At 39.0% G+C, this 230,686-nt stretch carries 217 protein-coding genes, 8 tRNA genes and 4 pseudogenes (2 of these 229 running past the window's edge); 91 read left to right on the top strand and 138 right to left on the bottom strand.

The genetic code is table 11. The features are described from left to right. The 4 genes from ACTJJH_RS04490 to ACTJJH_RS04505 all read left to right on the top strand — a co-directional run. Positions 1 to 274, top strand: the final stretch of a protein-coding gene (locus ACTJJH_RS04490; RefSeq protein ID WP_440600797.1) for a globin domain-containing protein. Its footprint begins 491 nt before the window's first position; 274 of the gene's 765 nt are visible here — the last part of the coding sequence; its start codon lies off the left edge, out of view; it ends in the stop codon at positions 272 to 274. A gap of 87 nt (positions 275 to 361) precedes the next feature. Further along, on the top strand, positions 362 to 799 hold the full coding sequence (locus ACTJJH_RS04495; RefSeq protein ID WP_002116968.1) for an RrF2 family transcriptional regulator: 438 nt from the start codon (positions 362 to 364) through the stop codon (positions 797 to 799). A 100-nt stretch (positions 800 to 899) separates the two neighbouring features. Beyond that, the gene (yihA, locus tag ACTJJH_RS04500; protein ID WP_320124398.1) at positions 900 to 1,676 is read left to right on the top strand and encodes a ribosome biogenesis GTP-binding protein YihA/YsxC; all 777 of its coding nucleotides are present in this window, start codon (positions 900 to 902) and stop codon (positions 1,674 to 1,676) included. Positions 1,677 to 1,800: 124 nt separating this feature from the next. Further along, positions 1,801 to 2,751 carry a metal-dependent hydrolase gene (locus ACTJJH_RS04505; RefSeq protein ID WP_320124397.1) on the top strand — a complete coding sequence of 317 codons (951 nt, stop codon included), beginning with the start codon at positions 1,801 to 1,803 and terminating at the stop codon, positions 2,749 to 2,751. 45 nt (positions 2,752 to 2,796) lie between these two features. Here the strand turns inward: ACTJJH_RS04505 and ACTJJH_RS04510 are convergent, their stop codons facing one another. Further along, complete coding sequence (locus ACTJJH_RS04510) at positions 2,797 to 4,062, bottom strand: dicarboxylate/amino acid:cation symporter (protein WP_031945274.1); 1,266 nt, start codon at positions 4,060 to 4,062, stop codon at positions 2,797 to 2,799. A 109-nt stretch (positions 4,063 to 4,171) separates the two neighbouring features. Further along, positions 4,172 to 5,044 carry an acyl-CoA thioesterase gene (locus tag ACTJJH_RS04515; protein WP_440600798.1) on the bottom strand — a complete coding sequence of 291 codons (873 nt, stop codon included), beginning with the start codon at positions 5,042 to 5,044 and terminating at the stop codon, positions 4,172 to 4,174. Positions 5,045 to 5,320: 276 nt separating this feature from the next. Between ACTJJH_RS04515 and plsB the strand changes: the two genes are divergently transcribed. Continuing rightward, positions 5,321 to 7,894, top strand: a complete 2,574-nt coding sequence (gene plsB, locus ACTJJH_RS04520; protein WP_032057361.1) for a glycerol-3-phosphate 1-O-acyltransferase PlsB — start codon at positions 5,321 to 5,323, stop codon at positions 7,892 to 7,894. A gap of 46 nt (positions 7,895 to 7,940) precedes the next feature. Here plsB and ACTJJH_RS04525 read toward each other — a convergent pair whose 3' ends face one another. Continuing rightward, complete coding sequence (locus tag ACTJJH_RS04525) at positions 7,941 to 8,924, bottom strand: putative solute-binding protein (RefSeq protein ID WP_014207757.1); 984 nt, start codon at positions 8,922 to 8,924, stop codon at positions 7,941 to 7,943. 79 nt (positions 8,925 to 9,003) lie between these two features. Next, entirely contained in the window at positions 9,004 to 9,819 is an 816-nt protein-coding gene (locus tag ACTJJH_RS04530) for an NAD-dependent epimerase/dehydratase family protein (protein ID WP_440600799.1), read from the bottom strand. A gap of 20 nt (positions 9,820 to 9,839) precedes the next feature. Between ACTJJH_RS04530 and recG the strand changes: the two genes are divergently transcribed. Both recG and ACTJJH_RS04540 read left to right on the top strand, forming a co-directional pair. Continuing rightward, positions 9,840 to 11,885 (top strand): ATP-dependent DNA helicase RecG, encoded by a 2,046-nt coding sequence (recG, locus tag ACTJJH_RS04535; protein WP_440600800.1) that lies wholly within the window; start codon positions 9,840 to 9,842, stop codon positions 11,883 to 11,885. Next, complete coding sequence (locus ACTJJH_RS04540) at positions 11,878 to 12,507, top strand: ComF family protein (protein WP_440600801.1); 630 nt, start codon at positions 11,878 to 11,880, stop codon at positions 12,505 to 12,507. Before recG ends, ACTJJH_RS04540 begins: the two co-directional genes overlap by 8 nt. 1 nt (position 12,508) lies before the next feature. Here ACTJJH_RS04540 and ACTJJH_RS04545 read toward each other — a convergent pair whose 3' ends face one another. Together ACTJJH_RS04545 and ACTJJH_RS04550 are read right to left on the bottom strand one after the other, a co-directional pair. Continuing rightward, positions 12,509 to 12,910, bottom strand: coding sequence for an NUDIX hydrolase (locus ACTJJH_RS04545; protein WP_002116701.1), 402 nt, complete (start codon positions 12,908 to 12,910; stop codon positions 12,509 to 12,511). Positions 12,911 to 12,924: 14 nt separating this feature from the next. Further along, positions 12,925 to 13,506, bottom strand: coding sequence for a TIGR00730 family Rossman fold protein (locus ACTJJH_RS04550; protein ID WP_005067248.1), 582 nt, complete (start codon positions 13,504 to 13,506; stop codon positions 12,925 to 12,927). Positions 13,507 to 13,664: 158 nt separating this feature from the next. Here ACTJJH_RS04550 and ACTJJH_RS04555 point away from each other — a divergent pair, with 158 nt between their 5' ends. Next, the gene (locus tag ACTJJH_RS04555) at positions 13,665 to 14,678 is read left to right on the top strand and encodes a magnesium and cobalt transport protein CorA (RefSeq protein ID WP_002116978.1); all 1,014 of its coding nucleotides are present in this window, start codon (positions 13,665 to 13,667) and stop codon (positions 14,676 to 14,678) included. Between the two features lie 72 nt (positions 14,679 to 14,750). Here the strand turns inward: ACTJJH_RS04555 and ACTJJH_RS04560 are convergent, their stop codons facing one another. The 9 genes from ACTJJH_RS04560 to dxs all read right to left on the bottom strand — a co-directional run bounded on the left by ACTJJH_RS04560 (position 14,751) and on the right by dxs (position 23,520). Then, positions 14,751 to 15,038, bottom strand: coding sequence for an STAS domain-containing protein (locus ACTJJH_RS04560; protein ID WP_005078357.1), 288 nt, complete (start codon positions 15,036 to 15,038; stop codon positions 14,751 to 14,753). Positions 15,039 to 15,049: 11 nt separating this feature from the next. Then, complete coding sequence (locus tag ACTJJH_RS04565) at positions 15,050 to 15,691, bottom strand: MlaC/ttg2D family ABC transporter substrate-binding protein (protein ID WP_002116826.1); 642 nt, start codon at positions 15,689 to 15,691, stop codon at positions 15,050 to 15,052. 26 nt (positions 15,692 to 15,717) lie between these two features. Continuing rightward, positions 15,718 to 16,398, bottom strand: coding sequence for an outer membrane lipid asymmetry maintenance protein MlaD (mlaD, locus tag ACTJJH_RS04570; protein ID WP_005067241.1), 681 nt, complete (start codon positions 16,396 to 16,398; stop codon positions 15,718 to 15,720). Further along, positions 16,398 to 17,174 (bottom strand): lipid asymmetry maintenance ABC transporter permease subunit MlaE, encoded by a 777-nt coding sequence (mlaE, locus tag ACTJJH_RS04575; protein WP_002117010.1) that lies wholly within the window; start codon positions 17,172 to 17,174, stop codon positions 16,398 to 16,400. Before mlaE ends, mlaD begins: the two co-directional genes overlap by 1 nt. Further along, entirely contained in the window at positions 17,171 to 17,989 is an 819-nt protein-coding gene (locus tag ACTJJH_RS04580) for an ABC transporter ATP-binding protein (protein WP_002116999.1), read from the bottom strand. The genes mlaE and ACTJJH_RS04580 overlap by 4 nt, the downstream gene beginning before the upstream one ends. 90 nt (positions 17,990 to 18,079) lie before the next feature. Next, positions 18,080 to 18,289, bottom strand: a complete 210-nt coding sequence (locus ACTJJH_RS04585) for a hypothetical protein (protein WP_005067237.1) — start codon at positions 18,287 to 18,289, stop codon at positions 18,080 to 18,082. Between the two features lie 106 nt (positions 18,290 to 18,395). Continuing rightward, the gene (locus ACTJJH_RS04590; protein ID WP_016143582.1) at positions 18,396 to 20,258 is read right to left on the bottom strand and encodes a DEAD/DEAH box helicase; all 1,863 of its coding nucleotides are present in this window, start codon (positions 20,256 to 20,258) and stop codon (positions 18,396 to 18,398) included. A gap of 405 nt (positions 20,259 to 20,663) precedes the next feature. Then, positions 20,664 to 21,494 carry an inositol monophosphatase family protein gene (locus ACTJJH_RS04595; RefSeq protein ID WP_440600802.1) on the bottom strand — a complete coding sequence of 277 codons (831 nt, stop codon included), beginning with the start codon at positions 21,492 to 21,494 and terminating at the stop codon, positions 20,664 to 20,666. A gap of 121 nt (positions 21,495 to 21,615) precedes the next feature. Next, positions 21,616 to 23,520 carry a 1-deoxy-D-xylulose-5-phosphate synthase gene (gene dxs, locus ACTJJH_RS04600; protein ID WP_199985550.1) on the bottom strand — a complete coding sequence of 635 codons (1,905 nt, stop codon included), beginning with the start codon at positions 23,518 to 23,520 and terminating at the stop codon, positions 21,616 to 21,618. A 303-nt stretch (positions 23,521 to 23,823) separates the two neighbouring features. Here dxs and ribA point away from each other — a divergent pair, with 303 nt between their 5' ends. From ribA to aroE, 3 genes are all read left to right on the top strand, one after another. After that, positions 23,824 to 24,426, top strand: coding sequence for a GTP cyclohydrolase II (ribA, locus tag ACTJJH_RS04605; RefSeq protein ID WP_002116908.1), 603 nt, complete (start codon positions 23,824 to 23,826; stop codon positions 24,424 to 24,426). A 128-nt stretch (positions 24,427 to 24,554) separates the two neighbouring features. After that, the gene (hemF, locus tag ACTJJH_RS04610) at positions 24,555 to 25,505 is read left to right on the top strand and encodes an oxygen-dependent coproporphyrinogen oxidase (protein WP_019767450.1); all 951 of its coding nucleotides are present in this window, start codon (positions 24,555 to 24,557) and stop codon (positions 25,503 to 25,505) included. A 179-nt stretch (positions 25,506 to 25,684) separates the two neighbouring features. Next, entirely contained in the window at positions 25,685 to 26,473 is a 789-nt protein-coding gene (gene aroE, locus ACTJJH_RS04615) for a shikimate dehydrogenase (protein ID WP_440600803.1), read from the top strand. A 47-nt stretch (positions 26,474 to 26,520) separates the two neighbouring features. Here aroE and ACTJJH_RS04620 read toward each other — a convergent pair whose 3' ends face one another. Next, positions 26,521 to 28,863, bottom strand: a complete 2,343-nt coding sequence (locus tag ACTJJH_RS04620) for a hypothetical protein (protein ID WP_440600804.1) — start codon at positions 28,861 to 28,863, stop codon at positions 26,521 to 26,523. Positions 28,864 to 29,120: 257 nt separating this feature from the next. On the opposite strand from ACTJJH_RS04620, the gene ACTJJH_RS04625 reads away from it, so the two are divergent. Continuing rightward, positions 29,121 to 30,944: an acyl-CoA dehydrogenase C-terminal domain-containing protein gene (locus ACTJJH_RS04625; protein ID WP_002116803.1), complete on the top strand. Its 1,824-nt coding sequence runs from the start codon at positions 29,121 to 29,123 to the stop codon at positions 30,942 to 30,944. Between the two features lie 68 nt (positions 30,945 to 31,012). Here ACTJJH_RS04625 and ACTJJH_RS04630 read toward each other — a convergent pair whose 3' ends face one another. Beyond that, entirely contained in the window at positions 31,013 to 31,660 is a 648-nt protein-coding gene (locus ACTJJH_RS04630; protein ID WP_081309275.1) for a hypothetical protein, read from the bottom strand. A 248-nt stretch (positions 31,661 to 31,908) separates the two neighbouring features. On the opposite strand from ACTJJH_RS04630, the gene ACTJJH_RS04635 reads away from it, so the two are divergent. Next, positions 31,909 to 32,163: a PspC domain-containing protein gene (locus tag ACTJJH_RS04635; RefSeq protein ID WP_002116779.1), complete on the top strand. Its 255-nt coding sequence runs from the start codon at positions 31,909 to 31,911 to the stop codon at positions 32,161 to 32,163. 63 nt (positions 32,164 to 32,226) lie between these two features. Here the strand turns inward: ACTJJH_RS04635 and ACTJJH_RS04640 are convergent, their stop codons facing one another. The 4 genes from ACTJJH_RS04640 to ACTJJH_RS04655 all read right to left on the bottom strand — a co-directional run bounded on the left by ACTJJH_RS04640 (position 32,227) and on the right by ACTJJH_RS04655 (position 36,048). Next, a complete protein-coding gene (locus ACTJJH_RS04640; RefSeq protein WP_415871420.1) occupies positions 32,227 to 33,327 on the bottom strand; it encodes an HPP family protein in 1,101 nt (366 codons plus the stop codon). A gap of 132 nt (positions 33,328 to 33,459) precedes the next feature. Next, positions 33,460 to 34,257: a TIGR03915 family putative DNA repair protein gene (locus ACTJJH_RS04645; protein ID WP_440600805.1), complete on the bottom strand. Its 798-nt coding sequence runs from the start codon at positions 34,255 to 34,257 to the stop codon at positions 33,460 to 33,462. 2 nt (positions 34,258 to 34,259) lie between these two features. Further along, positions 34,260 to 35,522, bottom strand: a complete 1,263-nt coding sequence (locus ACTJJH_RS04650; protein WP_005804586.1) for a putative DNA modification/repair radical SAM protein — start codon at positions 35,520 to 35,522, stop codon at positions 34,260 to 34,262. Between the two features lie 109 nt (positions 35,523 to 35,631). After that, the gene (locus ACTJJH_RS04655; RefSeq protein ID WP_440600806.1) at positions 35,632 to 36,048 is read right to left on the bottom strand and encodes a lysozyme inhibitor LprI family protein; all 417 of its coding nucleotides are present in this window, start codon (positions 36,046 to 36,048) and stop codon (positions 35,632 to 35,634) included. A gap of 29 nt (positions 36,049 to 36,077) precedes the next feature. On the opposite strand from ACTJJH_RS04655, the pseudogene ACTJJH_RS04660 reads away from it, so the two are divergent. The 4 genes and pseudogenes from ACTJJH_RS04660 to ACTJJH_RS04675 all read left to right on the top strand — a co-directional run bounded on the left by ACTJJH_RS04660 (position 36,078) and on the right by ACTJJH_RS04675 (position 40,693). Then, positions 36,078 to 36,503: pseudogene (locus tag ACTJJH_RS04660) on the top strand (hypothetical protein). A gap of 89 nt (positions 36,504 to 36,592) precedes the next feature. Next, complete coding sequence (gene glyQ / locus ACTJJH_RS04665) at positions 36,593 to 37,570, top strand: glycine--tRNA ligase subunit alpha (protein WP_002044989.1); 978 nt, start codon at positions 36,593 to 36,595, stop codon at positions 37,568 to 37,570. After that, positions 37,570 to 39,639, top strand: coding sequence for a glycine--tRNA ligase subunit beta (gene glyS / locus ACTJJH_RS04670; RefSeq protein ID WP_440600807.1), 2,070 nt, complete (start codon positions 37,570 to 37,572; stop codon positions 39,637 to 39,639). Before glyQ ends, glyS begins: the two co-directional genes overlap by 1 nt. Positions 39,640 to 39,862: 223 nt before the next feature. After that, positions 39,863 to 40,693: a hypothetical protein gene (locus ACTJJH_RS04675; protein WP_032036677.1), complete on the top strand. Its 831-nt coding sequence runs from the start codon at positions 39,863 to 39,865 to the stop codon at positions 40,691 to 40,693. Positions 40,694 to 40,750: 57 nt separating this feature from the next. On the opposite strand, the gene ACTJJH_RS04680 is transcribed toward ACTJJH_RS04675, so the two are convergent. Further along, positions 40,751 to 41,035, bottom strand: coding sequence for a YciI family protein (locus tag ACTJJH_RS04680; protein ID WP_002116836.1), 285 nt, complete (start codon positions 41,033 to 41,035; stop codon positions 40,751 to 40,753). A 67-nt stretch (positions 41,036 to 41,102) separates the two neighbouring features. Next, on the bottom strand, positions 41,103 to 42,005 hold the full coding sequence (locus ACTJJH_RS04685) for a DMT family transporter (protein WP_410560866.1): 903 nt from the start codon (positions 42,003 to 42,005) through the stop codon (positions 41,103 to 41,105). A 108-nt stretch (positions 42,006 to 42,113) separates the two neighbouring features. On the opposite strand from ACTJJH_RS04685, the gene ACTJJH_RS04690 reads away from it, so the two are divergent. The 3 genes from ACTJJH_RS04690 to ACTJJH_RS04700 all read left to right on the top strand — a co-directional run bounded on the left by ACTJJH_RS04690 (position 42,114) and on the right by ACTJJH_RS04700 (position 44,077). Continuing rightward, positions 42,114 to 42,980 (top strand): LysR family transcriptional regulator, encoded by an 867-nt coding sequence (locus ACTJJH_RS04690; protein ID WP_032036673.1) that lies wholly within the window; start codon positions 42,114 to 42,116, stop codon positions 42,978 to 42,980. 147 nt (positions 42,981 to 43,127) lie between these two features. Continuing rightward, positions 43,128 to 43,547, top strand: a complete 420-nt coding sequence (locus ACTJJH_RS04695; RefSeq protein ID WP_032036672.1) for a hypothetical protein — start codon at positions 43,128 to 43,130, stop codon at positions 43,545 to 43,547. A 95-nt stretch (positions 43,548 to 43,642) separates the two neighbouring features. After that, entirely contained in the window at positions 43,643 to 44,077 is a 435-nt protein-coding gene (locus ACTJJH_RS04700) for a hypothetical protein (RefSeq protein ID WP_032036670.1), read from the top strand. A gap of 102 nt (positions 44,078 to 44,179) precedes the next feature. Here ACTJJH_RS04700 and ACTJJH_RS04705 read toward each other — a convergent pair whose 3' ends face one another. Together ACTJJH_RS04705 and ACTJJH_RS04710 are read right to left on the bottom strand one after the other, a co-directional pair. Continuing rightward, a complete protein-coding gene (locus ACTJJH_RS04705) occupies positions 44,180 to 45,535 on the bottom strand; it encodes a S8 family peptidase (RefSeq protein WP_032036668.1) in 1,356 nt (451 codons plus the stop codon). Positions 45,536 to 45,570: 35 nt separating this feature from the next. Then, entirely contained in the window at positions 45,571 to 45,879 is a 309-nt protein-coding gene (locus ACTJJH_RS04710) for a hypothetical protein (protein WP_032036666.1), read from the bottom strand. Positions 45,880 to 46,465: 586 nt separating this feature from the next. On the opposite strand from ACTJJH_RS04710, the gene ACTJJH_RS04715 reads away from it, so the two are divergent. Continuing rightward, positions 46,466 to 47,260, top strand: a complete 795-nt coding sequence (locus tag ACTJJH_RS04715) for a hypothetical protein (RefSeq protein WP_032036665.1) — start codon at positions 46,466 to 46,468, stop codon at positions 47,258 to 47,260. Positions 47,261 to 47,320: 60 nt separating this feature from the next. Here the strand turns inward: ACTJJH_RS04715 and astE are convergent, their stop codons facing one another. The 8 genes from astE to ACTJJH_RS04755 all read right to left on the bottom strand — a co-directional run bounded on the left by astE (position 47,321) and on the right by ACTJJH_RS04755 (position 58,968). Beyond that, positions 47,321 to 48,295, bottom strand: coding sequence for a succinylglutamate desuccinylase (astE, locus tag ACTJJH_RS04720; RefSeq protein WP_327742112.1), 975 nt, complete (start codon positions 48,293 to 48,295; stop codon positions 47,321 to 47,323). 12 nt (positions 48,296 to 48,307) lie between these two features. After that, a complete protein-coding gene (gene astB, locus ACTJJH_RS04725) occupies positions 48,308 to 49,651 on the bottom strand; it encodes an N-succinylarginine dihydrolase (RefSeq protein ID WP_002116805.1) in 1,344 nt (447 codons plus the stop codon). A gap of 18 nt (positions 49,652 to 49,669) precedes the next feature. Beyond that, complete coding sequence (astD, locus tag ACTJJH_RS04730; protein WP_327742111.1) at positions 49,670 to 51,139, bottom strand: succinylglutamate-semialdehyde dehydrogenase; 1,470 nt, start codon at positions 51,137 to 51,139, stop codon at positions 49,670 to 49,672. Continuing rightward, a complete protein-coding gene (gene astA, locus ACTJJH_RS04735) occupies positions 51,139 to 52,170 on the bottom strand; it encodes an arginine N-succinyltransferase (RefSeq protein ID WP_002116871.1) in 1,032 nt (343 codons plus the stop codon). Before astA ends, astD begins: the two co-directional genes overlap by 1 nt. Positions 52,171 to 52,188: 18 nt before the next feature. Beyond that, positions 52,189 to 53,403: an aspartate aminotransferase family protein gene (locus ACTJJH_RS04740; protein ID WP_440600808.1), complete on the bottom strand. Its 1,215-nt coding sequence runs from the start codon at positions 53,401 to 53,403 to the stop codon at positions 52,189 to 52,191. A gap of 136 nt (positions 53,404 to 53,539) precedes the next feature. After that, entirely contained in the window at positions 53,540 to 54,811 is a 1,272-nt protein-coding gene (locus ACTJJH_RS04745) for a Glu/Leu/Phe/Val family dehydrogenase (RefSeq protein WP_005078412.1), read from the bottom strand. Between the two features lie 1,032 nt (positions 54,812 to 55,843). Further along, complete coding sequence (locus ACTJJH_RS04750) at positions 55,844 to 57,277, bottom strand: amino acid permease (protein ID WP_327742107.1); 1,434 nt, start codon at positions 57,275 to 57,277, stop codon at positions 55,844 to 55,846. A gap of 413 nt (positions 57,278 to 57,690) precedes the next feature. Next, positions 57,691 to 58,968: a hypothetical protein gene (locus ACTJJH_RS04755; protein ID WP_032036657.1), complete on the bottom strand. Its 1,278-nt coding sequence runs from the start codon at positions 58,966 to 58,968 to the stop codon at positions 57,691 to 57,693. A gap of 127 nt (positions 58,969 to 59,095) precedes the next feature. Between ACTJJH_RS04755 and ACTJJH_RS04760 the strand changes: the two genes are divergently transcribed. Both ACTJJH_RS04760 and ACTJJH_RS04765 read left to right on the top strand, forming a co-directional pair. After that, positions 59,096 to 59,884, top strand: a complete 789-nt coding sequence (locus ACTJJH_RS04760; protein WP_327742106.1) for a class I SAM-dependent methyltransferase — start codon at positions 59,096 to 59,098, stop codon at positions 59,882 to 59,884. 26 nt (positions 59,885 to 59,910) lie between these two features. Then, entirely contained in the window at positions 59,911 to 60,441 is a 531-nt protein-coding gene (locus ACTJJH_RS04765; protein ID WP_005067173.1) for a hypothetical protein, read from the top strand. A gap of 53 nt (positions 60,442 to 60,494) precedes the next feature. On the opposite strand, the gene ACTJJH_RS04770 is transcribed toward ACTJJH_RS04765, so the two are convergent. Beyond that, the gene (locus ACTJJH_RS04770; protein ID WP_005067171.1) at positions 60,495 to 61,058 is read right to left on the bottom strand and encodes a hypothetical protein; all 564 of its coding nucleotides are present in this window, start codon (positions 61,056 to 61,058) and stop codon (positions 60,495 to 60,497) included. A gap of 139 nt (positions 61,059 to 61,197) precedes the next feature. Continuing rightward, positions 61,198 to 61,665, bottom strand: coding sequence for a Holliday junction resolvase-like protein (locus tag ACTJJH_RS04775; RefSeq protein WP_002116954.1), 468 nt, complete (start codon positions 61,663 to 61,665; stop codon positions 61,198 to 61,200). 158 nt (positions 61,666 to 61,823) lie between these two features. On the opposite strand from ACTJJH_RS04775, the gene ACTJJH_RS04780 reads away from it, so the two are divergent. From ACTJJH_RS04780 to yccS, 4 genes are all read left to right on the top strand, one after another. Beyond that, the gene (locus ACTJJH_RS04780) at positions 61,824 to 62,468 is read left to right on the top strand and encodes a ParA family protein (protein ID WP_005804567.1); all 645 of its coding nucleotides are present in this window, start codon (positions 61,824 to 61,826) and stop codon (positions 62,466 to 62,468) included. A 124-nt stretch (positions 62,469 to 62,592) separates the two neighbouring features. Beyond that, the gene (locus ACTJJH_RS04785; RefSeq protein WP_002117074.1) at positions 62,593 to 63,711 is read left to right on the top strand and encodes an AI-2E family transporter; all 1,119 of its coding nucleotides are present in this window, start codon (positions 62,593 to 62,595) and stop codon (positions 63,709 to 63,711) included. A gap of 125 nt (positions 63,712 to 63,836) precedes the next feature. Next, a complete protein-coding gene (gene sodC, locus ACTJJH_RS04790; RefSeq protein WP_075383285.1) occupies positions 63,837 to 64,406 on the top strand; it encodes a superoxide dismutase family protein in 570 nt (189 codons plus the stop codon). Positions 64,407 to 64,609: 203 nt separating this feature from the next. Continuing rightward, positions 64,610 to 66,760: a YccS family putative transporter gene (gene yccS / locus ACTJJH_RS04795; protein ID WP_005067165.1), complete on the top strand. Its 2,151-nt coding sequence runs from the start codon at positions 64,610 to 64,612 to the stop codon at positions 66,758 to 66,760. Positions 66,761 to 66,801: 41 nt separating this feature from the next. Here yccS and ACTJJH_RS04800 read toward each other — a convergent pair whose 3' ends face one another. Further along, positions 66,802 to 68,031 carry a chloramphenicol efflux MFS transporter CraA gene (locus tag ACTJJH_RS04800; RefSeq protein ID WP_346524923.1) on the bottom strand — a complete coding sequence of 410 codons (1,230 nt, stop codon included), beginning with the start codon at positions 68,029 to 68,031 and terminating at the stop codon, positions 66,802 to 66,804. A gap of 369 nt (positions 68,032 to 68,400) precedes the next feature. Then, on the bottom strand, positions 68,401 to 68,769 hold the full coding sequence (locus tag ACTJJH_RS04805) for a hypothetical protein (protein WP_014207798.1): 369 nt from the start codon (positions 68,767 to 68,769) through the stop codon (positions 68,401 to 68,403). A 237-nt stretch (positions 68,770 to 69,006) separates the two neighbouring features. On the opposite strand from ACTJJH_RS04805, the gene ACTJJH_RS04810 reads away from it, so the two are divergent. Both ACTJJH_RS04810 and ACTJJH_RS04815 read left to right on the top strand, forming a co-directional pair. Further along, positions 69,007 to 69,594 carry an NAD(P)H-dependent oxidoreductase gene (locus tag ACTJJH_RS04810; RefSeq protein ID WP_167562976.1) on the top strand — a complete coding sequence of 196 codons (588 nt, stop codon included), beginning with the start codon at positions 69,007 to 69,009 and terminating at the stop codon, positions 69,592 to 69,594. Between the two features lie 13 nt (positions 69,595 to 69,607). Then, complete coding sequence (locus ACTJJH_RS04815) at positions 69,608 to 69,922, top strand: putative quinol monooxygenase (RefSeq protein ID WP_174723203.1); 315 nt, start codon at positions 69,608 to 69,610, stop codon at positions 69,920 to 69,922. 45 nt (positions 69,923 to 69,967) lie between these two features. Here the strand turns inward: ACTJJH_RS04815 and ACTJJH_RS04820 are convergent, their stop codons facing one another. After that, positions 69,968 to 70,336: a hypothetical protein gene (locus ACTJJH_RS04820; protein ID WP_017400479.1), complete on the bottom strand. Its 369-nt coding sequence runs from the start codon at positions 70,334 to 70,336 to the stop codon at positions 69,968 to 69,970. Between the two features lie 185 nt (positions 70,337 to 70,521). On the opposite strand from ACTJJH_RS04820, the gene ACTJJH_RS04825 reads away from it, so the two are divergent. Then, a complete protein-coding gene (locus ACTJJH_RS04825) occupies positions 70,522 to 71,310 on the top strand; it encodes a hypothetical protein (protein WP_005804559.1) in 789 nt (262 codons plus the stop codon). A gap of 52 nt (positions 71,311 to 71,362) precedes the next feature. Here the strand turns inward: ACTJJH_RS04825 and ACTJJH_RS04830 are convergent, their stop codons facing one another. Together ACTJJH_RS04830 and ACTJJH_RS04835 are read right to left on the bottom strand one after the other, a co-directional pair. Then, positions 71,363 to 72,787: an AbiH family protein gene (locus tag ACTJJH_RS04830; RefSeq protein ID WP_069141250.1), complete on the bottom strand. Its 1,425-nt coding sequence runs from the start codon at positions 72,785 to 72,787 to the stop codon at positions 71,363 to 71,365. Positions 72,788 to 72,863: 76 nt separating this feature from the next. After that, positions 72,864 to 74,273 (bottom strand): FAD-binding oxidoreductase, encoded by a 1,410-nt coding sequence (locus ACTJJH_RS04835; RefSeq protein WP_002116692.1) that lies wholly within the window; start codon positions 74,271 to 74,273, stop codon positions 72,864 to 72,866. A gap of 379 nt (positions 74,274 to 74,652) precedes the next feature. Here ACTJJH_RS04835 and serA point away from each other — a divergent pair, with 379 nt between their 5' ends. The 3 genes from serA to ACTJJH_RS04850 all read left to right on the top strand — a co-directional run bounded on the left by serA (position 74,653) and on the right by ACTJJH_RS04850 (position 77,822). Next, positions 74,653 to 75,885, top strand: a complete 1,233-nt coding sequence (gene serA, locus ACTJJH_RS04840) for a phosphoglycerate dehydrogenase (protein ID WP_005067152.1) — start codon at positions 74,653 to 74,655, stop codon at positions 75,883 to 75,885. Between the two features lie 98 nt (positions 75,886 to 75,983). Further along, positions 75,984 to 76,868 carry an EamA family transporter gene (locus ACTJJH_RS04845; RefSeq protein WP_440600809.1) on the top strand — a complete coding sequence of 295 codons (885 nt, stop codon included), beginning with the start codon at positions 75,984 to 75,986 and terminating at the stop codon, positions 76,866 to 76,868. Positions 76,869 to 76,958: 90 nt separating this feature from the next. Then, positions 76,959 to 77,822: an EamA family transporter gene (locus tag ACTJJH_RS04850; protein WP_014207805.1), complete on the top strand. Its 864-nt coding sequence runs from the start codon at positions 76,959 to 76,961 to the stop codon at positions 77,820 to 77,822. Between the two features lie 7 nt (positions 77,823 to 77,829). Here ACTJJH_RS04850 and ACTJJH_RS04855 read toward each other — a convergent pair whose 3' ends face one another. From ACTJJH_RS04855 to truB, 3 genes are all read right to left on the bottom strand, one after another. Continuing rightward, positions 77,830 to 78,273, bottom strand: a complete 444-nt coding sequence (locus tag ACTJJH_RS04855) for a hemerythrin domain-containing protein (protein WP_141314797.1) — start codon at positions 78,271 to 78,273, stop codon at positions 77,830 to 77,832. Positions 78,274 to 78,483: 210 nt separating this feature from the next. Further along, positions 78,484 to 79,260 carry a sulfite exporter TauE/SafE family protein gene (locus tag ACTJJH_RS04860; RefSeq protein ID WP_000525218.1) on the bottom strand — a complete coding sequence of 259 codons (777 nt, stop codon included), beginning with the start codon at positions 79,258 to 79,260 and terminating at the stop codon, positions 78,484 to 78,486. A gap of 19 nt (positions 79,261 to 79,279) precedes the next feature. Continuing rightward, the gene (truB, locus tag ACTJJH_RS04865; protein WP_032004865.1) at positions 79,280 to 80,185 is read right to left on the bottom strand and encodes a tRNA pseudouridine(55) synthase TruB; all 906 of its coding nucleotides are present in this window, start codon (positions 80,183 to 80,185) and stop codon (positions 79,280 to 79,282) included. Positions 80,186 to 80,338: 153 nt separating this feature from the next. Between truB and ACTJJH_RS04870 the strand changes: the two genes are divergently transcribed. Further along, complete coding sequence (locus tag ACTJJH_RS04870; RefSeq protein WP_274862047.1) at positions 80,339 to 81,370, top strand: lipase secretion chaperone; 1,032 nt, start codon at positions 80,339 to 80,341, stop codon at positions 81,368 to 81,370. A gap of 115 nt (positions 81,371 to 81,485) precedes the next feature. After that, entirely contained in the window at positions 81,486 to 82,427 is a 942-nt protein-coding gene (locus ACTJJH_RS04875) for a lipase family alpha/beta hydrolase (protein ID WP_080591800.1), read from the top strand. Positions 82,428 to 82,479: 52 nt separating this feature from the next. Here the strand turns inward: ACTJJH_RS04875 and rplS are convergent, their stop codons facing one another. The 12 genes from rplS to ispH all read right to left on the bottom strand — a co-directional run bounded on the left by rplS (position 82,480) and on the right by ispH (position 93,568). Next, positions 82,480 to 82,848: a 50S ribosomal protein L19 gene (gene rplS, locus ACTJJH_RS04880; protein WP_002116654.1), complete on the bottom strand. Its 369-nt coding sequence runs from the start codon at positions 82,846 to 82,848 to the stop codon at positions 82,480 to 82,482. Between the two features lie 219 nt (positions 82,849 to 83,067). Beyond that, complete coding sequence (gene trmD / locus ACTJJH_RS04885; protein WP_002116964.1) at positions 83,068 to 83,823, bottom strand: tRNA (guanosine(37)-N1)-methyltransferase TrmD; 756 nt, start codon at positions 83,821 to 83,823, stop codon at positions 83,068 to 83,070. A 42-nt stretch (positions 83,824 to 83,865) separates the two neighbouring features. Next, a complete protein-coding gene (gene rimM, locus ACTJJH_RS04890) occupies positions 83,866 to 84,414 on the bottom strand; it encodes a ribosome maturation factor RimM (protein ID WP_002116736.1) in 549 nt (182 codons plus the stop codon). Positions 84,415 to 84,433: 19 nt separating this feature from the next. Then, positions 84,434 to 84,685 carry a 30S ribosomal protein S16 gene (gene rpsP, locus ACTJJH_RS04895; RefSeq protein ID WP_000260334.1) on the bottom strand — a complete coding sequence of 84 codons (252 nt, stop codon included), beginning with the start codon at positions 84,683 to 84,685 and terminating at the stop codon, positions 84,434 to 84,436. A gap of 150 nt (positions 84,686 to 84,835) precedes the next feature. Then, the gene (locus tag ACTJJH_RS04900; protein WP_440600810.1) at positions 84,836 to 85,258 is read right to left on the bottom strand and encodes a type IV pilin protein; all 423 of its coding nucleotides are present in this window, start codon (positions 85,256 to 85,258) and stop codon (positions 84,836 to 84,838) included. Beyond that, entirely contained in the window at positions 85,255 to 85,737 is a 483-nt protein-coding gene (locus ACTJJH_RS04905) for a type IV pilin protein (protein ID WP_017400484.1), read from the bottom strand. The genes ACTJJH_RS04900 and ACTJJH_RS04905 overlap by 4 nt, the downstream gene beginning before the upstream one ends. 10 nt (positions 85,738 to 85,747) lie before the next feature. Next, on the bottom strand, positions 85,748 to 89,602 hold the full coding sequence (locus tag ACTJJH_RS04910) for a PilC/PilY family type IV pilus protein (protein ID WP_440600811.1): 3,855 nt from the start codon (positions 89,600 to 89,602) through the stop codon (positions 85,748 to 85,750). An 11-nt stretch (positions 89,603 to 89,613) separates the two neighbouring features. Further along, a complete protein-coding gene (locus ACTJJH_RS04915) occupies positions 89,614 to 90,423 on the bottom strand; it encodes a PilX N-terminal domain-containing pilus assembly protein (RefSeq protein ID WP_002117088.1) in 810 nt (269 codons plus the stop codon). Then, positions 90,420 to 91,421, bottom strand: a complete 1,002-nt coding sequence (locus ACTJJH_RS04920) for a PilW family protein (protein ID WP_440600812.1) — start codon at positions 91,419 to 91,421, stop codon at positions 90,420 to 90,422. Before ACTJJH_RS04920 ends, ACTJJH_RS04915 begins: the two co-directional genes overlap by 4 nt. After that, positions 91,421 to 91,981: a type IV pilus modification protein PilV gene (pilV, locus tag ACTJJH_RS04925; RefSeq protein WP_078219781.1), complete on the bottom strand. Its 561-nt coding sequence runs from the start codon at positions 91,979 to 91,981 to the stop codon at positions 91,421 to 91,423. The genes ACTJJH_RS04920 and pilV overlap by 1 nt, the downstream gene beginning before the upstream one ends. Next, positions 91,975 to 92,448 carry a pilus assembly FimT family protein gene (locus ACTJJH_RS04930; protein WP_276123970.1) on the bottom strand — a complete coding sequence of 158 codons (474 nt, stop codon included), beginning with the start codon at positions 92,446 to 92,448 and terminating at the stop codon, positions 91,975 to 91,977. Before ACTJJH_RS04930 ends, pilV begins: the two co-directional genes overlap by 7 nt. Positions 92,449 to 92,617: 169 nt before the next feature. Further along, positions 92,618 to 93,568 carry a 4-hydroxy-3-methylbut-2-enyl diphosphate reductase gene (gene ispH / locus ACTJJH_RS04935; protein ID WP_002116992.1) on the bottom strand — a complete coding sequence of 317 codons (951 nt, stop codon included), beginning with the start codon at positions 93,566 to 93,568 and terminating at the stop codon, positions 92,618 to 92,620. Between the two features lie 122 nt (positions 93,569 to 93,690). On the opposite strand from ispH, the gene gmk reads away from it, so the two are divergent. The 4 genes from gmk (at position 93,691) to ACTJJH_RS04955 (ending at position 97,513) form a co-directional block, all read left to right on the top strand. Next, positions 93,691 to 94,320: a guanylate kinase gene (gene gmk, locus ACTJJH_RS04940; protein ID WP_004789787.1), complete on the top strand. Its 630-nt coding sequence runs from the start codon at positions 93,691 to 93,693 to the stop codon at positions 94,318 to 94,320. Between the two features lie 72 nt (positions 94,321 to 94,392). Further along, positions 94,393 to 94,671: a DNA-directed RNA polymerase subunit omega gene (gene rpoZ, locus ACTJJH_RS04945; RefSeq protein WP_002116990.1), complete on the top strand. Its 279-nt coding sequence runs from the start codon at positions 94,393 to 94,395 to the stop codon at positions 94,669 to 94,671. A 208-nt stretch (positions 94,672 to 94,879) separates the two neighbouring features. After that, positions 94,880 to 96,985 (top strand): RelA/SpoT family protein, encoded by a 2,106-nt coding sequence (locus ACTJJH_RS04950; protein WP_262440242.1) that lies wholly within the window; start codon positions 94,880 to 94,882, stop codon positions 96,983 to 96,985. 144 nt (positions 96,986 to 97,129) lie between these two features. Beyond that, positions 97,130 to 97,513, top strand: coding sequence for a RidA family protein (locus ACTJJH_RS04955; protein ID WP_002116996.1), 384 nt, complete (start codon positions 97,130 to 97,132; stop codon positions 97,511 to 97,513). A 39-nt stretch (positions 97,514 to 97,552) separates the two neighbouring features. Here the strand turns inward: ACTJJH_RS04955 and ACTJJH_RS04960 are convergent. Beyond that, positions 97,553 to 97,630: pseudogene (locus ACTJJH_RS04960) on the bottom strand (hypothetical protein); the annotation flags it as partial. 102 nt (positions 97,631 to 97,732) lie between these two features. Here ACTJJH_RS04960 and ACTJJH_RS04965 point away from each other — a divergent pair. Continuing rightward, a complete protein-coding gene (locus ACTJJH_RS04965; protein WP_202732982.1) occupies positions 97,733 to 97,927 on the top strand; it encodes a bacterioferritin-associated ferredoxin in 195 nt (64 codons plus the stop codon). A 243-nt stretch (positions 97,928 to 98,170) separates the two neighbouring features. Further along, entirely contained in the window at positions 98,171 to 98,635 is a 465-nt protein-coding gene (gene bfr / locus ACTJJH_RS04970; RefSeq protein ID WP_005067113.1) for a heteropolymeric bacterioferritin subunit Bfr, read from the top strand. Positions 98,636 to 98,677: 42 nt separating this feature from the next. On the opposite strand, the gene ACTJJH_RS04975 is transcribed toward bfr, so the two are convergent. The 16 genes from ACTJJH_RS04975 to ACTJJH_RS05050 all read right to left on the bottom strand — a co-directional run bounded on the left by ACTJJH_RS04975 (position 98,678) and on the right by ACTJJH_RS05050 (position 118,937). Continuing rightward, a complete protein-coding gene (locus ACTJJH_RS04975; RefSeq protein WP_440600813.1) occupies positions 98,678 to 100,306 on the bottom strand; it encodes a Wzy polymerase domain-containing protein in 1,629 nt (542 codons plus the stop codon). Positions 100,307 to 100,457: 151 nt separating this feature from the next. Then, entirely contained in the window at positions 100,458 to 100,922 is a 465-nt protein-coding gene (locus ACTJJH_RS04980) for a pilin (RefSeq protein WP_032036626.1), read from the bottom strand. Between the two features lie 349 nt (positions 100,923 to 101,271). Further along, a complete protein-coding gene (locus ACTJJH_RS04985) occupies positions 101,272 to 101,832 on the bottom strand; it encodes a TPM domain-containing protein (protein ID WP_440600814.1) in 561 nt (186 codons plus the stop codon). After that, positions 101,826 to 102,908 (bottom strand): TPM domain-containing protein, encoded by a 1,083-nt coding sequence (locus tag ACTJJH_RS04990; RefSeq protein ID WP_440600815.1) that lies wholly within the window; start codon positions 102,906 to 102,908, stop codon positions 101,826 to 101,828. The genes ACTJJH_RS04985 and ACTJJH_RS04990 overlap by 7 nt, the downstream gene beginning before the upstream one ends. 24 nt (positions 102,909 to 102,932) lie before the next feature. Beyond that, positions 102,933 to 103,523 (bottom strand): LemA family protein, encoded by a 591-nt coding sequence (locus ACTJJH_RS04995; RefSeq protein WP_002117090.1) that lies wholly within the window; start codon positions 103,521 to 103,523, stop codon positions 102,933 to 102,935. A 130-nt stretch (positions 103,524 to 103,653) separates the two neighbouring features. Further along, positions 103,654 to 104,541, bottom strand: a complete 888-nt coding sequence (locus tag ACTJJH_RS05000) for a metal-dependent hydrolase (RefSeq protein ID WP_238516632.1) — start codon at positions 104,539 to 104,541, stop codon at positions 103,654 to 103,656. Between the two features lie 174 nt (positions 104,542 to 104,715). Next, entirely contained in the window at positions 104,716 to 106,137 is a 1,422-nt protein-coding gene (locus ACTJJH_RS05005; RefSeq protein ID WP_002117101.1) for a glutamate synthase subunit beta, read from the bottom strand. A 69-nt stretch (positions 106,138 to 106,206) separates the two neighbouring features. Then, positions 106,207 to 110,682 (bottom strand): glutamate synthase large subunit, encoded by a 4,476-nt coding sequence (gene gltB, locus ACTJJH_RS05010; RefSeq protein WP_171294552.1) that lies wholly within the window; start codon positions 110,680 to 110,682, stop codon positions 106,207 to 106,209. Positions 110,683 to 111,143: 461 nt separating this feature from the next. Then, positions 111,144 to 112,013, bottom strand: coding sequence for a hypothetical protein (locus ACTJJH_RS05015; RefSeq protein ID WP_104075353.1), 870 nt, complete (start codon positions 112,011 to 112,013; stop codon positions 111,144 to 111,146). A gap of 16 nt (positions 112,014 to 112,029) precedes the next feature. After that, complete coding sequence (gene aroB / locus ACTJJH_RS05020; protein ID WP_005067096.1) at positions 112,030 to 113,112, bottom strand: 3-dehydroquinate synthase; 1,083 nt, start codon at positions 113,110 to 113,112, stop codon at positions 112,030 to 112,032. A 28-nt stretch (positions 113,113 to 113,140) separates the two neighbouring features. Beyond that, positions 113,141 to 113,710 (bottom strand): shikimate kinase AroK, encoded by a 570-nt coding sequence (gene aroK, locus ACTJJH_RS05025; RefSeq protein WP_440600816.1) that lies wholly within the window; start codon positions 113,708 to 113,710, stop codon positions 113,141 to 113,143. A gap of 11 nt (positions 113,711 to 113,721) precedes the next feature. Continuing rightward, positions 113,722 to 115,887, bottom strand: coding sequence for a type IV pilus secretin PilQ (pilQ, locus tag ACTJJH_RS05030; protein WP_440600817.1), 2,166 nt, complete (start codon positions 115,885 to 115,887; stop codon positions 113,722 to 113,724). A 63-nt stretch (positions 115,888 to 115,950) separates the two neighbouring features. Further along, the gene (locus ACTJJH_RS05035; RefSeq protein WP_069030175.1) at positions 115,951 to 116,478 is read right to left on the bottom strand and encodes a pilus assembly protein PilP; all 528 of its coding nucleotides are present in this window, start codon (positions 116,476 to 116,478) and stop codon (positions 115,951 to 115,953) included. Between the two features lie 10 nt (positions 116,479 to 116,488). Beyond that, the gene (locus ACTJJH_RS05040; protein ID WP_440600818.1) at positions 116,489 to 117,241 is read right to left on the bottom strand and encodes a type 4a pilus biogenesis protein PilO; all 753 of its coding nucleotides are present in this window, start codon (positions 117,239 to 117,241) and stop codon (positions 116,489 to 116,491) included. Then, entirely contained in the window at positions 117,238 to 117,879 is a 642-nt protein-coding gene (locus tag ACTJJH_RS05045; RefSeq protein ID WP_032004890.1) for a PilN domain-containing protein, read from the bottom strand. The genes ACTJJH_RS05040 and ACTJJH_RS05045 overlap by 4 nt, the downstream gene beginning before the upstream one ends. Further along, positions 117,879 to 118,937, bottom strand: a complete 1,059-nt coding sequence (locus ACTJJH_RS05050) for a pilus assembly protein PilM (protein ID WP_005067078.1) — start codon at positions 118,935 to 118,937, stop codon at positions 117,879 to 117,881. The genes ACTJJH_RS05045 and ACTJJH_RS05050 overlap by 1 nt, the downstream gene beginning before the upstream one ends. 160 nt (positions 118,938 to 119,097) lie before the next feature. Between ACTJJH_RS05050 and ponA the strand changes: the two genes are divergently transcribed. Beyond that, a complete protein-coding gene (gene ponA, locus ACTJJH_RS05055; RefSeq protein ID WP_440600819.1) occupies positions 119,098 to 121,659 on the top strand; it encodes a penicillin-binding protein PBP1a in 2,562 nt (853 codons plus the stop codon). Positions 121,660 to 121,674: 15 nt separating this feature from the next. Here the strand turns inward: ponA and ACTJJH_RS05060 are convergent, their stop codons facing one another. The 9 genes from ACTJJH_RS05060 to ACTJJH_RS05100 form a co-directional block, all read right to left on the bottom strand. Beyond that, positions 121,675 to 122,499 carry a putative RNA methyltransferase gene (locus tag ACTJJH_RS05060; protein WP_320124367.1) on the bottom strand — a complete coding sequence of 275 codons (825 nt, stop codon included), beginning with the start codon at positions 122,497 to 122,499 and terminating at the stop codon, positions 121,675 to 121,677. 2 nt (positions 122,500 to 122,501) lie between these two features. Continuing rightward, positions 122,502 to 122,834 carry a DUF7709 family protein gene (locus ACTJJH_RS05065; RefSeq protein WP_002116981.1) on the bottom strand — a complete coding sequence of 111 codons (333 nt, stop codon included), beginning with the start codon at positions 122,832 to 122,834 and terminating at the stop codon, positions 122,502 to 122,504. A 59-nt stretch (positions 122,835 to 122,893) separates the two neighbouring features. Next, positions 122,894 to 124,012: a phospho-N-acetylmuramoyl-pentapeptide-transferase gene (gene mraY / locus ACTJJH_RS05070; RefSeq protein ID WP_002116751.1), complete on the bottom strand. Its 1,119-nt coding sequence runs from the start codon at positions 124,010 to 124,012 to the stop codon at positions 122,894 to 122,896. Next, on the bottom strand, positions 124,013 to 125,413 hold the full coding sequence (locus tag ACTJJH_RS05075) for a UDP-N-acetylmuramoyl-tripeptide--D-alanyl-D-alanine ligase (protein WP_440600820.1): 1,401 nt from the start codon (positions 125,411 to 125,413) through the stop codon (positions 124,013 to 124,015). An 8-nt stretch (positions 125,414 to 125,421) separates the two neighbouring features. Beyond that, positions 125,422 to 126,921, bottom strand: a complete 1,500-nt coding sequence (locus ACTJJH_RS05080) for a UDP-N-acetylmuramoyl-L-alanyl-D-glutamate--2,6-diaminopimelate ligase (protein WP_440600821.1) — start codon at positions 126,919 to 126,921, stop codon at positions 125,422 to 125,424. Positions 126,922 to 126,924: 3 nt separating this feature from the next. Continuing rightward, positions 126,925 to 128,757: a penicillin-binding protein PBP3 gene (gene ftsI, locus ACTJJH_RS05085; RefSeq protein WP_017400506.1), complete on the bottom strand. Its 1,833-nt coding sequence runs from the start codon at positions 128,755 to 128,757 to the stop codon at positions 126,925 to 126,927. A gap of 11 nt (positions 128,758 to 128,768) precedes the next feature. Then, entirely contained in the window at positions 128,769 to 129,101 is a 333-nt protein-coding gene (gene ftsL / locus ACTJJH_RS05090; RefSeq protein WP_002116847.1) for a cell division protein FtsL, read from the bottom strand. Further along, on the bottom strand, positions 129,101 to 130,024 hold the full coding sequence (gene rsmH / locus ACTJJH_RS05095; RefSeq protein ID WP_032036603.1) for a 16S rRNA (cytosine(1402)-N(4))-methyltransferase RsmH: 924 nt from the start codon (positions 130,022 to 130,024) through the stop codon (positions 129,101 to 129,103). The genes ftsL and rsmH overlap by 1 nt, the downstream gene beginning before the upstream one ends. Before the next feature lie 231 nt (positions 130,025 to 130,255). After that, entirely contained in the window at positions 130,256 to 131,257 is a 1,002-nt protein-coding gene (locus tag ACTJJH_RS05100; protein ID WP_057068843.1) for a sulfate ABC transporter substrate-binding protein, read from the bottom strand. 399 nt (positions 131,258 to 131,656) lie between these two features. Here ACTJJH_RS05100 and ACTJJH_RS05105 point away from each other — a divergent pair, with 399 nt between their 5' ends. The 8 genes from ACTJJH_RS05105 (at position 131,657) to ACTJJH_RS05140 (ending at position 136,687) form a co-directional block, all read left to right on the top strand. After that, positions 131,657 to 131,956, top strand: coding sequence for a hypothetical protein (locus ACTJJH_RS05105; protein WP_002116889.1), 300 nt, complete (start codon positions 131,657 to 131,659; stop codon positions 131,954 to 131,956). 116 nt (positions 131,957 to 132,072) lie between these two features. Further along, on the top strand, positions 132,073 to 133,581 hold the full coding sequence (gene gltX, locus ACTJJH_RS05110) for a glutamate--tRNA ligase (protein ID WP_017387062.1): 1,509 nt from the start codon (positions 132,073 to 132,075) through the stop codon (positions 133,579 to 133,581). 57 nt (positions 133,582 to 133,638) lie between these two features. Then, positions 133,639 to 133,714, top strand: a tRNA-Ala gene (locus ACTJJH_RS05115). Positions 133,715 to 133,739: 25 nt separating this feature from the next. Next, positions 133,740 to 133,815: transfer RNA gene (locus tag ACTJJH_RS05120), tRNA-Glu, on the top strand. 128 nt (positions 133,816 to 133,943) lie between these two features. Beyond that, positions 133,944 to 135,365: an amino acid permease gene (locus tag ACTJJH_RS05125; RefSeq protein WP_440600822.1), complete on the top strand. Its 1,422-nt coding sequence runs from the start codon at positions 133,944 to 133,946 to the stop codon at positions 135,363 to 135,365. 120 nt (positions 135,366 to 135,485) lie between these two features. Then, entirely contained in the window at positions 135,486 to 136,385 is a 900-nt protein-coding gene (locus tag ACTJJH_RS05130) for a PGAP1-like alpha/beta domain-containing protein (RefSeq protein ID WP_440600823.1), read from the top strand. Between the two features lie 121 nt (positions 136,386 to 136,506). After that, positions 136,507 to 136,582: transfer RNA gene (locus ACTJJH_RS05135), tRNA-Glu, on the top strand. A 29-nt stretch (positions 136,583 to 136,611) separates the two neighbouring features. Beyond that, a tRNA-Glu gene (locus ACTJJH_RS05140) sits at positions 136,612 to 136,687 on the top strand. Positions 136,688 to 136,778: 91 nt separating this feature from the next. On the opposite strand, the gene ACTJJH_RS05145 is transcribed toward ACTJJH_RS05140, so the two are convergent. Then, complete coding sequence (locus ACTJJH_RS05145; protein ID WP_440600824.1) at positions 136,779 to 137,726, bottom strand: hypothetical protein; 948 nt, start codon at positions 137,724 to 137,726, stop codon at positions 136,779 to 136,781. Positions 137,727 to 137,999: 273 nt separating this feature from the next. On the opposite strand from ACTJJH_RS05145, the gene ACTJJH_RS05150 reads away from it, so the two are divergent. Continuing rightward, positions 138,000 to 138,338, top strand: a complete 339-nt coding sequence (locus ACTJJH_RS05150) for a hypothetical protein (protein WP_002117013.1) — start codon at positions 138,000 to 138,002, stop codon at positions 138,336 to 138,338. Positions 138,339 to 138,357: 19 nt separating this feature from the next. Here ACTJJH_RS05150 and ACTJJH_RS05155 read toward each other — a convergent pair whose 3' ends face one another. From ACTJJH_RS05155 to ACTJJH_RS05195, 9 genes are all read right to left on the bottom strand, one after another. Further along, the gene (locus ACTJJH_RS05155; RefSeq protein ID WP_002116718.1) at positions 138,358 to 139,314 is read right to left on the bottom strand and encodes a cation diffusion facilitator family transporter; all 957 of its coding nucleotides are present in this window, start codon (positions 139,312 to 139,314) and stop codon (positions 138,358 to 138,360) included. 132 nt (positions 139,315 to 139,446) lie between these two features. Next, on the bottom strand, positions 139,447 to 142,605 hold the full coding sequence (locus tag ACTJJH_RS05160) for an efflux RND transporter permease subunit (protein WP_440600825.1): 3,159 nt from the start codon (positions 142,603 to 142,605) through the stop codon (positions 139,447 to 139,449). Continuing rightward, positions 142,595 to 143,803, bottom strand: a complete 1,209-nt coding sequence (locus ACTJJH_RS05165; protein WP_410560754.1) for an efflux RND transporter periplasmic adaptor subunit — start codon at positions 143,801 to 143,803, stop codon at positions 142,595 to 142,597. The genes ACTJJH_RS05160 and ACTJJH_RS05165 overlap by 11 nt, the downstream gene beginning before the upstream one ends. Continuing rightward, on the bottom strand, positions 143,803 to 145,212 hold the full coding sequence (locus tag ACTJJH_RS05170; protein ID WP_069037157.1) for a TolC family protein: 1,410 nt from the start codon (positions 145,210 to 145,212) through the stop codon (positions 143,803 to 143,805). Before ACTJJH_RS05170 ends, ACTJJH_RS05165 begins: the two co-directional genes overlap by 1 nt. A gap of 57 nt (positions 145,213 to 145,269) precedes the next feature. After that, the gene (locus tag ACTJJH_RS05175; protein WP_333725059.1) at positions 145,270 to 145,662 is read right to left on the bottom strand and encodes a cation efflux protein, CzcI-like; all 393 of its coding nucleotides are present in this window, start codon (positions 145,660 to 145,662) and stop codon (positions 145,270 to 145,272) included. Between the two features lie 197 nt (positions 145,663 to 145,859). Then, positions 145,860 to 146,033: a hypothetical protein gene (locus ACTJJH_RS05180; protein ID WP_191113142.1), complete on the bottom strand. Its 174-nt coding sequence runs from the start codon at positions 146,031 to 146,033 to the stop codon at positions 145,860 to 145,862. A 144-nt stretch (positions 146,034 to 146,177) separates the two neighbouring features. After that, complete coding sequence (locus tag ACTJJH_RS05185) at positions 146,178 to 146,795, bottom strand: methyltransferase family protein (RefSeq protein ID WP_320124361.1); 618 nt, start codon at positions 146,793 to 146,795, stop codon at positions 146,178 to 146,180. Continuing rightward, the gene (locus ACTJJH_RS05190; protein ID WP_005067033.1) at positions 146,786 to 146,980 is read right to left on the bottom strand and encodes a hypothetical protein; all 195 of its coding nucleotides are present in this window, start codon (positions 146,978 to 146,980) and stop codon (positions 146,786 to 146,788) included. Before ACTJJH_RS05190 ends, ACTJJH_RS05185 begins: the two co-directional genes overlap by 10 nt. Positions 146,981 to 147,036: 56 nt before the next feature. Then, positions 147,037 to 147,435: a cation efflux protein, CzcI-like gene (locus tag ACTJJH_RS05195; RefSeq protein WP_002060055.1), complete on the bottom strand. Its 399-nt coding sequence runs from the start codon at positions 147,433 to 147,435 to the stop codon at positions 147,037 to 147,039. Positions 147,436 to 147,582: 147 nt separating this feature from the next. On the opposite strand from ACTJJH_RS05195, the pseudogene ACTJJH_RS05200 reads away from it, so the two are divergent. Both ACTJJH_RS05200 and ACTJJH_RS05205 read left to right on the top strand, forming a co-directional pair. Then, positions 147,583 to 148,276, top strand: a pseudogene (locus ACTJJH_RS05200) (hypothetical protein). 340 nt (positions 148,277 to 148,616) lie between these two features. Next, positions 148,617 to 149,000 carry a tetratricopeptide repeat protein gene (locus ACTJJH_RS05205; RefSeq protein WP_002116715.1) on the top strand — a complete coding sequence of 128 codons (384 nt, stop codon included), beginning with the start codon at positions 148,617 to 148,619 and terminating at the stop codon, positions 148,998 to 149,000. Between the two features lie 44 nt (positions 149,001 to 149,044). Here ACTJJH_RS05205 and ettA read toward each other — a convergent pair whose 3' ends face one another. Next, positions 149,045 to 150,706 (bottom strand): energy-dependent translational throttle protein EttA, encoded by a 1,662-nt coding sequence (ettA, locus tag ACTJJH_RS05210; protein ID WP_005067029.1) that lies wholly within the window; start codon positions 150,704 to 150,706, stop codon positions 149,045 to 149,047. Between the two features lie 295 nt (positions 150,707 to 151,001). Between ettA and ACTJJH_RS05215 the strand changes: the two genes are divergently transcribed. After that, positions 151,002 to 152,279 (top strand): O-acetylhomoserine aminocarboxypropyltransferase/cysteine synthase family protein, encoded by a 1,278-nt coding sequence (locus tag ACTJJH_RS05215; protein WP_014207853.1) that lies wholly within the window; start codon positions 151,002 to 151,004, stop codon positions 152,277 to 152,279. A gap of 274 nt (positions 152,280 to 152,553) precedes the next feature. Further along, entirely contained in the window at positions 152,554 to 153,444 is an 891-nt protein-coding gene (locus ACTJJH_RS05220; RefSeq protein WP_002116932.1) for an SDR family NAD(P)-dependent oxidoreductase, read from the top strand. Between the two features lie 69 nt (positions 153,445 to 153,513). Here ACTJJH_RS05220 and ACTJJH_RS05225 read toward each other — a convergent pair whose 3' ends face one another. Together ACTJJH_RS05225 and ACTJJH_RS05230 are read right to left on the bottom strand one after the other, a co-directional pair. After that, a complete protein-coding gene (locus tag ACTJJH_RS05225; RefSeq protein ID WP_033848943.1) occupies positions 153,514 to 155,700 on the bottom strand; it encodes a SulP family inorganic anion transporter in 2,187 nt (728 codons plus the stop codon). Positions 155,701 to 155,998: 298 nt separating this feature from the next. Next, complete coding sequence (locus ACTJJH_RS05230; protein WP_002116875.1) at positions 155,999 to 158,347, bottom strand: Tex family protein; 2,349 nt, start codon at positions 158,345 to 158,347, stop codon at positions 155,999 to 156,001. Between the two features lie 657 nt (positions 158,348 to 159,004). Here ACTJJH_RS05230 and ompR point away from each other — a divergent pair. From ompR to ACTJJH_RS05255, 5 genes are all read left to right on the top strand, one after another. Then, the gene (gene ompR, locus ACTJJH_RS05235; RefSeq protein ID WP_000060753.1) at positions 159,005 to 159,769 is read left to right on the top strand and encodes an osmolarity response regulator transcription factor OmpR; all 765 of its coding nucleotides are present in this window, start codon (positions 159,005 to 159,007) and stop codon (positions 159,767 to 159,769) included. 17 nt (positions 159,770 to 159,786) lie between these two features. Then, the gene (locus ACTJJH_RS05240) at positions 159,787 to 161,244 is read left to right on the top strand and encodes an ATP-binding protein (protein WP_002117035.1); all 1,458 of its coding nucleotides are present in this window, start codon (positions 159,787 to 159,789) and stop codon (positions 161,242 to 161,244) included. 33 nt (positions 161,245 to 161,277) lie between these two features. After that, positions 161,278 to 161,400 carry a hypothetical protein gene (locus tag ACTJJH_RS05245; RefSeq protein ID WP_206260557.1) on the top strand — a complete coding sequence of 41 codons (123 nt, stop codon included), beginning with the start codon at positions 161,278 to 161,280 and terminating at the stop codon, positions 161,398 to 161,400. Between the two features lie 35 nt (positions 161,401 to 161,435). After that, on the top strand, positions 161,436 to 162,950 hold the full coding sequence (locus ACTJJH_RS05250; RefSeq protein ID WP_002116671.1) for an acetyl-CoA hydrolase/transferase family protein: 1,515 nt from the start codon (positions 161,436 to 161,438) through the stop codon (positions 162,948 to 162,950). Positions 162,951 to 163,080: 130 nt separating this feature from the next. Next, positions 163,081 to 163,512, top strand: a complete 432-nt coding sequence (locus ACTJJH_RS05255) for a GNAT family acetyltransferase (protein WP_002116887.1) — start codon at positions 163,081 to 163,083, stop codon at positions 163,510 to 163,512. 169 nt (positions 163,513 to 163,681) lie between these two features. Here the strand turns inward: ACTJJH_RS05255 and ACTJJH_RS05260 are convergent. The 3 genes from ACTJJH_RS05260 to ACTJJH_RS05270 form a co-directional block, all read right to left on the bottom strand. Continuing rightward, positions 163,682 to 163,757 (bottom strand) — tRNA-Phe (locus ACTJJH_RS05260). A 126-nt stretch (positions 163,758 to 163,883) separates the two neighbouring features. Further along, a tRNA-Phe gene (locus tag ACTJJH_RS05265) sits at positions 163,884 to 163,959 on the bottom strand. 106 nt (positions 163,960 to 164,065) lie between these two features. Beyond that, a complete protein-coding gene (locus ACTJJH_RS05270; RefSeq protein ID WP_002116928.1) occupies positions 164,066 to 164,449 on the bottom strand; it encodes a GNAT family N-acetyltransferase in 384 nt (127 codons plus the stop codon). A 102-nt stretch (positions 164,450 to 164,551) separates the two neighbouring features. Between ACTJJH_RS05270 and hisB the strand changes: the two genes are divergently transcribed. From hisB to hisA, 5 genes are all read left to right on the top strand, one after another. Continuing rightward, positions 164,552 to 165,145, top strand: a complete 594-nt coding sequence (hisB, locus tag ACTJJH_RS05275) for an imidazoleglycerol-phosphate dehydratase HisB (protein ID WP_002116767.1) — start codon at positions 164,552 to 164,554, stop codon at positions 165,143 to 165,145. Then, on the top strand, positions 165,145 to 165,762 hold the full coding sequence (gene hisH, locus ACTJJH_RS05280) for an imidazole glycerol phosphate synthase subunit HisH (protein WP_017400520.1): 618 nt from the start codon (positions 165,145 to 165,147) through the stop codon (positions 165,760 to 165,762). The genes hisB and hisH overlap by 1 nt, the downstream gene beginning before the upstream one ends. A 150-nt stretch (positions 165,763 to 165,912) precedes the next feature. Further along, complete coding sequence (locus ACTJJH_RS05285) at positions 165,913 to 166,461, top strand: DUF805 domain-containing protein (RefSeq protein ID WP_206260555.1); 549 nt, start codon at positions 165,913 to 165,915, stop codon at positions 166,459 to 166,461. 86 nt (positions 166,462 to 166,547) lie between these two features. Beyond that, a complete protein-coding gene (locus tag ACTJJH_RS05290) occupies positions 166,548 to 167,189 on the top strand; it encodes a 3'-5' exonuclease (protein WP_440600826.1) in 642 nt (213 codons plus the stop codon). A gap of 94 nt (positions 167,190 to 167,283) precedes the next feature. After that, positions 167,284 to 168,015, top strand: a complete 732-nt coding sequence (hisA, locus tag ACTJJH_RS05295) for a 1-(5-phosphoribosyl)-5-[(5-phosphoribosylamino)methylideneamino]imidazole-4-carboxamide isomerase (protein ID WP_000905538.1) — start codon at positions 167,284 to 167,286, stop codon at positions 168,013 to 168,015. 53 nt (positions 168,016 to 168,068) lie between these two features. On the opposite strand, the gene ACTJJH_RS05300 is transcribed toward hisA, so the two are convergent. Further along, entirely contained in the window at positions 168,069 to 169,760 is a 1,692-nt protein-coding gene (locus ACTJJH_RS05300) for an ATP-binding cassette domain-containing protein (protein WP_440600827.1), read from the bottom strand. Positions 169,761 to 169,966: 206 nt separating this feature from the next. Continuing rightward, positions 169,967 to 170,518 carry a helix-turn-helix domain-containing protein gene (locus ACTJJH_RS05305; protein WP_320124355.1) on the bottom strand — a complete coding sequence of 184 codons (552 nt, stop codon included), beginning with the start codon at positions 170,516 to 170,518 and terminating at the stop codon, positions 169,967 to 169,969. A 97-nt stretch (positions 170,519 to 170,615) separates the two neighbouring features. Between ACTJJH_RS05305 and ACTJJH_RS05310 the strand changes: the two genes are divergently transcribed. Beyond that, on the top strand, positions 170,616 to 171,518 hold the full coding sequence (locus tag ACTJJH_RS05310) for a DMT family transporter (RefSeq protein WP_440600828.1): 903 nt from the start codon (positions 170,616 to 170,618) through the stop codon (positions 171,516 to 171,518). Positions 171,519 to 171,551: 33 nt separating this feature from the next. Here ACTJJH_RS05310 and ACTJJH_RS05315 read toward each other — a convergent pair whose 3' ends face one another. Genes ACTJJH_RS05315 through ACTJJH_RS05325 form a run of 3 tightly spaced genes read right to left on the bottom strand, consistent with a single transcriptional unit; the run spans position 171,552 to position 173,576 of the window. Beyond that, positions 171,552 to 171,947, bottom strand: a complete 396-nt coding sequence (locus tag ACTJJH_RS05315) for a DUF4870 family protein (protein ID WP_009391942.1) — start codon at positions 171,945 to 171,947, stop codon at positions 171,552 to 171,554. A 36-nt stretch (positions 171,948 to 171,983) separates the two neighbouring features. After that, positions 171,984 to 172,613 carry a DUF1294 domain-containing protein gene (locus ACTJJH_RS05320; protein ID WP_440600829.1) on the bottom strand — a complete coding sequence of 210 codons (630 nt, stop codon included), beginning with the start codon at positions 172,611 to 172,613 and terminating at the stop codon, positions 171,984 to 171,986. 12 nt (positions 172,614 to 172,625) lie between these two features. Next, complete coding sequence (locus ACTJJH_RS05325) at positions 172,626 to 173,576, bottom strand: homoserine kinase (protein WP_440600830.1); 951 nt, start codon at positions 173,574 to 173,576, stop codon at positions 172,626 to 172,628. Positions 173,577 to 173,688: 112 nt separating this feature from the next. Here ACTJJH_RS05325 and hisF point away from each other — a divergent pair, with 112 nt between their 5' ends. After that, complete coding sequence (gene hisF, locus ACTJJH_RS05330) at positions 173,689 to 174,447, top strand: imidazole glycerol phosphate synthase subunit HisF (protein WP_000880078.1); 759 nt, start codon at positions 173,689 to 173,691, stop codon at positions 174,445 to 174,447. A 40-nt stretch (positions 174,448 to 174,487) separates the two neighbouring features. Here the strand turns inward: hisF and ACTJJH_RS05335 are convergent, their stop codons facing one another. Next, positions 174,488 to 175,126 (bottom strand): hypothetical protein, encoded by a 639-nt coding sequence (locus ACTJJH_RS05335; RefSeq protein ID WP_068529534.1) that lies wholly within the window; start codon positions 175,124 to 175,126, stop codon positions 174,488 to 174,490. Positions 175,127 to 175,235: 109 nt separating this feature from the next. Here ACTJJH_RS05335 and ACTJJH_RS05340 point away from each other — a divergent pair, with 109 nt between their 5' ends. Together ACTJJH_RS05340 and aqpZ are read left to right on the top strand one after the other, a co-directional pair. Beyond that, positions 175,236 to 176,240, top strand: coding sequence for an AraC family transcriptional regulator ligand-binding domain-containing protein (locus ACTJJH_RS05340; RefSeq protein WP_440600831.1), 1,005 nt, complete (start codon positions 175,236 to 175,238; stop codon positions 176,238 to 176,240). Between the two features lie 132 nt (positions 176,241 to 176,372). Then, entirely contained in the window at positions 176,373 to 177,062 is a 690-nt protein-coding gene (aqpZ, locus tag ACTJJH_RS05345) for an aquaporin Z (protein ID WP_001045987.1), read from the top strand. Positions 177,063 to 177,240: 178 nt separating this feature from the next. Here the strand turns inward: aqpZ and ACTJJH_RS05350 are convergent, their stop codons facing one another. From ACTJJH_RS05350 to ACTJJH_RS05360, 3 genes are all read right to left on the bottom strand, one after another. Further along, positions 177,241 to 177,483: a hypothetical protein gene (locus ACTJJH_RS05350; protein ID WP_440600832.1), complete on the bottom strand. Its 243-nt coding sequence runs from the start codon at positions 177,481 to 177,483 to the stop codon at positions 177,241 to 177,243. Between the two features lie 45 nt (positions 177,484 to 177,528). Beyond that, positions 177,529 to 178,128 (bottom strand): LysE family translocator, encoded by a 600-nt coding sequence (locus ACTJJH_RS05355; protein WP_199997261.1) that lies wholly within the window; start codon positions 178,126 to 178,128, stop codon positions 177,529 to 177,531. A gap of 98 nt (positions 178,129 to 178,226) precedes the next feature. Then, a complete protein-coding gene (locus ACTJJH_RS05360) occupies positions 178,227 to 179,306 on the bottom strand; it encodes a DNA/RNA non-specific endonuclease (RefSeq protein WP_440600833.1) in 1,080 nt (359 codons plus the stop codon). Positions 179,307 to 179,561: 255 nt separating this feature from the next. Between ACTJJH_RS05360 and ACTJJH_RS05365 the strand changes: the two genes are divergently transcribed. Then, positions 179,562 to 180,005 carry a hypothetical protein gene (locus ACTJJH_RS05365; protein ID WP_060465025.1) on the top strand — a complete coding sequence of 148 codons (444 nt, stop codon included), beginning with the start codon at positions 179,562 to 179,564 and terminating at the stop codon, positions 180,003 to 180,005. A gap of 57 nt (positions 180,006 to 180,062) precedes the next feature. On the opposite strand, the gene ACTJJH_RS05370 is transcribed toward ACTJJH_RS05365, so the two are convergent. Next, on the bottom strand, positions 180,063 to 181,940 hold the full coding sequence (locus tag ACTJJH_RS05370) for a potassium transporter Kup (protein ID WP_044099756.1): 1,878 nt from the start codon (positions 181,938 to 181,940) through the stop codon (positions 180,063 to 180,065). A 118-nt stretch (positions 181,941 to 182,058) separates the two neighbouring features. On the opposite strand from ACTJJH_RS05370, the gene ACTJJH_RS05375 reads away from it, so the two are divergent. Next, positions 182,059 to 182,148, top strand: a tRNA-Ser gene (locus ACTJJH_RS05375). A gap of 69 nt (positions 182,149 to 182,217) precedes the next feature. Here the strand turns inward: ACTJJH_RS05375 and ACTJJH_RS05380 are convergent. Both ACTJJH_RS05380 and ACTJJH_RS05385 read right to left on the bottom strand, forming a co-directional pair. After that, positions 182,218 to 182,676 carry a hypothetical protein gene (locus ACTJJH_RS05380; protein WP_069141283.1) on the bottom strand — a complete coding sequence of 153 codons (459 nt, stop codon included), beginning with the start codon at positions 182,674 to 182,676 and terminating at the stop codon, positions 182,218 to 182,220. A 161-nt stretch (positions 182,677 to 182,837) separates the two neighbouring features. Then, a complete protein-coding gene (locus ACTJJH_RS05385) occupies positions 182,838 to 183,395 on the bottom strand; it encodes an NAD(P)H-dependent oxidoreductase (protein ID WP_440600834.1) in 558 nt (185 codons plus the stop codon). Positions 183,396 to 183,511: 116 nt separating this feature from the next. On the opposite strand from ACTJJH_RS05385, the gene ACTJJH_RS05390 reads away from it, so the two are divergent. Further along, complete coding sequence (locus ACTJJH_RS05390) at positions 183,512 to 183,847, top strand: winged helix-turn-helix transcriptional regulator (protein ID WP_440600835.1); 336 nt, start codon at positions 183,512 to 183,514, stop codon at positions 183,845 to 183,847. Positions 183,848 to 183,874: 27 nt separating this feature from the next. Then, entirely contained in the window at positions 183,875 to 184,093 is a 219-nt protein-coding gene (locus tag ACTJJH_RS05395) for a DUF6500 family protein (protein ID WP_005038153.1), read from the top strand. A gap of 64 nt (positions 184,094 to 184,157) precedes the next feature. Here ACTJJH_RS05395 and ACTJJH_RS05400 read toward each other — a convergent pair whose 3' ends face one another. Together ACTJJH_RS05400 and ACTJJH_RS05405 are read right to left on the bottom strand one after the other, a co-directional pair. Continuing rightward, positions 184,158 to 185,039 (bottom strand): hypothetical protein, encoded by an 882-nt coding sequence (locus ACTJJH_RS05400; protein ID WP_440600836.1) that lies wholly within the window; start codon positions 185,037 to 185,039, stop codon positions 184,158 to 184,160. A 44-nt stretch (positions 185,040 to 185,083) separates the two neighbouring features. Beyond that, positions 185,084 to 185,440, bottom strand: a complete 357-nt coding sequence (locus ACTJJH_RS05405; protein WP_440600837.1) for a hypothetical protein — start codon at positions 185,438 to 185,440, stop codon at positions 185,084 to 185,086. A gap of 181 nt (positions 185,441 to 185,621) precedes the next feature. Here ACTJJH_RS05405 and ACTJJH_RS05410 point away from each other — a divergent pair, with 181 nt between their 5' ends. Next, positions 185,622 to 185,987, top strand: a complete 366-nt coding sequence (locus ACTJJH_RS05410; RefSeq protein WP_440600838.1) for a hypothetical protein — start codon at positions 185,622 to 185,624, stop codon at positions 185,985 to 185,987. Positions 185,988 to 186,071: 84 nt separating this feature from the next. On the opposite strand, the gene ACTJJH_RS05415 is transcribed toward ACTJJH_RS05410, so the two are convergent. After that, positions 186,072 to 186,623, bottom strand: coding sequence for a TetR/AcrR family transcriptional regulator (locus ACTJJH_RS05415; RefSeq protein ID WP_440600839.1), 552 nt, complete (start codon positions 186,621 to 186,623; stop codon positions 186,072 to 186,074). Positions 186,624 to 187,660: 1,037 nt separating this feature from the next. Here ACTJJH_RS05415 and ACTJJH_RS05420 point away from each other — a divergent pair. Next, positions 187,661 to 188,563 (top strand): helix-turn-helix domain-containing protein, encoded by a 903-nt coding sequence (locus ACTJJH_RS05420; protein WP_000447715.1) that lies wholly within the window; start codon positions 187,661 to 187,663, stop codon positions 188,561 to 188,563. A gap of 111 nt (positions 188,564 to 188,674) precedes the next feature. Continuing rightward, positions 188,675 to 189,676, top strand: a complete 1,002-nt coding sequence (locus ACTJJH_RS05425; RefSeq protein ID WP_440600840.1) for an aldo/keto reductase — start codon at positions 188,675 to 188,677, stop codon at positions 189,674 to 189,676. Between the two features lie 45 nt (positions 189,677 to 189,721). On the opposite strand, the gene ACTJJH_RS05430 is transcribed toward ACTJJH_RS05425, so the two are convergent. After that, positions 189,722 to 190,114, bottom strand: coding sequence for a hypothetical protein (locus ACTJJH_RS05430; protein ID WP_420285566.1), 393 nt, complete (start codon positions 190,112 to 190,114; stop codon positions 189,722 to 189,724). A 24-nt stretch (positions 190,115 to 190,138) separates the two neighbouring features. Then, positions 190,139 to 190,882, bottom strand: coding sequence for a hypothetical protein (locus tag ACTJJH_RS05435; RefSeq protein ID WP_440600841.1), 744 nt, complete (start codon positions 190,880 to 190,882; stop codon positions 190,139 to 190,141). A gap of 228 nt (positions 190,883 to 191,110) precedes the next feature. Between ACTJJH_RS05435 and ACTJJH_RS05440 the strand changes: the two genes are divergently transcribed. Continuing rightward, complete coding sequence (locus tag ACTJJH_RS05440; RefSeq protein WP_440600842.1) at positions 191,111 to 191,998, top strand: DMT family transporter; 888 nt, start codon at positions 191,111 to 191,113, stop codon at positions 191,996 to 191,998. Here the strand turns inward: ACTJJH_RS05440 and sxtR are convergent. Then, positions 191,995 to 192,915 carry a multidrug efflux pump transcriptional activator SxtR gene (gene sxtR, locus ACTJJH_RS05445; RefSeq protein ID WP_068976250.1) on the bottom strand — a complete coding sequence of 307 codons (921 nt, stop codon included), beginning with the start codon at positions 192,913 to 192,915 and terminating at the stop codon, positions 191,995 to 191,997. The genes ACTJJH_RS05440 and sxtR overlap by 4 nt on opposite strands. Before the next feature lie 139 nt (positions 192,916 to 193,054). Between sxtR and sxtP the strand changes: the two genes are divergently transcribed. Further along, complete coding sequence (gene sxtP / locus ACTJJH_RS05450; protein WP_440600843.1) at positions 193,055 to 194,299, top strand: multidrug efflux MFS transporter SxtP; 1,245 nt, start codon at positions 193,055 to 193,057, stop codon at positions 194,297 to 194,299. A gap of 124 nt (positions 194,300 to 194,423) precedes the next feature. Then, positions 194,424 to 194,499, top strand: a tRNA-Thr gene (locus ACTJJH_RS05455). Between the two features lie 167 nt (positions 194,500 to 194,666). Here the strand turns inward: ACTJJH_RS05455 and ACTJJH_RS05460 are convergent. The 5 genes from ACTJJH_RS05460 to ACTJJH_RS05480 all read right to left on the bottom strand — a co-directional run bounded on the left by ACTJJH_RS05460 (position 194,667) and on the right by ACTJJH_RS05480 (position 198,061). After that, complete coding sequence (locus tag ACTJJH_RS05460) at positions 194,667 to 195,269, bottom strand: hypothetical protein (protein WP_440600844.1); 603 nt, start codon at positions 195,267 to 195,269, stop codon at positions 194,667 to 194,669. A gap of 59 nt (positions 195,270 to 195,328) precedes the next feature. Next, complete coding sequence (locus ACTJJH_RS05465; protein WP_440600845.1) at positions 195,329 to 195,553, bottom strand: hypothetical protein; 225 nt, start codon at positions 195,551 to 195,553, stop codon at positions 195,329 to 195,331. A gap of 51 nt (positions 195,554 to 195,604) precedes the next feature. Continuing rightward, positions 195,605 to 196,396, bottom strand: a complete 792-nt coding sequence (locus ACTJJH_RS05470) for a hypothetical protein (RefSeq protein WP_440600846.1) — start codon at positions 196,394 to 196,396, stop codon at positions 195,605 to 195,607. A gap of 67 nt (positions 196,397 to 196,463) precedes the next feature. Continuing rightward, a complete protein-coding gene (locus ACTJJH_RS05475; RefSeq protein WP_440600847.1) occupies positions 196,464 to 197,669 on the bottom strand; it encodes a DUF2515 family protein in 1,206 nt (401 codons plus the stop codon). A gap of 38 nt (positions 197,670 to 197,707) precedes the next feature. Further along, positions 197,708 to 198,061, bottom strand: a complete 354-nt coding sequence (locus tag ACTJJH_RS05480) for a hypothetical protein (protein WP_104075871.1) — start codon at positions 198,059 to 198,061, stop codon at positions 197,708 to 197,710. A 72-nt stretch (positions 198,062 to 198,133) separates the two neighbouring features. On the opposite strand from ACTJJH_RS05480, the gene ACTJJH_RS05485 reads away from it, so the two are divergent. Further along, a complete protein-coding gene (locus ACTJJH_RS05485) occupies positions 198,134 to 198,781 on the top strand; it encodes a hypothetical protein (RefSeq protein WP_440600848.1) in 648 nt (215 codons plus the stop codon). A gap of 257 nt (positions 198,782 to 199,038) precedes the next feature. Beyond that, complete coding sequence (locus ACTJJH_RS05490; protein ID WP_078219830.1) at positions 199,039 to 199,422, top strand: hypothetical protein; 384 nt, start codon at positions 199,039 to 199,041, stop codon at positions 199,420 to 199,422. Positions 199,423 to 199,958: 536 nt separating this feature from the next. On the opposite strand, the gene ACTJJH_RS05495 is transcribed toward ACTJJH_RS05490, so the two are convergent. From ACTJJH_RS05495 to ACTJJH_RS05510, 4 genes are all read right to left on the bottom strand, one after another. Then, positions 199,959 to 200,381, bottom strand: coding sequence for a GFA family protein (locus ACTJJH_RS05495; protein WP_440600849.1), 423 nt, complete (start codon positions 200,379 to 200,381; stop codon positions 199,959 to 199,961). Positions 200,382 to 200,389: 8 nt separating this feature from the next. Then, positions 200,390 to 201,217, bottom strand: a complete 828-nt coding sequence (locus ACTJJH_RS05500) for an SAM-dependent methyltransferase (protein WP_440600850.1) — start codon at positions 201,215 to 201,217, stop codon at positions 200,390 to 200,392. A gap of 4 nt (positions 201,218 to 201,221) precedes the next feature. Continuing rightward, complete coding sequence (locus ACTJJH_RS05505) at positions 201,222 to 202,520, bottom strand: FAD-dependent oxidoreductase (RefSeq protein WP_044423929.1); 1,299 nt, start codon at positions 202,518 to 202,520, stop codon at positions 201,222 to 201,224. A 440-nt stretch (positions 202,521 to 202,960) separates the two neighbouring features. Beyond that, a complete protein-coding gene (locus tag ACTJJH_RS05510) occupies positions 202,961 to 203,833 on the bottom strand; it encodes a pirin family protein (protein ID WP_005078590.1) in 873 nt (290 codons plus the stop codon). A 277-nt stretch (positions 203,834 to 204,110) separates the two neighbouring features. Between ACTJJH_RS05510 and ycaC the strand changes: the two genes are divergently transcribed. Both ycaC and ACTJJH_RS05520 read left to right on the top strand, forming a co-directional pair. After that, positions 204,111 to 204,737: an isochorismate family cysteine hydrolase YcaC gene (gene ycaC / locus ACTJJH_RS05515; protein ID WP_002052204.1), complete on the top strand. Its 627-nt coding sequence runs from the start codon at positions 204,111 to 204,113 to the stop codon at positions 204,735 to 204,737. Between the two features lie 6 nt (positions 204,738 to 204,743). Further along, the gene (locus ACTJJH_RS05520; RefSeq protein WP_440600851.1) at positions 204,744 to 205,733 is read left to right on the top strand and encodes a LysR substrate-binding domain-containing protein; all 990 of its coding nucleotides are present in this window, start codon (positions 204,744 to 204,746) and stop codon (positions 205,731 to 205,733) included. 104 nt (positions 205,734 to 205,837) lie between these two features. Here ACTJJH_RS05520 and ACTJJH_RS05525 read toward each other — a convergent pair whose 3' ends face one another. Both ACTJJH_RS05525 and gabT read right to left on the bottom strand, forming a co-directional pair. Further along, a complete protein-coding gene (locus ACTJJH_RS05525; RefSeq protein ID WP_440600852.1) occupies positions 205,838 to 207,286 on the bottom strand; it encodes an NAD-dependent succinate-semialdehyde dehydrogenase in 1,449 nt (482 codons plus the stop codon). Beyond that, a complete protein-coding gene (gabT, locus tag ACTJJH_RS05530; RefSeq protein WP_032004962.1) occupies positions 207,283 to 208,575 on the bottom strand; it encodes a 4-aminobutyrate--2-oxoglutarate transaminase in 1,293 nt (430 codons plus the stop codon). The genes ACTJJH_RS05525 and gabT overlap by 4 nt, the downstream gene beginning before the upstream one ends. A 156-nt stretch (positions 208,576 to 208,731) precedes the next feature. On the opposite strand from gabT, the gene pdxR reads away from it, so the two are divergent. Beyond that, complete coding sequence (gene pdxR, locus ACTJJH_RS05535; protein ID WP_440600853.1) at positions 208,732 to 210,231, top strand: MocR-like pyridoxine biosynthesis transcription factor PdxR; 1,500 nt, start codon at positions 208,732 to 208,734, stop codon at positions 210,229 to 210,231. Between the two features lie 65 nt (positions 210,232 to 210,296). Here pdxR and ACTJJH_RS05540 read toward each other — a convergent pair whose 3' ends face one another. After that, on the bottom strand, positions 210,297 to 211,739 hold the full coding sequence (locus tag ACTJJH_RS05540; protein WP_002117418.1) for an amino acid permease: 1,443 nt from the start codon (positions 211,737 to 211,739) through the stop codon (positions 210,297 to 210,299). A gap of 305 nt (positions 211,740 to 212,044) precedes the next feature. Continuing rightward, positions 212,045 to 212,593: a helix-turn-helix domain-containing protein gene (locus ACTJJH_RS05545; RefSeq protein WP_002117406.1), complete on the bottom strand. Its 549-nt coding sequence runs from the start codon at positions 212,591 to 212,593 to the stop codon at positions 212,045 to 212,047. A 68-nt stretch (positions 212,594 to 212,661) separates the two neighbouring features. Between ACTJJH_RS05545 and ACTJJH_RS05550 the strand changes: the two genes are divergently transcribed. Both ACTJJH_RS05550 and ACTJJH_RS05555 read left to right on the top strand, forming a co-directional pair. Next, positions 212,662 to 213,357, top strand: coding sequence for an AzlC family ABC transporter permease (locus ACTJJH_RS05550; protein WP_440600854.1), 696 nt, complete (start codon positions 212,662 to 212,664; stop codon positions 213,355 to 213,357). After that, a complete protein-coding gene (locus tag ACTJJH_RS05555) occupies positions 213,354 to 213,677 on the top strand; it encodes an AzlD domain-containing protein (protein ID WP_005804463.1) in 324 nt (107 codons plus the stop codon). Before ACTJJH_RS05550 ends, ACTJJH_RS05555 begins: the two co-directional genes overlap by 4 nt. A gap of 40 nt (positions 213,678 to 213,717) precedes the next feature. Here ACTJJH_RS05555 and ssb read toward each other — a convergent pair whose 3' ends face one another. The 3 genes from ssb to ACTJJH_RS05570 all read right to left on the bottom strand — a co-directional run bounded on the left by ssb (position 213,718) and on the right by ACTJJH_RS05570 (position 216,950). Beyond that, positions 213,718 to 214,305: a single-stranded DNA-binding protein gene (gene ssb, locus ACTJJH_RS05560; RefSeq protein WP_005066890.1), complete on the bottom strand. Its 588-nt coding sequence runs from the start codon at positions 214,303 to 214,305 to the stop codon at positions 213,718 to 213,720. Between the two features lie 51 nt (positions 214,306 to 214,356). Then, positions 214,357 to 215,721, bottom strand: coding sequence for an MFS transporter (locus ACTJJH_RS05565; RefSeq protein ID WP_440600855.1), 1,365 nt, complete (start codon positions 215,719 to 215,721; stop codon positions 214,357 to 214,359). A 146-nt stretch (positions 215,722 to 215,867) separates the two neighbouring features. Continuing rightward, positions 215,868 to 216,950: a DUF475 domain-containing protein gene (locus ACTJJH_RS05570; protein ID WP_005066886.1), complete on the bottom strand. Its 1,083-nt coding sequence runs from the start codon at positions 216,948 to 216,950 to the stop codon at positions 215,868 to 215,870. Between the two features lie 262 nt (positions 216,951 to 217,212). Between ACTJJH_RS05570 and tenA the strand changes: the two genes are divergently transcribed. The 3 genes and pseudogenes from tenA to ACTJJH_RS05585 all read left to right on the top strand — a co-directional run bounded on the left by tenA (position 217,213) and on the right by ACTJJH_RS05585 (position 219,236). Continuing rightward, positions 217,213 to 217,887, top strand: coding sequence for a thiaminase II (tenA, locus tag ACTJJH_RS05575; protein WP_440600856.1), 675 nt, complete (start codon positions 217,213 to 217,215; stop codon positions 217,885 to 217,887). 66 nt (positions 217,888 to 217,953) lie between these two features. After that, a complete protein-coding gene (locus tag ACTJJH_RS05580; protein ID WP_017481792.1) occupies positions 217,954 to 218,325 on the top strand; it encodes a MerR family transcriptional regulator in 372 nt (123 codons plus the stop codon). Between the two features lie 103 nt (positions 218,326 to 218,428). Continuing rightward, a pseudogene (locus ACTJJH_RS05585) lies at positions 218,429 to 219,236 on the top strand (SDR family NAD(P)-dependent oxidoreductase). Positions 219,237 to 219,278: 42 nt separating this feature from the next. Here ACTJJH_RS05585 and ACTJJH_RS05590 read toward each other — a convergent pair. The 4 genes from ACTJJH_RS05590 to ACTJJH_RS05605 all read right to left on the bottom strand — a co-directional run bounded on the left by ACTJJH_RS05590 (position 219,279) and on the right by ACTJJH_RS05605 (position 221,675). Next, the gene (locus ACTJJH_RS05590; protein WP_004789991.1) at positions 219,279 to 219,620 is read right to left on the bottom strand and encodes a GlpM family protein; all 342 of its coding nucleotides are present in this window, start codon (positions 219,618 to 219,620) and stop codon (positions 219,279 to 219,281) included. A gap of 52 nt (positions 219,621 to 219,672) precedes the next feature. Beyond that, positions 219,673 to 220,026: a DUF1304 domain-containing protein gene (locus ACTJJH_RS05595; RefSeq protein WP_227062549.1), complete on the bottom strand. Its 354-nt coding sequence runs from the start codon at positions 220,024 to 220,026 to the stop codon at positions 219,673 to 219,675. Positions 220,027 to 220,091: 65 nt separating this feature from the next. Further along, positions 220,092 to 221,069, bottom strand: a complete 978-nt coding sequence (locus ACTJJH_RS05600; RefSeq protein WP_032036096.1) for a zinc-binding dehydrogenase — start codon at positions 221,067 to 221,069, stop codon at positions 220,092 to 220,094. A gap of 3 nt (positions 221,070 to 221,072) precedes the next feature. Then, positions 221,073 to 221,675, bottom strand: coding sequence for a TetR/AcrR family transcriptional regulator (locus tag ACTJJH_RS05605; protein WP_005804456.1), 603 nt, complete (start codon positions 221,673 to 221,675; stop codon positions 221,073 to 221,075). Positions 221,676 to 221,971: 296 nt separating this feature from the next. Between ACTJJH_RS05605 and uvrA the strand changes: the two genes are divergently transcribed. Then, on the top strand, positions 221,972 to 224,803 hold the full coding sequence (gene uvrA / locus ACTJJH_RS05610) for an excinuclease ABC subunit UvrA (protein WP_032057175.1): 2,832 nt from the start codon (positions 221,972 to 221,974) through the stop codon (positions 224,801 to 224,803). A 38-nt stretch (positions 224,804 to 224,841) separates the two neighbouring features. Here uvrA and ACTJJH_RS05615 read toward each other — a convergent pair whose 3' ends face one another. Next, the gene (locus tag ACTJJH_RS05615) at positions 224,842 to 226,551 is read right to left on the bottom strand and encodes a GGDEF domain-containing protein (protein ID WP_440600857.1); all 1,710 of its coding nucleotides are present in this window, start codon (positions 226,549 to 226,551) and stop codon (positions 224,842 to 224,844) included. Between the two features lie 1,009 nt (positions 226,552 to 227,560). Here ACTJJH_RS05615 and omp33-36 point away from each other — a divergent pair. Beyond that, entirely contained in the window at positions 227,561 to 228,442 is an 882-nt protein-coding gene (gene omp33-36, locus ACTJJH_RS05620; RefSeq protein ID WP_044099812.1) for a porin Omp33-36, read from the top strand. A gap of 56 nt (positions 228,443 to 228,498) precedes the next feature. On the opposite strand, the gene ACTJJH_RS05625 is transcribed toward omp33-36, so the two are convergent. Beyond that, complete coding sequence (locus tag ACTJJH_RS05625) at positions 228,499 to 230,466, bottom strand: BCCT family transporter (RefSeq protein ID WP_440600858.1); 1,968 nt, start codon at positions 230,464 to 230,466, stop codon at positions 228,499 to 228,501. A gap of 166 nt (positions 230,467 to 230,632) precedes the next feature. Further along, positions 230,633 to 230,686 carry the end of an ion channel gene (locus ACTJJH_RS05630; protein ID WP_002121893.1) on the bottom strand. Its footprint extends 639 nt past the window's final position, so only the last 54 of its 693 coding nucleotides appear in the window; the start codon falls outside the window, past its right edge; its stop codon occupies positions 230,633 to 230,635.

Below are 230,686 nucleotides of genomic sequence, written 5' to 3' on the forward strand. Positions count from 1 at the left end.
GGAATCTGGCAAACGCTTCACCTTAAAAGCAACTGACCATGAAGACGTACTGACTAGCCCAGCAAATGCCTTTATTTCAGTTAAAGTACAAGTTCCCGAGCAACAACTTGAACAACCGAAAGCTTTTAAATTTACTGAAGCTCAAGAAGATAACTCGTATCAGTTTGAAGTGCAGCCTGAAGAAAATCATACTGAGTTTTCAGTTGCTAATATTCTACTTGAGCATTATAGAGTGGGTGATCAAGTACAGGTTTCAGCCCCTTTAACGCTGTAATGTAAAAACCTCTTGCCTGAAAGTTTTATTATTTAGACTTTCAGGCTAAGATGATCATCCTTTTAATCTCTTCCATTTTTGGTGATCATGCAGCTTAATAAATTTACCGATTATGCATTACGACTCTTAATGTATGTTGCACGCCCAAGTGATGCACCCTACACGATTGCAGAAATCGCGAAAGATTTGCATGTTTCACAAAACCATCTAGTTAAAGTTGTTCACTTCATGGGCAAGCAAGAATGGATCATTACCATTCGTGGAAAAGGCGGAGGAATTCGCTTAAATCCAGATGCACTGAACTCAAATTTAGGCTCAATCGTTCGAATATTACAGGGCGACAATCAAATCGTTGAATGTAATACGCCACCTTGCGTATTACGTAGTCACTGTGGTTTAAAAGGTATTTTAGATCAGGCTTTAGAAAGCTTTTATCAAAGTCTTGACCAATACACACTCGGAGAAGTTTTGCAGCAATCAAAATCTGCTCCTGCCAACTCCCCTATTGCATTTTTACAAATCTAAGCTCTACTGATTTTAATAAGTCGATTTATTGAAAATTAGCAAGAATACCCAAGCTCCTTTATACTAGGCGCGAGCCCTCTCATTTAAAAAGTTATTTTTTATGCGTCGTAGTGAAAAATCGAAAGACACCAAAGCCAGACTCGCACCCAAGCAAAAGATCAACTATGAAAAGAAACCAGATCCAGCGATCACAGCATATGCTGTGCAATCACTCAACTGGTTACGCCAAGCTGAGTTTCTAATGAGTGCACCTAAATTGGCACTTTGTGTTGAAGATAGTGGCTACGAGATCGCTTTTGCAGGACGCTCAAATGCCGGTAAGTCTAGTGCTATCAATGCACTAACCAACAAAAAACAGTTAGCGCGCGCCTCTAAAAAACCTGGCCGTACTCAGATGATTAACTTCTTTAGTCTAGGCAACCCCGATCAACGTTTAGTCGATCTTCCTGGCTATGGCTATGCAGCCGTACCTGAAGATATGAAACGAGTATGGCAAAAAGAATTAGAGAACTATTTAATCCATCGTAAAAGCTTACAAGGCTTAGTATTACTGATGGATATTCGCCATCCTCTACAGCATTTCGACATGATGATGCTAGAGTGGGCTTATTCACGTCATCTCTTTGTTCATATTCTCTTAACGAAAGCTGACAAACTTAATCGTGGCCCTGCAAATAAAGTGCTATTAGAAGTTAAGCAACAACTGAAGAAAATGAAGCTTGATTTCTCGATTCAACTTTTCTCATCACTTAATAAATTAGGTTTAGAAGAGCTAGCAAGTGTTATGGCTGGACGCCTGCATTTTACGCTTGATCAAGAACCAGAATTTGACGTTGACGCGATTCCTGAAGCATCAGATGAGGATGCTGAAGAGTAAATCGTCAAAACAGATACAATTTCTTCATTAAATTTATTTTCAAATTGGCCCCTATTGCTAAACACAAATGTAGGGGCTTTTTTTATACTCGATATAACTTCATCGAGTTAAAAATCAGGACTAAATGATGAAATTGTTATCTTTTTTGAAGAACAAGGCTTTAGGTTCTTCTATTGACTATAAAATTCTTCCACGTAAAGTAAAATTTGACTGGAAAGATACCCCTGTTGACTGGATTCCAAATCAGCCTTTCGCAAGTTATTTTATTAATGAAATTAATAATATCTTGCCTGCTGGAGAATTCTGGTTTTGCCGTTTGTACAATAAAGTTTTACCGCAAATTAAAGACGAAAAACTTAAACAGGATGTGCAAGCATTTATCCGCCAAGAAGCTATGCATGCCAACGCGCATACTTCTGCCAATAAAGAATATTTAAGTGCACGTAATATTGATATCCAGCGAAATCTGGACATTATGAATTATCTATTTACCACTGCCTTAGCAGATAAACCTTTTGACAAAGAAGTTCCTCAATTTCTACAAGGGCAATGGGACCTTTTCCGTTTAGGCGTTATTGCAACTGTTGAGCATATGACCTGTGTATTAGGCAAATATGCACTCTATAATACGCGTTGGGAAGAATTAGGTGCTGACCCTGAAATGGTCGATCTGGTTAAATGGCATGGTTCAGAAGAAATTGAACACCGCACGGTTGCTTTTGATTTATATCGCCATTTGGGTGGTGGATATATTCCACGCTACTATTTAAGTCTTGCAGTGATTGTACTGGTGCTTGGATTATGGGTAGACGGCGCTGCACATATTATGAAACAAGATCCACGTTTTGCTGATGCAACTAAATCCAGATTTTTCCCAGTATGGGTTGCTGTAGAATGGTTTAAGATTAGTCGCAAAGATAATCAGGTTTTACCAAACCCAATCTGGCTTATTGCTCAACAAATTGATTACCTCATGCCTTGGTATGATCCAGTCAAGGAAGGCAGCACTGAAGATGCGGTAAGTTATTTATCTCAATCTCCAGCAGCAAAAAGAGCCGAGTTACAAGCGGCTTAAAAATAAAAAAGCAGGATTTAAAATCCTGCTTTTTTATTTAGGAGATTAGACACTGATATCTTTATCTTTTGTATAACGGTCAACAACCACGCTAATCATCATATCACCCTGCACATTTACCACTGTTCTTACCGTATCCAATAGGCGATCAATCGGAAGTAAAATTGCAATTGCTTCAGCCGGTAAACCTACAGACTGTAAAACCATAATCATGGTAACCATACCTGCACTTGGAATGCCAGGGGCCCCTAGTGATGCAATCATTGCTGTTAAACACACAATAATTTGTTGTGTCAGGTTTAAGTCTAGCCCCACCAAATTTGCGACAAATAATGCAGCTGCTGCTTCATATAGTGCAGTGCCATCCATATTAAGCTGTGTACCTAAAGGAATTACAAAACCAGCTGTTTGCGGACGAACACCTAAGTTTTCCTGTGCGCATTTCATACTAAGTGGCATCGTGGCAGAACTAGAGCTGGTTGCAAATGCTGTAATTAACGCTGTACGTGTTCCTTTGAAAAAAGTCCAAGGACTCATGCGGCCAAAAATCCAAAGTAGTAGCGGCAAAACAACAGCACCATGGAAAATGGTAGTCCCTGTCACTACAACAGCAAACTCAGCCAAACGACTTAGTACCGAAATATCTTCCGTTGCCATTAACTTTGCTAATAAAGCAAAAATACCCAAAGGTGCTAGCTTCATTACCCAGCCGACTAGCATCATCATCATTTCAAAAAATTGATGACTTAATACGCGAATACTTTTAAAACGCTCACCGCCATGGACTAAAGCAACACCAACAAATAGCGCAAACACCACAACCGCTAAAACGTTACCGTCGCTGAATGCTTTAAATGGGTTAATTAATGTATTTTGAATAAAATTAGTGAAAAAACTTGCAGGATTTAAACTATCTGGTGCCTGATAGTTTTGCATAGACGTTTGGAAAATAGAGATATCTATACCACGTCCTACTTCAAATAGATGAGCACAACTTATACCTAAAATTAAAGCTAGTGTGGTTGTAGTCAAACAACATAAAAAGGTAATTTTCCAGACTGGACCTAACTGCCCTCCCGCCTGCAAATTAGATACACCCACAACAATCGAGCTAAAAATCAAAGGCACCAACAACATTTTAAGCAGCCCAATAAAGACACTACTTAATATGCCTAACCCATATAAACTATGTTTTACAAACGCAGTATCGGGATACAACGTTAATATAAAACCAAAGGCTAAGCCTAAAATGGCCGCAATAAGAATTTGTGTATTTAAGTTCATATCAGCATTATTTTTTTCAGTTGGCAATCCTTTTGCAAATATGACATGAGCTTGCTTTTCATACGAGCAATTTTTTGTCACATCGTTTCAATTAAAAATAAAAAAGCCATCTCATGAGATGGCTTTATAAATAAGCTTATTGCGTTTCAATTTCCCGCAAACGAATTAAACCCTCTTGCACGGTACTGCATACAAGTTGGCCATTTTGCCACATACGGCCAAAGTTCAAGCCGCGAGAAGCTGCGCTAACGGTTGCTTCCATATCGTAAAGCATCCATTCATCAGCACGCAGCGGGCGGTGAAAATAGATGGCATGATCAATACTTGCACACTGCAAACTTGGAGAAATATAGCTGAGCCCATGCGGTCTCAAAGCAGTTGTCATTAAGGTAAAGTCTGAATAAAACGCAACAATCGCTTGATGCAGAGCAATATCATCTAATTGTTTTGGAATACGGTCATGTGTGCGGATGTAGTGCGCATTATAAGGAGCTTCAGGTTGAGGCTGAAACGGATTTACCGGATCAATTGGGCGAATTTCTACATGGCGCTCACGCATGAAACTAGCACGAACATTTTCAGGTACGAAATTTAAAATACCTTCTTTGAGCTCATTTTCAGATTTAAGAGTCTCTGGCTCGGGATACTCTGGCTCTTGATGTTGATAGTTCAAGCCTTCTTCGGGGTTAGCAAAAGAAACCATCGCCGAAAATATAACTCGTCCGTGTTGAATGGCACGAACCTGACGGCTTACGAAACTCTTCCCATCACGTAAACGGTCTACTTCATAGATAATTGGGGCATTAATATCGCCACCATATAAAAAATATGCATGCAAAGAATGCGCTGGGCGATCGGTTGTATAAGATGCCGCACGTAAAGCCTGACCCAAAACCTGCCCACCAAAGACACGTTTACCGACAAGATTACGGCTTATGCCACGGTAAATATTTTCTTCTAGCTTTTCTAAAGTAAGAAGATCGACAAGTTCTTGGGTTAACGCATTCATGAGAGATACCTTCATATTTCAGGTAAAAAATCGTATTAAAGTACAGATGTGTAGAATCTATTGTGCCATAAAAAACTATTTGAACATGGAACAATCAGTCAACTTCTGACGAAGATTGCTCATATAACAGCTAAAAATACGATTTTTAACGATAAAATATGCCAAAAGCATTATAATTTATAAGAAAGTAGCATATTGTTTTTTTTAATAAATGCCGCAAAATAATTACCCTCTGCATTTGGTGCTGGGATTTGTCTTTAAGAAGTAGGAGTTCTTATGTCCAAGAGTGGGTTTGGTCAAATGTATCGTCGGCTTTCGAGTAAACTACTTGACCTCGTGGTAACACCACATGTTCTTGGGGAAGTTCCTACTGAACCAGTATCAGAAACAACAGAAACAGAAGCAAAAACTGACCGCCAAAAAGTGGTTTGTTACGTCTTACAAAACCACTCTCGAAGCAATGCTTTAGTGGTTGATGGAGAAACGCGTCGATTAAATTTAAAACCTGCGTTAGACCCACTCATTGTGGGTACTCATCAGGAAAAAGCATCAGTTTTATTTTTACAGCACAATGATGAAAATAATTTACTGAATCCGCCTCCTCATGCTTTTCCACCGCGTTTAATAAAACTGATTGAAGTTTTACAAGAAAACCCTGAACTTGATATAGAGCTTGTTCCGGTTACAGTTTTATGGGGCCGTTCGCCAGATAAAGAAGATTCTTGGTTTAAATTATTATTTTCCGACACATGGGCAACACCAAGCACAGTTAAGCAGCTGGTTAATATTGGTTTGCATGGCCGTCAGTCTTATTTAGAATTTCATGAACCACAATCGCTACGTGAATTGGTTGATTATGCACAGCAGCATTATCCAAATCTTTCACCAGCAACTTATATTGTAAGTACGTTAAATGATTATTTAGACCGTCAGCGTGAAGTCGTGTTAGGCCCCGATTTGTCGGATCGCCGCAATGTCATGCAATCGGTTGTTAAATCTCGTGATGTGCAAGAAGCAATCCGCCGTGAAAGTATTCGCGGAAAAGTGAGCATGCTTGAAGCTGAACGCCGTGCGATTGGCTATGTGAATGAAATCGTATCGGATTATTCGCACTCAGCAGTGCGCTTTGCCGATCTTGCCTTAACACGCCTATGGACCCAGCTTTATGACGGCGTAGAAGTACATAACTTTAGTACGGTTCGTGAACTAGCGAAAGATTATGAAGTTGTCTACACACCTTGCCACCGCAGTCACATTGACTATTTACTATTGTCATATGTGATCTATAAACGTGGCTTAATGGTTCCGTATATTGCTGCGGGCGATAACTTAAACCTACCTTTTGTTGGTCAACTTTTACGTGGAGGCGGTGCATTCTTTATTCGCCGCTCTTTCCGTGGAAATGGTCTCTACACTACTGTATTTAAAGAATATCTATATAGTATTTTGTCACGCAACACGCCTCTTGAATACTTTATTGAAGGTGGACGTTCACGTACTGGACGTTTATTACCGCCTAAAACCGGTATGCTTGCCATGACAGTTCACAGCCATTTACGTGGCCGTGCTAAACCGATCGTTTTCTTACCAACTTATATTGGTTATGAACGACTCATGGAAGGCTCAACTTACGTAGGCGAAATGCAAGGTAAGCCAAAAGAAGCCGAATCTATTTTTGGTATTGTGAAAACCTTACGAAAAATTGAACGTATCTTTGGTAAAGTCCACGTGAACTTTGGTGAACCTGTTTTCCTTGATGATCTGCTTAAGCAACATAATGCAGAAAACGTTTATATCGAGAAAAATGACGACCCAATTCCTCAAGCTGTTTCAGATGCAGTAAATAGCTCTGCACATGCAATTTTAGAAAATATTAACCGAGCTGTGGTGATTAACCCTGTTTCTTTACTTTCTATTATTTTGCTTGCAACTCCAAAGCATACGCTTGATGAAGAAATTTGTATTAAGCAGCTAGAAGCTTATCGTAACTTGGCATCGAACTTCCCATATGACCAACGTATGGAAGTAACACCACTTTCTGGTAAAGAAATTATTGCGTATGGTTTAAAGCTTAAACTCATTAAACGCGTTCAGCATGCGCTTGGCGATATTATTGCGATTGAAGATAATCAAGCTGTTCTTTTGACTTACTTCCGTAATAACATCTTGCACGCTTTTGTTTTACCTTCTCTAGTAGCATCACTTGTTGAGCATAATGGAAAAATCAGTCGTTCAGATTTAACTAATGTCATCTATACGCTCTATCCATTCTTGAAAGCTGAGTTATTCCTTAAATGGAAGAGCAGCGAGCTTAAAGCACAAGTTGAGCAATATGCAGATGCTCTAGTTCAATCCAACCTTATTCAACAAGACGATGAAGGTAACTTGATTAGCTCTGCGCCAAATACAGAAGAGCATAATCAGCTTGTTGTTTTAGCAACGCCAGTTAAGCAAAGTCTTGAGCGTTACTACATGACACTTGCGCTCATTACTCAACGTGGTTCAGGCAATATCTCTGCTAAACAAGTTGAAGAATTAAGTCATTTATTAGGACAACGTTTATCAGTTCTATATGAATTTAATTCGCCAGAGTTCTTCGATAAAGCTTTATTCCAAAGCTTCTTAAAAGTACTTACGCAGCAAAATTACATTCGCACTAACGATCAAGGCCAAATTGAGTTTGATGATAACTTCCGTCAAATGGCTGCTGGCGCACAGTTGGTGCTTGATGAAGTAACCTTGCAAATGTTGCAGCACATCACTACCTTTACTGACGAAGAATTGAAAGATGCTCTTGAAGCAATGGCATCTCAACAAGCTAAACGCCGTTTAAAACGCAAAAAAGCTTAAAGTCTTCAGTCAAAATAAAAGGCAACTTCAGTTGCCTTTTATTTTATTAGCGAATTGGACATTCGAAATAACGTGGATCGTCCATACAACGTAAGCGCTTCATAAGCTGAACGAAATAAGCATCGTAATAACCTGAAAGAACGTACTGATTACGTATTTTGGCAACCATTACGTCATAACTTTGCTTCTCATAAAAAGAGACATCTACCCAATAATAAGCAGGTAAATGATTTTCCCATTGTGTCGCACGATTCGTCAGCAATTGGCTATTCTGAACAAACCATCCTCGAATTTTCCGGCCAAAATTAGCAGGATAAGCTTGCGGCTTAATAATTAAATTGACACCGAAATATGCCAAAGGAAAATTAATGACTTGAGTATCTGGTCCAAATTCTTTTTGTAAGTTATACGGCAATAATCCATACACTGGGGCAGCAATAATATCGATTTTATTTTGCTTAAACTGCGCAATTGCGTTAGATAAATCTACATAAACTGGCTGAGCACCTACACTTCGTACCAATGCTTGTTGTGGTGGATTGTTGGGTAGCACCCCAATACGCTGATTTCTTAATTGAGCGACTCTAGAGAGGTTCTTATTTTTTAGAACCATGTAAGCAGTTCCAATTGGAATCATTCCTATAGCTTCATAATTCTTAGAAACTAATCTTTTCTCGATTGTAGGATGATTTAAAAGCTGCAAAAAGCTTTTGGCCGTACGGTTATTAGGAATAAGCCCTATACCCGCGGTACTTCCCATAAATTGGTTATAACGATAAGTATTGAAATTGGATGCAGCTAAACCTGAACATTTTCCATCATCAAAAGCTTGTATGGCCTGCTGTTCTTTTTGATAGGTAACTACTTTAAATTTGACTTGATATTGCTGGGCATATAGCCGAATGTCATTTAAACGGCGAGTAATATCCCCTTGGGACCCAATGGGATCATAGGCACACCACACCTGATCCTCGGCCCAACTCGCAGCAGCTACTACGCTCAAAATAAGAGCTAAACAAATTTTTTTCACTTTCAACCTTTTTATCTTTATCGGCAATTTCACTGCCTCATCAGGTATTTCTGTTCTTATTTAAAGTTTAATCAAAATTTTATTTAGTGCTATGAACATTTAAACATAATAAATAGTCATTAAAGCAAATTGGATGTTCTAAATGAAAACCCGTTACTGGCAAATGTTTCGCATAAATTCTTTTACCTGAAGTTTGGTTCGATTCTAATGTTAACTCTGGCAATCCCAATTGTTTTTGAAACCACGCTATAACTTCATGCAAAGGTAATGGTTGGTTATTAGTCACAATATAGCTCGCTTGATGAGTTTCATAATCAGCTATAAAAGCCAAAAATCTTGCTAAATCATCAATATGTATCCGATTGCTATAATGTATATTTGGATAGCTTTGATTATTTTCAGCCATTTTTTTTAAACGGGCAATAGAAGTTCCATAAATACCTGTAGGGCGAATAATTACACATTGAGCTGGATAATGTTTCTGCCAAAGGAGTTCCATATTACGTAATATATGGCCTTGCTCATCACTTGGATGAATTTCACTAAAATCATCAATAATCTCTCCTGCATTTTCACCATATACCCGCGTAGAAGAGACAACGATTATTTTTTTCACCGGATGTATTTTTAATGCTTCTCGAATCGGTTCAATACTATCAACATAAGTTTGCTGATAGCCCTCAACCGTACTCTCGTTTGGAGAAAGTAAAATATATACAACATCCACAGGTTCAATTTTACTTAAATCAAGTTTAAAGATATCTTGAACCAGATGTGTTGCGTAACTATCCGTTTTTACACTACGGCTGATTGTGGTAATTTGATGTTCTTTCTCAAATAGTTGTTTAGCAACACGCTGAGATGTTTTACCATAACCGATAAATAATATATGCATAGAAAACTCGTTGAGGGGACATGACTTCAGTCCATCAGTTACAAGGCGTTGGATCGGCTTCAGCAGCCCTACTCGAAAAACTAAATATTTTTACCACAGATGATTTACTGTTTCATCTGCCACGTGATTATGAAGACCGCAGTACGATTATTCCAATGAATCAACTTGTGGTTGGGCGGAGCTATTTACTCGAAGGAGAAGTCAAATCAATTGATTTCCCTCCGGGAAAGCGAAAATCTATGGCAGCCTTGGTGCAAGATGAATTCGGTAAAGTCACCTTACGCTTTTATCATATTTATAAAAACCTGACTGATAAAATAAAACCTGGTCATCGCTTACGTATTTTTGGTGAAGTCCGTGTAGGTGCTCGCGGCCTTGAGATGTATCATCCTGAAATTCAACTCATTCATGAACATACACCTCTACCAAAAACTCAGCTGACAGCAATTTATCCAAGTACCGATGGGTTAACTCAACCCAAATTACGCGAATATGTAAAACAAGCTTTAAAGCATCATAGTGATGCCTTACCAGAGCTACTCCCAAAGCAATATACCAATGGCTATGCGCTTAAAGAGGCTTTGTATTACATTCATGAGCCTCCTGTGGATGCCAACATGCTGCAATTGGCTCAAGGCTCGCACCCTGCACAGCAACGGCTTATTTTTGAAGAGTTGGTTGCGCACCAAATTAGTTTACTTAATCGCCGTGCTTATATTCGACAAATTGCGTCACCTGCATTTTCAAGCAGTAAAGTATTAGCTAAAAAACTATTAGAAGCTTTACCATTTCAAATGACCAATGCACAAAAACGTGTATCTAAAGAAATTTTAAATGACTTAAAACAACACCAACCTATGCTACGTTTAGTACAAGGCGACGTAGGTGCTGGAAAAACCCTTGTTGCCGCTGTAGCTGCTTGCCATGCTTTAGAAGCAGATTGGCAGGTTGCATTAATGGCTCCGACCGAAATTCTTGCAGAACAACATTATTTAAACTTTAAACGTTGGTTTGAACCATTAGGTGTAACCGTGGCATGGCTATCTGGCAAACAAAAAGGTAAAGCCCGTGCCCAAGCAGAACAACAAATTAAAGAAGGCCACGCGGAACTTATTGTCGGTACACATGCCTTATTTCAAGATAATGTTGGCTTCGCTAAATTAGGGCTAGTGATTATTGATGAACAACATCGTTTTGGTGTAGACCAACGTTTAGCTTTACGCAATAAAGGTGCTGAGCAGTTCACTCCACATCAACTCGTGATGACAGCCACGCCTATTCCAAGAACACTGGCAATGAGTGCGTATGGCGATTTAGACACATCCATAATTGATGAGTTGCCACCGGGCCGTACACCTATTCAAACCGTTACGATTCCACTTGATCGTCGCGAGGAAGTACTACAACGAATTGCTTCGAATTGTAGAGATGGGAAACAGGCCTATTGGGTATGCACATTAGTTGAACAGTCTGAGACTTTAGATGCTCAAGCAGCAGAAGCAACTTACCAAGAGATGAAAGAACGTTTTCCTGAACTCAATATTGGTTTGGTGCATGGCAAAATGAAAGCCGATGAAAAGCAAGCCGTCATGCAAGCATTTAAAAATAATGAATTACAGCTTCTTATCGCAACAACAGTGATTGAAGTTGGAGTAGACGTTCCTAACTCTTCCATTATGGTGATTGAAAATGCCGAGCGTTTAGGGCTTTCTCAGCTACACCAATTACGTGGCCGCGTAGGTCGAGGTGCTCAAGCCAGTTTTTGCGTACTTTTATATAAAACGCCTCTCTCTCAAAATGGACAAGAAAGACTTTCTATTTTAAGAGAAAGTAATGATGGCTTTGTGATTGCGGAAAAAGATCTGGAATTACGTGGACCGGGCGAATTACTAGGGACTAAACAAACCGGAGATATGGGATTTAGAGTGGCTCAATTAGAGCGAGATGATCACCTACTGAGTCAGGCTCACTATGTAGCACAGCAAGTTTTAAAAGATTATCCAGAACAGGCAGATGCTCTATTAAAACGTTGGCTTCCTGAGGCGCCTCGCTACGCGTATGTTTAATTTTTTAAACTTTCAACCTCTTATTCAGTTATTTTCACCTTGCTCATTGTGCGAGTTAGGCATACGAGAAAAATCATCGCTCTGTAAAGACTGTTGGGAACAGCTACCTTGGCTTAAACAAACGATTCAACGTAATAATCAATCTGTTCTTGTGGCTTGTAATTATGCTTATCCGGTTAACCGGATTATTCAGCAGTTTAAATATGAACAAAAGTTACATTATCAGATCTTATTAGGTGAAATTTTAAAACAATTAAAATTTCCCAAGGTACAAGCGATCGTACCTATGCCCATTTCCAATCAACGTTTAATCGAGCGTGGTTTCAATCAATCCTTAGTACTCGCCAATATATTAAGCAAACACTTAAAAATACCTGTTTGGCAACCAATTCAACGCTTAAATGAACACTCTCAAAAAGGACTTTCTCGGCTAGAACGCTTTGAAAATATCGAACAACAATTTTTACCTCATCATCAAGAGAAACGACGTTATCGCCGCGTTCTTATTATTGATGACGTGATAACCACAGGAAGCTCTGTTCATGCGCTCAGTCAGGCACTTAAACAATTAGGCTGCACATCCATTCATACGGCGTGCCTAGCAGCGACGCCGAAGAGTTAAGCTATTGCACTGTAGATAAATACTCTTCACACCAAGGAATGACAATTTCTCGGGTCAATGGTGCAAGTTGAGTTTCCGAATCATTTAAATCTATCCACTTCATTTCTGCAATTTCGGCTGCAATTTTAGGTGCTTGGTCGAGCTGAACTAGATATAAATGACTCACCAAAATATGATCTGGCTCATTGGCAGCTGCTGTTTCGAAATGACCAATAAATTGCTCAATCACACAAGAGCTTCCGACTTCTTCTAAAATTTCTCGCTGCATGGTGATCTCTGGTGCCTCATTAGGTTCCAGCTTGCCACCCACTTGCATAAAAGCGTGTGTATTACGCTTTCTTACAAGCAACAACTGATTTTGCTCATTTAAAATCACTGCGGCAGCGACCGTAATTGTTTTCACCTATTTAACCTCGTTTATGGTTGGACATCTGCGTTTGTCCATTTTGGAGCAGGAGCCTGATATTGCTCAAATTGTTGAAGAATATCTTCAATTTTGTCTGATGCGATCAATTTATCAACGAACCGTGCTTGGCTGAATCCATTATCCACCGTTCCTTGAATCATTTTAAGTAAATCTTCATAAAAGCCCGCTACATTTAAGAAAGCACATGGCTTTTGATGAATCCCTAATTGCGCCCACGTCCATTGTTCAAAGATTTCTTCCAATGTACCAGCGCCACCCGGCAAAGCAATAAAGCCATCTGAAAGATCCGCCATCTTGGTTTTACGCTCATGCATATTCTCAACCACATATAATCTGGTTAAGCCCGGATGAGCTAACTCACGATCAACTAAAGCACGAGGGATCACGCCAATGACTTGTCCACCTGCTTGTAAGGCGCTATCGGCCACCACACCCATTAGGCCTGAGCGGCCACCACCATAAACCAAGGTCTTACCTTGTTTTGCAATAGCCTCGCCTGTAGCTTGGGCAATTTTTTGGAAAATTGGGTTTGAACCAAGAGATGAACCACAGAAAATACAAATTGATTTCATAGTGTAAAAAACCGTTTTATTGAACTGTCATGCTGACAAACTAAACTATCGATAGAGTTTTTTTTTGCAAAATAGCGTATTGGCAAGTGTTTTTCGGCAAATCCTTGTCTAAAATACACCCATCCATTTCCATCAGACTGCGTGAGGAAAAAAGACACATGCTTGAAGCCTTTTATGCCACAGAACGCGGAAGTCTGGAAGATGCCACCATCAATGGTGGATTTGATCTACATCCCGAATTAGTCTGGCTTGATCTTATTGCACCCTCGCAAGAAGAGCAACAATGGGTATTAGATGCCTATGACCAAAATTTACCAACACTAAAGTCGCTTGAAGACATTTCATCTTCTGCACGATTTTACCGTGATGATGACGGTATTTTGCACATCAGTACTTATTTTTTAACGAAAAATAAAAATTATCAGGTGGATGGAGACGCTGAAGAGTCATCACATATGCTTGCCATGGTGCAAACCGTAGCTTTCATTTTACATAAAGACCGCCTCTTTACGATGCGCGGAGAAAAACTAGTTGCGTTTCGTGCCTTTCGTGCCCGTGCTCGCCGAAATGACTATGACATGGACTATAAAGATCCAACGTGGATTTTATTAGGCCTTCTTGAAGCAAAACTCGATGAGCTTGCGGATATCTTAGAAGATATCCACAAAGATTTAGAAAAATACTCCACCGAGGTTCTTAATAACCACCAACGTGAAAAAATTCTAGATCTCGATGACATGATTACACGCCTAGCTCAACAAGAAGACATGCTAGGAAAAGCACAGCTTTGTCTCATTGATTTACGACGTGTACTTACTTTCTTATCGCGTCCTCGCGCATTAGGCAGTCATATTTATGATGCAGACATTCGAGAGCTCAGTGAAGATGTACGCTCACTGGTAGAACATGATGCGTTCTTATTCCAAAAAGTACGATTCTTACTTGATACGACGTCTGGATTCATTAACACAGAACAGAATGATACGATTCGTCGATTCTCGATCTTACCAAGTATGTTAGCTCCTCCGATGCTTATTGCCAGTATTTACGGTATGAACACAGACGTATTACCTTTTGCACATGGTACGACCAGTTTCTTCGTTGTTTTGCTGATTATTATGGGTTTCTTTATTGGGCCGATCATTTATTTCCGCTGGAAAAAATGGATCTAAGCTTTGTAATAAAATGCTAATTTCGAGCATAAAAAAGCACCTAAATATAGGTGCTTTTTTACATCAAAAACATCAGATCATTTGCAGATCATCCTGCAAATGACAGGCTTGAATGATCTTCAGCATTTTTTCAGGGACATTTTTAAAATGCAAACCAGTATTTTTGGGAGTCTCTCGTAACCATTGAACTAAAACAGCCAATGCCAAAGTACTACCATGCTCAAGCTCAGTTAAATCCACCACAAGTGGGAAGCTTTGCTGCTTCTTTATGATGGCCAAACCTGCTTGATACTGTTGTTCCGCATTTTCAAAATCAATTTTTCCCGAAACAACCAATTGTTGGTTGAGATACTGAACCACACGTCACCTACTTATTTCTTTTTGTTTTGATTAACAGCTGCGTCTGCATCAGGTTGGAACGTAGCAATTGCTTTATTTAAATCACCGCCATTGCGTTTCACTGTTGCAGCAAACTGATTACGGAACTGTAATCCTAGATCAATACCAGAAACATTGATATTACGGATTTTCCATTGAGTACCTTTGTCAGCCAACTGGAAAGAAACAGGAATTTTTTCACCATTGTGATTAAAGTCCAATGTCACTACAGGGTTTTTACCCGCAGTTGCCTTGTAAGGACGCATGGTATAGCTTTGATTTGTATATTTAGCAAATGCGCTACCGTAATTTTCAATTAATGTATTACGGAAGTTTGTTTCAAACTGAGCACGCTGTGCAGCTGTACTATACTGATTCGTCGCATAAGTACCCATCACAATACGAGTGAACGCTTGTGAATCAACATATGGGTCTAAGTTCTGACGTACAATTGATTTTACTAAAGCAGGATTGTTCTGCAACTTAGCATGATCTGCTTTTAAACGAGCGATCAAGCCATCAGCAACACGCTTGATAAAATCAGGTGGTGCTTCTGAAGGTGCAGCAAAAGCTGTACCTGCAATCATAGTAGACAAAAGACTTGCTGTCAGGGTTTGTTTAAACAACGTATTCACCTGGAACCACTCCTTCAAATAAACTCTTACTCAACAAATGACGGCTGTGCACTGCTGTCGGTACTTGCAGGAGCTTTTTCTTCTGCTGAGGATGAACCAGCGGCAACTTTACCTGCGCCACCACCAGTAATAAATTTACTAATTAAATCTTCTAAATCCATGGTTCCTTGGGTATTTGAAATTGTATCGCCACGTTTAAGATAGTTTAAACCACCACCTGGAACGACTTTCAAATATTTCTCACCCAACAAACCATTGGTTGCAACCATTATATAAGCATCTTCATCAATACTGGTGATGGAGGACATGTTACTGATCAGTTGCTGTTCCATTGCTTTTTGTTGCTCTGGAGAAGCCTGCGTATAATCAGAACTATAACGTAGTTCATCTAAAGCATTTTTTTGAACTTCTTTTAGCTGCTCAGCATTAAAACTTGTCAATTTTCCATCTAAGCCAAAGGTTACTGTAGCCAAACGCGTAACTGGATCAAGGGTAATTGAATCAACACGACCAATTGTGACACCGCTCATCGTTACTTTAGCACGAGGCTTTAAACCATTGACGTTATCAAACTGAGCCTTCATGGTATAACTATCATTTAAGTTAGTACCAACAAGGCCACTAACTTTCATGGCTAAAAAGAACAAGGCAATACCGAAGATAATAACAAAGATACCTACGGCCAGCTCACTACTACGTGATTTCATTAAATCCCTCCGAACATGACCGCAGTCAACACGAAATCAAAACCTAAAACACATAATGAAGAATATACAACTGTTCTCGTCATTGCAGTTGCGATTCCTTCTGGAGTCGGATCACACGCATATCCTTGATATACCGCAATCCATGTACATAACAAAGCAAACACAATACTTTTGATAATGCCATTTACGACATCATGCCCAAATTGCACGTTGTTTTGCATACCGCTCCAGAATGAGCCTTCATCGACGCCAAGAAAATCGACACCTACCATTTTACCGCCCACAATACCAATCGCAGCAAAAATGACAGTTAGCATCGGTAAACTGACCACTCCCGCCCAAAGACGTGGTGATACGATTTGTTTTAATGGGTCAACCCCGATCATTTCCATGCTGGCAAGTTGTTCACTTTGCTTCATTGAACCAATTTCTGCTGTTAATGCAGAACCTGCTCGACCAGCAAATAATAACGCAGCAACCACAGGTGCCAATTCACGCAGCAATGTTAAAGACACCATGGTGCCTAGCATTGATTCACTGCCGACGTTCACTAAAATTGAATATCCTTGTAAACCCAGTACCAAACCAATAAATAGGCCCGACACAGTGATAATTAACAAAGACATCACCCCTACCCGATGCATTTGGTAAATAAATCGTCCAAACCCACCAGATGAAGGAAAAGAAAAAACAATTTGTAAGAGCATTAGTGCCGCAACACCAATCCCTCGAATCCGCTCAATAACGAGTCTACCTAACCAGGCAATCGTATTCATGGACGAACCTCGTTATCTAAATAGGCTTGATGACTAAATTGGTATTCAACAGGTCCTTCTGCCGAACCTGTTAAGAATTGGCGCACAAATGGAGAAGCATATGCCTGTAATTCTTCTGGTGTTCCTTCCCCCTGAATTTTTCCTTCTGCTACAACATAAATGTAGTCAGCAATAGAAAGGGTTTCGGGAACATCATGCGAAACAATAATTGTGGTTAAATCTAAAGCTTCTCGCAATGAACGAATTAAACGTGTCAACACGCCTTTTACAATAGGATCTTGCCCCGCAAACGGTTCATCGTACATGATTAAATCAGGGTCAAGCGCGATCGCACGTGCTAAGGCAACACGACGGTTCATACCACCTGAGAGTTCTGTAGGCATTAATTGTTCAGAGCCACGCAAACCAACTGATTCCAGTTTTAATGCAACCAGTTCAGCAATTAAATTTTCAGGAAGCTTGGTATGTGCTCGAATCGGAAATGCCACATTTTCATAGACCGACATATCCGTAAATAAAGCACCACTCTGAAATAACATTCCCATACGTGCACGGGCTGAAAAAAGTTCCTGACGGGACATTTTTGCAATATCTTTACCGTCGAGCAAAACTTCGCCCTGATCAGGAACTAACTGTCCACCGATCAGACGTAATAATGTTGTTTTACCTGTACCAGAAGGTCCCATAATGGCCGTAATCTGGCCACGACGTATATTTAAACTAATATTGTCATAAATGACGCGTTCCCCTCGATTAAAACTCAAATTTTTCACTTCAATAAGTGGTTGAGTCGAGAGAGGAGTTTTATTATTCATAATGGCAATCGTTCCTGCACTTTTATGCACGCATACTATAACACTGAAAATTGGCAAACTTGTTGTTATTTTGACAAAAGCAAAGGTAACTCAGTTGGTAGAAATAGAAGAGGTATGTTCGTAAAAAGAGGTTAATTCAGAAATTTGAAACTGCTCAATAGAACTTCCAGTTATAAAAGCATAGGCAAAATAAACCCCATTACACAAAACAAGTGCAATAAAAAGATAAGGCAAGCCGTGCTGAACTAATAAGTTCTTCAACTGTGCCATTATTGTTTCTTTTCGTTTACTTTTACTCATTATTTAATAAAAAATTGAACCAATTCACACTTTGTTATTTTATAACAAAACTGAAAAATAAAAAAGGCCAGTATTTCTACTGGCCTTTCTTTAAACGAACTTTTGATTAACGGTCGAATTTACGACGCGGTTTATCATCAAAACTACGACGTGGACGATCTTCACCACCGAAGCTACGTTTTGGACGATCTTCGCCACCAAACGCTGGACGCTCACCACGTGGTTTATCATCAAAGCTACGACGCGGTTTATCGTTAAAGCCACCTTCGCGACGTGGACGATCTGAGTTGAACTCACGACGTGGACGATCTTCGCCACCAAATGATGGACGCTCGCCACGAGGTTTATCATCAAAACTACGACGTGGACGATCTTCACCACCGAAACTACGTTTTGGACGATCACCAAAACCATTTTCACGACGTGGTTTGTAATCTACGCGGTTACCACGGTTGTCATCATTTGAGTCAAAACGCGGTTTATCATTGAAACCACCTTCACGACGCGGACGATCTGAATTGAACTCACGACGTGGACGATCTTCAAAACCACCTTCACGACGTGGGCGATCTGAATTGAACTCGCGACGTGGACGATCTTCACCACCGAATGGACGTTCACCACGTGGTTTGTCATCAAAGCTACGACGTGGACGGTCATCACGACCACCTTCACGGCGTTTGAAGTTGCTTTCGCCTTCAAAACGACGACCACCGCCAAAACCGCCACCACGACGACCATCACGACCACCGTTGCCGCCACGACCACGACCACCGCCATCACGACCTGAACGAGCAGGAGGTGGAGATGGCTCTAAGCCTTCAATTTCAGAAACACTTAAACGTGCATCTAAATAGTCTTCAAGCGCACGGATTTTACCGCGTTCACGATAAGTCGCTAAAGTAATTGCTTGACCTGTACGACCAGCACGACCTGTACGACCAATACGGTGTACATAGTCTTCATGTTTCATTGGTAAACCGAAGTTAATTACGTGTGAAATTGTCGGTACGTCAAGACCACGTGCAGCAACGTCAGTTGCTACCAAGATTTTTGCACGACCTTCACGAATACTACGTAAACGACGGTTACGAACTGTTTGCGGCATTGCACCGTGAAGTGCAACTACAGAGTGACCTGCTTCTGCAAGTTCTTCAGCCAACATATCTGTATCTTCTTGAGTACTCGCGAATACAACCGCTTGATCAAGAGTTTCATCAGCCAACCAGTGAGTCAGAAGTTTCTTCTTGTGTTCGAAACCATCTGTCCAGTGTAAAGTTTGGGTGATGTCAGTGTTTGTACTGTGACCTGTTTCAATTGCAATACGCTCAGGTTCATTCATCATGCGCTCAGCAAGACGAATAATACGGTCAGCGAAAGTTGCAGAGAACATTAATGTTTGACGACGGTTACCAGCTAAATCGCTGATCGCTTCTAAATCTTCAGAGAAGCCGAGGTCTAACATGCGGTCAGCTTCGTCAACGATTAAAGCTTCAACTTTATCTAACTTTAATTGACGACGGTTTACTAAATCTAATAAACGACCTGGAGTCGCAACAATAACTTGTGCGCCTTTAAGTTGTTGGATTTGCTTACCAAAAGGCATACCACCCATGATTGCAGCAATACGAACACCTTTCATGTGACGTACGAAAGCAATCGCATCTTGGCTAACTTGTTGAGCCAATTCACGTGTTGGGCATAAAACTAAAATGTTAGGTTGGGTCACAGCTTTCATACGTTCTTTGAACGGAACAAAAGTTTCTTGACCAGCTAAATTATGTAATGTCGGTAATAAAAATGCCGCAGTTTTACCAGAACCAGTCTGGCTAGATACTAGAAGGTCTTTTCCTTCTAAAGCTGCAGGAATAGATTGTTCTTGCACAGGAGTCGGGGTAGTAAAACCTAAACCTTCAAGCGCTTGTTGTAAGGTTTCATGCAAAGAAAATTCGGCAAAAGTTTTGCTCATAGAGAGTTTCACCCTAGTGGGTGCTCCATTTTTAATAAATACAAAATAGACATCGGCACAAAGCGGCAAAGCAAAATTAGCTGAAACGTTTTTTCAGCAGCAATCCGAGTAACGACGATGTGGACTAAACGCACGCTTGATTACGGCCGAACCTGAAGAATCGCTGAGCGATCGGGGCGCAAGAAATGGTCCTCTCTATGGACAGCGTGCGCTTACAATGAATAGAACAGAATGTTCAGGTAATGAACGGAAATTTAAGTGCGTGGGCGGATTATAGCAGAAAGAAATTAAAAGTCATGTGTTTTAATCAACTTTCTTCATATTTATTGAACTAACTAAAATTTACCAATTACTTAAAAAATAAAACCCTCTGATAATAGAGGGTTTTATTTATAAATAATTAAATTATTTTGCAGCTTGACCCCAAGCTGGAACTACAGTTTGCATTAAAGGTTTTAGCATTTTGAGTGAACTTGCAAGCACTTGACCATTTTCAAGAGACTCATTACCACCACGTGCATCAACCACTACACCGCCCGCTTCTTTAATAATAAGCTCACCAGCAGCGATATCCCATGGTTTTAAACCAAGTTCAAAGAAACCATCAAAACGACCAGCAGCAACATATGCTAAATCTAGAGCAGCTGAACCACCACGACGAATTTGTGCGCCAGCTTGAGTAACAGCTAATAATGAAGCAAAGTGTTGTTCTGCATAAGATACGATCTCACCAGCACGTTTAGCACGGTAAGGATGGCCTACTGCCAAGAATGTATTTTCTAAAGTATCTTTTACATTTACACGGATACGGCGTTGGTTCATAACTGCACCGCGACCGCGACTTGCAGAGAATAATTCGTCACGTACTGGGTCGTAGATTACGCCGTGTTGAGTAACGCCTTTATGCTGAACTGCAATAGAAATACAGAAATGAGGGAAACCATTAATAAAGTTTTGCGTGCCATCAAGCGGGTCGATTACCCAGCACCAGTCTGCATCGTGACTTTTGCCTTCTTGCAAACCGAACTCTTCACCTAAGAAGCTATGGTTTTTATAACTTTTACGTAATGTATCAATCGTCAATTGTTCCAAATAACGATCTACACGTGTTACTGGGCCATCAATGCCTTTCTCTTCAACTTGCAAATCGAGTTTATGACGATTTTGATGCGCTTTTAAAAGCTCTTGACCAACTGTTTGAGCCGCACGCGCAGCCATAACCACCATAGGTTCCATTGAACACCCACTACAATACAAATTTGAAGATTTTGACAAAGAATAATGCATAAAAGCGCATACATTTTAGCAAATGAATGCGCGTTATGGGAAAAAATGTTTCAAAAATTTTATTAAAGGCTTAAACCACTTGATTTAGCTTAAGCCAAGCTCGTTCAATTGAGCTCAAAATACCTTTAGCATCTAGCCCACAGTCTTGCAGCATTTGACCATGTGACGCCTGCTGCAAGAACAAATCTGGCAGACCTAAATTAATGATAGGTTTAACAATTTGTTCTTGCGCCATGAACTCATTTACTGCACTGCCTGCACCACCCATAATTGCGTGTTCTTCAACAGTTACAAATAATTGTGTATGTTCAGCCAAATCACGAATAATTTTTTCATCAAGTGGTTTCACAAAACGCATATTTACAACACGCACACCAACATCATGTTTTTGTGCAAACTGCTCAGCAGCTTCTATGGCAACCATAACGCGACTACCAAACGCTAAAATCGTAATCTGCTCATCACAAGCAGATTTAATTTCAGCAACTACTTCTGCCTTACCTAACTCAATAGCCGTTAGCTCCTGCTGAATTTCAACGCCTACCCCCGCACCACGTGGATAACGTACTGCTGCTGGCCCATTATAAGCATAGGCTGTATGTAGCATTTGACGGCATTCATTTTCATCTTTTGGTGCCATGATGACTATGTTTGGTACTGTACGCATATATGCATAGTCATATGCACCAGCATGAGTTGGACCATCTTCACCAACCAAACCAGCACGGTCAATGCCGAAAGTTACATCAAGATTTTGTAATGCAACATCATGAATAAGTTGATCGTAACCACGTTGCAAGAATGTTGAATAGATTGCAACAACAGGTTTTAACCCTTCACACGCCATTCCTGCTGCAAGTGTTACTGCATGCTGTTCAGCAATTGCAACATCGAAGAAACGTTTTGGAAATTCTTTAGCAAACTTAACCATGCCCGAGCCTTCACACATGGCTGGAGTAATCGCTAATAAACGCTCATCTTGTGCAGCTTCGTCACACAACCATTGACCAAATACATCAGAATATTTTGGTGGCGTTTTACCTGAAGAAGTCGCATTAATTTTGCCAATTGCATGATAGGTAATTGGGTCAGCTTCTGCCGGAGTAAAACCTTTACCTTTTTTAGTATAGACGTGGACTAAGCGTGGACCTTTACGCTTTTTTAATGCATTAAATACTTGAACGAGTTGATTTACATCATGTCCATCGAAAGGACCGAAGTAATCAAAACCAATCGCTTTAAATAAATTATCGGCCGCATCTGTTGCCGATTGATGTAAACGAGAGTTGTACGTCCATTTCGGATGTGGCTGTACATACGCCTCGCCATGTTCATCGACATTAACTAAATGGCCTTTTTCCCAAATTGCAGCTAAATGTTTAGCAAAACCACCTGTACTGCAAGAAATCGACATGTCATTGTCATTAAGTACAACAATTAAATCGGCATCGTGTGCCACAGCATCGTTCATGGCTTCAAATGCCATACCTGCTGTCATTGCGCCATCACCCACTATACAAACCACTTCACATGGGTCATTTTGATAGCGACGTGCTAAAGACATTCCTAGACCTGCTGAAATTGCAGTTGATGAATGCCCTACGCCAAACGTATCAAAAACTGATTCTTCTCTAGCTGGAAATGCTGCCAAACCGTTTTTAGCACGGATGGTTGTCATTTGCTCACGGCGACCAGTCAAGACTTTGTGTGGATATGCCTGATGTCCTACATCCCAAACTAATCGGTCATTTGGAGTATTAAAGCAATAATGCAGCGCAACCGTCAGCTCAACCACGCCGAGGTTAGCACCGAAATGGCCACCACTCTGGCCTGCTGCATATAAAATATATTGACGCAACTCATCAGCCACTTGAACCAATTGGCTATGCTCGAGCTGACGTAATTGTTGAGGATGATCAATTGCATCTAACAATGGCGTAACAGGGCGTTGAGTTGGAATTTCGGTATACAACATATGTGGCAAAGCCTTTATAAGCCTGGCAAATCCTAAGCTGGGTCAAAATGGGTCGATCATACAATCGAATGAAGTCACCTTCAATCAGCCACATTTGCGAACGAGGTCATGCAAAGCAGTCTCTCATACAGTATGGGTATGGTTGGCAGATTATCCTGAATAATCTGACTATTTATCAACTATTATCGTCTTCTTTATACAAAAAAGAAAACCTTAGTGTTCAAAATGATTATGACAATTCGACCAATCTCCCAGCATTACGCTATACTTTAAACCGTTTTCGGTTAAAAGATGAGTTAATCTGTGCCTATAGAGTTCATTGCAACATCAAAACTCCCGACTGCTTTTGGTGAATTCAATATTTCTGTGTTTCAAGATCCAGTATCAGGTGAAGAACATGTGGCACTTTCTAAAGGGTTAGAAAATCCACCCACAGGCCCTGTTTTAGTACGTGTTCATTCTGAATGCTTAACGGGTGATGCTTTTGCGTCATTAAAATGTGACTGCGGCCCTCAATTACAGGCAACTCAAAAGCTCATTAACGAAGCAGGTCAAGGCGTTATTTTATATTTACGTCAAGAAGGACGTGGTATTGGACTTACAAATAAAATTCGTGCGTATGCCTTACAAGATCAAGGTCATGACACGGTAGATGCAAATTTACTTTTAAATTTACCCGCCGATGCACGCCGTTATGACATGTGTAGCATTATGCTTGATCATTTAAAAGTAAAAGAAGTTAAGTTAATTACTAATAATCCTTTGAAAATTCAGGCACTCAAGGACCAAGGTATTAATGTGGTTGGTCGTGTTCCGTTAACGGTTGGACGTAATCCTTTTAATGAACAATATTTAAAAACTAAACGTGAACGCATGGATCACCTTTATCAAAAAGATGATTTCTAAAACAAAATTATAAATTTAAAAATAATTGGAAGGGATTTTTAAGACATTTCTTAAAAATCCCTTACTTTTTTTATGGTTTTGTGTTTTGATGTATCTATCTCCTATCTCAATCATCTTTGAGGGTCACTATGCAACATCCGACTTCAACAGATATTCAACGTGTCCGCGAATTTCTCCTCGATTTACAAGCCCGTATTTGTGCTGGTTTAGAACAACAAGAAAAAGCTGGCGGTGGTACGGGTGAATTCATTATTGATGATTGGGAACGTCCAGAAGGTGGTGGTGGTCGTTCACGAGTTTTACAAAATGGTACCGTGATTGAAAAAGGTGGTGTGATGTTTTCTCACATCAACATTAGTAAACTGCCCGCTTCTGCTACAGAAAGACATCCTCAAATTGCTGGTGCTAAAGCACAAGCGCTCGGTGTGTCATTAGTCATTCACCCTAAAAACCCGAATATTCCAACCTCCCATGCCAATGTACGTTTATTCGTTGCAGAGCCTGAAGGACAAGATCCAATTTGGTGGTTTGGCGGTGGTTTTGACTTAACACCGTTCTATCCAGATGAACAGGATGTTATCGATTGGCATCAAGCCGCATATGACCTATGCCAGCCTTTTGGTGACAATGTCTACGCTGAACATAAAAAATGGTGTGATGACTATTTCTATCTAAAACATCGAGATGAACAGCGTGGTGTCGGTGGTTTATTCTTTGATGATTTAAATTGCTGGGATTTCGAAACCTGCTTTAAATATATCCAAGCTGTAGGCAATGGTTATTTAAATGCCATTCTGCCAATTTTTGAAAAACATCGTGAACAGCCTTATACCGAAGCTCAACGAGAGTTCCAGCTTTACCGTCGTGGTCGTTATGTCGAATATAATTTAGTCTATGACCGCGGAACATTGTTTGGTTTACAAACAGGTGGACGTATTGAGTCTATTTTAGTCAGTCTGCCTAATCTTGCAGCTTGGTCATATCGTCCAGAATGGGATGAAGACTCGCCAGAAAAACGCTTAACCGACTATTACTTAAAACCTCGTGACTGGTTAAACCTAAAAGAAAAAGTCGCTTAATTTTTTGCTTTTCGGAGATTCTTTGGCTTCCACCCTAAAGAATCTCCTTTTTTATTTCCAATTTTCTGAATCTCATTCAAATATTTTTTCTTATTAAAATTTGGCTTATAGTGAGGCCAGCTGAAAATTCAGTACAGACTTTATCTGCCTCATGCCATTTTAAAATTTTGGATATAAGAATGACCAAACAGTTTGCAGTAATTGGCAACCCCATCGAACAATCACGCTCTCCTGAATTGCATCATGCTTTCGCTCAAAAAACAGGTGTTGACCTAGACTACCAAAAACGTCTCGCACCTCTTGATGGTTTTGAGCCGAGTATGCGTAGTTTCTTTGAAAATGGCGGGAGTGGCATGAACGTTACCGTGCCGTTTAAAGAACAGGCGTTTGCTTTGTGTGATGTGCTGACTGAACGTGCTCAAATTGCCAAAGCTGTAAATACACTTTGGATGAAAGATTGCAAATTACATGGTGACAATACAGATGGCCAAGGCTTAGTTGCCGCAATTCAAGCTTTAGATTGGAACCTAGAAAATACAACAATTTTAATTTTAGGCGCTGGTGGTGCAACTCGCGGCGTTATTTACCCGCTTGTGCAGGCTGGTGCTAAAAAGATTGTGATTGCAAACCGGACTCTTGCTCGTGCTGAACAACTTGTAGATGACCTAAAAGCAGCAGTTCCTCAAGCTCAATTGCAAGCAATTTCTCTAAATGAGCTAGAAGGGAAATTTGATATTGTAATTAATGCAACTTCTGCAAGCCTGTCTGGTGATGCATTACAACTACCAGAAAGTCTAGAGTTCAAATATGCCTATGAGATGGCCTATGGCAAGCCATCTAGCTTCCTTGATCAAGCGAAACAGCGCAATGTACCTTATGCGGAAGGTTTTGGCATGCTCGTTGGCCAAGCCATTGAAGCCTTCTATATCTGGAATGGTGTAAAGCCAAAATTAAAAGATTTTCTATAAGTCAAAAAAAGAACCTACACGAAGTAGGTTCTTTTTTATTTCATCTATTATTTTTTAGCTGTAACCATCTGCTTATAAACATCTCGGAAAATCTCATAATCAATAAATTCATTATGTTCAGGTTTTAAATTCTGAATTGTTTTTTCCGTAAGTTGCTGTTTACGAGCAGCGACATAAACTTTACCTAAAATATCAGCTGTTTCTGACAACAAATGTTTTTCTTCATCAGAACTACCATTTTGTTTTTCAAACTCTAATTGATACTGTTTTGAGAAAAGCTGTTCAGGTTGCTTATATTGTTTCTGTAGTTTTTGCCATGCTTCACGCCCAGCTTCACCTTGTATTGTTGTGATCACAATATGGTCCACAGCTCGGCCTAAGTCATTATCAAACTGATCTTCTTGCTCAAGATGATGTTTTTTCTGTAACGCCTCAATACGTTCTAAAGCTTTGCCTTGAGGGTTATAAGTTTCCTCTTCAGAGAACCAATAAGCATAGACCTCGGCAATTTCTTGCAACTGTTGAACTGAATAATAATGAATATATGACGGTTTTTCAGCAGTCAATTTTGCAATAAAAACAGCCTTATACGTTTTATCATAAGTATGTGTTGCATCATAAGTTTGGTTAGCCAACAGCGCCAGACTAGAATCTAAATCTTGTACATCGCTATGTGCACCAACTGGATGCTCAGAAACATCACCCTGTCCAAGTTTTTCACTAAATCCTTTTACGAAGTTTTCGAATAAAGAACCTTTGCTTGCCTCTGCAACTGATTTAGCTTGTTTAAGCTGCTGCTGATTAATTGAGGTCGCTTTACCATAGTTGAGAATTTGCATGTCTGCTTTAATATTAAAGCGATGGTTAAATTCAGCTGGTGTATACGCAATATCATAATCCGCGTTGACTAAACGGCCCTTTTCATCCAGTCCGACATCAATCGCAACCGGATTTCTTTGTTTTGGTAAAGCTTGTTCAATTTCTGCCTTATGCTTGTTCCATAGAGCTTTGAATGCCTCATCATCAACAAACTGGTTTTGATCATAAGCAGCAAAAGTTTGTTTCAAGGCAGTTTGACGAGCCTTAATCTGAGTTTTTTCGGTATTTACAGCACTCCGATCAAGCACATCAATACCGTAAATTAGACAGTAATTAATATCACCTAAGGCAACAGGACTTTTTTGAGACTGTAATTCAACACACTGATCTTCTGTAAGTGAAGCCACTTCTTCATCTTGTGTGACTTCTTCAGCATCTGCTACAGCAACATCTTCGGCTTGGGCCGTATCAGAAGCTTCCTCTTCGGCTGCCCCATCTTGAGCTGCACTTGATTGGTCTTCATCACCATATTCTGAATCTAGAGCATTACCGAAATGAGCATTAATCAGTGAGTAAAGTTGTTGGCTAACTGCGGCTGCATCTTCAGAAGAAACTTTTTGCCCATCAGCATTACCTTCTTTACTCTTCGCTTCTGAAGCAGCTAATTCAGTTGCTATAGTTTCGGCAATCTTTTCTTCATCAAAACCGAAAACATTTTTTTGCAGATATTTAGCATTGACCTGACTATAGAGCTCCGATTGTAGCAATAACGCTTCAACCGTATCTTTTAAACGAATTTTTTCTACAATTCCCGCTTTACGCTCAGCGTCACTAACTGATAAACGCTGTAAATTTTGTGGTTCAGCCAAACGATAAGATACAGCGCCAGAAGCTTTCGCATATTCAACGAATTTCTTCATATCGACATTCGTAAACAGATTTTTATACTTTGAAAAATCGACATACGCCAAATTATTTTGATTATCTTTATTGACCAGATAAGGCATTAATCCGAAATAATTAACGTAAAATTTATAATCCTTCAGATCAAGTACCATTGGCAATTTTGCCTGTACCAAAAGTGTCGGTTTTTCATACCTTGCTGTAAGGTTTAAAGACCCCATTTTTTGACGATAATGAACCGAACCATCGTAACTAAATTGAAGATCATTTAATAAATTAATTAATACGGCGTTTACTTTTTCTGAGCGTGATTCACCAGAAATGCCTGAATCCGCTTGTTCATTTGCAATTGCGGCATACAGCGCCTGCTTCTGTTTTTTATTCAAATTAATTTTTTGTTCACGTAAATATTGATCTACTTTTTTTTGCACTGCAGCATCTAGCTGCACTGTTTTTTCTACATTATTTATTTTTTTTGACTGATTTGGATCAACACTAACTTTAAAATGCCCACGATAGTCATAGCTTGGGTATTCATATATTGCATTCATACCCTGAATGACTTTTTGATCTAACTGAGTAGATGCTACCGATGGACGTAGGTTATGCTGCGCACAAGCGGTCAAACCCAAACTAAATAAACATAAACTGAGATATTTTAAATGCATAACCTTTTTTAAAACCTTATCGCTTTATCTTTTTAACAAAACTTGCTAAAAATAAGAAAATTACTTGTTTTTTCACATAAAAGTATAAGTCCTGAATGTAGCAGAAATTATAATTTCAGGTGTATTTATTTTCGACAAAATTCGCTTTTCTGACATTTCTTTCGGGTGCGATTAACATTGTATTTTTATCATGTGAGTGAATAATCAAATCATCGATACAGATAATCCCACAATGATTCAAAATTAGGATTAAAGCCATGCCAGCATATAAAGCCCCGCTACACGATATCCGCTTCTTAATGAATGAAGTACTAGATTACCCTGCTCACTATAAAACTTTATCAAATGGTGAAAATGCAGATCCAGATACTGTTGATATGATTCTTGAAGGTGCGGCAGATTATTGTGAAAACGTATTGTCGCCACTTAACCAATCTGGTGATGAAGAAGGTTGCCATTTTGACAACGGCGAAGTAACTACTCCTAAAGGCTTTAAAGAAGCTTATGACCAATTCGTAATGGGCGGTTGGCAAGGTCTTTCTTACCCAGAAGAATTTGGTGGTCAAGGCCTTCCAATGTCTTTAAACCTAATTAAATCAGAAATGATGGGTACTGCAAACTGGTCATTTACCATGTACCCAGGTTTAAGTTCTGGTTGTATGAACACTATTTTGCAATTCGGTACTGATGAGCAAAAACAAACATATATGCCTAAGCTTGTTGAAGGCACTTGGAGCGGCACAATGTGCTTAACCGAACCTCAATGTGGTACAGACTTAGGGCAGGTAAAAACTAAAGCTGAACCTCAAGCAGACGGTAGTTACAAAATCACCGGTACGAAAATCTTCATTTCTGCCGGTGAACATGATTTAACTGAAAACATCATTCACATCGTACTTGCACGCCTTCCAGATGCACCTGCTGGTACTCGCGGTATCTCATTATTCATCGTACCAAAATTTATGCCTACAGCTGATGGCGGTGTTGGTGAACGCAATACAGTCGCTTGTGGTTCAATCGAACACAAGATGGGGATCCGTGCATCTGCAACTGCGGTACTCAACTTTGATAATGCAACTGGTTATTTAATCGGTGAAGTGAACAAAGGCCTACATGCAATGTTTACCTTCATGAATACAGCACGTATTGGTACTGCTGTTCAAGGTATTGCACACGCTGAGTTATCTTTCCAAGGCGCATTACCATATGCCAAAGATCGTATGTCAATGCGTGCGCTTTCTGGTAAAAAAGATCCAGATAAAGTTGCTGATGCAATCATTCACCATGCAGACGTACGCCGTATGCTGTTAACTCAAAAAGCAATCGCTGAAGGCGGTCGCTCTATGATTTACTACGCTGCTCAAATCGCTGACAAAATGACAGATGCTTTAGCACGTGGTGATCAAGCTGCTTTTGAAGACTACGATGATAAACTTGGTTTCTATACACCAATTTTAAAAGGTTTCTTAACTGAACTTGGTTTAGAAGCTGCTAACCACGGTATGCAAGTTTACGGTGGCCATGGCTATATTAAAGAATGGGGTATGGAGCAAATCGCACGTGATGCACGTATTGCGACCTTGTATGAAGGAACAACTGGTGTTCAAGCACTCGACTTAATTGGTCGTAAAGTGTTGTTAAGTTCAAAAGGTAAAGTAGTTCGTGAATATACTGCTGAAATCTTAAAATTCTGTGCTGCACATGCACGTAATAAATATTTACGTCGTTTTGCTTGGGACTTAACTAAGCTTTGTGCTCAGTGGAACACTTTAACAGTTCGTATCATGCTTGCTGCACGTAAAGACCGCGACATCGTATCTTCTGCTTCTGTAGATTTCTTGATGTTCTCAGGCTACGTGATGATGGCTTATTTCTGGGCTCAACAAGCTGTGGTTGCTTCTGAAAAATTAGAAGCAGGTAACGGCCAAGAAACTGCTGAGTTCTATAAAGCAAAAATCAAAGTTGCTGATTTCTACTTTGATCGTTTATTGCCACGCGCTCAAGGTCATGCAGAATCGATGGTGACAACATCTCGCACACTAACATCATTACCAGTTGAACACTTTAGCTTCGACTACTAATGATTTTTAAGTTTTGAAATAAAAAGAGCGCAATTTATATTGCGCTCTTTTTTATATTTTTCGGATATCTATTCTTTAGTTAAAACATAAGCCTGATTTGGAACAAAATAATTTTGCTCTAAAAATTCACGATTTTTTCCATAGTCGCTATAAAGTAACTTTTCTAAATTTGTGACCAATCTTTTATTTGAATCAATATTAAAATAAAAATTAACTTTAGATAATGGACATTGAATCGTTAACTCACGCTCTTTTTCATCCACTTTCCAATTTAGAGTAGGACATAATTGATTTACAGCGGCACTTTTAGCCCCGTCTTTACTTCCCACACGACCAAAATGAACAACATTCCAATAAGCCGACCCATTTGGTAATAAATTTAAAATGTACTCTGCTTCGCCTGATTCACAATCAGCAAAAGCATCCTCGCATGAAATACGAGTATGATATCGCCCTACATATTGCAATGAGGCTGCGTTTAATTTTTGGGTTTGATCTGAGGTATCTTCAGGTAAGAAAGTTCGTCCAGCGACATAATCCAATGTTTTTATAGACGTACTACTTTTTATTAAATTTTCTTCATGATTAGAACTAGAACTTGTATTTGAATGATCTTTTGAATTGGTATGATTTATATCGCAAGCACTCAGTGTCATGCACATCGCAGCCACTACAACCACATGCTTAACTGAAAAACGAGACCACTTCAAAGACATATACATTATTCACAGATAACAGCAACAGCTCTATTTACACTTCAAATCAAGTATTAGCTGATGGCCGCTTTAAACTCTTAAGCCCTGAAAGGGTGCATTTTAGTAGATGTTGGTTTCGTTCCTTTCAATCCTTTACATATTTTAACTATTTTACTTTTTAAAGGACTTTAAACCCTTTATTTCGTCTCCATATTTTTATTAAGCAAGAGCAATAGCTTCTTGTAACTTTTATCTTTAAGGAGAATTAGATGGCCAGTTCTGGTTTATATCGCTCGAACCGACACAGCATGATCGCCGGTGTAATGGGTGGTATTGCTGAACGTTTTGGTTGGAACGTAACTTTACTACGTGTCATTTTTGTTTTGATCTCAATTATGAGTGCTGCCTTTCCAGGAATTTTAGTTTATCTGGTTTTATGGTTAGTGATTCCGAAAAAACAGCCAGAACATATTGAAGGCTATCGACAATCCGTCCGAACAGTAAATGAAGAACAAGTACGTTAATTCATAACTTTGGTCGCTACGGTTGCATCCCCTAATCAACCGTAGCTTTTTTTATTCTAAAAATTATAACTTTCGATTTAACTGTTGCTGTAATGCAGCAATCATATCTGCACGGCTAATCATTCCTATAAGCTTACGATCTTCAACAACAGGAATGTAATTAAAAGACTTTTCAACAAAGTATGGCACTAAATCTTGAATAGGTTGAATTGGCAGTACGGTAACCACTCGACGGCTCATAATTTGTTTTACATAATGCTGCCAAGAATTCCTTGGGTCAGCTGCACCTTTAAACCACTCTACGACTTCATATAACGCTAAAGTTCCAACCAAATGGTTTTCTGCATTTACTACAGGGAGGCTCATTAAGTTCACTTGTTTAAACTTATCGAGTGCCTGATGAATATCATCATCTTCATGTAGTTTAATCACATCACGACTCATAATATCCTGACAGATATATTGATTTACCATACGTTCATTGGCATGTTCCTGAGCTTCTAAAATGATTTTTTCTAAGTCGTATTGGCTAATATCTAAAAGCTCAGTGTGATGCCCTAATGCATACTCAATATCTTTCGGCTGAATTGATACTTTTTGAGTTGGCGTTGGGTCTTTACTTCGCTCATTTAAATGAGCGGTAACTGGGTAATGTCGCCCAATCAATCGATTGAAGAAAACGGCAACCCCAAGTAGAAGTAACGAGTTGAGTAAAACTGGATAAAAAATAAAATAAAAGCCTAATTTATGAATTGTCGCCCCACCTAATACCGCGGTAATTGCGACTGCGCCACTCGGCGGATGTAAAGAGTCGGTGGTCATCATTAAAAATATAGCAAAACCCACAGCCACACTAAAAGCCGTGGTTAAATCAGGAATCCACTGTGCACAGGCAACACCAATAATTCCGGCTAAGGTATTACCAACAATTACATTCCATGGTTGGGCCAAAGGACTAGTCGGCACAGCAAAAAGAAGAACAGATGAGGCACCCATTGGGGCGATGTACCATGCATTAATTCCCCCCAGAACATACCAGCTAATTAAGGAGGAAATTGCTAAACCACACAACGCTCCAATACCGCAAAGTAACCGTTCTTTTAAGGGTAAAACCTTAAAATTTGGCTTTAAAATCTGTAACCATTCTCGCTGTATAACACTCACAGTACACCTTAGGGGATATGCCGTCATTTATAACGGGCAAAAGTATACGCCCAAAGCCACATAAAGTGCATTTAAATTATACCTTTCAACAATAAGAAAACTGGCTGAATTATTCTTTATGATTTTAAAACTTTAATATTCCGTCAATTTTTCATTTAAATAACGCCAATACCGCTTCGGCAAATATTGCACATGAAGTTTTATATTCTGGCGTTCAGTAATATTTACACTGTTAAAATAATCCTTCCAAAGCTGATCATATAAAACTTCCTGCTCATCAAGCTCAAGCTGAAAGCTTTGACTCATCCCATTTTTTAAATTGCGGTCAACCTCAGAGGCTTCGAGTGAAACTTCATGTATTTCACATAAATCATAATAAAGCCCGAACTTGCGTTGCTCGTCATAAATAAGCCAACGCTGATCTTGATAGCGCCGTTTAAAATGTGGCTGAATAAGCGGTAAAACATTAAAATCAGGACACACTAAACTTAAAAAAAGTTCATCCTTGGTTTTCTTAAACCGAATAAAAGCTTCCATCCGATGCTTCTCTCGCCCGACCTTTTTCGACCACTGTGCAATCGCTAAAACACTCGGATTTGAATAATCTTTTTCTATAGAAACATGGTTAGTAAACACATAGATACAATAATTAAATAAATGCTGATAGGCATCTAAAGATTCAGATAAAGATGCAAAATAAAATTGTTTTAACGAAGAAGATGAAAGCTTTTTTTGTAGCGCAGACCACACACGCTCAGCATGCTGCTCGTTATTTGCAACCTCAATTTTATCGGCAAATAAGCCATGTTGAGCCGTATCATTCAAGCAAAGCCTGACCTGTAATTCTTTAAATTGAAAAGCACGAAAAACACAGCTCAGCAGCCCAACCATCGAACCATCAAAATAGTAAGCTACTTCATCATTAAACATGACTAAAACCCAAGGCTTAATTGTGGCGAGAGTTGCTGCACATATTTCGAAGATCCCTGCGTTAAAATCTGCTGCCGAATAAAACTTGAGGATAATTCTTTTTGGAATTTAGGACTGTCTTCACAGCGAATAAAGAATTTTGCACGTTGGTAAGCCACGCCTAGTTTTTTAAGTAAATCGATATGAATTTTTCCAAAACGGCGAGCCTGAACAATTTTCTTCGCCGATTTCACTCCAATACCCGGCACACGCAAAATCATTTGATAATCGGCACGATTTAAGTCTACTGGAAACTGTTCAGGATGCCTCAAAGCCCAGCTTAATTTCGGGTCTACATCAAGGTCTAAGTTTGGGTGTTTTTCATTGACGATTTCATTGACCTGAAAACCATAAAAACGCATTAGCCAATCGCTTTGATAGAGTCGGTTTTCCCGTAGTAGTGGCGGTGCAGAACCCACTGCTGGTAAATAATTATTTTCAGTATTAATTGGGATATAACCAGAAAAATAGACGCGTTTAAGTTTAAATTCTTTGTAGTGCTTATCTGCCATAAACAAGACATCTTGGTCTGACTCTTGATGGGCCCCCACTACCATTTGAGTGGTCTGCCCTGCTGGTACATATTTCGGCACATGCTTAATGATTTGTCGCTCATCTTTAAGCTGAATGAGCCTGTCACGGACCAAACCTAAATCTTTTTGCACTTCCTGATGTGATTTTTCTGGTGCAAAAGTTTTTAGACCAATTTCGGTCGGCATCTCTAAATTAATACTCATCCGGTCAGCATATAAACCTGCTTCATGAATCAGTTCAGGAGATGCCCCCGGAATGGTTTTTAAATGAATATAGCCATTAAAATTTTCTTCAAGACGTAACTTTTTCACGACTTGGAGCATACGTTCCATCGTATGATCCGCCGATTTAAAAATACCTGAGCTTAAAAATAAGCCTTCGATATAATTACGGCGATAAAAATTAATGGTTAAATCTACAACCTCTTGCACCGTAAATGCTGCACGCTGGACGTCGTTAGAACGGCGTGAAACACAATAGGCACAGTCAAAAATACAAACATTACTAAATAGAATTTTTAAGAGAGATACACAGCGGCCATCTTCAGTATAGCTATGGCAAATTCCTGAATGACTGGCATCTCCCAAACCTTTATCTTTATTTTTACGGTCACTGCCACTTGATGAACAAGACACATCATATTTAGCAGCATCAGCAAGAATCTGTAGTTTTTCCCGAATGCGATCAGACATATCAAACGACTCATTTATGGCATCGTTTAAAAAATATCATTTTGCACTCTTAAATTTAATCCAGTGAAGTATGCTCGGCGTCATGAGGTGACGTTTAAAATAATCCGTCTTAATTAACGTATTCTTCTAGTTGCTTTACACGCTCGGCATACTCTTGCATTGGGCAATATGAATACATCGGTGACCCAATGTATGAGCCTGCATTACTACATTCCTGATCTACATAAGCTTTCCAAAGCCGCTGAGATTTTAAAATATCTTGGTAACGTTCTGACTGTTTGTATTCTTCGCTTTGTGTACGAATTTGATCAATCAGAGCAACAATTTTTTCTTCATAAGTCTTTTTAGCTCGTTCAGAGCAACTATGCACGACCATGTTATTAATACTTTCAAGCTGCATTTCTTTAATGGTCTGCTCTACACATTGGTTGTACTCGTCTTGCTCGTCAGCATCGGTCTGCGCATACAACCAGTGACTACAAAAAAGGCTGGATAAAACAATGAGTTTGCAGCAAAATTTCAGCATAATTTATTCTCGATTGTATAATTTTTAATATGCTTCAATATAACAAAAAAATGATTATTCGCGCACTTGCGCTAGCTCCCATCCCTTTGTTGAGTATATCTGCCTTAGGAATAATCATCTTCAATGCGGAATTTAGTCTTTATTCGGTTGCAGTTATTTTTCTAGCCCATTTCTTATTTTATTTACTTTTTTATGGCCTTCTAGTTATTCCTTTCGCATATATCACTTCATATTTTCTCGTGCGTAAAAATCGTTTAAATCTGATGAGTATTTTTATCTGCGCAACTGTCATCTGGATTTTGATTAGCCCTATTACACGCTTAATTTTTGTCGGTTGATTCCCTTCTCCTTGGTGGCATATTTATAAGATCTATAGTTTTTATCTTATGATTTTATTTACCAGCTTTTGCTACTGGCTAGGCTTGGAATGGCTGAGGCGAAAACAAATAGGCTAAACACATATTCCTGTGATTAAGCCTTTGCCACTCCCCCACAAAATCCTTATACTTAGTGGCAATTTTTCTCATAAATTCGTGGATGCTACATGAGTCGCGCCATCTCGCACATTGATACATTTCAGGGCTTAATTCTTGCCCTACAAAACTATTGGGCCGAACAAGGCTGCGTCGTATTACAACCTTACGACATGGAAATGGGCGCTGGAACATTCCACACCGCAACATTCTTACGTGCTTTAGGGCCTGAAACTTGGAATGCTGCATACGTTCAACCTTCACGTCGTCCAAAAGATGGTCGCTATGGTGAAAACCCAAACCGTTTGCAACACTACTACCAATTCCAAGTGGTGCTTAAGCCAAATCCAGACAACATCCAACAGCTCTATCTTGATTCTTTAAAAGCAATTGGGATTGATACGCTTACTCACGATATTCGCTTCGTAGAAGACAACTGGGAATCCCCGACGCTTGGGGCTTGGGGCTTAGGTTGGGAAGTTTGGCTTAACGGTATGGAAGTAACTCAGTTCACTTACTTCCAACAAGTCGGTGGTGTTGAATGTTACCCAGTAACAGGCGAAATCACTTACGGTTTAGAACGTCTTGCAATGTACCTTCAAGGTGTTGACTCGGTTTATGACCTTGTTTGGACGAAAGGCCAATTCGGCACGGTAACTTACGGCGACGTATTCCATCAAAATGAAGTTGAACAATCGACTTATAATTTTGAATACGCTCCAGTTGAAAAACTATTTGAACTGTTTGATTTTTACGAGTCAGAAGCAAACCGTTTAATTGAAGCAAAACTTTCTCTTCCTGCTTATGAGCAAGTCGTTAAAGCGTCTCATACCTTTAACTTGCTTGATGCACGTGGCGCAATTTCTGTGACTGAGCGTCAACGTTATATTTTACGTGTACGTACTTTGGCTCGTGCAATTGCACAAAGTTATGTACAAGCACGTGCAGAGCTTGGCTTCCCAATGGCAGAACCACACTTACGTGATGAAGTATTGGCACAGTTAAAAGCACAAGCTGAAAGTGAAGCAGCAAAGGCGGAGAAAAACTAATGAGCAAACATACTGTTTTATTCGAACTTGGCTGTGAAGAGCTTCCACCAAAAAACTTGAAAACTTTACGTGATGCTTTACAGGCAGAAACGGTAAAAGGCTTAAAAGATGCGGGCTTAAACTTCGCATCAATCGAAGCTTATGCTGCCCCACGTCGCTTAGCCCTTAAAATTGTTGATATCGATGCTGCACAAGCTGATACACAAAAACGCTTTGATGGCCCTGCTGTTCAAGCGGCTTACGATGCGGAAGGCAAACCAACTAAAGCACTTGAAGGCTTTATGCGTGGCCAAGGCATTACAGTTGATCAGCTTTCTACTTTCCAAGCAGGTAAAGTTGAAAAAGTTTGCTATTTAAAAGATGTGAAAGGTCAAAGCCTTGATGCTTTACTTCCACAGATTTTACAAACTGCATTAGACAATTTACCAATTGCTAAGCGTATGCGTTCTGCGGCAAGCCGTACCGAATTTGTACGTCCAGTGAAATGGGTTCTTTTACTCAAAGATGACCAAATTGTTGACGCGACTATTCAAGATCATAAAGCTGGCAATGTGACTTATGGTCACCGCTTCCATGCACCTGAAGCAGTGACTTTAGCGCATGCAAATGACTATTTAACTGCTTTAGAAAAAGCTTACGTTGTTGCGAACTTTGAAAAGCGTCAAGCAACTATTCAAGAACAAGTGAAAAAGTTAGCTGATGAAGTGAACGCAACTGCGATTGTTCCAGCTGACTTACTTGATGAAGTAACAAGCCTCGTTGAATGGCCTGTGGCGTTACGTGCAACTTTTGAAGAGCGCTACTTAGCTGTTCCGCAAGAAGCTCTTATTACGACAATGCAAGACAACCAGAAGTATTTCTGCTTGATCAATGCAGAAGGTAAATTACAGCCTTACTTCATTACTGTTTCAAACATTGAATCTAAAGACCCAACTCAAATTATTGAAGGTAACGAAAAAGTTGTTCGTCCTCGTTTGTCTGATGCTGAATTCTTCTTCTTACAAGATCAAAAGCAACCGCTTGCATCTCGTAAAGAAAAACTAGCAAATATGGTATTCCAAGCACAGCTTGGTACGCTTTGGGACAAATCAACACGTATTGCAAAACTTGCAGTTGCATTATCTTCAATCACTGGTGCAAACCCAGCCGATGCTGAAAAAGCTGCATTACTTGCTAAATGCGACTTAACCTCTGAGCTTGTTGGTGAATTCCCAGAACTTCAAGGTATTGCGGGTACTTACTACGCACGTATTGAAGGTGAAAACACTGAAGTTTCAGAAGCTTTAGGTGAACAATACTTACCAAAATTTGCGGGTGATGTTTTACCAAAAACCAAAACAGGTACAACTATTGCCCTTGCTGACCGTTTAGATACGCTTGTTGGTATTTTTGGTATTGGACAAGCGCCTACAGGTTCTAAAGATCCATTTGCTCTTCGTCGTTCAGCAATTGGTATCTTACGTTTAATTATTGAAAATGAATTAGATGTAACAATTGAAGAATTAGTAAATCTTGCGCTTCAAGGTTATGGCGATATCGTTAAAGACCACGACAAAACTCGTGCTGATGCAGTTGCATTCTTGGAAGGTCGTTACCGAGCTAAGTACGAAGACCAAGGCGTTGCCGTTGACGTACTTCAAGCTGTTCAAGCACTTGCACCAAAATCTCCACTTGATTTTGACAAGCGTGTAAATGCTGTTAACCACTTCCGCACATTACCTGAAGCTGCGGCACTTGCTGCTGCAAATAAACGTGTTGCTAACATTCTTGCAAAAGAAGCAGCACCAGAAGGTTCTGTAGTTGAAGCGAACTTAGTTGAAGATGCTGAAAAAGCATTATTCGCTGAACTTCAAGCAGTGACACCAGTGGTTGAACCATTACTTGCAGCAAAAGATTACACAGCTGCTCTTTCTAAGCTTGCAGCACTTCACGCGCCGATTGATGCATTCTTTGATGGCGTAATGGTAATGGCAGATGATGCTGACCTAAAAGCAAACCGTTTACGTTTATTGGCTCAGTTACGTAACTTGTTTACTGCAGTGGCTGATGTGAGCGTGTTGCAGGGTTAAAATTATATAAAAATTAATTTTTGTATAATTAGACTTTAATAAAAACCATGTTTTCACTCTAGTTGGAAACATGGTTTTTTATTGAAGAATTTCATTCAATATAATTATAAATGATTATTTTACGTTCAATTAATAAATAAGAATTATTTACTTCCTTCACTTTTTATCCACAATTCAATAAACTAAAACAAATAATTACCAAACTTAACAAAGTCCCATTGCAATGAAAAACTTAAATTTATTACTCATATCAACATTACTATTCACTGGATGTGCAACGACCAAATCGATTCAATATCCAGCAGCGGGTAAACAAACCTCTCTTTCTGTTTCTTCAGAACAACTTTCTTCAATGACTGAATCAGGTGCAGGTGATTACTTTGTAAAGGAAAGCCAAATATTAGTTGGTGATGCAAGTAGTGCTTCAGCCAGTCCAGTTTCTGGAATGTTTGGCCTTATCGGAGTAGGTGTTGCAATGGCAATTGATAAAAATGCAAATAGTTCAGCCATTGAAAAAAGCTCTCTCAATCAACCTATTAAATTTGACCAGTTAATAAATCAAAAAATTAACGATTCTCTCGCCAAAAATAAAGCAGATCCTACTCTAAAACTTCTAAGTTTAAATCAGGCATCTGAAATTAAAATTGTGCCTTATTCACGCCTTTCTTTCCGTGAAAAGCCAATTGTAAAAGTAAATTTTGGTTTAAAGACCCAATTTAAAAATGCGGCAGACAATAATGCAGATACAAAACGCTTATATCACTATGTAAGCAAAGAACGTATTTCTTTAGCTGAATGGGAAGCTCAAAATAATTTATTATTTATGAAAAAAGCAGATCAAGCATTTAGCGCTCTTAGCCAAGTATTCACTTTAGATTTGCAACATCAATTAAACTTAAAAGCATTTGATGAGAACAAGCAAAAAAACTGTAAAACTAATGCAGATACATCCTTAGTTTCTTTTATCCAAACTCCTGACAATTTATGTGTTGGTGTAGTTAAAACGAGTAAAGGAGATGTATTCGAAAATAGTATTTATATTGTTGAGCAATAATAAATATTAACCAAAAGGCTAGAGAACTACTTAAATTTAAGTAGTTCTCTAATGTAATCAAACAAAGTCTTTAATTTCTTCTAAACTTTTCGACGGCTCAAACCACATAAAATCATAATCGGCCACATCATGAATATAAAACGGATCATTTTTCATAATCTCTTCAGCTTCTTGAATCGAAGAGCTTAGAACTAAAATTACCCCACCTACTCTATTTTCCCGGCGCCCCGACGCTAAAAACTTCTTTTGCTCATAGTAATGATCTAAAAATGCAATATGCTCTTTCAGTACAGCATCAACTTCGGCTAACGGTTTTTTATAGGTCAGGGTAACAACAATCATCTCATTCTCTTAAAGCAAGTAGCGTATGACATAGCATTAGTCTATAGATAGTTTAATGATCTATAGATTATTCGATAGTACGCCTATTCCCCCAATTCATCCATACCAAACTCCCTACAATAATCACCCCACCTAACAGCACCATTATTGACGGTTTTTCATTTAAGAAAACAACTGCCAAAATCATCGCGACAATCGGCGAGCAATATAGAAAATTCGATGCAATTGTTAACGGCATATTTTTAAGAACATAGCCCCAAAGTACATAAGCCATCGCACTTGGGAAAATACCCAACAAAACTATAGACATATTGGCTTGCCAAGTAGCATGTAAAATTTCATGGGGTAAATGAGTACTATAAAATAGTAAAGGAATGGTCCCGAACCAAATGATGTAGCACATCATACTCAAAGCATCATAATTTAAAGCAAATTTCTTATATAAATTAAAGTAGAGACCCCATGCAATTGCAGCCAAAACAATCAATAAACTATAAGGACTCGGTACACCAAAACCATGATCTCCACTGACCACCAACACGGCACCGCAAAGTCCCAATAAAATACATAACCATTGTTTGAAACTGATGTGTTCCTTAAAAAGCAAAGCTGAAATAATAAAGGTAAATAACGGAATAGATTGGCTCAAAATACTAGATGCAACCGCAGTCACATATTGCTGCCCTGTATTGATAAGCAGATGATGCAGCGTCACAGAGAAAAATCCTAATACTGCAAGCGCAGGAACATCTTTCCACTTTAAAGGCTGAATGCCTTTTTTCATGACCAAAAGCAGTAAAAAAACCGATGCGATCAAAAAGCGAAGCAAGGCAATATGCTGCGGTGTATATGAATGCAAGGCACTATGTACGCCAATAGGTGAATAGCCCCAACAAAAGACAGTCACAGCAATACATAAATAGAGCTTAAATGCGGGAGGCTGGGTTTCGGCAGCAAGAGAAATTGCCATGTTAAATCTGCACTAATGAAATGGAACTCTTTCATCATATGCGCATGGATAGTTGAATAAAATTAACTTATATTGAGTTTAATATTCATTAAAAGTGAATGATAAAACATGGATATCGCTCAGTTAAAGATGTTCCAAACCGTGGTTGAATGCGGAACAATGGCAAAGGCATCAATGCAACTGCATTGTGTACCATCCAACATTACGACACGGATTAAACAACTCGAAGAAGAGCTTGGAGCACCTTTGTTTTATCGAGAAGGAAAAAGTTTAAACCTCACTCCATCTGGTGAGATCTTTCTTAATTATTGCCATAAAATTTTAGCGCTATGCGATGAAGCGAAACGAAGTATTCATCCTGATGCACCGCCCTCTGGCCCATTAAAAATTGGGGCTATTGAATCTTCTGCCACAACTCGCCTCCCCAATTTACTTGCGAAATATCATCAACGTTTTCCAGAGGTTTCCATTCAAATTATTACTGGCACATGGAAACAGCTATTAGTTGATATTTCTCAACATAAACTTGATGGTGCAATTGTCGCGGGCAATATTGAGTTTCCGATGCTCAATAAACTCAGCATTTATCAAGAAGATATGGTTTTAATTGCATCTCACTCTTTGGGAGAGATTCATTGCCAAGAAGACCTGATTGGTAAAGAAATTTTTATGTGGACTGAAGGCTGTCCTTACCGTGCAGCCCTTGAAGAATGGCTTAAACTTAAGAATATCTCTCTTCCCATCACCAGCATTACCAGCTATGCCACGATTATTGGCTGTGTCAGTGCAGGCTCAGGGGTGGCGTTAGTACCTAAAAGTATTTATGAGCAATATAAAAATTTGGCCCATATCCAAAGTTATAAATTTGAATATCTTGCTTTTATGCAGAACCACTTTTTCTGGCACAAAAATGTGAGCAACCATAAAGCCAGAGACATGTTTATAGAATTGATTAAGACTGAATTTAGTTTATGAATCATTGCAATGATTGGTTTAGCGCTATTAAATGATGATTTATCGTAATCAAATCGTATGGGTTTTATCTCATTGCAGTACAAGCTTTATTTTTAACAGTAAGATCACTACTTCATCTTTTGATTCTGGTTGGTGAGATTGATCCATATGAAAACCTTACAAGTGTTATGCGTTACAAGTTCTATATTGGCTTCATCAACCTTATTTGCAGAAACAACACAGCCACAACAAGTTGTTGAAACGACACCTAAAACACAACCTTATGGTGACAATCCTAGCTTAGGGCGCGTACTGTTGTATAAAACAGGCAAAGGCATACAAAATTTAGGAAACTCTATTCAAGGTGCTTCTGAAAAAACATCGAATAAAATTAGTGAGAAATGGCAAAATACCAAAGAATTTACTGCTGAAAAAGCAGAAGTCGTTCAACAAAAAGCAGATACCGCCAAAGTATTTACTGAACAGAAAATAGAGCAAGCCAAACAAAATATTACCAGTAGCCGAAATGGTGAAAATATTCCGATCGAGCAAGGTGAATTAAGTAAATCGAGCACAGCAGCTAACTAATTTTTTGGATAGCGCGATAACTTCGCGCGCTTATAAACACAGATATTTATCTAGAAATAATTTCATTAACTATAAGAAAGCTGGGAATCTGCCTTATGAATAGTCAAAAACTCTTCTTTTCAACACTATGCTGCTTAGTATTAACTGCATGTGCAACCTCTACACCTCCTTCTTCATCTTATTCTCAAGCACAAGTTTTAGAACAAGATACGAATATCGAGGCTTATCCTTCTACTACAGGTAATGTAGCCAAACTCATTAAACAAGATAAACAGGCTTGTATGATTGAATTTACTGGCTATTTAGGGGGCGGACATGTAACTGAGCACTGGACTTTTAATAATAATGGTCTGATTTCAGCGACCTCATCGACTATGCAGTATCCTGATGAATCAGGCATATTAAATCAGGCAACCAGCTCTACAACCAAAAGCTCTACGACATTTAATATTCAAGATCCAGAAATTCAGAATAATTTCAAAAAACTCCAAAGCAACTTTAATCCAGCGAATCTAGCAAAGTGTAATTAATACTTTTTTCATAAAAAGCCCGTTGCAGAAGTTACCCTTTGCAACGGGTTATAGCTATTTAAAAATTTCTTGGACCTAATTTAAAAAATTATAAATAAGCTATTAATTAATGGTTAAACCATTTGTTGCTGCCAGTAAATCAATACGTGGGAAAACCAATCCCGTTCTTGGGTCAGTAATTGGTTTACCTGTCGTTTTTAAACGGCTGATGGTTTGATCAATACTTTCTGTTGGACTCACGCTATTCGCTCGTAACAAAGCAATTGCACCTGCCACATGTGGTGTCGCTTGAGATGTACCGCCCATGGTATAACCACCCGCCGTGATCATTGCTCCTGGTGCTAATAAGGTCACAAGACTACCACCATTACTAAAGCACGCTACCTTATCTGCCGCTGTGGTTGGGTCCGAACATTTCACTGGGTTCCCCCATGACACACCACCAATATTACTATCATAAACAGCCCCTACTCTTACTGCACCAGCAACACAGGCAGGAGATGAAATTCCATCTGAAAATGCATCATTGCCTGAAGCGACTACAGGCACCACACCAGCAGCTCGTGCATTGGCAAATGCAGTTCCATAACTGCTATCACTACACTCCGAGGTATATTTAACACCTGGTACGCCAAGGCTCAAATTCACCGCTTTAATATTATAGGTTTGTGCATTATTTACAGCCCAATTAATCCCTGCGAGGATATCACTATCATAAGCTGTGCTTACCCACTTACCTTGGGATCTCACTTTTCTAAAGACATCAATACCTATAATTTTGGTTTTGGTAGCAACCTTAGATACGATGCCTGAAACATTACTCCCATGCCCATCATCATCTAAAGCGCCATCATCTGGTGCACTATCAAATGAATAAACCACTCGACATGTGCTTGATGGTGTATTTACTGCCGTACAGCCAAAATCAGAATGAAGATAATTCACACCTGTATCAATTACTGCCACACTAGAGCCTTCACCCGTAAAACCATTGGTATTGGCTTGTGGTTGATTAATTAAAGGTAAACTTTCATTGGTCGTAGTCTGGTTAATACGGTTCGGATAAACCGCTTTAACATTTGGATCATTTAATAAAGTCACCAAAGCTTCGCGATTACTAATTCGATAGAAAGCTAAAGGCAAATTATTGTAGTCCCTAAGTACTTGGACACCACCAGCACGGTTAAACCTTGCCTGTATATTCTTTTTATTTGTTGCAATATAACTCCGCCGCTCTAAACCAGAAGGCACACTCACCGAAGGAATATTGTATTCGACGATTAAATCATTCGAATCATTATTGACCAAGGCATCCAAATCGATTTTGCCCTGAAATACTTTTTGTTTTGCTGCTTGATTTAACCGCTGTTTAGCACCTTGAGAATCTAAAGGAAGAGCGGATGCAGTTGTACTTAATATTGTACATAGACCTAATAGAAATAACGTTTTACTTTGCATTATTTTTCTCCGTAGTTTTTCAACTAACAATTTGCTTATTTCGCTTTTATTTCATTTGCTGGATCTTTTTCTGGATCAATCGGTTGAATAGAAAGATCACTTTTTGTGTCATAAAAAGGAACAGTATCAGCTGATACCGATTGAGGATGAGTTGAATGTTGAGATAGATTTTTAGGTTGAGTAGGCTCCTTAAGTTTAGAAAGAAAGGACGATGTGTCTGGTTGTGGCGAATTCGACTCATGTAAAGCAGAATTGAACACATCAGATGTACCACTTGTCGGCTTAAGATAGAGAACAACGGCGACCAAGCCGACCAATACAAGAAGGGAAGCAATAATTTTCATCTGTCATATCTCTGTTTTTTTGTTTATAGATATCTATTTTTATTTTTGATTATTCGAAATAAAGCGCTATTTCTTTCAATATATTTCATGTGAAATTTCTATTTCATGAAATATACAAACCTGAGAAAAGCTAAAGTACCTTTTCCCGAATAAGCAAAAATACAGTTCTGCCCTGTACATTTATATTTCTGGCAGAATATGGTTCAAAAAAGTGCTAAAAAAGCACTCCATTCTCATAATAAGCAATAATTATGCCGTTTCCTCTAATAAATAATTAGATTCACATCACATTTAAAGATATAAAGGACAAGTCGAGAAAAACCGAAAGAGAAAAAATTAAAGGATATTTTTTAAAAAAGGAAAGATAAGCGAGCTTAATTAGAATATCTAACAAATAAATGTTCTTTTTCACTTTATTATTAATTTTTATTAATCTTCACAATTTATCCCTAGTCTGTTTACTCAACGTAACACTGTTGTAACATTTTGATGAAGACAGTTCACAAGACTATATTCCCTTGGCTATGATTCGTTTGCGTTTATGAAATACCTCACTAAAAGGGTATATTCTTTGAAGGATATCGCAATGAAAATGATGAAAACAGCTATCGTTACTGCAAGTGTTCTTGCTTCTGCCTCTATTTTTGCACAAAGTGCGGGCGTTAATGCAGGTGCTTCTGCTCAAGTAAATGTACAACCGGGTGGTCTTGTTAGTGGCGTAGCCAATACAGTCAAAAATACTGCTCATAATGTAGGTAGCTCAGCGAAGCATGCCGGTCATGTAGCGGCTGACACTACAGTTAAAGCAACAAAAAAAACAACAGGAAAAGTGACTGAACTTTCTTCTAAAGCTGCAAATGGTACAAAACATTTTGCTGCCGAAGCTGCGACAGGTACTAAAAATGTAGCAACTAAAGCCGCAACTGGTACTAAACATTTTGCTACCGAAGCAGTAACAGGTACTAAAAATGTAGCGACTAAAGCTGCAAACGGTACTAAAAACTTAGCAGTTGAAGCGAAAGCTGATACAAAAGCAGGTGTTGATGCTGTAAAAGCTAAAGTTGCAGAAAAACAAGCAGACCAAAAAGAATTTACTGCTGAAAAACAAGCTAATGCTCAAGCGCATGTAGATGCTGTAAAAACTCGTGTAGCTCAAAACCAAGCTGAGCAAAAAGAGTTTGTAGCTGACACTAAAGCTGATGCTCAAGCAAAATTAAATGCAGCTCAACCAGCTCATGGAGTTAACGCTCAAACAGGTGTAAACGTTGGTGTTAATGTTGCTGGTATTAATGCAAATGCAAACGTAAATGCAGGCGCTCAAGCGACTACACAAAAAGCTGAAAAGAAATCTTTTATTAAAGGCCTTTTCGGTAATAACTAATCCGTTATAAATAAAAAAGGGCAATTAATTGCCCTTTTTTATTTCTCAAAAAACAAGTATTCAATTCGCTTCAGTTAAAACTAAGCCCGCACGCAAACCAAGCTTCACATTTGGGTTTGGAAATAAAATCCAGACCTGATCTTGCTCAACCACATAATTACCAGAAGGTTGAGTTGCAATGATTTCACCTTTGGTAAAAGTCGAAAAATTCGGAGCTTCAGCAGATAAATTCATCTGGAAGTCTTCATCTTTTTTAATTAAAGAATCAGACACTTTAAAGACTCGAATTTTTGTTTTATTGCGTAGCGGTAAGGCTTGCTCAGAAACTACATTACGAATAACTTCATCAATTGCAGCAAATTGGCTCAAGTCATTTTGCCCAAATGGCAAGGCTTTGCCTAACTCTAAAGTTGCGCTCGCCGCTTTAAAACTCTCACTCGTAAAATGTGTAAACGTTTTACCTACCGCATTGTGATAAACCAAAGCATCTAAATCGGCTGCTTCAAGACTTGCTGTTAAATCAGCATCATAACCATGCGTTTGATATGGAAATAAAGCAAACGTTGGTAACAAAGAAGCACGAATTGCTGTGTGTAAATCATAGTGATAGCGTTTAGCATCACTTGCACTTTCCTGAAAGAAAGTCGTGATAACTTGTTCTAAAACTTCAGCACGCTTTGATTCTTCAGTCACGCCTAGAGTTTTATACCCGCCACAAAACATTCGATTTACATCGTCATGCACATAGCGTTTGCCTTGACGCATTGCATAGGGGTTACCCAATACAAGTAGCAACCTCACAGCAAGGTTTAAACGCCCTGCAAATAAATCCGTGCAAAGATGAGATAACAATTCAATTGGTGCTGTTTCATTACCATGCACTCCAGCTGACAGTACGACAGCTTTGTCGTACTGTGCATTTGGGGTGCATTCAAGAAGTCCTTCACCCAACCAACGCCAAGAAAAATTATTTTGTTTTCCTTCTCGAGTTGTAGGCTGCCCACCTTGTAAGGTTAATGCTAGAAAATCTTGCATGTCACCTCCTCATTATTTTTGGAAAGGATAAACCGAACCTAAACCTAAAATTTTGGTCAGTTCGTCAAGTGCCATACGACTTTCCATTAACAAATGCGGATCAGCCAAATCTTCTTGTGCTAAACGATCACGATAATGTTTATCTACCCATTGATTGAGTGTGCCAAACAACTGATCGTTCATGAGTACTTTTGGATTTACGGCATTTAACTCAGTTTCGTTTAAAGCTACACGTAAACGTAGGCAAGCTGGACCACCACCGTTACGCATACTTTCACGTAAGTCATATACCTGAATAGCATCAATTGGTGTGCCCATTTGAATCATGTCATTTAAATAGCCCCACACTGCTGCATTTTGACGAGACTCTTCTGGTACAACAATAGTCATTCCGCCATCTGGACGAGTCAAAATTTGGCTATTAAATAAATAGGTTGCTACGGCATCGTCAACGGTAACACGGTTTTCAGGGACTTCAATTGAAATAAAGTCTTCACCGATGCTTGCCATTTTTTGACGAATTTCAGCAAAGGCCTGATCTTGATTTAAAAAGGCATGTTGATGATGGAATAAAACCTGTTGGTTACTTACCGCGATCACATCATTATGGAAAACGCCCTGATCAATTACATCCGGATTTTGCTGAACAAAAACAGTATGTGCATCATCTAAACGGTGCAAACGTGCAATTGCTTCACTTGCCTCACGCGTTTGACGAGCCGGATAGCGTTTTGGTCCCGGCAAGCCATTATTTAAATGTTGTTGACCATAAACAAACACCTGAACACCGCGCTTAGCATAATCACCACCTAAACGATTGTGATTGGCTGCACCTTCGTCACCAAACAAAGCTACTTGTGGCAATGCTTCGTGGTGTACAAAGTGGCGTTCATTTTTAAAGATTGCTTGTAAAACTTGGCTTGTAGTTTCAGCTTCAATTGAACGGTGAAACTTATTGTTCAAGTTCGCTGCTGTAAAATGCACGCGCTCATCTTGACTATCTGCCGAAGGTGAAACGGTAGCCGCATTGGCAGTCCACATTGGAGAAGCTGAACTTAAAGATGACAATAGTTCAGGTGAATGACGCATTGCTTGAGCAACAACGCTAATGTCATCACCTGTAAAACCTAAACGGCGTAACATTGGAACATGTGGACGCTCATGCGGAGCAAGTACACCTTGTTTCATTCCCATGTCAGCCAAGGCTTTCATCTTTAGCAAACCTTGTTTAGCTGCTAATTTTGGATTCGAGGTATTATTACGGTTTTTTGTCGATGCTTCATTACCAAACGACAAACCCGCGTAGTGATGTGTTGGTCCCACTAAACCATCGAAATTTACTTCATATCCTTTCATTTTTTCTTTCCCTAGTGTTTAAGGCAACACAATCCCTGGAGATAATTTTTCTGGTAAAGTTAAGCTGTCACTTTCAAGTGATGCCATTGGCCAAGCACAATAATCAGCTGCATAAAAAGCACTCGCGCGGTGATTACCTGACGCCCCTACACCACCAAATGGCGCGGCACTTGAAGCCCCAGTTAATGGCTTATTCCAATTCACAATACCGGCACGTGCTTCGATGAGTAAGTCATCAAACAGTTCGCGTTTTGGTGAAACCAAACCAACTGACAAGCCAAAACGAGTTGCGTTAGCAATTTTTAATGCTTCATCAAAGTTGTCATAACGTTGAATAGTGGTAAGCGGACCAAAATATTCTTCATCTGGAATATCTTTCACGCCTGTGACATCAACAATACCCGGAGTAAGTAGAGAGCTGTCTTCTTGAGGACGTGTCATGGCTAATAAACTTTTTGCACCCAGCTCAAGTAACTTTTGCTGAGCATTCATCATGTTTGTTGCAGCAACTGACGAGATTACCCCACCCATAAATGGTTGTTGTTCGTCGTTCCAACGGCCAACTTTTAGGTTTTTAGCAACTTCAACAAAACGTTGAATAAATGCATCACCTTCAGCACCATTTTTTACCAAGATACGGCGTGCACATGTACAACGCTGACCTGCCGAAACAAAAGCAGATTGAATAGCAAGATTAACTACTGCATCGGCATCAACAATTTCATCAATAATCAATGCATTATTACCGCCCATTTCAAGCGCAAGAATTTTTTCAGGTGCACCCGCCATTTGCTTATGCAAGTGATAACCTGTGTTCGCACTTCCGGTAAACAATAAACCATCAATTTCATGTGAAGCAGCCAAAGCTTCACCCGTGGTACGACCACCTTGCACCAAGTTCATCACACCATTTGGCAAACCAGCTTGCTGCCAAAGTTTCACAGTTTCTTCAGCAGTCCAAGGCGTTAATTCACTTGGTTTAAATACAACTGTGTTGCCAGCAAGCAATGCAGGAACAATATGCCCATTTGGTAGATGGCCCGGGAAGTTATATGGACCGAAAACTGCAAGCACACCATGCGGACGATGACGTAAAGATGCTACACCATCGGCCATTTCAGTTGAGCTTTCGCCTGTACGCTGGTGGTAAGCGCGAATCGAAATCGCAACTTTGCCAATCATTGATTGAACTTCAGTTAACGTTTCCCAAAATGGCTTACTGGTTTCTTGGCTAATGACTTCTGCTAAATACTTTTTATTTTCTTCAAGCAAAGCAGCAAATTTTTCAACAATCGCTACACGCTCTGCAAGTGGTAACCGCGCCCAAGCTGGAAATGCAGTACGCGCTGCCTGACAAGCTTGCTCTACATCAGTAGCAGTAGCCTCGGCACCTGACCATACAGTTTGGTTATCAACCGGATTTGTTTTCTCAAATGTTGCGCCGCTGCCTTGTAACCAGACACCGTTTATAAATAAAGAGTTTGACATCAGGATACTTCCATTGGATTTAGTGATAACACACGAACAACGTGACCTTCTTGTACACCGAGTTTTTCAGCTTGTTCATGTGTTAAATTTATTGTGTTATCAACAAGATCAAGCTTTAACAGCATTGCCTTATAGTCATGATAATTATCATTGGCAATGAGATATTGGGTCTTACCGACCGCAGCTTCACTTGTAATTTTGACGTTTAGTAACTGACTTTCTTTTACTGCTCGCAATTCATCAATATTGGCTTCAATGGTTGGGCCAGCATCAAAAATATCGACATATCCTTGATAGCGTAAGCCTTCCGACTCAAGCACATGATAAGCAGGTAAAGTTTGTGGATGCATTTTTCCAATTACCTCTTGCGCATCTTTTGGCAAGAGATCTACATAGACTGGGAAACGTGGCATAAGCTCTGCAATAAACACTTTTTGCCCAATTCCACTTAAATAGTCTGCTGTTGAAAAATCCATATTAAAGAAATGGTGACCAATCGCATCCCAAAATGGAGAACATCCATTTTCATCTGAGAAACCACGCATTTCAGCAATTAACTTTTTCTCGAAATATTGCTTAAAGGCAGCGATAAACATAAAACGGATTTTCGATAAAAACTTACCGTTTTGGTTTTCACGACGCTCTGGATCTAAAAATAATGTACAGAGTTCGCTACTACCTGTTCTGTCATTACTTAAAAATAAAGTTGGCAATGACTTATAGACATTTAATGCTTTTGAAGCGTGTACTTGAGTACCAACATGAAAGTTGTACCAAGGTTCAATGAGTCCTACAGCAACTTCAATTGCACTTAACCCAATAACACGTTGAGCTTCTGTATCTTCAAGAACAAATAAATAACCTTGTTCACTTTTATGGACATTGCCATTTAAAGTATTGCGAGTACGTGAAATTCGAGCCGAAAGTGTATCCATATTTTGCGGCAAGGAAGTCAGGCCTACACCCGACTTACCTGCTAATTTATAAATATCTTCAAGGTCTCGAAACTCGGCATGACGGACGATCATCATGGCTAGCTTTCCTTTTTTTTATTTAGCCAACTTTGCCAATGCGCGTTTTAAACGAGCAATTCCTTCATCAATATCTTGTTCAGGAATAATCAGAGACGGTGTAAAACGAACTACGTTTGGTCCCGCGATTAAAGCAAGCAAACCTTCTTCGCCCGCCCAAGTCGTAATGTCTTTCGCTTTCCCTGCATACTCAGCTTTTAATACACAACCAATGAGTAAGCCTTGACCACGAATTTCTTCAAAAATCGGGTATTCAGTATTTAATTTATTTAATGCGTCTAGGAAATATTGATGACGATGTTTTACACCATTCAGCACTTCAGGCGTATTAATAAATTCAAATACAGCCCCTGCAACCGCACTTGCTAACGGGTTACCACCATAAGTCGTACCATGTGTACCCACTGAAAAATGCGGAGCAAACTTATCGGTTGTTAGCATTGCACCGACCGGAAAACCACCACCTAGTGCTTTTGCAGTAGTTAACACATCTGGAATAACACCAGAGTTCATGTAGGCATATAGTGCACCTGTACGGCCAACACCTGTTTGCACTTCATCAAAAATCAGTAAGGCACCAAACTCATCACACAGTGCTCTTAAGCCTTTTAAAAATTCGATGTCAGCAGGAATAACGCCGCCTTCACCTTGGATCGGTTCAACAATAACTGCACATGTTTGTCCATTAATGACCGCTTTTGCAGCTTCTAAATCGTTAAAAGCAACATGGTTGATACCATTTGGAAGTGGTGCAAAGTCTTGTGAATATTTAGGTTGACCACCCGCTGAAACGGTAAATAAGGTACGGCCATGGAACGCATTATTAAATGCCACAATGCCACTTTTGCCAGCAACACCGCTGTCTAGTCCAACTTTACGAGCTAGTTTTAAAGCAGCTTCGTTCGCTTCTGCACCTGAGTTACAGAAGAAAACCTTGTCTGCAAATGTATTTTCAGTGAGTTGTTTTGCAAGGCGTAGAACGGGTTCATTTGTATAACCGTTACCGACATGCCAAAGTTTTGTTGCTTGTTCTGTTAAAGCATTTACTGCCACTGGATGCGCATGACCTAATGCATTTACTGCAATCCCGCCTGCAAAATCGATATATTCTTTATTTTCTTGATCCCAAATACGTGAACCTTCGCCACGTACCGGAATGAAATTTGCCGGTGCAAAAACTGGAACCATCCAGTCGTTAAAGTTGCTTCGAGTTACAGAAATTGGCTGTTCCATGCTTACCTCAGTATTTATTTAATATATTCGATAACACTTAAATTTGAATAATTCAGAAAAAGGGACTGAACAAATAAACCCTATAACATCCTTTATATTTGTTCAGACCACTTTTTCTAAAAGTAATTTCCGCAGATTAGCCTGGGAAAATACCGCGTTCCTTACGAGCTTTTAAGATACGCTCACATGCCAAGATGTAAGCCGCTGTACGTAAAGTACAAGCGTTGCTGTTTGCTGTATTCCAAACATCTTCCATAGCTTGAACCATCAACTTGTCTAAACGTTCGTTGATTTCTTCTTCGCTCCAGAAGTAGCTCGCCATGTCTTGAACCCATTCGAAGTAACTTACAGTTACACCGCCGGCGTTACATACCACGTCAGGAACTACAACAATGCCACGCTCAACTAATACGTCTTCAGCTTTAGGATATGTCGGGCCGTTTGCGCCTTCTAAAATCAACTTAGCTTTAAGTTTTTGAGCACGTTCAACAGTGATTTGACCTTCTAGTGCAGCTGGAACAATAATGTCAACTTCAGCTGTCCAGAAATCTTCGTCAGCAATTGATTGAGCGCCGGCAAAACCACCAACACCTTGATTTGCATTTACGTGATCACGTAATGCTTCAAGATCAATACCGTCAGCATTGAAAATTGTGCCAGTGTGGTCTTGAACGTGTGTAACTTTCGCTTTCGATTCAACAAATAAGAAAGCTGCTTCACTACCTACGTTACCAAAACCTTGAATAGCAACTTTCGCGCCTTCAATTGGTAAATTAATTTTTGCTGCTACTTCACGACCTGTAACGAATACGCCACGACCAGTTGCTTTTACACGACCTAAAGAACCGCCTAAGTGAACTGGTTTACCAGTTACAACACCAGTTACCGTGTGACCTTGGCTAGTAGAATAAGTATCCATCATCCAACCCATGATATTGGCATTCGTACCAACGTCTGGAGCAGGAATATCTTTTTGAGGCCCAATAATATGACCAATTTCAGTCGTATAACGACGAGTCAAACGCTCTAATTCACGAGTTGATAATTTACGTGGATCAACACGGATACCACCTTTTGCACCACCAAATGGCAAATTCAAAACAGCAGTTTTAATTGTCATCCATGCAGACAACGCCATCACTTCATTCAAATCAACATTTGGATGGTAACGAACACCGCCTTTACCCGGACCACGAGACAAGTTGTGTTGTACACGGTAACCTTCAAAGTGCTGGATCGAACCGTCATCCATCACGATTGGCACGTCAACAATAAGCGCACGCTTAGGACGTTTTAAAGTATCGATATAATCAGCTAAGTGTTCTAAATATGGCGCTACACGGTCAATTTGTGCCAAGTAAGTTTGCCATGCATCGCTATGTTCGTTTACGTATGAAAGATCTGACATCTTTTTTCCTATATACCTTCATAGACTCAGATTTGATAAATCCGTAGTCTTTATTATTCAGCAACCAAAACCTTGCAATAACAAAGTCTTAGTTTATTTACTAAACCTTCTGCTCTTCTAAAGCATTAGATTTTTTAAATTCCATTTGTTGATACTAAAAGTATGATCTACTTTTATATATCGATATCTTTTACAAGCTTTCTTTCATGTAACTTACTGTTTATAAAGCTATCTTTATAAAAGCAAAGTTTAACCACAACCCACTTAATCCAGTCGGCTGAAATATAAATACAAAAGAAATGGCATAACCGTTTGGGAGTTAAAAAGAACGATGATTTATAAAAAAATCATATGTCCATAAAAATTATTTTGACTAATCGATAGATCCCTCCATTAGTCTTTTTAAAAATAAACATTGTTCAATAATGCTACAGATTAATTATCTCTACACACACCGCTTAAAATTAAGCCGGAACATAGCTATAAAATCTTCCAATAAATATAGCATAGAGCACACTCATTTAGAACATTTTAAAATAAATAAGCAGAGAAAAAATAATCAAATCGCACTAATCTTTATAATAAAAAAACAACAAATATTAAAAAAAGCTTAACTTTAATAAAAAAAATTTATAGAAAACATAAAATCATAATTTAAAAAAATACACCAAATTAAAATCATAAATAACAATAACTTAAAAATTAATCACCTTTATGAATTTGTCAAAAAATTATACCCTCTCTACATTAAATCTATAATAAGTCCATTTCTAATTCATATTTTATAAAAACCCAAAAACCTCTTTATCAAATAACCAAGCTAAACATAGACTTAATCAACTATTAATAATAAATAAATATTAATAAGAATCCGATAAATGGTAATTTTATAAAACAATATTTGTTTTCATGATCAAAAATAAAACTTCATTTTTAAAAAAAATATAGAAATTCTTTCTTTTGTAGTTCCTCTAAGGCACAAAAAAAGGCCCCTTTCGGGACCTTTAAAAACACATTTTTCGACTAAAAAGCTTAGCTTTGCACTAGATCTTTCTTTCGATAAAAAATGAAGTAGCTTGCATAACATAAAATGATAAAAATAATGCAGCAGATAAAACCAACTTGCATAGATGGGTCAAACACCATACTGATACAGGTAACGATACAGAACAGCCCACCTACAATTGGAGTAAGAGGGAAAAGAGGTGCCGCGAAGCGTAAATCTTTTGCTGTTTTACCTGACTTATACCACTGTCTACGGAAGTTAAATTGTGAAACGCAAATCGCAATCCAAACCACAACCATCGTAAAAGCAGCTACTCCCAACAAATTCTTAAAAATTGTTTCTGGCGCGAATTGTTCTGAAAGCAACCCAGGAATTGCACCAAACATAGTTACGGTAATGGCAACAATCGGTGTTCCAGAAGGAGTTAATTTAGAAAATATTTTTGGTAACTGATTTTTCGCCGAAAGCGACCACATCATACGCGAAGCAGCAAACAACCCAGAATTTGCAGCAGAAAGTAAAGCCGTAATAATTACAAAGCGGATAATATCTTCTGCGTATGGAATACCAATATAGTTAAATACCGTCACAAAAGGACTATTACTTACTTCATTTGCACTAAGGCCTGCAAGCTGGAACGGCAGTAATGAACTAATCACCACAATTGTACCAACAAAGAAAATCAGTAAACGCCAAATAGCCGCATTGATTGCTTTAGGAACTGTCTGTGCTGGATTCTCAGCTTCCCCCGCCGCTACTCCAATTAATTCTGTGCCCGAAAAAGCAAAGTTAACAATCAGCATAGTAGCAAAAATTGGGAAGAGACCGTTTGGGAACCAACCGTGAGCAGTCAGGTTACTAAATAATGGCGCTGTTTCATGTCCTTGGTAAGGAATAAAGCCAAAAATTGCCAGTAGACCTAAACCAATAAAACAGATGATTGTAATAACTTTGACGAGGGCCAACCAGAATTCAGATTCGGCAAATAATCGAGTTGAACTGATATTAAGGAAAAAAACTAAGGCGCCAAAAAAAAGAGTCCAAGCCCATACCGAGATAGATGGAAACCACTCCTGCACCAATAAAGCTGCCGCAGTAAACTCAGTCCCCAAAGTTGCAGTCCAAGTTAACCAATAGAGCCAAGTAATCATATAGCCCGTACCCGGACCAATATAACGGCGGGCGTATTCACCAAAAGAACCTGATTCCGGTACATGAACCGCAAGCTCACCAAGGCATAACATCACGGTATAGGCAATTAAACCGCCCAAAAAATAAGAAATAATTGCGCCAATTGGGCCTGCTTGGGAAATTACATCACCAGACCCTAAAAAAAGACCTGTACCTATGGCACCGCCAAGGGAGATCATCACCAAATGTCGAGTACTCATTGCTCGTTTCAAAGGTGCAGAACTTCCATGTTGCGATGCATCATTATTCCGATAATTTAATGATTGCATATAAAAAACTGTAACGACAATTTAGTAAAAAATCATTTTAGGAGAAAAAAATAAATATGCAATTATCTTTGAATAGTGAACTTATTTTAACCAAGTCCTTCAGGTAAAAATAAAATATATAGTAAAAACATTTAGTTATATTTTTTTATAGCTATAACTGTATTTTAATTAATCTTATATTATTTCTACAATTTATGTATTATGAAAACCCATTTATTTTTAAATATAATATTTATATACATTACTGGTTATGCCTACTTTAAATACAGCAGATCACCATATAATAAACCTACTATTTATTTAAATAATGAATTTTAAAATAATATACAAATAAGTTTATAAAAAAATATTTTTTCAGCAAAAAATAAAGCCCAAACCTAAAGGTCTGAGCTTTATTTAAACACTATAAAGTTTTAATAGCTGATGGTAGTCAACTGTTCTGTAGGTTGAATTGAACCTTCCGTAAATTCACACAGCCCTTGTTCATCACAAGATAAATTTAGTTGCTTATAGCTAATCGCAAAGCATTCGGAATATTTTTTGATTAGAAAAGGACTCATATCCGATGTTAAAGGCTCTTCACTCTTGAACAATTTAATAATCTTACGATCATTCATCGCTAACAAATAAACTTCATTATTTAATTCAATATGCACTACACCGGTTTGCTCAGCCACAATTGGAACCAAATAAGATTTATTCGCCAGTAGAGTATCTACTGTATAACTTTCAAACTTTGAATTGATAAGGTTGAATACCAAAATTAAACCAAAGCTAGTCTGCAAGCCTTCTGTGTAATTTGCATCTTCTTGAATTCGCAGCACTTTAATACCAAGCTTTTGAAAGTCTAACTCAGTTGCTTGATTTGTTTTTATCAGACTACGTGTAATAGCCTGTTTAAGTGGGTTATCAAAATAACGTTCATCTAACTGAAAATCATTTTGACGCAATATTTTTAACAACATTTCATCATGTTGGGTAAGAACATGCGCAAGTACATTACGGAAGTAAAACTTACTTTGTTTTTTGACCTTACGAACTTGCTGATAAAAATAGATTTCATCGAAATCATGTTCAATAAAATCATGTAATAAACTTGAACTAGCCAATACAGACAATGCTTCATGACCTGTAAATGGTAAATGAATCGTATGTAAGCTAGGTAACAGCTCTTTTATTTTTAAGTAATGTTCACGGTCAATCGAGAAATATGGGTCATAAACAATAACGTATTCACGCGCTGCATCGACATCTTGCGGCTGAATCTGCATGTCCTTGTTTGCTACCGAATCAAAAAACTCAGCGTAGCGTCGGTCTTCAACATGCTCTGGGTCAATTGAATATTGAGGCACAAATGCAATCACACGGTTCATATTCAATAAATTAGAATATTTGATTGCCGCATAGCCGCCCATTGAACCGCCATAACCCACAATATTTTTAAAGCCTTCTAGAATAGGCGAAATTGCTTTTGCCAGCTCAATCATGCTTGCTTGAGGAAACCATGATTTTTGTTTTGGCATTACCCCAATAACATTATATTGGTATTTAATTAGAGACTTTTCAGCATTGATAGATAAGCCACTCGCTCTGGTAATCAAATCGCCAAAAGAGAGAACTAATGTATTAGAATCGCCTGGTAAAAAAATGGCTCTAATGTGTTCGTCTTCAAAAATAATTTGCTTATCCATGCTCACACCGAAAGAAAATTTACTCCCACATACAACGTCAAAAATGAAACAAAATAGGTGTTTTGCCAATTTATGATTGCGGAGTATCTTATTTTATAGATGCCAGTCAGATTAAAAAGCGCAAAATATGACACAATCCTTACATCCTGCCGCTCAAAAAGGCTTCAGCTCAGCTGCTGAACTTTATCAGCAAGTTAGACCTAATTATCCCGCAGAAATAGTAAGTTGGCTGCAAAATTGCCTACAAATACAGGAAAACTCTACTGTTATTGATCTTGGATCGGGTACTGGCAAATTCTTACCCTACTTAAAACAAACACATGCTGATGTTATTGCAGTTGAGCCAATTGGCGAGATGTTACAGCAGCTTCAACAAGTTTATCCTGATATCAAAACATTACAGGCTTTTAGCCATTCAATTCCTGTAGCAGATCATAAAATTGATGCCATTATTTGTGCGCAATCTTTTCACTGGTTTGACAACCTCGACACCCTAACAGAAATGCATAGAGTATTAAAACCACAAGGACATTTAGGGCTAGTTTGGAATCAACGCGACGAACGTACAGATTGGGTCAAGGCTTTAGCTGACTTCCTACTTCCTCTTGAAGGTGACACACCTCGTTACCATAGTGAAAAGTGGAAACGCGTATTTGAACAACAAGATTTATTCATATTTGATAGCCTACAAACATTCACACAGTCACAACACGGTTCTGTCGAACAAGTCGTAAGTAAACGTTTACTCTCTACGAGTTTTATTGCTGCAATGACTGAAAAAGATCAATTACAACTCAAAGCACAGTTTGAAAAAATTGTTTATGATTTTACTGGATTAGGTCCTCAAGATCAGATTGATTTTCCATATATTACGTATGCATATCACTTTCAGAAAAGTACGTTACCCATTAAATAATTAGTGAATAGGTTTGGTTGAAAGTTATGAAGAAAACACCTCAAATCATATTAATGTCTTTGCTTTGCTCTAGCCTATTTCTGACTGCTTGTAAAAAAGCGGATGAGCCTGCTAAGACGGAGCAACCTTCTGCCACCTCATCTACCGATCAGGTTTTAGAAAAACTGAATGAAAGACCTGTTAAGACGTTCCCTGCCACTGCTGATGATGCACACGATATTGCGCTGTTAGAGGATTATGACCGTCGCTTTACAGAAATGAGTGACGAGATGGAAAGTGAATTAGCAAAAATGCATGAAGCTGGAACCCTCACTACAGAGTTTGAGCAACAGCGTACTCTCGATAATGTGCGCTCTGCTCTGACCATGTTAAAAGATTTAGATTTAAAAACTGAGCAGGGCCGTTACATTCAGGGTCTACTTTATCAATATTGGGAAAACCAAGAAAAACACTTGAGTGATAAGCAAGCCAATAAAGATGAACAGATCAATGATCTTGCCGACTATTTACAAGCGCAAAATCAATTAAAATATTGGAAAGCATCGCAACAGAAATAAGCAATGTAGTGGTTATAAAAAAGCCTTCAAACTTATGAAGGCTTTTTTTCAAATTATATATTTTGCTTTTCAACCCAATGAATTGCCTGAACGCGGAATAACTCACATGCACCATCACCAGTATCAGTCGGCGTAAGTGAAGATTTCCAGACCAAATTTTTGTCCTTAATCTCGACAAGGTCACCTTTTAGATAAACTAAATCACCACGTTTAACCTGTTTAATCTGCTGAGCAATCTCAGGGTTTGCAGGAATGATGTGCATGTTAGACACCATTTGCATTGCTTGCTCTGCTGGAACAGGTAATTTAGGAATTTTCCAGTTTAAATAACGGTCATATTGTTTCACTGAAATATGACGTGCGATTTCAGGCTGTGCAAACAATCCCCAACTTACTGCATAGTCGATAGGAGAAAATTTAGCTTGTTCATCATTTTGATAAACTTTTGAACCCAAGATTCTAAAATTGCCTTGAAAAGGTTGTAATACAGAAATAGATTGATCTTTTTCTATCGGGCTCAAACCATTGGCAATATTATATTCACTTGAGGTCGATGCAAATGTTGAACTCATGCCAAGCGCGGCGAGTAAGCCCATCATCAAACGTTGTTTTTTCATCGTGTTACACCTCAAATATTGCTAGATCAAAGTGAATAGATCTTCAATTTATAATAGCTTTAAGCGATGAAAAAAATATCGAAATTTAGTAACAATACAGATCAATTTCGTCTATTTTTGTGCTGAATTAAACAGCTTGTTAATCTTCGAAATCTATTCTCAACGTTTCAAAACGAACCTTGCCTTGTTGAACAGCTTGTGCAATTGCCTGTTGACCCTTTGTAAGTCTAGCTCCACCACTTTTTACATCGAGCAAAATAATATTGATGTCTTCTGCCGTACCATCGCCATCGCGAAAATCGGTATATCCATCAAAGATAATATAGTCCACCGGATCGCCCATGAATTTTGCATCGCTTGGTAAATACTGAAATTCAGGTAAAACCGGAGCAAATTGTTCTGCCATTTTTCCTTTCAACACCGCACGACTTGTATTTACACTTCTCTTTTGTGCTTGAGTAAGCGCTTGTTGATGCTCTAGTTCAAGTTCAGCAATATATTGCTCATATTCAGCCTTAATTCGTCCATTACGTGTATTTGATAAAATAAGAGTAGTGATAATAATGCCAATACCAGCACCAATAAGCATGGCAAGCCATACAGACATAAATTTTCCTTAAAAAGCACGAATTAAGATTACAGATCTAATCATATCTAAAATAACGAAACAGCTTAAACTTTTGTCAAATGTGGTCATCTCCTTCACATAAAAAGATGCTAAGGTATAAAACATAAACAAATGTGCTGCTGAAAATAATTGGATTTATGAAAACGATACTTATTGCAAATCAAAAGGGCGGATGCGGAAAAACCATGACGGCCATTACGTTGGCAACAGCATTGGCACAAAAAGGATATAAAGTAGCATTAGCAGATTCGGACAATCAAAAATCGGCTTTACAATGGTTAAAACAGCGCCCTGATACCGTTGCAACGATTCAAAGCCTAGACTGGCGTCATGAGAAATCAATTGGTGATGCACCCAAAAATCTGGACTATTTAATTATTGATGCGCCTGGTGCACTTTCAGGTGAGCATGCTGAACAACTTATTAGTGAAGCTCATGCCATTATTACTCCGCTTCAGCCTTCATTTTTTGACATAGACAGTACACGTCGATTTTTGAAGCATTTACAAGATATTAAACGTATTCGCAAAGGCAAAGTACAGATTTTGCTTCTTGCTAACCGTGTAAAACCAAACAGTGCAAGCTCAAAAGATATCCAACAGTTCTTTGAAAAAATTGAACAGGAACCTGTTGCATGGATTGCTGAACGCACTGCCTATGGCAGCTTAGCAATGCAAGGTTTAAGCATTTTTGATAAACCCCAAAAGAACTTTATTAGTATCCAAAATCAATGGCAACCTGTTCTAAACAAGTTAATTGAAGATAAAGCTGAGTGGTTTTAAAGGAATTTTAGCCTTTGAAACTGGATGTATAAGGTTCTTTACATTACGGCCTTAAAATTTGCCTCAGGTTATTTTTCAGTTAATATGACTTTATTCTATGTAGAAAATTAGAGAAATATTGTTCGTGCATCCATACGCTCCTAATTTACAGCGCGTTTTATTGTTTGGGCTGTTTTTTATTTTGATTTTTTTAGGATTTAATATCCTGAAATATTTTATTGTTCCTGTACTTTGGGCTGCCATCATTGCATATATGACTTGGCCTATTTATTTAAGAATTCAGCGCTTTTTTGGAGAATCACGTAATACTTTAAACGCAACCCTAATGATTAGTCTGGTCATTTTGGTAGTTGGGATCCCCTTTACATGCGCGGTTTTTATTTTGCAGCATGAGGGGCGTAACTTATATTTTGATTTACAACGTCAGGTTTTTTCGGGTCATTTAAGCGTTCCAGATTTTATTCGTGATCTTCCTTTTGTAGGAAAAGAGATTTCTCGTACACTCAATGAGTTGAACAACGATCCTAACAGCACGATTCAAAATATCGCAGCTTGGGTACAAAGCCATTTAAGTTATGGTCGCGTGCTGCTTGGTGAAATTAGTAAAAATATTGTCAAACTTGGCTTTGCAGTATTTAGCCTATTTTTCTTCTATCGTGATGGACAAATGATTTTATCTCAAGTGAGTAAAGCTTTAGAAATGGTCATTGGCCCTCGTATTCATCATTATCTCGATACAATTTCTGAAACAACTCGTGCAGTAGTCTATGGTGTCGGTTTAACTGCAATTGCTCAAGCCGTTTTAGCTGGATTAAGTTACTTCGTAGCAGGTGTACCAAACCCTATGGTACTCACTATTGTTACTTTCTTATTGGCTTTAATTCCATTTGGTACTCCAATTTCTTATTTAGGCGTTGGCTTATGGTTGTTCTCTCAGGGACAAACTATGGAGGCAATTGGTGTTGTGGTTTGGGGTGTGCTGATTGTCAGTAGCTCAGATAATGTGATTAGGCCACTCGTCATTTCTGGTGCAACCAAAATTCCGTTCTTATTAATTATGTTTGGTGTATTAGGCGGTATTGCGAGTTTTGGCTTGGTTGGATTATTTATTGGTCCTGTAATTTTGGCTATTTTACTGGCAATTTGGCGTGAATGGTTACATGAGACGATTGAGCCTGAACCTATGCCAAAAACGACCATGATTTATGATTCTGAGAGTGAATCGTCTAATGATGAAAAGTGACATAGAGATTTAATTTAAAAATGTTTCTAGATACAAATTAACTATTTAAATTAACTTGTAGGTCAGACCTGTGTTTGTTTGAATCAAACAATCATATATATTTATAAGGACATCCAATCATGCAGATGTTTAATAAAATTGGCGCAGTTTGTGCGCTTACAGCCCTTTTTACCGTTGGCTGTAGTTCGGTAACTAAAACTGTATCAGACACAGCCCAAGCATTAACCTCAATGCATACAAAAAAAGTGGTCGATGTAAATGAAGTGACAGCTAACGGTATTGGCAAAAAAATAGGTACGATTAGCTTTCAAGATAGCGACAAAGGTTTAATTATTACCCCTGCTCTTGCTGACTTACCAAGTGGTACTCGTGGTTTCCATATTCATGAAAACGCTTCTTGTGCACCTGCTGTAAAAGATGGAAAACCTGGCGCTGCTTTAGCTGCTGGTAGCCACTATAACCCGAACCAAGCCCCTCATCATGGTACTCCAACCACTGGCCATTTAGGTGATCTACCTGTTTTGGTTGTTGATAATACAGGTGTTGCAACAACAGCCGTAATCGCACCTCGATTAAAACTTGCTGATATTCAAGGTCGAGCTATTATGATCCATGCGGGTGGTGACAATTACTCAGACTCACCTCAACCTCTTGGCGGTGGCGGAGCACGAATTGCATGTGGTGTAATTAAATAATTTATATATTTTTCAAATTGTGGGTATCTAAAAAGATATCCACAATTTTGTTAATTTATTGATCGTTACAACTTGGTTTAAGTCTAATAAAATCTTAAAAAATGACTGACTTTTGTAGATAAAAAGAATAATATTTTTGAAGTAATAAAAATTTAAAGTTACATACTGCTTTCTCACGTATTCTCTAATTTAGAACAAAAGCCGTGAATTATCTGACCCAAATATTTAATAGCTTTAAGACAAACTCTATTTTAATTTATTGCCTGCAAATTCTGATTGTACTCACTGGCACAACTTTAGGTTTGCTGTGGCTGGGCTATAATCAACTTATTGTTCCCGTAACCTTAGGTGCAATTGCAGCAGCATTAACAGACTTTGATGATCGTTTAAGTATTCGATTACGCAACTTGGTTTATGTCTGCCTGCTCTTTTTTACAGTCAGTAGTATTCTTGGCTTTTTAGCTCCTTACAAAATTTTCTTTATTTTATATCTCTCTATCTCAAGCGCTTTTTTCATATTACTAGGCGCCTTAGGGCAACGTTATGCCACGATTTCTTTTGGCACGATTCTGCTCTCTATTTATAGTATGTTCGGTTTAGGCGAATACGCACATTGGTATCAACAACCTACTTATTTTGTTTATGGTGCTCTGTGGTACGGTTTAACTTCTATTTTATTTTTTATTATTAAACCGACACTTCCCTTACAAGATAAGCTCTCACAAATTTTTAAAGAAATTTCTGTTCTACTACAAGCAAAAGCTCGTTTGTTTGATCCGGACAATAAAGAGAATGTTGAGCAGCTTTTATATGAGTTATCTCTACAAAATACGCAAGTTGCCCAAAGTCTCAATCAAATACGCAGTTCACTACTTACTCGATTGAAAGCTTCCAGAGTCAGTAATAAAAGTATCTATTGGCTAAACCTGTATTTTTTTGCGCGGGACATTCACGAGCAAGCAACCTCTAATTATTTACATTACGAACATATTCAACAGAATTTTAGCCGTAGTGATCTTATTTTCCGTTTCCAAAAAAACCTGCGTCTACAAGCACAAGCATGCCAAGATTTAGCTCAATGTATTTTATATAACCAGCCATATCAGCCTTCGCAAGAAAGTCAGAAAGTATTAGGACATTTGGAAAGTTCTTTAAAAGATTGGATACAACAACATCCACAAAATTTTGAAGTTAAAAATTTAAAACTTATTTTTGATAATTTAAAAGGAATGCATGAACAGTTTGAACAACTGCAATATGCCCAACCTGTTCCTGAAAATAACACTCAAACAAGACAAGAACACTTAAATTTACTTGATGATGATATTCAAGGATTTTCAGATCTTATCTTAAAACTTCGGCAACAACTTACGCCACAGTCAGCGCTGTTTAGGCATGCCATACGAATTGCTGTGGTTTTCGCCGCAGGTTATGCAATTTCACTGTTACCCTTTGCGCAGCATGGTTACTGGATTTTACTGACCAGTTTGTTTGTTTGTCAGATTACTTATTTTGCGACTAAAAGCCGTCTTAAATTAAGAACGATTGGTACCCTACTCGGCGTTTTATTAGGAATACCTATTTTATATTTTGTACCGAGTATTGAAGGCCAGCTCATCATTACAATTATTTGTGGAGTTTGCTTTTTTTACTTACGTCAAAAGAAATATGCTTTGGCTACGCTCATGGCCACCCTTATGGTGCTATTAATTTTCAACTTAAAAGGCGCTGGCTACAGTATTATTTTGCCTCGACTGATAGATACCTTATTAGGCTGCTTTATTGCATGGCTTGCCGTAAACTTTATTTGGCCCGACTGGAACTTTCGAAACATCCCCAATAATATTAATAAAAGCAGCAAAGCGACCTTAGATTATTTCAATGTGATTGTTGAGCAATATCAATATGGCAAAAATCAGGATATAGAGTACCGTCGAATTCGTCGTGCTGCGCATAACGCTCAGATTGAGCTATCCAACATGATTTCAAGCCTAAGTGCTGAACCCAACCCGAACCCTCAACTCATCCATTATGCTTTTCGTTATTTGGTTTATAGCCACAGCCAACTGAGTTACGTAGCAGCGTTAGGAAGCCAACGACAAAAAATTGATGATCAACAGGTATTACAACTCTTACTGGATTGTCAGCAAATTCTTAAACAGAGCTTATTTGATCCGGCTTATATTGATTTCAATTTCCTTGAGCAGACTTTAGCGCAAATTCAAAGCCTAACTACTTATGAGCACTTTTCAGAAAATTACACACTCGTGTTAAAACAAATCAGTTTATTGCTAGAAACTTTGCCAGAACTATTAACACTTAAAGACAAACTTTTAGAACAAGAGATTAAGTAGAATAAAAAAATACCGGAATATCAATTCCGGTATTTTTTTATTTAATTGTTGCCTTGTTGCAGTCTTTCTTGCATTTCCTGCTTCAAAGCACTTCGCGGTTGGCTAAACCAAAGAGTAATAAAGGTAAAGGCAGACAATGCAAAAGCCCATAAATGAAATTGTGTATAGAGATAACGTACAAGCTCAATCATTGCAAAGAAGCTCATCATCAGTAACATTGAAACTGCTGCTGCAACTGTTCCTTTTGATACCTCAGATGACATGAGTGCAAAGCGATATAAGACTGAAAAGCTAATTCCCTCACCAAAACAGATGAGCGTCATGCCTGTAAGCAAACATGGTATGAGATAGGTTTGCCACACTACACCTAATATTAAAATGAGTGTACCAGTGAGCATAATCGGCAAACCCATCATGACGGTTTTACCCAAAGGCAAACGGTCAATAATTTTGATTAAGACAATGTTGCCTACAATCAAACCCAAAAATACGGGAAATTGAGCTAAGCCATATTGCACACTAGTGAGCTTTAACTCATCTACTAAAATGATTGGAGACAAAGCAATCCATAGCATTAAAGGCATACCCACTAAAGGTAACGCAAGGCTTAAACCTAAAAACCGGCGGTTGGTAAACACCTTTTTAAAATCATCAAAAAGATAACTAAAAGGTTGCTTGGTTACACTGACTTGCTGGCTCGGCATCTGTTTTTTCAACCCGATCCAACTGAGTAATGCCAATACAGCGATGGCGACAAAGCCCCAGTGCCAAGACACATAATCAATTAAGAAAGCGCCAAGTACAGGTCCTAGCAAGGGTGCAAGTAATGAGATATTTGCCATGAGTGCCATGACTTTAATCGCATCACGTTCAGCAAAACTTTCTTGAATAGCCGCATATCCAACTGCTGAAATTACGGTTAAGCCAATTCCCTGCAAAAATCTTAAAGCTAGAAATTGCTCGATTTGCGTCGTAAGTAAAATTAAAAAACAGCATAAAGCAAAGAATAAAACTCCTGCTAATAGTACTTTTTTACGTCCGAGACGGTCTGACAATGGCCCAAGTAACCAGGCAACTGTAGCACCGCCTAATAAATAAAATGACATTGAAGAGGGTGCCCAAGTTGCACTTACCCCAAAATCTTCAGTAATTGCCAACATGGCTGGCTGAATCAGGTCATTACCAATATAAACCGCAAATTCAAATAGCACTAAGGCCAACGGAAACATCAACGTTGTACGGTTCAACGTTGTCGTTTGAATATTTTTCATGAGTTGTACACTTCAAAATAGCGGCCATATGTCTGTACGACTACCTATAAAATAAGATGTAGTCATGACGATGACATGTATGGTCAATCAATCTTTAGTTAAGTTGTTATATGCCGTGAGAGTGCATGTTTAGAGTGTGAAACACCGTATTCACAAGGTGTCTAAAACGAGAAAAAATATATGACGTGAGATTCGGTAATTTTTTACCAATTGGCACAATTGCCGAGCGCAACAATAGCACTTTTTAAATTGATCAGCAATCATGCAATTTCAAGAAGCTTAAATTTCAGTTTTTTGCACAAAAGGGCATGCAAATTATGGTTGTGCACAAACTCAAAGTTATCCACATATTCGATAAAAAATTAAGCATCATGGGCAAGGATTAACTTGAAAGTCTGTAGTTTCCTCTCCTTTTGTACATTGATAGCTTTGCTTTTTATTCACAATTTTCCAGATTTGCTGATCTCGTTTTAATAAATATTCAGTACGTGTTTTCGACACCGCATCTGGACTAGGCTCTGTTTGCAAAATAGTAACTTGCGCATTGGAAGGATCATCCGAAGCATTCATTTGCTGCGAAATATCTAAATTGCTTGCATCATTTAAAAGATCTGGTTGATCGAGTAATACAGCCTGTATAGGACTATCAGCAAGTTGAGCAGAAGAATTTTGAGGTGGAGCACAAGCTGTTAATATGCTTAAGCTGAAAATAATCAACAAACCATTCTTTTTCATCACTCTTCCCCTCTATTTACTCAAAATTAATGCTAAAGATAATAGGCCACTTTTTCCTTTTGAGCTTTGTAAATTGTTATAAATTTATTGATATTAATGAGATAGATTAATTTTAAATAGAAATCCAATAATAATTATTGATTTTTTATCAACAATATTTTTCCTATTCATGCATTTTTCTACAACAGTAAATCTCATAGAGTATGCATCAAATATAGGAATTTAATGAGAGCAACCTCCATGAGTAAGATTTTAGTGATTAATGGTGCTAAACAATTTGCCCACTCAAACGGTGAATTAAATGACACATTAACCACCCTAGCAACCACATATCTCACGGAACTCGGCCACGAAGTTCAAGTCACCCGTGCAGACAGCAATTATGATGCTGAAAGTGAAGTTGAAAAATACTTATGGGCAGATGTTGTTATCTATCAAATGCCAGGCTGGTGGATGGGCGCACCTTGGACAGTCAAAAAGTATATTGATGATGTCTTTACCACTGGTCATGGTTCACTTTATGCAAGTGATGGCCGTAGCCGTTCTGATGCCTCAAAAAAATATGGTTCAGGTGGTCTAATTCATGACAAAAAATATATGCTGTCATTGACTTGGAATGCTCCAATGGAAGCATTTGAAGATGCAGATCAATTCTTCCACGGCGTAGGTGTAGATGGTGTTTATTTACCATTTCATAAAGCCAATCAGTTCTTAGGCATGAGCACCCTTCCGACATTTATCGTAAATGACGTGATTAAAATGCCTGACGTTGATAGCTATGTTGAAGAATATAAAGCACACTTAAATACTGTATTTGCAGCAGCCTAATAAGGAGAAATCCATGCTAACCATTATTGCGGAAATTCGTACTAAATCGGGTGGACAGCATCGCCAGAACGTATTGGATGCCTTTCAAAAAATCATTCCAACTGTTTTAGCAGAAGATGGTTGTCATGGTTATGAACCTTTAGTTGATCACAAATCAAATGCGAGCTTCCAAACCCAAGAGCCTGATACGATTGTCATGCTAGAAAAATGGGAAAGTGTTGCTCATCTTGAAGCGCATTTAGCGACGCCTCATATGCAAGCGCATCATGCAGCCGTTAAAGATGATGTAGTTGACGTCAAAATTAAAATTTTAGAAAGCGGCGTATAATTTAGACTATAAAAAAAGACGATATATATATCGTCTTTTTTATTTTTAAGAGCAAAGCTGTGTTTGGAAACCTCTAGAGCCTTTCCCTCTCGCGCATTGATAGCTCTTTTGCTTATTTTGCAATTGCCACTTTTCATCAACTAGCTTAAATGAATATTCTGTTCGGATTGCAGAAACAGAATCATCCATTAAACCTGTTTGGATAACGGTAATACGGGAAACTGTTGGAGATTCTACTCGGTTAAATACTTGCTGAACTGAGGTATTGTTATGCTCTTTTACGATCTCAGGCTGGGCTTTAAGTACTTGTTGCATCGGAGTTTCCGAACCCACAAAAGGAATTAATTTACTGGTCGTCGCACACCCAGTGAAAAGCCCAGCACAAAGCGCTGAAATTAAAAATAAACGTTGCATTTTTATCACCAAAACAAAAGGCATAGCTTTATGATGCTATGCCTTTGTCGGTTACTCTGTAGAAACTATGTAGTTCTAAGGATAGCTACTCTTTTACAGGTCAAATAATTGTTCTTACTCACTCAACTTTAACGACAATCGTTTGATAAAATTAATTTCTATTACACATAACAAATAGGATCATTATGCAACTGACGTATGCGGGACAAGTTTTCTTGGTGGTCGTTGCAGTTTTGATGATTTGGTCATTTGTAATCACCAAGTTTTGGGTCAAGCGTTTAGCTAAAAATCGTAAAAGTAGTAAGTTTGAATTTGCCTATTTATTTGCCGTGGTTTTTAGTATTAGTGCTTTATTTTTCCCATTTACTTATTGGGTTTCTCAGGCAGTCTACGGCTTAGCAACCAAACCAACTTACGATGCAACTGTAGTGAGTTATACTTCGGAATGGGTAGATACTGAACGTACCGACTCAAATGGGCGTAAATATAAAACTAAGACACTGATGCATATTGCTCAGGTTCAATTTAAAGATAATCAAAACAGAACTCTAACTTTAGACAACTCAGTTCGCTCTGGTGATGTACCTGTAGTTGGTGAACATATTACTGTTGTTTATGAATCAGGTGATCACACCGCACAAGAAAAGAGCTGGCGAACAATTCTATTGTTTGCAGCCGCTTTATTTATGCTGTTTATTTTAGGTTATGTGTTGCTCATGATTATTGCCTACAGTCTAAAGCGCGACATGGAACCCTACAAAACATTTGCTAGCAAGTTAATTTTTAAAGTCACACTTCCACTTGGAACAATGGCGATGTTTTCGATGTTGTCTTATTCTATTTTTGCCTATTTCTTCTTAGGTAATCCAAGGGATTTACCTGTGTGGGCCATTACGCTTTGTAGCTTTTTTGCTCTTAGTCTTTTACCGTTGATTTATCATATTGTGACGGGTTGGAAAGCTTACAAGAAATAACTCTATCTAAAGCCACTTGTAAGATAAGTGGCTTTATCAAAAGTTACCCAAACTAAGTTAAATCAACTGGTTGAATATTATTAATTTCGACAAGATTAGGATTAGGCTCGAACTTTAACCAACCATTTTTCATCCACCTTTCCACTAGATTGCTCCCAAGAATGGAAAGTAAGTTATTTAACAATTCGAATTTTGCATAATTATTGAAATAAAAAACAATAATATTACAACGCTGCTGAATAAACTCTCCATTAAAGGAGAATATTTCTTTAATATAATTTTCATCTGATTGGTCCAAAGAGTGTCCCCATATTTGAATATTGTAAGTTTCTTCAGAACTTTGCTTCAACACTCCGTAATCTCTAGTTTTAGCATCAAACATTGTTCTAAAATATACATCTACACTTAAAGAGGGGTTATCTAAGTAACTATTGATTTCATCCTCTAAACTTTTAACTTTTCTTTCCGTAGAGTAAAAATGATTAATAATTTCACTTAAAAAAATATAATCCGTATTTTTATACATTTTCTGATGATATTTAGTAAAACCATATGCTTTTATATTTTTTAATGATTCTGACTTTAAATCTGAAATCCCTAAAACAATATTTTGATTAACACCCGCCTTACCATGTAAGAAATCAACATATCGATCATTATTACAAATCTTAGTGTAAGTATTAGTATAATTAAATGAATAAACCTTATCATAATTAGAAATATAACTATCATCTATACCATTTTTAAACTTAAGATCACAAATCAAACAAAGATACCAGTTAAAAATATCAATAAAATTATTCAAAGATTCATTCAAATCCCCAATACTATTTTCAACCATATAAAAATCATATTTATCAAAGCGCTTAATATATTTATCACTTATAAAATAATTGTAATTCTTTGACTTCAAATCTGTGTAATTAAATTCTCTATATCCATCTGAATCTCTTACTGATTTATAATATTTCTTTTCTAAAATTTTCACACATGATAGAGCATCGCAAGCTCTTTCCCCCAGATAAATAAATTTATTAGAAGTAGAATCGTTACTTATAGATGTTTTTACTTCCAACTCAAGATTGTTATCTTTATTATAAAAATCAGTTATTTTTTCAAATAATTTAGTAAAATAATTTAATACTTCTTCAATCTTTTTTTCGAAATCTATCCAAGTTCTTACCTGTCTTACATGATCAGAGAAATATTGGTACCAAACATTTTCTTTCAAATGTTGCTTTAACTCTATGATTTGGTCAACCGAGATTTTGGTCTCATCTGTTTGATACATTGCTTTTGTATATCTGAAGAAATAATTCTCTTTTTCATACAAAGAGCCAAATAGATCATCAAAGCTCATCTCCCCAACAGATAAATCCCAATTTTCTATAGCTTCCATTGCAACCATAAAATGGTCATACTTTGTAGGCAAATAGTGAGATAAATCGAAGCCATTACCAACTATTAGAATATTCATTGTTATAAAATTCTCATAATAAAAAAGCGCATCTTTCGATACGCTTTTAACAGAAATTCTTTTATTCAATCAAGCATTAAAGATCAAACAATTTACCTGGGTTCATCAAACCATTCGGATCAAATACTTTCTTCAAAGCTTTCATATATTCGATTTCTTCAGGCGAACGTGAATATTCCAAATATGGCTTTTTCGTCATGCCTACACCATGTTCAGCAGAGATTGAACCATCGTATTTTTTAACGGTATCAAACACATATTTATTAACCACCTGACATTTCGCAAAGAACTCATCTTTGGTTAAGTTTTCAGGTTTTAAAATATTTAAGTGCAAGTTACCGTCACCGATATGACCGAACCAACAAATTTCAAAGTCAGGATAGTTTTCTTGAACGATCGCATCAATTTCACGAATAAATGCAGGTACGTGAGTGATTAATACTGAGATATCGTTTTTATATGGAATAAACGGCGCGATTGATTCAGAGATATCTTCACGTAAACGCCATAAGCTTTCTACTTGGTCAAGGCTCTGGCTCATCACACCATCAAGTACCCAACCCTGCTCCATACAATGCTCAAAAATTTCCATTGCTTTATCGAGAATCGGCTCATATGGTGCTTCAAACTCAAGTAATACATAGAACGGGCACTGAGTTTCAAATGGGCGTTGTACATGTCCATGATCTAAAACTTTTTGCATTGCAAGTTCACCAAAGAACTCAAATGCAGTTAGGTCGATGTCTTTTTGGAAAGCATGTAATACAGGCATTACTGCATCAAAGTCAGGAACACCTAAAACTAAAACTTGTAAATTTTGTGGTTGACGCTCAAGTTTAATTTCTGCTTCAGTCACTAAACCTAGTGTGCCTTCACCACCAATAAACAAATGCTGTAATGCATAACCAGTTGCATTTTTAACCATGCCTTTGTTTAAACGCAGAATGTCACCTTTACCAGTCACTACAGTTAAACCAAGTACCCAGTTACGTGTCATACCATATTTAATGACTTTAATACCGCCGGCATTTGTTCCGATATTACCGCCAATCTGGCTAGAACCTGCGGATGCAAAGTCCACTGGATAATACATACCTTGTTCTTCTGCATAATTTTGCAATTGCTCAGTCACAACACCAGCTTGCACTCGAACCATACGATCTGCCGGGAAGAACTCAAGAATTTGGTTCATTTTGTCCATGCTAATGACAATTTCACCATTGGTTGCTACCGCACCAGCAGAGAGACCAGTACGACCACCTGACGGTGTAATCGCAACATTAAACTGGTTCGCAAGCTTTACAACTGCCTGAACTTGTTCTGTCGTTGACGGAAAAACGATGACCGATGGGTTCGGATTAAAATGCTTGGTATGATCTTTACCCCAGTTTTCGAGACTATCAGCATCAGTTTTAATACGGTTTTCACCGACGATTGCTGTTAATTGGGTGAGTAACTCAGGTGTTAAAGCGACTGGAGCATTCATCGTTTGCAGACCTAGCAAGAAGTAAACTGTGGTGGGACTATGACCTCATAATTCTCAAGGTTCTCACCTGAGCAAAGTCATAATGTTCAAGGAACTCCTATATTCTACATGTATCCGCGCAAGCGATAAAGTTCAGAATAGAGATACTGTCACTACAAAACATGTTTAACGTAAATAAATACTTTCTATGGGGGCTTTCAGAGAAAAATCACATTTATCCCCCTACCAAGCATATTTTAAAATGCTCGACAAGCCATAAACAGAAGTGATTAGACATAGATAAAATTGCCATAAGGCGATGGTATAAACGAAATATCTATAGCGCTGCCCAGTATGTTATTATACCGCCACCAAATTTGGCCTTTGTAGCGGAGCCGTAATGAGCCAACATCTTTCACTACCTAAAGATAAAATCCGTTTCCTTTTGTTAGAAGGCGTTCACCAAAACGCAGTCGATACTTTAAACGCTGCGGGTTACACCAATATTGACTATCGTAAAACTGCTCTTGAAGGCGAAGCGCTTAAAGAAGCAATTAAAGATGCTCACTTTATTGGTATTCGTTCGCGTACCCAATTGACTGAAGAAGTTTTCGAAGCTGCAAACAAATTGATCGCAGTAGGTTGTTTCTGTATCGGAACAAACCAAGTTGATCTTAAAGCAGCAATGGCACGTGGTATTCCTGTATTCAACGCACCGTATTCAAATACGCGTTCGGTTGCAGAGCTTGTACTTGCTGAAACGATTCTTCTTCTTCGCCGTGTTCCTGAAAAATCGGCGGCTTGTCATCGTGGTGGTTGGGACAAGTCTGCTGTCGGTTCTTTTGAAACTCGTGGCAAAACTTTAGGTATTGTGGGTTACGGTTCCATCGGTTCTCAACTTTCAGTTCTTGCTGAAAGCATGGGTATGCATGTTATTTATTATGATGCAGTAACCAAGTTACCAATGGGTAATGCTCGCCAAGTTGGTTCTTTAGATGAACTTTTAGCAACTGCAGATGTTGTAACGTTACATGTGCCAGATGTTCCGTCTACACGTAACTTCTTCACTAAAGAACAATTTGCGAAAATGAAAGAAGGCGCGATCTTCTTAAATGCTGCACGTGGTACATGTGTAGTGATTGAAGATTTAGCCGATGCAATCAAGTCTGGTCATATTGCTGGTGCAGCAGTTGACGTATTCCCGAAAGAACCTAAAGCAAATGGTGAAGAATTCCAGTCTCCACTTCGCGGCTTAGACAACGTGATTTTAACTCCTCACGTTGGTGGTTCAACCATGGAAGCACAAGCAAACATTGGTTTAGAAGTTGCAGAGAAATTTGTTGCTTACTCTGACAAAGGTATGACACTTTCTGCGGTAAACTTCCCAGAAATCGCGTTACCATTGACTGCTGGTCAACACCGTTTATTGCATATCCACAAAAACGTACCGGGCGTATTGTCTAAAATCAACAACTTGTTTGCTGAGCAAGGCATCAACATTTCTGGTCAGTCACTTATGACTAAAGGTGACATCGGTTACCTCATCATGGATGTTGACGCTTCTGCTTCTCAAGAAGCTTTAGATATGTTGCATGAAGTTGAAGGTACAATTCGCGTGCGCGTATTGTTCTAATACGAACTGTAAATTCAAAAGCCACAGCATTGTCTGTGGCTTTTTTATGGGTATTTACATTATCATGTGAAAAGTATACCAATTGATCAAATAATAAAATGTCCACTTTAAACCAGAAATCTCAGCTACATGCTTTGGGTTTTCTTATTCTTGCCATGTTAAGCGTTCAAAGTAGCGCATCTTTAGCTAAAATTTTATTTCAGAACTTCCCTGTACTGACTGTTTCTGCAATGCGGCTATGTTTAGGTGCAATTATTCTTGCCATTATTTTTCAAATTTGGCGAATTAATTTTAATCAGGTCCGCTGGAAAGCAATCTTAGCTTATGGATTTGCGCTTGCAGGCATGAACGCCTTATTTTATCTGTCGATCGAACGCTTACCGATTGGAATTGCAGTTGCTTTTGAATTTATTGGCCCTTTAAGTGTAGCGTTATACCACGCACGGCAAAAATATGATTTTGTTTGGGTGAGCTTCGCAATTATTGGGCTGATTTTACTTTTCCCTTTCAATCAGGCTCATAGCTTAGATTGGATCGGCGTTTTATTTGCAATTAGTGCAGGGGCTTGTTGGGCGCTTTATATTATTGCTGGGCAAAAACCTTCTGGTATTTCAGGTAATCATACGGTGTGCTTGGGAATGAGTGTAGGTGCATGCATCTTATTACCCATTACCTTTTTTTCAAACTCGATCGGTCAAGTGATTGAACTTCCCTATCTTTTTTATTTTATTGGTTTGGCAATTTTAGCCAGTGCTCTTCCATTCTCTTTAGAAATGCTAGCCCTACGTAATTTAACGCCCTTAAGTTTCGGGACATTAATGAGCCTAGAGCCCGCAGTTGCAGCACTTTCCGGTTTTATCTTCTTGGGTGAATATCTTTTATGGAATCAATGGTTAGCACTTGCAACCATTATCACTGCTTCTGTTGGTTGTACCGTAACCACCCAAAAAGCTCGCCAAGAACGTGAAAAAACAGCAAGTTAATTTAATGAAATCTGCCAGCTAAAACATAGTATTCGTTATAATTGTCCACCATTATTTTTAGACATCAGATGAAGCGCTAGAGTATTTTCCATGCAAAATCTTCCAATTATTGCTGTGCTGTATATGATTTTGTCGATGGTTTCGTATCAAATCAGCGCTTCATTTGCCAAGCAGCTCATTGCTACATTAGACCCGCTCACTGTCACAATTTTAAGGCTGAGCTTTGCAACAGTCATCGTCGCGATCATGTTTCGATCTTGGAAAATCTGGTCACGCTTACCCTATTTAAAATGGCGTGATTTATTGATGTACTGCGCTTCTTTAGGCTTAATGAATATCCTATTTTATACCTCACTTGGAAAACTACCTCAAGGTATTGCTGTTGGATTAGAATTTATTGGTCCATTAGGCCTTGCACTTCTTTCTATTAAACAAAAGAGTGACTACATTTGGGTAGCACTAGCCATGTTAGGCATTGCACTCATGGTACCTTGGCAAAACCCTATTCAACACCATTTCTCGTATGTAGGTGCAGCATGTGCACTAGGTGCCGGACTTTGCTGGGCTTTCTATATCTATTTCGGTCATAAAGTTGTGACCCAAAATATCGGGATGCACGCATTAACGATTGGGATCGGTGTATCTGCACTTGCGTTATTGCCAATTGGAATCTGGCACAATGCTCCTGCATTACTTGAAACACAGTACTGGGGTAAAGCCTTACTTATTGCGGTGTTAGCGACTGCAATTCCATATGCACTTGATTTAATGGCTCTCAAACAACTCAATAAATTAACTTATGGGACTCTAACGAGTTTAGCACCAGCATTGGCAGCATTAACGGGTTTCTTATTGCTTCACGAAGAAATCAGCATGCTGCAATGGGTGGCTTTGGCTTGCGTAATGCTGGCCTCTATTGGTGTTACTTTAAGAAGTACTAAAAAGGCTGCATAGGTTTACTCTACTGCTGCTTTTTATACTTTTTATATTCCTTTAAATATTTATTACCCAGTGTCTCCTTTTCGCTGTCTTTAAGAATTTTTCCGGCTTGTTGAAAAAACTTATGTTCTTCTTCTTTTAAATGATGATGGACTTTTTCACTCAACTGTTTGGCGGTTGCTAACCAGCTTGGGCTACTCATATCGGTTTGTTCAAGTTGTTCGACCAACTCATCCATTTCATGATGTTCAGATAAAGCATGTCTCGTAATATCTAAACCAACATCATCAAACATTAAAGGAATATAGAGGTAACGATCTTCTGCAACTGAATGGGCATAAAGTTCATTTTTTAATGCATCAAATAATTCTTTTCGTTCTTCGGTTAAACCGTGTGTCTGAATGAGTTGTTCAGAAAGGTCACGTTGATTTTCATGGCTTTCTCTTAATGCTTCGAAAATATTCATTCTCTTCCTCATTTTTAGCTAAAAAATCTTTTTTATTTCAAGGTTTATCATACGTTGAAATTTATAATATTTAAGTAGCTTAAAATGAGACTATTTTTTACACAGTTCTCTTTCTAGTAAATTTCTGTAATGATTTTTATATTTATAGCTTTAAATGATACACAAAAGTATGAACTGCATTTTTGAGGCAGCTCATACTTTCAATCTTATTTAACCCGTAACAAACATTTGATAGCCCAAACGGCAAATCAGAATACTCACCAAAATTAAAAAGATAATTCGTACAAAACCACTGCCATATTTAAGTGCAGTACGTACCCCAACAATAGAACCTAGCACGTTAGCCGCTGCCATCATTAAACCAATATGTAAAATAGCGTGACCAGTCGGGATGAGAAAACTCAGCGCAGCTAAGTTCGTCATAAAATTACCAATTTTTGACAAAGCTGAAGCATGCAAGAAATCAACTTGTAAAAAACGGATAAAGAAGAAAATAAAGAAACTACCAGTACCCGGCCCAAAAATACCGTCGTAGAAACCAATGGCCAAACTACCAATACCAGCTAAAATTAACATTTTCGTGGTAATTTTTTGCTCGGTATGAACTTGACCGAAGTTCTTTTTAACTAGGGTATAAATCGCAATCACAATCAACATCACGAAAACGAAAGGACGCAATACCGATTGAGGAATAAGTGACAAACATGCCGCGCCGGCAAAAGAACTAATCAAGGCACAAATGGCAATAACGGCTAAAAGCTTCCATTGCAATTTTACTTTTTTAGCAAATGTATAAGCCGCCGATGCCGTACCAAAAATGGATGAGACTTTATTGGTACCAATCACCGTAGCAGTCGACATGTTAGGAAAAGTGCTCATGATCCCCGGAATCTGGATAAGTCCACCGCCGCCTACAGCAGCATCAATTGCTCCTGCAGTAAACGCAAAAAAGATCAAACTAAGGATAACGTCCCATTCCATGCCCATGCTCTATACTCTACATCTACTACAAATTTAAGATACGCTTAGGTACCAACCGTTTTTTATCGGTAATCTCGGCTAAGCCTAAACAGCGCTCACCCGAAAACACCAAAACTTCTGCTTCTGCAGAATGTTCAATATTGCTTTCTAAACCGTTGCAAAAATATTTTTCACGCCCTTCTGGAACCTGAATTTTTAAGAAATGGTCAACTGGTGCATAAACTGGAAGTAGCAAAGCTTCTCTTTGCTCTTCTGTTAAACTTTCCAGATATTCAATGGTATAGCTCGGTATAAGCTCAAAATGTCCTGTTTGAGTCCGGTTCAGCATCGTTAAATGCCCACCACAACCGAGTGCTTCACCAATATCTTCACCTAATACACGGATGTATGTACCTTTAGAACAGGTTACATCCAGAGTGATACTATTTTCGGTAAATTCAATAAGCTCTAAAGCATAAATCGTGACTGGACGCGCTTCTCGCTCAATCTCTATACCTTTTCTCGCCAACTCATATAACGGCTTACCTTCTTTTTTCAAAGCCGAATACATGGGCGGAACTTGTTGAATATCGCCTCTAAACTTTTCTAAAGTTTGTTCAATAAGTTCTTGGTTAAGAACAGGAATAGGACGCTCTTGTAAAATCTCCCCTTCCACATCACCTGTTGTTGTGGTCTGTCCCAATCGAACAGTGGTTTGATAACGCTTTGTTGAGTCCAGCAAATAATGTGAGAACTTGGTTGCCTCTCCCAAACAAATCGGGAGCAAACCTGTCGCCAAGGGATCTAACGCTCCAGTATGGCCTGCTTTTTGGGCGCGATATAACCAACGCACTTTTTGCAAAGCCGCATTTGAACTTAAGCCTAATGGTTTATTTAACAGAAATACACCACTGATATGGCGACGAGAAATTTTTTGATTTTTTGTCGTCATTTTTACTGGAACACAAAGCTAGAAAAAAGTGCCGACATGTTAGCAAATTCGGCAAGATATTTTCACAATATTTAGGTGCCTTTTCACTTATTTTATGGCACATTAATGAACGAGTAAAAAAACAACAAATTAAAACTTAAGGAAGATATCTTTATGCAAGGGATGCAGAAGAAGGTATTGTGGTGCGTGCTCGGATTTTTTATTTTGGGCCTCATTGCATGTGTATATTGGCTAAGCCCAGAATCAAAAAATACATCAACTCAAGTCAGTGAAAAGACAGCTCAAAATTTAGCATCAGCTCCACCCACAAATAACTCAACACTAAATGCAGATGCCTACCATAGTAAAAGTCAGCAAGATACTGAAGTTAACTGTCAGTTAAAAATTGATAGTTCTCAACATTTGGTCATTAACAGTCAAACACGTGACTGCTTTGAATATTTTATTACCCAATATGGAGAAAATGATTTAGAGCAAATTAAAAATCACTTTGGACAATTTATTCAGGGAAAATATTTAGAGCCAGCTCGCTCACAGATTCTGGATTTATGGGGTCGCTACTTAAAATATCGTGAACAGCTTGCTCAAATCCAAACGCCCTCGTCAAAACAACAAGATAAAAATTATTTTCAAAAAATCTTTAATTCAATTCAAGATCTAAGAAAACGTTTCTTTTCGTCCGCTGAAATTGATGGACTCTTCTCAACTGAAGATATCTATCAGAACTACACGCTAGATCGTATGCAAATACTTGAGGACTCTTCTTTAAGCGAAATTGAAAAGGCGCAAAAGCTTAAAGAACGCTTTGAACAGCTACCAGAAGACTGGCAACAGAACCTGCAAGAACTCTCTAAACTTGATGACTTACATGCACTGACCAAACAAATTAAAGCGCGCAATGGTTCAGCAGAAGAACTTAGAAAAATGCGTACAGCACTTGTTGGAGCCGAGGCGACTCAACGATTAGAAACTTTAGATACACAGCGTAGTGCTTGGCAGCAAAGGGTCACAAGTTACTTGAGTGGACGAGATGAAATTATTAAAAGCAATATGAGCGATAGTGCTAAAAACCAAGCCATACAACAATTACGCCAACAACAATTTAACTCATCACAAGAACAATTAAGACTTCGAACTTTTGAAACGGTCCATGATCAGGGAGGTGAACTGCCATTTAATTATTAAGCCTTTTCTTTTAGGAACTGGCTAAACAAGCACTAGCAGTAAGAAGCTGCTTTTCATACAAAATAAAAATAGTGAGTAAAAAATGAAAAGGAAGTTAACGTTTTTTTGCGCTGCAATGCTCTCAGGATTGAGTGTTTCAGCGGCCCATGCCACAAATGCTGAACAAGTTAAAAACTCGTTCGTCTATTCATCTTATGCACAAACCAAATATCCACTGGTTTTTAACCACGGTATGGCAGGTTTTAACCGAGTTGGGACAGATACACTTGGTCTCGATTACTGGTACCAAATTCTTCCTGATCTGGCACGTAATGGAGGAAATGTCTGGGCAACCAGAGTGTCACCTTTTAACTCAACAGAAGTGCGTGGTGAACAACTTGCCCAGCAAGTAGAAGAGATTATTGCCATTACTGGTAAGCCTAAAGTCAACTTGATCGGTCATAGCCATGGGGGCCCGACAATTCGCTATGTGGCCGGTATCATGCCAGAGAAAGTTGCCTCACTCACCACGATCGGTGCACCTCACAAGGGATCACCAATGGCAGATGTGATCCTGAACGTTGAGGGTACTCCTCTGTCTGGACTGGCAACGTTAGTAAACTGGTTTTCAGCAGCCATTACTTGGGCAGGAGGCCTAGACCCAACAAGCTATCCGCATGACTCTTTAGCAGGTGCTCATAGCTTATCAACTCAAGGTTCAGCTCAATTTAATGCTCAATTCCCTATGGGTGTACCAACTACTTCTTGTGGTGAAGGGACATACCAAGAGAAAGGTATTTATATGTATTCTTTCTCGGGGAATAAAGCGCTGACCAACCCATTAGATCCATTTGATATTGCGCTTACAGGCAGTAGTTTAGTAGTCGATCCATTTGGTGATAATGATGGACTTGTTTCCCGATGCAGTGCCAAATTTGGTAAAACAATTCGTGATGATTACAACTGGAATCATTTAGATGAAGTGAACCAAGTACTTGGTATACGTTCTATTTTCGCTTCCGATCCTGTATCAGTTTATCGTCAACACGCAAACCGTTTGAAACTTCAAGGACTATAGTTTTTAAACAAAAAAATGCGCCAAAAGGCGCATTTTTTTACTCGCTATAAGCTTACGCTTTACGAGCTGGTAATTTTTCACGAATACGTGCAGCTTTACCAGACAAGTCACGAAGATAGTAAAGTTTAGCACGACGAACGTCACCACGACGTTTCACTTCGATTTTAGCAACAACTGGTGAGTGAGTTTGGAATACACGCTCAACACCAACACCGCTAGAAATTTTACGTACTGTGAACGCAGAGTTCAAACCACGGTTTTTCTTAGCGATTACAACACCTTCAAATGCTTGAAGACGTTCACGATCACCCTCTTTTACTTTTACTTGAACGATGACAGTGTCACCAGGAGCAAAAGCAGGGATATCAGATTTTAACTGTGCATTTTCAACAGCTTGAACTAAAGGATGTTTACCACTCATTGTGGGAATCTCCAATATGTGCGGAGTCAGAAGAGGTCTGAATTTCCGCTGGGGATAGAGGCTAAAGCGCATATCAACCCGTTTATCTTTCCCTTTACGACAATATGTCTATAAAGAGCCTTTAAATTTACATAAAACTATTCATTAAATAGAATTATGCTTTAACTCGAAGCATTGCTTCTCGTCTTGTTGCAGAACTTTCGTTCTTGAGAATAACGATTAAGAGTTACCGTTATTCACTTGCGTATCTTTTAGCCATTTTTTTTGCTGCTTAGTCAACTCAACCTTTTCGACCAACTCTGGTCGGCGCTCTAGAGTTCTTTGATATCGCTGCAAAAAACGCCATTTTTCAATATTGCCATGATGTCCAGATTTTAATACCTCTGGCACATCCAGCCCTTCAAAATGGTCAGGCTTTGTATATTGTGGACAATCTAAAAGACCATCAACAAAAGAATCTTGTACTGCTGATTGTTCATCTGACATTACATTCGGCAAACGGCGAATAATACTGTCAAGTAACACCATAGCGGGCAGTTCACCACCAGATAAAACATAATCACCAATTGACCATTCTTGATCAACATAATGCTGGATCAAACGTTCATCGACTCCTTCATAACGTCCACACAGTACAATTAAGCCGTCATAATCAACAAACTGCTGTACTGCCTGTTCATTTAAGGTTTTGCCTTGTGGGGACATATACACCACAGGAACATGAACATGTCCTGCTTGTGAGGCAAGCTGTTTGGCATGTGCAATTGCTTTCGCCAAAGGCTCAGCCATCATCACCATACCTGGGCCGCCACCAAATGGACGTTCATCCACTCTTCTGTAGTTTCCCTCAGCAAAATCACGAGGATTAATACAAGTGACTTGTACAATATCTCGCTTTGCCGCACGTCCGCTGATGCCGTAGGCTGTAATCGCTTCAAACATTTCAGGAAAAAGCGTAATGACTGCAAAAAACATCACAGACTCCTCTATTTTCCTGCTGTATTAATCCTAAAAGGATTAATAATCTACGCCCCAATTGACGTAAATACGACCAGCTTCAAGATCAACACGTTGTACTACATCCTTATGCCAAGGAATCATGCGCTCTTCTGAATCAATGCTGTCTGGGGTAGCATGCACCACCATCACATCATTAGCTCCAGTTTCAAACAACTCATGAATTTTCCCTAAGTTTACTTCCTGTTCTTCTTCATCAAGACCTAACACAGTTAAGCCCTTTAAATCTGACCAGTAGTATTCATCTACATCTGCTTTTGGCAGTTGAGACTTAGCAATCCAGATATTAGCGCCAACCAAGCTTTCCGCCCCAGTGCGATCACTCACACCTTTCAACGCAACAACTAGGCCTTTGCCATGTGGTTTCCAACGTTTTACATCTATTGTTTGCCAACCGGCCTTGGTCTCAATGTACCAAGGCAGGTAGTCAAACATGTTGCTCATAGGTTCTGTATTTGAATACACCCAGAGCCACCCATTCAATCCATAAGCTGAACGTAACTGTCCAATCTGAATACGATCTTCGGGAACATTCTGTGTTGATGTCATGGGCTACCTACTACAAAAATTATGCAGTAGCTTTTTTAGCTTGAGCAGCTAAAGAAGCAACACGTTCAGAAGGTTGAGCACCTTGAGAAACCCAGTGAGCAAAACGGTCTGCATCTAAACGAAGTTTTTCTGCTTGACCTTGTGCAGTCGGGTTAAAGAAACCGATACGCTCGATGAAACGACCATCACGTGCATTGCGGCTGTCAGTCACAACGATTTGATAGAATGGACGTTTTTTTGCACCGCCACGTGCTAAACGAATAACAACCATGATAAAAGCCTTATAATTCTTACGGATTATCCCTGCGCCGACCATCGGCAACACTTCAAACCCCTTTCATAGAGGGCGACATTCTACGTGATTTTCGCCCTGAAAGAAAGATTATTTTTTGAGTTATCCGCAGTTTTGAATTTAAAATTACTATAGCCAATTTGATGCGGCAGATAACGCACAATCAGTTGCACCTTTTGCCCAAAATTTTTGCCCTTGATCATTAAGACAAATGATCCCATCACCAGCTTGAGAACTAGTAGCAATAGGTGTAGCCGTTAACACCCAGCTTGAATCAGTTATGCTAGAAAAAGCTAAGTTATATAAGGCTTGGCCTTGTTGAGGGCTGACACTAGAACCATAAATCGATGTAATCGTCGCATTCGATGGATAACGATTGTGAACTACTTTTTCTGCTTCTAATGTTTGGGCAATATTCATCATTTCAGATTGAACAGCTGTACGATGTCCTTTGCGTAAATACTGCAAATATGAAGGTGTCGCTATAGCTGCTAAAATTGCAATTATTGCGACTACAATCATGAGTTCTATTAAGGTAAAACCATTCTTCATTGCCAATTCTCACTATTTGTTTCACATACATTGCAAGTGACCGCTCCACCACAGTCATTATCAACAGCCGTAGCTGTTAAACTTTGGCAACGCAAACCTGAATTCTTAGCAATAAAATTAAAGTTTCTTGAATCTGTAGTTGTCGCTTTAATGACCCATGTTTGCCCATTTGCAGCAGCATTCGTCAATAAATTTCCTGTCGTCGTATCATCACTAATTTCAATCGTATAACCACCCCGTGGCAAAGTTACAGATGTGGTGGTAAATCCTCTATAGGTAAAGTTCTTGGATTTATGCCGTTCCAACTGTTCTGCCAATTTTAGAATTTCACCTTTAGCAGCAGAAGCCGTCGCTCTACGGCTATAACTTTGATATGAAGGGATAGCAATCGAAGCAAAAATAGCGACAATCACGATGACAACCATGAGCTCAATCAAGGTAACACCCTGATTAAACCGCAGAATATAATATTTATTCATCAGTCATCCCTTAGCGATAACGCTCATACCAGCGCGCAGGAACTAAGTGACTTGTACATTGCCACTCGCCCGTTCCACTCTCGTTCCCAGACAGTTGTAATTTCCCACAACTATTAGTCACTGGAGGCTCATCTCTTTTTGGAACAAATGCTATGCCGCGAATACCGGAGCCAATAACGTTTTTATTACATTCAGAAGCTCCTACTGGGCAATTAGTACCAGTTTGTGTTTTGAATCCACTTCCATTCTCTTTATTTTGATCAATTGACCCATCAGAATTAAGGCAGGCGCCAAATGGTAAACAGAACGTCTGCTGGTCAGTTTCACCTACTACACGGGGTAAACATGGGTCTGCCGCTACAATACCTGTTCCCTGTGGATCATAAACAGGCACAATTAAAGTCCCTGTAATTGCCATAGGCTCTTCAAAAGCTTTAAGACCTCCTTTAATACGGAAACTATTATTAGCTTTTTCGGTACCATCGCTCATACTAGAAAGCGAGCGATACCAACCGTTTTGTCCCGCCCCAGTGTTGGGAAAGAAAATCTGTGCTACTCGTGTTTCTCCAGATCGTAAAATTTGTGGATTTTTTCGAAGCGTCGATCGAGTAATATCTTTTGTTTCAAGTTGGTTATCAGTTAAAGACATTAAATTCTTTTTAATAAAGTCTTTATCGATAATTCCATAAACGTTGTTTACAGGTCTTCCACTTAATGCTGTGCTTGGTGACATCCCCTCACGGCCTGTAAGCGGATAAACATCTAAAGGTGTACTACGGTCACCTGAAGCAATACCTACAGTAATAAAAGTGCGGATTCCATAATCGTGAATTGTCACTGTTGGCGGTTCATAAAAACGTGGCGCATTCCCAGCGGTATAGTCGTTCGAGCTATCATAAGTTGAGTCATTTGTTGCCAAATTGGCTAATCGAACAACTCGAATACCAAAACTGCTATAAGTTGAATTTGTTTTTGTCTGGTTATTATTAAGATCGATACGGAAAATTTGTCCGCCTAAATCGCCAAAATATAAATGGTCTACCAAACCATCAGCATCTCGATCTAAGGTACTAATGCGACTAACAATACTGTGCTTCATATTAGAGTTATCTATATTAGAGCCTGTATCACTAGTCCACCATAAGCGTTCCCCAGTTTTAGCATCAATAATATAAACAGCATTCCCTTTTGCTTTTCCATTCGTAAAGCAAGAATTACTCAAGGTAATATTCGGGTTTTCATAACATTGGTCGTAGCCACCACCAACAATCATAACGCGTTTAATAACTCCGTTATAACGTATATTTGCAAGTACAGGTTTAGACCAACTCTGCCCCATGCGACTATAATCAGCTTGATCTGCTCCTACTCTAAACAGGAGCTTAGGTGAAGCAGGATTTAAGACATTTAAGCCATAATAGCTGCTGCCCCCCATTCGCATGCCACCATAAATATTCATTTGCTTTGCAGTTACTTTTGATACTGCTGAGCTACCGCTTCCCGTTGTAGTAATACTATATGCAGGGTCAGATACCCAAGCTCCATCCATACCGTGAGCAGGAGCTGTAGCATCACTTTGGCCAACAACTAAAGCTTTTGATGCAACTGGATCATTTAATATATCAGCGGGCACGAAAGCCATTTGTTCTACACCAGTTGAGGCATCCACAATATGCAGACCACCTTCCATCGTTCCATAGAGAATGGATTGTTCACGCGCAGATGTTAAATTCCCATTTTCATCTAATGTTCCATTATAGGTAAGCTGTACCGGTAAAGAATGAATACTACCGCCCATCGATAAATAGGGTTCATTCGATGTAACTAATGACGAAGGTAAATTCGTAGCGCTAATATCAGTTGAGTAACCTAGATAATTTAATATTTTTAATTTCAAGCTAATCGGGAAAGCTTTTAAAATATCTTGTCCCGTTGATGCATTAAACTTTCCTAAAACATAACTTGCTGTATTAGCCACACTATCAAAAGGATTAGTTCCTTCTGGTGGGGTAGCTGGAATTTTTAGCAAATTAGTTCCAGAAGTCGATATTTTCGTTAAGCTACCATCTGATGCGACGGCGGAAACATCAGTAAATAAGTTGCGGATTTTAGTTTGTACTGCGTAATAATATTTTGTGATATTTCCTTCTTCATCACGTGTTTCATTTTGTCCAGCAGTTGGTAAAGGAACTTTTGCATATGAACCACCAAAAAAGACTTTACCTCCATCATTATAAGTAGAGCTATTCCAATAATCTTTCGTACCCGTTCTAAATGCCCCAGTTGCGTTGTAAACCAACCCACCAGTATTAGCTTCAAAAGCACCGGCATTCGTTCCCGATAAAACAACATGATATTTCTTTAAATTTCCTCGCCATGTTAAGTAGGTGTTAGCCGGGTTTGGCTCAAAAGCACGTAAGTAACCATATTCCTGTAAATTTTTAGGATTTAGTGCATCATAAGGAACAGAGATAGCACCTGTGGTTAAGGGTTCTAAAGGAACTTTATCTAAGTTATTAATAAATGCGATAACACTATCTGTTACACCTTGCGCACTTTGGGTAGGGAAAAAACCTCCATTTCCATAACCAGGTGCAGCGACCGCATTTGTGGTCTGATTCGGCGAACAATTATCATCACTTTTACGATCAGATTGGGTTCTCGAACTTAAACGACAGGCATTTTTTACATCAGAAGAACTTAAACTAGAAAAGTCACTACCAAAACCGACAAATGCTGTTTGAATAGAAACTCCAGCTGGGTTTTTTGTTTTATCAAATAATCTTTTTGCAAATTCCCCCATACAGGCCCAACCAGAGTCTGCTGTCGTGTTAGACAAACCTCCAGAACAAGTAAAATTTGCTCCCAAAGTGCTGCCTAGGGCTGTCGACATTACAGTTGCCGAACGTGTATTTGTGGTATTGTTCGGTTCTCCATCTGATAAAAAGTAGATTCCTTGTCCATCACAACTCTGGCGATTGGCCACTGCAGGTAAAGGAGATTGGTAAATAGTATTTAAATTAGAGGCATTTCTATCTACAACAATATTGGGATTGCTAGCTGTATCATTTGATTTTGATTTTGGGATACCACTATCTGCATTTGCTACAGCATAATTAAAGGTGGTGTAGTAATAAGTATAAGAATAGGTCCAATCCGACGAAGTATCATAAGCAGTTGCCGTATCCACACCCGGATTAGAAGTTGACCAGTTACTCCAATAGTTATTAGAACGACAAGGTTGCCATAGATTTGTAGTATCGATTTGTGAATCGCGATAATTCGTACAATATGAGTATTCCATTCTATTATCAGATTTTCGCACACGCCTTATATAGCTATCTTTTCGAATGGCATAATTTGCCTCTGAATAGGTCGTTGTACCCATCAAATAAGCAGCAGCTTCCGCATAAGCATGTGCTGAAGGCGTTGACCCGCCAGCAGTTAAATTTGCAACAGCCTGTTTTAATTTATAACGTTGAGAACCCACTGTATTTAACGTACTCGCATCTCCTAAAGGAGCAGCAGCCACTAGAACCTGCCCACTTCGGCTATCACCATTTGCAGAGAAATTTCCCAACCCCACACGAGTGTCATTTAAAACAGGATTATTACTTGCTAAAAAAGCATTCATACCATTTTTAAGCATAGCCAGACGGTTTTCGCCATAACTATTGTTGGTCATACTTCCTGATGTATCCAACATCATCACAATGGTTTTTTTACCAGCTGTAGGTGAAGCATAAATTTGTAAATCACTCGCCTGCACAACGGAGCTTGTCATTAGCCATGTAAAAGCAACTGAACTCGAACAGATGGCATACCATAAATTATTTGGCTTAAAATTCTTCAATTTTAGTTTCACGATATTCCCCGTTATGAACCTGGTGCCGTAATTTGAGTGAGTTTATTGGTATAGTTAAATTCTTGAACTTGAGTACTAAAAGGCACGTTATGATTTGCTAAACACTCCGCTAATGTTTGTTTAGCCGTTAAAGCGGTATCAAAATTGTCGCTAATTTTTGCTGAACTCGTACTTAAACAATCTCTTTGTAAAGTTTCGATAGAGGTAGATGCATAGGCTGGTAAAAAAGCTGTTGTAATCACCCGAATACGTTGTGTAGACAACATGCTTTTAGGTAGTTGCGTACCTTCCGAGGTGTTTGTTCCTCGTGGTAAATTTGAGCCTGGAATATCGCTAGCAGCATCTGTTGGAACACTTACAGCAACTTGGGTAACCACTGCTTGACGATTACTACCATAGTCACTTGTTAAATCGCAGAAACCCGCCACGCCGCCATCTTCAACGACTGCATTATTAGCGCTTCCTGCTCGAAGTAAACTTGCACCTCTGGTCTGAGCAAAATTTGTTGCTGTAGAAACAGGCTTATAACAAAAGTTGTATTCCGCACCAGGATTACTTTCATGCTCTTTAAGCGCGGCACCAATCACATTAGTAATATTAGTTAGGGTGGTAGGATTCATCTGCACAATGAGTTCTAAAGGAGTGTCAGATGACTGAAAATTTAATTGGCTAACTTGGCTATTGGTAGCAACTTTTAAAGAAACAATAGCCACTCTTATTGCTAAAACGCCTACAGAAATAACAATCAATAAAATAATAAGCACAACAATAAGGGTTGCCCCTTTTTCCTTAGATCTACTCTTATGAATTAAATGGGTCATAGACTTTCCCCCATCGCGTTGCGTAGAGCAATTGTTAAGTTATAAGTGCGGCGTAAGAATCGAGTTGTATTATCAGAAGCATGCACGGTTTGATCTAACATAAAAAAAGATTGCTCAGGATCTATTGCTTTGCTTTGGGCATTATTAGTAGAGCGCGCTAATACAGATATTTGTATTGAAAGAATTCGTGGCGGCATCACAGATGGTGTGGCATCTCGGGCAGCCTGTGCAGCAGCGCGATATTGGGTAATGGTATAATAAGCAAAATTGCCAGCCGCATTTTTTGCACCAAACAGCACATGGAAATGATCAATACGCGGCAATACAATTTGACCAGCGTCGCCTAACCCAGCAACAGTGGTCGGTTGAGCTGTGGCTACAGCAGAGGGAGTATTTGCATCACATGCAAGTGCATAGTCTTGCTGGGAACTACCATTGCTATCCAGACGTAAAAAATAACGCTCTACAATTAAATCACCTGCAAGTACATTTACACCTTCACAATTGGTCATATTCGTAGGTGCAATAAATTGGATAGTCAGCTGATCACTTTGCATAGCAGCATCTGAACTGTTCTGTATATTTGAAAGACCTTTCCAGTGATTACTCACAGTACTCACCGTATCCCCTGTACCACGACTAAGTAATGTGTCAGCAATATAAGTATTTGTTCCAACGTTAGGGACAAAATTAACATTGTTGTTATTGGTTGCAGTTGAACCAGTTAATACAACACCGCCCCAAGGGGTCGTATCAGTTAATATTGGGTTGGTTATATTTCCATAATTTAGAAGGCGTATATCACGGGCAATATACTCCAAACCAAAAATACCGCTATCTTGTATTTCAGCATTTGCTTTTTGTAGACGACTTGATAGAAGTCCACCAATAAATAATTGAGTCGCCGCGGCCACCAAAATTAGACCTAAAGCCAATGCAACCATCAGCTCAATTAATGTAAAGCCTCGTTGTTTCAATAATACAAATGAGTGAGCCATTAATATGCCTCCATCATTAAACAGTTCGAATTATTGACATAAACGCCATTTGTACTCATACAGCTCGACACATCCGCGCTCGTGACTCCCTCATTTGTTGTAATTACTGGAGCGGTTTTTCCCCAAAAAACAAACAAACATTGCCTCTGCTGGGCCATTGTGCTTGTAACCCCTGGGCAATTTGTCATGGTAATTTTCATGCCAAGTTGATCAGCATTTCTTGCTGCTTGATATGCATCAAATTGGGCAAGCTGAGAAGGTGTACAAGCCGCATTGAAACACAATGTAGGAGCTGCGGTGGTAGATGAATAATTGCTATAACTACGGACAAATGCGGGATACTGACTAGCTTGAGAACTATTTACGCGAATGTTTTCTGCTAATCCTCTCATGATCATAATCGCTTGAGATTTGCTTAATGCCTCTGAAGAAGCATCCATAGCACGGACTTGCAAGGCAACATATCCTAAAACCCCTATCGCAATTAAAATTAGGGCAACCAACACTTCTAATAAACCCACCCCAACTTGAGCTTTTTGTTTAGAGCCCTGCATTAACATGTCTCCTCAGCTTTAAAAATTAATGTGCCAAGCTTTGTTAAAATAAGAATTTTCTTTTTATTTATTTTTGAATTACAAATAGATAAAAGTGTGTCTTGGGTGATGTTGGTTATCACCCCATTCGCATTAAAAGTTAAAGTCGTCGCTGTTAACGAACTCTGCGTACCATCAGCAGCGATATTTTTAAGCTCAAGACTGTTATTGGAATCAGCTTTCCAATTCAAGGAAGTGGGAGTATTTAAAGCTGTTGAATTCAGATTAATAGAAACGTCTTGTCGACCAAGTATGGCTTGGCTCTTTGCTTCCGATAAAGTATTGACTAGATCTCGTTGGTTTCCATCTAGTCGCTTACTTTCTAATAAATTCGACATAGATGGCGCGGCCATCATCGCGATAATAGCCATGACCGCAATCGTCACCATAAGCTCAACCAAGGTGAACCCGTCTTGCGGAATAATTCCCCTCATCCCCACACCCCAAATAAACTTTAAAATTTTTTATTTATTAATTAAATTTTACGTCCTATGTTTACAAAACAAATACAAAGCAGATAAAGGGTATAAAAAAACAGATAACTGTCATATCAACAATTATCTGTTTAACTTTTTAAAATCAGTATGTTAAATGCATCACACTTTACGCTTGAGTCACATGAATACGTAATTCCTTAGGAAGACTAAAGGTTATGTTCTCTTCACGCCCATCTAATTCTTTCGGTGCTTGAGCACCCCAATCTTGTAAACGTTGAATCACTTGTTTAATCAAAATTTCTGGCGCAGAGGCACCAGCAGTAACACCTATTTTACACGTCTCATTAAACCATGACTGCTCTAACTGATCAGCATTATCTACAAGGTAAGCGGCTTTACCCATACGCTCTGCAAGCTCACGTAATCGATTTGAATTTGATGAGTTAGGTGAACCTACAACCAATACGACATCACACTTCTCAGCTAAATCACGTACAGCATCTTGTCTGTTTTGAGTAGCGTAGCAAATGTCATCTTTACGCGGACCTTGAATATGCGGAAATTTTGCACGCAAAGCATCAATAACTTTAGCTGTATCATCAATAGAAAGCGTCGTTTGAGTCACAAATGCAAGTTTTTCAGGATGTCGTACGGTAAGTGCAGCAACATCTTCTTCATCTTCAACCAGATAAATATCACCGCCTTTTAATTTGTCATATTGCCCCATTGTGCCTTCGACTTCTGGGTGCCCTTCATGACCAATTAAAATAGCTTCAGTACCTTCACGCGCATATTTAGTCACTTCAATATGAACTTTAGTAACTAAAGGACAAGTTGCATCAAATACTTTTAAACCTCGACGCTCTGCTTCTTGTTGAACGGCTTTTGAAACACCGTGAGCACTAAAAATTACAATTGAGTCATCCGGAACCTGATCTAGTTCATCAACAAAAACCGCCCCTCTTTGACGTAAGTCATCTACCACAAATTTATTGTGTACAACCTCATGACGCACATAAATAGGAGGGTTAAAACATTCTAAAGCCCGATTGACGATTGCTATGGCTCGATCAACACCGGCACAAAAACCACGCGGATTAGCTAACACAATTTCCATAACAGCCTCAAAATTAATAAAACAGGGGAATTTCTCTTGAATATTTGCAATTAAAACTATTCAGTTTAAACGCACGGTACACTACAATAGCGAAGATATTTTATCATATCAGGAAAAATATCATGTCGGGTCTATTGTTTGTCGTTTCTGCTGCATCAGGAACGGGCAAAACATCTTTGGTGAAAGCCCTGCTTGACCGTGTGAGCAATTTACATGTTTCAGTCTCACATACTACCCGAGGTCAACGTCCCGGTGAATTAGATGGTGTTCACTATCACTTCACTACAAAAGATGAATTTCTAGACCAAGTCAACCATGACGGTTTTATTGAATACGCTGAAGTATTTGGTAATTACTATGGCACTTCTCAAGCAACTGTAAAACAACAGTTAGCTCAAGGACACGATGTTCTACTTGAAATTGATTGGCAAGGTGCAGAGCAAGTTCGCAAACTTTTTCCTGAATCCAAGCAAATATTTATTTTACCGCCAACACAGTTTGACCTTCGTCAGCGTTTATCTAATCGCGGCACAGACTCAGTTGAAGTCATTGAACATCGTTTAAGCTGTGCAGTTGAAGATATGCAGCATTACACGAACTTTGATTACATCATTATTAATGATGACTTTAATAAAGCCTTACATGAGATTGAAGCTGTGATCACAGCAAACCGTCTAGTGCTATCTCAGCAAGCGAAACGTTATCAAACATTAATTCAAGACTTGATTACTCCTCAACCAAAACAGGAATAACTTGAGTCTAGATCGAAAGCCTTTTATACTGTTTAGTCTGTTCAAATTCACCATTCCAAAACGAGAACTTTTATGGCACGCGTCACCGTTGAAGATTGTTTAGATCATGTAGACAACCGTTTTGAGCTTGTGCTCGTTGCAAGTAAACGTGCTCGTCAATTGGCACGTCAAGGCATGGAGCCAACTGTAGAATGGGATAACGACAAACCGACTGTAGTTTCTTTGCGCGAAATAGCGGCAGGGCACGTTACGAAAGAAATTCTTAAGCAACGTGAACAAGATTATCAAACTTCTAGTCTTGATCTTGCTCTTTCTACAAACAGCTTGAATTTAGAAGGTTTTTCTTTCTAATTAATTCTGTTTCATAAAAAAACCATCGTTTTTCTGCGGTGGTTTTTTATTTGGCTTTGTCTTGAATTTAAAGATATTGAAAAAAGCAATTATTTTCATTGAAAAAAAATACACTTTTTCAAATGAAAAAATTGACAAGTTCCGCAATATGCTTTTCATTAAGAAGTAGATAGATTTAGTTTTTCAGCAATAGGAAAAAGGGTGATTTATGCCAGGCGAAGAGGTCAGCCAAGCCAAGCAACAGCTCAAATTAATTATCGACCCTTACTTATCGGTAAGCGAAGTCGAAAAAGTGCTTGCTGCCTGCGATTTTGCCGATCTAGCGCACACTGGCATTACGCGTAAAAGTGGCGAACCCTATATTCTGCATCCGATTGCTGTAAGCTGTATTCTTGCAAACATGCGTTTAGATGCTGAAACTTTAATGGCAGCACTTTTGCATGATGTTATTGAAGATACTCAATATACAAAAGAAGATATTATTGAGAAGTTTGGCCTAACCGTTGCAGAGCTAGTCGACGGTGTAACTAAACTTAGCCAATCAAGCGATAAAGAATACAATAAAGCAGCTTCATTCCGAAAAATTCTGCAAGCGACCTTACAAGATCCACGTGTCATCATTATTAAATTAGCAGATCGCTATCATAATATGACAACTCTAGGTGCTTTACGCCCAGATAAACGAGCCCGTATCGCTCAAGAAACTTTTGATATATTTGTACCGATGGCAAGATTAGTCGGCATGAATGAAATGGGCGATAATCTAGAGAATCTCTGCTATCAAAACCTTGACCTTGATATGTTTGATAACGTTCAGAATGCTCTGCTACAGACAAAGCCAGAACGCTGTAAATATCAAAGTATTTGGGAACAAAACCTCGCTGAACTTCTGCATAATTATCATATTCAAGGCCGTATTAAAAAGAAAAATAACAATATCGAATTATTACGCCATTTCGTTAAAAACGAGATGGATCTCCAAGAGCTTACTCATAGTCATGCTTTCGAAATTGTTCTACAAAGCATTGCCGACTGTGACCGCTTAGAAGAAGCATTAAGAGAAAACTTTCAGGTTATCCAGTACCAAGACCACATTCGTCGACCATTACCCGGCGGTAATCAGTCTTTATTGATTAAACTTAAAGGCGAAAAAACAACACTATCTCTTACCATTCAAACCGAGCTCATGCGTAAAGCTGCCCGTTTTGGGGTGGTTTTAGGTGAAAATGCACCGCAAACTTGCCGCTCTGCCATTCAGGCTTCAATGCAGAACTTAAATACATTGATTGACGGCGAATGTGCTAAAACAACTTTTAATGATTTACTTGATTATCTACACCAAGAAAAAATCTGGGTATATACGCCCCATGGCCAACTGCATGAGCTACCGCAAGGCGCTACCGTAGTTGATTTTGCCTATTCAGCAAGTTTATTTTTAGGTAACCACGCAGTTGGCGCAAAAGTCGATGGTGAGATTAAACCACTCTCTACCCCATTAGTTAGCGGTCAGGTTATTGAGATTATTACGGATGTTTTGGCAACACCAAACCCAGACTGGCTAAGTTTTATTAATACGCAGAAAGCTCGTCGTGCATTACAGCATGTACTAAAAGATCAAGATATCGAAGAACAACGTCTAGTTGGTGCACAAGCCCTTTCTCGTGCACTAAAACTCTTTAATCGTTCAATCAATGATCTTTCTGAAGCTGACTGGTTAGATCTATTGCAATGGCGTCACATCGATAATAAAAATACATTGTTTGAACAAATTGCGGTTGGCGATTTACTACCTCAACTTGTAGCAAACCACCTGTTTGCTCATGACAAACATCCGCAAGTAGAAAACTCAGATCGACTTATTCAAAGTACGGAAGGAATCGACGTTAAATATGCACATTGTTGCAATCCAATTTTAGGCGATCCAATTCAAGGACATTTAACACGTCGCGGGTTAATTGTGCATCGAATTCGCTGTCATAACTTGCTACATGAACAACATTTACACCCTGAAAATATTATGCCGCTTCAATGGAAAGCAGATGATGTAGATGATGTCCGTTTTACAGCGTACCTTGCTATTTATATGGCGATGAATGATGAACAAGTATCAGATCTGATTTATCAATGCCGTAAAAACAATGCTGGGGTAGAGATGGTTCACTCAAATGAGCAAAGAACATTTGTGAATATTGTAGTGAATAATCGTAAGCACATTGCAAAAGTCATTCGTGATTTACGCATGCACTATGGTTTCCCACGGATTGAACGTTTAGATGCTCCTGCTCCGCAAATGGAAATTTCAAAAGTAAGCTAAATTTCTATAGAGACAATTGACTAGATTTATGTTTCCTTAACAAAATCAAACTTTCCAAATTCACTTAATCAATTAAATCGATGATACTTTTGTCCAAAGCTATCATCGATTATGATGGAAATAGATTTAATCAAGGAGAACCAAATGTCCCGCCAAGTCATTCATACTGAAAATGCCCCTGCTGCTATCGGCACATACTCTCAAGCTATTTTAGTAGACAATACGCTATATCTTTCAGGGCAAATTGGTTTAGACCCATACAGTATGGAACTTGTAGAAGGTATCGAAGCTCAAATTCGCCGTGTATTTGATAATTTAAAAGCAGTTTGTGAAGCTGCTGGTGGTTCACTTGCAGATATTGCTAAGCTCAATATTTTTTTAACTGATCTATCAAATTTCCAACTCGTAAACCAAATTATGGGTGAATATTTTGCTCAGCCCTACCCTGCACGTGCAGCTCTTGGTGTAGCAAGCTTGCCAAAAGGCGCATTAGTAGAAATGGACGGAATTGTAATTATTAATCAATAAGATATAAAAATTAAAATATCTAAATTTCACTATTTAGTTTTTTAAAACACGAACCACCTTGGCATAAAAATCTAAATTCTTCTTGGATTTCCGCTTAGGTGGTCTTTTTTTATTCAAAATCCCAATAATGATAAATGAGATTTTAAATGAATTTCATTGACAAACGATAATAATTATCAATAATATCAATTATCGCATTTATATTTGGGGATCACTCCCATGTACGTTTGCTTGTGTCGTGGCATTACCGATCAGGATATTAAAGACGCTATTGAAAATGGCGCTGAAAGCTATCGTGAAATTCGCGACTTGCTTGATCTTGGTACATGCTGTGGACGCTGTGCACCAGAAGCTCGCGCTATCATTAGCGAAGAATTAGCAGAAATCGCTTCTCGCATTTCTGTAGCTGCATAATAAAAATTAATATTTAACAAAATTTATTGACTCCTCCACCGCTTTTTGCGGAACCTTTATAGTTCCTCATTCAAGCGGTTTTTTTTGGCTTGAAAACCTCCTTTCTAATATTGTGTTGTTTTTGATTGCGATTTTCATTTGCTGTTCCATAAATTACTCGCCATCTCCGTGATTGTTCACTAAAATGGATTTATAGATTGCCTTAATTAAGTTTGAGGCAGAAATTGTTTTGGAGTAGCTACAATGAAAGGCAATCGTGATGTCATTAATCAGCTCAATCAAGTGCTGTATCATCATTTAACTGCAATTAATCAATACTTTTTACATTCACGCATGTTTAATGACTGGGGAATTGAGCAGCTTGGCTCTGCGGAATATAAAGAATCAATTCGTCAAATGAAACATGCCGATAAAATCATTGAACGTATTTTATTTTTGGAAGGACTACCTAACCTTCAACATTTAGGTAAGCTTTATATTGGTCAACACACAGAAGAAGTTTTGCACTGTGACATTCGTAAAGTAAAAGAAAATATAGAAGCAATTCAAAAAGCGGTTGCTTTAGCTGAAACAGAGCAAGATTATGTCACTCGTGACCTTGTTCAAGAAATTCTAGAAAAAGAAGAAGAGTACTGGGACTGGCTAGATACTCAAATTGATCTTATTGGCAATGTTGGTATTGAAAATTATATCCAGAGCCAAATGTAATTTCTCATAAAAAAATCCCCTTATACTTAAGGGGATTTTTTATTACTTCTCTTTTAGTAATTCCGATAGCGTTATTTTTTGCTTATAAAGATGTTGCAAAATAAATATTTGCTGCTGTGCCTGTTCTACTTTCCCGTTGTAAGCGAGCAATTTTGCGTATTTACGTAAGTTATATGGAGTAGGCTTATTCTTTATAAAATTTTCCCATTCAACCAAATCACCTTCAGATAAAATATTTTGGGGATTAAGTTCTATCCAACTTAAACGCTGCTCAAACTGTGTTAAAACAAAAATTTTACTACTTCCCATAAATTCAGCGTTTGGACGCTTATTATTAAAAAGCAAATTACTATTCAGAACATAGACATTGTAATCACGTAGAATTGCAATAATAAGCAATAAACTTACAACCCATGATAAGCGAAAAAGATGTTTGTTGAGGATAATTCCCTTAAGTACAGTAGTTTGTGCTTGTACAATACCCAGTAGGAATCCACAAGTAAGTAAGAAATAAGCATAGCGCTGTGGAAACTCTAACATGGCATGAATAAGCACTGTACAGACCATCATAATCGCTATAATCGAGATGGTATTTTTAGCCTGTTGATTTAACCAAATAAACCAGCAAGCAAAGTAGGTAATGATTACAGCACCCAAGGGAATACCATTCCAGATAATTAAATCAAGCAGTACATTATGTGCACTGGTAGTCCACTCTCCTGTTGGGAAAGCATGGTAAACTGTCATTTGTGCCACACTGGTTTGATTCCAACCATAACCTAACCAAGGGTGCTGCTGTACAGCAAGCAACATTTGTGACCAGATATTAAAACGCAAATACCCAGAGCTTGCTCTTTCAACCAAACTACTTGCTTCGGTTACATCAGTACTTGACCATGCTTCAATTAAATTAGTAGCAAATGGTAGAATTACACCAGCCATTACGAAAAAACCGACGCACCACAAAAAACCTTGAAAAACTCCAAATCTTTTTTGTTTACCAAATTGTTTAACTATCCAATACATGAATAAAAATGGAAAAACGATCCATGATGTTCGTGACTGACTCAATGCAATCGTAAACAAAATAATTAGTGCTAGAGGTAGGAGTAGCCAGACTGTTGCCTTATTTTTTTCATAGAGATATAAACACCCTAACAATCCAACAATTAGGAATGTTGCCATATTATTTGGCTGACCGAAATTACCGTAAGGGCGATTACCAATCAGATTGAGCATATAAATAAAATCTGACTCTAAATTTAACCATTGGCAAATCGCAATAAAGCTTGTGCCGACAGAGACTGCTAATACTAAAATACTAAAACCAGAAAAAATTTGGTCGCGCTTTTGTTGATCTAAAGATAGGTTGTAACCAGCCACGACCATAAACCAAAAGCCTAGTAAATAAAATGCGCTCAGTAAAGCTGTACTTAAATCAAAAACTAAACCAAAACCCCATTGTATCATTGGTATTAAAGCAAATGGCAACAATAAGAGCTGTGCTCTAGGAATTTTAATATCTTGCTGAACTAGAGTAGCCAATACACACAACCCAGCCCCAAAAGTACTCACTTCACTTGAGAACATCACCCAAGGACTATAATGAAATGGGGATAACCATGCAAAACCCAACAGAATTGCAGCGAGGAATAGGAGGAATACTTGCATAGTGACAGGTTAAGAGATAAAACTTAAAAGAATTATACCTATAATAAAATATTCTTAGAGTTATATTTTTAGGTAAAATTAAGTTAACAGATTTCCAACTTACATAAAAAAGCACCTCTTAAGAGGTGCTTTTTTATGTAAATTTTTAATATTAAATTATAGTACAACCCTTTGGTGCGATTGCTGAAGAAATATCTGTTGTTCCTTTAGTAATAGAACACGCCCAGCCACCCACATTTGCATTTACTCCAGAAGCTGCAGCTACATCTGCACTACGTGTTAAAGTTAAAACACCACCTGTAATTGTAGCGGAACCTTGTAAAGTACATGTAATTGTACCAGTAGTTCCATTTGCAGTTACATTAACAGCTGAACAATTATTAGTGGTACTTTTTAAACCAATTGCTGCTGGACTATTATTCACACTGCTAGCCGTACCTTCAGATAAAGCTAGTTCAAATTGAGTTTTTCCTGGGCTGATTTCCGCTAATGCTGCTGTAATTTGAGAACGAGCAGTATATTTTTGATATTGTGGAATCGCAATTGCAGCCAAAATACCAATAATGGCAACTACGATCATGAGTTCAATTAATGTAAAACCTTTTTGTGCATTCATAGCCTTTTCCCCAAAGATTGTATGTATGTTTTTATATAAGCTTTTTCAGCTATCAACTATACTGCAGCATCCATGCCAACTTTTACTATTTTTTAAAAAACAAATACTTATATAAAATTTAATTATTATTAGACATATAATCCCTGTAAATAATTGACAAAAATTGTCACTCAAACTTTATTAGTAATATGTCACTAATCAAAAATAGCTCATCACTTATTTCAATTTTTTAATTCTTTATTGTGATAAAAATCTCATTAAAAATATAAAAAAAGGTGACACTTTTTGTCAGTCACCTTTAAAAGTAAAATTAAGAAAATCAGCTAATAAAAGAATGTTACAAGATAGTTTAATTCAGAATAATCGGAGCATTGCCTAATTCATTGGATTGATCGGGCATGTTTTCTTCATAAAACCGTGACATTACCTCTCCAATTTGTTCTACGCCAGTCACTACAGCTTGTTGATATTCTTTTTGTTTAAGCTTTTGTACTATTGCTTCACAAATCTGTTTCCAGACTTGATCGTTAGTCGCATTTCGAATTCCACGATCAAATATAATTTCTACTGTCCGTTCACATAAATTTAGGTATAACAATACACCACTATTTAATGCAGTATCCCAAACACCTAATTCTGCAAATAACTGCTGTGCTCTTAAACGTGTATTTTGTCTATAGGCTTGTGAACATGGAATATGGCCTTCAATTACAACCTGTATTTCTCCAACATGCCCATGTTCTGCTTGCTGTACAGCATCTGCAATAGCTTGCTTATCTTGTTTTGAAAAATAACGGCTACTAGCAGGTAAATAGCATAGATGTTTAAACCAACGTTTTAGACTTGGCTCTACAGATTCTTCAATTTTTGGTTGAGTAATAATTTGTGTTGTTTCTGATGTTGTTACCATGAGCCTGAAGCACCTCCACCGCCAAAACGGCCTCCGCCGCCACCATAGCCTCCGCCACCTCCGCCGAAGCCTCCTCCACGTCCACCGCCACCAGAACCACTCAGAATGGCCTGTAAAATAAATTGGGCAATTGATGTAATGAGTAAAAAGAAAATACCAAAACCAAGTAGTAAGCTAGTGACTAGCCCTGCTCCATTTACGAATCCTGCTACTGCAGCAGCAACACCAGCTGTAGATGCACTAAGCGGACGACCGACAATAAATGAACCCACAATTCCAGCAACAAGAATAAATAAAGCCATTGTCAGCGTTGTCTGCTTGGCTTGCTGTTCTTCTGCAGCTTGATGCTGACGTTCTTTTAAATCTTGAGCAGCTTGCTGTGCTACTTCTGGGTCAAGATTTAAAATTCTTCCAATTTCATCGATACCTGCACTCAAACCTTGTGCATATTGGGCTTGTTTAAAATAAGGTGTAATTTGGTTTCGAATGATCCGACTTGCCACAATATCTGGCAACACACCTTCTAGGCCATAACCAGTTAGTATTTGTATACGGCGGTCATTTACAGCGACTGCAATGAGTAATCCATTATCACGTTTAGATGATCCCAATTGCCACTTTTCACCAACACGTAATGCATAATCAAAGATATCTTCTTGGCCAGTGGTAGGAACAATCACAATACCAATCTGCGCTTTGCCTTGTTGGTATAAACTTAGAATTTTTTGATCAAGTTGCTGCTTCTCAGCTTCGCTTAAGATATTGGCTTGATCAATAACAGGCTGGTTTAAAGTTGGCAAACCACGAATTGATTCCCCATCAGCCATATCATTAGTAACTTGGGCTTGAGGAGCAGGACTTGAAGCAGCTTGCCCCTCTAATTTAGTTGCAGCAGCTTGAGTTTGTTGCTTTTGAATAATTTTGCCAGCAACTACTGTATCAGCCTCATCGGTAGCAGTTGCAATATTACTTTCACTCCATGCCGTATTCTGAAAAAGAACACCACAACAGAGCAAAATTAAGGTCGAGATAAAGACCTTAATTTGCTTTGATTGAAGCAATAGAGTATTTCTCATACGGCACTCCTTTGATTTATAAAATTAATCAAAAGAAACTTTTGGAGCCTGTTGTGCAGATGCTTCTGCAGAGAAATTGGCTTTTGGATGCATACCAATTACTTTTGCTGTTACTGCCTGAGGGAACTGACGCACATATGAGTTATAGTCTTGTACTGTTGTAATATAACGATTACGTGCAACAGCAATACGGTTTTCAGTACCTTCAAGCTGAACTTGTAATTCTTGGAATTGAGTATTGGCTTTCAAATCTGGGTAATTTTCCGAAACAGCAATGAGTCGAGATAATGCCCCTGTTAATTGACTTTGAGCTTGTTGATATTTTTCAAGTAAAGCCGGATCTTCTAAAACTTCTTTATCAACTTTTAAACCTGCAACATTAGAACGAGCCTGTGTTACTTCGGTTAATACTTGCTCTTCGTGCTTAGCATAGCCTTTAACGACGTTTACAAGATTTGGTACCAAATCTGATCGACGTTGATATTGGTTCTGTACTTCAGACCACGCTGCTGTTACAGCCTCATCTTTTACTTGTAGAGTATTATAGCCACACCCCGAAAACAGTAAGGTACTGGCAAGTGTTGTTGCGATCGCAAATTGTTTCAACGTTTTCATCGTCACATTATCCTCAAGTTTTTCTTTATATTTTTAACCTCTTTACCTGATTGTATGATGAATTAGGCATTATTGTGTTGCTTTTATTTTATTGATTTTAAAAAACCGGACTTTTAAATCCGGTTATCTATTAGCTCAATCGCTGATCTTTTTCTTGTTCAAAACTTGCCATTTGATATTCTTCTGCTAAAGAACTTTTCCAATAATTAACCATCCTGCCATAATCTTTTTGACTCGGATGGAAATCTTTTTTGTAATATGCGAAGTATTCTGGCATTAACTGAACAAGCATCTTCATCAGCAAATATAATCCAAATAAATTACCCCCAATTTTAGGTAAGCTATTCCATTTATCTTGCCAAAATAAACGAGTTGTCCCATAAAAAGCGAGACTCGCAAATCCTGTTGTGACGCTACGCATGAGTAAACGACGGATACGATCATCACCATATACATGTTGATAAACATCAAATGCAACCGAACGGTGTTCAATTTCTTCAATCGCATGCCATACCCAAAGTTTTAGCGCATCTTCATCTAGCGTTTTTAATAACTCTGGATGTTGTAAGACATATCCCCCAAGTAAAGCAGTGAAATGTTCAAATGCACAGGTCAATGCCAATTGCAGCTTAGGTGGAATTGTTCTTAAATATTTATCGCGCTCATTTAGCCAATTTTGAAAACTGTCCAGATTATAATCATCACGTCGCCAAGCTTCATTAAACTCACCATGTGCTTTGGAATGCATGGCCTCTTGTCCAATAAACGCTGCAATTTGCGCTTGTAGCTGAGGATCTGAGACTTTATCACGTACATTACGTACGCTATTTACAAAAAATTGCTCACCCACCGGAAACGTTGATGAGAGTGCAGTTAAAAAATGCGACATGAGGGGTGAATTTGCAAAATAGTGCCGCTTGATCGCTTTTGGATTAAATTTAAGACGACGCACTGTAATACCCAACGCTTTTCGACGATTTAAATATGATTTTTCTGCCGTCATACCTGCGATGTTCATATTCAACACCTACTGTATTGAAGAAGGAAGTTTCGAGTATGTCGCGAGCTTTAAACGCTAAAAAGGGCAAAAAAGCTTATTATATTTGCCAAAAACATCAAAGTGACTAATGGTAGACAATAAAAAAGCCTACTTGAAGTAGGCTTTTTTTCAGTTATTTAACAAATTAATTTATTAAACACCAAGATAATCCAAAATACCTTCGGCAGCTTGACGGCCTTCCCAGATCGCAGTAACGACAAGATCTGAGCCACGTACCATATCACCACCAGCAAAGATTTTCGGGTTTGATGTCTGGAATTTGAATTCTTGCTTTTCAGCTGCGACAACACGGCCTGAACCATCAAGATTGATATTCACATTACCAAACCAGTCTGCTGGGCTTGGGCGGAAACCGAAAGCAAGTAAAACTGCATCAGCTGGTAATACTTCTTCAGAACCAGGAATTGGCTCAGGACTACGACGGCCACGACTATCTGGTTCACCCATTTGTGTCGTTACTACTTTTACGCCTGTCACCTTGCCATTTTCACCAACAATTTCGACCGGTTGACGATTGAACAGGAATTTAACGCCCTCTTCATAGGCATTTTTTACTTCGCGCGCAGAACCTGGCATGTTGCTTTCATCACGACGGTATGCACAAGTTACATCGTGAGCACCTTGGCGTAAAGAAGTACGGTTACAGTCCATAGCGGTATCACCACCACCTAGAACAATCACTTTTTTACCATCTAAGCTAATGTATTCACTTGGATCTTTTTCCCAACCTTGGCAACGGTTCACGTTAGAGATTAAGAAATCAAGTGCATCATAAACACCATCAAGATCTTCACCTGGGAAGCCACCCTTCATGTAGGTGTAAGTTCCCATACCCATGAATACCGCATCATATTCTGCAAGTAATTCATCAATCGTGATGTCTTTACCAATTTCAGTATTTAAACGGAATTCGATGCCCATACCTGTGAAAATTTCACGGCGGCGTTTCATCACATCTTTTTCCATTTTAAATTCTGGAATACCAAATGTAAGTAAGCCACCAATTTCAGGACGCTTATCGAATACAACTGGTTTAACACCACCACGAGCTAGAATATCTGCACAGCCTAAACCAGCAGGACCCGCACCAATAATTGCAACTTTTTTATCAGTCCATTTTACGCCTGACATATCTGGACGCCAGCCTAAAGCAAAAGCTGTGTCATTGATATATTTCTCAGCATTACCAATGGTTACTGCACCAAAACCATCATTTAAGGTACAAGCACCTTCACACAAACGGTCTTGTGGGCATACGCGACCACATACCTCAGGTAGTGTATTGGTTTGATGACAAAGCTCAGCAGCTTGGAAAATTTGGCCTTCAGCGATCAGTTTTAACCAGTTTGGAATGTAGTTATGTACAGGACATTTCCATTCGCAATATGGGTTACCACAGCCTAAACAACGGTGAGTCTGATTAGTGACAGTTTCCGATGTAAAAGGCTTATAAATTTCCACAAATTCTGCTTTGCGGACAGTAATATCTTTTTTCTCTGGATCTTGGCGTGGTACATCCAGAAATTGAAAGTCATTATTTAGGCGTTCTGCCATGTCTCTCTCCGTGGGTAGGCGCGGATTTCCTTGTTGCCCGCACCTGCCTATGTCTTTGCAGTCGTGGAATTATTGTGGGTCAGCTTGTGTTGTTTTCAAAAGCGTTTGCAAATTAGCAGCTTTTGGTTTCACAAGCCAGAATTTACGGCTGTAGAAATCGAACTCATTGCGGATTTTATAAGCCCAAGCACTACCAGTTTCTTTGATATGCTCATCGATAATACGCAACAAGAACTCTTTATGATCTTCCATAGATTCTGTTGAAATACGATTTAAATCAATCAATTCGTGGTTGTAGTAATCTACGAAGTCATTATCGAGGTCAAGTACATAAGCAAAACCACCAGTCATGCCCGCACCAAAGTTATGGCCTACTTTACCAAGTACAGTCACAACACCACCTGTCATGTATTCACAGCAGTGGTCACCCGCACCTTCGATTACAGCAAATGCGCCAGAGTTACGAACTGCAAAACGCTCACCCGCTGTACCTGCTGCAAAAAGCTTACCGCCAGTTGCACCATACAAACAGGTATTACCAATAATTGCTGTGTTTTGTGTTTGGAAAGGTGAACCTTGTGGTGGGAAAATCGAAATACGACCACCCGCCATACCTTTACCTACATAGTCGTTTGCATCACCTTCAAGACGGATGTGTAAACCACCAGCATTCCAAACGCCAAGCGACTGACCAGCTGTACCAGTTAAGTTCATTACAACTGGATGAGCTTCCATACCCAAGTTGCCGTAGCGACGAGCAATTTCACCCGAAACACGAGCACCGATTGAGCGGTCACAGTTCACGACGTTGAAGTTGAACTGACCACCAGCGCTTGACTCAATTGCAGGAAGCATTTCAGCAACCATTCTCTCAGCCAATACACCTTTATCAAATGGTGCATTACCTTCTACTTGACAGTATTGTGCTTTACCTTCAGCAGAAGGATGCGAAGTTAACAAAGCACTTAGATCAAGGTGAGCATGTTTTTCAGTTTCACCCGGCAATACCTCAAGTAAATCAACACGACCAATCAAGTCTTTCAATGAAGAAACACCTAATGCAGCCAACCATTCACGAGTTTCTTCCGCAATAAAGTGGAAGAAGTTGATGAGCATTTCTGGCTCGCCAATGTAGTGCTCTTGACGTAAATGATCTTGTTGAGTTGCAACGCCGGTTGCACAGTTATTTAAGTGACAAATACGGAGGTATTTACAACCTAGAGCGATCATTGGTGTTGAACCAAAGCCGAAACTTTCAGCACCTAAAATTGCTGCCTTGATTACATCAAGACCAGTTTTTAAACCACCATCAGTTTGTACACGTACTTTTCCACGCAAGTCGTTTACACGAAGTGCTTGATGCGCCTCACTCAAACCTAATTCCCATGGAGAACCCGCATGGTGAATTGAAGAAAGTGGAGATGCTGCGGTACCGCCGTCATAACCTGAAATGGTAATGAAGTCTGCATAAGCTTTTGCAACACCAGCAGCAATCGTACCTACACCCGGCTCAGATACCAATTTCACCGATACCATTGCTTTCGGGTTAACTTGTTTCAAGTCAAAAATTAACTGAGACAAATCTTCAATTGAGTAAATGTCGTGGTGTGGTGGAGGTGAAATTAACGTTACACCTGGTACCGAGTAACGTAAACGTGCAATTAAGCCATTTACTTTACCGCCTGGTAACTGACCACCCTCACCTGGTTTTGCACCTTGAGCAACCTTAATTTGCAATACTTCAGCAGAAGTTAGGTATGCAGGAGTTACACCAAAACGACCAGATGCGATCTGTTTGATTTTCGAGTTACGAATTGTGCCGTAACGAACAGGATCTTCACCGCCTTCACCAGAGTTTGAACGACCACCAATCGTGTTCATCGCGATTGCAATTGCTTCATGTGCTTCTGGAGAAAGAGCTCCTAAAGACATCCCTGCCGAGTCAAAACGAGGCAAGATATCTTCAACTGATTCAACTTGTTCAACTGGAATTGAGTTCGTTGTTTTTAACTTAAATAAGTCACGGATTGTCGCTACTGGACGGTTATTCACCAGCTCAGCATATTCTTTAAAGTCTTCGTATTTACCAGAGCGAACGGCTTTGTGCAATGCGTTAATCACATCTGGGTTAAACGCATGGTATTCTTTATCAAATACGAATTTAAGTAATCCACCCTGATCAATTGGCTTACGATTTGACCAAGCTGTCGCTGCTAATTTTTTCTGGTCTTTTTCAAGATCAGTAAATGTTGCACCCTGAATACGACTTGGAACACCTAAGAAACACTGATCTACCACTTCTGATGATAAACCTACTGCTTCAAAAAGCTGACCGCCACGATAAGAAGCAACTGTAGAGATACCCATTTTTGAAAGAACTTTTAATAAGCCTTTCTCAATACCTTTACGGAAGTTTGCTTGAGCATGAATTGGGTCACCTAAAAGCTCACCTTTCGCAATCAAGTCATTGATCACGTCATATGCAAGGTATGGGTAAACAGCGGTTGCACCGAAACCTAGTAATACCGCAAATTGGTGCGGATCACGTGCAAAACCAGTTTCAACCATGATATTTGCATCAGTACGCAGACCAGTTTTGATGAGGTAATGATGTACCGCGCCTGTTGCAAGTGCTGCGTTTGCTGGCAGCAAACCTTGACGGATATTTTTATCTGTTAAAACAATTAAAGTTTTGCCATCACGAACCGCTTGCGCCGCTTCTTCACAGATACGCGTGATCGCAGCTTGCAAGCCTTCTTCTTCAGCATAGTTTAAATTGATATCAACTGCTTCATAACCCGGACGCTCAATGCTACGGATTTGCTGCATTTTTGAATTTGACAATACAGGGCTAGAGATGATGATACGGTCAGCATGCTCAGGGCCTTGCTCAAATACGTTTTGTTCACGACCTAAACAGGTTTCAAGCGACATTACAATTGACTCACGTAGTGGGTCAATTGGCGGGTTTGTCACTTGAGCAAACTGTTGACGGAAGTAATCTGTTACGTGGCGTACTTGACGAGACAATACAGCCATTGGGGTATCATCACCCATAGAACCAACAGCTTCTTGTCCGCTTTCAGCAATTGGACGTAACAACTGGTCGCGCTCTTCAAATGTCACCATAAACATTTTTTGAGCCGCTTTTAAAGCATCGCCAGTTAAACCTTTATCTACTAATTGTTCTTCAAGTTCTGGGTTTGCATTTAAACGAATCGCATGATCACGTAACCACTCACGGTACGGACGCATGTTTTTCAAATGTGTACTAACATCTTTAGTATCAAGTACTTTGCCTGTTAAGGTATCAACTACCAAAATTTGGCCAGGACCTACACGGCCTTTAGAAACTACGTCTTCAGGCTCATAACCCCAAACACCGATTTCAGATGCCAAGGTAATGTAATCATTTTTGGTAATTACCCAACGCGCAGGACGCAAACCGTTACGGTCAAGCATACAGATCGCATGACGACCATCTTGAATAACAAGACCAGCTGGGCCATCCCAAGCTTCCATGTGTTTAGAGTTGAACTCATAGAATGCGCGTAAGTCTGCATCTAAAGTTTCTACGTTTTGCCAAGCTGGTGGTACGAGCATACGTAAGGCACGGAATAAATCCATACCACCACCGACTAAGATCTCAAGCATATTATCTAAGCTTGAAGAGTCCGAACCCGTACGGTTAACGATTGGGTTAAGCTCAGTAAGACCTGGTAATAATGGGTTTTCAAATTTAGGAGTACGCGCCAACGCCCAGTTACGGTTTGCTGTAATTGTGTTGATTTCACCATTATGAGCAAGGTAACGGAATGGTTGAGCCAACGGCCAACGCGGCAATGTATTAGTAGAGAAGCGTTGGTGGAATACCACGATATGTGATTTTAAACGCTCATCAGCTAAGTCTGTATAGAACTCAGCAATTGCAGCCGGCATCATCAAGCCTTTATAGCTGATTACTGTCGAACAAAGCGTAGTCACATAGAATGACGGATCATTTTGTAATTGTTGTTCTGCACGACGACGTGCCAAGAATAATTTACGGTTAAATTCAACTTCAGTTACGCCCATTGGACAGTTCACAATGACCTGTTCAAAAGCTGGTAAAGATTGAAGCGCAATTTCACCTAATGCATCGTTATTTGTAGGGACAACACGCCAAGCCAGTACACGTAGGCCATCTGACTCGATTTCTTTCGTTAAAATATTTTTAGAATGTTGCGCTAATGCCGGATCAGTATTTAAAAATACAGTACCCACAGCAAAAATTTCACTCAGTGTAATATCACTCAGTTTTTTTGCTTCATCACGGAAAAATTGCTTTGGCATCGCCAATAATAAGCCGCAACCATCTCCCGTCTTGCCATCTGCGGCAATACCACCACGGTGCGTCATGCAACTTAAACTGTGAATCGCGGTTTCAACTAGATGATGACTTGATTCACCCTTCATATGGGCGATCAGTCCAAAACCACAGTTATCCTTAAACTCATCAGGCTGATATAAACCTTGAGCGGGAGCTACAGTATTAGGCGATGGCATGTGCATAGCGTACCCTTCTTTCAATAAGGCTCTTTCGAGCGTCAAACAAACAACTTCTTTTTGCGATAGTGCCTACGGACGACAGTTAGCTCAATGTTTCACAAAAAAAATTTTTGGGCTGATAAGCCAATATACGCTGTTCCATTTTTACGTACACTGGTTTTTGCTAGAAAAATGTTTTGACTTATTTCGCACTCTTTTAAAGCAGTTCGACCCCTCGACTCTGCATAGAATTTACTCTTTAGAGCGCTAAAATAGTTTACAGCACATTAATAAGCACAAGAATAAAGCAAAAACTATGCCAATGTTATTTTTTGCAATTAAGTATTTATAATTATTGAAAATAGATCGATTTTATTCGCGTTATCATTTTAATAAATGACTAAATATGCACCACAGGTGATCAAAAAATATATATGCCTATTATTATTGCACCATATTTGTGCGATACATCCTTATAATTAATTACCTCTTGTGCCCTCATTTGTTGCATTTTTTACTGAAGGTTCTGTTGTACGATTCTGTTGAGCCTTTTTAGCCACATCAACTGCCGAATTAGACTGATGTACATCCACAACATTCCCCTCAGCATCTCGACGAATAATCGTTGTACGAGTTGTAGAGTTTGTGGCTGGAGCCGCCACTTTAGGTTGTGTAGCCACACCGCCCCCTATGAGCAAGGACTCATCAATTTTAGGCAGAGCAGCTGGACGTAACCGCACTTCATAAGTTTGGCTAATACCACCTTTCATTTCATCCGCACCTAAATCATTGACTAATGGCGCATAGGTCGAAAATTGTTGCGGTTGGGGTTTAATTGATTCAGGTAAATCAAGATTAAGTTGGGTTAACTGCTGAATTGCATCTTCAGAACGTTTAAATACACCATATGTCAAAACATATTGTTCAGATTGCTTATCTCCGCTTAAACGGAAGTAGATAAATTTATTTCGTTCTGGACGATTTTTTAAAAAGTTTTTAATAATATCTTCATCAGACGCACGGAAAAGCTCAAGCGTCCATTGTTTCTTGTTTTCATTAATAAATTTTGTACCGCGGAACTCTGCCTCATGTTGACCAGAAGCAACCGTACGGGTTGTTAAATCAAGAGGTCTAACTTCATCAGCTAAAGCCCCTAAATTAGCCGTTGTTGCTACCTTCTCTGGCTGAATTTGCACTGGCGCATCCGAATCAGCTGATTTTTCAACTTCAACCAGCTTTTTACTATCGGTCATTACCCAAAAAATAAAAGCGAGCAACAAGCAGACGATACCACCCACCAACCAGATATATTGTTGAACATTCTGCCAAAGTGTACGTGATACAGTCATGTGTTACCTTAATTTATTATCCGTGTTGATTTGCCAAAATAGCTTGTTTCATGAGTTCAACATCAAAGTCTTTAGTAATTACTGCTTGCCCAAGTTGCTTTAACAGCACTAAACGTAATTGACCATTGAGAACTTTTTTATCATGCGCCATATATCCAAGGAATTCATCCAATGGAATTTTTGGACATGATATCGGCAAATTAGCGCGTTGAATAATTTTTTTTGTACGCTCTACATCATCGCTTGAAATCCAACCTAAACGTTGTGATAAATCAGCCGCCATCACCATGCCTGTCGCTACTGCTTCACCATGCAACCAAGTGCCATAGCCAAGGTAAGATTCAATCGCATGACCGAAAGTATGCCCCAAGTTGAGTAAAGCTCGTTCGCCTTGCTCTTTTTCATCGTTAGCAACAATACGCGCTTTATGAGCACATGAACGATAAACAGCTTCTGCTAAAAGTTCAGCATCTCGCCCAATTAACCCATCCATATTCTGCTCTAACCAAACAAGAAAATCAGCGTCACCCAACAAGGCATATTTAATGACTTCTGATAATCCAGCAGATAACTCTCGATCTGGTAAAGTATCGAGTTGAGCCATATCAGCCAAAACAACTTGGGGTTGCTGAAATGCGCCCAACATGTTCTTACCAAGAGGATGATTAATCCCCGTTTTACCACCCACACTTGAGTCTACTTGTGAAAGAAGTGTAGTCGGAACCTGAATAAAATAAACACCACGTTGGAAACATGCTGACGCAAAACCAGCCATATCCCCGATAACACCACCACCCAAAGCTAAAACCGTACAATCACGATTAAAACCAGCTTCAAGTAAAGCATCAAAAATTAAATTTAGATGTTGAATATCTTTATATTTCTCACCATCTGGCAAAATACAAGTCGCTACAGTTTTACCCAAACTTTTTAAAGCTTCTTGATAATGAGATAAATATAAAGGAGCGACCGTTTCGTTACTCACGATCATGACCTGTTGACCATGAATATAAGGCTCAAGCAACTGCTTAGGATCAAGTTGACTGCCAATAAAAATAGGATAACGGCGTTCGCCTAATTCAACATGTAAAGTTTGCATGAGTTTATAAAACCACAAGTAAGTTTGGCTATTTTAGCGGGTTGGACAAAATAAGTTGCAAAATCTTTTGAGCAAGATCACGAGCAGCACCCTGATTGGTTTCAATCGTGTAATTCGCAACTTCACGATATAGAGGATCACGTATTTTTAACAAATCACGTAATTTTTGTTCAGGGTTTTCAACTTGTAATAGAGGTCTATTTTTATCGCGGTAAGTGCGTTGTAATTGTAGTTCTACAGGAGTGTAAAGATAAACAACAATACCACGTTGCTTTAGAAATTCGCGATTGGGTGCTTGAGTAATCGCACCTCCACCTGTCGCCAACACTAAGGCTTTACGGGAAGTCAACTCATTTAACACTACTGTTTCACGAGTACGAAATCCAAACTCCCCTTCTTTCTCAAAAATCCAGGGAATAGTGGCACCTGTTTTGCGTTCAATTTCATGATCACTATCTAAAAATTCACGCCCTAATAGTTCGGCTAAATGACGTCCAACGGTTGTTTTTCCTGCCCCCATGGGCCCTACCAAATAAATATTTGGCAGGGTTTCAAACGCTTTGCTTGGCAAGGCGCCACCTATTTCAATTGCTTTCATTAAAAAATATATTAATGATTTCTCACCAAAGTGTCATTAACAATTCGTGGCGTAATGAAAATCAGTAACTCTTGCTTATCATCAGATTTCTGATCCTTCCTAAATAAGCGTCCAATTCCCGGTAAATCCCCAAAGAAAGGAACTTTGGTTTGAGAGTTAAGGGTTGTCTGCTCAAACACCCCTCCTAAAATGACTGTCTCACCATTATTCACCAACACATTTGTCTTGATATTATTTTTATTTAGGATCAATTCACCATTAGGAGCCGCACCCGAAACCGAATCCTTTGAAATATCCAATTTCATTTGAATTTTGCCATCAGGCGTAATGCTCGGGGTAACATCTAGGCTTAATAGTGCATCTTTAAAAGAGGTACTTGCTGTAGCACCAGCAGCAGAATTAGTTGTAGTTTGATATGGGACCTGTTGACCTGTTGCAACTTTTGCAGGCTGTTTATCTGCAGTCATTACTTTAGGGGTAGAAATAACCTCACCATAGCCATCAGCTTGTAATGCAGAAAGTTCAAGATCAAGCATAAAATCAGACATACTAATCAAGCCAAAGGCAATACTCCCAGCCGGATTGGTTACACCTAAATCGACATTTAAGTTATCTGGACGTTCAATCGTGTATTTATAACCACCCGTAGTCTCATCCTTTTTAGGCTCTCGTAAATTCCACAAAGTCGTTTCACTACCACCAACTAACAAATTATTATTGTTAGTGATCCCTTGCGATAATATACCCCATTTAACACCGAGCTCTTTGGTAAAAGAAGTAGATGCTCTTACAATTCGCGCCTCAACCATAACCTGTTTAACTTGTACATCCAACAGATCAATCATTTTACGAATTTGATCAATCGACTGAGCCGTATCATTAATAATTAAGGTATTGGTACGATCATCTTGAGTAATTGTTCCACGGGGACTCAATAAACTTCCTACATTATTACCTAAACTATCAACACCAGTATTTAAATTAGTAGATGTAGAATTTCCACCATCAGATGTGCGCTGCATACCATTGCTATTATTTGAGCCTTGAGTAATTAAACTCATAATATCCTGAGCTTGCGCATATTTAAGTTGAATATACTCAGTTTGTAATGGGGCTAATTTCACGCTCTGTGCAACAGCTTTTGCTTCTTCTTCTTCAGCCTTGATCAGTTCCGCAACTGGAGCAATCCAAATTACATTTCCATTTCTGCGTTTATCTAAATTTTTAGTTTTTAAAATAATATCAAGTGCTTGGTCCCATGGTACATCTTTTAAACGCAAAGTGATATTACCTTGCACACTATCAGCCGCGACCATATTAATACCAGTAAAATCAGCAAGTAACTGTAAAACGCGACGAACTTCAATATCTTGAAAATCGAGAGAAAGCTTATTACCAGAGTAATTAGGCGTCTTATATAATGAGGTTACATTTTTGTCCTGCGGACGCTTGAGGCTAATGGTTAATTTATTTTCTGCCTGATAAGCCATATATTCATAGCTACCAGTAGATTGAATCGTAATAACACCATTGCCTTTTTCATTATAAGATTCAATTGTCGAAACAGGCGTCGCAAAATCATTTACATTTAAGCGTTTAGCTAGATGTGTAGGAATTTTAGAGCCTAACGTTCTTACTACAACTTTGCTACCTTGTTGTTGCACATCAACAGGGGTATTACCTCCCAACAGGTCAATAACGATAAGACCTTCCCCTTGACTACCGCGTTGGAAGCCGATGTTTGAAACACCTTGGGTTTGCATTGCACTTGCTGATACAGGTTTAGCTACAGCTTGCGCAGAATTAATCTTTAAAATAAAAGTATTGCCTTCAATACGAGTAGTAAAAGCACCTGCCTCTTTCAAATTTACAGTTAAACGTGAACGCTGATCATCGGAGCTTACATCGACCGAACTCGCTTCATTCGTTCCAATCGCTACTTTTGACTGTATTAAATTCTGCTGCGCTTTATTAAAATCTAAAATCAAACGTGAAGGATTCTCAAGCTGATAGGCCTGTGGTTGCGGTGGCAAGCCATTAAATATCACTCGAATTTCTGTTCCCTGACCCGCTATTTGCATCGGTACAATATTAGTCATGCTGACCTGTGCAGATGCAACCTGCATAATTGCAATCGCCACAGCTCCCATAGAAAACTGACGGAATACGTGATTCATTGTCTAACCATCCCCAATAAATAATCTTTAAAAATAATTTTTTTCTTTGTTATTCCCTAAATTTTAGGGTGCGGGTCCAATTAACACTAAGGTTCTTGGTCTCTCCACATAGCCTTCTCGCCCATCAGGAACAATCTCCACCAAATCAATCTGAGTAGGACCAATATGAGTAATTCGACCTTGATTCATCCCGATATAGTTCCCTACCTGCACTCGCTCAATTTGTTGATCAGGTGTTTGGATCAGAGCCATGACTTGCCCGCGGCTGTTACGCATACTTCCTTTCATATTTAAGGACTCTAATGCATAGCTTTCGAGTGGCTGTGGTGCACGCGAGAAATTCGGATATACTCGTTTCCCCGCCATAATTTTCAGCTCAGCAGCAAGTGAGCTTGGTAAAAATGGGCTCTTTAACTGATGGGCTGCATAATTAAATTGTGGCACAGGCGTAAAAACAGGCGCTGGTTCTATGGCTTGTGGTGGCTGATTACGTATATCGGCCATTTGCTGATTTACGGCGTCGATTCTAGAGTCGCATCCAGCTAAAGCTAAACATGCCAAAATAGAAAGAGAAAATTGTTTAAATTTCATCGTAATTCTCCTATTTCGGCTGTGTGTTAGCAGTAGAAGAATCAGGTGCTACCGAGGAAGCCGAAGCATTTTTTTCCTGATGTTCAGGATTTTCTACAGCACCCATATAGCGATAAGTTTTTGCTTTGATAGAATAATTAAGCACAGGAATATCTGATTTACCATCCTTAACAGGAGCAGCTTCAACAACAAAATCATGCATCGTCACAATACGTGGTAATGCTGCAATACTGCTAACAAAAGCACCGAAAGCGTGATAATCCCCAGTTGCTTCGATAGTAATAGGCTGTTCAATAAAAATTTCCTGCTTCACTTCATCTTCTAAGCGGATATTTTTAAACTTCAGACCAGAATTCACCCCCGTTAAGTTAATATCTTCAACTAAACTTGGAATTTCGGTTTCTTTTGGCAATTGTTCTAACTGTTGATTGAAGTTGGCTTGCATCTCTTGAAGTTGAAGCTGGTATTGCTGCAAGTTGCGTAATTTTGAGTCTTTTTCTCGAAACTCATTTAATAAATTACTTTCTTGTGCTTGAGCATTATCAATTGCTTGTAGCTTTGGTTGAATAGCAATAAAATACCCTAAAGCCAATACAGCAAAGAAAATAAAAATCCAACACGTAATTTTCACAGATAATGGCCAGCTGCCATAACTGTTCATGTCGAGCGTGTTAAATTGCTGAAGGAATTTTTCTAAGGTGATCTTTTTTTTCTTAGATGGAGCTTGTTCTAAAGACAGCTCATGAAGTTCATCAGGACTCATTTTGCCGCCTCCTTATCCGTACCTACAGACGTATTGGCGGTATCATCTGTTGTAGTCACACCCATTTCCCCTACATCAACAGTAACAACAAAACTGCCATAGCTATCTTCAACTCTAGGAAGCAAAGAACTTACAGCCTTATCTTTTTTCTCTTCGGTCGCCAAGAAAGAACTCATAAAAGCGTTGCGATACCATGGCGATGCTTCGAGATTACGTAATAACTCTGCAACTGTATTTGGACTTTCCGCTTTACCTTCAATCGTAAATTTATCTCCGGTTCGACTGAATTTAGTCAAATACATGGCTGCCGGGGTCACACGTACTAATTCATCCACCAAACGTACAACGACCGGACGCTGGCTTTGCAAACCTTGAATGAGCTTCATACGCTCAATAATTGCGTCCCGCTGTTCTTGCAAGCCATTTAAGGTTTTAAGTTGTTGATCTAGATTTTGGTTTGTACTGATGATGAGCTGATTTGCTTGTTCTTGATCATTTAATTTTTGATTCAAATAAAACCACCCTGCAAATACAGTGGTTATCCCCAAAACAACGACCCCAAAACATAAAATAATAAATTGTTTTTTACGCTGCTCCCTAAGCCCATCACGCCAAGGGAGTAAATTAATTGTTGCCATTAATCAAAACTCCTTAAAGCCAAGCCACATGCCACCATTAATGAAGAAGCATCATTTTCAATTTTTTGAACGTCGACTTGAGGAGAGAAACCCATTTGTAAAAATGGATTGGCAATAGTGACTCGGTAACCGAGTTTCTGCTGCAACAATTTAGCAAGCCCTGGAATATTGGCATTGCCACCTGCTAGCAAAATATGGTCAATTTCATTGAATTGGGATGAAGAGAAGAAAAACTGTAGAGATCTAGCAGCTTGCTGAACTACAGCATCTAAAAATGGTTCTAAGATTTCGATGTCATAATCATCAGGCAAAGAACGTTCTTTTTTAGCGCGTCCCGCTTCTTCTAATGACAAACCATAACGGCTTTGAATTTCCAAAGTAAGCTGTTTGCCACCAAAGACTTGTTCACGGGTATAAATGATTTTGCCATTTTGCATAACCGATAATGTCGTCATGGTATGGCCAATATCTAAAATACCAATGGTATTTGCACCCATGGGTAAGCTATCAGCAAACACACTAAAAGCACGCTCAACAGCATAACTTTCAACATCAGCAAGCTTAGGCGTTAAATCAACTAGTTCCAGTACTTCTACGCGTGTTTCAACATTTTCTGTTCGTGTTGCGACTAAAAGTACATTCACACGATTTGGATTCGGCAGTCGATCTGGTAAAACCTCAAAATCAAGGCTCACCTCATCTAAAGGGAACGGTATATATTGCTCCGCATCTAATCGAATCTGAACTTCACGTTCATCATCGTTCATATCTGCATCCATTTCGATGGTTTTATGAATAACCGTCGATGTTGGAACAGCAATTGCAGCGTTAGTGGTGTGGGGATTTGCTAAATTCATCGCCCGTTCCAAAGCTTCTGCAACTGCTTCTGGATTCAAAATATTTTTTTCAACTACACTGTTCTCAGGTAAAGGCGTTAAAGCATAGCTTTCTACCCAATATTTACCGTTCTTAACAGAGAGCTCTAACAACTTAACAGAAGTCGAACTAATATCGACACCCATTAACCCCTTATTCGGTTTACGATATAACCTGAGCACACTATTGTCCTATTATTTTTTTATCCCCAAAAAAATTACAAACCAATAATCTAGGTCTTTATTTTTACACGGATACAATATCTCATCTAACAATCCGCATGTCTAAAGGCTATACTGACCACAATTAGTTTGTATTCGATCTTATTAAAGCTTACTTATCATGAAAAAGCTATCCAGTTTGGGCTTCGTGCGTCCAATTTTTTTGATCATTATTATTATCTTAGTCTCACTTCCGATGGGCTTTTATGGCATGTATCTCTATATCGCCCCATCGCTTCCAGAAATGAGTTCACTAAAAAAAGCTCCCCTCTTAAAACCATTACAGGTCTACACTTCAGACAATCAACTGATTGCCGAGTACGGTGGTAAGCTTTCTATTCCGGTTGAATACAAACAAATTCCCCCTGCTTTTATTCATGCATTTTTAGCAGCAGAAGACTCTTCTTTCTTTGAACATAGCGGGATCAGTTTTAAGGGTTTAGGTCGTGCTTTGAGCGAAAGTGTGACGGGTTCGGATGTGCAAACCGGTGGTTCAACGATCACCATGCAAGTTGCAAAGAACTATTATTTGAGTCCAGAAAGAACTCTAAAACGTAAAATAACCGAAATCTTTTTGGCTCGAAAAATTGAGCAAAATTTATCCAAAGAAGAAATTCTCAGCCTCTATGTGAATAAAATCTTCTTAGGGAAAAATGCGTATGGTATCGCGGCAGCAGCCAAAATTTATTATAACAAAAGCATTAATGAGCTCAGTATTGCTCAAATGGCAATGATTGCAGGTTTGCCAAAAGCACCTTCTAAATATAACCCTGTAGTTAATCCTGAGCGCGCACTCGAACGACGCAACTGGATTTTAGGCCGTATGTTACAGCTGGGTTATATTTCTCAAGCAGAATATCAAAAAGCAGTTGCAGAGCCGATCAATTTAAATATGCCCAATCGGGATTTAAATAATATTCATCCCTATGCTGGGGAAATGGTTCGTTCAGAACTTGTCAAGCATTTCGGTGAACAAGCCATTGATTCTGGTTATAAAGTCTACACAACAATTAATGCTAAACGCCAAGCGATTGCAGAAAAAGCTGTGCAAGATGGCCTTGAGGCTTATGACCGTCGTCATGGCTGGCGTGGTGCTGAAGCACATGACAAACCGTTAACTGAATTTAGAGCATATGCCAACACCTATCCTGCACAAGTCACTAAGGTAAATAGCAGCTCTTTTGAAGCATTAATGCAAGATGGCTCAACCGTTACGGTTCAATGGTCTGGCATGTCATGGGCACGCCCCTATCGCAATGCAAATAGCGTAGGTGGCTCTCCTTCACGCGCATCTCAAATTGTTAAAGTTAAAGATATTGTTCGTTTACGCCCAAATGATAATAAAACCGCATGGTCTTTAGTTCAGGTTCCAAAAGTTCAAGGTCAACTCATTGCAATTAACCCGAATGATGGTTCAATTGAAGCAATCGTAGGTGGCTACAACTTCTATCAATCAAAATTTAACCGTGCCTTACAAGGCTGGCGTCAACCGGGTTCTACAATCAAGCCATTCCTCTATGCTTTAGCATTAGAAAGAGGTATGACCCCGTATAGCATGGTGAATGATAGCCCAATTACGATTGGCAAATGGACACCGCGAAACTCTGATGGGCGTTACTTAGGTATGATCCCATTACGTCGTGCTTTATATTTGTCTCGTAACACTGTATCAGTAAGACTTCTACAAACAGTAGGGATTGAACGTACTCGCCAATTATTTATGGATTTTGGTTTACAAGAAGATCAAATTCCACGTAACTACACCATTGCCTTAGGTACTCCTCAAGTATTACCAATTCAAATGGCAACTGGTTATGCAACGTTTGCAAACGGCGGCTACCGTGTTCAACCGCATTTTATTCAACGTATTGAAGATGCTTACGGCAAAGTCATTTATGAAGCCAAACCAGAATACGCATGTATTCCATGTATTAATGCACCTGACACCACAGATGATGAGCAAAAACCTAAAACGACTGATGATGAAGTCATTGAAGTTACGAATAAAGGCATAGAACAGAAAGAAAACACAGCTAAGCAGCTTAATCTTAAACAGACTGACAAAAACAACAGTCAATATCGCCAAGCTCAACGTATTTTAAAATCAAGCTCTGCTTATGATATGGCGAATATCTTACGTGATGTAATCGAGCATGGTACAGGTCGTGCTGCACTTAAAATTGGCCGTAGTGATTTAGGTGGTAAAACAGGTACTACAAATGATGCAAAAGATGCGTGGTTTGCAGGCTTCAACGGCAAGTTAGTGACTGTAGCATGGGTTGGATTTGACCAACCGACTACGCTTGGCCGTCGTGAATATGGTGGTATTGCCGCATTGCCGATCTGGATTAACTTTATGGGTCAAGCATTGCAAGGTACGCCAGCAGCTTGGGTCCGTTTAGATAAAGATGCTAAAGGTCCTATTTCACGTGACCAACAAGAAACCGTGACAGAAGTAGCCGATAAGAAAACTTATCGTGCGGCTCCACCACTAGCACGCCCGCTTTATCGCCCAGCACCGCCACAACCAAAACTAAACAATGACAATGACTTTTCCGATTTACCAGGTGAAGAAATTGTTATTCCGTCAAAAGCTGCGCCTCCTGCCATGAGACCTTCACAGGAGTCCGCTCCTAAGCGAGAAAAAGATGAATTAGAAAATCTGATTAATCAGATTGAATAATAGAAAAAGCCATCGTTAGATGGCTTTTTTATTGCGCTTCTGAAAGACATAAATTTGAAATGATGCCGTTACTTCTAATTGCAATTGCTGCTCTAACTGCAAGCGACGCTCTGGAGAAGCTTTATAAGCATAAGGTGTCATAGCAATCAGATTTTTTAGGGCTTGTTGATCGAGCACAAAAGGCGCATCAATAATTTGCTCTTGCTTTAACTCAAACAAATCTTGTAGTTGCTCTACAAACTTTTCTGGTGTGTGAGGATTAACTTGCTCAAATAAAGCCTCACGCATTGTATACAAATGTTCAGAAGCAGGGGTGACAACAATTAAATAGCCTTTATCTTTTAAAACACGCGCAATTTCTGCTTGCGGAATTGGGCTAAATAAACTGGTGCAAGCATCCATGCTATGGTCTAGCACCGGTAAAGTCGCCCCTGTTCCTACAACCCAAGTTACTTTAGGATTGAGCTTTGCCGCACGCTGTACAGCAGTTTTTGCAATATCCACACCAACACACTGTTCAACAACTTGCTGCATAGCACTTGTATAGTAGCCCTCACCACATCCGATATCGAGTATTGCTTTTACATTGAGTTGCTTTAATAAAGCGACTACAGCTTGCTGTAATGGCTGATAATAACCACCTTGCAAAAAAGCTCGTCGCGCATCGACTGACTCGGGCGTATCCCCTGGGTTTTTACTATGTTTATGTTGCACCACATGTAAATTGACATAGCCTTGTTTAGCTACATCATAACTATGTCCTTGCTCACATCGCCAAGTTCGTTCAGTTAAATTCAGGGACTGACGACACACAGGACACATTAAAACTTGCTTAGCCACTTTTAATTATTCTCTTGTTCTTTTTGTTGTAAATAAGTCTTTGCGTGTAGTCCAACAAAGGTGCGACCTGCATTTGTACCATTAATCCATTCATCTACCTGAAACAAATCAAACAGACCTACTTTGACTAACGTTGGAATTGCGATCTTTAGCTCTTCCTCAATTTGTCCTCTTTGCCCTGCATTGTATAATTCAATATTGTGCAGCATTGTTGCTACAGTTCCTGTTTGAACCTGACTTCCATCTTTAAGTACAACTTGAGGTAATACCTCGCCCTCTCCAACTACTTTTTGATTAATCACCGATAATTGGTCTAGACCAGCAACTTTTGTCATTCACCTCTCCAATAAAAAAAGCCAGTAGAACTGGCTTTATATTGACACTAAAATAAGATCTATCGCAATTTTAAAGTCATTAGACCTAAAACTACTAATATAATTGTGATAATCCAAAAACGGATCACAACTTGCGTTTCTTTCCAGCCCTGCTTTTCATAGTGATGATGCAGCGGCGCCATTAAGAACACACGTTTATTACGCATACGCAAGGAGCCGATTTGTAAGAATACAGATACTGCCTCCATTACAAATACACCACCCATAATTGCAAATACGATTTCTTGACGAACCATAACTGCAATTGTTCCAAGCATCGCACCTAAAGCTAAAGCACCGACATCCCCCATAAATACTTGAGCAGGATGCGCGTTATACCAAAGGAATGCCAAACCAGCACCAATCATGGCAGAACAGATTACTACGAGTTCAGAGGTATATTTCACATATGGAATATGTAAATAGTTAGCGAAACGGATGTCACCAGACAAGTAAGCAAATACGCCTAAGCCCGTAGCTACCATGACAACTGGCATGATTGCCAAGCCATCTAAACCATCTGTTAAGTTAACTGCGTTAGAAGCACCATTAATCACTAGATAGGTAAATACAATAAATGCCAAACCTAAAGGAACAATTGAGAGTGGAATTGAAAGATTCTTAAAGAATGGAATCAATAAATCCAGCATGTTTGCCGTATGTTCTGCATTGGACTGTTGAGTTGCAATTAAATATAACGCAATACCAGCACCCAGCGATGCAACAGAAGTCCAGAAAAACTTCTTACGTGCGGGTAAACCTGCATTGTCTTTATAGCGAATTTTAATCCAGTCATCTGCCCAGCCTACAGCACCGAACACAACCATTACACCAAGCACAATCCAGACATAAGGGTTAGATAAATCAGCCCATAGCAAGGTACTAATACCAATTGAAAGTAGAATTAAAATTCCACCCATTGTTGGTGTACCCATTTTTTTAGCATGATTTTCAGGAGCAAACGAACTTACTGCCTGACCGTATTTTAACGCTTGTAATTTACGAATCATGATCGGTCCAAGGACCAGACCAATAGTCAGTGAAGTTAATACACTGAGTAAAGAACGTAATGTTAAATAACGAACGACCTGAAACGAGCTGTGATAGCCCGCAAGTTGTTCAAACAACCATAACAGCATTTAAAGTTTCTCCATCAAATCAGCCATCAACGTTTCCATATGAGTAAAGCGAGAACCTTTAAACAGGAAACTCATGGACTGGGGTTGATGTGTTTGGATTAGATTGATTAAAAATGGAAGCGCCTCAGCTTGTGTCTGAAATGCTTTCACTTTATTAGAATGAGAGTCTGCACCCTCAAGAGCAGCTGGAGCGAACTGTCCAACTGCAATAATATGATCTAAAGAAAGTTCGGCAAGATCACGACCTAAATCATAATGCTCTTGCCAACTGCTATCACCTAACTCACCAATATCCCCCATGACCATCACTTTTACGCCTTGTTGCTGCAACAACACTTGTGCAGCAGCACGCATAGAAGTCGGATTGGCATTGTAGGTATCATCAATAAATAAGTAAGGTGACTTTTGAATAAAGTTAAGACGACCTTTGGCCCCCTGAGCTTGCTCTAAACCTTGGACAATATCTTCTAGTCTAATACCAATTGCTAAAGCAAAAGCTACAGCTGCGGTCGCATTTTGAACATTATGCTCACCCGCAAAAGGAAGCTTAACTGCACTGCTACCTTGCGGTGTATGAAGGTTAAAATTCGTTGATTGAGGCAATAACTCCACATCTGTTGCATAGACATCACCCCCTACACCAAATGTAGAAATACGATGAGCTTTCGCAGCATCAAGAATTTCGGCAGTGAAGTCATCTTGTTGCGGCACGATTGCAACGCCATTTGGTGAAATATGACGATAAATTTCCGATTTTGCGCGGCAAATACCTTCACGACCACCAAATTCGCCTAAATGAGCTGTACCAATATTTAATATGCCCGCAACATGAGGCTGAACGAGTTTTGATGTGTAATCAATCTCGCCTTGATGGCTTGCACCCAACTCCATCACCGCATATTGATGTTCTTTGCGAAGCTCTAGCAACATCATTGGTACACCAAGGTCATTATTTAAATTGCCTCGGGTGATTAGTGTCGGTGCTAAGCGCGACAATATACTTCCCAGCATTTCTTTGGTTGTAGTTTTACCACTACTTCCAGTTAAGGCAATCACCTTTAATTGTGAGTTTTGCTCACGGCGATAAGCGCCGAGTTGCCCTAAAGCCAATCGGGTATCGGCAACAACGAGTTGCGCAATATCTACATCTAGCGGACGTTCAACAATAGCTATTTGACAACCATTTGCAGCAACTTGCGCAACGAAATCATGCGCATCGAAACGCTCACCTTTTAGTGCTAAAAAGGCATCCCCAGTTTCCGCATGACGAGAGTCCGTCAAAATACGTTTAATTTCAGTTTGAGGGATTTGGTCTTTATGCCAGTAGCCCTGTGTTGCCTGTTGTAATTGTTGAGCTGTCCACGGTTCCAAAGGCACGGTACTGGTGGTTGAAGTATGCATAATTTGTCCTATTGTGCAGGGTAAGCAGCGTCTACAGTGTGATGTTGTGCATCAATCGCAGAACGCAATTCAACAACATCATCAAACCAGTGACGTACGCCATTAATTTCTTGATAATTTTCATGTCCTTTACCGGCAATCACAACAATATCACCAGCCTGAGCCTGCTGTGCAACAAATTTAATTGCTTCACGGCGGTCATGAATTTCATGCATACGGTGCCCTGAAAAATCGATTCCTTGCTTCATGTCAGCAAAAATTTGTTCAGGGTCTTCTGTTCTTGGGTTATCCGACGTCAAAATAACTGGATTTGCGCCGTCTAAAGCTGCTTGAGTCATTAATGGGCGCTTACCGCGATCACGGTCCCCGCCACACCCAAATACAGCCCAAAGTTGATTCGAAACATGACGTTTTAATGTTTTAAGCACTTGAATTAATGCATCTGGTGTATGCGCATAATCAACAACAAATAAACGCTCACCATCACGAATAACTTGCATTCGACCTGGAGCACCAATTAGTTTAGGAACGAAAGCTACTAACGCTTTTAAACTAAAACCTGCTTGCTCAGTAGCAATAAGAGCTGCAACCAAGTTTTCGACATTAAAATGCCCTAACAATGGACTTTGCACAGCAAAAGAACCTTGCGGGCTCACTAAATTAAATGTCGCCCCCGCTAAACTGTAACTCAGGTCAGTAATATAATAATCAGCAGTATTTTGAGTAAGTGAATACGTTAAAATTTTCGGTTGAGCAGGATTTTGCTTTGCTGCATTAATCATGAGAGCTGCATGCTCATCATCTAAATTAATAACGGCTACTTTTAAAGAGCTAAAACGGAATAAAAGAGCCTTCGCTTCTGCATAAGCCTCTAAAGTGCCGTGGTAATCCAGATGGTCACGACTCAAATTGCTATAAACAGCAATCTCAATCGCACAACCATTTAAACGACCTTGTTCCAAACCATGTGAGCTTGCTTCTAAAGAAGCGAAAGTCGCACCTTGTTTTGCATAATCATGCAATGCATTTTGCAGTTGTAAAGCATCAAGCGTAGTGTGAGTTGAGGGTGTTAAGTCTGGTAAAATACCATTGCCTGTAGTGCCCATCACAGCACAGCGCTGTTGTTGAGAGCTAATTAATTCAGCCACTAGACGCGAAATTGTGGTTTTACCATTTGTACCAGTCACTGCAATAATACGCACTGGTACTGTGGGATCTATACGTTGTAAATAACGTTCTTGCCACTCACCCATACGTTGACGCACATCAGAACATACCCACTCATTTGCTACGCCCAACTCAGTCTCACTAATAACGGCAAGTGCACCATTAGCTAAAGCTGACTCAGCAAAAGCGCGAGTTTTTTCAGGTTGGCTATAACTGGTTAAAGCGATAAAGATCTGGCCTGACTCAACCTTACGGCTGTCTAAACTAAAGCCTTGAAAAGGCTGTTTAGACCACTGTGCATCGATCTCGACGGGATTAATTTCTTGGAAAGAAACAGACATAGCTTACCTGCGAATAGGATTTTCTGGAGTATCAAGGGGCTTATCAAGCGGCACATTCATTAAGCGCAATGATTCTTGCATAATTCGTGCGAAAACAGGGGCCGCAACCAAACCACCGTAATAACGGCCTTGTGGATTTTCAACAACTACAATAACCGCTAAACGAGGATCACTAATCGGAGCTACGCCTGCAAATAAAGCACGGTATTCATTATTTGAATAACCTTTACGATCTGCACGAAGTTTATGAGCTGTACCTGTTTTACCACCAACGCGATAACCCGGAATATTAGCTTGCTTTGCAGTACCGCCCGGCATCGTCACCTGCTCAAGCATAAGCAAAACCTGATCAGCAATTTTTGGAGCAAGAACTTGCTCACCTTTAGGAGCTTGGTCGAGTTTATGCAAACTTAGAGGCATTTTTACCCCATGGTTTGCAAGCATTGCATAGCCTTGCGCCAACTGAAGAATAGTTGCATTTAGACCATAACCGTAAGCCATGGTACCAATTTGGGAAGAGTTTAACTTGCTTACAGGAAGTACTAAACCAGAGCTTTCACCAGGGAACTTCACAGCAGAACGCTTACCAAAGCCAGCACGGTTAAAGAAGCTTGGCAATGTTTCCTTAGGAAGTGACAACGCAATTTTTGCCGAACCCACGTTTGATGACTTAATAATTACGCCACTAACAGTCAAAGCACCATAGTTATGCGTATCACGAATAGTATGCCAGCCTAAACGCATTGAACCTGGCGAAGTGTTGACAATCGTATTTGGCGTATATTGTCCAGTTTCGAGTGCAGCAGAAACTGTAAAAGGCTTCATAGTAGAACCCGGCTCGAACATATCAATCGCACCGCGGTTACGCATGGCATCTTTATTAGATAAACCGTTTTTATCATTCGGGTTATAAGATGGCCAACTGGTCATAGCCAGAATTTCGCCTGTTTTAACATCTACAGCAATTGCTGTCGCCGAACGGGCGTTATTTGCAACACCAGCAGCAGTCAACTCACGGTACATAATATATTGCAAACGAGAGTCGATACTTAAAGTGATGTTTTCGCCTGGCTCACCTTCACGAATAACCTCAGAAACTTTTAAGCGGTTACCACGTTTATCACGAATAATTTTTTGTTCGCCATCTACCCCAGACAGTTGTTTATTCAACTGCATTTCCAAGCCTTCAATCCCTTGGCCTTCACTATTGGTTAAACCAATAATCTGAGCATTTGGCTGCGGTTGAGGATAATAACGTTTATATGTTTTCTCAGCATAAACGCCTTGGAAGTTACCCTTTGTAATGAGATCTGCCTGCTGTGGCGGCACTTCTTTTTTCAAAACCAAATAACGAGAACGTGGGCGCGCATTCATCTGTTTTTTTAGATCTGCACGATCTAAACCAACCACATCCGCCAACTCATCAAGGTTTAAGTTTTTATCTGGTAATTGTCGTTTTAACTTACGATTATTTGGATCTTTTTTTAATTCGGCTGTAATTTCGTCATATAAATGCTTGGTATCAAAGTAATCACGTGGATCAATGACAATTTTCATAATAGGCGTACTAATGGCCAAAGGCACACCATGACGGTCGCTAATAACCCCACGCATTGCCTCAATACGTTCCGTACGCAAAATATTGGCATTGGCCTTGTTTTGTAAAAAGTCTTTATTAATCACTTGCACATAAAATGCACGTGCAATTAATACAACAAAACAGAGCAGTACTGTTGCCCAGAGCAGATAAAACCGCCACATATCGAAGGCAAGAGTTGGTTTTTCCGAAATAGACTGCTGTTTTTTCCGTGTTTGCTTTATTCGCTTATCTACCATACAGCAAGGCCTTACTTATTTTGCTCTGAGGTCATCGGTAAAGAAATTACCACCGTTTCTGCAGCAGGTGGCGAAAACATGCGTAGTTGGGTTACAGCACGCGTACCAATCTGTGCTGTTGCACCGAAGGTTTGTTGCTCAATAAGCAAACGCCCCCATTCAGCATTGAGATCATCACGTTCACGCATATAAGAGCTAAGCTCTCTATAATCATGACGATATTCAAATACTTGAAAAACCACCATCATGGCACTGATAAAAACAAGCGCCACTAATACGGTGTATGCCACAACTTTTTTCACCACTTTATTTTCAGTGGTTTCAATTTCATCACTGCTTTTCATTACGCGCCTTTTTGTTCCAAGCGTTCAGCAACCCGAAGCCATGCACTACGTGAACGTGGGTTCGCTTTTACTTCTTCTTCACTCGCACGAACCCGTGAAATTTTCTTTAACCTTCTTGTATCTACCTGTTGCTGAGGCATTCCCCAGCTAATATCTTCTGCCAAAGTCGATTCTTTTTGAATAAATTGTTTGATTAAACGATCTTCAAGAGAATGAAAGCTAATCACAGACAAACGCCCTTTTGGTTTTAGTAAGTCTACAGCTTGTGGTAAAAATACTTCAATATCATCTAGTTCTTTATTAATAGCAATACGAATTGCCTGAAATGTACGTGTTGCTGGATGCTTATGTTTTTCCCACTTTGGATGAGCTGTTTTAACAAGTTCTGCCAATTGGGCTGTTGTATCTAGTTTTCCAGCTTGTTTAATCGCTTTTGCAATACGTCGACTATAACGCTCTTCGCCATATTGATAAATAATATTTGCTAATTGTTCTTCTTCAATTTCAAGTAACCACTCAGCTGCGGTTAATCCCTTAGAATTATCCATTCGCATGTCTAGAGGACCATCCTGCATAAAACTGAAACCACGTTCAGCTTGGTCGAGTTGAGGAGATGACACCCCTAAGTCAGCCATAATGCCATCAACACTCATCACACCAATTTCCTGCATTTTTTCTTTAATATCAGCAAAACTGGCATGAATAATGGTAAATCTCGGATCTTCTTGTGCCAAAGCAGCTGCAACTTCCAAAGCTTGAGGGTCTTTATCAAATGCATATACTCGTGCATTTTCATCAAGTTTTGAGAGCAATAAACGTGTATGCCCACCTCGTCCGAAGGTTGCATCGATATACACCCCTGTTGTGCGATCTGCCAATAAGCTCTCAACGGTCTCAAAAAGTAAGACAGAAATATGCGACATAGGTGTTAAATCATTGCGTAAAAATGTAACTGCACATTATCACCTTGTTTATGACCAACGCCAAACGGCTTTTTGTAGGAAAATATTAATTTTTCATAGATAAAACCGTTTTGTTAGCATTTTTTAAGCAAAAAAAGAAAGCAAGCTTACTTTTTTAAGTTTGCTTGCTTTCTTTATGAATATTTAACTTCTAAGTTTTCTTTTTGGACTATTGTTTTTAGATCATTTTATTTACTGCTTGCCGTCATAAATTTGATCAAAAATAGCACCGTTTGCAAAGTGAGTTTTCTGAGCTTTAGCCCAACCACCGAACACATCATTAATGGTAAATAATTTAATTTTTGGGAATTGCGCTACATATTTCGCAGCCACTTGAGCATTACGCGGTCGGAAATAATGTTTAGCAGCTAATTCTTGACCTAAAGGTGAGTATAAAAAGTTCAGATAACCTTTTGCCAAGGTCCGGTTTCCATCTTTATCTACGGTTTTATCTACAATCGCGACAGATGGTTCTGCCAAAATTGAAATTGATGGATAAACAATTTGATATTTATCTTTATCAGGTCCTTTCGTCGCCAACAAAGCTTCATTTTCCCAAGACAATAAAACATCACCAATGCCACGTTCGGCAAATGTCGTAAGTGAACCACGAGCTCCAGAATCTAGAACTTTCACATTGTGATAAAGCTTTTTCACCAACTCTCGAGCCTTAGCATCATTTCCACCCGGCTGTTTTAAAGCATATCCCCACGCAGAGAGATAAATCCAACGCGGTGCACCACCTGTTTTAGGGTTAGGGGTGATAATTTCCACACCTGGTTTTGTTAAATCATTCCAGTCGCGTATATTTTTCGGGTTACCTTTTCGTACTAGAAACACGACAGTTGACGTATAGGGGGCAGAATTATTTGGGAATTCTTTTTGCCAGTTCGGCTGAATAAACCCAGCTTTCACAATCTCATCAATATCATTCGCTAATGCTAACGTTACTACATCAGCTTCAAGTCCTGTGGCTACCGCGCGGGCTTGTTTGCCAGATCCACCATGTGACTGTTTGAATTCAACGTCTTGCCCTGTTCGCTGTTTCCAAAATTTACCAAATGCTTGGTTATATTCTTGATAGAACTCTCGAGTCGGATCATAAGAAACATTTAAAAAAGAGGTCGCTGCTTGAGCCGCTGTTGTCGCTATTCCCACATATAAAGCGACAGCTATTATTGATATTTTTTTCATTTACAAAATCCATCATTCGTTTTAGTTTAACTATATTTTTAATTTTATTTTTTACAATCAATTACTTATATTTATATCTTTTTTATTAATCTTTTTTAGATATATAGCTTAGAATGTCTTAATTATTTCATTTTTGAAAAATTTTGTAATTATTCTTACAACTTATTTTAGACCTTCACTTTATCTACACATTAATTTGTTAAATAATGAAGCGTAAAGGATACATAGGGTCTACATTTGAGTCGACCAGTTTAAAATATAGGTAAATTTTGTAAAAAGTGTGACACAGTTCCACTTTTTTATTAATATTTATGTTTAAATCGTAGCATTACCGTAATTTTACATTTTGTTAAACTCAAAAAATAGATGAAATGTAATGAACAGAGGGGATGATTAACAATGAAAATTCATTATGGAAAAGCTTTAAGCTTAAGTTTGGTGCTGAGTTTGGCATCACAGTTTTCTGCAGCAGCAGTACTTAAAGATACTCCAAGCAAAACTGGTTCAGAGAAACAGACTTCGCTTATTGAAAAAGCTTTAGATCAGCAGAAACGTAACCCTATTGTGTTACCTTCTACAAATGATGAGCTTAAAGTTCTAAATACGATTCGCGTTACACCAACTCAAAATTTTCTTGCTGCACAACACGAACGTTTTTCACGTTTTGTTCAGGCAATCTTTCAGCCCCATGCTTCTTAAAATCTGAAACACCCCCTCTTCGTTTCAGTTTTAGCCCAGCCTGACGTTAAATAAAACGTCAGAATACTGGGCTTTTTCGTTATAATAGTTTCAATTTTTATTCTGACCCATTATCTATGAAAGTTCGTACTCGTATTGCACCTTCCCCTACTGGTTTTCCTCATGTCGGCACAGCCTACATTGCTTTATTTAACATGTGTTTTGCGAAACAACATGGCGGAGAATTTATTTTAAGGATTGAAGATACAGACCAACTTCGTTCTACACCAGAGTCTGAAAAAATGATTTTGGATTCATTACGTTGGTTAGGTTTGAATTGGTCTGAAGGTCCAGATGTAGGTGGCCCACATGCACCATATCGCCAATCTGAACGTATGGGAATTTATAAGCAATACGCATTAGAACTTGTTGAAAAAGGTCATGCTTTTTACTGTTTCGCAACAGCAGAAGAACTTGACCAAATGCGTGCTGAACAACAAGCACGTGGCGAAACACCAAAATATGACGGCCGCGGTTTAAAACTTTCTCAAGAAGAAGTGACTCGACGTCTTGAAGCGGGTGAACCTCATGTCATTCGTATGAAAGTGCCTGAAGAAGGTGTTTGTAAATTTAATGACTTGCTACGTGGTGAGGTTGAAATTCCTTGGGCACAAGTCGATATGCAAGTCCTTCTTAAAACAGATGGTTTACCAACTTACCATTTAGCTAACGTTGTTGATGACCATTTAATGGAAATCACTCATGTATTGCGTGGTGAAGAATGGCTTCCTTCTGCACCAAAGCATCAGTTGCTTTACCAATATTTTGGTTGGGAAATGCCAACTCTTTGCCACATGCCACTGTTACGTAACCCAGATAAATCAAAACTATCTAAACGTAAAAATCCAACATCAATTAACTACTACCGCGATATCGGTGTATTACCAGAAGCCTTACTCAACTATTTAGGCCGTATGGGTTGGTCAATGCCAGATGAAAGAGAAGTTTTCACATTACAAGACATGATGGATAACTTTGACATTCAACGTGTATCACTAGGCGGACCAATTTTTGACGTTGAAAAATTGAACTGGCTTAACGGTCAGTGGATCAAAGGGTTAACTCCAGGTCAATTATTAGACCGTTTATTAACATGGAAGAGTGATCGCAACACTTTAGAAGACATTGCTGCCGCTATTCAACCACGTATTAATTTACTTTCAGAAGCTGTGAATTGGGCTGGTTTCTATTTTAACCATATGCCACAAATTACTGCTGAAATGTTTGAAAGTAAAAAATTGACTCAAGAGCAAGTTCGTCAAAGTTTACAATTTGCAATTTGGCGTCTTGAAGGTCAGTTTACTTGGAATAATGACACCGTTAGCCAAACCCTAATGGATCTTGCGAATCAGATGGGCATTAAACTACGTGATTTCATGCCAGCGTTCTTTATCGCAATTGCCGGTTCAACGAGTTCAACACCAGTGATGCAATCAATGGTTACGCTTGGGCCTGATTTAACTTTCGCTCGCTTACGTCATGCCTTAGAAATTGTGGGCGGACCGAGCAAGAAAGAAGTTAAAAATTGGGAAAAACTCAATGAGAGCTTAAAATTGCCGAAAAATGACGCAACTAGCGAAGTTTAATTCATTTTTTTGTTGACGTGTGAGCGCATTCACCCTAAGATTGCGCTCACACAAACTGGGGTCATAGCTCAGTTGGTAGAGCGCTACAATGGCATTGTAGAGGTCAGCGGTTCGATCCCGCTTGACTCCACCACGCTCCTTTGTGTTTGCCTCATCAAGTCCCTATCGTCTAGAGGCCTAGGACATCGCCCTTTCACGGCGGTAACCGGGGTTCGAATCCCCGTAGGGACGCCATATTCTGCTTTAAAAATTATAAAAAGACTCTATCGTCACCTTACTGTTTATTCTTTATCTCTTTCTAGATTGCACATTTGTCTATTTTATCTAAAATAGCGTCTTTCTTAATTCTCTCAATGTGTAATATGCAGCCATCTGACAATCAACTAGATGCTCATCAGCATCAGAACAGTACTGCACCTTTAAAAAGAGCCATGAGTACGCGCCATCTTGTGATGCTATCACTGGGCGGAGCGATCGGAACTGGTCTATTTTTAGGTTCAGGGGAAGTCATTTCACAAACTGGAGCTATTGGCGCAATTATTGCCTATATTCTTGGTGGCGCGATCGCTTACATGGTCATGCTCTGCCTAGGAGAACTCGCTGTACACATGCCTGTTTCAGGTTCTTTTGGTGCCTATGCCAAAAAATATATCAGCCCAAGTACTGGCTATATGATTTCTTGGATGTACTGGCTCACCTGGACTGCAACGCTTGGAACCGAATTCACTGCCGCAGCCCTACTCATGCAAGAATGGTTTCCACAGATTTCCATGTGGATTTGGACAATTATTTTTGCAGTTACTATCTTTGGCTTAAATATTAGTTCAACGCGTATTTTTGCTGAATCTGAGTTTTGGCTGGCTCTTGTTAAAGTCGTTACTGTCATTGCCTTTATTGTGCTCGGCCTATTAGCAATTTTTGGTTTAATTCCATTCCATGGTGCGCAAACTGCTCCACTCTTTAGCAATCTTACGGCTCAAGGCTGGTTCCCACATGGTTTAATTCCTATTTTTACGACCATGTTAATTGTTAACTTTGCTTTCTCAGGAACCGAATTAATTGGTGTAGCAGCTGGCGAAACAAAAGATCCGGCTCAAAATGTACCAAAAGCGATTAATGCCGCGATCTGGCGCCTACTTATTTTCTTTGTGGGTACCATCATTGTCATTAGCGCCTTACTTCCTTTCCAACTTGCAGGTTTAGGCGGTGACGGTGTAAGTAGCAGTCCTTTTGTGACGGTATTTAATTATATTGGCATTCCATATGCGGATGACATTATTAGGTTTGTAATTATCACAGCTCTGCTTTCAGCAGCCAATTCTGGCCTATATGCAGCTTCACGTATGATGTGGTCTCTGTCAGAACAAAAATTACTACCTAGTGTGTTTGCGACTTTATCAAAAAGTGGAACACCAATCATAGCTCTAGTTGTAACCATGTTCGGTGCAATTCCAGGTTTATTATCAGAGCAATTTGCGCCTGAGACTATTTTTAAGAATCTGCTGGGTGTAGCGGCTTTTACCATGGTCATTGTATGGATGAGCATTTGTTTAAGTCAGTTCAACTTCCGCCGCCAATGGTATAAATCAGGTCATACAGTTAAAGACTTACAATATGCTGCGCCTTTATTCCCTATTGTGCCAATTTTAGGTTTTGTTTTCTGTTTCATTACTTGCTTGAGTATGGCAGCAGACCCTGAAATGCGCGCTGGTTTTGTAGGCTGTCTTATTTTTACAGCTTTATGTTATGTCAGTTATTTTATTTTTTATCGTAATAAAGACTAAACCAGTCGTTATTCAATTAAAGTGTAGCAAAAAGCTACACTTTTTTTTGCCTATATACTGGTTTTAAACAACATACCGTTGTAGATTAAAATTTATATTAAAAACAAAATCTTGTATAGAATGAAAATTATATTTATCCACGGGATGAATCAACAAAACTACACAGCACATCGCTTGAAAGAGCATTGGTTAAAAGTGTTTAAGCTCGGCCTGAAACAAATGCCTTGCAAAGTTAATGTCCGCGATCTTCATATTCACATGCCATTTTATGGCGACTTAATGACCAAATACCAATTAAGTAACCAATTAGACCTTAACACGTTATTACCTAAATCATTTTTTAATAATTATTTCCCTATTAACGTACACCCAAGTAATCCTCCTACTAGAGAGCACACTCCATTTGTTCCGTTGTTACGTCCCTCAACCGATCAAACTGATAAAAGCTTCTCAGAACGGCTTTATCTCACTTCTCAATTAGTTAAAGATCGTGTACTGAAAGAACTAGTTGTTTTATTAAATAACTTTCCTAAACTGCATGAAAGTTTGATTCAACAATTCCTCATCGAAACCTATATGTATCTATCTAATCCAGAGTTTATGGAGGAAGTACATCAAAGAATTTTAAAGAAAATGCGAGAAGAAGAAGATTATATTGTGGTCGGGCACTCTCTCGGTTCAGTTATTGCTTTTCAATTATTATCAAATCCATCTTATCAATTCTCAGTTAAGCGTTTTATCACCCTAGCTTCCCCTTTATCTTTTCGCGTGATTCAAAGTAAGCTCCCGAGTCCAATTTCTAGACCGCCATGTATTTACGGTGATTGGTTTAATTTTTACTCTCAAGATGATTTTTTGACCGCATTTCCATTGTGCGAAGCCCCATTTAATTTTGAACCTGCCATTATTAATCAGAAAATTTATACTTTCGCCAACCAACCTCATGAGATTTTAGGGTATCTACAACATCCGTCGGTCATAAAGGCAATTATTGAGCCTTTTCAGAAAAATGACGGCTAAATGTATATATTTTCTACAATTTGAGTTATTTTTAATCGCTTGACTGTTTTTTTTAATATTTCTTCAGAAAACTATTTGACACTTTTATTAAATCGACCTAATATACGCCCACCTCTGAAACGTCCCTATCGTCTAGAGGCCTAGGACATCGCCCTTTCACGGCGGTAACCGGGGTTCGAATCCCCGTAGGGACGCCAATATTTTTTCAGATGTATGCCTCATATAAGTCCCTATCGTCTAGAGGCCTAGGACATCGCCCTTTCACGGCGGTAACCGGGGTTCGAATCCCCGTAGGGACGCCAAATTCTAAAAAGCCACTGCATAACGTCAGTGGCTTTTTTCTTGCCTAAAAAAATAAAAAGCCAATCAATGATTAGCTTTTCATATGCTCTATCAACCCGCAATTCCTACTTGTACTTCAAGGCGACCTGACTGCACTCGTAGTCCTCTAATTTCAAACTGATCTACGAGCTGCTGCACAAGCTCGCGACTTTCTCTCAAAATATTCAAGCCTGGTAAAATACTAAAATCAGTCAAACTTAAAAGCTTTTCAACCATCCATGAACGGTTGTTAATAAAGTCAATAAATCCTGCTTGCTCTAGGTCAATAAACCACATGCGATGCCCATCGCGTTGGATTCCGGGAATATCACCAATCAAATGATTAATGAGTGATGGAATAGGCAACATATTTACCACTTCGAAACCAACTCGACCAATACGGCGCACAGCCCAATTTGACAAGGTACCGCCATGTCGAATCTGAACATCAAGACTTTCATCCATTTGACGTAGGTGTAAGAATTTTTCCTGCCCAATACGACATTCCAATACTTTAAAATCTAAACTCAAACGATACATGAAGCGATGATAATGCCCATCGATCTCGACTTGGAAACTGTCATTGCCGCACTTGATTTTAATATCATCAATTTCGGAGCGATCAATGCGCTTACGAATTTGATTATTTAATAACATTTCGGGTAAGTACAACGTTAAGGTACTTTTGCCCAAAAAAGTTCGCGCCATAATCAACGCGACTTGGCGTGCTGTTTCACTGGTTTCAGACACCATATCTCTTACAGTACCTGCTGCCAGATTTGTCATTCCGACAACTCCACGTCGTGTATGAGTAGTTACTTGATCGAGTGCGTCCAAAGCAGCATCAGCAACCTCTGCAATATTACGTGTCGTGTCGCTAGCAAACCCAACTGCATCTTGGGCATGTTGCAATGTCTTATGCAGTAATCGACGAGATAATGACGGTTTAGCGGTATCTGGGGTAGCTAAAACCGATGCTGTCGTTGTAGGCTGCGACTTATTGTCATCTTGTTGACCCAAGTCCCTCTCTCCTTTTTATATTTATCCCACATCCTATTCGAGTATTTAAGCTCATTTATTGTGCTAATCACACTTCATTTTTCTGTAGATTAGCATGCTCTACAATATTATTTTAATTTTTATGTGTACGGATAAATCATCTGTTTTTTATATTTCTTTATTTATTCATAAGTAATTTTTCTGCTAACTCAACGCATTTCATCGATATCTTACAAATTTTTTTCTTTCTGCACATTTCCGTTAGAATAGATTCAAACTAAATGTGGAGTTCTCATGCAATATCGTTGCCCTAAATGTCAAAGTGTTAAAATTATGCCTGTGAGCCAAGGCGTGAACAGCGCAAAACCTGTCGTTCCTAAAAGTCTGGTTATCTTGATTCCTGCAATTTTTGTGCTTTTACTGTTAGTAGTCATTAGCATCTTTATGTGGATTTTTGGCAATGGTGCAGGTAGTTCTCTTCAAATCGCAACAGTAGTTGCATTTGTGGTTACTGTAGGGGCTGGTTTTATGTTCTGGCGTGATTTGCCTGATTTTAAATTGTCTATGCAAGCATTTATGCAGTCACAAAAACACTGGAAATGCCGTGACTGCAATAACGAATGGGAAATTTAAAAAAACTGTTCACATCAGCTTAATGCTGATGTGAATGTGCATTATCTGCTTCATCATGTTTATGCGAAGCATGCTGAGCAATGTGCTGACAATTAATCTCGGCATCGTCCTCAATTTGCAATGTCACTTCACCAATACCATGTTCATGAGAAAGCATTTCAACAGCATCTTGATACAACTTGGTACGATCAGCTTCAGGCGCAAATAAGTGCACGGTTAAATGGATATTTTTAGAAGTAATCGCCCACACTTTGAGTTGGTGAATACTCTCAACACCATTTAAAGAAAGTAAATCTGCACGTAGCTTCTCAATATCGACCTCTTCGGGTACACCTTCGAGCAAAATGTTAATACTTTGCTTAAGTAAAACCCATGTTCTTGGCAACACCCAAAATCCAATCAGTACTGCAATAAGCGTGTCAATCCAGTACCAATTAGTGAAGTAAATAATAATTGCACCAATAATAACGCCTACCGAGCCTAGTGCATCACTCAATACTTCTAGATAAGCACCTTTCACATTTAGGCTGTTATTGGCACTCGACATTAAAAGTTTCATTGAAATGAGGTTAATTACTAAACCAATAGTCGCTACAACCAGCATACCCACACTTTGAATTTCGGGTGGCTTAGAGAAACGGATATAGGCTTCATATAAAATATAAATTGCCACCACGAACAGCATGAGTGCATTAAATAAAGCGGCCAGAATTTCAAAGCGTTGATAACCAAAAGTACGCTTATTATCAGCGGGACGTTTTGAAATCTGAATTGCGACCAGAGCAATTGCCAAAGCAGCTGCATCTGTAAACATATGCGCAGCGTCAGAGAGCAACGCCAGACTTTGTGTGATTAAACCTGCAATAACCTCAACAATTAAAAATGTCGTAGTAAGCGCCAAGGCAATCGTTAATTTCTTGGCATTACCTTCAGTCACTACAGCATGACTATGGTCATGACCATGTTGTCCACCCATTTTGCGGACTCCTTATTATTTATCTTTATGGTGAGGTAAAAGTAACCATGAATTCATGCTTACCTTTACCTGTTTCAAATACTTTTCTGACTCAAACTTTTTCATCAAAAAAGATATCTCAAATCGATGACATTATGAATGCTCAACTTTATTCGTCTTGCTTTCATTCATCCATCGATAAATGACTGGCAATAAAACCAGCGTTAGTATCGTAGATGAAATAATGCCACCGATTACTACCGTTGCCAAAGGTCGTTGTACCTCTGCACCAGTTCCAGTTGCCAAAGCCATTGGAATAAAACCAAGTGAAGCAACAAATGCCGTCATTAATACAGGGCGTAGTCGCAGTACAGCACCTTTCCAAGTAGCTGCATGAACATCTAGGGTTGCTCTTAGCTCTTTAATGAATGTGAGCATGACCAAACCATTCAATACCGCAACACCTGATAAAGCGATAAACCCGACTCCAGCAGACATAGAAAGCGGAATATCTCTCAGCCACAAAGCGACTAATCCACCAGATAAAGCGAAAGGAACTCCGCTAAATACAAGTAAGCTGTCTTTAAAATTACTAAATACCGCCATCAGCAATACAAAGATCATGATGAGCGCCATCGGTACAACGATTTGCATTCTTGCAGTGGCAGAAGCAAGATTCTCAAACTGTCCTCCATAACCCAACCAATAACCGCTAGGTAGCTTTTGCTGCGCCAGTTTGCTTTGCATCTCTTGTACAAAAGACCCAAGGTCACGATCACGCACATTTGCCGTCACAATCACTCGGCGTTTGCCATTTTCACGGCTCACTTGAGCAAGGCCCAGAATATTCTCAACCTTGGCAACGTCTTGTAACTGGATCAGACCGCCGTTTGGTAAGCGAATCGGTAATTGTGCTAGCTGCTGAGGCGTACGCATGTTTTCCTGTAAGCGAATCACGAAATCGAAACGTCTATCGCCCTGTAAAATTTGCCCTACACTCTGTCCTCCAATACTCGCAGCGACAATATCCTGAATAGACTTGACTGATAATCCATATTGAGCAGCTAGTGCATGATTAACATCTACATTAAGTAATGGCAAACCATCGGTCTGTTCGACTTTGACTTCACTAGCACCTGGAATGCTACGTAGCTGTTGGGCTATTTTTTCTGCTTCCTGATTGAGGACTTGCATATCATCCCCAAAAACTTTCACCCCGATATCACTACGGACACCTGAAATGAGTTCATTAAAACGTAGTTCGATGGGTTGCGAGAATTCACTGTTATTACCAGGAATCTGATTCACGAATTGCAGCATTCTGGTACGCAATTCATCTACCGTTTCCTTCTGATTAGGCCATTGATCATGTGGCTTTAGTAAAACAACACCATCGGAAATATTAGGAGGCATGACATCGGTAGCAACCTCGGCTGTTCCTGTTCTTGCAAAAATAGCCTTAATTTCAGGAAAAGCTTTGAGTAACTGCTTTTCTACGGTCTCTTGAATCCTAAGTGATTCCTCTATACCAGTACTTGGCGCACGCATGAGTTGCAAGGCAAAATCCCCCTCACTGAGTTGAGGCGCAAACTCACTACCTACTCTTGTTGCAATTGCACCAGTAAGAATCAAGATGCTGACTGCTGCTGTTACAACAACATATCGGAAAGCATAAGCTTTATCGAGTAAGCCTGCATAACCTTTTTTCAGCATCATCATCCAGCGGCTTTCTTTTTCCTTCACTTCACCCGTAACAAACAGAGCTACTGCTGCTGGCACAAAGGTCACAGATAAAATAATTGCTCCTAATAATGCTAGGACAACGGTCATTGCCATAGGATGAAACATCTTTGCTTCAACGCCTGCTAAAGCAAAAATTGGTAGGTACACGACCATAATGATGATCTGACCAAATATTAATGGTCGGCGTGCCTGTTTAGCCGCTAGAAAGACCTCAGTGAAACGTTCGGAACGTGTTAATAAACGACCTTTTAAATGCTGCGCTTCAGCTAAACGCCGAATACAGTTTTCAACAATAACAACGGCCCCATCAACAATGATCCCGAAGTCCAAAGCACCCAAACTCATCAGGTTGGCACTGATTTTTTGTTCCGCCATACCTGTTAAGGTAAAAAGCATTGCCAATGGGATAATACAAGCAGTGATTAAAGCGGCGCGAAAGTTTCCTAAAAAAATAAAAAGGATAACGATGACTAAAATCGCCCCTTCAATCAAATTTTTAGCTACTGTTTTAATCGCTTTATCTACGAGGCTACTACGATCATAGACTGTTTCAATCACCACGCCCTGAGGGAGTGATCTTTGAATTTCCTGAACTTTATCGTCAATCGCCTTAGCAATAGTTTTACTGTTTTCACCCATCATCATCATGGCGATACCTAAAACAGTTTCCTGTCCATTATAGGTAGCACCACCTGTACGCAAATCATGACCAATCGATACTGACGCTACATCGGCAACCCGTATAGGTAAACCGTTTTTAGTGGCGACCGTAACATTCTGGATATCTTGTATCGATGTCAGCATACCCGGAACACGAACTGTGAGTTGCTGGCCATTCTCTTCAATAAATCCGGCACCACGGTTTTCATTATTATTTTGAAGCGCATCTTGTAAATCAGTGAGTGGAATTTGCAACTGTTGTAACCGTGTCAGATCTGGAGAGACCACGTAGGTTTTGTTATATCCTCCAATGCTATTAACCTCGGCTACCCCTTGTACACGTTGTAACTGGGGCCGAATAATCCAGTCCTGAATTTCACGCAGGTCCATCGCGCTATAGGCTGAACCATCTGCTTTTTTAGCATTTGGCTCTGCTTTTACCACCCATTGATAAATCTCACCGAGTCCAGTCGAAATTGGAGACATTTGCGGATCAATGCTATCTGGTAAAGCACTCTTAGCTTCTTGTAAACGTTGGTTAATTAACTGTCTTGCCCAGTAAATGTCAGTACCATCTTTAAAGATAATCGTGACCTGAGAAAGGCCATATCTGGAAATTGAACGAGTCTGCTCCAGATTTGGAATACCAGACATGGCATTCTCAATCGGATAAGTGATCCTTTGCTCAACTTCTGGCGCAGTAAAGCCATTGGCCTGACTATTGATTTGTACCTGTACATTGGTGATGTCCGGCACGGCATCAATTGAAAGTTTTTGGTAGCTATAAATTCCAACACCAATCCAAGCAATGACAAACATCATGACCCAAATGGCGTTGTTAATTGAAAACTGAATGATCCGATCAAACAAACCTTCAGCCTTTGGCAAATCAGGTTTATTAATGTCCATGCTCAGCCTCCCCTTTTTCAAGTTCGGACTTGAGCAAGAAACTACCTTGAGTCACATATTGCTGCTTTTCGGTAATTCCGGATTTAACCTCGACCCATTGTGCATCTGAAGAATAATTGCCTAACTCAACGGCAACAGGAGCAAAATGAATTTTATCTTTCTCCTGTTTTGCAATAAAGACGACATTCTTTCCATCAATCTGTTGTATCGCTGTCTTGTTAACCCGTAATACAGTCGCTGCATTATTTTGTTTAAGTAACACATTGACCATTAAGTTAGGGCGTAATTCTTTTGAAGGTGTCAGTACCTTAGCGCGAACCTGTAAACGACCAGTTTGAGTATCGGCTTCTGAAGTTAGGCTTTGCACCTGCGCTTTGAAAATATTATTCGTTTGCAACGATTTAAATTCAATTTCCTGATTAGGCTGAATATTGGTATTTGCACTTGGTAGCACAAACTCAACCCATAACTGATCTAGACGATCAATAACAAATAATTGTTTGTCAGGACCAATTTGCTCACCAATGACAATATCTTTATTACTGATTACACCACTTAAAGGTGCAGTTAAAACATATCGGCCTTTACTTGAGCGATTTGCTCCCAATGCAGATAAACGGCTATTTGCAGCCTGCACTTGAATCTGCGCCTGACGATATGCATTGTAAGCGCGCTGGTAATCTTGACGTGCTGAAACCCCTTGTTCCCACAATTGTTTTTCACGTTGATAATCTTGCTGGGCTAATGTCAGTGCTTCTTGTGCCATGCTTAAGTTAGCTTGTTGATCGACTAAATCCGGTACAAATAAAGTTGCAAGCGCTTGACCCTTTTCAACTTGTTGTCCCAACGCAACATTTACGCTATCTACACGCGCAGAAAAAGTTGAAGAGACATGTGCTTGCTGGTCTGTATTTACAACAAGTTTGGCAGGATAAGAAAGGCTCTGTTCAACTTCTCCACGTCCTACTTGCTCTAACTTCACTCCATATTCAACCAGTTGCTTAGAAGTCAGGTTTAAGCTTCCTTCCTCTTTTTCAGACTCACCATGGCCAGCTTCACCCTCTGCATGCTCTTCTTCACCTTCATCAGTATTAGGCTGTTTCTTTCCAGAGAAAAATAACCAAGCACTTAAAGCAAGGCAGACAATCAGCAGCAAAATAGCAATAAGCCATTGGTTTTTCATTTTTTTAACTGACATTACTCTGCCCCTCCAACTGTCGGCAAGTTATAGGTGTCTTGCCATAAATTTTGATTAATTTGATTTAATGCATCTCCAGACATCACCATATTTGGATCAATCCCGAGAGCTAAACTTTCTGCCTCAATTGCTTTTTGCCAAGCAGATTTAAGGAGTTGAACTTTTTTCAAGCGTTGTTCTTGTAATTGAAGGGTAGATTGCTGAACATCGGTAATTGCAAATTTACCGACTTTAAAGCCAAGCAACATTTTCTCTTGTACCGTCTCTGATAAAGGGATTTGCTGCTCATTCATTAAATTATATTGTTGCTTTAAACCCGCTAACTCGTACTGTAGAGTACGAATAGAATTCTGGCTTTGCTTTTTATAAAAGCTTTGCTGCTGGTCAATTAAATCGAGTTTGCTTTGTGCAACTTTTAGGGCATATTGCTGGCGATTAAAAATGTTTAAAGGAACTGCTATACCTACTCGAATCTGATTTTCGGTACTGCTCGTTTCTGCGGTTTTACTACGAACCACGCCCATATTTACAGTAGGCGTAGGCCGATTTTTTGCCTTTAAATAATTAATTTCAGAATTTTGTTGTATTGCTTGAAGCCGCAGGGACTGTTCTAACAAATTCTGTTTTAGATATTGATCGATATCACCTTCATTTTTTAAAGGCCATGCACTTTTTATATCTGGACGTAATGTGAAGTTATCTTCTGTCTCACCCCATAAGTTAGCCAATTTTCTTTTAGCACTACTCAGTGATAATTCAACTTCCTGATATAAACGCTGATTTTCAACATGCGTCATGAGAGTTCGATCTAAATCAACCTGAGCAATACTGCCTGCCTGAAAGCGTAAGCGGGTAGCATCAAGAAGATTTTTACTCGTTCTTAACTGGGCTTTAGCAACTTCATGTTCAAGCTCTAAAATAGATACTTGTGACCATAAATATTTTACCGCCAGCTTCAGTTGAGCCTGATATAAAACCTGATTTAACTCAACTTGATTTTGCTGAACACTTGCTAGTTTTTTTGCTGCGGAACGTACACCAAAAATATCTAGTTTTTGCGAGATCCCAAGTTCTAATTCCTGATCTTTTCCAGATTTAAAACCCGTTTGCTGTACAGAAACCGTCGGATTTTCCCATAGCTGACTCTGTTTGATATTGCTCTCGGCGATATCTTGTTGAGTTTGCCAAATTCCTGTTTGAGTCTGAAACTGCTTAACCTGATCGAGCACCTGTTCAAACGTTAAAACATTCTGTACTTGCTGCAGTTGAGTATTCTGCGTGAGGTTTTGATTTGAACTAGCAGCAGTTGTTACAGCGCTAGTTGAAAGCGCAACTGCAACAACTAATGATTTAAGTACCCAAGACGTACTCAGACTAACGAAACTTTTTTCGTATAAAAAAATAGACATAAAATAACCCTATGAAATAAATAATATTTCTGGTGGGCTAATTTTCGGCTACCCCACCTATAGCAGGGTTAAAACAGGAGGCGGGTCTTGTTTAGAGATATGAGGGGACTTATAAGAATTGGACCAATAATATTGTTGTTTTGGCTCAGATGACTGTATTAACGGTGAAACAAGTTTTTCTTGTGCTTCTACAATCACAACATGAAAACATGAAGGCAAATGGTCATGATGATCGGACAAGTTTAAGGGAGCTTTATGAGTCCCCGCGATATCTGTCTTTTCCGTATGGCTATGCTGTGAAGCTTCATAACTCAACGCTGCATGATGACCAAAATGATGTAATGCCTTTTCCTGATTTTCATGGGCGCAAAATGCCGCTGCCACATTCCATAAACTTTGGAATATAAGCAAACAGAATAAGACGGACATGAAAAGTGCAGAACGTGGCAACAGCACACCATTAAACTAAGAAGTTGAACAAAGCCACTATAGCAGGCAGTGGGCATGTAATAAAATTACATCTAATAAGTAGCAGTATAGAAGCGATTCTAATCTCGCTTGAGTAAAGATAAGAATAAATCATTAAGAATCTCTATCTTTACTCATAGGAAACTAATTATTAAGTAATTAGTTTCCTACAAAAGAAATTATTTACGCTTACAAGTTAAATGAGGGTTCTTACTTTCTTCAGCTTTAGCTTTTGTTTCTTGCTGAGACTTAATATTCTTTTCGAGGAATATTAACCCTCCATCAGCATGAGCCAAACTTGTTGAAAGAAGTAAAACCATCAAAGCCGATTTTGTATTTAGTTTAATAGACATAATAATCACCAGATCTAAATATTCCGAATTTATTTAAGGACTTAGCCCAGAAATAAAATTAATTTTTCGCATGCTTTAGTTAATCAATTCAGGACAAATCTTCTGAGTCTCTAAGAAGCATGCGGATATACTTTCATTTCATTTTTAGAACCAACTAAACAATGAAGGGAGAACACCGTGCAGTCGCAACTCATCAAAAAGTTGGACTAAGGCCGCAACCCAGATAAACCACACCACCTGCGTCAAAAAAATACGGAAATGCTTCGGTGAAACCTGATAGAACTCAGGCTCTTTAAAATTTTTGAAACTTGGTAAAAAGCGTGGAATTGTCTTTATATAATCTGAATATGCAGTTCCATATTTTTCACTCAGGAATGCTTCTTCTTGGCGTATAACAAAATGGTAGTAACAGAGAAAATAAAGCGTGAATACTATTGGAAAGATAAACGTCTCTGTAATCAACATGATCCCGACTCCACCCAGATAACTAAACAGATAGAGTGGATTTCTACATAAAGAATAGGGACCGTCTGTCACCAACTTGGCATTCTTAAATCCGGAAATGTAAAGACTGCACCATATTCTTCCCATTACTCCGATGCCCACAAAAAACCATCCAAAGAACCATAAAATATGTTCCACGAATGCCGCCTGGAAATGCCATTTACTAAAACTTAAAGCAAGAATAATAGCTAAAATCAGCCCAATCACTCGGGAGCTCACAGTTCTAACACGGGGGGTAAATAAAATATTCATTTCCATAAACCTCCATCACTGTGAATCATCAGAGATGAGATAACCGATTCATTAAAATGATATTTTTGTTTTCCCGAAAGATTTGACAGAACCTTATATCCCGCCTTGTCATTAACATAAAGACGTGAATGTTTAAGCGAGTAATCTACATAGAAGATTGCTGCGCTTTGTTTGCACATATAATTAAGCATAAAATAACCCTTTGAAATAAATAAATTTCTGGTGGGTTATTTTTCGGCTACCCCACCTATAGCAGGGTTAAGACAGGAGGGGGATTTAAAGAGCCAAGATACGGAGACTGATAAGAATTAGACCAGTAATAGATTTGTGAAAGCTCATGTACACGCACAAAAGGTTCTTGAGCTTGTTGTGCATTTTCAGTCATCACTACATGAAAACATGAAGGTAAATGATCGTGATGATCTTGCCAGCTTAATGGAGCATTCTCAGAATTTTCTACAATACCAACATGTTCAGTCTGCATATGGTCTGAAGATTGATATACATTTAAATCTGCATGATGACCGAAATGTTGTAATGCCTTTTCCTGATTTTTATGCACGCAAAATGCCGCTGCCACATTCCATAAGCTTTGGAATATAAGCAAACTAAACAAGACGGACATAAAAACTGTAGAACGTGGCAACGGTACACCATGACAGTAAATTGCACAAAGTCACTATAGCAAGCGATAGCAATGTAATAAAATTACAAAATGATTTTTGGTTAATTTATCGCTGTTTTAAAAAAGTTTTTTCTTTAGAAAAATTAATTTCCTGTTTGAGTTCCTGCAATGTATAAAATATTTTCCACCCTACTCGTTGTCGTCTGTTTAAATTTGAGTGCTTGTGCCACGACATTACTTTCAGAAGCTTTACCTAACGAAACCACAAAAACCGAGAAAATCATTTTAGCAAAAGATCAAATCATTGCTTTAGGACAAGCTGTTCAAAACCAGCAAGAACAAGGGATCGTCTTTGTAGGTCAAGATTTTAGTTATTTAATGACCGAAGGTAGCTCAGAATTTTTAACTATTATTAAAAATATTCCAGTAAATCAAAGAACTTTAATTATTCCCTCTCCTCTACTTCTTGAAATGGATGATCCCACTCATTTTCATGGAGAACTTCAATTCCTATATAAAACTCCTCTATTCGCTCTTTCTGAACAACAAAAAGAAAATTTAAAAAACCTAGGATTTAAAAATCATTTTGTTGTGATAGAAAATCAAAAAGATGTTTTATATCCTTACGCTTTTCTTAGCTTTAAAGGACAAATATATAAAGCTCCAGACATACAAAAAATTCAACAAACTCTTCCCATTCCTTATCCTATCGCCTTACAGCAAAAAGATGAAATAACAAAGAAACATCCGTTTAAACGTGTAACTCGTATGGCACTTTATCCGTTAGCGATGGCATTTGATGTGGTCACGGTGGCCCCCTTCTCTGATCTGGGCAGACTTACGAAGTGACTTTACAAAATAGAAGTTCCTAGGCAAAACTAATTAACTAACTCTTAAGCTGGTTTTGTTTAAAGAAATTTCTTTTGTTTGATATTTATAAATTTTCTCAAAAGTCTTTTGCGTTAAATAATAGCTATTTTTTAATTTTAAAAGCTCTAATTTCCCTTAAGAATGCCACTATTCTCATAGTAGTTTCACTTAGCGTAAAAACACGTGTAACTTTTATGTAAGCCAAAACTTCATTATTTTTCATCCAAATGCGCTATATCACATTTACAAAAAAAAACATAATATTTCAATATAAGGGACTAGCTTAAAAGTGTGAGTCAATTCAATTAAATTGAGGAACAAGGGAGACTATCATGAATATGAAATCAATCAAGTATAGGCTTAATCACTTGTTTGCTTTTGAAAACTTACCTTCTGATATGCATTCACAAGCAGTTGATGAAATTGAACAGGGTTTACGCTTTGAGGAACTAGCCGAGCAAGACCATGAACGTATGCAAAACTGGTTAGATGTAACTCCTAACGACCGAAATGCTATGTGGTGCTACCTACGAGCAGCTTTACGTGGTAGCTCTGACGCTTCTTTTAAGCTTGGTATCGGTTATCTAAATGGTCAATTTGGATTAGATAAAAATTATCGTGAAGCTGAAAAATGGCTACAAAAAGCAGCAAGTCAGGGACATCCCGATGCTGAACGCTGCTTACAAGAAGCGTTTAGCAAGCTCGCATTTTCTTAAAATAAAAAACCAGCCCTTAGGCTGGTTTTTTAAATTAACAGAGATTATCCGCTAATTTTTTTGTATTTAGTACGTTTTTGAACAGCGTCTTCACCTAAACGTGACTGACGGTATGCTTCATATTCTGCATAGTTACCTGTGTAGAATTCTGGCTGTTCATTTTCGAATGACAAGATGTGTGTCGCGATACGGTCAAGGAACCAACGGTCATGCGATACCACCATTACCGTACCTGGGAATACAAGAATTGCATCCTCAAGCGCACGTAAAGTTTCAATATCCAAGTCGTTTGATGGCTCATCCAGTAAGATAACGTTTGCACCTTGCTGTAAAATTTTCGCAAGTTGTAAACGGTTACGCTCACCACCAGACAATTCGCCTACGCGTTTTTGCTGATCTTGACCTTTGAAGTTAAAGCGGCCGATATAAGCACGTGAAGCAATTTCATAATCGCCCACTTTCAAGATATCTAAACCACCAGACACTTCTTCCCAAACAGTTTTGTTATTGTCTAGAGTGTCGCGAATCTGACCCACGTAAGCCACTTTAACTGACTCACCTAAAGTCACAGTACCTGTATCAGGTTGCTGTTCGCCAGTCATCATACGGAATAATGTTGTTTTACCCGCACCGTTTGGACCAACGATACCTACAATTGCTGTTGGAGGTACAGTAAACGATAAGTTTTCGTACAATACGCGGCCGTCAAATGATTTGCTGATACCTTCCACTTCCACAACTTTATTACCCAAACGAGGGCCAGGTGGAATGTAGATTTCAGACGTTTCATTACGTTGCTGGAATTCTTTAGAGTTAAGCTCTTCAAAACGTTCCATACGCGCTTTGTTTTTCTTTTGCTGACCTTTCGCATTTGAACGAACCCATTCAAGTTCTTTTTTCAATGCTTTAGCAAAAGATTCTTCTTGTTTCTGCTCTTGTTCTAAACGAGCATTTTTTTGCTCTAACCAAGAAGAATAGTTACCTTGGTAAGGAATACCGTGTCCACGGTCAAGCTCCAAAATCCACTCGGCAACGTTATCTAAGAAATAACGGTCATGCGTAATCGCAACGATTGTGCCAGGGAAATCTTTCAAGAAGCGCTCTAACCAAGATACAGATTCTGCATCCAAATGGTTCGTCGGTTCGTCAAGAAGCAACATGTCTGGCTTTGAAAGCAATAAACGACAAAGCGCTACACGACGGCGTTCACCACCTGAGAGCTTAGTTACATCTGCATCCCAAGCTGGAAGGTTCAAGGCATCTGCCGCGATTTCAAGCTGGTTATTTAAGTTATGTGCATCCCAAGCATGGATAATTGATTCTAATTTTTCCTGCTCTTTTGCAAGTGCATCAAAATCTGCATCCGGATCTGCATATTCTGCAAAAACCTGATCAAGGCGCTCTAATGCATCTAAAGCTTCACGCACGCCATCTTCAACGTTACCACGAACGTCTTTAGTCGGATCAAGAGGTGGCTCTTGCTCTAAATAGCCGATTTTAATTCCAGGTTGTGCACGAGCTTCACCAGAGAAATCTTTATCTACGCCAGCCATAATACGAAGCAAGGTAGATTTACCTGCACCGTTCAAACCGAGCACACCAATTTTGGCACCCGGGAAAAATGATAAAGAGATGTCTTTCAAGATTTCGCGCTTTGGCGGAACCATCTTAGACACTCGGTTCATCGTATAAATATATTGGGCCACGCAGGACTCCTCAATTGAAAAACCAATACATCGCATAAGCGATAAATAATCGCGCGTATTATACGCTGAAAACCTCGATGACTTGAAGTTATGATTTCCATCGTACGGATTTATCAAACAATTTTCTTTTTCAATAAGTTGCAAAATGTTTATGGATAAGATTTGTACAGCGTTTCAGCGTATATTTTTCTATCTTTATTCCTAAAATTAGAAAACAAACCAGAATTTCTGCAATTTTGTACATAAATTTTAGGCTAGACTCGCTCAATATTTAACTCACGAAGATGAAGTAATCATGACTTATAAAGATGAAACCTTAGCAATTCACGCTGGCTATTCACCCGAGGCAACAACAAAAGCGGTTGCGGTCCCTATTTATCAAACCACTTCATATGCATTTGATAATACACAGCACGGTGCCGACCTTTTCGATTTAAAAGTTCAGGGCAATATTTATACTCGCATTATGAACCCGACCACTGCTGTGCTTGAGCAACGTCTTGCTGCTCTCGAAGGCGGAATTGGTGCTTTAGCCTTAGCTTCTGGAATGGCAGCGATTACGTATGCTGTTCAAACGATTACAGAAGCGGGAGACAACATTGCCTCCGTCTCAACTTTATATGGCGGAACTTATAATTTATTTGCCCACACCTTACCAAAACAAGGCATTGAAGTTCGCTTTTTTGATTATCAACAGCCAGAAAGCTTACGTAACTTAATTGATGATAAAACTAAACTTGTTTTTGTTGAGTCAATTGGGAACCCACTCGGAAATATTATCGATTTAGAAGCAATTTCAAAAATTGCACATGAATATGGCGTACCTGTCATCGTTGATAATACCGTTGCTACCCCTGCCTTATTAAAACCATTTCAATATGGCGCCGATATCGTTATCCATTCGCTTACAAAATATATTGGTGGACACGGTAATAGTATTGGTGGTGCAGTTATCGATAGCGGTAAATTTCCTTGGGGTAAATATCCAGAGCGTTTTAAAGTTTTGAACACGCCAGACCCAAGTTATCATGGTGTGAATTATGTTGAGGCATTAGGCGAGGCTGCCTATATAGCACGAGCTCGCGTTGTACCATTGCGTAATACAGGCGCGGCTATTAGTCCACTGAGTGTTTTCTTGATTTTACAAGGTCTAGAAACTCTAAATCTCCGCATGGAGCGTCATACTGAAAATGCGCAAAAAATTGCGGAATATTTACAAACTCACCCAAAAGTAAAATGGGTGAATTACGCAGGTTTAAAAGATCATCCACAGCACCAGCTTGCTCAAAAATATGTAAAAGGTAAACCTTCTGCAATTTTATCTTTCGGTGTACAAGATGGGCGTGAAGGAGGTACTCGATTCATCGATGCACTTCAGCTATTTACTCGTCTGGTGAATATTGGTGATGCGAAAAGTTTGGCTTGCCACCCTGCAACTACGACTCACCGCCAGCTCAATGAACAAGAGCTTAAATCTGCTGGTGTAAGTGAAGATATGGTTCGTCTTTCCATTGGAATTGAGCATATTGATGACTTAATTGCCGATTTAGAACAAGCACTTTCAGCTGTATAACTTTTAAACTATTTATCAAGCCTCTGGAAATAGAGGCTTTTTTTCTTTTTTTGTTCATTATATAACTAAAATAATTAATGGATTAAGATACTATTTTAGAGTTTTTGCTCTAAATAAATTGTTAAATTTCATATATTTACAGACTAGACAATTTTTAAACATCTATTAAGATAAAGACAATATTTATGAGTTCATCTGGATGAACCTACGGTTGTAAAAAATAAAAATTACATACCGGAATAAATAGTCCCTGCCCCTACTTAGGTAAAATGCTGTGAATAAAAAATTAGAAGCTCTGTTCCAGGAAAAGGTACAAGATAAAGTCATTTTAGTGACAGGCGCCTCGAGTGGAATCGGATTAACGATTTCAAACAAACTTGCTGATGCTGGTGCCCATGTTTTACTGGTTGCCCGTACTCAAGAAACTTTGGAAGAAGTAAAAGCAGATATCGAAAAACGTGGCGGTAAGGCATCAATTTTCCCATGTGATCTCAACGATATGGAAATGATTGACCAAGTTTCTAAAGAAATTTTAGCAACTGTGGATCACATTGATATTTTAATTAATAACGCAGGTCGCTCTATTCGCCGTGCTGTACATGAGTCTTATGATCGTTTTCATGACTTTGAACGCACGATGCAATTAAATTATTTTGGCGCGGTTCGCCTAGTTCTCAATATCTTGCCGCATATGATTCAGCGTAAAGACGGTCAAATTATTAACATTAGCTCGATTGGTGTTTTAGCAAACGCTACTCGATTCTCTGCATATGTCGCGTCTAAAGCAGCTCTTGATGCATTTAGCCGCTGTCTATCTGCCGAAGTTCATGCACACAAAATCGCAATTACTTCAATTTATATGCCATTGGTTCGTACTCCAATGATTGCGCCAACTAAAATTTATAAATATGTTCCAACCCTTTCACCTGAGCAGGCTGCTGACTTAATTGCTTATGCAATTGTGAAACGCCCGAAACGTATGGCAACCAACTTAGGTCGCTTAGCTTCAATGACTTATTCTGTAGCGCCAGGCATCAATAATATGTTTATGTCGATTGGTTTCCGTTTATTCCCAAGTTCAGATGCAGCGAAGGGACAAAAAACTGAGAAATTAAACTGGGCACAAAAAGCTTATGCACGCATTTTCCCAGGTGAACACTGGTAATTTTGAGTTAATCGCATAACAAATAAAAAAGCGCCTTAACTAAGGCGCTTTTTTTAACTAAAGGACTGATCAATCAAGAAACTGAACGTGCCCTGTTTTTACATCGTAAATTGCACCCACAACTACGATCTCACCTCGATCAACCATATCTTTAAGCACGCTGCTATTATTAATAATGTACTGGATGTTGTAATGAACATTCATTGCTGTGACTTGACTAATAAAAGCATTACCTAATTCACGTGGCTGCATAATGTCATATACGCTATCAACCGAATGCATTAATGGTCCAAGTACATATTGAATATGTGGCATTTCCTTCACATCAGACACTTGCTTTTGCTCTAAACGCAATTGACATGCACTTGTTACTGCACCGCAATCGGTATGTCCTAAAACAACGATGACTTTAGAACCTTTAGCCTGACAAGCAAACTCAAGTGAACCCAATACTTTTTGCCCAGCAATATTACCTGCAATTCGTAAGCTAAACAGATCACCAATACCTACATCAAAAATCATTTCGGTGGGTGCACGTGAGTCCATACACCCAAGGACTGCTGCAATCGGATGTTGCCCTTCATCTGCAGTCACACGAATTTGTCGGTAAATATCTCGTTGTAGACGTTCATTTTTTACAAAACGTTCGTTCCCTTCTTTAAGTAGGTTAACGACCTGTTGTGGACTCAGCTTTTGTTGTAAATCATGTGTACTAATATCAATATCAAGTACCGCATCATCAACATCTTGATAGTGCTGTTTGAACCCGACCAATTTAAGGTTTACCTGACGTTTAATAGCCGTTTCACTTTGATAATCTTGAATAACTTGATAGATATCAGGATCAATCGAATCACACTGAGTTGCATCAATAATGAGTTGCTGATGTTTATGTACATGTTCCAATGCCGAAATAAGCGCAGAACGATTAAGGAAGGTCACTTGTGATGGGAGTTCAATACGCGTGACTACGCCATGCAAACGCTTCTCTCTATAAACACGAATACCTTTATTAAAATTGCCATAGAGAATAAAAGCACTACTGGTGAACAGACCAATTAAAATTCCCATTAAAAGATCTGTCAGCAAAATTGCAACTAAGGTAATAATAAAAGGTAAAAACTGTTTCCAACCTTTTTGATAAAGCTGTTTGAATAGTTTTGGATGGGTAAGCTTAAAGCCTGTCACAATAAGGATCGCAGCCAATGCAGACAGAGGAATCATGTTCATTAATGGCACGAAGAACAAAACCGCTAACAGCAACAATACCCCATGAATAATGGTAGAGCACTTACTACGCGCGCCTGTATTCGCATTCACCGAACTACGAACAATCACTGAGGTGACGGGCATGCCACCTATTAAGCCCGAAACGATATTCCCTGTACCTTGTGCCCAAAGTTCACGGTTCGGCGGAGAAGAACGTTTTTGAGGATCGATTTTATCTGCTGCCTCTAAATTCAATAACGTTTCTAAAGATGCAACGACAGCCAGAGTAATTGCCCCTGTGTAAATCATAGGCTCAGCTAAATAGCTAAAATCAGGGAAAATTAATACTTTTTCGGGTGCTTGTAATATATTCGGCAATTGAATGAGGTTATCAATTTGCACTGCCCATGCAGAGCCGATACTCACCAAAATAAAATTTAAAACTGCTGCGAGCACAACCGCAATCAAAGCAGAAGGTAAAGCTAGTTTTTTAAGCGGACTGCTATCCCACGCTAAAATTAAAAATAAACTGAGTAAACCAATAAGCGCAGCACCTCCATCAAAACGTTGAAGGAAGGCATCTGGTGTTGAAGTCCAAACTTGTTTCCATGAAAAATCAGAAAGTCCAAACAGATAAGGCAATTGCGTGGCAATCAGGATGACACCAATAGCAGCTAATAACCCTAAAATGACATTATTTGGAATAAAGTTCGCAAAAAAACCTAACTTAAATAATCCAAATAGAATTTGTAGGACACCGGCAAAAATAATACATAATAAAAAGGCGGCATAATTGCCGCCTAATTGTTCTAACTGTACAAGGATGACAGCAGTCAGCCCTGCCGCTGGGCCTGCAACGCTAATGTGAGAACCACTTAGTAAACCCACAATAATGCCGCCCACAATACCTGCAATAATACCTGAGATGATGGGAGCACCTGAGGCTAAAGCAATACCCAAACACAGCGGTAATGCCACGAGGAATACGACAACTCCGGACAAGAGGTCTTTTAAATGAAATCTATTTTTCAGGTTTAAAACCGACATAAAACAACCATTTATAATATAAAGAAATAAGCAAAGTTGTACTATTACAGCCTGAAAGTGAGTAAATGCTTCAAGGCTGGGTTGATGATGTCTAACAACTGAATATCATTAAAGTTTAGTTATGCTATAACGTTGTGTATTTAATTGTGTATTTAACAACGATTTGTTGATCTTAAGATTCACCTCATCTTTACGACTATTTTTTTCTTATTTCGCTTTTATATAATTATTAAAAAAGTAATATTTTAACCCATAAAAAAAGCCTCCAATTGGAGGCCTCTTTATCAATTAAAGACTCTTATTTAGAACCTTTAATTCCTGCTTGTAATAACAATGCACCTAAACCACCAATCTTTTGTTCTTGTGGTTTCTCTTGCTTGCTACGCTGAGGGCGTTCAGCTTGATCTTTACGCGGTTGAGGACGTTTACCTTGAGGCTTACGCTCAAAACGCTGTTCTGTATTTTGCTCACGGCGTGGTGGACGCTGTGCTTTTACAGGTGCAGAACCTTCAGCACGCATACTTAAGTTCACGCGGTTACGTTCAACATCAACCTGCATAACACGCACTTGTACGATCTGGCCCGGTTTTACAACTTTATGCGGATCAGAAACGAATTCATTCGCTAATTCAGAAATATGAACTAAACCATCCTGATGTACACCAATATCAACGAAAGCACCAAAGTTTGTGACATTAGTAATCACACCCTCAAGTTGCATACCTTCTGTCAATTGGCCCACTTCAGTAATATCTTCGCGGAATTTAGCAGTACGGAACTCTGGACGCGGGTCACGACCCGGTTTTTCAAGTTCAGCTAATACGTCTTGTACTGTTGGCAAACCAAATTTGTCATCAACAAATTCATCAGCTTTTACTTGGCGAATGATTTCGGTATTACCAATGATGTCTTTCACAGTTGTCGCTTTTGCTGCAACAATTTTCTCAACAAGACCATAACTCTCAGGGTGAACAGCAGAAGCATCTAAAGGTTCAGAACCATTTTGGATACGTAAGAAACCAGCTGCTTGCTCAAAAGTACGCTCGCCTAAACGTGGTACGCTTTTCAAAGCTTGACGGTTATCAAAACGACCATGCTCTTTGCGATATTCAACAATTTGCTGAGCAATTGCTTTGTTTAAACCTGCAATATAAGCCAAGATTGCTGGTGACGCCGTATTTACATCAACACCAACAGCGTTCACACAGTCTTCAACTACCGCGTCAAGAGTTTTTGCTAAACCAGTTTGATTTACGTCGTGTTGATATTGACCTACACCAATTGATTTCGGATCAATCTTAACAAGTTCAGCAAGTGGATCTTGTAAACGGCGAGCAATCGACACTGCACCACGAATTGAAACATCAAGCTCTGGAAGTTCTGCAGCAGCAAGCTCACTTGCAGAGTAAACAGATGCACCCGCTTCACTTACAGTCACGCGTGTTAATTTGAGGTCTGTATTAGCAGCCATCATTTCAGCCACTACAGCTTCTGTTTCACGGCTAGCTGTACCATTACCAATAGCAATAAGCTCTACATTATATTCACGGCATAGACGCGCAAGTTCAGCAATAGAACCTTCTTTATCTTCTTTAGGCGCGAATGGATAAATCGTGCTATGAGCAAGTACATCACCTGCATCGCTTACTACTGCAAGTTTCACACCAGTACGAATACCAGGGTCAACACCTAAAGTAGTTCGACCACCTGCTGGCGCTGATAATAATAAATGACGAAGATTTTCAGCGAATACCTGCATTGCTTCTGCTTCGGCAGTAAGTCGTTTCTCTGTTAGCAATGAATGCTCGATTTGAGGACGAACTTTACCCAACCAGAATAATTTTGCAGTTTGTTTTAAGAAATCTTGACGTGCTTGAGGTTGAATTTGCTCAAGGTTGTATTCAGTTTCAATACGCGCTAATGGTGCATCATCTTCACCATCAACTTTTAAACCTAATACGTTTTCTTGACGCCCACGTAACATCGCCAATAGACGGTGTGAAGGTAATTTGTTTAAACCTTCAGAAAATTCAAAGTAATCACGGAATTTTTTACCGACTTCTTTCTTTTCTTCAGAAGCAACAGTACTTTTTAAAACCGCAGTTTTTGCAAAAGTTGCTTTTAATTCTGTAGTAAGTGCAATATTTTGTGCCCAGTCATCAATCAGAATATGCTGGATCGCATCTAACTGACTTTCAACATCTGGATAGTCTTCATGACTAAAACCAGCCAATGCTTCTGTCGGGTCAACTTGTTCTGCAATAATTTTTTCAGCAATCGGTCCTAAACCTGCTTCTTTTGCTTTAAAAGACTTACTTGTACGCTTAGGACGATACGGTGCATAAATTTCTTCTAAAGCATTTTTTGTTTCGGCTGCATTCACCCGCGCCAACAAGTCATCATTCAACTTATTCTGTTCTTGCAATGACTGAATGACCTTTTCACGGCGCTCATATAAATCACGTAAATACGCTAAACGAGTATCTAATTGGCGTAACTGCGTATCATCTAAACCTTGTGTTACTTCTTTACGGTAACGGGCAATGAATGGAACACTGGCACCTTCGTCAATTAAGCGGATGGCAGCTTCTACTTGGTTTGGACGTACGGCAAGCTCACTTGCCAACTGCTGAACTAAGTCAGTCATCGTGTTTGATCCCACAAGGATAAAGTTTAAAAGCACTGATTATAAAGACCAAGCCCATAAAATCCACACTTGTTTGCGTATTCAAAACGTTTTTTTGTATTGACTCTGAATATTTATACTTTTTACGACTACTAGAGCACGCAAAAACAGTGATTTAAGTATAAAAAAGTTAAGACTGAACCCTACCTTTTAATCTTTAAAAAATATAAACGTATGACTTATGTCATGAACATGACAAAAAATTAATATAATTTATGAGAAAATGATCATATTGATACATAGCCCAAAAGATAAAAACATTGAGGTTGAGCACTACTTTATTCTTCTAATTTCTTATCTACTCAGTTTTTTTATCTTATTCAGCAATCAAAAGTCTATTATATTTATTTCAAATAACTGATTTGAAACAATTAGTTATTACCATTGAGTTATTCGAAAATTATTGAAAATTTAACTATTTGTTGTTTTAGGGCGGTCTTTGCTAAATTATGGGCTTAAGATGTTGTTTTTTGGTTTCAAACCACCTTGAAAATTGTAATTTTGAGCAAATTGATACATAGTCTAAACAAGAACATCGGCATTATACTGAGGGCTTGTTGGCAATAAGCCTATCCGACCCAATAATATATAAATTATGACTTTAAAAGGGAGTACATCATGAGTTTAGTTGTACCTGCTGAACATCCTGAAACCGTACACAACGAAACGGATCGTGTCGAACGTATTTTAGTGGTCGATGACGATGTGCGTTTACGTACCCTCTTGCAACGTTTTTTGGAAGATAAAGGCTTTGTTGTAAAAACTGCCCACGATGCTTCGCAAATGGACCGTTTATTACAACGTGAGTTATTTTCACTTATCGTACTCGACTTTATGTTACCGGTTGAAGATGGTTTAAGTATTTGCCGTCGTTTACGCCAATCAAATATTGATACGCCAATCATCATGTTAACAGCACGTGGTAGCGATTCAGACCGTATTGCCGGTCTTGAAGCTGGTGCAGATGACTACTTGCCAAAGCCATTTAATCCAAATGAGCTTTTAGCACGTATCCGTGCAGTATTACGTCGTCAAGTTCGTGAAGTTCCAGGCGCGCCAAGCCAACAAGTTGAAGTTGTAAGCTTTGGACCATGGTCTCTAGACTTATCAACTCGTACGCTGACACGTGAAGGACAAATCGTTACCTTAACAACTGGCGAATTTGCTGTATTAAAAGCATTGGTACAACATCCACGTGAACCATTAACACGCGATAAATTGATGAACTTAGCGCGTGGCCGTGAATGGGGTGCAATGGAACGTTCAATTGACGTTCAAGTTTCTCGTTTACGTCGTTTAATTGAAGATAACCCTGCACGTGCACGTTACATCCAAACTGTATGGGGTGTCGGCTATGTGTTCGTTCCAGATGGTGCTGAATAAGCTTGAGATAAGATAGAGTGAGTTTAGAACCAATCGCCCCACAGAACTTTACCGATTACGTGACCTACTCAGAGCGTAAACGGACTCGATGGGAACGTTTTCTCGACAAAATAAAGCCACGTTCTGCTGCCATGCGTACCACTATTCTGGTACTGCTGGTGGTGTTCTTTAGCTTATTTATGTCGTTATGGTTCTTTTGGCGCACTCTTTATTTACCTGAAATTCAACAGCACGCCCGTTATCTTGCGGTCGAGCTTGAGCTCGTCAATAATCCTGATATACGAATTTTTCATCGTGAAAATGAAGTAGATATTGATGCGTGGTTGCGTAATCGAGTCGGTATTGAATACGTTACCAACCCCAAAGAATATCCAAGTGTCCGAGAAAAGGTCATTGCCGAGTTTTTTACCAATCATGTCGAAAAAAAGCTGGCAAATGAGATTGGGACTAAAGACGTTACCGTTTACTTTCAATTTAAACCGAGCCCACGCATTTGGATTCAAACTCCTGAAATGCATGGCAACTGGGTTCGCGAGCCTTTAAAAACCTATGCCAACTACAGTCCTGAACTTTTAGTGGGTTGGGTCGTGGGTGTTCCATTACTGTCGGCTATCATTATTTTAATTTTGGTTCGACAGATGAACCGCCCTCTGCGTCGTTTGCAAAATGCTGCCAATGAATACAGTAAATCTGGAACAGCGCCGTACCTTGATACCAATCACGGTCCATTAGAAATTCGTCAAGTAAACCAAGCCTTTAATCGTATGGTCTATACACTCGATCAGACTGAGCGTGAACGACGTATTATGTTGGCAGGTATTTCACATGATTTACGCACCCCTCTTACACGCATACGTTTAACAGCAGAGATGCTGCCTGATGAGTTTTTGCGTGAAGGTTTGGTTTATGACGTAGATGATATGGATGCAATTCTTAATCAGTTCATTTCATACATGCGCGATGGTTCAGATGAGGAGTTGAAAGACACCAATATCAACATGCTTTTGCAAGAACTTGTTGTGCAATTTAAACCTCTCGATATTCAATTCGAGATGCAGGATGTACCTATTATTCCGGCACGTAGTCTTTCTTTAAAAAGACTTATTGCCAACTTGATTAATAATGCAAAACGCTATGGTGCTGAACCGATAGAGCTCAGTGCAAAAGTTGAAAATGAATCTATTTTAATTACCGTTGCTGATCATGGTGAAGGCATTCCGGCAGATCAAATTGAAGAGTTAATGCAACCTTTTGTTCGCGGTGACTCAGCAAGAACCATTCAAGGTAGTGGTCTTGGGCTGGCTATTGTTAAACGTATTGTCGATATTCATCATGGTGAGATTCAAATTCATAATCGTGAACAAGGTGGTCTAGAAGTTATTATTTCTTTACCAATCCCAAAACCGAGTACCGAAGAAAATACCACGACGAATCCTTTGGAAAAAATAAAACAAACATTAAGTGAGCGCTTTTAATTTGATCAATCAGTAATTAAAAGCGTTGTTTTAATGATAAATAAAAGCAATAAAAATCAATTAAATAAAAACCATAAATATAATTTATACCGCCATTTATTTATAAAATTAGACCTTAGCCTAACACCTATGCACTTTTCAATTTTTCATAGCTAAAATCCCGTATGTTTTGACAATATTGAGGATGTCCAATGTCTTTAAGTCGTATTCGCCTAGCTTCTCTTCATGACAAGGTCATCAGTGCTGAACAAGCTGCGCAATTCATCGAAAATGGAATGACCGTTGGTATGAGTGGTTTTACTCGTGCCGGTGAAGCTAAAGCTGTTCCACAAGCACTTGTAGAGCATGCAAAGAAAAATCCGTTAAAAATCACGTTAATTACGGGTGCTAGCTTAGGTAATGACTTAGACAAACAACTCACGGAAGCAGGTGTTTTATCTCGTCGTATGCCATTTCAGGTAGACAACACTTTACGTCGTGCGATTAACAACGGCGAAGTTATGTTTATTGATCAACATTTATCAGAAACTGTTGAGCAAATGCGTAACCAGCAACTTAAACGTCCAGACGTTGCGGTGATTGAAGCAATTGCGATTACTGAAGATGGCGGCATTATTCCAACAACTTCTGTAGGTAACTCTGCAAGCTTTGCTATTTTTGCCGAAAAAGTTATTGTTGAAATCAATACCTCTTTAAGCGAAAGCTTTGAAGGTTTGCACGACATCTATATTCCGACTTATCGCCCAACACGTACTCCAATTCCATTAACAAAAGTGGATGAGCGTATTGGTACAACCGCAATCCAAATTGATCCTGCAAAAATTGTAGGTATTGTATTTAACGATACACATGACTCACCATCAACAGTAACTCCTCCAGATGATGAGACTCAAGGCATTGCAAACCATCTAATTGCTTTCTTTAATAAAGAAGTTGCAGAAGGTCGTTTACCGAAAAACCTTGGTCCATTACAAGCAGGGATTGGCTCTATTGCCAACGCTGTACTAACAGGTTTAAAAGATTCTGATTTTGAAGACCTCATCATGTACTCAGAAGTACTACAAGACTGTACTTTTGAACTCATTGATGCAGGCAAAATGAAATTTGCTTCTGGTAGCTCAATTACCCTTTCTGCAAAATGTGGTGAAAAAGTTTTTGGTAATATCGAAGCTTACAAAGACAAATTAGTGCTTCGTCCACAAGAAATTTCTAACCATCCTGAATTGGTTCGTCGTTTAGGAATTATCGGCATTAACACTGCGCTTGAGTTTGATATTTACGGTAACGTGAACTCAACTCACGTGTGTGGTACCAAAATGATGAACGGTATCGGTGGTTCAGGTGACTTCGCTCGTAACGCTCACTTAGCGATCTTTGTGACCAAATCAATTGCTAAAGGCGGCGATATCTCTTCTATCGTGCCAATGGTGAGCCACGTTGACCACAGTGAACACGATGTTGATATTTTAGTGACAGAGCAAGGTTTAGCTGACTTACGCGGTTTAGCGCCTCGTGAACGCGCTCGCGCTATTATCGATAATTGTGTACACCCACTTTATCGTGATGCATTAAATGACTACTTTGACCGTGCATGTGCTAAAGGCGGACATACCCCTCACTTACTTCGTGAAGCATTGTCTTGGCATGCAAACTTCGAAGAAACAGGTCAAATGCTTCAAGCAGCACCAGTTGCAAAATCAGCTTAAATCACTGGTTTAATTCAAGCACTCCTTCGGGGGTGCTTTTTTATTTGTTTAAATTATTAATAAAAAACTGCTCAAGCCCGAATTTTTATTTTATCTTTTCAGCACATCAAAACAAAAAGTAGAAATCCATATGTTTATTATTCGTCAATTTACAAATGCAGATCTGGATGATGTCGTTATTTTATGGGAAAGCTGTGGACTGACCCGCCCTTGGAATAATCCTGAAACCGATATTTTCAGAAAAGTCTCGCAACAGGATGATTTGTTTTTGGTTGCTATTAAAGATGAGCAACTGATTGGTACGCTTATGGGCGGCTACGACGGCCATAGAGGCTGGATTAACTATTTGGCTGTTCACCCCCACCAACAACGCTTAGGAATCGCTACAGCGCTCGTTCAGCAGCTTGAGAAGCGCCTCATCGCTCGTGGCTGCCCAAAACTTCAATTATTAGTTCGTAAAGACAATTTGAATGTATTGAATTTTTACGAACAGCTTGGCTATGACGAGGTAGAAGCAGTGTGCTTAGGAAAACGACTTATTCGTGATAGTTCTCACGATTAGAGACAAGTTTTCAGTTGAGCCATTTTTAGAAAGTTAAGGCAATATTGGGGATAAACCTGTTTGCTTGTGGATAAAATGAGATTTATACACAGGTAAGGTCTTAATATTTTTATTAAATAAACAGGCATGAAAAAAGCCCCATACATTATGTATGGGGCTTTTTCGAATATGGTGGCGAGACCCAGGATCGAACTGGGGACACACGGATTTTCAATCCGTTGCTCTACCTACTGAGCTATCACGCCGATGGCCTGTATTAAGCCGTATCTCAGAACAATAGTCAACAATTATCCTGAGTTTCTGATTTAAATGAGTATTTTTTATACTTAAAAAAAATCCCTGATGGGATCAGGGATTGAAAACACAAATAATGGTGGCGAGACCCAGGATCGAACTGGGGACACACGGATTTTCAATCCGTTGCTCTACCTACTGAGCTATCACGCCGAAGTGGGCGTATTAAACAATGTTTATAAGAAGACGTCAAGCAACTTCCGTGTTTTTTGTAACAAGTGATTATTTTTAAATCACAACCACAAAATAATAGAAGCTTTTAGTGATGTAGTTTACCAATGTGAGCCAAACAGCGATGAATCGCGCCACAGCCTGGTTCAAAAGTTTTAACACCTTTTGACTCTTCTATGCGGCAAGCTTCTTCGACTAAGCGCTCAGCTACCCCACGACCACGGTTCGCAGGGTGCACAACAATATATTCAAGAACCTTGCTTTCGCCTTGTCCTGAAGACCAAATTGCACCTATAATTTTGGTGTTAAATTCGGCAGTGTATAGCGTGGTATACTGTTGTAAATCTTGTTCAAGTTGTTCAATCGCATCGTGCCCGTCACCAAACTCCGGACTTGTATCATACAGTCGCTCAAGCTGATCGCGGATCTCTGAATTATCTAGAGAACTATAAGCATGTACGGTAATAGGCATTGATTAACCCTCCTGAGCAAACTATGATGCTGTCACGAATTCGTCACAGCGAAATTGTCGTTAACATCCAATCATTTTTGACGTTTTTTGAGGAACGTGTCCATGACGCAACGTATCAGTGAAGTGGTTAGAAATACCAATGAAACCAAAATTCGAGTTCGTTTAAATCTCGACGGTACTGGTCAAGGCACACTAAACACTGGAGTTCCATTTTTAGACCATATGATTGATCAAATCAAGCGACATGGCTTATTTGATATCGATATTCATTGTGACGGAGACCTCGAGATTGATGATCACCACACCGTAGAAGACTGTGGTATCACGCTTGGACAAGCTTTTGCACAAGCTTTAGGCGATAAAAAAGGTTTAAAACGCTATGGTCATTTTTATGCACCATTAGATGAAGCTTTATCTCGCGTTGTTGTCGATTTATCTGGTCGTCCGGGTTTATTCATGGATATTCCATTTACCCGTGCACGCATCGGTACCTTTGATGTCGATTTATTTTCTGAGTTTTTCCAAGGTTTCGTAAACCATGCGCTTATGACCTTACATATCGATAACTTAAAAGGTAAAAATAGCCACCATCAAATCGAAAGTGTTTTTAAAGCACTTGCTCGTGCTTTACGTATGGCATGTGAAGTTGATCCACGTGCAGAAAACACGATTGCATCGACAAAAGGTAGCCTCTAATGACACGTATCGCGTTACTTGATTATGGCATGGGCAATCTACACTCAGCAGCTAAAGCACTTGAGCATGTGGGCGCTACAGTCGATGTGACCAATGATCCAAAATTAATTGCACAAGCCGACAAAATTGTTTTTCCAGGCGTTGGTGCAATGCGTGACTGTATGCAAGGTATGCGTGAAGCAGGTATTGATGAAGTTGTACGTAAAGCTGCTTTTAATAAACCTGTTCTTGCGATTTGTGTAGGTATGCAAGCATTGCTACAAAGTTCTGAAGAAAATGGCGGTGTAGACGCATTAGGTATTTTTGACGGCGTAGTAAAACATTTCCCTCAAATGGAAGGTTTAAAAGTACCACACATGGGCTGGAACCAAGTTCACCAAATGGACCCAAGCCATCCAATGTGGAACAACATCGAACAAGATGCTCGCTTCTACTTTGTACATAGTTACTATGTCGAAACAAAAGATGAAAGCGTTGTGGCTGCAACTTGCGAGTATGGTGTGAACTTCTGCACAGCCATTCACAAAGATAATTTATTCGCGACTCAATTCCACCCAGAGAAAAGTCATACTGCTGGTTTGCAGTTACTTAAAAACTTTGTGGAATGGAATATTTAATCTGATTTAAAACTGAAAAAGATCAGGTCGAGATGGCCTGATCTTTTTTTTATTTACAATAACAACTAATCATTTATAGAATGATGTTTTATTCAACAAAATATTGAATATTTATACTTTTAAATAAAACCAAATGATCAGGAAAACAAAATGAATTCACCTTTTGAAAATCAGCCACTTCAACACGATTCCCCCTTTAAAGCTAGTGGTCGTTTTGGGCGACTCTCTTATGCTGCTTGGACATTCTTATTTTCACTCGTCATCGGTATCGCCGTTGTCATCATCGCTTTTACTTTTGGGTTTACATCTAGTCAGGAACTAACGGGTCTTTCTACGGCAGGCATGATTGTTATCGGCATTCTTTATATTGTTTGCCTCTATGTAAGTTTTGTATTTACAATCCGCCGCTTGCACGACCGTAATAATACAGGATGGCTATCATTACTGATGCTGATCCCCGCCGTAAACCTGATTTTTATGATTTATCTCTTTGCAGCAAAAGGTACAGAAGGCAATAATGATTACGGCCCACAGCGCCCTACCCCTGGTTGGGAGCGCGTTTTAGGCTGGATTTATATTATCCTAATTCCACTTGCTTTGGTTTTTGCTGTCGTTGCCACAATCATGTCTCCGACCTATGAAGGCTATGTCGAGAAAAGTGAAAGTGTGGTCATTGGTACACCTTCTCAGTCTCAATAATTTTTAAAGACATTCATAAAGCCTAGTTCTCTAGGCTTTATTCATATATAAAGTGAATAGCCCAATTCTTTTGTACGCTGTTAAATATGTCCGAAGCCGTTGCCCTCCTTGATAAAGCCTCCATTCAGCAGCTTCCTCCTTTTGAAAATCTTAACCACCATAATATTGTGGTGATTGAAAATATTGAGCAATGCAAAAGTATTGAAGAAGAATTAAAAAACGCTGCAATTTTGGGATTTGATTCTGAGTCTAAACCTACATTTAAAGTGGGTGAAATCTCAACTGGGCCACACTTAATTCAACTTGCTACAATACAAAAAGCCTATTTATTTCATGTCAATTCATCGACTTTAAAATTCTTGCAGCCCATTTTATCTAACCAGAAGCAAATTAAAGTCGGTTTTGGCCTTAAAAATGATAAGCATATTTTTCATAAAAAAGGTATAGAGCTAGAAAGTTGTGTGGACCTTGCCAAAGGATTTAGTCACTTTGGTTTTAAACAGCAAATGGGCTTACAAAAAGCGGTGGCACTGTTGTTTGGACAATATCTGGCAAAGTCGAAAAAAGTTGGAACTTCAAACTGGGCACGAAAGCCACTTACATCTCAGCAAATAAATTATGCCGCCGCTGATGCTTATGCTGCATTACTCGTATTTGAAGAGCTCAGAAACCAAAATCTATTACCCGCTCACATTTCACAAACTATTCAAACCGCACTTCAAGCGTAAAGTAATAAAAGTCTTTTCTAAGGCTTAGCGATTGATCAATACTTTGCTAAGATGTGCACAATTTCATAAACATGATGAAGCAAGGAGCGAAAGCATGCTAATCATTCCAGCAATTGACCTGAAAGATGGTAAATGTGTGCGTTTAAAACAAGGGCGTATGGAAGACGATACCGTTTTCTCTGACGATCCGGTTGCAACTGCCCAGCATTGGGTAAATGAAGGTGCGCGCCGTTTGCATTTGGTTGATTTGAATGGCGCTTTCGCAGGTACTCCAATTCATAAACCTGTTGTTGAAGCGATTGCTAAAGCTCAGCCAGAATTACCAATTCAAATTGGTGGTGGTATTCGCTCATTAGAAACGATTGAACACTATTTAGAAGCTGGCGTGACTTTTGTCATTATCGGCACTAAAGCTGTTCAAGAACCTGAATTTGTAGAAGAAGCTTGTAAACGTTTTGCAGGCCACATCATTGTTGGTATTGATGCCATGAATGGTATGGTTGCAACTGACGGTTGGGCAAACGTTACTGATGTGAAAGCAACTGATTTAGCGAAACGCTTTGCAGATGCAGGCGTGTCTAGCATTGTTTATACAGACATTGCTCGTGACGGCATGATGCAAGGTGTAAATGTTGAGCAAACTGTAAACTTGGCTCAGTACTCAGGCTTACCAGTAATTGCTTCAGGTGGTGTTACCAACCTTGATGACGTTCGTAACTTAAAAGGCCAACCGGGCATTTTAGGCGCGATCACAGGCCGCGCAATTTATGAAGGTACTTTAAACCTTCGTGAAGCTCAGCTTTTGTTGGATGAAAACCGTCTTTAATTTTTAAGATGTAAAAAGAGCCTGATTAGGCTCTTTTTTATTTTTGATTATCTTTAGTTTAATAACTTTTCTAAATCGATTACCTCATCCGCAATTTCCATCGCATAGGGTGAATGCGTAATCATGATTACAGATGGAACAACCTGCTGAATATATTCAAGTATATTTTTTGCAGTATCTACATCCAAGGCGGCAGTCGGTTCGTCTAGGATGATGAGCTGCGGGCGAGCTAAAAGACCTCGAAGAATGCAAATTCTTTGCTTTTCTCCTCCTGAAAAATTCTTATAAATTTCAGTTAAATCATCATCGAGCGTTAGTTGATGCTTTTTCAAAATATGTAATAGATTAAATTGATCAAGCATCTGAAGTAAGTAAGAATCCTCATATATGTGTGAGGAGTTATAAACTAAATTATCTCTAAGGGAATAAGGGAAAATAACTGGTTGCTGTGCAACGTAAACAACCTCATCAAAAATATATTTAGAGAAATTTTGGCTAATATCAATATTCTTATAGCAAAGCTGCCCTGATTGAATCTGATAGACACCCATTAAATAATTCATTAGAGAAGTCTTTCCCAAGCCAGTTGGCCCAATCACGACATACGTTTTATTGGCTAATATTGTTAAATTAAAATGATCTACGGCTCTTTTCCCAAGTAAAAATTTAGCATTTATAAATTGAAAGAGAACGTTGGAGTCTTGAACGATAGAATGCGTATAATTTTCTTTATCGAGATTAAAGTATTTTCGATATTTTGCTAAGGCGACAAAGTTACCATTTAAACGCATCAAGCTTTGAGAAACCGCTAAAAATGGATTGGTGAGTTGAATAATATAAGTACTTATCAATACGAAAGCACCCGGTGTAAGCTGCTTTTCAGTTGAAAGAAAGACTGTAAATAACATAAAAAAGAGTAAAAACAAAAAGATCAGGAACAATTGAGAAATCATCAATAGCCCTATTTTTTTATTCCTATCTTTAGCTGTTTTGATGAATGAGTCTAATGTGGTATTAAATTTTGACAATTGAAACGGTACTGCATTTTTTACTTTAATTTCATATGAATTTGAAATCTGATGTATCAAATGGCTATTTACCTGATTATCTTGTTGATACATCGAATCGAATAAAGAACTGCTTGTTTTATTTATATGAAAGGAAACTAAAAAAATAACGATAGCTACCAATAAAAAACTGATACTAAAAAGTAAGCTAATAGTTGTAAATAAAACTGCAAAGATCATAACCAATTGAAAAATGATTGGCCCCAAATGAAGCAGTAACGTTAAATTTATCTCACCAAAAGCAGAACTTCCTCTTGCAAGATCACTGATGACTGTTCCAGCTTCAATTTGATCTTGCTCATCTTTTTTAAGATTTAAATAACTTTTTAACCCCGCAAAAATTAATGCTCCTTTGAAATCAACCATCAAATAAGCACTAAAAATATTTTTCGTCCAATTACATAACTCATTCGCTAACCATGCTGCAGCATAAGCGAGTACGATTAGATATAAGAAATTAAATGGAAGTCGAATATCTAGTGGAAAGTTATATGCCTGTGCAGAGTAATCAATAATAATTTTTAATAGGTATGGCAATAATGTCGTAAAGAATGCTGTAAACATTACTAATAAAAACATGAGAAACATACTACCTTTTTGCTTCTTATAATTTTCTTTAGAAACCTGCCATAAAAATTTATAGTTTTGAATATCTTGTGAACTTAATAAGAACTTCATTTCTGTATCTTTTTTCTATTAAAACGAGTTAAAAATAATTTCATTACACACGAAATATCATAACTTGCCTTATTTATTCTTATTCATATTTTTTGTTTAAATTGAATTCACAGGTTTTTAAGATAGGTCATATGCATCATATATGTCTTCAATGAACTGCATAAATTTTAAAAACATACATTTTATTAAAAAGCTTAAATTCCAAATCAATACACCACATTACGAGTAAATTTAAGCACTTGGTTACCACTATTGATATAGGTATAAGTAACAGAACTTTCAAAAATAAAAGATGAACCAGCTGGTATTATTCTTTTGCTGTCAGTAAATTGTATGGTCAACTCACCTTCTAATACGTAAATAATTTCCTGCCATCCGTCTGCATCTGCTTCCGCCACGTAAGACTCTCCCACTGCCAAAGACCATATCCAAAGCTCAACTTGGGAACGAGATGGAACTGAAGCGAGCAAGGTTGCTTTACTTTCTTCATCTTCACCCTGCCAAGCGAGTGCATTTACTACAGCATGTTCTTTATGCTCAGGTGCACTCACAATCGTTTTAAAATCCACACCCAACACTGCTGCAATCGCATCGAGTTTAGCCAAACTAATATTGACCTGCCCTGTTTCCAAAGCAGCAATGGTTCGTCTACTCACACCTGCCTGATCTGCCAAATCTTGTTGACTCAAATCTCGCTCATCTCTTAATGAACGAATATTTGTGCCTACGTGCTGTAAAACGGTATTCGACTGGCTCATAAAATGGATTAGCAAGAAAATTTGAGCAATATATTGCACAAAATACAAGAATAGCGCAATATGTGCAGTATATTGCACAATTTATGTTAATTTGAGTATGTCGCCAATTTCTCTGAGTTCAAGCAAAGCCCCACAGTTAGCCCTCATTTTGATTACGATCATTTGGGGAGGAACATTCCTTACTGTGCAGTATGCGCTGAATTTTGCATCACCTATGTTTTTTGTAGGCTGTCGTTTTGCTGTAGCGGCTCTTACTTTGCTTCTTATTTCATTAAAAAGTATGAAAGGTGTCACTTTAAAAGATTTAGGCGCTGGTAGTGTGATTGGCCTTGTGATTGCGGCAGGCTACGGTACCCAGACTATTGGTCTACAAACCATTCCGAGTAGTGAATCAGCATTTTTAACAGCGCTATACGTTCCGCTTGTTCCTATTTTAATGTGGCTCATCTTTAGAAAAACTCCCCATATCATGACTTGGGTGGGAGCCGCTCTTGCCTTTGCCGGCCTTGTTTTATTGACGGGCAATGGTTTTGAACAAATTTCCTTAAGTCTTGGGCAGCTTTTAACAATCCTGGGTGCCTTTGCGATTGCTTTAGAAATTATTTTTATTAGTTACTTTGCTGGAAAGGTAAATTTACGCCGCGTCACAATCATTCAACTTGGTGTCGCTTCTCTACTTTCTTTCGCTATCATGCCTGTGGTGGGTGAACATACGATTCCAGCATTTTCATGGCCCCTAGTACTGATTGCTATTGCGTTAGGTTTAGCGAGTGCACTCATTCAATTTGTTATGAACTGGGCTCAACGTGTGGTTGATCCTTCACGTGCTGCAATTATTTATGCAGGCGAACCTGTTTGGGCGGGCATTATTGGCCGAATTGCAGGTGAGCGTTTGCCATTGATTGCCCTTTTTGGTGGTGCTTTAGTGGTCTTAGGTGTTTTAGTCAGTGAGTTAAAAATTAAGCTACCAATTAAGAAAAATAAAAGAATTCGAGAATAAAAAAAGAGAGCTTAACGCTCTCTTTTTTATTTATTAAGGTTGATACATCGGACGGTTATCATTTAGCGCAATCAAGCCGCGAATTGCACGATATACAATCCAGATCCACGCAGCACCAATTACGCCCACACAGAATACGGTCGATGAAACGGCAACGCCTGCAAATAGATTAGTATTTTCGCCCGTAAAGAACAGGAAAATAAACGGCAGAAAGGCAATAATATTCCAAGCCAGATACCACCAGAATGTTCTGATTTGCCATGTAAAGTGGCTCGCGAAAATCGAGCCTTGTACATCAGAACGTTTTACGTAGTTAATAATTAAAGCAATAACCGCAAGTAAGCCGCCTGTAAAAATGGCAACAATATAAAGTACATATAAAATAAGTGTTAAAGTACGATTTGGATCTTGGTCGATAGAACTATTCATTTTTATACCTCTCAAGTTTATTAAAACGATTTACTTTTATGAGCCCCGCAATACGTTTAAGGGAGAAATTAGCCACAAAATCAAAAGTAAATGAAAGAATATGGTACAAAAATAAATCTTACGAAAGGGTTGTTTTTGTGTTTTATGTCTCAGTTTTTGTTGTGCCCACCATGCAGCTGGCCAACCTCCTAAAAAGCTAACAATGTGCAATGTTTGTTCAGGTACACGGCGATTACCCAATTGTGCGGCTTCTTTGTCTTGTGAATAGAGCCAATAACTTAAGGCATTCATCATTAAAACAAATAACAAGGTATAAGCTGGCATAATATGAATAAAGCTCATAATTCCCATTAAAACGAAATAAAACACGATCCCCATTTGCATTGCAGACCAAGGGTTAGCTTGAAAAGAAGATTCTGCTTTTGCAGGCTTGGACGCTTTTCGGGTTTGAGATGCTTTTAAATAGGTGACCTGCTGAGCACGAAAACGGCCTCGTTCATCGAGAATCACCCGATATTCCAGTGCACAGCCAATAATTGGCCGAGGTCCGGGGCGTGCAAAATCTTTGATATGCAAAAAAACTCGCTCTTTTTCAGCATCATCCGGCTGAATAAAGCCATAACCTTTTTCGTCGAACCATTCGACTAAGCGCCCCTGATCTCGCATCTTTATTCCCTTTTATGCTTTTACATGACTTAAACGGTCTTGCATCATTGCTCGCATTTCTTGCGGGTCTTTTTGCAAAATGTCATCGCCGGTACGTCCTTCTTCTTTATTTTTTTGAGCAACTTGCAAACGCATTGACCAAAAACGGCACGCTGCCATTGCCAAGAATACATCTAAACACTCAAGCTCATCTGATGTAAGCGTACGAACTTTTTGGTATACCGCTAAGTAAGCTGCGACTTTGTCTGAGTTTAAATGCGCTGCTGGATATTCGGTACAAAAATCATTGATGGTAATCGCAATATCAAACAGTAATTCATCTTGATTTAACTCATAAAAATCTAGAATACCTTGTAATTGCTCACCTTCAAACAAAGTATTGTCGCGGAATAAATCAGAGTGAATAAAACCTGTTGGTCGGTTTGAATACTGCGCTGTTTTCGCATTAAAGGCTTGATAGACCTGCTCAAGTAAAGTTTGGTCATCTTGAGTCATATTTGGCTTAAGCTGCTCTGCAACACCTGTCCAGTATTGATGATCACGTCGATACTCACGTTCAAGTGGAAAGTCTTGTAAAGCCACATGTAACTTCGCCTGTGCATCTGCAATCGCTGCAACTTGCGCTACTGTGGTTTGCATGGGATGGTGGCCCATTAAACGTGGTGCAATTTGTGCAGGCTTGTCTGCAATAACATGAACCGCTTGTCCGCTGTGTTTTAGTGGCACTGCAACGGGTACATCATGTGTCCCTAATTGCTCAAGTACAGGAATAAGTTCGCCCGCCCCTTGTGCATCTAACTCTTCAAACACGGTGAGTACATATTGTTTGCGGTTTACATCAACCAAAAAATAATTGGTGTTTTGAATACCTCCCTGAATTGGGTTCAGCTCCAACACCTCTAATCCATAAGGTGCAGCAAAGGTGCGAACTTCATCTAAACTCAACGGGGTATAAACCGACATGGAAAACCTGCAAAAAACATCTGTGAAGTTTGATAGAATACCTCTTCCCTCCATGAAGGTGTAGCGCCTGTGTAGGAACTTTCACCAACGGCGATTATTTTTGGAAAAAGCTATGCTTGCTAAACGTATTATTCCTTGCCTAGACGTTGATAACGGACGCGTAGTTAAAGGCGTTCAATTCCTCGATATTCGTGATGCTGGCGACCCTGTTGAAGTGGCACGTCGCTATAACGAACAAGGTGCAGACGAAATTACTTTCTTAGACATTACCGCTACACATCATGGACGCGATACCACTTACCGTACTGTTGAACGTATGGCCGAGACTGTATTTGTGCCATTAACTGTCGGTGGTGGTGTACGTAAGGTTGAAGATATTCGTGCGTTATTAAATGCAGGTGCAGACAAAGTGAGTATTAACTCAGCTGCTGTATTTAACCCTGAATTTGTTCAAGAAGCTTCTCAGCACTTTGGCGCGCAATGTATTGTGGTTGCGATTGATGCCAAAAAAACTGGCGATAACAAATGGGAAATCTTTACTCACGGTGGCCGTAAACCAACTGGTATTGATGCCATTGAATGGGCTGTAAAAATGGCTGACTACGGTGCGGGTGAGTTACTGATTACTAGTATGGATGCTGACGGTACTAAAGCAGGTTACGATATTGCATTAATGCGTGCTATTAATGACCGCGTTACCATTCCAACCATTGCTTCAGGCGGTGTAGGTAACTTACAACACCTTGCAGATGGTATTTTACAAGGTGGTGCCGATGCAGTATTGGCAGCAAGTATTTTCCACTTTGGTCAATATACGATTCCGGAAGCTAAACAATATTTGGCTGAACAAGGCATCGAAATGCGCTTGTAAGCTTAATCATAATTAAAGGGGCAATATGCCCCTTTAATTTTTATGCAGCGCCATCTACCGCATTTATGTCACTAACCAGTTGAGGCTTCTCTTTTTTCTCGACCCATTTTGCTGGAAAGATTTTTTCTACAGCTTGAGTTAACGGTTTAGCAAATAAAGTAGGCAACCGAATACCCGAAGGGTTTTGTTCTTTTAAATCTGCTGAAGACACCACACGTGTTCCCATTACATAGTCAAACCAAGGTTTGGTTACGCACCAATTGGCGTCTTGATTAGAGTTCATGTGGTGGTCGTAATGCCATGGAATTTTACGCTTTGCCCAGTCAGGCTCTAAATGTGCACGGCGATGAATATAATAATAATTTCCAGCACTGTACCAAGCTGCGAGTGCCATGCCTTTTGAAAATGGATAGAAAATTGCGCTTGAAACGGTTGCCACCACAGCAAGCGAAATTAACTCATTTTTTGTTCGCCAGTTACCAACGCCCTCAACATAGCAATCATCATGAAATTGTTGTTTGCGGACTTCACGATGGTGTGCCCAATGAGATTCCATGCTTTTTGGTACTGGGCTATAGCGCGGTTTTCCGGCACGGTGTACACCATGCAATATATATTTATGCGCCACCCATTCAAATGCATTTGCAACCGCAATTCCTGCAATGAACCCTTTTAACATCACCTAACTCCTTTTTCTTTTTATTCAGAATATAAAATTCGTTATGCTAGGTATTGACCAGAATTTATGGTTTCATTGACAAATCACGACAAGAAAGAGGTGGTTAGGGATGCCACAACTAAAGAATTATACAGGCTCAGTGTATGGAGGGCTGGGACATCTATTAAAAGCTTATTGCGAAGCCAATCATTTAGCTATTCCAGAACAATTAGAACAAATTCAAAATCTGGAACGCTTTGACTACGTCGTTTGGCGTGATCTATTAGAAGTGATTTATAAACTAGACCCGAAGCCAGGTTTAGGGCTAGAAATTGCCAAATATGTGCAACCCAAACACTTAGGGATTATTGCTTACCTCGCGCTCTCTTGCGACAACTTAGGTGAAGCCTTAATTCGCTATCATGATTTTCACCGTCTGATTTATGACGGGAGCCCATTAGTGGTTGAGCTACAAGGGAGATATGGTTCTATTCGCTGGGAAGCGACTGAGCTACACCCTACCCAGCTTACCGATGAAATCGCGATTGCGTTGGTGATTCAGTTCTTACGTCTTTTTATGTCTCATGAAGACGTGCATTTACATGAAGTACGTTTCTTAAATGCTGCCCCTAAAAATATCAGAGTCTATGAACAATACTTTCAATGTCCCGTTCGTTTTAGCCAGCCACGTACAGAGTTACTCATTCCAATTACAGAAATTAATAAGCCACTTAGCAGCGCTGACCACACGTTGCAGCAACTATTGGTTCAGCAAGCACAAGCACTTTTAGAACAATTACCAAATTCGACCCAACTTGATCAGCGTTTACAGCATTCAATTTTGACTGGGCTGCAAAAGAATCAATATCAAATTGAATATATTGCTGCTCAATTAGGCCTATCAGTTCGACAACTCCAACGACACTTACAACAACAAAACACCACCTTTCAGGAACGTGTTCAGCAAGTACGATTTATGCTCGCAACCGAGTATCTAAAAGACCCGCATTTAAGCTTACAAGAGATCGCACTTTTACTTTGTTATTCAGAACAAAGTGCCTTTCAAAGAGCATTTAAACATTGGACCAATCAAACACCCCAGCAATGGAGGGATCAATTTTTAGACAAAGAATAACCAACCAAAACTTACAAATCTTTTCTTGATTAAAACAACACTGAAAACAAAAATTTCATATAGTCACATGCTTAATTTTTTGTGACATATTTCACACTAATTAAAAAATACATCAATAGATGAGTAATCACAATGAATAAATATTTTGCTGAATTCCTAGGTACGTTTTGGCTAGTCTTTGGTGGTTGTGGTAGCGCAGTTTTAGCCGCAGCTTTCCCTGAACTTGGTATTGGCTTTGCAGGTGTAGCCCTTGCCTTTGGTTTAACCGTACTCACAGGTGCTTATGCTCTAGGGCATATCTCAGGTGGACATTTTAATCCCGCGGTAAGTGTTGGCCTTTGGGTCGGTGGCCGCTTCGATGTTAAAGATTTAATTCCCTATATCGTTGCTCAAGTGGTCGGTGCGACTGCTGCTGCATTTGTTCTCTATATTATTGCTCAAGGCCAAGCGGGCTTTAGCGGTGTTGGTGGTTTTGCTACCAACGGTTTTGGTGACTTATCACCAAACAAGTTTGGCTTAGGTTCTGCTTTCATTATTGAAGTGGTTCTTACAGCTTTCTTCTTAATCATTATTTTAGGTGCAACTGATCGCCGTGCACCTGCTGGCTTCGCTCCTATTGCGATTGGTTTGGGCTTAACACTCATTCACTTAATCAGTATTCCGGTGACGAACACTTCGGTAAACCCTGCACGTAGTACAGGTGTTGCCTTCTTTGCTGAAACGGCTGCATTAAGTCAGTTGTGGTTGTTCTGGGTGGCACCAATTTTAGGGGCGGTGATTGGGGCAATTATTTATAAGGTAGTTGCTGGGGATAAGGATTAACTGCACGACCGCAAATACCACGGTCACTCAAGTTGTAGTTGTATAGGTAATGCCTCACTTTTGAGTGAGCAAAAGTGACAAAACTCATTCGTTTCACTGACGTTACTTCCATGTAACGCAGTGAAACAGGCGGCATCCGTGCCGCCGTCGCGATAGCAAATTGAATAAAATATATTTATTACATAAACGGATTATTAATTTCTTGTTCAGCTGGACGTTCAATTTTCTCAGGCAATTCTTCTTTTTCCAAAGCCGCAACCACTTCGTTTAAAAAGCTCTGTAAGGCTTTTGCTTGTTCTAACCCGACTTTGTCTTTGGTAATTTGCAAATTGCCGTAAATGCTGATGCAATCGACATCATTTTCTAATGTTAAATCTTCAATTGATGAAGACTCTGTACCCTTTTCAAATGGTTTAAACATAGGTCTTATCTCGTTGTTATATCTTCACAGTGTAATACGATCAATTTAAAAAAAATCGATCAAAATTAAAAGAGCCGATAAAATTAAAAAAACGCCCATCAAGATATTAAAATATTTCAAACGGTTGCCCTGATTGAGCACCACTGAAAATTTATCACCACAGAACCCCCAAAAGAACAAACACGCGTAGCAAGTGAAAAAATAAATAACGATAAAGATCGGCAACGACTGCGGGTTTTCAATGCTAGTAAACATGGTAATGCCTGACACACAAGCCAACCACGCTTTGGGATTCAACCATTGTAATAAGAACCCATCTTTAAAATTAGGAATAATCATTTGCTCTACAGGAACACTGGAAATAGAAATATTTGCAGCAGAAAGAATAATTTTAATCCCGATATAACAAACAAATAGCGTTCCACAAACTGCAAGAATTTTTAATACAACAGGAAACTGAGTTAATAAACTCTGAAGACCAAATGCCATAAAAATTAAAAGCAGAGTAAAACCAATTGTGGCGCCTGAAATATAGGGAAGCGATCTTTTTAAACCGTGATTTAAACTGGTCGATAAAATGACAGTATTTACTGGCCCTGGGGTAATAGACATTGCAAATGAAAAAAGAAACATCGAGGCAAACATTGTTATTGTCCTTGTTAAAATAAGACCCATAGACAGATCTGTCTATGGATTCTATTTTACTCAATTACAGTGTTGCAATAACAATCAAAAAAAACTGCTTATTTCATTATTTGCAAGAAATAGTTCACTAAGGCTTCTACCAGTTGTTTCACAATCGCCTTTCTCGTTTCTTCATCAATTGTTGGAACTTTTGCTTCCATTGGCTCCGAAGAACCAGTTTTTTGCTTTTTGAATTGGTCTTGTAGCGCTTGAATTTGGTCAGCGTTTAAGTCTTGCTCACACTGACTTTCACCATCCCAGTGTAAATAGTCTAGCTTTTGATTTGGCTTAACTTGGCTCGCTGTTAAAGGTAGACGATAGACATTGCGTTTTTGTTGCTCGGTTAACTGCGGGAACAGGTTAACGCCTAAACGCTCCTCAAGGTAGCAAACACTCACAACCTTCACTTGTAGAGAGTTATTGTTAGGTGCGTAGTAAGCGCCGATCGCGCCAGTTTTTGGCATATATACCGCTTTATAAACCGCGGTTGGTACAATTACACCCTGCCCAATCGTCTTAAGACGTTTGCCTTCAAAAACAGGACCTGTCACTACATAAACATCTTGTTTTTGTTTAGTGGCAATAGCACGGGTCGCTTCTTCGAGCTTACGCCATACTTCTTGGTTATTTTTAGGGGCTTGCGGCACCATGTTGCTGAGCGAGAAACTATCAGATTGGGATTCTTTATTTGGCATATCACCATTTGGCGCCATATGCCCTCGGTCATAATCTGAACCGCGATAGTCACTTAACAGTGCCCGATGTCTTTGAGCAACACGGGTTTCTTCATGGAAGTTATCTTCACGCTTAATTTTGGTACTCAAACGTTCTGCATTTAAATGCTCTGCCGACCATAACGGCGTTTTAGAAATGCCTGAATACAAAACGTTAAACCCATTAAAACACAGCGGATAACTGTCTTTTTTTAGGCTATCTTTATTTAAAGCAGGTGGAACTTCTCGATAGAACTGATTAAGACAAGTCGAGTTAGTCGTTAAAGGTGAAAACCACTGCGAAATCTTTTCACTACCAAAAGCAATCGCAAAACTTCCCGCAGCAATACAAGCAAGAATAATCTTGCCAAAATGCTGACTTATAGAGAATGAGTTTGTACCTTTACTACGTTTTTTACTTGCCATGTTTCTATCAATACCACTGTCCACACGCAGCTTAACAATCCTGCTTTTTTAAGTATATCTCTTATCTTTCAAATGGTTAAAACATGGTCATCTTTTTTGTAACTCCATTACCCATTACGTAACAATCTGTTGGAATTATGAGAGCCTTTGGCTATTGAATTGCGCCAATTGCGTATCTTTCGTTGAAAAACACTGATTGCTTATGACATGGTTAGCTCCACAAATTTGGATAAAAATATAATCGGAGTCCACTTAATGATCCATTCAAAGATTATTGGTATTGGCGTAATCACGGGATTATGTAGTATGGCCGCTTTGGCTGAGCCAGCAGTCCAGCCAGGAGATACTTTAGAAAGTTTGTCTAAAGTAAAAGTAACCACAACCGTAAATGGCCAACCAGGCTCTATTAGCGATTTAGTCAATAGCGGACAAGTACAGCAAGTTTCTGCTGCACCAACAAATGCAGCGCCTACAGGTGCTCCTATTCCTGCGGACGTTCCACCAGCGCCTCCAGCAGGCGGTGAAATTGCGCCACCAGCAGCACCAACTGATGCAGTACCACCTGCACCGAACCAAGCGCCTCCAGCGCCACAAGATCCGAACACTCCACCGCCTCCGGCAGATCCGAGTCAGTCGGCAGACCCGATGGCAAAAGACGGTGCTTTACCAGCAGATGCACCTATGCAACAAGCTCAATAATCAGAGCCATAAAAAAAACCAAGACTTATGTCTTGGTTTTTTTTATTACATCAATTTTTATATTTCGATTTGACTACCTAACTCAACCACACGGTTGGTTGGAATCTGGTAGAAGTCACTCACCGGACTGGTATTACGCTGCATAGAGATAAACAGTTTTTCTCTCCATGGAGACATACCATCGCCCACCGAATGAACAATACGGTCGCGCGAAATAAAGAAGCTGATGTGCATTAAGTCATATTCAAGACCGAGCTGCTCATAGGCTTGCATCAGTGCTTTTGGTACATTCATTTCATCTTTAAAACCGTAGAAGATTTTAATACGGAAGAAATGTTCAGCTAAAGTTTCTGTCGTAATACGCTCTTCTGGCGCAACAAATGGTACATCTTCAATCACTACAGTGACCAAGATATTACGCTGATGCAGTACCTTGTTGTGCTTGATGTTATGCAGCATGGCATGTGGCACAACGTTCGGAGTACCTGTCATAAAGACTGCATCACCCGGCACCCAGTGCACGCTATTACCAATACTTTTCACAAACAAATCTAGAGCCAAAGTGTCATGTTCAAGCTTAGCAAAAGTAAGCTCACGACCACGTTTCCATGTCATTAAGATGGTAACTGCAATCGCACCAATGAGTAATGGCACCCAACCGCCCGACAAGATTTTAAGTGAAGTGGCACCGACCAATACCGACTCTAAAACAAAGAACGGAATAATCAGGAGTAGCACTTTTGGCAAGCTCCACTTCCAAGCTGAATAGATAAATACAGCAACCAAAATCGTGTCACACAGCATCGTCAAAGTCACAGCTAAGCCATACGCACTTGCAAGGTTCGAACTGCTTTTGAAGATCAAGATTAGGATAATAATTGCGATTAAAAGTAACCAGTTTAAGAAAGGAATATAAATTTGGCCTTCTTCAGACTCAGACGTATGTTTAATACTTAAACGTGGTAAATAACCCAATTGAATCGCTTGGCGCGCAAGAGAAAACACCCCAGAAATTACAGCTTGAGAGGCAATTACCGTTGCCATGGTTGCCATAATAATCATTGGGTAAAGTGCCCATTGCGGAACCAATAAATAGAACGGGTTTTCAATTGCCGCTGGATCTCTGAGTAATAATGCGCCCTGTCCTGCGTAGTTTAAAACCAAGCATGGCAACACCACAAAGAACCAAGCTAAACGAATCGGCACTGGTCCGAAATGTCCCATATCGGCATAAAGTGCTTCACCACCTGTTACTGTTAACACTACAGCACCCATCACAAAGAATGTCATGATTGGATGGTGATAGATAAACTGAATAGCCCAGTGCGGACTGAACATGCCTAACACAACAGGGGTCTGAATGACGCTGTGAAGGCCTAATAATCCTAAAGATAAGAACCATACCATCGTGATCGGGCCAAAAAACTTACCGACAAAGGCCGTACCGTGTTTTTGCACCAAAAACAAAGAGATGATAATGGTAATCGCAATCGGCATGATGAATGGGTCAAACACATCGGTGGCAATAGACAGGCCTTCAACGGCTGACAATACCGAAATGGCTGGGGTAATAATACCATCACCAAAAAACAGCGATGCACCGATAAAACCAATGGCAATCATGTAGATTTTTTTGTTGTCGGCAATTTTGGCTTTACGTAAGTTCAATGCGAGTAAGGCCATGATCCCGCCTTCGCCGTTGTTGTCTGCACGCATGACAATCGCGACATACTTGATGCTGATGATCAGCATTAAGCACCAAAAAATAATAGATAAAATTCCTAATACGTTTTCAGGCTGAATTCCCAACCCATGCGCTGCATGGAAGGATTCTTTCAAGGCATAGAGCGGACTTGTTCCGATGTCTCCAAAGACCACTCCAAGAGCTGCCAAAGCCGTGGCAGGCAAGGTCGCTTTTTTGGCCGTATTTTGCATTGTGTAATTAAACCAATATGATTTTTAGCGCAATCTTATCACCTCTATTATTTTTTTTCTGTAATGCTCGTCTTAAATCTTGGCAGGACTCGTTTTTTTAGTTACTATCGCACGCCTTGGTGAGGTGTCCGAGTGGCTTAAGGAGCACGCCTGGAAAGTGTGTATACGTTTGCGCGTATCGAGGGTTCGAATCCCTCTCTCACCGCCAGAATTCAAAAAAGACCTAAATCATTTTGATTTAGGTCTTTTTTATTGGCTAAATATTTTATTATCCCAATTAAGCCCCACTACCTAACTCAGTAACAAGCCAATTAGATTTCGGATCTTTTTGTACAACAGTTACAAACACAATATAGGTTCCAGCAGGATTACCAGCAAGATCTGCATGTACTGTTTTTATCTTTATGACGAGTAAAATCATTTTATAAAATTGTTGATAATAATCAGGTCTATTTTTTGCTGAGTCGTAACGAACTTTTAGCACTTCTAGAACTTTTGAATCTTTATAAATTTGGGGTATTTCAGCATTTCGAATATTTAAGTTCTCGCCTAACCAAACATATTTATATGCTGCGGCTGCGTCTCCATTTGAAAGTGAATCAAAAAAGGAAATAGCAACTCGACTCGCTTGTTCTTTTTCAGCGTTAGCCTTTTTCTCGTATGATTTAAAGGCTGCAAATAAACATAGTCCAGCAAGAAGTAGTCCGATAGTTATAAAGATTCTAGACTTTAGCATTTGGCTTCCTTTCTAATTTTTAAAATGCCGTGTTAAATAAATAATTAAAATAATATGTTAAAAATCTACTCTACTATTCTTATTTAAAATGTCCAAGTTCTCTTAGAAGTACAATTATTAAAGACCCAAACTCACCCGTTCAGGCCTTCCCTTCTTTAAATTTACTCAGACAACGCTAATAACTTCTTAACATACTCAATCGCATTATTTTCGATGTCTTGATGAGTCGGAACATCGTCATCTTCTGAAGGGTTTGTATCTAAACCATAAAATGCATGAAGTGGTTGGTAGTCCGCGCCAACATATAAAGCTGTTAGCTTAAATGGAGTAAAAATCTGCTCTAAAGAAAGCTTGTATTCACCATACTCTGAATAAACTTTTTCTTTCACACCAGCAGATACAGCCAACATAAATTTCTTATTTTTAAGCTTGTCGCCTGTTGAACCGTACGCCCAACCATAAGTCAAAACTTCATCAAGCCATTGTTTCAAAAGCGGTGGACAGTTAAACCAATATACTGGAAATTGAAAAACTAAATTTTCGTGTTCTTCGACCAGTGCTTGCTCTTTAGCAACATCAATCACCCCGTCTGGGTAGGCCTGATAAATTTGATGAACCGTAAACTGGTCTGGGTGTTTTTCTAATTCCTCCACCCATCTTTTATTTACAACAGACTGGTCTATGTGAGGGTGCGTAACGATGACTAATGTCTTTTTCATTATGAAAACACTCTTATCGAAAAGTAGATAAATCGATTATAGAAGTGTGCTTTCCTAAATATAAGTACGGTAATTTGTGTTATATACTATACCAAAAGATAGTTTAGATTTTAAAAATGACTGAATGCGTTCCATCACATACGCCATTAGAAGAAACAGGTTTTGGCTATACCCTTTCTTTGATTAATGGCAAATATAAAATGATTATTATGTATTGGCTGTATGAAAAAAATGTCATGCGTTTTAATGAGATGCAACGCTGCATTGGTAATATTTCGTTTAGAACACTCAGCAATACACTTAAAGAGTTAGAAAGAGACCAGCTTATTATTCGTAAGGAATATCCTCAAATTCCGCCTAAGGTTGAGTACCGTCTTTCAGAAAGAGGACAGTCTTTAATTCCGTTGTTAGATATGATGTGCCAATGGGGCGAGCAGAATAAGTCGTCTTAATTTTATAGAGTTGAAGCGATACTAAATATGAGAAATGAATTAAGAGAAATTTTTATTAAGGGATGCGACGATAAAATTGAAAAAAAGGGAGACAATGTCGGTCTGTCTTTTTATGCTTTTTTTAAAAATAAGAACGATAACCCTGAGTTACTGATGGAAGCAGCGCATTGGTGGATTATGTTGCATAAGCTAGATCACTTCGAGAAGGCTGTTAAGATTAAGAAGCTGGTTTTGAGTGAAAGCTAAAAATAGAATTATTTAAAAGGCTTAAATTTAAGTAATTTAAGCCTTTTTATTATTTTAAAAAGATTTACTTAACATATGGCCAAACATCAGGATCTGTATATTCTTCATCTATATGATAACCCTCAGCCTTAGCTTTTCTCTCTTCCTTTTCCCGATATTTTTTATTTTCAATTAGTCTCTTTTTAAATGCTTGCTCGAATTCACTAGGTGTCATTTTATCAGAGTCAGGAATTGAGTCTCTTTCATTGTATCGAACACTCTGAAAGCTAAATCTAAGCATATATTGTTCTTCATTCCGCTCATTCTTAGCTGTTCTTTTTAAACTGATATCTAAAATAACCCCATTAGCATACAACCTATAACCCAATGATTTTGTCGGGCTGTTGTTTATTATATTTTTCCACTCCTCAAAGCTAAAAATATAACTCGGGTCAATGACATCACGACTTTTCGATAGATGCTTAATATTATCTTCTTTAGCGATACGCGGAGCATCTGTAAAGAAATAGTTTTTCCAACCAGCCTGATTAATACGTTTCATTAAAGCTACATAGCTTTGATAAACCTGCTCTGGGGTAGCAAATTCTTCTTTTGTGAGGCCAGCATCAATATCTAAAACTTGGATCCCTTCATTTTTATCATATTGAGTTCCTAATACAGAGAAAACATGCTCAATCGATAAAGTGTTAGAACCATTCTCTATAGTTAATTTTCCTAAGTTAGGAGGAGAAAATTGAAGTTCTCTAAAGCTAACGCCAGCTAGATGATTATCGACATTGCCATCACTATAATTTGAAAAATCTTGAATACCTTGTTCACCCATATGCAAAGTGTAGGCTTGCTGATGGGAATCTAAACTTTCATTATGTTTTGCGGCTGGCTGACAAGCGGAAAGTAATAATCCGAAAATAAAGATTAGGAAATATTGTCTAAATTTTACCGTCATTACTAAATTCTCTACTTTGCTATTTCCCTACTCTGCGATAATTTTTAATCTTGGACAATAAAGCTATATGTCTTGTCAATTTCAGCATCACCACCTGCATAGAAATCAGCTCTTATATGGATTGTATATTTTCCTTTGTTCTTTGGAGTACCTTTGATTTGTATAACATTATATCCATCCAAGTCATCAACAGGTTTAACTGTTATGCCTAGGTCTTCGGGAATATTAGTTTCTAATTCAGCGTATTTATCAATAACTTTCCCACCAGAAATCTTAATAATTTGTTGGTATTCTTGATTAATATGAGCAGCAGGCAAATCCTCGGGAGTAATCGTATATTTTTTCCCACAGCCTGTAAGTATAAAAATAATGGAGAAAATAAATATTAATCTATGCTTCATTAGAAAATTTTCTTTTGAGGAGAGAGCAAAATAATTTTATTATCAAAAAATATAAAATCTTTTTATTTCTTTTTCCAAGCTAGAATATAACTTTTAAAGAATAATAATCTATGATTACTTATGAAATGGGACAGATAAACCAGATAATTATATTAGTTTATAAAATTTGAAAAGGATAAAAATGTTTACAGATACACTATCTAGTTTCCTTGAAAAATTAGCTTCAGAAGATGAATTGGATGAGTGGTATTTATCTGCTTTCATTGATGAAAATATTTGTTCGCTATCAGCAGCAGAAGCTTTTGAATTTTCTTCACATATTCTAAAGCTTCTTAAAGATAACGCTCAACCAGACTATACATATGAATTACTTACTATTTTATTAGCTCTACAACGACAGTTTGATACAACACAAATACCTGAAATTCTAAAAAATAGTCCTAATTTTTTTGATGAAATTATTAAAAATAATCCTGAAAAATATATTCTAAATCTAGTTCATGAGTTGGCTAAAAACTATCGTATTATTAACCTCTATAGTAATTAAATAATCTAATTCATATATAAAATAGGGTTAAAAAACTTCTATTAATTTTCTGTAGAAAGCCCAACTCTCGTTGGGCCTTCCCCATCAAACCCTTTTTAAAAAATACTCAAGCAATGTATCTCTGTCCTTTGCCTGATCTGAGCCTAAAAGTCCAAAAATCGCCCCATCAATCATAAATACAAAAATATCAGACTCTTCATATGTTGCTCTTTTTTTAGATTCCCTCAGTACCCAAAAAATTTCATTTTTAAGCCAGCGCCTATATCTGAGTGCAGTTTGATAGGCATTTGGATAAAGCTTTTTAATTTCAAAAATCGCTTTAAACAACAGGTAATACGCACCTTTTAAATCGGCATGTAAAAGGTAAATTTGCCTGAGCTGATGAACCAAATCTGGATATTGACGAGCTTCGCTGATCGCCCTCACTTTTTCTTTTAACTGCTCTTTTTGAACCAATAAACACATTTCAATCAGTCTTTCTTTGGAGTGAAAGTAGTTGTAAAAAGTGGCTTTGGTAATTTTGGCCTCACTAACAATTCGGTCCACCCCCACCTTGTTGAAGCCATGTTGTTTAAATAACTCTGCTGCTGTGTATAGCGCTCGCGTCGCTCGAAAGGAAGCTTCTAAATTTTTCATGTATACCGCTTAAAATAATTTTTTGTTGTAAATAAAAGAGATAGAAATGCCGTCGCTCTTAAATTGAGTGCTAAATACAGGCATGCAAAAACCGCACAAAAATGGTGTGCTCGCCTATCTCGGGTTTTATTGTTGCTATGATTTTTTAGTCGTAATGACCTATGGCTTAAAACCTAGAGTCGGTTAAACCGTTTTAAAAACCAATTGGGTATAGAGTCAAAGATTTTGGCGAAGGTTGCCAATGAGAGAGATGAAATAGTACGCATGTGCGGACTCCTTGTGTGTAAAGGAGTTCTACCCGATCACTGTCAAATGATGGTGGTAGAACGAGAGAAGGTTGACAGACTGACACACAAGAATCAGCACGCACAAGGCGTCCCTCCCTCGCCCTACCGCTACGAAGGGGGACGAACGAGTTCGCCACCAAAAAGAGAACTTTTTGATGTCTTGTGTGTTATATCGATCTGTCAAAATCGACTGGCAATGTGGCCAGCAGGCAAAGGATAATCCGCGTGTTTTGGAGTGTCAATGTAAGGTTGAATAGAAATTGGTTAAATAATTATTGTTGTTTATTCAATTAGATATTTAAGCTAAAAAGACCTTCAACTTAAATTTAACGATATCATCATAATAGTAAAATTGGTGGCAGAACGAAAAGAGGTTAGCAGACTGGACACACAGAACCAGTACACTCGAAAGTGTCCCCTTATCGCTCTACCATAGAATGGTGGCAAAACGAAAAGGGGTTAGCAGACTGGGTACAGCACCAGCACACTCGAAGGTGTCCCCTTATCGTTCTACCCTAGAGTAGTTTGCAGACAAAGAATAATTCTCAAGTTTTTAAGTGTCAACGTTCATATATTATTAATTTATAAAATATTTTTATTTCTATTGGCTCATTTTTTCATTGTTAATTTATCATTCATTTTCAAAACTGTTTAAATGAACAGATTGATCACGCTATAAATAAAAGCTACAGTAAATAAAGTTTGAATTTTATAACTTTAAATAAATTAATAACGCATGCAGACAAAAACATGGAAACCATACATGATTTTTATCGCCGCTTTTCTTTAACCAGAGATAGCGATTACTCGGTTCCATCGACTTCGTTTGGACATTTTAACGTGTTCCAGCGCGATGCCTGCTCGTTTCTCACACCTTATAGCCGCCGCGATTATTATAAAATTTCACTGGTTTTAGGCACAGGTGAACTTCATTACGCCAACCGCTGGATACGAGTCGACCGCCCTGCTTTGCTGTTTTCAAACCCGATGGTGCCCTATGCATGGGAAATTAATTCGCCCGAACAGGCAGGCTGGTTTTGTCTATTTACCGAAGAGTTTGTAAACCAAGAGTCGCGACAAAGCTTTTTAAAAGACTCACCGCTATTTAAAGTCGACGGCGACCCGCTATATTTTTTAAATGACCAACAGGTTGAAGAAATTTCATTTATTTTCAAAAAGATGATGAATGAAATAAATTCAGACTATATTCATAAATACAACGTTTTAAGAAATTATTTGCACCTAATTGTGCATGAAGCCATGAAAATGCAACCGACCCAACAGTTTGAAAAACATAGCAATGCTGCGGTTCGGATTTGCCATTTATTCTTTGAGTTGTTAGAGCGTCAGTTCCCGATCGACTCGCCCCATTTTCAGCTTAAACTCAAAACGGCAAATGACTATGCATATGGTCTGTCGGTGCATGTGAACCATTTAAACCGCGCTGTAAAAGAAGCCACAGGTAAAACCACCTCTGAGCATATTAGCTCGCGTATTACGCAAGAAGCCAAAGCACTGCTGCAACACACCAGTTGGAATATTTCCGAAATTGCTTATAGCTTAGGCTTTGAATATTCAGCATATTTCACCAATTTCTTTAAGAAAAATACGGGCTTTTCACCTAAAAAGTTCCGTGAAGATTGTGTAGCTTAAAAACAGATTGTTTGAATTTTATAATTATTGGTTTGAATGTTATACGTCAGTTTGAGCCAAAGCATTTTATAGTTTTTCTACTCAAGTGATTTTGCAAAAAGAGTGTGAAAAATGAAATATAGAACTTTAGGACAAACAGGCGAAAAAGTATCAGCACTTGGTTTAGGTTGCATGGGAATGAGCTTTGCCTATGGTGCCTCAGACGACACACAAAGCATTGCCACTCTAGAAAAGGCCTTAGACCTCGGCATTAACTTTTGGGACACTGCCGACATGTACGGCAACGGCGCAAATGAAGTTTTACTCTCAAAAGTTTTAGAAAAACACCGCGACAAAGTATTCTTGGCGACCAAATTTGGCTTTCGTTATAAAGAAGACAATCTTAACCCAAAAAACTCTTTAGAGTCTTATATCGACGGCTCGCCTGAGTGGATTAAAGTCGCGGTCGAAAACAGTTTAAGACGCTTAAATACAGACGTGATCGATTTGTATTATGCGCACCGCATTGACCCAAATATTCCGGTTGAAGATACCATTGGCGCAATGGCGGACTTGGTCAAACAAGGTAAAGTTCGTTATTTAGGACTCAGTGAAGCGTCGGCTGAAACCATTCGTAAAGCGCATGCGATTCACCCGATTGCAGCGGTTCAACATGAATACTCGCTACTTACCCGTGAGTTTGAGCAAACCCATTTGCAAACCATTCGCGAGTTAGGCATTAGCCTTGTGCCGTATTCACCGCTGTCACGTGGTTTAATCACCAATACGCTTGATGTGGGTAGCCTAGATGAAAACGATTTCCGTCGTCAGTTGCCACGCTATCAAGGCGATAACTGGAAAAATAACCAAAGCTTGGCGCAAGCATTTAGCGACTTTGCCCAAAGCAAAAATGCGACAGCGGCTCAACTGGCTTTGGCTTGGATTTTGGCGCAAGGTGACGACATTATTCCAATTCCGGGTACGCGTAAAATTGAGCGACTTGTGGAAAATGCCGGTGCTGTAGACCTTCATTTAACAGCGGCAGACTTGGCAGAAATTGACGCGATTATTGCGAGATATCCAAATATGGGCGCACGCTATAACGCTCAGCAACTTGCTGCGGTGAATCACTAAAATTTAAACCATAAAAAAGTCCGATTCAGTGTCGGACTTTTTAATTTAATTTTTGCTATATGTGCCCTGCTGGCGTCCACCTTCCCAGATTGCATCTAAGGATTTATCCGAAATCATTAGGCTTTCAGGGAATATACTTAAATCCTTTTTAAATTTAGAATCTGGTTTTAAACCAATACAGTCTCCATTTTTCCACCATGTGCCTTCGGCATATTGGTCTAAAGCGCCAACAGCGAGCATCCATTGAAACTTGCCGTCTGGTTGAAGTAAAAGCTCCGAACCCACTTCCATCACGCCATTTAAATAATAGTGCCCACTCCATGCCTGATCAGTTTTTTGGAATTTCACTTCTTTGCATGTGCTAGTTGGCTCCGCATAAATTTGAGCAGAAAAAATAACCGTCGAAAGAAGTATTAGAGGTGCAAATATATTTTTCATTATTGTGTTCCTATATGTTTAATCTTATTTTCCAGACTCGACTTTTAAATACGTTCCATCGGCATAAACGTTATGTCCAAAGCCACAACCCGACTCGCCTTCGCTTTGTTTGGCTTGAATATAATTTCCTAATTTCGCATTAGATTTAAAATCGAGCTGAATACGGCAGTCTTCATTTTTATAAACCGTTTGCTTTTTATTAGTCGGCATTTTAGTGTCAAACTCACCCATATTTGGGCCATAGATCAAACTTCTAAGTCCCATATATAAACCGGCATAGCTAATTGCATATTGGCCCTTCTCACGACTTACCGTGATGTGATCCCACTCACCAAAACCAGAGTATCTGACATATTCACCTGACAAATCATTTGAGGTTTTAGGTTGAGGTAATTGCTTAAGATTAAACTGACTCGACTTTGATTTTTCATCGAGCATAAACCATGCTCTCGCCCAAAGTGGCTGACCCAATTTGGCGTAGGCTAAGCCCACGTTATTGTTGGCAACTTCAATATCACGGTCAGTAAATTTAACTGTGGTTTCATCTTCATTGGCTTTACAAAATGCAGTCCAAGAGGCTTGATTCTGGAAATTTTCGAGCGCTTTTTTATATTGTTTTTGGTCGTAGAATTTCTTACCTAAACTCGCGTATTGCTTCACTTTATTACAGCTTTGTTGTAATTCTTGTTCAAAAGAAAACTCTGCATGCGTGACGGCCAAAGCCGAAAGTGTAAGAACCGCGCAACCTGAAATAATAGATTTAATCATTTTTAAAATTCTTTAATAATTAACTAATTATATAATATGAGTAAGCTCCATAAATCACAATTCTCTGAAACAAAAGTCTCTTAGAAGAGTTTACGTTTTTATAAAACTGGTTAAATCAATACAGAATAAATCATGGAAGGTGTTAAGTGTTAACTGATTATTTTAATTGAATATTCATCTAAAAAATAATGTAGACTGCATGTGTAAAACTTAGGAAGAATTATAAGATTGAATAATTTAATTATTGGGACTCTATTTGCGCTCTGTGCTGCTGCACTCAATGCCTCTATTGGTGTAATTAGTAAATTACTCATGCATAGTGGTTTAAACCCACAAGACATTGCCTTTTTAAAAACCATTATCGCCTTTTTCTTTTTAAGTGTGTTTTTATTTAAAGTGCCTGTTAGCCAAAAGATTGCTTTTATTAGCAGCACGCCAAGCAAGCTCAGTGTTTTTACTCAAATTGCTATCTGTGCTTTTTTAGGGATTTTCTCTTTATTCTTTTTCGAAACCATTGCCTACAACCACGGTGCTGCGGCCAATGTGGTGGTGGTCCTCATGGCTTCGGCTGCCATCTCTGCCCTATTTTTTGGTCGGTTCATTTTAAAAGAAAGTATCTACATTCACTCTCTTATTGGAACATTATTGGCTGTCGCGGGGATTAGTATCATTTCATGGAAAGGTGAAAATAGCCTTTTAATGCTGATCAACGCTTCTATTGCCGGTACGGGTTATGGCTTATTTTCGGTTTTAGTGAAAAAGTTCAAATTAAACGGCGGGCTGTTTCTGACTAAATATTTATTGCTGTTTGGCAGTGTTTACCTTGCGGTTCCGTTTTTAATTAATTTTCACAGCATTAATTTTAATAGTGACATTGTTTTAGGTTTGATTGGTTTAGCTGTCCTGCCGACCATACTCGGCTTTTTCTGTACCACTAAAGCGTTGTCTTATATGAGTGCCGCAAAGGTACAAGTGACCGAGCTTTCAGAACCCATTTTCGCAGCGCTCATGGCTTGGGTTTTCATTCATGAACAGCCGACTTTATCATTTTTATATGGCGCGATTTTTATTATTTTCGGCATCTTTTTAATGAACAGAACGCCGAAAACAAGCTAGTCGATTTCATCTAATTCATTGGCGTGGTGACAAGCCACTTGCACCACACTGGCAAAGTTAATCGCCATTTGTGAAGGGGCATGTTTCTTATAAGCAAGCCCTAAACCCACTGTAGGGACAGGGGCTTTCAAAGAGCGATAAGCCACACCCTGAATTTGCAATTGTTTGGTCGACTCAGGAACCAAAGACACTCCTAAATTTGCAGACACCAACGATAAAATCGACACAATTTGTGGGGCATTTTGTCCAATTTTCGGTTCAAAACCTCGCTCATGACAGGCTTGTTTAATCGCATCAAAAAGCCCTGCACTAATGGAAGGTGGCGAGACAATAAAATCAAGCTCTCGTAGCGCCGTTAAATCAATTTCTTGCGTTGAATCATCTAGACTCAAAGACTCAGAAGGTAAAGCGGCAATGAGTGGCTCTGCTAATAATTCTTGAATAATTAAACTATCTGGAATATTTCGTGGTGAACGAATAATCGCGACATCTAAGCGATCTTCAAGCAATAAATCAATGAGTAGTAAGGTGTTGGCTTCTTCAAGTTTTAAATTCACTTTCGGGTATTGCTGCTGGAAATAGCGAACACATTTAGGAATGAGAGGGTTCAGCATTGAAGTGCCAGTAAAACCTAATCGTAGTTGACCCACTTCGCCATTTGCCACTTGTTTAACTAAGCTTGCTGCATCTTCTACACGCTGTTGTACTGGCTGAATTGCATTTAAAAAGGCAAGCCCCGCTTCGGTCAGCTCCACCCCATGTGGCGAACGAATAAATAAATCTGCGCCTAATTCTTCTTCTAAGTCACGTATTTGCATGCTTAAAGGCGGCTGGCTCATGTTTAAGCGTTGCGCAGCTTTGGTAAAGTTTTTTTCTTCTGCTACCGCTAAAAAGTAGCGTATATGCCTGAGTTCCATTGTTATATATAAAATATATCGTATCCCATTATTAAATATATTAGAAAAATACCACTCAAATTGCTAATTTTAATTTATCGAATTTTCTCGATGCAGCATGCCTTCAGGCACTGCTTTTTCTTTCTGTCATGGTCATGATATGAGTTCTTCATCTACACCCAGTACCTTAAGCACTGAGGCAACTTCTGTTCTTTCCCGCGAGTGGATTCACAAAGGGACTAAAGCCTATAAACACGCAGGATTTGCTTTATTCCTGGTAGGTTTTGCCAGTTTCTCTCTGATTTATTGTGTACAGCCACTCTTACCTGCATTTAGCCAAAGCTTCCAGATTAGCCCTGCGAGTAGCTCTTTAGCACTGTCATTAACGACTGCCTTTTTAGCGGTTTCGATTGTGCTATCAAGCGCCTTTTCACAAGCCCTTGGCCGTCGCGGTGTAATCTTTACATCAATGTTATGTGCCGCAATTTTAAATATTGTCTCAATGTTTACCCCGAACTGGCACAGTTTGCTGATAGCACGCGCTTTAGAAGGTTTACTGCTCGGCGGCGTGCCAGCAGTGACAATGGCTTGGATTGCCGAAGAAATTGCGCCTGAGCACCTAGGTAAAACCATGGGTTTATATATTGCAGGTACGGCTTTTGGTGGCATGATGGGCCGTGTCGGTATGGGTATTTTGGTTGAATATTTTTCGTGGCGAACTGCTTTAGGCTTACTTGGAGCAATCTGTTTTATTTGCTCAATTGCCTTTTTAAAACTACTGCCTGCTTCGTGTAATTTTGTGCAGAAAAAAGGGCTCAATTTAGGCTTTCACATGCAAATGTGGCGTGCTCATTTAAGCAATACTAAATTATTACGCCTGTTTGCCATTGGGTTCTTGCTCACTAGTGTGTTTGTGACCTTGTTTAACTATGCCACTTTCCGTTTAAGCGGAGCACCTTATTCACTCAGTCAGACACAAATTAGCCTTATTTTCTTGTCGTATAGCTTTGGTATGGTGTCTTCATCGTTGGCAGGTAGCTTAGCGGATCGCTTTGGTAAAAAAACCATGATGATGAGTAGTTTTGCGCTCATGATTGTGGGTAGCCTTATGACCCTGCTCACTTCTCTTTTCGGCATTATTATTGGGATTGCATTTATTACTACAGGTTTCTTTATTACCCACTCACTTACCAGTAGTTCTGTTGGCGCTGAAAGCAAACAAGCTAAAGCACATGCTAGTTCGCTCTACTTACTTTTTTACTATATGGGTTCAAGTATTATCGGCTCGGCAGGTGGTTGGTTCTGGCTGCACGGTGGTTGGAATGCGATTGTTGGCTTAACCATTGTACTGTCATTACTTGGGGTATTTTTAGTAATTTATACAAAACACGCGAAAGCGCATTAATGTGTTGAAACCCTAAATTTTTCAGGCTAAACCCTATGAGTATTTAAAAATGATATGAAAAAATTTAAATGCTCATTTTTTGGCTTGTAATTTTTTTAAGAAACTGTAAAATTCACTCCACATTGCCGGCATAGCTCAGTTGGTAGAGCAACTGACTTGTAATCAGTAGGTCCACAGTTCGAATCCGTGTGCCGGCACCATCATTAAACCTCATGAATATTTGATTTATGGGGTTTTTTGTTGTCTGTAGATTTTGTAATGCAAAATTTTATCTAAAAATAAAAAACTACTATAGCAATATTATCTCTATAACAGTTCTAAAATAGATAGTAACTTAAGTTTAAAAGGATTAAGTATTTTATTTAATTTATTTTACATACTGCCAAACATCTGGGTCCTGATATGACTCGTCAATATGGAAACCTTCTTTTTTGGCTTTAATTTCAGCTTTGCTTCTTTCTTTTTGATCTACTAATACCATTTCATCGTAATCTCTTTTTAAGTCGATCCCTGTTAATTTATACCCATTTTCAATTAAATTTTTTGTTACGTATCTAATTGATTGAATTGAAAATCTCAACATAAACTGTTCATTCTTTTCAGCCTTTAGCTCTTTTTTACTAGTTTTCTCTAAATTTAGTTCAGTTAAAACACCTTTTTTATATAAATTAAAATATAGTGAGGTAGAGGATTTAAAATGCTCTCTCCATTCGGCTAGAGTTAATAGATTAAAGGGATCTATTACAGTATTATTTTTTTCGATTCTCTTTAAATTATCTTTTTTATCAAAACGAGCATCTGAGGGATAGAAATATTGTTGCCACCCTGCTTTTTGTAGCTCACCAAATAACTCCTTATAAGCCATATAAGCCTGCTCTTCACTAACAAACTCTTCTTTATTTAACCCTGCAGTCACATCAATAATCTGGATACCTTCATTTTGCTGTGCATAGCCAATCCGCGTACCCATTGCCGAAAATACATTCTTAATAACAAAACTATTCTCATCTAAATCTATTTTTATATTTGCTAAATGCGGAGATTCCCACGTAAGGTCAAAAAAGACATCCCCGCTGGTTGCTGGTCTACACCTGTTTGCATATACGATTTAAACTTTTTTTCACCCTCTATACCAAAATTCAATGTGTAAAGTTCAGGTTGAGAAAATGCTTTTTTATTATTTCTCTCAGCATTACATCCTTGTAAATTTAAAAGAATAAAAAATAAAAAGAAATAACTAACTATTTTTTTCATCAACTAGAAAATCCAGAGGTTAGTTTTATAGATTTAAATTCAGCAATCTGATTATTTTACATACTGCCAAACATCTGGGTCCTGATATGACTCATCAATATGGAAACCTTCTTTTTTGGCTTGGTTTTCAACTTTAGCTCTTTGCTTTTCAGTGTATTTTATTCTTTCATCAAAGGCAGTTTTAAGTTCCTGACCTGAAAGTTTATAGCCATCTTTAATTGAATTTTTTGTACTATAACGAATCGTTTCAATAGAATATCTAACCATATATTGTTTTTTATTATTTTCTGATTTTGTTTTATCTATACTAATTTCTAAAGATATACCATGAGTATATAAGCGCGCTGCTACTGTTGGTTTTTTATTAAAAAAATCACTCCACTCTGTAAGTGTTAAATGATTATAAGGATCTATAATAAGGCCATCTTCAATCATAGACTTAATGTTATCTTGTTTTGCAATTCGAGCAGTATTTGGATAAAAATACTGTTCCCACCCTGCTTTTCGTAGCTGACCAAATAGCTCTTTATAGGCCATATAAGCCTGTTCTTGACTAACAAACTCTTCTTTATTCAAGCCTGCTGTCACATCAATAATTTGGATACCTTCATTTTGCTGTGCATAGTCAATCCGTGTTCCCATTGCTGAAAATGCATTTTTAATAACAAAACTATTCTCACCTAAATCTATTTTTATATTTGCTAAATGCGGAGGTTCCCACGTAAGGTCAAAAAAAGACATCCCCGCTGGTTGCTGGTCTACACCTGTTTGCATATAAGATTTAAACTTTTTTTCACCCTCTACACCAAAATTCAATGAGTAAAGTTCAGGTTGAGAAGACATTTTTTGTTCCTTTTGCTGAGCATGACACGCCTGTAAATTTAAAAAAATAAAGATCAGAAATATATAACTAACCACCTTTTCCATCATTTGACTCTTTTCCTATTTTAATAAATAACTTATCGAATCGACTTAGACCATCATCCCATTTACTGGTATTCCAACCTGCAATTGTACGCAACTCTTTTTCTAAATAAGGTCGTCCAACATCACTCAACATTAAACGATGATATTTTTGAGCTGCTAAATTAATCCAACGCATACGGCTATCTTGATTTTCAACTTTGGTGCCATTCGGCGGTGTGCTGATTGGAGATTCGGGTAACAACTTAATCTTTTTTCCAAATTCAGTTTCATAAGAATAAACATTGCCACGAACAGCATGTATTTTTTTTATTGTTCCTTCATATTCACTGGAGAGAATCAATTCAGCCTTTGGGATTCCAGCCTTACGTTGAACATCTGCACCGTTTCGTACAATAGGATCATTCCATACGATTTTTTGTAAAATATTGATCTGTTCTTGATTTGCGATTTGTAATAAATGGTATAACAAGTCTTTAGCAGCAAGGCTAAACTTGTCTTGTCTTAAAGCATTTGCTGCAAAAATTTTTTCTATTGTGGGTAAAGTATTTTTAAATGCATTATGAATTTCTGTTGTCGCTTTAAGATTATTAATTGTTGTTAAACAACTAGACCATGGAAAATTATATAAAGAGCTTTTAACTTTTTTATAAGTTGTTGTATCTCTGCTACCTAGGCAGATTTTGAAATCTGCAGATGATTTCGCCCAAACAAAATGCCAGACACTAATATCCATATAGAGCCATAGATTGCCTTTTGCAAAGGTATGAATACCAGCAACACCAAAACTATTTAGATTAAAATGATCAGAACTAATCGATTTAATTAAAGCATCTGCATTTGATCCAGTTTTAGAAACAATATGATCAAATACAGCAGCAACTGTTTTTGAAGCAAAAGCACCTAAGCCCATCCAATAGAAACGCCCACTATAGGTTGCTGCAGTAACAGATTGGTTCGATGTAAAAGGAAACATTTCTAAATAAATGCGAGCATAGATTGCTGCAATTCGTCTAGCACGAGCTTCATAACCAGGTTCTATACGGTAATTTTGATTATCTTTTTTAGTAGATAATAGGGTCATTGCCATCTGTTGGTAATATTCCCATATCGTATTACAGTCGCAATTTACTGATTTACAACTATTTTCAATATTATTTGTTGTCCCAGACCAATCAAGAGAACCAGCCATTTTAAAATTTATCCTTTTAAATGATGAATAAGAAATAGTTATTTCACAGGGTCATTTTCGTCAGGTTCAAAATTCAACCAATTTAAATCAACATCAAGTTGTTCAGCCTCTTTAGTATTTATCCTTTTAGTTTTCCCTTTCACATCAGTTTCTGCCATAAAACTTTGATTATTAGATTGAATGTTATAACTCACATTAGTTAAAGGTTTGCCAGAAGGGAGGAATAAATTAAACTTTTCATCATACTTTTCATAAGCAGGCAAACCTTGCAGATTTACTCCAACTTCTGCACCACCTTTAAAGATATGCTGTCCCGCTTTTACTTCGAACTTAGCGGGTGTAATAACCGTAATACCACTCTTATTAATAATGATTTGTGAACCACCAGCCATGATTTACCTATTATTTTATGCAAACTAATCTATAATTAAGTTAATATTTTAAACTGTTTAACTTATTTATACATGACCTTTATTGTTGCTATTCAATTAAACGATAGTATTATTGTTGCATCAGATAATAAAAAAGTTAGCCAACAAAAAGATGGGATAATTAAATTTTCACCTGAAAAAATCTTGAAAATGCATTCATGGCAAAATGGTATAATTACTGGATCTGGTGAATATCAAGTTATAAGCCGGGCTGTTAAACTTTTTAAAACTCTGCCCACTCCCTCTATAGAAGATCTGCCCCATTGCTTACTTATTTCTAGAATTATTAGAGAATCAGAAATTGGAAATGGTCTCTATCAAGTAGAGAATAGTAAACTGCTATGTTCAAGCTCTAATGACAAGGGAGCACAACTCTATAAAATTGAAAAATTTTCGCCCCAACAAGATTATTTTTCTACTCCATTAGAACCTAATGAAATTATGATTTGGCTTGTCCATCCTAATATTGATCTGATCGTAAGTAATCTACAATCATTATATGCAGGGCTTAAAGACTATTCAGCTTTTTCAAATAAAGCTGACTGGATGAATTACTATATTAAACAATTTTCACCTATTTTTAAGATACAAAGCCAAATTGATCCATTAATGAGTCAAAGTTTTGATATTTTTTTACAATCAAGAAGCGAATCCCTTCTTAATCATGTGCCGAATACATAGAATTATCAAATAGCATCTAGACAAAGATATTTTTAAATTTCGATAAAAATTCATTATAAACTCGAGCTTCAAAATATTTTTTCTAAAACCAATTTATTCTTTTAACAGAAAAATATGCGTTCTTAATTTATAAAAAAATATAATTTTAAAATAAGAAATATGAAAAAGATAAGATTATAATGCGCCACCAAATAAGGTCATATAAATAAGACCTATTTTATAAACTTTAATTCATTAAGATACCAATACGGAAAAGTATGAAACTTCGCTTTATTTTACCTGCTTTATTTCTAGCATTCCCTTTAACAACATATGCTCAAGAAACTACATCTCAACCTCAAATTCAAACCACTACAAACCCACCCATTTGCTTAATTGAAGGTAATCCTTCAGCAGAGCACTATAAATCTATTAAACGTATTAAAGCCGCAAAAGGAACCTATGGTGGCTTTGAAGAAGTAAAACCTAAATTAGCTAACGTTGCCCGTAAGTATGGTGCAGATGTGGTGATTAATTATCACCAAAGCCAAAGATTTGGTTTCTGGCCTTGGCGTATTGTTCGCCCAGTACTCACAGGTACTGCTGTGAAATGGAATACACCATTTAACTGTGCAGCCTTAGGCGGTAAAGAAATTCGTTAATAAGAAATGAAAAAAGCCCAACATCCTGTTGGGCTTTTTTCGTATTTCGTTACTAGGTACACTTCCTGTAATACCTCACGTCCTGATGCTTAAACTTATTATTGTTGTTTTACGTTTGGGAACTTCCTGTTCCTGATGAGTTCATCATAGGTAATTCATCACGTCATAAAAAGACGCCAATTTCCCGAATGTATGTACGAAAAAGCGTACATGGTTCTTTTAAATTTAAAACTTGATTGATCTATCATTGAAATAAAAATATGAATTTATAAACAAGTTCTGTTCGTCAATTAAATAAGAAAACGATATAATGAGTTTATTACTTTATTTCTAGAATAAATTTAAAAACAACAATGAACGAGATGTTTACTTTGCCATCAAATCTTTTTCAACCTTTAGTGACCATACTTACATGCCTTATTTTCATTGTAAGTAAAATGCCTCAGCTAAAATTTAGAAAAACCATATTATTTTTCGCCATTGTCAGCTTTACTTTAATCTGTACTTTGGCAATATTTGGCTTCTTTAATTAAGCCTTATTTCTTGCTCTTCTCTATCATTTTTTCAAAGTGTTTAAGGTTTGGGTTCAGTGTATCCCATGCATAGGCTTGGCTCACAAACACCTCTGCTCTAGGCTGATAGAGACTCGGGTCATCCAAAGTACCTGCACGTATTGAAATCATTTCAGGCACAATTTCAGGTAAGCCAAAAAGCTGAGAACCACACGTCGGGCAAAACGCTCTTTTAATAGGTCGGCCAGAAGATCCCAAAGTCTCAAAATATTTAAGCTCACCATTCACTTTTAATTCAGACTGGTGAAAAAAAGCGATTGGTGCATATGCTGAACCTGTGGCCTTTTGGCAATCCCGACAGTGGCAATTAAAGCTATAACGTGGCTCTCCTTCACTTTGGTAGCTCACAGCTCCACACAAACACGATCCTTGATATTTGGCTGACATAGCTCATCCTATTTTTTTATTGCTGTGATTTGAATATAACGTACATATCCATTTTGGTAGAGTTGTTGGCATAACTTTGCAGTCATTTGAATTTTAAAATTTGCCAATCCTCGGCTTTGCTTTTGTCCTTGTTGATTTTGAATATATTTCGAAAAACCGAGTAACACTTGCTCAGATAAATCTTCAATTTGAATATCGACAAAACCTTGTTGTTCCAAGGTAGCTCTGAGCATTTTTTCATTTGGCACAGTATCCCAAGCGACATTTGCTGCTTTGAGTAAATAACGATGCTTTTGTTCTTGTAGAGTGGTCATGTTTTGACATGAATCGGCACGCATTAGGTAGTGAAAACCTAATCGTCCTTTTGAATTTAAAACTGGAGCGATGGAATCTAGAAATGAATTTAAATTGCTGTGATAAGCGGCATCAATACACATCACCACATCGAAGTATTGTTTAAATTCAAATTGTTTTAAATTTAAAAATGAACCGCAAAAAATCTGGCTTATTTCGGGAATAAGCTTTTGAATTTTATGGACACATTGGGCTTGTAAGTCAACTGCACTGAGGCTTTTAGGCTGATAATGCTGTAACCAGTGCAACAAACTTGCACCCTGTCCGCAGCCTAAATCTAAGAGATGATCTTTTGAATTTAAATTGACAGCTTGTGCCAAATGATCTGCCAATTGGCAACAAGCTTCACGGTAGTTTTGAGTGTTTTTCCAAAAACCCAAATTTGTCCAAGCAAGCTCCCCATCATCCCCTAAGCTTAATGCATCAATTGCATATTTATGGGGAATGAGTCGAGAGAGAGCTGCTCGAACTTTTGTTTTCACAATTTTAGTAGCCGAGTTCTGGGGCAACTTCCACCTTAGGTTTTAAACCTACAAATGGTAAAGGCGCCCCTAAAATTTCAGCAATATGCATGGCAGAAGTAACTGCTGACTCTAAAATTGGCAAGCCATCGCATGACCATGAACCACAGTAGAATACTTTACGGTTTGGGTCTAAATGACGTTGTTGCAATTCTTTGTTTAAAGCAACTGTTTGTGAGTCTACAACCGCACGCGTTAAAGTGACTTTTGAAATAACTTTTTTAGGGTCAATATCAACCACTGGACGCCAAGTTTGGAATACAGGATTTTTACCCACGAGTGTTGGCTCAACCGCATTCATCCAAACTGTAAATTGCTGACGTGTAAACTTACGGTCCATCATGTAGCTCAGTACTGACCAGTCTTTACGGCGTGGTGGCATGACGGTCGCATCGGTATGAATCACAAGATCGCCTTGTTCAAAGCGGAATTGCTTAAGCAAGTTCATATCTTCTGCAAACTGTTCAGGATTTAAAAACTCATCGATTTTAGACGTTGGCGTTGCAACAATCACTCGATCAAATAAGTTCTGTTCACCTTGGCTGTTTTCAACCAGTACTTTTTCGCCTTGTTGCTCAACTTTCTTAATTGCCGATCCGCTATGGATATCGATGCCTTTAATCAAGCTATCTACAAATGCAGGTGTACCACCCTTCATGCGCAATAACATGTCGCCATCAGTTAAGTGACGTAAAAACTCAAGTAAGTTTTTTGCAGGCCAATCGCCAATTGTTTTCGGATTACACGTACAGATTGTATAGAGCACTGGCATAACCACACCATGCCAGAATACTTCCTCAATATCGTTCTGATTAATAAATTCAGCGAGGGTAATATCTTGATTTTTAGATTTGAAAAACTGGTGAATCGCAGTTTTTAATTGCAACATACCTTTCACAAGACGCCAGCCATATTGCTGGATGCCTTTACGGTTATTAATAATCGGAAAATTACCAATACGGCTACGAGATGTCGTTAACCATGTTTCCGTACGATCTTCGAATAACCAGCTACATGACATATAAGTACGAACTGGAAAGGTTTTAATACCTAAATGAGCAGCAAGGCTAAGTGTATTTTTCCATAAGTGAGGATTCATTACACGTAGCGGTGCATCAATAATTCCACCATCGAACTCAATGCTATGGCTATCCATTCCCCGGCCAGGAAGTGCTTCAAATATCGTGATCGTATGCCCTGCATCTTTCAGAATTCTTGCTGCCGCAAGCCCTGCCATTCCACTGCCAATAATTGCGATATTCAAAATGATGTCCCATTTTTCGAGAATTTTTTTGATTATCACTCATACCCCAAAAAAACACCGTATTAAAAACTACCAGATTTTTATTTTTTGCATCAATTTATATAGAAAATATTTAGCTGCTAAGCAGATCAAGTTTTTATATTTTTTTACAAAATCAGAGAAGCAGATAAAACCTTATATTTTTTGAAAATTTAAAAAAAATCTTTTAAATAAAATAAGATAATTTAACTATTTTTATATCATTTGTTTTACAAGAATCTTTTTTTAATATATTATTAAGTCATAATAATGAGAAGCAAATCACATAAAACAATGCCGCAACAACAATGAAAACCATCATAAAAACAGAATCTTTACAGCGAAAAAGCCCGCTATTCACACTTGATAGCGGGCTTTTTATTACTTTGTTTTTAGAGGTTCTTCAAATGCAATTCGGCAATTTATGCTTCTTGCATGATTGAACCGAATTTTCCACGATTAAAATCATTAATCGCTTCCATAATCTCAGCTTTGGTATTCATGACGAATGGACCATAACCTTCGATTGGTTCATTGAGTGGTTGGCCAGTCAACACTAAGAATTTAGTGTCTTCTTCTGCATTTAAACTAAACTCAACACCCTCACGAGACAAAATCGCAACGGTTTTACCTTCCAGACGATTTGCATCATTAACCACAACCGCGCCATCTAATATCACAACAAGCGTGGTGTGACCTTCAGGTACATAGAGGGTATGTTTTTGGCCTTTAACCAATTTACCGTCCCATACATTTAATGGACTAAATGTAGTTGCAGCACCTTTTGCATCTGCATATTCACCTGCAATCACGCGCAAATGACTACCTTGTTCGTCTAGTGCAATGTCTGGAATATCTTTAGCTTCAATCGCTTGGTATTTTCCAGGCGTCATTTTTGAATGAGCAGGTAAATTTACCCACAATTGCACCATTTCAAAAAGACCACCGTGCTCTGCAAATTCAGGAGAATGGAACTCTTCATGCAACACACCTGCACCCGCAGTCATCCATTGCACATCACCGGTTTTAATGGTTCCGCCGCCGCCGCTTGAATCTTTATGAGTCACCTCACCTTGGTAGGCGATGGTCACTGTTTCAAAGCCACGGTGAGGATGCGAACCGACACCTTGCTGTTCAGTCGTTGGCGAGAATGTATAAGGCGCTGCATAATCGAGTAGCAAAAATGGACTTAGGGTTTGGCCTAAACGGTCATAAGAGAATAGGTTATATACAGGGAAACCATCACCCACCCAATGCATGTGGTTATTTTGATATGCACCAAGAAATTTCTTCATCTGATCTCTCCTATATATGTAGGATTTTCTTGAACTGGTATTGATTTTACGCCTCAATAATTGCAGTTTATAGATCAGGATTAGCAACACATTATTTCATCTATGAGACAATCATAGAATTTAATGTGCTCTTTTTAAGATCGTCCTATTTTTAAAATTCTTAATCCTATTTTTTAGACTTAATCACGACATAAAACTCAACTAGCATAATTTTAGGCAATAACGACCTACTCAATAATTTTTGATTATTTATTTTGATAACACGAGGACATAAAAAATGGCTCAAGATTACGTGCGTTTAGACAAGGATAATGCTGCGGTTCTTTTAGTTGACCATCAAGCAGGTTTACTTTCTTTAGTTCGAGATATCGACCCAGATAAATTTAAAAACAATGTATTAGCACTTGCTGATGCTGCTAAATATTTTAATTTACCCACTATTCTTACTACGAGTTTTGAAAACGGTCCAAATGGTCCTTTAGTTCCAGAATTAAAAGAACTTTTCCCAGATGCACCTTTTATTCCACGTCCTGGTCAAATTAACGCTTGGGACAATGAAGACTTCGTAAAAGCTGTCAAAGCGACAGGTAAAAAACAACTGATTATTGCAGGGGTAGTGACTGAGGTTTGTGTGGCATTCCCAGCTTTATCTGCACTCGCTGAAGGCTTTGAAGTGTTTGTGATTACCGATGCTTCTGGTACTTTCAACGAATTAACACGTGATGCTGCTTGGGATCGTATGTCAAAAGCAGGTGCTCAGCTGATGACTTGGTTTGGTATGGCGTGTGAGTTACACCGCGACTGGCGTAATGATGTGGAAGGTCTAGGTGCACTCTTCTCAAATCATATTCCTGATTATCGCAACCTGATGACCAGCTATAGCTTTAATACCTCACAAAAATAAGTTCTATTGCCAAGATTAGAGTGCCTTAAGCGCTCTAATCTTAAATTTAAATGGATTGATCGGACATTGATAAGCTCTTTTGATGATTTTTATTATTTTTATTTGGTCGTAAAACACGGCGGTTTTAGTGCGGCTAGTGAAGCCGAAAATATTAGTAAATCTAAGCTCAGCCGACGCATTATTGACCTTGAAAATAAATTTAATGTCAGCCTGATTCAAAGGACAACACGTCATTTTAAGGTGACCGATTTAGGCCAAGAGTTTTATGAGGAATGCTGCAAGGTTATTACTCAAGTTGAATGTGCAGAAAACGTGTTATTAAAGCAAAAAAGTGAGCCTCAAGGTCTGGTAAAAGTAAGTTGCCCACCTTTAATGATGCATTTTCAAATTAGAAAAATTTTAAATCAGTTTTTAAAAACCTACCCCAAAGTTGAAATCGCACTCGAGCTAACCAGCCGTCGAGTAGATATCTTGCACGATGACATTGACCTCGCGATTCGGACCAATTTCGAACCGAATGAAGATTCGAATTTAATTGTTCGTGATGTGATTAAAACCGATCATTGTCTGGTGGTTTCGCCTGAATTACTGCAAGGTCGCATCATTGAACATTATTCTGAATTACAGGACTTTCCGAGTATTAGCTTAGGTACTCAAAAGCAAAATCCTATTTGGCATTTATGCAATATTCGTAACGGCGAATCGGTTGATGTACCTTATCAACCACGAATAAAAAGTAATGATTTGGCTGGTGTGTATTATGCCGTGATGGATGGTTTAGGCATTGCCGACCTTCCTTTTTTAACCGTCGAATCTGAAATTCGTAAGGGTACGCTTATCCATATTCTTCCTGACTGGAAGTCGAATATTGGTACGCTGCAATTGGTATATGTTTCGAGAAAAGGCCAGCGCCTTGTGGTTGAGAAACTTATTGAAACGCTGATTGATGAACTCAGGCGTTTGCCTGAAAGTCGTGATGGCTATCTATCGACTTAAAATAAAAAACCGGCCATGAATGGGCATGACCGGTTTTTTGTGAAACATCACATACAGCATAACTGTATGTTTTCGTTCAGAATAAAACGAACTCGCTTTATTCCTTACTCAGATAAGTCTACGCAGAGGTATTTCATTTCGACATATTCTTCGATACCGAATTTTGAACCTTCACGGCCTAGACCTGACTGTTTTACGCCACCAAACGGAGCAACTTCGTTTGAAATCGCGCCCGTGTTAATGCCGACCATACCATACTCAAGTGCTTCACCCACTCGCCATTGACGAGCTGTGCTTTGAGTAAACAAATAAGCAGCTAAACCAAACTCGGTATCGTTCGCCATCGCCACTGCTTCATCTTCAGTTTTAAAGCGAAATAGTGGTGCAAGCGGACCAAAAGTTTCTTCTTTAGACACTTTCATGTCTTGCGTTACGCCAGTTAACACAGTCGGTTCAAAGAATGTGCCACCAAGTGCCGAGCGTTGACCACCAATACGAATTGTCGCACCTTTCTCAGTTGCATCTGCAATATGAGACTGAACTTTTGCAATCGCATCTTCATCAATTAAAGGCCCTTGAGTTGAACCTTCTTGACGGCCATCGCCAACTTTAAGCTTAGACACGGCTTCAACCAAACGCTCTGCTAATGCATCATAAATACCGTCTTGAACATAAATACGGTTCGCACATACACAGGTTTGACCGCTGTTACGATATTTACTTGCCATAATACCCTGAACTGCTTGTTCAAGATTAGCGTCGTCAAATACCACAACTGGTGCATTACCACCAAGTTCAAGTGAAAGCTTTTTAATGGTTGGCGCACATTGTTGCATCAAGATACGGCCAACTTGGGTTGAACCTGTGAAGCTTAACTTACGGACAATATCGCTTTCACATAGGGTTTTACCCACTTCAACCGCATCACCACTAATGTTAATTAAAACATCAGCTGGTAAGCCTGCTTGTAATGCCAATACTTCAAGCGCATAGGCGGTTAACGGCGTTTGCTCTGCCGGTTTAACCAACATTGAACAACCCGCAGCAATCGCTGGACCTGCTTTACGCGTAATCATGGCAGCCGGGAAGTTCCACGGCGTAATTGCGGCAGTTACCCCAATCGCTTGTTTAATCACAAGCAAACGTTGGTTTGGCAATGTAGGTGTTAACACTTCACCATCAATACGGCGGGCTTGCTCCGCAAACCAGCGAATGAATGATGCTGCATAACCAATTTCACCACGTGCTTCTGCTAATGGCTTACCTTGCTCAGCAGTTAAGATTTGAGCCAGATTTTCTTTGTGCTCAAGCATGAGGTTGTACCATGCCAATAACACATCAGCACGCGCCAAGGCAGTTTGCTTTTTCCAAGTAGCCTGCGCTTTTGCTGAACGGTTAATTGCGGCTTCAACCCCTGCACGGTCATAGGTTTTTACCCATGCCAAAGTTTCACCCGTAGCAGCATCATTAACTTCGATATAGTCATTTGATGCAGGTGCTTCTAATGAAATATCAGGATGTTTTAATAAATACTGCAAAGTATTTTGAATCATGCAGATTGCTCCATTGCTTTTGCACTACCTGCTTTTAGAGTTGCAAAACCTTGTTTCAAGATATCAAGGCCTTGACGGAATTGTTCAGCAGGAATGGTTAATGGATATAAGAAACGAATTACATTACCGTATTTACCACAAGTAAGAAGTAACAACCCGTTTTCCATTGCATAGTTTTGTACAACTTTTGCTTGTTCAGCTGTTTCAAGCTCTACTGCAACCATTGAACCTAATGCACGAATATCAGTTACGACGTCGCCTGTTGCTTGTTGAATATCTTTAAGTGCAACAACCAACTCCGCACCTAGTTCATTTGCACGGTCGCATAGGTTTTCTTCTTCAATCGCATCAATAACCGCGTGCGCAGCAGCAACTGCAATCGGGCTACCTGCGTATGTACCACCTAGTCCACCTGGGTTTGGTGCATCCATCACTTCTGCACGGCCCACAACACCCGAAATAGGGAAACCGCCGCCCAAGCTTTTCGCCATAGTGATGAGGTCTGCTTTAGTCTCGTAATAGTTCATTGCGAACAATTTACCAGTACGGGCAAAACCTGATTGCACTTCGTCAGCAACTAATAAAATGCCATGCTTGTCGCAAATTGAGCGTAAACGTTTTAAGAACTCAGCTGGCACAACATTGAAACCGCCTTCACCTTGTACTGGCTCAAGCACAATTGCTGCAACATCATGCGGTGCAATATCTTCACTGAAAATATCTTCAACGCTTTCAATTGCCGCGTCTACTGAAATACCTTTAGCAGGCACTGGGTAACGTGCATGGAACACACCCGCTGGCATCACACCGAAATCACGTTTGTAAGGCGCAGTTTTACCTGTCATTGCCATCGTCATGAATGAACGACCGTGGAAACCGTTACCAAAAGTGATAATGCCGTGACGACCTGTATAAGAGCGAGCAATCTTCACCGCATTTTCAACTGCTTCTGCACCTGTAGTGAAAAACGCTGACTTCGCAGGACCAGCAATTGGCGCACGCTCATTAATACGTTCAGCCAAAGCCACATAGCTTTCATAAGGTGTTACTTGATAGGCAGTGTGAGTAAATTTAGTGAGTTGTTCTGTCACCGCTGCAATGACTTTAGGGTGGCGATGACCTGTATTTAAAACCGCAATACCACCAGCAAAGTCGATAAATTGGTTGCCTTCCTTATCCCAAAGCGTGGCATTTTCAGCTTTTTCCGCATACCACTGGCACATCACGCCTACACCACGTGGAGTTGCTTGCTGTTTACGTGCGTTAAGTGCAGAATGTTGATTATCCATTTGATTCCCTCATATTTTCATCATCAGTTGCAGCTTTGGTTTCTTGCATCCTGTGCTTAATTTTCAGGGTGCTTTACAACGACTGCCTATGCATGTAATTTCGCTCGTCTGATGCCAACTGACGAGAGCCACTTTTTAACTGTAGGAGAGAGCCAATTGCGTAGTTTACTTGGAGATCATTTGCTACAACGACTCCAACAGGACACTGAAGGGAAACTACATCAACGCCTTTTCCGTTGCCTGCGTGGTGCCATTATTGATGGAGTCATCCAGCCCAAGACTCGTCTACCTGCCTCACGCGACTTAGCCAGTGAAATTCATGTTTCAAGAAATACAGTGCTTAGTGCCTATGAACAGCTACAAGCTGAAGGCTACTTAGAAGCCCGTACGGGACACGGCACATGGGTTGCCGAAAAATTACCAGAGAGTTTTTTAAATACACAAAACAAGAAAAAAGTAGTTTCAAGCCCGAAAGTTCAAAATTCTTATGCGCTATCACAGCGTGGTTCCAACTTATTGGGCTATGCCGCAGCGTCGCCACACCAATGGGGAGCTTTCGTGCCCGGAGCACCAGATGTGACTGAGTTCCCACATCATATTTTTAGTCGTATTCAAGCACGTTTAAGCCGAGAGCCTGACATTAACCGCCTGATTTATAGCAATGCTGGTGGATGTATTGAGCTTCGAAGTGCATTGGCAGATTACTTACGTGTTGCGCGTTCAGTCCAGTGCGATGCTGACCAGATTATTATTACCGAAGGCATTCATCAAGCTATTGATTTAGTCTCGCGTGCGCTCAGTGATATGGGAGATAAAATCTGGATTGAAGATCCTGCTTATTGGGGAATGCGTAATACATTGCGTATTAATGGTCTCGATATTCAGCCAATGCCTGTCGATGCTGAAGGCATTATTCCTGAGGAAAATCCGGCCAAGCCGCCTAAACTTATTTTTGTCACGCCTTCACACCAATATCCGCTTGGCTCTCATTTAAGCCTAAACCGCCGACGTAAACTGATTGAGATTGCACGTCAGCATAATAGCTGGATTGTAGAAGATGATTATGACAGTGAGTTCCGTTTCTCGGGCCAGCCTTACCCGTCTTTACAAGGCCTAGAAAATGATGCCCCTGTGCTGTACATGGGCACGTTTAGTAAAACCATTTATCCATCCTTAAGAATTGGCTATCTAGTGGTGCCTAAGCCTTTATTTTCACCATTACGCATTGTGGCAGCCGAGCTTTATCGTGGTGGGCACTTGCTTGAGCAAAAGGCCCTAGCAGAATTTATTCGTGAAGGCCATTATGAAGCGCATATTCGCCGTATGCGTTTACTTTATGGAAAGAGACGCGATTATTTAGTCAGTCTGATTAAACGCTACCTTGGCCCCGAATTTATTCATGAATATGATGAAGCGGCAGGGTTACATCTGGTTTTAAAACTACCGAACTCTTGCGATGATGTCGCTATTGCAGCCACAGCGCTTGAACGTGGTGTCAAAGTTCGTCCCTTATCTCAATACTACATGCAGTCACATGCACATGCAGAACGTGGGCTGCTGATGGGCTTTGCCTGTGTAAATGAAAAAGATATGGTGATGGCTTTTGGCGTCTTGCTCCAATGCTTACGTGAAGCAGGCGTACCTACGCTAAATTAACTTTCCTCTGTTATTAAAACAAATAAAAAAGAGCCTGTTTGTAAGGCTCTTTTTTATTTAAAAATTTAAACTAACTTTTCTTCATGACTATGAGTTAAATGGGTCGCTCTACGATCTTTACCCCAACCTAGCTTTTCAGACAACAAACCGAAGAACACAATAATGCCGAACAGCGCTGTGGTGTAAATCACTTCTTTAAAATAGGTGCCTTCAATCAACATGGTAAGAATTGCACCAATAATTGCAAAGATCACCACATAAGTTAGATAAGGGAACATCCACATTTTAAAGTCAATTTTCACGCCTTCAGCCTCTAACTTTTTACGCATACGAAGCTGAGAATAAGCAATAGTCAGGTAAACATACAGTGTTGCTGCACCTGTTGTTAACATGAAAAAATCATAAACATTCATACTCTCGGTTGCAGTTAAAACTACGGCAATCACAGAGAAGAAGCATGACACAATCACGCCTACCCAAGGACTACTTTTACTGTTTACAGAGCCAAAACTTTTCGGTGCATCACCACGTTTAGCTAAAGAGAACAACATACGTGAACACGTATAAAGAGCTGAGTTAAAGCAACTACATACTGAGGTTAGAACCACAAAGTTTACGATATGGCGCGCCCCTGGAATACCAAGTGCAGACAGAGTTACGCTATAGGTTCCCCAAGTTGAATCTTTCAAAAGTTCATTGTTGTGAGGAATCAAACATACCGCCACAAACATTGAACCAACGTAGAATAAAATAATTCGCCAAACCACCGAGTTTGATGCTTTACGAATTTCTTTCGATGGGTTTGCCGACTCTGCTGCCGCTACCGTAACAATTTCAGCACCAATATAGGCAAACATGACTCCAAGTAAGGCTGTGATAACGGATGAGCCACCATTTGGCATAAAGCCTTGAGAAGTTAAATTACTAATACCAGAAGCAGCCGGATTACCCCAAGGCCACAAATGCATGATGGCTAAACTACCAATCACAAGGAAAATAACAATCGCGATGACTTTGATGAGGGCGAACCAAAACTCAAATTCACCATAGTTTTTCACGTTTTGTAAATTAACAACAACCAGTGCACCAATCACCACGACCATATAGACCCAGATCGGTATAAACGGGAACCAATTGTTTAGAATTTTTCCTGCCACATAGGCTTCCCACCCCATGAGCATGGCCAGAGTACACCAGTACAACCAACCAATTGAAAACCCTGCCCAACGGCCAATCGCACGGTCAGCATAAGTTGAAAAAGAGCCACTATCAGGGTTTAAAACGGCCATCTCGCCTAACATACGCATGATGAACCAAACAAGTAGACCACCTAAAGCGTAAGTTAAGAAAACTACAGGTCCAGTATTGTAAATAATACTGCCTGAGCCGACGAATAGAGAACCACCAATAACCCCTGCAATCGAGATCATGGTCAGGTGGCGTGATTTGAGTCCATGTTTTAAACTTTGGGAGTGATTGGCTTCAGAACCATTTTGATGAGCTGCCATATCATTTTCCTTAATATATGGAGGATATCGGCTAGTCTCGGAAATCCTCCGAAGCCAAAAAATATCCCCTAAAAATTTAGCCGTTCTGCCCAATTCCTAAAACAGAAAATTCACTGAGCTTATCCGGCGCTTCCGTATGCATACTTCCAATAGCTTTAATTTGTCGTTTCGGCACTCAAGAAACGAGAGCCATTTTTGTAATAAAAGAGAGAGCCAATTGCAAAATTTATACGCAAAATTTGCCCTTTTTGTAGGGGACGCTAGTAAATGGCTTTTAGTTTTTATTTTAATCAGATTGAAATTCTTTAGTTTTGTTCAGAAATTAATAATGCCTTTGTGCCTGTTTCCAACGCTCTAAATATATGTTTCTGGTCAGCTGGATAACAAATATAGTCTCCAACACCAAGCTCAACAGCTTCATCAATTAAGCCCACCAAAGCTTTACCTTCAACCACAATAATATGCTCCACAGAACCAACTGGATGCGGCTCTGAAAGACGGTCTTCGCCTGGTTCAACAATCAGTAAATACACATCTCGACGGGCATGGGGTGGACAAGTCGCCAGCAAAATTGCTTTGTAATTGGCAATCTCAGAACTCACTGTTGGCCCATCACCACAACGAATGACTTGTACTTGATTACTCGGCTCTTCCATCAACCGTGCAAATGGAATATTGAGCGCAACACAAAGTGCCCATAAGGTTTCAATGCTAGGGTTACCTTGTCCTGCCTCTAATTGTGACAATGTAGATTTAGCAACACCTGCACGACGAGCAACCTCTGCCAATGAAAGCCCTGCTCTTTGACGTTCACGCGTTAAACCTTTGGCAATAATTTCAATTGGCTGAGACATTCACCACATCCGTTCTATAAAAAAAACGATCGTTCGTTTTGACAAAACGATCAGACTTATTCATTATAATGGAAAATCGTTCGTTATATCATACTATGTCCACATACTCTCTAATTAAAAAACTTAGTAAAGACACTACCCGCTCGATTTTCTTTGTATGTCTAGCGACGAGTGTCGTTGGTATGTCTTTAGGTTCACTCGCTGCAAGTTATGGCTTAGCGCTCTGGATCCCGCTTTGTCTATCCGTGTTTGTGCTCGCAGGAACTGCTGAATTTATTTTTATTGGTTTCTTGGCTGTAGGTGGTAGCCCAATTGCAGCTGCGATTGCAGGACTACTCGTCAATTTAAGACATCTGCCTTTTGGTATTGCGGTCAATGAACTAATCCGTGGCAAATATTCTCGATATTTCGGGGCTCATATCATGAACGATGAAAGCGTTTTGTTTGGCATGGCACAGCCCGATTTCGAAACAAAAAAGGCTGCTTACTGGTTATGCGGTATTTGCATTATGCTGAGTTGGCCACTGGGTGTCACTGCGGGTTATTTCATTGGAAGTGCTATTCCAGACCCTAAAACATTTGGCTTAGATGCCATTTTCCCAGCGATTTTAATTGCTCTTACTTTTAATGCTTTAAAGAATAAATCCACTCGAAAAGCTGCATTTGCCGGATCAACTTTAGCACTGATCACCACGCCCTTTTTGGCCTCAGGACTTCCAATTCTGATTTCACTTTTTGGCTTAATATTTGGTAGAAAGAAATGAGTCAACAATTACTAATTATTTTAGGTATAGGCTTACTAGCACTTGGAACGTATGGGATTCGCTTTGCTGGGTTTCACTTAGGTGCCAAGTTCTCATTTTCTGAAAAATACCAAGTTTTACTCTCAAACGGTGCGACTGTTTTGCTCTGTGCGATTGCGGTGACGACAACATTTTTTGAAGGTCAACATTTCGCAGGTTTTGCACGTATTTTCGGTGTTGGCTTAGCACTGTTATTGGTTTGGAAAAAAGTACCGCTGTTATTAGTGATTTGCTTGGCAGCTGCCGGCACGGCACTTATACGTTTGCTTGGAATTGAGTAATAAAAAAGGCGAGATAAACTCGCCTTTTTTGGAACTTTGATTAGAACGGTAAATCGTCGTCTAAATCAGCTGGTGCAGAAGCTGGTTGTTGTGGCGCTTTAGGCGCAAAACCACCCGCTTGAGGGTTGCTTCCACCATTACCGAAACCACCTTGGTTACCATAACCACCGCTGTTTTGGCCATAGCCGCCACCTTGGTTGTTATTATTTTGATAACCATTACCACCTTGTTGAGGTGCGTTAAAACGTGGTTGGTTAAAATCATTACCGCCAGCGAAACCTTGTTCACCTTGTTGACGAGCATCTAACATTTGCATCTGGTCGCCACGGATTTCTGTAGTGTAACGCTCTTGGCCATTTTGGTCTGTCCACTGACGTGTACGTAGTGAACCTTCAATATAAACCTTAGAACCTTTACGCAAGAACTGCTGAGCAATTTCCCCTAAACGGTTATGCAAAACAATACGGTGCCATTCTGTTTGTTCTTTACGTTCACCAGTATTTTTATCAGTCCAAGCTTCACTTGTCGCGATTGAAAATTGGGTCAACGAGCCCCCATTTGGAAAAGTTTTTGTTTCAGGATCACGACCCAAAGTACCAACCAAAATAACCTTATTTACACCACGCATTAGCTGTCTTCATCCTATACATTTCTATGTTTTACTTTATAAGAGTTATGCTTAAATGGCTACCTCTTTACCGAACAACTGCGTTAAATCACGTCGCGCAGCATCATCTAGAGACTGTTTATCGACTTTAATATAAGCAACTTGCTGGTCAGGCATCACCACAACTTCTTCGATACCACGAATTGCCAATAGTTGTGTGGTCCACTCATTCACCTGTTGCACTTGCGGCAATGGCAACACAATCGATGACAAATACCGCGGCTGAGCTAAACCAAAACTAATTAGCAACCATATTATAGCAATCCCTGCTAAGACACTCCATCCAATCGCAGTATTATGTAACATCAATAATTGACCACCTAGTGTGCCACCAAAAAAAGCGCCTAAAAACTGACTACTGGCATTTACACCCATAGCCGTTGCTTTTGACTGAATTGGAGCAGACTTCGACAACCAAGAAGGCAATAAAGCCTCCATCACATTAAATGCAATAAAGAAAATACCTAGGCCAGCAAGCAAAACATATTTTGATTGATAACCAAATATGAGCAGCAGCAAACCTGCGATAATGCCTGTAATTGCTGTTAAGAAAATCCCGCGCATTTTGCGATATTTTTCAGCAATGATAATGCTAGGAAATGCAAAGAACAGGCTAATGACTAATAGCGGTAAATACACCAAACCATGACTTGCTAAAGGAATATGTGCAAACTCGATGAGCTGTGAAGGCACATAAATAAACATGGCAGTAAGTAATAAGTGCAATGCAAAAACCGAAAAGTGCAAACGGTTTAAATCACCCATTTGAATGACTTGCTTAAGCTGCGCCATATAGCCTTGCTGATAATTACGATGATGGCGAGTGACTTTAGGCACAAGCAATAACATCGCAATCGCAATTAAGCCCATAATGGTCGTGACAAAGAATAAGCCAGAAATGCCGACAAGGCTTGTGAGCCAAGGCCCAAGGCTAAACGCCACTACAAAAGACAGACCAATACTCATGCCCATGGCAGCCATGGCTTTAGTACGTTGCTCTTCGCGCGTCACATCTGCTAAAAGCGCCATGACAACAGCTGAAACTGCACCAGCGCCAGCGATAGCACGGCCAATAATTACGCCATAAATCGTGTCAGATAAACCCGCAATTGCACCACCAATCGCAAACAGTAGTAGACCAAAGACCACAAGTGGTTTACGGCTAAAACGGTCAGCCAGTAAGCTAAATGGAATTTGCAAAATCGCCTGACTTAAGCCGTAGACACCTACAGCCAAACCAATGAGTGCTGGAGTCGCATATTGATATGACTGCCCAACTACAGAAAAGACAGGAATAATCATGAACAAGCCCAACATGCGTAGTGCAAAAATACTACTTAAGGCAAAAGTTGAGCGACGTTCCAAAGCATTCATCATATCAATACACGTTATCAAACTAGGTAAATTATAAGCCGATTCGTTTCTAAAAATACGGAACACCTTATTTAAAATAACGATTTGGGCTTAAAAAAATAAAGAGGCATTTAGCCTCTTTATTCTATCGAACTTTACTGAAAATTAGCTTAAGGCGATTGTTGCTCACGCTTTGAATATTGAATTGAAGCAATAACCGCCCAAACAATAAACGCTACACCAATTAAACCAGTAACAACTTCTGGTACATGTACGCCTGTACCACTTGCAATCATAATGAATGCCAAGGCACCAATCGCATAATGCGCACCATGTTCTAAGAACACATAGGCATCTAATGTGCCTTTTTCTACAAGGTAAACTGTCATTGAACGGACAAAAATAGCACCGATTGCAAGACCCAGCATAATCACAACAACGTCGCTAGTAATTGCAAAAGCACCGATCACACCGTCAAAACTGAATGATGCATCTAATACTTCAAGATATAAGAAACCACCTATACCCGCTTTAACTACGCCAGAAGCCGCGCCTGATCCATCTTTCATAATGGCATTGCCATCTTCGTCAATTTCAGGTTCACCACCTAACATATGACTTAATACTTCAACGCCAATATAAACCACAATGCCCCAAATACCAGCCATAGTCACCACAAGGCGCTGCGACTCATCAACATTTGCTGCCATAATTAACATCGCAATGAGAGCAATAAAGACAGACATTGCTGGTACGCTTGCTAAACTAGAAAGTTTAGCTTCAAGCCATCTGAACCAATGGGTTTCTTTTTCTTCATCAAAGAAGAAGTTTAAGAATACCAGTAATAGGAATGTTCCACCAAAAGCCGAAATTTCAGCGTGATGTGCCATTAAACGTTCAGAATAGGTTTTCGGATCATTGAGTGCCAATTTAGCTACTTCAATCATTCCCATATCCGCAGTCACGGCAACAATCGCCACCGGGAAAATTAAACGCATACCAAAAACGGCGATTAAAATACCTACCGTTAAAAAGAGCATTTTCCAGAACGGATCCCAGTTACGTAGAACCGATGCATTTACGACAGCATTGTCAAAAGATAAAGAGACCTCCATTACAGCTAAAATGGCTGTAATGGTTAAAGCTTTAAGCATGGTAGACACGCCCGCTTCAGGTCCGTGGGTAAAACCCCAATACGCGGATAGTGCTAAACACACCACCGTAAAAAATATCGAAAATCGGAAATGCTTCATGGATCAGACCTATACCAAGAATAAATTTAATCTTTCTTAAAAACCGCCGCTATTATATCGATAATTAACCACAAAACGATGTTGTTTTGTGCCGTTATTCCCTTTACTTTATCTCTCTGTTTAATAAAGAAATTTATAATATTTAATTAACTCATTAATCGTATTAAATATTTTCTTTCGATATATCTATCATTATTATTTTTGTATTTTAAAATTGATTTAAAATCTGGTTCAGCTGTCTTAATTTAAATGGAATGTTTTTATGCTTTTTTCTCAAGAACTTTGGCAACGTAATTTAAATTTATATCAAAAAATTCTAGACCTGCCTTTTAATCAGGAACTTGCTAACGGTACTTTAGATAAAGGAGCTTTTTGTCATTATGTTATTCAAGATGCTCAATATTTAGTGGCCTATGGTCGTGTGCTTGCGGTTGCAGCAGCTAAGGCGTTTGAGGCTGACGATATTATGCAATTTTCAGATGCAGCTAAAATTGCGATTGTGGTGGAGCGTAGTTTGCATGATGACTTCATGAAAAACTTTGGAGTAACCAAAGAAGAATTTAAAAATACACCATTAACTTTGGCAGGCCACCACTACACTTCATTTTTAACAGCAACTGCTTGGTCTGAGAGCTACCCTGTTGTACTCGCTGCACTTTTACCGTGCTTCTGGATTTATGCCGAAGTTGGCAAAGATATTGTAAATAAATCAATTCCAAATAACCCTTACCAAGCATGGATTGATACCTATGCAGGCGAAGAGTTCCATACCGCTGTTCGCAATGTGATTGCGACGGTAGATAAAGTTGCAGTACGTTGTGATGCCGACACTTTAGAAAAAATGCATGCCGCTTACACCATGGGTGCAAAACTTGAATGGTTATTTTGGGACAGTGCCTACCACCAAAGACAATGGTTAGGTTTAGATCACATTTAAAACTTCAAAAGAATCGGTCAGTGCACTTAATAGCCTGATCGATTTTCAATAAAATGCGAGACAGATATGTATATCGGCGAATTAGCGGCTTTGACTGGTGCCACTCCTAAAGCCATTCGGCATTATGAGAAATTAGGCTTACTGCCAGTCGCAAAAAGAAAAGGCAATTATCGTATTTATGAAGAGATTGATGTTCAATCGGTTAAGATGATTCGCCTTGCACAAGCTGTTGGATTTAGCCTTTCCGAGCTTTATGACCTGTCAGCTTTAAAATATAAAAATAATCGTTTTCCTGTAGAAACTGCACAGCAGCTTATTCAAAAAAAGAACCAACAAATTATTGAGCAAAAAGAAGCTTTAAGCCGTTTGCAAAAAGATTTAAAACAACTAGAAGATGAGATTATTCAAACTTATATTACCAATAAGATTTCTGCTTAAAACAGTTTATTAAAATCTGAAAATAGCTTTCAAAATGAGTGCTTGACTCTGCCCTTAGGGACAAGGTTTATGGTAATAGCTTCTTTTATTACGGACCAATAAAATGAGCACTCACCTTTCTTCATTTAAAAATTCAACAGCATTAATCACAGGCGCATCTTCAGGAATAGGCAAAGCCTATGCACAAGAACTTGCATCTTTAGGAATTCATCTCATTTTAACGTCTCGCTCCGAACAGAAGCTAAATGATTTAGCGGATGAACTTAAAAAAAAAATATAACGTGAATATTGAGGTAATCGTTTTAGATTTAGCTCAACCCAATTCAGCTCAAAGCTTATTTGATGAAGTACAAGCTAGAAAATTAACGGTAGAGATTTTAATTAACAACGCAGGATTTGGTAAATGGACTAAATTTCTAGATCAATCTGTATCTACTTATCAAGAAATGATTACGCTAAATATCAGCAGTGTATCGTCTTTATGTTATTTATTTTTGCCCCACATGCTTGCGAACAAAAAAGGCATCATGATTAATATTTCATCTACAGGTGCGTTTCAACCTCTGCCTTATATTGCTGTGTATGGGGCAACTAAATCTTATGTATTGCAATTTACTGAGGCTCTTGCAGGAGAATACGGCTCTTCAGGAGTTAAATTTCTGGCGGTTTGTCCGGGCAATACCGAAACCAATTTTACTCAGGTCGCAAATGCCGATACGAGTGGTATGAAAAGCTCTACAGTTGAGGACGTTGTGTCTGCAACGGTTAAAGCATTAGATAAGAATAAAGCAACAGTTGTGGTGGGATGTAGCAACTATTTGACGTCTCAATTGCCCCGAATTCTTTCTCGCCAAAAGATGATTAATTTAGTTGAAGGTATGCTCAAAACCCGTGTTGTTGAGCATTCATAAAAATAGTTCAATTTAAAAGATTAAGGGATTTCTCTTAATCTTTTAATGTTGAAATAGCTGCCAGCCATAAATTAAACCTGCCGCAGCCACGACCCAACATAGAGTTGCTAATCCTAGACAAGACCACATCGACATCCGTGTTGCCAGCACATAAACAGCAACTAAATAAATGGCATAGGGAATAAGTGACCATAGACCAAACAGAGCCGTTTTTTGTAATGCCTCCGCCCCTTTTTGCTGATAAACAATCACGTGAGCAATCAAAGCAAAGGTAGGAAAAAGTGGGACTAAACCTGCAATATAAAATGCCTTACTTTTCGATAAAATCGAAATAATGAGGACAACCCCAGCCCCCAGCATACACTTTAAAAATAACGCCCACATGCGCTGATCCTATCTGGTCATTTCCATTTCAAAACGCTGTATTTTGCGCTTTTTAAAGAAAATTAACAGCGACCAAAGCAATTAAAGCAGGAACTGCCTGAATATAAATAATCTTTTTGCTGGCAGTCAGACCACCATAAATACCTGCAATCAGTACACAACCTAAAAAGAAATTAGCAATTGATGTTGCAAATGGTGCATCTACCAATAAAGACCAAAACAAACCCGCCGCTAAAAAGCCATTATAAAGACCTTGGTTCTGTGCCATGACTTTGGTGAGTTTTGCTTTTTCGGCATTATTTCCAAAGGCTTTCATGCCATAAGGTTTATCCCACAAAAACATCTCTAACACTAAAATATAGACATGTAATATTGCGATAAGCGCAATGAATATTTGCCCGATCATACAATTTTCCTTTTTATTTTAAAGATATGAAAAAAGATCAGTCTCTCGACTGATCTTTTAATGTGTTACGGTTTTAACAACACTTTGCCTTGACGAGCACCTTGCGTTGCTCTTTGAGCGGCAGTTTTAATCTCATCAAAACTAAATACACCTTCTACAGGCAGAATTAATTTTTTCTGAGTCGCTAGTGTCAGCAGCTCAACGATCAGTTCCTTTTTACGAGCTGCTGGCATTTCTTTATTGACCACACTCGCCCAGAAACCTTTTACTGTCGCTTGTTTGAAAATCAAATCGCCCGATGAAATCTGCATGGTTTCGCCAGTCATACTGCCAAACGAAACGAGCAGGCTATTTTCACTGAGTAAATTCAGCATTTCACCACTTGCTGTTCCACCAATCGAGTCCACACCAGCAATAAGAGGTTGGTCACCATGAATTTGTTCAACTTGCTCTTTCCAATTCGGCTGATCAGTCGCAACAACATGTTTAATACCTAATGCTTGCATTTCAGCAATTGCATCAGTACGACGGACCAGATTAATCACAGGTAAACCACGAGCCTGCGCAATCATGGCAACTGTTTTACCTACTGCACCATTCGCTGTGTTTTGAATGAGCCATTGACCCGGTTGAACGTTAACAAAGTCGAGTAGCATGAGGGCACTAATTGGCATACCAATCAGCTGTGCTGCTGTTTCATCATCAATTTCATTATTGAGTGGAATAAGCCCTTGTGCTGGTGCAATAAAGTATTCAGCCCAACTGCCATGCACAGCCGCAACTGCAATACGTTGCCCTACCTGTACATGAGTAACGCCTTCGCCCAACGCATCAACAATACCAACTGCCTCACTGCCACCAATCGCAGGTAAGGTTGGTTTATAGCCATAACTTCCGCGTACTGTCCATACATCATGATTATGAATTGGAGACATGATAGTTTTAATACGCACTTCGCCTGCTTTTGGTTCTGGCTTAGGCATATCCGCCTGCTCTAAAACGTCTACAGGCTCGCCAAAATTACCATGGATAATACTTCGCATTCTTTACTCCTCTATCGGTTTTATGAGTTGTTGGGTCGTTTCTAAAGCTAGATGTAGATGTGCTTTGTCTTGCGACAATTTTGTGAGTAAAGCAGCACCTAACCATAACTGATACATGACTTGCGCAGTTTTTAAAGGCTCAATATGTTTTGGAATTGATCCTTCTTGTTGCCCTTCTTTGAGTAGCAAAGCCAAACGTTGCGTTAGTTTGTGCACGCCATCATTGAGAATTTGACGCATGTCTTCTGACAAGTCAGAAACCTCTGCCGCCAACTTCACAATCAGACAGTTTTCAGCCCAACTACCGTTTACAGGATCATCAATCCATGCCTGCCATAAGGCCATTAAACGAGCATGGGCACTTTGCTCACTGCGTTGCCAAAGTTGTTCCATACGAACTTTATAATCAGCCATATATTGCTCGAGCAATGCACAGCCAAATGCCTCTTTCGAAGCAAAGTAGTGATAGAACGAACCTTTGGGTACGTCACAAGCCTTTAAGATTTCTTGTAAACCAACACCAACAAAACCTTTACGTAGTACCAGTTCAAAACTGGTATCTAGAATGTGTTGTCGTGTAGTCTCACTTTTATTTAATCGTTTCATGCAAACATCATAAACAACTATTAGACCAGTCGTCTAGTAAAGTTATGTTGCTGGTTAAAATTTGCTTAGAGTAGAAATCTGAAGTGAGGAATGTTAAAAATACAACCTGCTTAATTAAACAAATTTTGTCGATTGTCGTTTAACCGTCACAATTTGTCGCTTTAAATCATTTTGTACCACTTGAACAATTTTAAATCGTTATCATATATAGGGTCTGTTGTTTATAACCAGTCACACCTCTCTGCGACTAAGCAATCAGCACCTAAATTTTCATCAATATATAATTGAGATGTTTTATGAGCCAAAGTCATATCCGTATTCGAGGCGCACGTACCCATAATTTAAAAAATGTGTCTCTCGATATTCCACGCGACAAATTTGTGGTAATTACGGGGTTATCAGGTTCAGGAAAATCTTCTCTTGCCTTCGATACCCTGTATGCCGAAGGACAACGCCGTTACGTCGAATCGCTTTCAGCATATGCCCGTCAGTTTTTATCTCAAATGGAAAAGCCTGAAGTCGACTCGATTGAAGGTTTATCGCCAGCGATTGCCATTGAGCAAAAATCTACCAGCCATAACCCACGTTCAACGGTTGGTACGATTACCGAAATTTATGACTATTTGCGTTTGCTTTATGCACGTGTTGGTACCCCTTACTGCCCTGAACATGACTTACCAATGGTTGCGCAAACTGTTTCTGAAATGGTCGATGCGGTAAAAACGCTTGAAGAAGGCACAGCACTTATGTTGCTTGCCCCTGTCGTTCGTGAGCGTAAAGGTGAGTACAGTAACCTGTTCGAACAACTACAAGGCCAAGGTTTTGTTCGTGCCCGTGTGGATGGCGAAATCATTGATATTGATACACCACCAGAACTCGACAAAAAGAAAAAACATACCATTGAAGTTGTAGTTGACCGCTTTAAAGTACGTGAAGACTTAGGTAACCGTATTGCAGAATCATTTGAAACCGCACTACGTTTAGGTGGCGATATTGCAGTTTTATCATGGATGAATGGCGAACACCCAGATCGCGTCTTTTCTGCAAAACACTCGTGTCCTGAATGTGATCGCGCTGTCGCAGAGCTTGAGCCACGTTTGTTTTCATTTAACAACCCGTTCGGTGCCTGCCCTGTTTGTGATGGTTTAGGTACACGCAGTCATTTTAGTTCTGAAAAGCTCATTCCAAATCCTGACCTTGCAATTAGTGAAGGGGCTATTCGTGGATGGGATCGTCAGCGTCCATATTATTATTCGATGCTGCAAAAAGTTGCCGATCATTTTGGTTTAAAACTTGATACGCCTTGGAATCAGCTAGATAAAGATACTCAAAAGAAATTCTTACAAGGTACGGGCAAAGAAAAAGTTGATTTAAGCTATATCGACGAACGTGGCCGCAAACACACTCGCGTGCAACCATTTGAAGGAATTTTGCCGCACCTTGAACGTCGTTACCGTGAAACTGAAAGTAACTATGTACGTGATGATTTAGCTCAGTACCTTTCTAATGCAGCGTGTGATGCATGTGATGGTTCACGTCTTAATGAAATTTCACGTCATGTTCGTGTGAAAGACAAAACCATTGCTGACATTACCCGCATGTCGATTGGTGATGCTGAAAGCTACTATCAAGGCTTAAACCTTGAAGGTGCTAAAGGCGAAATCGCAGATAAAATCTTTAAAGAGATTCGAGAGCGTTTACATTTCTTGGTGAGTGTTGGACTGAATTATTTAAGTCTGGCTCGCTCTGCAGAAACCTTATCTGGTGGTGAAGCGCAGCGTATCCGTCTAGCTTCGCAGATTGGTGCAGGTTTAATGGGCGTCATGTATGTGCTCGATGAACCATCAATTGGTCTACATCAACGCGATAACGACCGTTTATTACAAACCCTGATTCGCTTACGTGATTTAGGTAACACGGTATTAGTCGTTGAACACGATGAAGATGCAATCCGTGCTGCTGATCATATTATTGATATCGGTCCAGGTGCCGGTGTACACGGCGGTGTAATTATTGCTGAAGGTACTTATGATGAGTTGGCTAAACATGCCGACTCACTTACAGGACAGTATCTTTCTGGCAAACTCAAAATTGAAGTGCCAAAAAAGCGTACTGAATCACCACGTCCAGATGAAGTCATCAAACTTTCAGGTGCAGCAGGTCATAATTTAAAAAATGTCGATTTAACGATTCCGCTCGGCATTATGACTTGTGTGACTGGCGTTTCAGGTTCAGGTAAGTCAACGCTGATTAACCGTACTTTGCTTCCATTAGCAGCAACCCAACTCAATGGCGCAACAACTTTAACCGCTGAAAAGTTTGACTCGATTGATGGACTTCAACATCTAGATAAAGTTGTTGATATTGACCAAAGCCCGATTGGCCGTACACCGCGTTCTAACCCAGCGACTTATACAGGGTTATTTACGCCAATCCGTGAGTTATTTGCTCAAACCCCAGAGGCAAAAGCACGTGGTTATAGTGCTGGTCGTTTCTCGTTTAACGTAAAAGGCGGACGCTGCGAAGCGTGTGAAGGCGACGGTATGATCAAAGTCGCAATGCACTTCCTACCAGATATGTATGTGCCATGCGATGCGTGTCATGGCAAACGTTATAACCGTGAAACGCTTGAAGTCGGCTATAAAGGCAAAAACATTTCTGATGTTTTAGAAATGACTGTTGAAGATGCTGCTGAGTTCTTTAGTGCCATTCCAGTCATCCACCGCCGCTTAGAAACCTTAACTCAGGTGGGCTTAGGCTATATTCGTTTAGGTCAAGCTGCTACCACTCTCTCTGGTGGTGAGGCACAACGTGTAAAACTCGCACGTGAGTTAGCAAAACGAGATACGGGTAAAACTTTATATATCTTGGATGAACCAACAACAGGTCTACATTTCCATGATATTGCCAAGTTACTCGATATTTTGCATGAGCTACGTAACAAGGGTAATACCATTGTGGTGATTGAACATAACCTTGATGTGATTAAAACAGCAGACTGGGTTGTCGACTTAGGTCCAGAAGGTGGTTCGGGCGGTGGTATGATCATTGCCGAAGGTACACCTGAACAAGTGGCAGAAGTTGAGATTTCTCATACTGGACGCTTCTTAAAACCGATGTTGAAGTAATTTATTAAATAAAAAGCCGGAAATTATTTCCGGCTTTTTTACCCCTCAACTGCATTCCGTCCTCGGGCCTTTGCTCTTAAAAGTGAACGGTCAGCTTTCTCTAAAAGATCTATCCAACTCGACGCGCCTATGGCAAAACCAATACTGACAGAGACATGCAATTTTTCATCTGAACCAGATAAACAAATTTCTTCTAAAGAAATCGCAATCCGAATTTTCTCTGCTAAAAGACGAGCATCTATAAATTGCACCTGTTCTAGCAATATTAAAAATTCATCTCCCCCATAACGAACAATTAAATCCGAACTTCGAATATTTTGCTTTAATTGCTCGGCAATACTGACAATGACGCGATCACCTACAATATGCCCATATTGGTCGTTCACCTGTTTAAAACGATCAATATCAATAATCATTAAACAGGTCTGCGTAAATTTTTGAGGGTAACTTTCAACAATTTTTAAATATTCAGATAAAGCTAAACGATTGGAGACTCCGGTGAGTGGATCAGTATTGGCAATATTCTTTAACTGAAATTCAAAAGCGTCCCGTTGTTGCAACATACGTTGTAATCGGTCAATTGCTTCGAATAAGGAAAAAAATTCACCTTTGGTGGCGACATTCATCTCATCTTTACAATGATCAGAACTATGCGATAAATCTAAAATTAAAGTTCTCGCTTTAATTAAAGGCGAAAATACTCGTCTTTGCGCATATATCAGAGTAAGTAATGCAGTGGCCAAAGAAATTAGAGAAATAAATAAAGTTAAAAAGAAACCATTTCGAGCAATTGCATTTTCTTGAGTGGCAATGACTACACTCTCATTAAGAATATAACTCTGCAAATCAACCACCGTAGTAAATTTGCCTACGATTGCTTCAGTTAACTGTGTACCACTTAAAAAATATGGTTCGCCCTTTTGACTTTCTTCTAATAGCCTTTCTACAATCGGTATACCCTGGTCTATAAACTCTGCTTTCACTCTAGAATATAAGCGACGGTATTCTGGAGTTTTTGCCTGTTCAGGCTGTAAGGTATCGACCAAAATCCATAAATATCTAGCTTGATGTTGAGTTTGTAATGAACGTGCACGATTATTACTTGGAATCTCTTCATTAAAACTGACGGGAGCAATAATGTTAGATGCCATACGCCCAGCCTGATCACGCATATCAGTCAGCACAATAATAAGCGTAAAATAATTAGAAATGCGGCTGTCTTTACTTTTTAACTGCAACATTAGTTTTTGCAGTATTTCCCTACAATTATCCCATGCGCCAAACATTCCTAAAATGGCATTATCCAGTTGAACAGAAGTTCTTGCTGTATATGGAGTTTCACCGTAATAATCAACGACACGTCGGGCTTGTCTAAGATTTTCTTTAAAATTGGTTTGGAGCTCATTGGCTAAGGAAACATAACCAGCTTGTTTTAAAATTAAAATGCTTGTATCAATTTGCGCATCAACGATTAAACGAAACTTTTTTAGTTCTTGCTGATTTTTTACCAAATCATGAGGACCACTCGACATCATTTTATTAGCAGGAGCACGTTCCTTAGAAACTTTATAGGCAATATCGGCTACTGCTCTTAAACTTTTTATTTCAGCTAGGGCTTGTCTAGTTTTTATATAATCCTGATAGCTTCCCACAATAAGAGGTACTGCCATGAATAATAAGGATAAAATAATAACCAGCATAAAAAAGAACAGTCGATTACTAATATGCTCTGAACGTAATCCTGACATTTCTAGCTGGTACTCCGTAAATGTCCTGCCATTTTTAATACGATATAAATTAGGCTTAAATCCATCCTAGCATTTTAATAACTAAAATTTCATCATTAACCCCTTCATTTCTTTTTTAATAATTATACGATCCCTAAATTTTGTCAGCTTAAATAACAAATGAATCGAAAAATTGAATGCTTTTTATAAAAAAACTCTATTTTACAGATTAAAGATTTTTAATCATGATAGTAAAAACAGTATTTACTTGTCCTCTTGGATGCCTCTCCCAGCATCCACTGCCCAGCTTTAAGCTGGGCTCTTTTTGGCCTCTTATTTTTTCAATAAAATTCACATAACTCTTATTTTAATTTTTAGATTTTCTTACAGATAAAAAAAAGCTCAACCTTGGGGAAAGCTGAGCTCGTAAAATCTGATGTGTTCTACACATCGTATCTGGGCAAGCACTTTAAATCCTAAAAAACGTTAGGCAGTGAACTTTGCAATCGAATTATGTGATTTACTTCTACCTTTGTAAAGTTGATTAAATTAATCAGGATTAAAATTTTAATCGTTTTTTCAACTTAAAATAGAGATTTCTTTTATTTTATTCACTTATATAATAATTAAGAATAGTTAAATTTTTTAGTTAAACTAATCCAAATATTGTTAACTATTCCTCAAAATAAAACGAATTTGACAATAAAATGGCGATTTTTTATTCATATTGTAAACACAGCTATATTTTTGTGAATGTTAAAACCGATTAATGCAATCTATTTTTCCAATCACAATTGTAATATCTTTTTAACATTTACTTCTTAATTCTTAATGAAATATAATTATTAGCTTATTGTAAATGTTCATTTTTTTATCAGGTTGACAAACCACTTTTCATTTGATTAGTTTTTCACCAATTTTAACATAAGTGTCAAATATCTTTAACATTACCTTTTCTAGATTATTGACTTCATAAATTGTTACAATACAATGACCCCAGCTTTATCTCTTGTTAATGCTGGAAATGATTATGAAAAAACTTGGTTTAGCCACTGCTGTATTATTAGCCATGACCGGTGCTCATGCTTATCAATTTGAAGTTCAAGGTCAATCTGAATATGTTGACACAACTGCAAACGATAAAAACTTCACTGGTACTGCTCAAGGTACTTATTACCTAAAAAATGTAGATGCTTCTAAAGGTCCTTTAGCTGAAGCAGCTTTCTTAAACCAAGCATCTAACGTTTCTGTTGCTTATAACTATATCAAATATGATGAGAAAGACACTGTAAACGTTGAATCTCATACTTATGGTGTTAAGGGTGAAGCATACCTTCCAACTCCTTACTTACCAGTTTATGCTAGCGCATCTTACAATCATACTATCAATGATTATAAAGATGGCGAAAGCGATGACAATGGTGACCGTTATGCATTAGAAGCTGGTGCAATGTTGCTACCTAACTTCTTAGTTGCTGTTGGTTATACAAGTGTAGCTGACCAAGAATCATTGGATGCTTTTGGCGTTAATAAATACGGTATCGTTAAAGCAGTTGGTGAATCAGCAGCTATTGCTGACAAACAAGATGCTGTAACTGCTCGTACTAAATATGTTGGCAACATCGATGGCACTAACATGGCTATTGGTTTTGAAGCATTTGGTGTATTTGCTGAAGACAATGCTTACGGCATGAAAACTGATCTTTTCGTAACTCCTAAGTTAAGTGTTGGTGCATCTTTTGCTGATGTGTCTGCATTTGATTCTGGTTACGATCATGTTTGGGGTGGTCACACTCAATACTTCATCACTCCTGCTGTAGCAGTTGGTGCTGACTTCGTTAAAGCAAATGCGAAAGATGGCAACCAACGTGATACACAAACTATCGGCTTAAATGCTAAATTCCGTTTCTAATTTAGAAATCGAATTAAAAAAGGACTCAATTGAGTCCTTTTTTTTACAGCTACATATTAACTTCGTACAATATTTAAGAAATATAAATGGCGTTCATACTGATCGATAATGTCTTGAATTAAATCTTCTTGAGTCCAATCCATTACATCATAGTTCTGTCCACCTTCTCTTAAAAACACTTCAGCTTGGAAATATTGCCCGTCTTCGGCTTCAGTACGCCCAATTAAAAAACTTGGTGGCACTGTTTCACGTGAAACAACTTTATAAATAAAATTAATTTCATTGTGATGATCGACTCGAAGTTGCATCCCATCCTCAAGTTGAGTAATTGAAACTTCTAAATGACGGCGTCTAAATTCATGTTTGATATTTTCAAATGCACGAGCCACTTGTTTTTCGATATATTCCCTTACCTCTTCTTCACTATGAGGATAGTGCATGATTAAACCTAGCCGCTGTTGCCAGCTTCTTGGATTATGAATAGCACGTGGGGTAATTCGAGCTTCCTGAATTGCTTGCATTTTCGTGACATCAAGATGCAATGCTTTTATTAATCCCCAACTCATGAACAGCATAACCACAGTAAACGGTAATGCGCTCATAATGATTGAAGATTGAAGTGCAGCCAAACCACCGACTAACAATAAAATAATGGCGAGTACAGCCATCAGTACTGTCCAGAACAAACGCTGCCAAGTTGGTGAATTTTCAGTTTTTGCAGTTAAGTAGTCCGTTACCAATGCTCCCGAGTCAGCAGAGGTCACAAAGAATAAAACCACTAAAATGGTAGCCAGAATATTCATGACACCTGACCACGGCAAATGCCCTAAAAACTCAAATAGTGCAACTGATGAGTCCTGCTGAACAGCCTGAATGAGAGTGGTTTGATGTTCATGAATAATGCTAAATAATGCAGCGTTTCCTAAAAAGCCCATCCAGATAATGGTAAAGCCTGTCGGGATGAGGAGAACCCCTACAATAAATTCTCGAATGGTACGACCACGTGAAACCCTTGCGATAAACATACCCACAAATGGCGACCAAGAAATCCACCAAGCCCAGTACAAAATTGTCCAACCACCAATCCATCCATTTGGCTGATAAGCATATAAATTGAATGTCATGGTAAAAAGATTAGAGATATATTGCCCAGTGTTTTGAATAGTGGTTTGGAGTAAATAGATACTTGGACCAGCAATAAAAACAAAGGCTAATAATATTAAAGCTAAGACTAAGTTTAGCTCTGATAAGCGTTTAACCCCTTTATCTAGACCTAAGAACACAGACAAGGAAGCTAAAATGCTCACAAAAATAATGAGTAATACTTGAATATGGGTGCTTTGCTCGACACCGAACAAATAATGTAAACCAGAGTTAATCTGGGTAACGCCAAACCCGAGAGAAGTTGCTACACCAAATACCGTACCAATAGTTGCGAATATATCGATGCTATCGCCCCAAGGCCCATAAATCTTTTTACCAATGAGCGGATAGAGTGCCGAACGGGTCTTTAAGGGTAAATTATGTCGATAAGCAAAATAAGCTAAAGATAGTCCCACTAATGCATAAATTGCCCAAGCATGTAAGCCCCAGTGGAAGAAGGTCACCCTTAATGCTTGCTGTGCTGCCTCAATAGTCTGAGCATCTCCACTTGGTGGATTAACATAATGCATGACAGGTTCGGCAACCCCGAAGAACATGAGACCGATACCCATCCCTGCTGTAAACAGCATGGCAAACCAAGACCCATTATTGTATTCAGGCTGACTATGTTCAGGTCCTAATTTAATTCGACCTATTGATGAACAGGCGATATAAATCAATAAAATGAGAAAGAAGGCAACGGATAAAACATAGAACCAGCTAAATGAATCGGTAATCCATTGTTTTAATTGCTGCGTTAGAAGTTCAAAAGAACTCGGGGCGATCACAACAACTGCCAAGAACAAAGCAATAATAATGACCGTACCAAAAAATACGTTAGGATTAACGTTTGCGAACCAACCTGGTTGTTTGGAAGGCATAACTCCTCCATGTTATTTTAATGAAAAGTGATAGGCATAAAGCCAATAAAGACATTCACAGAATGAACAAAGTTAAATCTTTCAATAGAGAAAGCCGATAATACTTTAAATAAACTTAAATAATATTGCAGTTACAAAGGTGTAAAAAATTAAAACACCTTCTCCTTTATTTGTCAGAATCCTTCTTTGTTGGATGGGCAATGTACTGTAGAGCAATTAA

The sequence above is a fragment of the Acinetobacter sp. 22301 genome, from assembly GCF_052045285.1.
Lineage (GTDB): Bacteria > Pseudomonadota > Gammaproteobacteria > Pseudomonadales > Moraxellaceae > Acinetobacter > Acinetobacter pittii.

Bases quoted from the DNA above. Each gene is read 5' to 3' on its own strand.
- truB (WP_032004865.1), bottom strand. From the start codon at position 80,185: ATGACGACAAAAAATCAAAAAATTTCTCGTCGCCATATCAGTGGTGTA.
- aroK (WP_440600816.1), bottom strand. From the start codon at position 113,710: ATGAAAGCAATTGAAATAGGTGGCGCCTTGCCAAGCAAAGCGTTTGAA.
- glyQ (WP_002044989.1), top strand. From the start codon at position 36,593: ATGAGTCGCGCCATCTCGCACATTGATACATTTCAGGGCTTAATTCTT.
- gabT (WP_032004962.1), bottom strand. From the start codon at position 208,575: ATGGATAATCAACATTCTGCACTTAACGCACGTAAACAGCAAGCAACT.
- ACTJJH_RS04845 (WP_440600809.1), top strand. From the start codon at position 75,984: ATGTCCACTTTAAACCAGAAATCTCAGCTACATGCTTTGGGTTTTCTT.
- ACTJJH_RS04815 (WP_174723203.1), top strand. From the start codon at position 69,608: ATGCTAACCATTATTGCGGAAATTCGTACTAAATCGGGTGGACAGCAT.
- ACTJJH_RS05485 (WP_440600848.1), top strand. From the start codon at position 198,134: ATGACCTTTATTGTTGCTATTCAATTAAACGATAGTATTATTGTTGCA.
- ACTJJH_RS05525 (WP_440600852.1), bottom strand. From the start codon at position 207,286: ATGATTCAAAATACTTTGCAGTATTTATTAAAACATCCTGATATTTCA.
- astD (WP_327742111.1), bottom strand. From the start codon at position 51,139: ATGTCAAACTCTTTATTTATAAACGGTGTCTGGTTACAAGGCAGCGGC.
- gltB (WP_171294552.1), bottom strand. From the start codon at position 110,682: ATGCCATCGCCTAATACTGTAGCTCCCGCTCAAGGTTTATATCAGCCT.
- sodC (WP_075383285.1), top strand. From the start codon at position 63,837: ATGTTTAATAAAATTGGCGCAGTTTGTGCGCTTACAGCCCTTTTTACC.
- ACTJJH_RS04625 (WP_002116803.1), top strand. From the start codon at position 29,121: ATGCCAGCATATAAAGCCCCGCTACACGATATCCGCTTCTTAATGAAT.
- ACTJJH_RS04635 (WP_002116779.1), top strand. From the start codon at position 31,909: ATGGCCAGTTCTGGTTTATATCGCTCGAACCGACACAGCATGATCGCC.
- ACTJJH_RS04495 (WP_002116968.1), top strand. From the start codon at position 362: ATGCAGCTTAATAAATTTACCGATTATGCATTACGACTCTTAATGTAT.
- ACTJJH_RS05340 (WP_440600831.1), top strand. From the start codon at position 175,236: ATGCCACAACTAAAGAATTATACAGGCTCAGTGTATGGAGGGCTGGGA.
- ACTJJH_RS04705 (WP_032036668.1), bottom strand. From the start codon at position 45,535: ATGCAAAGTAAAACGTTATTTCTATTAGGTCTATGTACAATATTAAGT.
- ACTJJH_RS04645 (WP_440600805.1), bottom strand. From the start codon at position 34,257: ATGTTTAATGATGAAGTAGCTTACTATTTTGATGGTTCGATGGTTGGG.
- ACTJJH_RS05190 (WP_005067033.1), bottom strand. From the start codon at position 146,980: ATGCTTAATTATATGTGCAAACAAAGCGCAGCAATCTTCTATGTAGAT.
- ACTJJH_RS05125 (WP_440600822.1), top strand. From the start codon at position 133,944: ATGCAGCCATCTGACAATCAACTAGATGCTCATCAGCATCAGAACAGT.
- ACTJJH_RS05475 (WP_440600847.1), bottom strand. From the start codon at position 197,669: ATGGCTGGTTCTCTTGATTGGTCTGGGACAACAAATAATATTGAAAAT.
- ACTJJH_RS05625 (WP_440600858.1), bottom strand. From the start codon at position 230,466: ATGCCTTCCAAACAACCAGGTTGGTTCGCAAACGTTAATCCTAACGTA.
- rpsP (WP_000260334.1), bottom strand. From the start codon at position 84,685: ATGGTTGTTATTCGTTTAGCACGTGGCGGTGCAAAAAAACGTCCATTC.
- ACTJJH_RS05565 (WP_440600855.1), bottom strand. From the start codon at position 215,721: ATGATGAATGCTTTGGAACGTCGCTCAACTTTTGCCTTAAGTAGTATT.
- ACTJJH_RS04675 (WP_032036677.1), top strand. From the start codon at position 39,863: ATGAAAAACTTAAATTTATTACTCATATCAACATTACTATTCACTGGA.
- astE (WP_327742112.1), bottom strand. From the start codon at position 48,295: ATGCAAGATTTTCTAGCATTAACCTTACAAGGTGGGCAGCCTACAACT.
- ssb (WP_005066890.1), bottom strand. From the start codon at position 214,305: ATGCGTGGTGTAAATAAGGTTATTTTGGTTGGTACTTTGGGTCGTGAT.
- ACTJJH_RS05395 (WP_005038153.1), top strand. From the start codon at position 183,875: ATGAGAAATGAATTAAGAGAAATTTTTATTAAGGGATGCGACGATAAA.
- ACTJJH_RS04555 (WP_002116978.1), top strand. From the start codon at position 13,665: ATGCTTGAAGCCTTTTATGCCACAGAACGCGGAAGTCTGGAAGATGCC.
- ACTJJH_RS05250 (WP_002116671.1), top strand. From the start codon at position 161,436: ATGTCTTTAAGTCGTATTCGCCTAGCTTCTCTTCATGACAAGGTCATC.
- ACTJJH_RS05075 (WP_440600820.1), bottom strand. From the start codon at position 125,413: ATGCATACTTCAACCACCAGTACCGTGCCTTTGGAACCGTGGACAGCT.
- ACTJJH_RS05155 (WP_002116718.1), bottom strand. From the start codon at position 139,314: ATGGGTGGACAACATGGTCATGACCATAGTCATGCTGTAGTGACTGAA.
- ACTJJH_RS04930 (WP_276123970.1), bottom strand. From the start codon at position 92,448: ATGAGGGGAATTATTCCGCAAGACGGGTTCACCTTGGTTGAGCTTATG.
- ACTJJH_RS05320 (WP_440600829.1), bottom strand. From the start codon at position 172,613: ATGCGAGATCAGGGGCGCTTAGTCGAATGGTTCGACGAAAAAGGTTAT.
- ACTJJH_RS04985 (WP_440600814.1), bottom strand. From the start codon at position 101,832: ATGGTAACAACATCAGAAACAACACAAATTATTACTCAACCAAAAATT.
- ACTJJH_RS05035 (WP_069030175.1), bottom strand. From the start codon at position 116,478: ATGAAATTTAAACAATTTTCTCTTTCTATTTTGGCATGTTTAGCTTTA.
- ACTJJH_RS05410 (WP_440600838.1), top strand. From the start codon at position 185,622: ATGTTTACAGATACACTATCTAGTTTCCTTGAAAAATTAGCTTCAGAA.
- ACTJJH_RS05310 (WP_440600828.1), top strand. From the start codon at position 170,616: ATGTCGCCAATTTCTCTGAGTTCAAGCAAAGCCCCACAGTTAGCCCTC.
- ACTJJH_RS05360 (WP_440600833.1), bottom strand. From the start codon at position 179,306: ATGGCAAGTAAAAAACGTAGTAAAGGTACAAACTCATTCTCTATAAGT.
- ACTJJH_RS04980 (WP_032036626.1), bottom strand. From the start codon at position 100,922: ATGAATGCACAAAAAGGTTTTACATTAATTGAACTCATGATCGTAGTT.
- ACTJJH_RS04810 (WP_167562976.1), top strand. From the start codon at position 69,007: ATGAGTAAGATTTTAGTGATTAATGGTGCTAAACAATTTGCCCACTCA.
- ACTJJH_RS04715 (WP_032036665.1), top strand. From the start codon at position 46,466: ATGAAAATGATGAAAACAGCTATCGTTACTGCAAGTGTTCTTGCTTCT.
- ACTJJH_RS05600 (WP_032036096.1), bottom strand. From the start codon at position 221,069: ATGCGAAGTATTATCCATGGTAATTTTGGCGAGCCTGTAGACGTTTTA.
- ACTJJH_RS05230 (WP_002116875.1), bottom strand. From the start codon at position 158,347: ATGACTGACTTAGTTCAGCAGTTGGCAAGTGAGCTTGCCGTACGTCCA.
- ACTJJH_RS05205 (WP_002116715.1), top strand. From the start codon at position 148,617: ATGAATATGAAATCAATCAAGTATAGGCTTAATCACTTGTTTGCTTTT.
- ACTJJH_RS04580 (WP_002116999.1), bottom strand. From the start codon at position 17,989: ATGAATAATAAAACTCCTCTCTCGACTCAACCACTTATTGAAGTGAAA.
- ACTJJH_RS04850 (WP_014207805.1), top strand. From the start codon at position 76,959: ATGCAAAATCTTCCAATTATTGCTGTGCTGTATATGATTTTGTCGATG.
- gltX (WP_017387062.1), top strand. From the start codon at position 132,073: ATGAAAGTTCGTACTCGTATTGCACCTTCCCCTACTGGTTTTCCTCAT.
- ACTJJH_RS04745 (WP_005078412.1), bottom strand. From the start codon at position 54,811: ATGTCAGATCTTTCATACGTAAACGAACATAGCGATGCATGGCAAACT.
- tenA (WP_440600856.1), top strand. From the start codon at position 217,213: ATGCTTTTTTCTCAAGAACTTTGGCAACGTAATTTAAATTTATATCAA.
- ACTJJH_RS04955 (WP_002116996.1), top strand. From the start codon at position 97,130: ATGTCCCGCCAAGTCATTCATACTGAAAATGCCCCTGCTGCTATCGGC.
- ACTJJH_RS05425 (WP_440600840.1), top strand. From the start codon at position 188,675: ATGAAATATAGAACTTTAGGACAAACAGGCGAAAAAGTATCAGCACTT.
- ftsL (WP_002116847.1), bottom strand. From the start codon at position 129,101: ATGAAAAGCAGTGATGAAATTGAAACCACTGAAAATAAAGTGGTGAAA.
- ACTJJH_RS05300 (WP_440600827.1), bottom strand. From the start codon at position 169,760: ATGAAGTTCTTATTAAGTTCACAAGATATTCAAAACTATAAATTTTTA.
- ACTJJH_RS04540 (WP_440600801.1), top strand. From the start codon at position 11,878: ATGTTTAATTTTTTAAACTTTCAACCTCTTATTCAGTTATTTTCACCT.
- trmD (WP_002116964.1), bottom strand. From the start codon at position 83,823: ATGTTTTTTGCAGTCATTACGCTTTTTCCTGAAATGTTTGAAGCGATT.
- ACTJJH_RS04765 (WP_005067173.1), top strand. From the start codon at position 59,911: ATGAAGAAAACACCTCAAATCATATTAATGTCTTTGCTTTGCTCTAGC.
- ACTJJH_RS05005 (WP_002117101.1), bottom strand. From the start codon at position 106,137: ATGGCAGAACGCCTAAATAATGACTTTCAATTTCTGGATGTACCACGC.
- ACTJJH_RS04755 (WP_032036657.1), bottom strand. From the start codon at position 58,968: ATGGATAAGCAAATTATTTTTGAAGACGAACACATTAGAGCCATTTTT.
- ACTJJH_RS05480 (WP_104075871.1), bottom strand. From the start codon at position 198,061: ATGGCTGGTGGTTCACAAATCATTATTAATAAGAGTGGTATTACGGTT.
- ACTJJH_RS05325 (WP_440600830.1), bottom strand. From the start codon at position 173,576: ATGTCGGTTTATACCCCGTTGAGTTTAGATGAAGTTCGCACCTTTGCT.
- ACTJJH_RS05000 (WP_238516632.1), bottom strand. From the start codon at position 104,541: ATGAACATCGCAGGTATGACGGCAGAAAAATCATATTTAAATCGTCGA.
- uvrA (WP_032057175.1), top strand. From the start codon at position 221,972: ATGAGCCAAAGTCATATCCGTATTCGAGGCGCACGTACCCATAATTTA.
- ACTJJH_RS05180 (WP_191113142.1), bottom strand. From the start codon at position 146,033: ATGTCTATTAAACTAAATACAAAATCGGCTTTGATGGTTTTACTTCTT.
- ACTJJH_RS05470 (WP_440600846.1), bottom strand. From the start codon at position 196,396: ATGTCTTCTCAACCTGAACTTTACTCATTGAATTTTGGTGTAGAGGGT.
- ACTJJH_RS04590 (WP_016143582.1), bottom strand. From the start codon at position 20,258: ATGAGCAAAACTTTTGCCGAATTTTCTTTGCATGAAACCTTACAACAA.
- ACTJJH_RS05615 (WP_440600857.1), bottom strand. From the start codon at position 226,551: ATGTCAGGATTACGTTCAGAGCATATTAGTAATCGACTGTTCTTTTTT.
- ACTJJH_RS04835 (WP_002116692.1), bottom strand. From the start codon at position 74,273: ATGAATGCTCCAGTCGCTTTAACACCTGAGTTACTCACCCAATTAACA.
- ACTJJH_RS05290 (WP_440600826.1), top strand. From the start codon at position 166,548: ATGTCCGAAGCCGTTGCCCTCCTTGATAAAGCCTCCATTCAGCAGCTT.
- ACTJJH_RS04690 (WP_032036673.1), top strand. From the start codon at position 42,114: ATGGATATCGCTCAGTTAAAGATGTTCCAAACCGTGGTTGAATGCGGA.
- ispH (WP_002116992.1), bottom strand. From the start codon at position 93,568: ATGGAAATTGTGTTAGCTAATCCGCGTGGTTTTTGTGCCGGTGTTGAT.
- ACTJJH_RS04855 (WP_141314797.1), bottom strand. From the start codon at position 78,273: ATGAATATTTTCGAAGCATTAAGAGAAAGCCATGAAAATCAACGTGAC.
- astB (WP_002116805.1), bottom strand. From the start codon at position 49,651: ATGAAAGGATATGAAGTAAATTTCGATGGTTTAGTGGGACCAACACAT.
- ACTJJH_RS04710 (WP_032036666.1), bottom strand. From the start codon at position 45,879: ATGAAAATTATTGCTTCCCTTCTTGTATTGGTCGGCTTGGTCGCCGTT.
- rplS (WP_002116654.1), bottom strand. From the start codon at position 82,848: ATGAGTGGTAAACATCCTTTAGTTCAAGCTGTTGAAAATGCACAGTTA.
- ACTJJH_RS05595 (WP_227062549.1), bottom strand. From the start codon at position 220,026: ATGATCGGGCAAATATTCATTGCGCTTATCGCAATATTACATGTCTAT.
- ACTJJH_RS05185 (WP_320124361.1), bottom strand. From the start codon at position 146,795: ATGGAAATGAATATTTTATTTACCCCCCGTGTTAGAACTGTGAGCTCC.
- ACTJJH_RS05245 (WP_206260557.1), top strand. From the start codon at position 161,278: ATGATAAATAAAAGCAATAAAAATCAATTAAATAAAAACCATAAATAT.
- ACTJJH_RS05170 (WP_069037157.1), bottom strand. From the start codon at position 145,212: ATGTCTATTTTTTTATACGAAAAAAGTTTCGTTAGTCTGAGTACGTCT.
- ACTJJH_RS05465 (WP_440600845.1), bottom strand. From the start codon at position 195,553: ATGAAAAAAATAGTTAGTTATTTCTTTTTATTTTTTATTCTTTTAAAT.
- ACTJJH_RS04905 (WP_017400484.1), bottom strand. From the start codon at position 85,737: ATGAATAAATATTATATTCTGCGGTTTAATCAGGGTGTTACCTTGATT.
- sxtP (WP_440600843.1), top strand. From the start codon at position 193,055: ATGAGTTCTTCATCTACACCCAGTACCTTAAGCACTGAGGCAACTTCT.
- ACTJJH_RS04770 (WP_005067171.1), bottom strand. From the start codon at position 61,058: ATGAAAAAACAACGTTTGATGATGGGCTTACTCGCCGCGCTTGGCATG.
- rimM (WP_002116736.1), bottom strand. From the start codon at position 84,414: ATGACATCAACACAGAATGTTCCCGAAGATCGTATTCAGATTGGACAG.
- ACTJJH_RS04650 (WP_005804586.1), bottom strand. From the start codon at position 35,522: ATGTCTGATCGCATTCGGGAAAAACTACAGATTCTTGCTGATGCTGCT.
- ACTJJH_RS05580 (WP_017481792.1), top strand. From the start codon at position 217,954: ATGTATATCGGCGAATTAGCGGCTTTGACTGGTGCCACTCCTAAAGCC.
- ACTJJH_RS05390 (WP_440600835.1), top strand. From the start codon at position 183,512: ATGACTGAATGCGTTCCATCACATACGCCATTAGAAGAAACAGGTTTT.
- rpoZ (WP_002116990.1), top strand. From the start codon at position 94,393: ATGGCACGCGTCACCGTTGAAGATTGTTTAGATCATGTAGACAACCGT.
- ACTJJH_RS04800 (WP_346524923.1), bottom strand. From the start codon at position 68,031: ATGAAAAATATTCAAACGACAACGTTGAACCGTACAACGTTGATGTTT.
- ACTJJH_RS05405 (WP_440600837.1), bottom strand. From the start codon at position 185,440: ATGAAGCATAGATTAATATTTATTTTCTCCATTATTTTTATACTTACA.
- ACTJJH_RS05105 (WP_002116889.1), top strand. From the start codon at position 131,657: ATGAAAATTCATTATGGAAAAGCTTTAAGCTTAAGTTTGGTGCTGAGT.
- ACTJJH_RS04655 (WP_440600806.1), bottom strand. From the start codon at position 36,048: ATGCTGAAATTTTGCTGCAAACTCATTGTTTTATCCAGCCTTTTTTGT.
- ftsI (WP_017400506.1), bottom strand. From the start codon at position 128,757: ATGGTAGATAAGCGAATAAAGCAAACACGGAAAAAACAGCAGTCTATT.
- ACTJJH_RS05385 (WP_440600834.1), bottom strand. From the start codon at position 183,395: ATGAAAAAGACATTAGTCATCGTTACGCACCCTCACATAGACCAGTCT.
- ACTJJH_RS04780 (WP_005804567.1), top strand. From the start codon at position 61,824: ATGAAAACGATACTTATTGCAAATCAAAAGGGCGGATGCGGAAAAACC.
- ACTJJH_RS05165 (WP_410560754.1), bottom strand. From the start codon at position 143,803: ATGTCAGTTAAAAAAATGAAAAACCAATGGCTTATTGCTATTTTGCTG.
- ACTJJH_RS05225 (WP_033848943.1), bottom strand. From the start codon at position 155,700: ATGTCGGTTTTAAACCTGAAAAATAGATTTCATTTAAAAGACCTCTTG.
- aroB (WP_005067096.1), bottom strand. From the start codon at position 113,112: ATGCAAACTTTACATGTTGAATTAGGCGAACGCCGTTATCCTATTTTT.
- ACTJJH_RS04830 (WP_069141250.1), bottom strand. From the start codon at position 72,787: ATGAATATTCTAATAGTTGGTAATGGCTTCGATTTATCTCACTATTTG.
- serA (WP_005067152.1), top strand. From the start codon at position 74,653: ATGAGCCAACATCTTTCACTACCTAAAGATAAAATCCGTTTCCTTTTG.
- ACTJJH_RS04760 (WP_327742106.1), top strand. From the start codon at position 59,096: ATGACACAATCCTTACATCCTGCCGCTCAAAAAGGCTTCAGCTCAGCT.
- hisB (WP_002116767.1), top strand. From the start codon at position 164,552: ATGACGCAACGTATCAGTGAAGTGGTTAGAAATACCAATGAAACCAAA.
- ACTJJH_RS04700 (WP_032036670.1), top strand. From the start codon at position 43,643: ATGAATAGTCAAAAACTCTTCTTTTCAACACTATGCTGCTTAGTATTA.
- ACTJJH_RS04515 (WP_440600798.1), bottom strand. From the start codon at position 5,044: ATGAATGCGTTAACCCAAGAACTTGTCGATCTTCTTACTTTAGAAAAG.
- ACTJJH_RS05040 (WP_440600818.1), bottom strand. From the start codon at position 117,241: ATGAGTCCTGATGAACTTCATGAGCTGTCTTTAGAACAAGCTCCATCT.
- ACTJJH_RS04920 (WP_440600812.1), bottom strand. From the start codon at position 91,421: ATGGCTCACTCATTTGTATTATTGAAACAACGAGGCTTTACATTAATT.
- ACTJJH_RS05015 (WP_104075353.1), bottom strand. From the start codon at position 112,013: ATGACTGTATCACGTACACTTTGGCAGAATGTTCAACAATATATCTGG.
- glyS (WP_440600807.1), top strand. From the start codon at position 37,570: ATGAGCAAACATACTGTTTTATTCGAACTTGGCTGTGAAGAGCTTCCA.
- ACTJJH_RS05315 (WP_009391942.1), bottom strand. From the start codon at position 171,947: ATGAATAGTTCTATCGACCAAGATCCAAATCGTACTTTAACACTTATT.
- ACTJJH_RS04695 (WP_032036672.1), top strand. From the start codon at position 43,128: ATGAAAACCTTACAAGTGTTATGCGTTACAAGTTCTATATTGGCTTCA.
- pilV (WP_078219781.1), bottom strand. From the start codon at position 91,981: ATGTTAATGCAGGGCTCTAAACAAAAAGCTCAAGTTGGGGTGGGTTTA.
- ACTJJH_RS05270 (WP_002116928.1), bottom strand. From the start codon at position 164,449: ATGCCTATTACCGTACATGCTTATAGTTCTCTAGATAATTCAGAGATC.
- ACTJJH_RS05605 (WP_005804456.1), bottom strand. From the start codon at position 221,675: ATGAAACGATTAAATAAAAGTGAGACTACACGACAACACATTCTAGAT.
- ACTJJH_RS05285 (WP_206260555.1), top strand. From the start codon at position 165,913: ATGAATTCACCTTTTGAAAATCAGCCACTTCAACACGATTCCCCCTTT.
- ACTJJH_RS05160 (WP_440600825.1), bottom strand. From the start codon at position 142,605: ATGGACATTAATAAACCTGATTTGCCAAAGGCTGAAGGTTTGTTTGAT.
- ACTJJH_RS05495 (WP_440600849.1), bottom strand. From the start codon at position 200,381: ATGTCAGCCAAATATCAAGGATCGTGTTTGTGTGGAGCTGTGAGCTAC.
- ACTJJH_RS04860 (WP_000525218.1), bottom strand. From the start codon at position 79,260: ATGGGCATGGAATGGGACGTTATCCTTAGTTTGATCTTTTTTGCGTTT.
- ACTJJH_RS05490 (WP_078219830.1), top strand. From the start codon at position 199,039: ATGAAACTTCGCTTTATTTTACCTGCTTTATTTCTAGCATTCCCTTTA.
- ACTJJH_RS04630 (WP_081309275.1), bottom strand. From the start codon at position 31,660: ATGTCTTTGAAGTGGTCTCGTTTTTCAGTTAAGCATGTGGTTGTAGTG.
- hisA (WP_000905538.1), top strand. From the start codon at position 167,284: ATGCTAATCATTCCAGCAATTGACCTGAAAGATGGTAAATGTGTGCGT.
- ACTJJH_RS05335 (WP_068529534.1), bottom strand. From the start codon at position 175,126: ATGTTAAAAGGGTTCATTGCAGGAATTGCGGTTGCAAATGCATTTGAA.
- ACTJJH_RS05430 (WP_420285566.1), bottom strand. From the start codon at position 190,114: ATGAAAAATATATTTGCACCTCTAATACTTCTTTCGACGGTTATTTTT.
- sxtR (WP_068976250.1), bottom strand. From the start codon at position 192,915: ATGGAACTCAGGCATATACGCTACTTTTTAGCGGTAGCAGAAGAAAAA.
- ACTJJH_RS05545 (WP_002117406.1), bottom strand. From the start codon at position 212,593: ATGTCTCAGCCAATTGAAATTATTGCCAAAGGTTTAACGCGTGAACGT.
- ACTJJH_RS05415 (WP_440600839.1), bottom strand. From the start codon at position 186,623: ATGAAAAATTTAGAAGCTTCCTTTCGAGCGACGCGAGCGCTATACACA.
- ACTJJH_RS04680 (WP_002116836.1), bottom strand. From the start codon at position 41,035: ATGATTGTTGTTACCCTGACCTATAAAAAACCGTTAGCCGAAGTTGAT.
- aqpZ (WP_001045987.1), top strand. From the start codon at position 176,373: ATGAATAAATATTTTGCTGAATTCCTAGGTACGTTTTGGCTAGTCTTT.
- ACTJJH_RS04595 (WP_440600802.1), bottom strand. From the start codon at position 21,494: ATGGAACCTATGGTGGTTATGGCTGCGCGTGCGGCTCAAACAGTTGGT.
- ACTJJH_RS05380 (WP_069141283.1), bottom strand. From the start codon at position 182,676: ATGCTAAAGTCTAGAATCTTTATAACTATCGGACTACTTCTTGCTGGA.
- ACTJJH_RS05365 (WP_060465025.1), top strand. From the start codon at position 179,562: ATGATCCATTCAAAGATTATTGGTATTGGCGTAATCACGGGATTATGT.
- ACTJJH_RS04965 (WP_202732982.1), top strand. From the start codon at position 97,733: ATGTACGTTTGCTTGTGTCGTGGCATTACCGATCAGGATATTAAAGAC.
- plsB (WP_032057361.1), top strand. From the start codon at position 5,321: ATGTCCAAGAGTGGGTTTGGTCAAATGTATCGTCGGCTTTCGAGTAAA.
- ACTJJH_RS04975 (WP_440600813.1), bottom strand. From the start codon at position 100,306: ATGCAAGTATTCCTCCTATTCCTCGCTGCAATTCTGTTGGGTTTTGCA.
- mlaD (WP_005067241.1), bottom strand. From the start codon at position 16,398: ATGAAATCACGTAGTAGTGAGCTGGCCGTAGGTATCTTTGTTATTATC.
- ACTJJH_RS05305 (WP_320124355.1), bottom strand. From the start codon at position 170,518: ATGAGCCAGTCGAATACCGTTTTACAGCACGTAGGCACAAATATTCGT.
- ACTJJH_RS04505 (WP_320124397.1), top strand. From the start codon at position 1,801: ATGATGAAATTGTTATCTTTTTTGAAGAACAAGGCTTTAGGTTCTTCT.
- rsmH (WP_032036603.1), bottom strand. From the start codon at position 130,024: ATGTCGCATATTTCTGTCTTACTTTTTGAGACCGTTGAGAGCTTATTG.
- ycaC (WP_002052204.1), top strand. From the start codon at position 204,111: ATGGCTCAAGATTACGTGCGTTTAGACAAGGATAATGCTGCGGTTCTT.
- pilQ (WP_440600817.1), bottom strand. From the start codon at position 115,887: ATGAATCACGTATTCCGTCAGTTTTCTATGGGAGCTGTGGCGATTGCA.
- recG (WP_440600800.1), top strand. From the start codon at position 9,840: ATGACTTCAGTCCATCAGTTACAAGGCGTTGGATCGGCTTCAGCAGCC.
- mraY (WP_002116751.1), bottom strand. From the start codon at position 124,012: ATGCTGTTATGGTTGTTTGAACAACTTGCGGGCTATCACAGCTCGTTT.
- ACTJJH_RS04875 (WP_080591800.1), top strand. From the start codon at position 81,486: ATGCTCTCAGGATTGAGTGTTTCAGCGGCCCATGCCACAAATGCTGAA.
- ompR (WP_000060753.1), top strand. From the start codon at position 159,005: ATGAGTTTAGTTGTACCTGCTGAACATCCTGAAACCGTACACAACGAA.
- ACTJJH_RS05540 (WP_002117418.1), bottom strand. From the start codon at position 211,739: ATGGCAGCTCATCAAAATGGTTCTGAAGCCAATCACTCCCAAAGTTTA.
- ACTJJH_RS05215 (WP_014207853.1), top strand. From the start codon at position 151,002: ATGACTTATAAAGATGAAACCTTAGCAATTCACGCTGGCTATTCACCC.
- ACTJJH_RS05350 (WP_440600832.1), bottom strand. From the start codon at position 177,483: ATGTTTAAACCATTTGAAAAGGGTACAGAGTCTTCATCAATTGAAGAT.
- bfr (WP_005067113.1), top strand. From the start codon at position 98,171: ATGAAAGGCAATCGTGATGTCATTAATCAGCTCAATCAAGTGCTGTAT.
- astA (WP_002116871.1), bottom strand. From the start codon at position 52,170: ATGATGATCGTCCGTCATGCCGAGTTTCGAGACCTTGAAGATATTTAT.
- ACTJJH_RS05065 (WP_002116981.1), bottom strand. From the start codon at position 122,834: ATGACAAAAGTTGCTGGTCTAGACCAATTATCGGTGATTAATCAAAAA.
- ACTJJH_RS04530 (WP_440600799.1), bottom strand. From the start codon at position 9,819: ATGCATATATTATTTATCGGTTATGGTAAAACATCTCAGCGTGTTGCT.
- ACTJJH_RS05045 (WP_032004890.1), bottom strand. From the start codon at position 117,879: ATGGCAACAATTAATTTACTCCCTTGGCGTGATGGGCTTAGGGAGCAG.
- ACTJJH_RS05570 (WP_005066886.1), bottom strand. From the start codon at position 216,950: ATGAAGCATTTCCGATTTTCGATATTTTTTACGGTGGTGTGTTTAGCA.
- ACTJJH_RS05555 (WP_005804463.1), top strand. From the start codon at position 213,354: ATGAGTCAACAATTACTAATTATTTTAGGTATAGGCTTACTAGCACTT.
- hisH (WP_017400520.1), top strand. From the start codon at position 165,145: ATGACACGTATCGCGTTACTTGATTATGGCATGGGCAATCTACACTCA.
- ACTJJH_RS05510 (WP_005078590.1), bottom strand. From the start codon at position 203,833: ATGAAGAAATTTCTTGGTGCATATCAAAATAACCACATGCATTGGGTG.
- ACTJJH_RS05590 (WP_004789991.1), bottom strand. From the start codon at position 219,620: ATGTGGGCGTTATTTTTAAAGTGTATGCTGGGGGCTGGGGTTGTCCTC.
- ACTJJH_RS05370 (WP_044099756.1), bottom strand. From the start codon at position 181,940: ATGCAAAATACGGCCAAAAAAGCGACCTTGCCTGCCACGGCTTTGGCA.
- ACTJJH_RS05150 (WP_002117013.1), top strand. From the start codon at position 138,000: ATGCAATATCGTTGCCCTAAATGTCAAAGTGTTAAAATTATGCCTGTG.
- ACTJJH_RS04775 (WP_002116954.1), bottom strand. From the start codon at position 61,665: ATGTCTGTATGGCTTGCCATGCTTATTGGTGCTGGTATTGGCATTATT.
- ACTJJH_RS05420 (WP_000447715.1), top strand. From the start codon at position 187,661: ATGGAAACCATACATGATTTTTATCGCCGCTTTTCTTTAACCAGAGAT.
- ACTJJH_RS05435 (WP_440600841.1), bottom strand. From the start codon at position 190,882: ATGATTAAATCTATTATTTCAGGTTGCGCGGTTCTTACACTTTCGGCT.
- ACTJJH_RS04685 (WP_410560866.1), bottom strand. From the start codon at position 42,005: ATGGCAATTTCTCTTGCTGCCGAAACCCAGCCTCCCGCATTTAAGCTC.
- ACTJJH_RS04990 (WP_440600815.1), bottom strand. From the start codon at position 102,908: ATGAGAAATACTCTATTGCTTCAATCAAAGCAAATTAAGGTCTTTATC.
- yihA (WP_320124398.1), top strand. From the start codon at position 900: ATGCGTCGTAGTGAAAAATCGAAAGACACCAAAGCCAGACTCGCACCC.
- ACTJJH_RS04585 (WP_005067237.1), bottom strand. From the start codon at position 18,289: ATGAGTAAAAGTAAACGAAAAGAAACAATAATGGCACAGTTGAAGAAC.
- ACTJJH_RS05460 (WP_440600844.1), bottom strand. From the start codon at position 195,269: ATGGGTACGCGGATTGGCTATGCACAGCAAAATGAAGGTATCCAGATT.
- ACTJJH_RS04825 (WP_005804559.1), top strand. From the start codon at position 70,522: ATGCAACTGACGTATGCGGGACAAGTTTTCTTGGTGGTCGTTGCAGTT.
- ACTJJH_RS05100 (WP_057068843.1), bottom strand. From the start codon at position 131,257: ATGAAAAAAATATCAATAATAGCTGTCGCTTTATATGTGGGAATAGCG.
- ACTJJH_RS05550 (WP_440600854.1), top strand. From the start codon at position 212,662: ATGGAAAATCGTTCGTTATATCATACTATGTCCACATACTCTCTAATT.
- mlaE (WP_002117010.1), bottom strand. From the start codon at position 17,174: ATGAATACGATTGCCTGGTTAGGTAGACTCGTTATTGAGCGGATTCGA.
- ACTJJH_RS04820 (WP_017400479.1), bottom strand. From the start codon at position 70,336: ATGCAACGTTTATTTTTAATTTCAGCGCTTTGTGCTGGGCTTTTCACT.
- ACTJJH_RS05355 (WP_199997261.1), bottom strand. From the start codon at position 178,128: ATGTTTGCCTCGATGTTTCTTTTTTCATTTGCAATGTCTATTACCCCA.
- dxs (WP_199985550.1), bottom strand. From the start codon at position 23,520: ATGTTGTATACCGAAATTCCAACTCAACGCCCTGTTACGCCATTGTTA.
- ACTJJH_RS04900 (WP_440600810.1), bottom strand. From the start codon at position 85,258: ATGAAGAATGGTTTTACCTTAATAGAACTCATGATTGTAGTCGCAATA.
- ACTJJH_RS04915 (WP_002117088.1), bottom strand. From the start codon at position 90,423: ATGACCCATTTAATTCATAAGAGTAGATCTAAGGAAAAAGGGGCAACC.
- ACTJJH_RS04750 (WP_327742107.1), bottom strand. From the start codon at position 57,277: ATGCAATCATTAAATTATCGGAATAATGATGCATCGCAACATGGAAGT.
- aroE (WP_440600803.1), top strand. From the start codon at position 25,685: ATGACCAAACAGTTTGCAGTAATTGGCAACCCCATCGAACAATCACGC.
- ACTJJH_RS04550 (WP_005067248.1), bottom strand. From the start codon at position 13,506: ATGAAATCAATTTGTATTTTCTGTGGTTCATCTCTTGGTTCAAACCCA.
- ACTJJH_RS05400 (WP_440600836.1), bottom strand. From the start codon at position 185,039: ATGACGGTAAAATTTAGACAATATTTCCTAATCTTTATTTTCGGATTA.
- ACTJJH_RS05130 (WP_440600823.1), top strand. From the start codon at position 135,486: ATGAAAATTATATTTATCCACGGGATGAATCAACAAAACTACACAGCA.
- omp33-36 (WP_044099812.1), top strand. From the start codon at position 227,561: ATGAAAAAACTTGGTTTAGCCACTGCTGTATTATTAGCCATGACCGGT.
- ponA (WP_440600819.1), top strand. From the start codon at position 119,098: ATGAAAAAGCTATCCAGTTTGGGCTTCGTGCGTCCAATTTTTTTGATC.
- ACTJJH_RS04950 (WP_262440242.1), top strand. From the start codon at position 94,880: ATGCCAGGCGAAGAGGTCAGCCAAGCCAAGCAACAGCTCAAATTAATT.
- hisF (WP_000880078.1), top strand. From the start codon at position 173,689: ATGCTTGCTAAACGTATTATTCCTTGCCTAGACGTTGATAACGGACGC.
- ACTJJH_RS04740 (WP_440600808.1), bottom strand. From the start codon at position 53,403: ATGGAACAGCCAATTTCTGTAACTCGAAGCAACTTTAACGACTGGATG.
- ACTJJH_RS04995 (WP_002117090.1), bottom strand. From the start codon at position 103,523: ATGAAAACGTTGAAACAATTTGCGATCGCAACAACACTTGCCAGTACC.
- ACTJJH_RS05080 (WP_440600821.1), bottom strand. From the start codon at position 126,921: ATGTCTGTTTCTTTCCAAGAAATTAATCCCGTCGAGATCGATGCACAG.
- gmk (WP_004789787.1), top strand. From the start codon at position 93,691: ATGTCGGGTCTATTGTTTGTCGTTTCTGCTGCATCAGGAACGGGCAAA.
- ACTJJH_RS05255 (WP_002116887.1), top strand. From the start codon at position 163,081: ATGTTTATTATTCGTCAATTTACAAATGCAGATCTGGATGATGTCGTT.
- ACTJJH_RS04620 (WP_440600804.1), bottom strand. From the start codon at position 28,863: ATGCATTTAAAATATCTCAGTTTATGTTTATTTAGTTTGGGTTTGACC.
- ACTJJH_RS04870 (WP_274862047.1), top strand. From the start codon at position 80,339: ATGCAAGGGATGCAGAAGAAGGTATTGTGGTGCGTGCTCGGATTTTTT.
- hemF (WP_019767450.1), top strand. From the start codon at position 24,555: ATGCAACATCCGACTTCAACAGATATTCAACGTGTCCGCGAATTTCTC.